General features: G+C 36.3%; 236 protein-coding genes, 4 pseudogenes, 3 riboswitches and 1 other annotated feature (2 of these 244 cut by a window edge). Of the genes and pseudogenes, 184 read left to right on the top strand and 56 right to left on the bottom strand.

Annotated features, from left to right (window positions below; genetic code table 11):
• From dnaB to IEV41_RS06475, 16 genes are all read left to right on the top strand, one after another.
• A protein-coding gene (gene dnaB / locus IEV41_RS06550; RefSeq protein WP_188387604.1) for a replicative DNA helicase crosses the window boundary here: on the top strand, positions 1-804 show its 3' portion. It extends 507 nt beyond the left edge of the window; the window shows 804 of its 1,311 coding nt (coding positions 508-1,311); the start codon falls outside the window, past its left edge; it ends in the stop codon at positions 802-804.
• A gap of 9 nt (positions 805-813) precedes the next feature.
• Entirely contained in the window at positions 814-1,119 is a 306-nt protein-coding gene (locus tag IEV41_RS06545; protein ID WP_188387603.1) for a hypothetical protein, read from the top strand.
• Positions 1,120-1,147: 28 nt separating this feature from the next.
• Positions 1,148-1,609, top strand: a complete 462-nt coding sequence (locus IEV41_RS06540) for an ArpU family phage packaging/lysis transcriptional regulator (protein WP_188387602.1) — start codon at positions 1,148-1,150, stop codon at positions 1,607-1,609.
• A gap of 333 nt (positions 1,610-1,942) precedes the next feature.
• On the top strand, positions 1,943-2,323 hold the full coding sequence (locus IEV41_RS06535) for a hypothetical protein (RefSeq protein WP_229722160.1): 381 nt from the start codon (positions 1,943-1,945) through the stop codon (positions 2,321-2,323).
• An 84-nt stretch (positions 2,324-2,407) separates the two neighbouring features.
• On the top strand, positions 2,408-2,995 hold the full coding sequence (locus IEV41_RS06530) for a phage tail protein (RefSeq protein WP_188387601.1): 588 nt from the start codon (positions 2,408-2,410) through the stop codon (positions 2,993-2,995).
• Positions 2,996-3,016: 21 nt separating this feature from the next.
• A complete protein-coding gene (locus tag IEV41_RS06525; protein WP_188387600.1) occupies positions 3,017-3,478 on the top strand; it encodes a hypothetical protein in 462 nt (153 codons plus the stop codon).
• Positions 3,479-3,650: 172 nt separating this feature from the next.
• Positions 3,651-6,788: a phage tail tape measure protein gene (locus IEV41_RS06520; protein ID WP_188387599.1), complete on the top strand. Its 3,138-nt coding sequence runs from the start codon at positions 3,651-3,653 to the stop codon at positions 6,786-6,788.
• Entirely contained in the window at positions 6,788-7,552 is a 765-nt protein-coding gene (locus IEV41_RS06515; protein ID WP_229722159.1) for a phage tail family protein, read from the top strand. Before IEV41_RS06520 ends, IEV41_RS06515 begins: the two co-directional genes overlap by 1 nt.
• 10 nt (positions 7,553-7,562) lie before the next feature.
• Positions 7,563-12,365 (top strand): phage tail protein, encoded by a 4,803-nt coding sequence (locus IEV41_RS06510; RefSeq protein WP_188387598.1) that lies wholly within the window; start codon positions 7,563-7,565, stop codon positions 12,363-12,365.
• A gap of 7 nt (positions 12,366-12,372) precedes the next feature.
• Positions 12,373-12,690, top strand: coding sequence for a hypothetical protein (locus IEV41_RS06505; protein WP_188387597.1), 318 nt, complete (start codon positions 12,373-12,375; stop codon positions 12,688-12,690).
• A 256-nt stretch (positions 12,691-12,946) separates the two neighbouring features.
• The gene (locus tag IEV41_RS06500; protein WP_229722219.1) at positions 12,947-13,252 is read left to right on the top strand and encodes a hypothetical protein; all 306 of its coding nucleotides are present in this window, start codon (positions 12,947-12,949) and stop codon (positions 13,250-13,252) included.
• 37 nt (positions 13,253-13,289) lie between these two features.
• Positions 13,290-13,553, top strand: a complete 264-nt coding sequence (locus tag IEV41_RS06495; protein WP_188387596.1) for a hypothetical protein — start codon at positions 13,290-13,292, stop codon at positions 13,551-13,553.
• A gap of 13 nt (positions 13,554-13,566) precedes the next feature.
• Entirely contained in the window at positions 13,567-13,776 is a 210-nt protein-coding gene (locus tag IEV41_RS06490; RefSeq protein WP_188387595.1) for a hypothetical protein, read from the top strand.
• Positions 13,776-14,519 (top strand): N-acetylmuramoyl-L-alanine amidase, encoded by a 744-nt coding sequence (locus tag IEV41_RS06485; protein WP_188387594.1) that lies wholly within the window; start codon positions 13,776-13,778, stop codon positions 14,517-14,519. Before IEV41_RS06490 ends, IEV41_RS06485 begins: the two co-directional genes overlap by 1 nt.
• 692 nt (positions 14,520-15,211) lie before the next feature.
• Positions 15,212-15,874: an oxidoreductase gene (locus IEV41_RS06480; RefSeq protein WP_188387593.1), complete on the top strand. Its 663-nt coding sequence runs from the start codon at positions 15,212-15,214 to the stop codon at positions 15,872-15,874.
• Between the two features lie 237 nt (positions 15,875-16,111).
• On the top strand, positions 16,112-16,510 hold the full coding sequence (locus IEV41_RS06475; protein ID WP_188387592.1) for a CHRD domain-containing protein: 399 nt from the start codon (positions 16,112-16,114) through the stop codon (positions 16,508-16,510).
• Between the two features lie 108 nt (positions 16,511-16,618).
• Here the strand turns inward: IEV41_RS06475 and IEV41_RS06470 are convergent, their stop codons facing one another.
• Positions 16,619-17,254: a 2OG-Fe(II) oxygenase gene (locus IEV41_RS06470; protein ID WP_188387591.1), complete on the bottom strand. Its 636-nt coding sequence runs from the start codon at positions 17,252-17,254 to the stop codon at positions 16,619-16,621.
• A gap of 306 nt (positions 17,255-17,560) precedes the next feature.
• On the opposite strand from IEV41_RS06470, the gene IEV41_RS06465 reads away from it, so the two are divergent.
• Complete coding sequence (locus IEV41_RS06465) at positions 17,561-18,475, top strand: serine hydrolase domain-containing protein (protein ID WP_188387590.1); 915 nt, start codon at positions 17,561-17,563, stop codon at positions 18,473-18,475.
• Positions 18,476-18,537: 62 nt separating this feature from the next.
• On the opposite strand, the gene IEV41_RS06460 is transcribed toward IEV41_RS06465, so the two are convergent.
• Positions 18,538-18,714 carry a hypothetical protein gene (locus IEV41_RS06460; protein ID WP_188387589.1) on the bottom strand — a complete coding sequence of 59 codons (177 nt, stop codon included), beginning with the start codon at positions 18,712-18,714 and terminating at the stop codon, positions 18,538-18,540.
• A 339-nt stretch (positions 18,715-19,053) separates the two neighbouring features.
• Between IEV41_RS06460 and IEV41_RS06455 the strand changes: the two genes are divergently transcribed.
• From IEV41_RS06455 to IEV41_RS20160, 3 genes are all read left to right on the top strand, one after another.
• A complete protein-coding gene (locus IEV41_RS06455; RefSeq protein ID WP_373284165.1) occupies positions 19,054-19,809 on the top strand; it encodes a M15 family metallopeptidase in 756 nt (251 codons plus the stop codon).
• A gap of 88 nt (positions 19,810-19,897) precedes the next feature.
• The gene (hmpA, locus tag IEV41_RS06450; protein ID WP_188387588.1) at positions 19,898-21,106 is read left to right on the top strand and encodes an NO-inducible flavohemoprotein; all 1,209 of its coding nucleotides are present in this window, start codon (positions 19,898-19,900) and stop codon (positions 21,104-21,106) included.
• Positions 21,107-21,404: 298 nt separating this feature from the next.
• Positions 21,405-21,536: a hypothetical protein gene (locus IEV41_RS20160; RefSeq protein WP_268235132.1), complete on the top strand. Its 132-nt coding sequence runs from the start codon at positions 21,405-21,407 to the stop codon at positions 21,534-21,536.
• A gap of 468 nt (positions 21,537-22,004) precedes the next feature.
• On the opposite strand, the pseudogene IEV41_RS06445 reads toward IEV41_RS20160, so the two are convergent.
• Positions 22,005-23,438 (bottom strand): annotated as a pseudogene (locus IEV41_RS06445) (IS4 family transposase).
• 497 nt (positions 23,439-23,935) lie between these two features.
• On the opposite strand from IEV41_RS06445, the gene IEV41_RS06440 reads away from it, so the two are divergent.
• Positions 23,936-24,583: a glycosyltransferase gene (locus IEV41_RS06440; protein WP_188387587.1), complete on the top strand. Its 648-nt coding sequence runs from the start codon at positions 23,936-23,938 to the stop codon at positions 24,581-24,583.
• 58 nt (positions 24,584-24,641) lie between these two features.
• Here IEV41_RS06440 and IEV41_RS06435 read toward each other — a convergent pair whose 3' ends face one another.
• Positions 24,642-26,219 (bottom strand): FAD-dependent oxidoreductase, encoded by a 1,578-nt coding sequence (locus IEV41_RS06435; protein WP_188387586.1) that lies wholly within the window; start codon positions 26,217-26,219, stop codon positions 24,642-24,644.
• A gap of 183 nt (positions 26,220-26,402) precedes the next feature.
• Here IEV41_RS06435 and IEV41_RS06430 point away from each other — a divergent pair, with 183 nt between their 5' ends.
• Positions 26,403-28,730: a glycoside hydrolase gene (locus IEV41_RS06430; RefSeq protein ID WP_188387585.1), complete on the top strand. Its 2,328-nt coding sequence runs from the start codon at positions 26,403-26,405 to the stop codon at positions 28,728-28,730.
• 35 nt (positions 28,731-28,765) lie between these two features.
• Here the strand turns inward: IEV41_RS06430 and IEV41_RS06425 are convergent, their stop codons facing one another.
• Positions 28,766-29,275, bottom strand: a complete 510-nt coding sequence (locus IEV41_RS06425) for a Crp/Fnr family transcriptional regulator (RefSeq protein WP_188387584.1) — start codon at positions 29,273-29,275, stop codon at positions 28,766-28,768.
• 310 nt (positions 29,276-29,585) lie between these two features.
• Between IEV41_RS06425 and IEV41_RS06420 the strand changes: the two genes are divergently transcribed.
• The 5 genes from IEV41_RS06420 (at position 29,586) to IEV41_RS06400 (ending at position 35,237) form a co-directional block, all read left to right on the top strand.
• Complete coding sequence (locus IEV41_RS06420) at positions 29,586-30,377, top strand: C39 family peptidase (protein WP_373284201.1); 792 nt, start codon at positions 29,586-29,588, stop codon at positions 30,375-30,377.
• Between the two features lie 26 nt (positions 30,378-30,403).
• Positions 30,404-31,081, top strand: a complete 678-nt coding sequence (locus IEV41_RS06415; protein WP_188387582.1) for a response regulator transcription factor — start codon at positions 30,404-30,406, stop codon at positions 31,079-31,081.
• Positions 31,078-32,916 carry a HAMP domain-containing sensor histidine kinase gene (locus IEV41_RS06410; RefSeq protein WP_188387581.1) on the top strand — a complete coding sequence of 613 codons (1,839 nt, stop codon included), beginning with the start codon at positions 31,078-31,080 and terminating at the stop codon, positions 32,914-32,916. Before IEV41_RS06415 ends, IEV41_RS06410 begins: the two co-directional genes overlap by 4 nt.
• 260 nt (positions 32,917-33,176) lie before the next feature.
• Entirely contained in the window at positions 33,177-33,767 is a 591-nt protein-coding gene (locus IEV41_RS06405) for a TetR/AcrR family transcriptional regulator (protein ID WP_188387580.1), read from the top strand.
• 321 nt (positions 33,768-34,088) lie between these two features.
• Positions 34,089-35,237, top strand: coding sequence for an MFS transporter (locus IEV41_RS06400; protein ID WP_188387579.1), 1,149 nt, complete (start codon positions 34,089-34,091; stop codon positions 35,235-35,237).
• Positions 35,238-35,564: 327 nt separating this feature from the next.
• Here IEV41_RS06400 and IEV41_RS06395 read toward each other — a convergent pair.
• Positions 35,565-36,065, bottom strand: a pseudogene (locus IEV41_RS06395) (histidine phosphatase family protein); the annotation flags it as partial.
• Positions 36,066-36,324: 259 nt separating this feature from the next.
• Here IEV41_RS06395 and IEV41_RS06390 point away from each other — a divergent pair.
• Positions 36,325-36,864 (top strand): DUF6241 domain-containing protein, encoded by a 540-nt coding sequence (locus tag IEV41_RS06390; RefSeq protein WP_188387578.1) that lies wholly within the window; start codon positions 36,325-36,327, stop codon positions 36,862-36,864.
• Positions 36,865-36,993: 129 nt separating this feature from the next.
• Here the strand turns inward: IEV41_RS06390 and IEV41_RS06385 are convergent, their stop codons facing one another.
• Positions 36,994-37,782 carry an enoyl-CoA hydratase gene (locus IEV41_RS06385; RefSeq protein WP_188387577.1) on the bottom strand — a complete coding sequence of 263 codons (789 nt, stop codon included), beginning with the start codon at positions 37,780-37,782 and terminating at the stop codon, positions 36,994-36,996.
• A gap of 289 nt (positions 37,783-38,071) precedes the next feature.
• On the opposite strand from IEV41_RS06385, the gene pyrE reads away from it, so the two are divergent.
• Positions 38,072-38,599 carry an orotate phosphoribosyltransferase gene (gene pyrE / locus IEV41_RS06380; RefSeq protein ID WP_188387576.1) on the top strand — a complete coding sequence of 176 codons (528 nt, stop codon included), beginning with the start codon at positions 38,072-38,074 and terminating at the stop codon, positions 38,597-38,599.
• A gap of 35 nt (positions 38,600-38,634) precedes the next feature.
• Here the strand turns inward: pyrE and IEV41_RS06375 are convergent, their stop codons facing one another.
• Complete coding sequence (locus IEV41_RS06375; RefSeq protein WP_188388702.1) at positions 38,635-39,459, bottom strand: DUF4037 domain-containing protein; 825 nt, start codon at positions 39,457-39,459, stop codon at positions 38,635-38,637.
• 371 nt (positions 39,460-39,830) lie between these two features.
• On the opposite strand from IEV41_RS06375, the gene IEV41_RS06370 reads away from it, so the two are divergent.
• Together IEV41_RS06370 and IEV41_RS06365 are read left to right on the top strand one after the other, a co-directional pair.
• A complete protein-coding gene (locus IEV41_RS06370; protein WP_188387575.1) occupies positions 39,831-40,463 on the top strand; it encodes a LysE family translocator in 633 nt (210 codons plus the stop codon).
• 271 nt (positions 40,464-40,734) lie between these two features.
• The gene (locus IEV41_RS06365; protein ID WP_188387574.1) at positions 40,735-40,905 is read left to right on the top strand and encodes a hypothetical protein; all 171 of its coding nucleotides are present in this window, start codon (positions 40,735-40,737) and stop codon (positions 40,903-40,905) included.
• A gap of 173 nt (positions 40,906-41,078) precedes the next feature.
• Here the strand turns inward: IEV41_RS06365 and IEV41_RS06360 are convergent, their stop codons facing one another.
• On the bottom strand, positions 41,079-41,591 hold the full coding sequence (locus tag IEV41_RS06360) for a DinB family protein (RefSeq protein WP_188387573.1): 513 nt from the start codon (positions 41,589-41,591) through the stop codon (positions 41,079-41,081).
• Between the two features lie 235 nt (positions 41,592-41,826).
• Here IEV41_RS06360 and IEV41_RS06355 point away from each other — a divergent pair, with 235 nt between their 5' ends.
• The 4 genes from IEV41_RS06355 to IEV41_RS06340 all read left to right on the top strand — a co-directional run bounded on the left by IEV41_RS06355 (position 41,827) and on the right by IEV41_RS06340 (position 46,825).
• Entirely contained in the window at positions 41,827-42,009 is a 183-nt protein-coding gene (locus IEV41_RS06355) for a hypothetical protein (RefSeq protein WP_188387572.1), read from the top strand.
• 375 nt (positions 42,010-42,384) lie between these two features.
• Entirely contained in the window at positions 42,385-42,732 is a 348-nt protein-coding gene (locus IEV41_RS06350) for a hypothetical protein (protein WP_188387571.1), read from the top strand.
• 513 nt (positions 42,733-43,245) lie between these two features.
• The gene (locus IEV41_RS06345) at positions 43,246-45,009 is read left to right on the top strand and encodes an ABC transporter ATP-binding protein (protein WP_188387570.1); all 1,764 of its coding nucleotides are present in this window, start codon (positions 43,246-43,248) and stop codon (positions 45,007-45,009) included.
• On the top strand, positions 45,002-46,825 hold the full coding sequence (locus IEV41_RS06340; RefSeq protein ID WP_188387569.1) for an ABC transporter ATP-binding protein: 1,824 nt from the start codon (positions 45,002-45,004) through the stop codon (positions 46,823-46,825). The genes IEV41_RS06345 and IEV41_RS06340 overlap by 8 nt, the downstream gene beginning before the upstream one ends.
• Positions 46,826-46,892: 67 nt before the next feature.
• Here the strand turns inward: IEV41_RS06340 and IEV41_RS06335 are convergent, their stop codons facing one another.
• The gene (locus IEV41_RS06335) at positions 46,893-47,801 is read right to left on the bottom strand and encodes an ABC transporter ATP-binding protein (protein WP_188387568.1); all 909 of its coding nucleotides are present in this window, start codon (positions 47,799-47,801) and stop codon (positions 46,893-46,895) included.
• The gene (locus IEV41_RS06330; protein ID WP_188387567.1) at positions 47,801-48,484 is read right to left on the bottom strand and encodes an ABC transporter permease; all 684 of its coding nucleotides are present in this window, start codon (positions 48,482-48,484) and stop codon (positions 47,801-47,803) included. Before IEV41_RS06330 ends, IEV41_RS06335 begins: the two co-directional genes overlap by 1 nt.
• 106 nt (positions 48,485-48,590) lie before the next feature.
• On the opposite strand from IEV41_RS06330, the gene IEV41_RS06325 reads away from it, so the two are divergent.
• The 8 genes from IEV41_RS06325 to IEV41_RS06290 all read left to right on the top strand — a co-directional run bounded on the left by IEV41_RS06325 (position 48,591) and on the right by IEV41_RS06290 (position 58,713).
• The gene (locus IEV41_RS06325) at positions 48,591-49,304 is read left to right on the top strand and encodes a response regulator transcription factor (protein ID WP_188387566.1); all 714 of its coding nucleotides are present in this window, start codon (positions 48,591-48,593) and stop codon (positions 49,302-49,304) included.
• A 107-nt stretch (positions 49,305-49,411) separates the two neighbouring features.
• On the top strand, positions 49,412-51,028 hold the full coding sequence (locus IEV41_RS06320; protein ID WP_188387565.1) for a sensor histidine kinase: 1,617 nt from the start codon (positions 49,412-49,414) through the stop codon (positions 51,026-51,028).
• 59 nt (positions 51,029-51,087) lie between these two features.
• Positions 51,088-51,579, top strand: coding sequence for a methylated-DNA--[protein]-cysteine S-methyltransferase (locus tag IEV41_RS06315; protein ID WP_188387564.1), 492 nt, complete (start codon positions 51,088-51,090; stop codon positions 51,577-51,579).
• 170 nt (positions 51,580-51,749) lie between these two features.
• Positions 51,750-52,667, top strand: coding sequence for a cysteine synthase A (gene cysK, locus IEV41_RS06310; RefSeq protein WP_188387563.1), 918 nt, complete (start codon positions 51,750-51,752; stop codon positions 52,665-52,667).
• Between the two features lie 78 nt (positions 52,668-52,745).
• Positions 52,746-52,966, top strand: a binding site (T-box leader).
• Between the two features lie 279 nt (positions 52,967-53,245).
• On the top strand, positions 53,246-54,583 hold the full coding sequence (locus IEV41_RS06305) for a sodium-dependent transporter (RefSeq protein WP_188387562.1): 1,338 nt from the start codon (positions 53,246-53,248) through the stop codon (positions 54,581-54,583).
• An 800-nt stretch (positions 54,584-55,383) separates the two neighbouring features.
• On the top strand, positions 55,384-56,181 hold the full coding sequence (locus IEV41_RS06300) for a prohibitin family protein (protein ID WP_188387561.1): 798 nt from the start codon (positions 55,384-55,386) through the stop codon (positions 56,179-56,181).
• 297 nt (positions 56,182-56,478) lie between these two features.
• The gene (locus IEV41_RS06295; protein WP_188387560.1) at positions 56,479-58,116 is read left to right on the top strand and encodes a cell shape-determining protein; all 1,638 of its coding nucleotides are present in this window, start codon (positions 56,479-56,481) and stop codon (positions 58,114-58,116) included.
• Positions 58,117-58,188: 72 nt separating this feature from the next.
• Positions 58,189-58,713 (top strand): tubby C-terminal domain-like protein, encoded by a 525-nt coding sequence (locus tag IEV41_RS06290; protein ID WP_188387559.1) that lies wholly within the window; start codon positions 58,189-58,191, stop codon positions 58,711-58,713.
• A gap of 221 nt (positions 58,714-58,934) precedes the next feature.
• On the opposite strand, the gene IEV41_RS06285 is transcribed toward IEV41_RS06290, so the two are convergent.
• The 3 genes from IEV41_RS06285 to IEV41_RS06275 all read right to left on the bottom strand — a co-directional run bounded on the left by IEV41_RS06285 (position 58,935) and on the right by IEV41_RS06275 (position 61,559).
• On the bottom strand, positions 58,935-59,495 hold the full coding sequence (locus IEV41_RS06285; RefSeq protein WP_188387558.1) for a hypothetical protein: 561 nt from the start codon (positions 59,493-59,495) through the stop codon (positions 58,935-58,937).
• Positions 59,496-59,633: 138 nt separating this feature from the next.
• Positions 59,634-60,833 (bottom strand): MFS transporter, encoded by a 1,200-nt coding sequence (locus tag IEV41_RS06280; protein WP_188387557.1) that lies wholly within the window; start codon positions 60,831-60,833, stop codon positions 59,634-59,636.
• A gap of 51 nt (positions 60,834-60,884) precedes the next feature.
• A complete protein-coding gene (locus IEV41_RS06275; protein ID WP_188387556.1) occupies positions 60,885-61,559 on the bottom strand; it encodes an HAD family hydrolase in 675 nt (224 codons plus the stop codon).
• Between the two features lie 112 nt (positions 61,560-61,671).
• Between IEV41_RS06275 and IEV41_RS06270 the strand changes: the two genes are divergently transcribed.
• The 3 genes from IEV41_RS06270 to IEV41_RS06260 are packed head-to-tail and all read left to right on the top strand — an operon-like array spanning position 61,672 to position 63,791.
• Positions 61,672-62,232, top strand: coding sequence for a GNAT family N-acetyltransferase (locus IEV41_RS06270; protein WP_188387555.1), 561 nt, complete (start codon positions 61,672-61,674; stop codon positions 62,230-62,232).
• A gap of 5 nt (positions 62,233-62,237) precedes the next feature.
• The gene (locus IEV41_RS06265; RefSeq protein WP_188387554.1) at positions 62,238-62,747 is read left to right on the top strand and encodes a GNAT family N-acetyltransferase; all 510 of its coding nucleotides are present in this window, start codon (positions 62,238-62,240) and stop codon (positions 62,745-62,747) included.
• Positions 62,748-62,759: 12 nt separating this feature from the next.
• A complete protein-coding gene (locus IEV41_RS06260) occupies positions 62,760-63,791 on the top strand; it encodes a serine hydrolase domain-containing protein (protein WP_188387553.1) in 1,032 nt (343 codons plus the stop codon).
• 38 nt (positions 63,792-63,829) lie between these two features.
• Here the strand turns inward: IEV41_RS06260 and IEV41_RS06255 are convergent, their stop codons facing one another.
• Both IEV41_RS06255 and IEV41_RS06250 read right to left on the bottom strand, forming a co-directional pair.
• Positions 63,830-64,522, bottom strand: coding sequence for an LrgB family protein (locus tag IEV41_RS06255; RefSeq protein ID WP_188387552.1), 693 nt, complete (start codon positions 64,520-64,522; stop codon positions 63,830-63,832).
• Entirely contained in the window at positions 64,492-64,896 is a 405-nt protein-coding gene (locus tag IEV41_RS06250; RefSeq protein ID WP_188387551.1) for a CidA/LrgA family holin-like protein, read from the bottom strand. Before IEV41_RS06250 ends, IEV41_RS06255 begins: the two co-directional genes overlap by 31 nt.
• Before the next feature lie 413 nt (positions 64,897-65,309).
• Here IEV41_RS06250 and IEV41_RS06245 point away from each other — a divergent pair, with 413 nt between their 5' ends.
• The 9 genes from IEV41_RS06245 (at position 65,310) to IEV41_RS06205 (ending at position 71,719) form a co-directional block, all read left to right on the top strand.
• Positions 65,310-65,507: a class I SAM-dependent methyltransferase gene (locus tag IEV41_RS06245; RefSeq protein ID WP_188387550.1), complete on the top strand. Its 198-nt coding sequence runs from the start codon at positions 65,310-65,312 to the stop codon at positions 65,505-65,507.
• Positions 65,494-65,640: a hypothetical protein gene (locus tag IEV41_RS06240; RefSeq protein WP_188387549.1), complete on the top strand. Its 147-nt coding sequence runs from the start codon at positions 65,494-65,496 to the stop codon at positions 65,638-65,640. Before IEV41_RS06245 ends, IEV41_RS06240 begins: the two co-directional genes overlap by 14 nt.
• A gap of 197 nt (positions 65,641-65,837) precedes the next feature.
• The gene (locus tag IEV41_RS06235) at positions 65,838-66,713 is read left to right on the top strand and encodes a glycerophosphodiester phosphodiesterase (RefSeq protein WP_188388701.1); all 876 of its coding nucleotides are present in this window, start codon (positions 65,838-65,840) and stop codon (positions 66,711-66,713) included.
• A gap of 87 nt (positions 66,714-66,800) precedes the next feature.
• Positions 66,801-66,941, top strand: a complete 141-nt coding sequence (locus IEV41_RS06230) for a hypothetical protein (protein ID WP_188387548.1) — start codon at positions 66,801-66,803, stop codon at positions 66,939-66,941.
• Positions 66,942-67,502: 561 nt separating this feature from the next.
• Entirely contained in the window at positions 67,503-68,693 is a 1,191-nt protein-coding gene (locus tag IEV41_RS06225) for an MFS transporter (protein ID WP_188387547.1), read from the top strand.
• A 130-nt stretch (positions 68,694-68,823) separates the two neighbouring features.
• Positions 68,824-69,648 carry an MBL fold metallo-hydrolase gene (locus IEV41_RS06220; RefSeq protein WP_188387546.1) on the top strand — a complete coding sequence of 275 codons (825 nt, stop codon included), beginning with the start codon at positions 68,824-68,826 and terminating at the stop codon, positions 69,646-69,648.
• Positions 69,649-69,668: 20 nt separating this feature from the next.
• Positions 69,669-70,487 (top strand): alpha/beta fold hydrolase, encoded by an 819-nt coding sequence (locus IEV41_RS06215; protein WP_188387545.1) that lies wholly within the window; start codon positions 69,669-69,671, stop codon positions 70,485-70,487.
• Between the two features lie 207 nt (positions 70,488-70,694).
• Entirely contained in the window at positions 70,695-70,958 is a 264-nt protein-coding gene (locus tag IEV41_RS06210; RefSeq protein ID WP_188387544.1) for a CD3324 family protein, read from the top strand.
• Between the two features lie 122 nt (positions 70,959-71,080).
• Positions 71,081-71,719 (top strand): FusB/FusC family EF-G-binding protein, encoded by a 639-nt coding sequence (locus IEV41_RS06205; protein WP_188388700.1) that lies wholly within the window; start codon positions 71,081-71,083, stop codon positions 71,717-71,719.
• A gap of 37 nt (positions 71,720-71,756) precedes the next feature.
• Here IEV41_RS06205 and msrA read toward each other — a convergent pair whose 3' ends face one another.
• Complete coding sequence (gene msrA, locus IEV41_RS06200) at positions 71,757-72,284, bottom strand: peptide-methionine (S)-S-oxide reductase MsrA (RefSeq protein ID WP_188387543.1); 528 nt, start codon at positions 72,282-72,284, stop codon at positions 71,757-71,759.
• A 312-nt stretch (positions 72,285-72,596) separates the two neighbouring features.
• Between msrA and IEV41_RS06195 the strand changes: the two genes are divergently transcribed.
• The 20 genes from IEV41_RS06195 to IEV41_RS06100 all read left to right on the top strand — a co-directional run bounded on the left by IEV41_RS06195 (position 72,597) and on the right by IEV41_RS06100 (position 86,285).
• Positions 72,597-73,373, top strand: coding sequence for an HAD-IIB family hydrolase (locus tag IEV41_RS06195; protein ID WP_188387542.1), 777 nt, complete (start codon positions 72,597-72,599; stop codon positions 73,371-73,373).
• A 5-nt stretch (positions 73,374-73,378) separates the two neighbouring features.
• A complete protein-coding gene (locus IEV41_RS06190) occupies positions 73,379-73,726 on the top strand; it encodes a DUF4260 domain-containing protein (RefSeq protein ID WP_188387541.1) in 348 nt (115 codons plus the stop codon).
• Between the two features lie 362 nt (positions 73,727-74,088).
• Entirely contained in the window at positions 74,089-74,532 is a 444-nt protein-coding gene (locus IEV41_RS06185) for a GNAT family N-acetyltransferase (RefSeq protein ID WP_205181462.1), read from the top strand.
• A 615-nt stretch (positions 74,533-75,147) separates the two neighbouring features.
• On the top strand, positions 75,148-76,221 hold the full coding sequence (locus IEV41_RS06180) for a Rap family tetratricopeptide repeat protein (protein WP_188387539.1): 1,074 nt from the start codon (positions 75,148-75,150) through the stop codon (positions 76,219-76,221).
• Positions 76,218-76,364 (top strand): Phr family secreted Rap phosphatase inhibitor, encoded by a 147-nt coding sequence (locus IEV41_RS06175; protein WP_188387538.1) that lies wholly within the window; start codon positions 76,218-76,220, stop codon positions 76,362-76,364. Before IEV41_RS06180 ends, IEV41_RS06175 begins: the two co-directional genes overlap by 4 nt.
• Positions 76,365-76,575: 211 nt before the next feature.
• Positions 76,576-76,998 (top strand): MarR family winged helix-turn-helix transcriptional regulator, encoded by a 423-nt coding sequence (locus IEV41_RS06170; RefSeq protein ID WP_188387537.1) that lies wholly within the window; start codon positions 76,576-76,578, stop codon positions 76,996-76,998.
• Positions 76,983-77,336: a DUF3147 family protein gene (locus tag IEV41_RS06165; protein WP_188387536.1), complete on the top strand. Its 354-nt coding sequence runs from the start codon at positions 76,983-76,985 to the stop codon at positions 77,334-77,336. The genes IEV41_RS06170 and IEV41_RS06165 overlap by 16 nt, the downstream gene beginning before the upstream one ends.
• A gap of 106 nt (positions 77,337-77,442) precedes the next feature.
• Positions 77,443-77,904 (top strand): ankyrin repeat domain-containing protein, encoded by a 462-nt coding sequence (locus IEV41_RS06160; RefSeq protein WP_188387535.1) that lies wholly within the window; start codon positions 77,443-77,445, stop codon positions 77,902-77,904.
• A gap of 19 nt (positions 77,905-77,923) precedes the next feature.
• Complete coding sequence (locus IEV41_RS06155) at positions 77,924-78,415, top strand: ASCH domain-containing protein (protein ID WP_188387534.1); 492 nt, start codon at positions 77,924-77,926, stop codon at positions 78,413-78,415.
• Positions 78,387-78,818, top strand: a complete 432-nt coding sequence (locus IEV41_RS06150) for a GNAT family N-acetyltransferase (RefSeq protein ID WP_229722157.1) — start codon at positions 78,387-78,389, stop codon at positions 78,816-78,818. Before IEV41_RS06155 ends, IEV41_RS06150 begins: the two co-directional genes overlap by 29 nt.
• A gap of 13 nt (positions 78,819-78,831) precedes the next feature.
• Entirely contained in the window at positions 78,832-79,302 is a 471-nt protein-coding gene (locus IEV41_RS06145; protein ID WP_308420326.1) for an NUDIX hydrolase, read from the top strand.
• 40 nt (positions 79,303-79,342) lie between these two features.
• Complete coding sequence (locus tag IEV41_RS06140; RefSeq protein WP_188387532.1) at positions 79,343-80,188, top strand: GNAT family N-acetyltransferase; 846 nt, start codon at positions 79,343-79,345, stop codon at positions 80,186-80,188.
• 61 nt (positions 80,189-80,249) lie between these two features.
• Positions 80,250-80,609: a DUF6176 family protein gene (locus tag IEV41_RS06135; RefSeq protein ID WP_188387531.1), complete on the top strand. Its 360-nt coding sequence runs from the start codon at positions 80,250-80,252 to the stop codon at positions 80,607-80,609.
• Positions 80,610-80,735: 126 nt separating this feature from the next.
• Positions 80,736-81,497: a class I SAM-dependent methyltransferase gene (locus IEV41_RS06130; RefSeq protein WP_188387530.1), complete on the top strand. Its 762-nt coding sequence runs from the start codon at positions 80,736-80,738 to the stop codon at positions 81,495-81,497.
• Between the two features lie 108 nt (positions 81,498-81,605).
• Positions 81,606-81,959, top strand: coding sequence for a hypothetical protein (locus IEV41_RS06125; protein WP_188387529.1), 354 nt, complete (start codon positions 81,606-81,608; stop codon positions 81,957-81,959).
• Positions 81,960-82,020: 61 nt separating this feature from the next.
• Positions 82,021-82,569 carry a GNAT family N-acetyltransferase gene (locus IEV41_RS06120; protein WP_188387528.1) on the top strand — a complete coding sequence of 183 codons (549 nt, stop codon included), beginning with the start codon at positions 82,021-82,023 and terminating at the stop codon, positions 82,567-82,569.
• Between the two features lie 276 nt (positions 82,570-82,845).
• A complete protein-coding gene (locus IEV41_RS06115) occupies positions 82,846-83,250 on the top strand; it encodes a DUF5412 family protein (protein WP_188387527.1) in 405 nt (134 codons plus the stop codon).
• Positions 83,251-84,058: 808 nt separating this feature from the next.
• Entirely contained in the window at positions 84,059-84,877 is an 819-nt protein-coding gene (locus IEV41_RS06110) for a class I SAM-dependent methyltransferase (protein WP_188387526.1), read from the top strand.
• A gap of 56 nt (positions 84,878-84,933) precedes the next feature.
• Positions 84,934-85,266, top strand: coding sequence for a tRNA-binding protein (locus tag IEV41_RS06105; protein ID WP_188387525.1), 333 nt, complete (start codon positions 84,934-84,936; stop codon positions 85,264-85,266).
• A 101-nt stretch (positions 85,267-85,367) separates the two neighbouring features.
• Entirely contained in the window at positions 85,368-86,285 is a 918-nt protein-coding gene (locus IEV41_RS06100) for a DMT family transporter (RefSeq protein WP_188387524.1), read from the top strand.
• Positions 86,286-86,523: 238 nt separating this feature from the next.
• Here the strand turns inward: IEV41_RS06100 and IEV41_RS06095 are convergent, their stop codons facing one another.
• Positions 86,524-87,522, bottom strand: a complete 999-nt coding sequence (locus tag IEV41_RS06095; protein ID WP_188387523.1) for a LacI family DNA-binding transcriptional regulator — start codon at positions 87,520-87,522, stop codon at positions 86,524-86,526.
• A gap of 76 nt (positions 87,523-87,598) precedes the next feature.
• On the opposite strand from IEV41_RS06095, the gene IEV41_RS06090 reads away from it, so the two are divergent.
• The 15 genes from IEV41_RS06090 to IEV41_RS06020 all read left to right on the top strand — a co-directional run bounded on the left by IEV41_RS06090 (position 87,599) and on the right by IEV41_RS06020 (position 102,250).
• Positions 87,599-88,456 carry an HAD-IIB family hydrolase gene (locus IEV41_RS06090; protein WP_229722156.1) on the top strand — a complete coding sequence of 286 codons (858 nt, stop codon included), beginning with the start codon at positions 87,599-87,601 and terminating at the stop codon, positions 88,454-88,456.
• Positions 88,457-88,569: 113 nt separating this feature from the next.
• Positions 88,570-88,860 carry a hypothetical protein gene (locus IEV41_RS06085; protein ID WP_188387522.1) on the top strand — a complete coding sequence of 97 codons (291 nt, stop codon included), beginning with the start codon at positions 88,570-88,572 and terminating at the stop codon, positions 88,858-88,860.
• Between the two features lie 245 nt (positions 88,861-89,105).
• A riboswitch (SAM riboswitch) is annotated at positions 89,106-89,209 on the top strand.
• A gap of 95 nt (positions 89,210-89,304) precedes the next feature.
• A complete protein-coding gene (locus tag IEV41_RS06080) occupies positions 89,305-90,621 on the top strand; it encodes a Na+/H+ antiporter NhaC family protein (RefSeq protein ID WP_188387521.1) in 1,317 nt (438 codons plus the stop codon).
• Between the two features lie 256 nt (positions 90,622-90,877).
• Positions 90,878-91,837, top strand: a complete 960-nt coding sequence (locus IEV41_RS06075; protein ID WP_188387520.1) for an ABC transporter substrate-binding protein — start codon at positions 90,878-90,880, stop codon at positions 91,835-91,837.
• 18 nt (positions 91,838-91,855) lie between these two features.
• Positions 91,856-92,863, top strand: a complete 1,008-nt coding sequence (locus IEV41_RS06070) for a FecCD family ABC transporter permease (protein WP_188387519.1) — start codon at positions 91,856-91,858, stop codon at positions 92,861-92,863.
• A complete protein-coding gene (locus tag IEV41_RS06065) occupies positions 92,856-93,878 on the top strand; it encodes a FecCD family ABC transporter permease (protein WP_188387518.1) in 1,023 nt (340 codons plus the stop codon). Before IEV41_RS06070 ends, IEV41_RS06065 begins: the two co-directional genes overlap by 8 nt.
• A gap of 14 nt (positions 93,879-93,892) precedes the next feature.
• Positions 93,893-94,705 (top strand): ABC transporter ATP-binding protein, encoded by an 813-nt coding sequence (locus IEV41_RS06060; protein WP_188387517.1) that lies wholly within the window; start codon positions 93,893-93,895, stop codon positions 94,703-94,705.
• Between the two features lie 9 nt (positions 94,706-94,714).
• Positions 94,715-95,509: an alpha/beta hydrolase gene (locus IEV41_RS06055; RefSeq protein WP_188387516.1), complete on the top strand. Its 795-nt coding sequence runs from the start codon at positions 94,715-94,717 to the stop codon at positions 95,507-95,509.
• Positions 95,510-95,939: 430 nt separating this feature from the next.
• Positions 95,940-97,841, top strand: coding sequence for an endonuclease MutS2 (locus tag IEV41_RS06050; protein WP_188387515.1), 1,902 nt, complete (start codon positions 95,940-95,942; stop codon positions 97,839-97,841).
• A gap of 93 nt (positions 97,842-97,934) precedes the next feature.
• A complete protein-coding gene (locus IEV41_RS06045) occupies positions 97,935-98,246 on the top strand; it encodes an ArsR/SmtB family transcription factor (RefSeq protein WP_188387514.1) in 312 nt (103 codons plus the stop codon).
• Positions 98,247-98,434: 188 nt separating this feature from the next.
• Positions 98,435-99,568 carry an NADH-dependent flavin oxidoreductase gene (locus IEV41_RS06040; RefSeq protein ID WP_188387513.1) on the top strand — a complete coding sequence of 378 codons (1,134 nt, stop codon included), beginning with the start codon at positions 98,435-98,437 and terminating at the stop codon, positions 99,566-99,568.
• Positions 99,569-99,760: 192 nt separating this feature from the next.
• Complete coding sequence (locus tag IEV41_RS06035; RefSeq protein WP_188387512.1) at positions 99,761-100,666, top strand: Gfo/Idh/MocA family protein; 906 nt, start codon at positions 99,761-99,763, stop codon at positions 100,664-100,666.
• Positions 100,666-101,274, top strand: coding sequence for an NUDIX hydrolase (locus IEV41_RS06030; protein WP_188387511.1), 609 nt, complete (start codon positions 100,666-100,668; stop codon positions 101,272-101,274). Before IEV41_RS06035 ends, IEV41_RS06030 begins: the two co-directional genes overlap by 1 nt.
• Before the next feature lie 68 nt (positions 101,275-101,342).
• Complete coding sequence (locus tag IEV41_RS06025) at positions 101,343-101,789, top strand: hypothetical protein (protein ID WP_188387510.1); 447 nt, start codon at positions 101,343-101,345, stop codon at positions 101,787-101,789.
• A 131-nt stretch (positions 101,790-101,920) separates the two neighbouring features.
• Positions 101,921-102,250: an antibiotic biosynthesis monooxygenase family protein gene (locus IEV41_RS06020; RefSeq protein WP_188387509.1), complete on the top strand. Its 330-nt coding sequence runs from the start codon at positions 101,921-101,923 to the stop codon at positions 102,248-102,250.
• Positions 102,251-102,305: 55 nt separating this feature from the next.
• Here IEV41_RS06020 and IEV41_RS06015 read toward each other — a convergent pair whose 3' ends face one another.
• Positions 102,306-102,998: a hypothetical protein gene (locus IEV41_RS06015; RefSeq protein ID WP_188387508.1), complete on the bottom strand. Its 693-nt coding sequence runs from the start codon at positions 102,996-102,998 to the stop codon at positions 102,306-102,308.
• Between the two features lie 128 nt (positions 102,999-103,126).
• On the opposite strand from IEV41_RS06015, the gene IEV41_RS06010 reads away from it, so the two are divergent.
• The 3 genes from IEV41_RS06010 to IEV41_RS06000 all read left to right on the top strand — a co-directional run bounded on the left by IEV41_RS06010 (position 103,127) and on the right by IEV41_RS06000 (position 105,117).
• On the top strand, positions 103,127-103,618 hold the full coding sequence (locus tag IEV41_RS06010; RefSeq protein WP_188387507.1) for an 8-oxo-dGTP diphosphatase: 492 nt from the start codon (positions 103,127-103,129) through the stop codon (positions 103,616-103,618).
• Between the two features lie 150 nt (positions 103,619-103,768).
• Entirely contained in the window at positions 103,769-104,542 is a 774-nt protein-coding gene (locus tag IEV41_RS06005) for a hypothetical protein (protein ID WP_188387506.1), read from the top strand.
• 14 nt (positions 104,543-104,556) lie between these two features.
• Complete coding sequence (locus IEV41_RS06000) at positions 104,557-105,117, top strand: GNAT family N-acetyltransferase (RefSeq protein WP_188387505.1); 561 nt, start codon at positions 104,557-104,559, stop codon at positions 105,115-105,117.
• A 77-nt stretch (positions 105,118-105,194) separates the two neighbouring features.
• Here IEV41_RS06000 and IEV41_RS05995 read toward each other — a convergent pair whose 3' ends face one another.
• A complete protein-coding gene (locus IEV41_RS05995; RefSeq protein ID WP_188387504.1) occupies positions 105,195-106,331 on the bottom strand; it encodes a site-specific integrase in 1,137 nt (378 codons plus the stop codon).
• Positions 106,332-106,517: 186 nt separating this feature from the next.
• Between IEV41_RS05995 and IEV41_RS05990 the strand changes: the two genes are divergently transcribed.
• From IEV41_RS05990 to IEV41_RS05980, 3 genes are all read left to right on the top strand, one after another.
• Complete coding sequence (locus tag IEV41_RS05990; RefSeq protein WP_188387503.1) at positions 106,518-106,823, top strand: hypothetical protein; 306 nt, start codon at positions 106,518-106,520, stop codon at positions 106,821-106,823.
• A gap of 163 nt (positions 106,824-106,986) precedes the next feature.
• Complete coding sequence (locus tag IEV41_RS05985) at positions 106,987-107,490, top strand: hypothetical protein (protein ID WP_188387502.1); 504 nt, start codon at positions 106,987-106,989, stop codon at positions 107,488-107,490.
• Between the two features lie 147 nt (positions 107,491-107,637).
• Positions 107,638-108,168, top strand: coding sequence for a hypothetical protein (locus IEV41_RS05980; protein WP_188387501.1), 531 nt, complete (start codon positions 107,638-107,640; stop codon positions 108,166-108,168).
• 173 nt (positions 108,169-108,341) lie between these two features.
• Here IEV41_RS05980 and IEV41_RS05975 read toward each other — a convergent pair whose 3' ends face one another.
• From IEV41_RS05975 to IEV41_RS19975, 3 genes and pseudogenes are all read right to left on the bottom strand, one after another.
• A complete protein-coding gene (locus IEV41_RS05975) occupies positions 108,342-108,920 on the bottom strand; it encodes a hypothetical protein (RefSeq protein WP_188387500.1) in 579 nt (192 codons plus the stop codon).
• A 616-nt stretch (positions 108,921-109,536) separates the two neighbouring features.
• Entirely contained in the window at positions 109,537-110,091 is a 555-nt protein-coding gene (locus IEV41_RS05970) for a hypothetical protein (protein WP_188387499.1), read from the bottom strand.
• A gap of 122 nt (positions 110,092-110,213) precedes the next feature.
• Positions 110,214-110,303: pseudogene (locus IEV41_RS19975) on the bottom strand (helix-turn-helix domain-containing protein); the annotation flags it as partial.
• A gap of 936 nt (positions 110,304-111,239) precedes the next feature.
• Between IEV41_RS19975 and IEV41_RS05965 the strand changes: the two are divergent.
• From IEV41_RS05965 to IEV41_RS05945, 5 genes are all read left to right on the top strand, one after another.
• Entirely contained in the window at positions 111,240-113,264 is a 2,025-nt protein-coding gene (locus tag IEV41_RS05965; protein WP_188387498.1) for a glycosyl hydrolase family 18 protein, read from the top strand.
• 438 nt (positions 113,265-113,702) lie between these two features.
• Positions 113,703-114,146: a MarR family winged helix-turn-helix transcriptional regulator gene (locus IEV41_RS05960; protein WP_188387497.1), complete on the top strand. Its 444-nt coding sequence runs from the start codon at positions 113,703-113,705 to the stop codon at positions 114,144-114,146.
• Between the two features lie 51 nt (positions 114,147-114,197).
• The gene (locus tag IEV41_RS05955; protein WP_188387496.1) at positions 114,198-115,139 is read left to right on the top strand and encodes a ring-cleaving dioxygenase; all 942 of its coding nucleotides are present in this window, start codon (positions 114,198-114,200) and stop codon (positions 115,137-115,139) included.
• Between the two features lie 14 nt (positions 115,140-115,153).
• Positions 115,154-116,218, top strand: coding sequence for an LLM class flavin-dependent oxidoreductase (locus tag IEV41_RS05950; protein WP_188387495.1), 1,065 nt, complete (start codon positions 115,154-115,156; stop codon positions 116,216-116,218).
• A 4-nt stretch (positions 116,219-116,222) separates the two neighbouring features.
• Positions 116,223-116,789, top strand: a complete 567-nt coding sequence (locus IEV41_RS05945; protein ID WP_188387494.1) for an NADPH-dependent FMN reductase — start codon at positions 116,223-116,225, stop codon at positions 116,787-116,789.
• A 76-nt stretch (positions 116,790-116,865) separates the two neighbouring features.
• On the opposite strand, the gene IEV41_RS05940 is transcribed toward IEV41_RS05945, so the two are convergent.
• The gene (locus IEV41_RS05940) at positions 116,866-117,627 is read right to left on the bottom strand and encodes a GNAT family N-acetyltransferase (RefSeq protein WP_188387493.1); all 762 of its coding nucleotides are present in this window, start codon (positions 117,625-117,627) and stop codon (positions 116,866-116,868) included.
• Between the two features lie 156 nt (positions 117,628-117,783).
• Between IEV41_RS05940 and IEV41_RS05935 the strand changes: the two genes are divergently transcribed.
• A complete protein-coding gene (locus IEV41_RS05935) occupies positions 117,784-119,097 on the top strand; it encodes a bifunctional S-methyl-5'-thioadenosine deaminase/S-adenosylhomocysteine deaminase (protein ID WP_188387492.1) in 1,314 nt (437 codons plus the stop codon).
• Positions 119,098-119,155: 58 nt separating this feature from the next.
• On the opposite strand, the gene IEV41_RS05930 is transcribed toward IEV41_RS05935, so the two are convergent.
• Complete coding sequence (locus tag IEV41_RS05930; RefSeq protein ID WP_188387491.1) at positions 119,156-120,133, bottom strand: quinone oxidoreductase family protein; 978 nt, start codon at positions 120,131-120,133, stop codon at positions 119,156-119,158.
• Positions 120,134-120,257: 124 nt separating this feature from the next.
• Between IEV41_RS05930 and shc the strand changes: the two genes are divergently transcribed.
• The 6 genes from shc (at position 120,258) to IEV41_RS05905 (ending at position 125,485) form a co-directional block, all read left to right on the top strand.
• Positions 120,258-122,126 carry a squalene--hopene cyclase gene (gene shc, locus IEV41_RS05925; protein WP_188387490.1) on the top strand — a complete coding sequence of 623 codons (1,869 nt, stop codon included), beginning with the start codon at positions 120,258-120,260 and terminating at the stop codon, positions 122,124-122,126.
• A 61-nt stretch (positions 122,127-122,187) separates the two neighbouring features.
• Positions 122,188-122,712, top strand: a complete 525-nt coding sequence (locus IEV41_RS05920; RefSeq protein ID WP_188387489.1) for a P-loop nucleotide/nucleoside kinase family protein — start codon at positions 122,188-122,190, stop codon at positions 122,710-122,712.
• Between the two features lie 13 nt (positions 122,713-122,725).
• On the top strand, positions 122,726-123,295 hold the full coding sequence (locus tag IEV41_RS05915; RefSeq protein WP_229722155.1) for a phosphorylase family protein: 570 nt from the start codon (positions 122,726-122,728) through the stop codon (positions 123,293-123,295).
• Positions 123,270-123,404, top strand: a complete 135-nt coding sequence (locus tag IEV41_RS20155) for a hypothetical protein (protein WP_268235131.1) — start codon at positions 123,270-123,272, stop codon at positions 123,402-123,404. The genes IEV41_RS05915 and IEV41_RS20155 overlap by 26 nt, the downstream gene beginning before the upstream one ends.
• A 332-nt stretch (positions 123,405-123,736) precedes the next feature.
• Entirely contained in the window at positions 123,737-124,819 is a 1,083-nt protein-coding gene (locus tag IEV41_RS05910) for a serine hydrolase domain-containing protein (protein ID WP_188387488.1), read from the top strand.
• 24 nt (positions 124,820-124,843) lie between these two features.
• A complete protein-coding gene (locus tag IEV41_RS05905) occupies positions 124,844-125,485 on the top strand; it encodes a YdbC family protein (RefSeq protein ID WP_188387487.1) in 642 nt (213 codons plus the stop codon).
• A 35-nt stretch (positions 125,486-125,520) separates the two neighbouring features.
• Here the strand turns inward: IEV41_RS05905 and IEV41_RS05900 are convergent, their stop codons facing one another.
• Genes IEV41_RS05900 through IEV41_RS05890 form a run of 3 tightly spaced genes read right to left on the bottom strand, consistent with a single transcriptional unit; the run spans position 125,521 to position 128,047 of the window.
• On the bottom strand, positions 125,521-125,757 hold the full coding sequence (locus IEV41_RS05900) for a hypothetical protein (RefSeq protein ID WP_188387486.1): 237 nt from the start codon (positions 125,755-125,757) through the stop codon (positions 125,521-125,523).
• 50 nt (positions 125,758-125,807) lie between these two features.
• Positions 125,808-127,007 (bottom strand): MFS transporter, encoded by a 1,200-nt coding sequence (locus IEV41_RS05895; protein ID WP_188387485.1) that lies wholly within the window; start codon positions 127,005-127,007, stop codon positions 125,808-125,810.
• Positions 127,004-128,047 carry an ArsR/SmtB family transcription factor gene (locus tag IEV41_RS05890; RefSeq protein ID WP_188387484.1) on the bottom strand — a complete coding sequence of 348 codons (1,044 nt, stop codon included), beginning with the start codon at positions 128,045-128,047 and terminating at the stop codon, positions 127,004-127,006. The genes IEV41_RS05895 and IEV41_RS05890 overlap by 4 nt, the downstream gene beginning before the upstream one ends.
• A gap of 265 nt (positions 128,048-128,312) precedes the next feature.
• Between IEV41_RS05890 and IEV41_RS05885 the strand changes: the two genes are divergently transcribed.
• The 3 genes from IEV41_RS05885 (at position 128,313) to hfq (ending at position 130,291) form a co-directional block, all read left to right on the top strand.
• Complete coding sequence (locus IEV41_RS05885) at positions 128,313-128,996, top strand: C39 family peptidase (protein ID WP_188387483.1); 684 nt, start codon at positions 128,313-128,315, stop codon at positions 128,994-128,996.
• A gap of 90 nt (positions 128,997-129,086) precedes the next feature.
• Entirely contained in the window at positions 129,087-130,016 is a 930-nt protein-coding gene (gene miaA / locus IEV41_RS05880; protein ID WP_188387482.1) for a tRNA (adenosine(37)-N6)-dimethylallyltransferase MiaA, read from the top strand.
• Between the two features lie 50 nt (positions 130,017-130,066).
• Positions 130,067-130,291 (top strand): RNA chaperone Hfq, encoded by a 225-nt coding sequence (gene hfq, locus IEV41_RS05875; protein ID WP_188387481.1) that lies wholly within the window; start codon positions 130,067-130,069, stop codon positions 130,289-130,291.
• Between the two features lie 90 nt (positions 130,292-130,381).
• Here the strand turns inward: hfq and IEV41_RS05870 are convergent, their stop codons facing one another.
• On the bottom strand, positions 130,382-131,353 hold the full coding sequence (locus IEV41_RS05870) for a tyrosine-type recombinase/integrase (protein WP_373284200.1): 972 nt from the start codon (positions 131,351-131,353) through the stop codon (positions 130,382-130,384).
• Positions 131,354-131,505: 152 nt separating this feature from the next.
• On the opposite strand from IEV41_RS05870, the gene spoVK reads away from it, so the two are divergent.
• The 10 genes from spoVK to IEV41_RS05820 all read left to right on the top strand — a co-directional run bounded on the left by spoVK (position 131,506) and on the right by IEV41_RS05820 (position 141,777).
• Positions 131,506-132,444, top strand: coding sequence for a stage V sporulation protein K (spoVK, locus tag IEV41_RS05865; protein ID WP_188387479.1), 939 nt, complete (start codon positions 131,506-131,508; stop codon positions 132,442-132,444).
• A 48-nt stretch (positions 132,445-132,492) separates the two neighbouring features.
• Positions 132,493-133,557, top strand: coding sequence for a tubulin-like doman-containing protein (locus tag IEV41_RS05860; RefSeq protein ID WP_188387478.1), 1,065 nt, complete (start codon positions 132,493-132,495; stop codon positions 133,555-133,557).
• 139 nt (positions 133,558-133,696) lie between these two features.
• The gene (gene hflX, locus IEV41_RS05855; protein ID WP_188388697.1) at positions 133,697-134,956 is read left to right on the top strand and encodes a GTPase HflX; all 1,260 of its coding nucleotides are present in this window, start codon (positions 133,697-133,699) and stop codon (positions 134,954-134,956) included.
• Between the two features lie 3 nt (positions 134,957-134,959).
• On the top strand, positions 134,960-136,228 hold the full coding sequence (locus tag IEV41_RS05850) for a methionine gamma-lyase family protein (protein ID WP_188387477.1): 1,269 nt from the start codon (positions 134,960-134,962) through the stop codon (positions 136,226-136,228).
• A gap of 158 nt (positions 136,229-136,386) precedes the next feature.
• The gene (locus tag IEV41_RS05845) at positions 136,387-136,785 is read left to right on the top strand and encodes a MerR family transcriptional regulator (protein ID WP_188387476.1); all 399 of its coding nucleotides are present in this window, start codon (positions 136,387-136,389) and stop codon (positions 136,783-136,785) included.
• Between the two features lie 74 nt (positions 136,786-136,859).
• On the top strand, positions 136,860-138,194 hold the full coding sequence (glnA, locus tag IEV41_RS05840; RefSeq protein ID WP_188387475.1) for a type I glutamate--ammonia ligase: 1,335 nt from the start codon (positions 136,860-136,862) through the stop codon (positions 138,192-138,194).
• A gap of 247 nt (positions 138,195-138,441) precedes the next feature.
• Positions 138,442-139,974 carry a hypothetical protein gene (locus IEV41_RS05835; RefSeq protein WP_188387474.1) on the top strand — a complete coding sequence of 511 codons (1,533 nt, stop codon included), beginning with the start codon at positions 138,442-138,444 and terminating at the stop codon, positions 139,972-139,974.
• Between the two features lie 3 nt (positions 139,975-139,977).
• The gene (locus tag IEV41_RS05830) at positions 139,978-140,364 is read left to right on the top strand and encodes an immunity 22 family protein (protein ID WP_188387473.1); all 387 of its coding nucleotides are present in this window, start codon (positions 139,978-139,980) and stop codon (positions 140,362-140,364) included.
• Positions 140,365-141,005: 641 nt separating this feature from the next.
• Complete coding sequence (locus IEV41_RS05825; RefSeq protein ID WP_188387472.1) at positions 141,006-141,461, top strand: flavodoxin; 456 nt, start codon at positions 141,006-141,008, stop codon at positions 141,459-141,461.
• 28 nt (positions 141,462-141,489) lie between these two features.
• The gene (locus tag IEV41_RS05820) at positions 141,490-141,777 is read left to right on the top strand and encodes a metal-sulfur cluster assembly factor (protein WP_188388696.1); all 288 of its coding nucleotides are present in this window, start codon (positions 141,490-141,492) and stop codon (positions 141,775-141,777) included.
• Between the two features lie 67 nt (positions 141,778-141,844).
• Here IEV41_RS05820 and lexA read toward each other — a convergent pair whose 3' ends face one another.
• The gene (gene lexA / locus IEV41_RS05815) at positions 141,845-142,465 is read right to left on the bottom strand and encodes a transcriptional repressor LexA (protein WP_188387471.1); all 621 of its coding nucleotides are present in this window, start codon (positions 142,463-142,465) and stop codon (positions 141,845-141,847) included.
• A gap of 146 nt (positions 142,466-142,611) precedes the next feature.
• Between lexA and IEV41_RS05810 the strand changes: the two genes are divergently transcribed.
• The 7 genes from IEV41_RS05810 (at position 142,612) to IEV41_RS05780 (ending at position 150,609) form a co-directional block, all read left to right on the top strand.
• The gene (locus IEV41_RS05810) at positions 142,612-143,262 is read left to right on the top strand and encodes a YneB family resolvase-like protein (RefSeq protein ID WP_188387470.1); all 651 of its coding nucleotides are present in this window, start codon (positions 142,612-142,614) and stop codon (positions 143,260-143,262) included.
• Between the two features lie 81 nt (positions 143,263-143,343).
• Positions 143,344-143,577 carry a DUF896 domain-containing protein gene (locus tag IEV41_RS05805; RefSeq protein WP_188387469.1) on the top strand — a complete coding sequence of 78 codons (234 nt, stop codon included), beginning with the start codon at positions 143,344-143,346 and terminating at the stop codon, positions 143,575-143,577.
• Positions 143,578-143,873: 296 nt separating this feature from the next.
• Positions 143,874-145,874, top strand: a complete 2,001-nt coding sequence (gene tkt, locus IEV41_RS05800; protein WP_188387468.1) for a transketolase — start codon at positions 143,874-143,876, stop codon at positions 145,872-145,874.
• A 301-nt stretch (positions 145,875-146,175) separates the two neighbouring features.
• A complete protein-coding gene (sirA, locus tag IEV41_RS05795; RefSeq protein ID WP_188387467.1) occupies positions 146,176-146,616 on the top strand; it encodes a sporulation inhibitor of replication protein SirA in 441 nt (146 codons plus the stop codon).
• Between the two features lie 86 nt (positions 146,617-146,702).
• A complete protein-coding gene (locus IEV41_RS05790) occupies positions 146,703-146,915 on the top strand; it encodes a YneF family protein (protein ID WP_188387466.1) in 213 nt (70 codons plus the stop codon).
• Between the two features lie 165 nt (positions 146,916-147,080).
• Complete coding sequence (locus IEV41_RS05785; RefSeq protein WP_188387465.1) at positions 147,081-148,829, top strand: ABC transporter transmembrane domain-containing protein; 1,749 nt, start codon at positions 147,081-147,083, stop codon at positions 148,827-148,829.
• Between the two features lies 1 nt (position 148,830).
• On the top strand, positions 148,831-150,609 hold the full coding sequence (locus IEV41_RS05780) for an ABC transporter ATP-binding protein (protein ID WP_188387464.1): 1,779 nt from the start codon (positions 148,831-148,833) through the stop codon (positions 150,607-150,609).
• A gap of 50 nt (positions 150,610-150,659) precedes the next feature.
• Here the strand turns inward: IEV41_RS05780 and IEV41_RS05775 are convergent, their stop codons facing one another.
• From IEV41_RS05775 to IEV41_RS05765, 3 genes are all read right to left on the bottom strand, one after another.
• Complete coding sequence (locus IEV41_RS05775; protein ID WP_188387463.1) at positions 150,660-151,670, bottom strand: HAAS signaling domain-containing protein; 1,011 nt, start codon at positions 151,668-151,670, stop codon at positions 150,660-150,662.
• Positions 151,657-152,016 carry a PadR family transcriptional regulator gene (locus tag IEV41_RS05770; protein WP_188387462.1) on the bottom strand — a complete coding sequence of 120 codons (360 nt, stop codon included), beginning with the start codon at positions 152,014-152,016 and terminating at the stop codon, positions 151,657-151,659. The genes IEV41_RS05775 and IEV41_RS05770 overlap by 14 nt, the downstream gene beginning before the upstream one ends.
• 202 nt (positions 152,017-152,218) lie before the next feature.
• Positions 152,219-152,401: an aspartyl-phosphate phosphatase Spo0E family protein gene (locus tag IEV41_RS05765; RefSeq protein ID WP_188387461.1), complete on the bottom strand. Its 183-nt coding sequence runs from the start codon at positions 152,399-152,401 to the stop codon at positions 152,219-152,221.
• A 194-nt stretch (positions 152,402-152,595) separates the two neighbouring features.
• Between IEV41_RS05765 and IEV41_RS05760 the strand changes: the two genes are divergently transcribed.
• The 3 genes from IEV41_RS05760 (at position 152,596) to murG (ending at position 155,042) form a co-directional block, all read left to right on the top strand.
• Positions 152,596-153,303, top strand: a complete 708-nt coding sequence (locus IEV41_RS05760) for a cytochrome c biogenesis CcdA family protein (protein ID WP_188387460.1) — start codon at positions 152,596-152,598, stop codon at positions 153,301-153,303.
• A gap of 88 nt (positions 153,304-153,391) precedes the next feature.
• The gene (locus IEV41_RS05755) at positions 153,392-153,856 is read left to right on the top strand and encodes a CcdC family protein (RefSeq protein ID WP_188387459.1); all 465 of its coding nucleotides are present in this window, start codon (positions 153,392-153,394) and stop codon (positions 153,854-153,856) included.
• Positions 153,857-153,968: 112 nt separating this feature from the next.
• A complete protein-coding gene (gene murG, locus IEV41_RS05750) occupies positions 153,969-155,042 on the top strand; it encodes an undecaprenyldiphospho-muramoylpentapeptide beta-N-acetylglucosaminyltransferase (protein WP_188387458.1) in 1,074 nt (357 codons plus the stop codon).
• Positions 155,043-155,085: 43 nt separating this feature from the next.
• Here murG and IEV41_RS05745 read toward each other — a convergent pair whose 3' ends face one another.
• The 4 genes from IEV41_RS05745 to IEV41_RS05730 all read right to left on the bottom strand — a co-directional run bounded on the left by IEV41_RS05745 (position 155,086) and on the right by IEV41_RS05730 (position 157,012).
• Positions 155,086-155,514, bottom strand: coding sequence for a DUF2621 domain-containing protein (locus IEV41_RS05745; RefSeq protein WP_188387457.1), 429 nt, complete (start codon positions 155,512-155,514; stop codon positions 155,086-155,088).
• A 79-nt stretch (positions 155,515-155,593) separates the two neighbouring features.
• Positions 155,594-156,280, bottom strand: coding sequence for a copper homeostasis protein CutC (locus IEV41_RS05740; protein ID WP_188387456.1), 687 nt, complete (start codon positions 156,278-156,280; stop codon positions 155,594-155,596).
• 123 nt (positions 156,281-156,403) lie between these two features.
• Positions 156,404-156,787, bottom strand: coding sequence for an Hsp20/alpha crystallin family protein (locus IEV41_RS05735; protein WP_188387455.1), 384 nt, complete (start codon positions 156,785-156,787; stop codon positions 156,404-156,406).
• Positions 156,788-156,865: 78 nt separating this feature from the next.
• Positions 156,866-157,012, bottom strand: coding sequence for a small acid-soluble spore protein P (locus IEV41_RS05730; RefSeq protein WP_188387454.1), 147 nt, complete (start codon positions 157,010-157,012; stop codon positions 156,866-156,868).
• 105 nt (positions 157,013-157,117) lie between these two features.
• Here IEV41_RS05730 and IEV41_RS05725 point away from each other — a divergent pair, with 105 nt between their 5' ends.
• Entirely contained in the window at positions 157,118-157,378 is a 261-nt protein-coding gene (locus IEV41_RS05725; RefSeq protein WP_188387453.1) for a hypothetical protein, read from the top strand.
• A 250-nt stretch (positions 157,379-157,628) separates the two neighbouring features.
• Complete coding sequence (lepB, locus tag IEV41_RS05720) at positions 157,629-158,156, top strand: signal peptidase I (RefSeq protein WP_188387452.1); 528 nt, start codon at positions 157,629-157,631, stop codon at positions 158,154-158,156.
• 98 nt (positions 158,157-158,254) lie between these two features.
• On the opposite strand, the gene IEV41_RS05715 is transcribed toward lepB, so the two are convergent.
• The 3 genes from IEV41_RS05715 to IEV41_RS05705 form a co-directional block, all read right to left on the bottom strand.
• A complete protein-coding gene (locus IEV41_RS05715; protein WP_188387451.1) occupies positions 158,255-159,724 on the bottom strand; it encodes a catalase in 1,470 nt (489 codons plus the stop codon).
• Between the two features lie 167 nt (positions 159,725-159,891).
• Positions 159,892-160,962 carry a bifunctional histidine phosphatase family protein/GNAT family N-acetyltransferase gene (locus IEV41_RS19970; protein WP_229722153.1) on the bottom strand — a complete coding sequence of 357 codons (1,071 nt, stop codon included), beginning with the start codon at positions 160,960-160,962 and terminating at the stop codon, positions 159,892-159,894.
• 11 nt (positions 160,963-160,973) lie between these two features.
• The gene (locus IEV41_RS05705; RefSeq protein WP_188387450.1) at positions 160,974-161,432 is read right to left on the bottom strand and encodes a GNAT family N-acetyltransferase; all 459 of its coding nucleotides are present in this window, start codon (positions 161,430-161,432) and stop codon (positions 160,974-160,976) included.
• A gap of 397 nt (positions 161,433-161,829) precedes the next feature.
• On the opposite strand from IEV41_RS05705, the gene IEV41_RS05700 reads away from it, so the two are divergent.
• On the top strand, positions 161,830-162,417 hold the full coding sequence (locus tag IEV41_RS05700; protein WP_188387449.1) for a class D sortase: 588 nt from the start codon (positions 161,830-161,832) through the stop codon (positions 162,415-162,417).
• Positions 162,418-162,423: 6 nt separating this feature from the next.
• Here the strand turns inward: IEV41_RS05700 and IEV41_RS05695 are convergent, their stop codons facing one another.
• The 3 genes from IEV41_RS05695 to IEV41_RS05685 all read right to left on the bottom strand — a co-directional run bounded on the left by IEV41_RS05695 (position 162,424) and on the right by IEV41_RS05685 (position 165,648).
• Positions 162,424-163,698, bottom strand: a complete 1,275-nt coding sequence (locus tag IEV41_RS05695; protein ID WP_188387448.1) for a purine/pyrimidine permease — start codon at positions 163,696-163,698, stop codon at positions 162,424-162,426.
• 84 nt (positions 163,699-163,782) lie between these two features.
• A complete protein-coding gene (locus IEV41_RS05690; RefSeq protein ID WP_188387447.1) occupies positions 163,783-165,084 on the bottom strand; it encodes an NCS2 family permease in 1,302 nt (433 codons plus the stop codon).
• An 87-nt stretch (positions 165,085-165,171) separates the two neighbouring features.
• On the bottom strand, positions 165,172-165,648 hold the full coding sequence (locus tag IEV41_RS05685; protein ID WP_188387446.1) for an NUDIX hydrolase: 477 nt from the start codon (positions 165,646-165,648) through the stop codon (positions 165,172-165,174).
• A gap of 740 nt (positions 165,649-166,388) precedes the next feature.
• Here IEV41_RS05685 and IEV41_RS05680 point away from each other — a divergent pair.
• Both IEV41_RS05680 and IEV41_RS05675 read left to right on the top strand, forming a co-directional pair.
• A complete protein-coding gene (locus IEV41_RS05680) occupies positions 166,389-166,865 on the top strand; it encodes a GNAT family N-acetyltransferase (RefSeq protein WP_188388694.1) in 477 nt (158 codons plus the stop codon).
• A gap of 117 nt (positions 166,866-166,982) precedes the next feature.
• Positions 166,983-167,441 (top strand): hypothetical protein, encoded by a 459-nt coding sequence (locus IEV41_RS05675; RefSeq protein WP_188387445.1) that lies wholly within the window; start codon positions 166,983-166,985, stop codon positions 167,439-167,441.
• Positions 167,442-168,378: 937 nt separating this feature from the next.
• Here IEV41_RS05675 and IEV41_RS05670 read toward each other — a convergent pair.
• The 3 genes from IEV41_RS05670 to IEV41_RS05660 form a co-directional block, all read right to left on the bottom strand.
• Positions 168,379-169,041 carry a lytic polysaccharide monooxygenase gene (locus IEV41_RS05670; protein ID WP_188387444.1) on the bottom strand — a complete coding sequence of 221 codons (663 nt, stop codon included), beginning with the start codon at positions 169,039-169,041 and terminating at the stop codon, positions 168,379-168,381.
• Positions 169,042-169,564: 523 nt separating this feature from the next.
• Complete coding sequence (locus IEV41_RS05665) at positions 169,565-170,167, bottom strand: TetR/AcrR family transcriptional regulator (RefSeq protein ID WP_188388693.1); 603 nt, start codon at positions 170,165-170,167, stop codon at positions 169,565-169,567.
• Positions 170,168-170,190: 23 nt separating this feature from the next.
• Entirely contained in the window at positions 170,191-171,693 is a 1,503-nt protein-coding gene (locus IEV41_RS05660) for an FAD-dependent oxidoreductase (protein WP_188387443.1), read from the bottom strand.
• 322 nt (positions 171,694-172,015) lie between these two features.
• Between IEV41_RS05660 and IEV41_RS05655 the strand changes: the two genes are divergently transcribed.
• The 14 genes from IEV41_RS05655 to IEV41_RS05590 all read left to right on the top strand — a co-directional run bounded on the left by IEV41_RS05655 (position 172,016) and on the right by IEV41_RS05590 (position 182,820).
• On the top strand, positions 172,016-172,870 hold the full coding sequence (locus tag IEV41_RS05655) for an MBL fold metallo-hydrolase (RefSeq protein WP_188387442.1): 855 nt from the start codon (positions 172,016-172,018) through the stop codon (positions 172,868-172,870).
• A gap of 15 nt (positions 172,871-172,885) precedes the next feature.
• Complete coding sequence (locus IEV41_RS05650) at positions 172,886-173,266, top strand: nucleoside 2-deoxyribosyltransferase (protein WP_188387441.1); 381 nt, start codon at positions 172,886-172,888, stop codon at positions 173,264-173,266.
• A 5-nt stretch (positions 173,267-173,271) separates the two neighbouring features.
• Positions 173,272-173,967 (top strand): Type 1 glutamine amidotransferase-like domain-containing protein, encoded by a 696-nt coding sequence (locus IEV41_RS05645; RefSeq protein WP_188387440.1) that lies wholly within the window; start codon positions 173,272-173,274, stop codon positions 173,965-173,967.
• An 11-nt stretch (positions 173,968-173,978) separates the two neighbouring features.
• Entirely contained in the window at positions 173,979-174,455 is a 477-nt protein-coding gene (locus IEV41_RS05640; RefSeq protein ID WP_188387439.1) for a GNAT family N-acetyltransferase, read from the top strand.
• Between the two features lie 69 nt (positions 174,456-174,524).
• Positions 174,525-174,682, top strand: a riboswitch (FMN riboswitch).
• A 273-nt stretch (positions 174,683-174,955) separates the two neighbouring features.
• Positions 174,956-176,074 (top strand): bifunctional diaminohydroxyphosphoribosylaminopyrimidine deaminase/5-amino-6-(5-phosphoribosylamino)uracil reductase RibD, encoded by a 1,119-nt coding sequence (ribD, locus tag IEV41_RS05635; RefSeq protein WP_188388692.1) that lies wholly within the window; start codon positions 174,956-174,958, stop codon positions 176,072-176,074.
• A complete protein-coding gene (gene ribE / locus IEV41_RS05630) occupies positions 176,059-176,700 on the top strand; it encodes a riboflavin synthase (protein ID WP_188387438.1) in 642 nt (213 codons plus the stop codon). Before ribD ends, ribE begins: the two co-directional genes overlap by 16 nt.
• 21 nt (positions 176,701-176,721) lie before the next feature.
• Complete coding sequence (locus tag IEV41_RS05625) at positions 176,722-177,915, top strand: bifunctional 3,4-dihydroxy-2-butanone-4-phosphate synthase/GTP cyclohydrolase II (protein WP_188387437.1); 1,194 nt, start codon at positions 176,722-176,724, stop codon at positions 177,913-177,915.
• 15 nt (positions 177,916-177,930) lie between these two features.
• Positions 177,931-178,401, top strand: a complete 471-nt coding sequence (gene ribH, locus IEV41_RS05620; RefSeq protein WP_188387436.1) for a 6,7-dimethyl-8-ribityllumazine synthase — start codon at positions 177,931-177,933, stop codon at positions 178,399-178,401.
• Positions 178,398-178,802 (top strand): GNAT family N-acetyltransferase, encoded by a 405-nt coding sequence (locus IEV41_RS05615; RefSeq protein ID WP_188387435.1) that lies wholly within the window; start codon positions 178,398-178,400, stop codon positions 178,800-178,802. Before ribH ends, IEV41_RS05615 begins: the two co-directional genes overlap by 4 nt.
• 142 nt (positions 178,803-178,944) lie before the next feature.
• The gene (locus IEV41_RS05610) at positions 178,945-179,139 is read left to right on the top strand and encodes a DUF378 domain-containing protein (RefSeq protein ID WP_188387434.1); all 195 of its coding nucleotides are present in this window, start codon (positions 178,945-178,947) and stop codon (positions 179,137-179,139) included.
• A 175-nt stretch (positions 179,140-179,314) separates the two neighbouring features.
• A complete protein-coding gene (locus IEV41_RS05605) occupies positions 179,315-179,587 on the top strand; it encodes a hypothetical protein (RefSeq protein ID WP_188387433.1) in 273 nt (90 codons plus the stop codon).
• Between the two features lie 619 nt (positions 179,588-180,206).
• Positions 180,207-181,427, top strand: coding sequence for a serine hydrolase domain-containing protein (locus IEV41_RS05600; protein ID WP_205181480.1), 1,221 nt, complete (start codon positions 180,207-180,209; stop codon positions 181,425-181,427).
• A gap of 488 nt (positions 181,428-181,915) precedes the next feature.
• Positions 181,916-182,377, top strand: a complete 462-nt coding sequence (locus IEV41_RS05595; protein ID WP_188387431.1) for a hypothetical protein — start codon at positions 181,916-181,918, stop codon at positions 182,375-182,377.
• A gap of 92 nt (positions 182,378-182,469) precedes the next feature.
• Complete coding sequence (locus tag IEV41_RS05590; protein ID WP_188387430.1) at positions 182,470-182,820, top strand: hypothetical protein; 351 nt, start codon at positions 182,470-182,472, stop codon at positions 182,818-182,820.
• A gap of 41 nt (positions 182,821-182,861) precedes the next feature.
• Here the strand turns inward: IEV41_RS05590 and IEV41_RS05585 are convergent, their stop codons facing one another.
• On the bottom strand, positions 182,862-184,346 hold the full coding sequence (locus tag IEV41_RS05585; RefSeq protein ID WP_188387429.1) for an aldehyde dehydrogenase family protein: 1,485 nt from the start codon (positions 184,344-184,346) through the stop codon (positions 182,862-182,864).
• 345 nt (positions 184,347-184,691) lie between these two features.
• Positions 184,692-184,883, top strand: a riboswitch (cobalamin riboswitch).
• A 199-nt stretch (positions 184,884-185,082) separates the two neighbouring features.
• On the opposite strand from IEV41_RS05585, the gene metE reads away from it, so the two are divergent.
• The 11 genes and pseudogenes from metE (at position 185,083) to IEV41_RS05530 (ending at position 194,797) form a co-directional block, all read left to right on the top strand.
• On the top strand, positions 185,083-187,374 hold the full coding sequence (gene metE / locus IEV41_RS05580) for a 5-methyltetrahydropteroyltriglutamate--homocysteine S-methyltransferase (protein ID WP_188387428.1): 2,292 nt from the start codon (positions 185,083-185,085) through the stop codon (positions 187,372-187,374).
• A 27-nt stretch (positions 187,375-187,401) separates the two neighbouring features.
• Positions 187,402-187,816 (top strand): annotated as a pseudogene (locus IEV41_RS05575) (acyl-CoA thioesterase); the annotation flags it as partial.
• 342 nt (positions 187,817-188,158) lie between these two features.
• The gene (locus IEV41_RS05570) at positions 188,159-189,181 is read left to right on the top strand and encodes a PTS sugar transporter subunit IIC (protein ID WP_188387426.1); all 1,023 of its coding nucleotides are present in this window, start codon (positions 188,159-188,161) and stop codon (positions 189,179-189,181) included.
• A gap of 131 nt (positions 189,182-189,312) precedes the next feature.
• A complete protein-coding gene (locus IEV41_RS05565; RefSeq protein ID WP_188387425.1) occupies positions 189,313-190,284 on the top strand; it encodes an HD domain-containing protein in 972 nt (323 codons plus the stop codon).
• Positions 190,285-190,296: 12 nt separating this feature from the next.
• Positions 190,297-190,755 (top strand): tRNA (N6-threonylcarbamoyladenosine(37)-N6)-methyltransferase TrmO, encoded by a 459-nt coding sequence (tsaA, locus tag IEV41_RS05560; protein ID WP_188387424.1) that lies wholly within the window; start codon positions 190,297-190,299, stop codon positions 190,753-190,755.
• Positions 190,756-190,758: 3 nt separating this feature from the next.
• Entirely contained in the window at positions 190,759-191,307 is a 549-nt protein-coding gene (locus IEV41_RS05555; RefSeq protein ID WP_188387423.1) for a GNAT family N-acetyltransferase, read from the top strand.
• Position 191,308: 1 nt separating this feature from the next.
• Positions 191,309-192,184 (top strand): protein kinase family protein, encoded by an 876-nt coding sequence (locus IEV41_RS05550; RefSeq protein ID WP_188387422.1) that lies wholly within the window; start codon positions 191,309-191,311, stop codon positions 192,182-192,184.
• 12 nt (positions 192,185-192,196) lie between these two features.
• Positions 192,197-192,793 carry a dienelactone hydrolase family protein gene (locus IEV41_RS05545; protein WP_188387421.1) on the top strand — a complete coding sequence of 199 codons (597 nt, stop codon included), beginning with the start codon at positions 192,197-192,199 and terminating at the stop codon, positions 192,791-192,793.
• Positions 192,794-192,904: 111 nt separating this feature from the next.
• The gene (locus tag IEV41_RS05540) at positions 192,905-193,654 is read left to right on the top strand and encodes an NAD-dependent protein deacylase (protein ID WP_188387420.1); all 750 of its coding nucleotides are present in this window, start codon (positions 192,905-192,907) and stop codon (positions 193,652-193,654) included.
• 3 nt (positions 193,655-193,657) lie between these two features.
• Positions 193,658-194,317, top strand: a complete 660-nt coding sequence (locus tag IEV41_RS05535) for a DNA alkylation repair protein (RefSeq protein ID WP_188387419.1) — start codon at positions 193,658-193,660, stop codon at positions 194,315-194,317.
• 24 nt (positions 194,318-194,341) lie between these two features.
• Entirely contained in the window at positions 194,342-194,797 is a 456-nt protein-coding gene (locus IEV41_RS05530; RefSeq protein ID WP_188387418.1) for a GNAT family N-acetyltransferase, read from the top strand.
• On the opposite strand, the gene IEV41_RS05525 is transcribed toward IEV41_RS05530, so the two are convergent.
• Positions 194,794-195,216 carry an NUDIX hydrolase gene (locus tag IEV41_RS05525; RefSeq protein ID WP_188387417.1) on the bottom strand — a complete coding sequence of 141 codons (423 nt, stop codon included), beginning with the start codon at positions 195,214-195,216 and terminating at the stop codon, positions 194,794-194,796. The two genes, IEV41_RS05530 and IEV41_RS05525, sit on opposite strands and share 4 nt — an antisense overlap.
• 24 nt (positions 195,217-195,240) lie before the next feature.
• The gene (locus tag IEV41_RS05520) at positions 195,241-196,617 is read right to left on the bottom strand and encodes an MATE family efflux transporter (RefSeq protein WP_229722152.1); all 1,377 of its coding nucleotides are present in this window, start codon (positions 196,615-196,617) and stop codon (positions 195,241-195,243) included.
• A 351-nt stretch (positions 196,618-196,968) separates the two neighbouring features.
• Between IEV41_RS05520 and IEV41_RS05515 the strand changes: the two genes are divergently transcribed.
• From IEV41_RS05515 to IEV41_RS05485, 7 genes are all read left to right on the top strand, one after another.
• Positions 196,969-197,154: a cold-shock protein gene (locus IEV41_RS05515; protein ID WP_188387416.1), complete on the top strand. Its 186-nt coding sequence runs from the start codon at positions 196,969-196,971 to the stop codon at positions 197,152-197,154.
• 222 nt (positions 197,155-197,376) lie between these two features.
• Positions 197,377-198,057, top strand: a complete 681-nt coding sequence (locus IEV41_RS05510) for a trimeric intracellular cation channel family protein (protein WP_188387415.1) — start codon at positions 197,377-197,379, stop codon at positions 198,055-198,057.
• A gap of 213 nt (positions 198,058-198,270) precedes the next feature.
• On the top strand, positions 198,271-199,212 hold the full coding sequence (locus IEV41_RS05505) for a methyl-accepting chemotaxis protein (protein ID WP_188387414.1): 942 nt from the start codon (positions 198,271-198,273) through the stop codon (positions 199,210-199,212).
• A 108-nt stretch (positions 199,213-199,320) separates the two neighbouring features.
• On the top strand, positions 199,321-200,475 hold the full coding sequence (locus IEV41_RS05500) for a DUF418 domain-containing protein (protein WP_188387413.1): 1,155 nt from the start codon (positions 199,321-199,323) through the stop codon (positions 200,473-200,475).
• A gap of 119 nt (positions 200,476-200,594) precedes the next feature.
• Positions 200,595-201,143: a PepSY domain-containing protein gene (locus tag IEV41_RS05495; RefSeq protein WP_188387412.1), complete on the top strand. Its 549-nt coding sequence runs from the start codon at positions 200,595-200,597 to the stop codon at positions 201,141-201,143.
• A gap of 158 nt (positions 201,144-201,301) precedes the next feature.
• Positions 201,302-201,652, top strand: coding sequence for a hypothetical protein (locus IEV41_RS05490; protein WP_188387411.1), 351 nt, complete (start codon positions 201,302-201,304; stop codon positions 201,650-201,652).
• A 206-nt stretch (positions 201,653-201,858) separates the two neighbouring features.
• Positions 201,859-202,860 carry a DUF418 domain-containing protein gene (locus tag IEV41_RS05485; RefSeq protein WP_188387410.1) on the top strand — a complete coding sequence of 334 codons (1,002 nt, stop codon included), beginning with the start codon at positions 201,859-201,861 and terminating at the stop codon, positions 202,858-202,860.
• 17 nt (positions 202,861-202,877) lie between these two features.
• Here the strand turns inward: IEV41_RS05485 and IEV41_RS05480 are convergent, their stop codons facing one another.
• Entirely contained in the window at positions 202,878-204,197 is a 1,320-nt protein-coding gene (locus IEV41_RS05480) for a Na+/H+ antiporter family protein (RefSeq protein WP_188387409.1), read from the bottom strand.
• Between the two features lie 100 nt (positions 204,198-204,297).
• Positions 204,298-204,960, bottom strand: a complete 663-nt coding sequence (locus IEV41_RS05475; RefSeq protein ID WP_188387408.1) for a phosphatase PAP2 family protein — start codon at positions 204,958-204,960, stop codon at positions 204,298-204,300.
• A 270-nt stretch (positions 204,961-205,230) separates the two neighbouring features.
• On the opposite strand from IEV41_RS05475, the gene IEV41_RS05470 reads away from it, so the two are divergent.
• From IEV41_RS05470 to trhO, 8 genes are all read left to right on the top strand, one after another.
• Positions 205,231-209,058 (top strand): S8 family serine peptidase, encoded by a 3,828-nt coding sequence (locus tag IEV41_RS05470; RefSeq protein ID WP_188387407.1) that lies wholly within the window; start codon positions 205,231-205,233, stop codon positions 209,056-209,058.
• A gap of 370 nt (positions 209,059-209,428) precedes the next feature.
• Positions 209,429-212,152, top strand: a complete 2,724-nt coding sequence (gene acnA / locus IEV41_RS05465) for an aconitate hydratase AcnA (RefSeq protein ID WP_188387406.1) — start codon at positions 209,429-209,431, stop codon at positions 212,150-212,152.
• 255 nt (positions 212,153-212,407) lie between these two features.
• Entirely contained in the window at positions 212,408-213,016 is a 609-nt protein-coding gene (locus tag IEV41_RS05460; protein ID WP_188387405.1) for a hypothetical protein, read from the top strand.
• 109 nt (positions 213,017-213,125) lie between these two features.
• Entirely contained in the window at positions 213,126-213,614 is a 489-nt protein-coding gene (locus IEV41_RS05455) for a peroxiredoxin family protein (protein ID WP_188387404.1), read from the top strand.
• A gap of 140 nt (positions 213,615-213,754) precedes the next feature.
• Entirely contained in the window at positions 213,755-213,886 is a 132-nt protein-coding gene (locus tag IEV41_RS05450; protein ID WP_188387403.1) for an FbpB family small basic protein, read from the top strand.
• A 69-nt stretch (positions 213,887-213,955) separates the two neighbouring features.
• On the top strand, positions 213,956-214,090 hold the full coding sequence (locus tag IEV41_RS05445) for an acid-soluble spore protein N (RefSeq protein WP_188387402.1): 135 nt from the start codon (positions 213,956-213,958) through the stop codon (positions 214,088-214,090).
• 98 nt (positions 214,091-214,188) lie between these two features.
• On the top strand, positions 214,189-214,617 hold the full coding sequence (locus IEV41_RS05440; protein ID WP_188387401.1) for an acyl-CoA thioesterase: 429 nt from the start codon (positions 214,189-214,191) through the stop codon (positions 214,615-214,617).
• A 293-nt stretch (positions 214,618-214,910) separates the two neighbouring features.
• The gene (gene trhO / locus IEV41_RS05435) at positions 214,911-215,870 is read left to right on the top strand and encodes an oxygen-dependent tRNA uridine(34) hydroxylase TrhO (RefSeq protein WP_188387400.1); all 960 of its coding nucleotides are present in this window, start codon (positions 214,911-214,913) and stop codon (positions 215,868-215,870) included.
• Between the two features lie 64 nt (positions 215,871-215,934).
• Here the strand turns inward: trhO and IEV41_RS05430 are convergent, their stop codons facing one another.
• From IEV41_RS05430 to plsY, 5 genes are all read right to left on the bottom strand, one after another.
• A complete protein-coding gene (locus IEV41_RS05430; RefSeq protein WP_188387399.1) occupies positions 215,935-217,092 on the bottom strand; it encodes a DUF2812 domain-containing protein in 1,158 nt (385 codons plus the stop codon).
• The gene (locus IEV41_RS05425; protein ID WP_188387398.1) at positions 217,089-217,418 is read right to left on the bottom strand and encodes a PadR family transcriptional regulator; all 330 of its coding nucleotides are present in this window, start codon (positions 217,416-217,418) and stop codon (positions 217,089-217,091) included. Before IEV41_RS05425 ends, IEV41_RS05430 begins: the two co-directional genes overlap by 4 nt.
• A 182-nt stretch (positions 217,419-217,600) precedes the next feature.
• The gene (locus IEV41_RS05420) at positions 217,601-217,891 is read right to left on the bottom strand and encodes a HesB/YadR/YfhF family protein (RefSeq protein WP_188387397.1); all 291 of its coding nucleotides are present in this window, start codon (positions 217,889-217,891) and stop codon (positions 217,601-217,603) included.
• A gap of 78 nt (positions 217,892-217,969) precedes the next feature.
• Positions 217,970-218,734, bottom strand: a complete 765-nt coding sequence (gene map, locus IEV41_RS05415) for a type I methionyl aminopeptidase (RefSeq protein ID WP_188387396.1) — start codon at positions 218,732-218,734, stop codon at positions 217,970-217,972.
• A gap of 71 nt (positions 218,735-218,805) precedes the next feature.
• Positions 218,806-219,411, bottom strand: coding sequence for a glycerol-3-phosphate 1-O-acyltransferase PlsY (gene plsY / locus IEV41_RS05410; protein ID WP_188387395.1), 606 nt, complete (start codon positions 219,409-219,411; stop codon positions 218,806-218,808).
• 238 nt (positions 219,412-219,649) lie between these two features.
• Here plsY and IEV41_RS05405 point away from each other — a divergent pair, with 238 nt between their 5' ends.
• From IEV41_RS05405 to parC, 8 genes are all read left to right on the top strand, one after another.
• A complete protein-coding gene (locus IEV41_RS05405; protein ID WP_188388690.1) occupies positions 219,650-221,515 on the top strand; it encodes an anaerobic ribonucleoside triphosphate reductase in 1,866 nt (621 codons plus the stop codon).
• Positions 221,512-221,961 carry an anaerobic ribonucleoside-triphosphate reductase activating protein gene (gene nrdG / locus IEV41_RS05400; protein ID WP_188387394.1) on the top strand — a complete coding sequence of 150 codons (450 nt, stop codon included), beginning with the start codon at positions 221,512-221,514 and terminating at the stop codon, positions 221,959-221,961. The genes IEV41_RS05405 and nrdG overlap by 4 nt, the downstream gene beginning before the upstream one ends.
• A gap of 102 nt (positions 221,962-222,063) precedes the next feature.
• On the top strand, positions 222,064-222,738 hold the full coding sequence (locus IEV41_RS05395) for a response regulator transcription factor (RefSeq protein WP_188387393.1): 675 nt from the start codon (positions 222,064-222,066) through the stop codon (positions 222,736-222,738).
• A gap of 3 nt (positions 222,739-222,741) precedes the next feature.
• Positions 222,742-224,517 carry a sensor histidine kinase gene (locus IEV41_RS05390; RefSeq protein ID WP_188387392.1) on the top strand — a complete coding sequence of 592 codons (1,776 nt, stop codon included), beginning with the start codon at positions 222,742-222,744 and terminating at the stop codon, positions 224,515-224,517.
• An 88-nt stretch (positions 224,518-224,605) separates the two neighbouring features.
• The gene (locus IEV41_RS05385) at positions 224,606-225,925 is read left to right on the top strand and encodes a S1C family serine protease (RefSeq protein ID WP_188387391.1); all 1,320 of its coding nucleotides are present in this window, start codon (positions 224,606-224,608) and stop codon (positions 225,923-225,925) included.
• Positions 225,926-226,077: 152 nt separating this feature from the next.
• Entirely contained in the window at positions 226,078-226,491 is a 414-nt protein-coding gene (locus tag IEV41_RS05380) for a CoA-binding protein (protein WP_188388689.1), read from the top strand.
• A 193-nt stretch (positions 226,492-226,684) separates the two neighbouring features.
• Positions 226,685-228,649, top strand: coding sequence for a DNA topoisomerase IV subunit B (gene parE / locus IEV41_RS05375; RefSeq protein ID WP_188387390.1), 1,965 nt, complete (start codon positions 226,685-226,687; stop codon positions 228,647-228,649).
• Between the two features lie 3 nt (positions 228,650-228,652).
• Positions 228,653-230,686 carry the 5' portion of a DNA topoisomerase IV subunit A gene (gene parC, locus IEV41_RS05370; RefSeq protein ID WP_188387389.1) on the top strand. The gene runs 390 nt beyond the window's last position, so 2,034 of the gene's 2,424 nt are visible here — the first part of the coding sequence; the start codon lies at positions 228,653-228,655; the stop codon falls past the right edge of the window.

Genomic DNA, 230,686 nt, shown 5'->3' with positions numbered 1-230,686 from the left:
ACTGGCTATAAAGAATTAAATAATATGACAGACGGATTTCAGGAACAAGACTTTATTGTAATTGGAGCCAGACCTTCTGTCGGTAAGACTGCGTTTGCATTAAATATTGCTTCAGCGGCAGCCCAAAGTAATCTAGCAGTAGGAATATTTTCATTAGAAATGGCCAGTGAACAATTGCTCAAACGTATCTCGTCCAGTATTGGAAATATTAATGGGATGAAGATGAAGAATCCACGGCGTTATTTTAGTGTGGAAGATTGGCAGATCTTTAGCGAGGTGATAGCCCGTATTAACGAATGGAAGTTAGAAATATGGGATAAACCAAGTGTCACAATATCTGAAATGTATGCTCAAGTTAGAAGATTTAAAAGAAAACACCAAGATAAACAATGCTTAATCATTATTGATTACTTACAGCTAATTACAGGAGATAAAAAGCATAGTGGGAATAGAATACAGGAAATATCAGAGATAAGTCGGAAGTTGAAAATGATGGCTCGTGAGCTAAACGTCTGTGTTGTAGCATTATCTCAATTATCACGTAATATTGAATCGCGTCAAGATAAAAGGCCCAAGCTATCAGATCTCCGTGAGTCAGGTCAAATTGAACAAGATGCAGATGTAATAGCTTTTCTATATCGTGACAATTATTCTAATATGAATGGGAATGATACGAACATTGTTGAGGTTATCTTAGCAAAACAGCGTAATGGTCCAGTTGGAACAGTAAAGCTTTTATTTATAAAAGAAATAAATAAGTTTGTTAACTTAGAAGAAGGTTTAAGAGGGAAGAGAGGAGCTTGAGGAATAGAAATGAATGAACAGAGCAATAGCGTATTGGATGAATTAATAAGGTGCATTGAAAAGCAACAGCCACTAACAATGGAACAAATGTTAATAAAAGTATTAGATAAGCAGAATAAAGAAATAAGAAAGAGTCTAGAAAATGAAAAATATAGAACGCAAATGATTTGTAAGAAACTGGCTGAAATGATTCAAGATATAGCAGAAAAGAATTGTGCATTGAATGATCAGTTACATCGAAAAGAAAGTATCATACAGCAACAAAAAAAGGCGATTGAACAATTAGGGAAAGAATACGTAGACCGTGTGAGATAGTGAGAAACATAATGAGAGGAGAAAGTAGATGAATAATTCATTTTTCCTTCAGGAGCTAGAAGTGGACCTGAAGGCAACAAAAAAGAACGTCGAGAAAATACTTGAAAAATATCGTATGTATTTAGGGACAATACCAAATGATATTCAACCGAAGATGACGCCGTCTTATTCAATTCTTCCACCAGTAAAGACAAACGAATTTTATAGTTCTACAGAAAGTATTGCAATTGAAAGAATAGAATATGAACAGGAAAGAGATACGTTTATGCAGGTGATCTATGAGGCTGTTAACAACTTAAAGCAAGATGAACGTTTCATTATTATTAAACGGTATATGGAAGCAGATATGGGGTACGATCCAGATATTTATGCAGAATTAGGCGTGGGAAAGACGAAGTATTATGCGATGAAAAGACAGGCGATGAGTAGGCTTGCATTTATGCTGAAAATTGAAATGTATAAGAAGGAGAATAGTAAAAGGGCGATATAAATAGAATAGGTCGATTTGTTGAGGGAGATAGAAACCAATGTCGAGAGAAGGCATTGGTTTTTATAATGGAAAGAAACGTGTGAATAATGCGTGAACAATTGCCGAATTATTTGCGAACGATATATGGACGAAATGACCTTTTACATGTGTTATATTTGTATTGTAAGAAATAGATGAAAAACATCTGTCACAGCGCTACATACATCACTTTTGAATAGTACAGAAGTAGATGGAAGAAAAGCGTGATACAAATGTTTTTTATTTAAACCGTTATCTTCTTAGATAGCGGTTTTTTGCATTGTATTTATGAAAAGTGAAAGGAGGTGAGTAGGTATGAATGAGCAGGCTAAAGAACGTTTGCGAAAGATGAATACATTATTAGTCGAAAAACTTGAGGGTACTTTTAAAGCGAAGGTGTATCAAAACCGGGTGAGTAAACATGAGGAAGGGAATTATCCATATTTCATTGTTGAGGCAGCTGGATTTGAGAGGAAAGAAAATAGTTCTTTATTATATCAGCCTATTTTGATTCGCTATTATTCAGAAAGTAGGAATGACTTAGATGAAATGTTACTAGATATTATTTCACTATTAGAAGGTAGTAAGTATTCCTTCGTCCATTCAACTAAGAAGTCTATTCCAAAAGACGGAGTAGATGGATATGTAGATGAATTGCTAGTAACAATGACGAGGTCCGTTAAGCATTGCTTTTAAAGTGATGGTGTTGTTGTCACATCGCTAATATGTACAAACCAAAAATAACAAATAAAAGAAATGAAACCTTAGGAGGAAGAAATAATGACAAAAGTTATTGAACAATTTGATGCTGTAACAATCGAGAATGCGAGTATTCAATTTTTAGAGGGAGGAAAGCCACAACCAGGAACTTCTTTTGGGTGTGTTGGGAAACTAGAAGGTGAAACAGAACTGAAAGAAATTATCAAAAAATGTGCTGGAATTGAAGTGAAGAAGATTTCAAGACCACAGAAAATGATTATGACAATTACAGGACATGTTCCGGTTGCAGTTGTTCGTAATATCTTCGGGTTGAAGGCGGATGGTCTTAAGCCAGGTGTATATGCATACGGTTCGAAGTCAAAGGGAACACCGTTTATTTTTACAGCGGACATTGTTGATGAGTTTGAAGATTTAAAGAAAATGATTGCTTTCTCAAACTGTACTTCTACAAGTGGATTGAAGTTAACAATTGAGAACGGTGGAGACGAAGTAGCTGAAATTGAATTGGAATTTACAGCAATGAGTGATAATAGTGGAGAATTTTATTATGAAGCTATTACTGCAGAAGTGGCTGATCCAGAAGTAGTGGCGAAATGGCATACACAATTTACACCAGAGTTAGTAAAAGGATCAGTTGTAGCACCTTAATAATGCAGGAGGAGTGATACTATGAAAATTCAAACAGTGGAATTGAAAGATGTAGAGATTGTAGAAATTGATGGGGAATTTAAGGTTGTGACACGCAATGAAACAACGGTCCCTTGCTATATTACGAATTATGCAACGAAGATGGGGAAAGATTTAGGGTTAATTGAAACGTCTTTACTACAAGGTGTGTTTAAATTGAAGGGGCTTATGGGTTCCGGTTCAGAAGCGAACCAAGACGTGGATGTTAATGCACTTAGCGAAATGGATGAGTTAGAGATGCAAAAGGTCGTCTATTTAGGATGTTTAGGAGCAAATAAGGATTTTGGCGATGACTTTGATACATTCTTAAAACGTTATCATTATTCGTTAGAGGAGACGGTACAATTATATGCCGAATTAATTACTCATTTAACGTCAGCTAACAAAAATAACTTTGCATCCAATTTAAAGAAAAGTACAAAATCACGCTCAAAAAAGAAGTAACACCACCGAAGATAACTGTTGAAAACGTAGAGGACAAGTATGTTCTCTACGTTTTAGTTTATGGAATCGATGCTGAAACTTTTTGGCATATGCCTGCCGGATCGGTGGAAAGAATTGCAGAAGGAAAAGTAGCTTTCGATAGTTGGAAAGCAAATCCAAGGTAGGTGAGATAGTGAAAGATCAAGAGATAAAAGTAACCTTCAAAGCTTTTAACAAAGAATTCAATAAATCTTTAAATGAAATGCAGAAGGAAAGTAGTAAGTTGAAATTAGAGTTCAACTTGTTACAAGAACAATTGAAGTTAAGTGGAACAGAAACGGAAAAACTACAAGCTAAGCTGAACTTTTTTCAACAGTCACAAGGAATTGCTGCTAGACGTGTTGCAGAGACGGGACAACAGCTCTCGAATGCCAAGAACCTATACGGGGAGAATTCAGGAGCAGTAGAGAAACTGACCCGGCAATTGATAACAGCTCAAACAGCTGAACAAAAACTTTCGAACGACGTACAACAAACAAGTAATTCATTGAAACAACAAGGAGTCGTAGCTAGTAAATCAGCAGAACAAATTCAGCAATCTAGTGATAGGTTAAATAGTACAGGAGAAGGATTAAGTGCAACAGTCACAACAGCAGTGGTCGGCCTAGGGGCTAGTTCTGTGAAAGCGGCAATTGACTTAGATAATTCTCAGCGGAAAATACAAAGCGCTTTAGGGCTTACGAAGCAGGAAGCAGAGAGCTTAGGTGATATAGCACAAGGTGTATGGGAAAAAGGATTTGGAGGATCGTTACAAGAGGTAGATAATGCCCTTATTAATGTATTTCAAAATATGCGGGACATTCCACATAGTGACCTTCAAATGGCAACAGAAAATGTATTGACGTTATCGCAAGTGTACGGTGTTAATTTAAACCAATCTACTCGAGCAGCCGGACAATTAATGAATCATTTTGGCTTAACAACGAAAGAGGCATTTGATTTGTTAGCTGCTGGAGCACAAAATGGCTTAGCTTATTCTGGTGATATGTTTGATACGCTGAGTAAATATACTCCGTTATTTAAAGAAGCGGGTTTCACTGCTGATGAAATGTTTATGATATTAGCAAATGGAGCTAAAGATGGTTCGCATAGCATCGATAATATTAATCAACTAGTTCAAGAATTCGGTGGTCTAATCCAAAATGATAAGAAAGAAGTTTCGGATGCATTTGGGCAATTATCGAAAGAAACGCAAGGTGTATGGGATAGTTTTAAAAATGGAAAAGCAACTACTTCTGATGTTTTTAAAGCTGTTCTTGGGGATTTAGGTGAAATGGATGACTCCATGAAAGTGAACAAAATTGGTGCGGCCCTTTTCGGGAAAAAGTTTCAAGAAATGGGTGCGGGAGTTGTATTAGGGCTAGATGATATCCAAGACGGCCTTGGAAATGTGGATGGCCGAATGGAAGACATGAAGACGACGCAAGAAGAAGCGTTTGGTCAACGATTTCAAGGGGCTATAAGAGACTTAGGTGCTGCTTTAGAACCATTAGGTTTAACGTTATTATCCATAGCAGAAACTATCTTGCCGTCTATTGCGAGTGCAGTGCAATCTTTATCAGAAGGATTCAACAATTTGTCTCCAGCTGCACAAAAAATCATTGTCATCGTTGGTGGATTATTAGCTGTAATAGGCCCGTTACTTATAGTGATTTCTTGGATGATGCCACTAATAGGAGCAATAGCGACAGCGTTTAAGGTAACATCAGCAGTGATGTTAGGGATGACAGGTATTGTTATATTAGTTATTGCTGCAGTTGTTGCACTTGTTGTAGCTATTGTTCATCATTGGGATTCTATTAAAGAATGGACCATTAATATATGGAATTCAGTAGGAGAATTTTTAACTGGTCTGTGGGAAGGTATTAGCAATCTAGCTATATTAATCTGGACAGGTATTCAAAGCTTTTTCGTTACTCTTTGGAGTGGCGTGACAGAATTTTTAGTCGGTGTTTGGACAGGAATAGCTGAAGCGGCAAGTATTGTATGGACAGGCATTAGTGAAATGACCATGCTGATTTGGACAGGTATTCAAACTTTCTTTATTACGTTATGGAATAATATCTTAATGTTTATTACTCCGATTATCCAAACTATTTCGAATGTCATTATAGGTGTATGGAATATCATATGGCAAGTAACAACGGCTATATGGGGCTTTGTTACTCAATATTTAATTGCTATTTGGACAGCTATTTTATACTTTGCAATGCATCTATTCCAAGCGATTGTTGACTTTATAAGTGGTGTGTGGACAATGATCTATACTGCTGCAATGATAGCATGGAACTTAATAGTAGAGTTTTTAACGTTAATATGGAATACGATTTTATTTACTGTTACGTTTGTTTTCCAAGCAATCGCTACTTTTATAAGTAATATATGGCTAGGAATACAGACAGTTGCACTAGCAACGTGGAACTTTATCTTAACGATGCTAACAACGATATGGAATTCAATTTTAGCCTTTGCAATGCCTATTTTCCAAGGAATCTCCAATTTTATTAGTGGTATATGGGGTGGCATTAGAGATGTATCTATAAATATTTGGAATTGGATAAGGTCAACGATTACAGGTATTTGGACAGGAATAAATACAGTAGCTTCTAATGTATGGAATGGGCTTATCACTGCGATTATGACACCCGTTAATAACATACGATCTGCCGTTGTTAATGCATTTGAAAGTGTGCAAAGTGGTGTGTTAGGCGTATGGAATGGTATTACAAGTGGAATTAAACTGGCTATAAATGGAATTATCAGAATGATTAATACGTTTATTAATAAGTTCAATGGAGGAGCTGAATTATTAAACCGAATTCCAGGTGTAGATGCTCCGTTAATTCCTAATATTCCACTCCTTGCTAAAGGAGGAAATGTTCTAGGGGATGGTTCATTTATTGCTGGGGAAGCAGGACCAGAGTTGTTCCGTAAGAAAGGGAACAAAGTGTCGGTAACGCCGTTATCTACAAAGGAAAAGTCGCTTGGTATTACAGGACATTTACATTCAATGGTTACTGGTGTAGAAAGTACGATAGCACGATCAATGCAATATTTAGCGAGTTTCATCGTTCCTAATTATAAGGAAGCAGGAGAACGATCACTTTATCAAAAAGAAATTCCCGCTTCCTATGCTATTAATCCTGTCATTAACGTGATAGTGAACAATAGTCTAGATGGACAAGAATTAGCACAAAATCAATTTCCCTACATCAATAAATTTTTAGGTGAGGATACAGATGTGAATATGATCTTTGGAGGGATGAAATAGTGGAAAAGAGTATATTTAATTTTAAAATTCAATATAAAGATGGTTCTATGCTAGACCTTGCGAGTAAAAAATTATTCGTTAGTTCTTTCCATATTTCTTCTCCTACTCCAGAACATAGGACAGATCGACTTGAATCACAAGATGGGGTTATTTACTTTGGTTCAAATATAAAAGAAAGAAAACTCTCAGCAAAGATCTTTGTAGAGGCGGATAATTATTTGGACTTTGACTTATTAAGGGACGAAATATTTACGATTTTTAATCCTTTAGAACCATTTTATATCATAAGAGACTTGCAACCAGATAAAAGAATGTTCGTATCTGTTAGTTCTGATTTTGATGTAGATTATTTAGATTGGGATACGGGAGAATTTGAAATAGATTTCGTCATGTACTCTGGTTATGTAGAATCTAATGAACAAAAGAAGGTTATAAATCAAACCAACAAGTTCAAGATAACGAATGATGGTCATATTCCAATCAATCCAAGTAATAGAGCGCTAGTTATCACATATGTTGGCGCGGGTGATAACTTAACAATTATGAATAAGACTACAGGTGAGAAATTCATGTTGAATGGTGTGCTGAAGACAACAGATACAGTCCGAATTGATGGATTAAGTGTTAAAAAGAATAATTTGAGTGTGTTTAGAAACACCAACAAACAATTTATATCATTAGCAAAAGGTGAGAACGATATTGAAGTAGTGGGAGCGACAGGCGCTTATACGGTTACTTTTGAATATCGTTCTTACTATTTATAGAGGTGATCAGATGCTTGTACTAACAGATGTAAGAGGCACTCAAGAAGCATTTACTGGATTTAAACAACTTAAGAGAAGCCGTAAAGCCAATGGAGATAAATCTATTGGCTTTACGGCACATAAAACGGATTTGAATAAGCATTCTTTTGAGTTATTGAAAATGGAGTCTATTGTTGAATTTGATGGTGAGGAATATGTAATTAAGCAGGCGAAGAAGAAGGGAATGGGCACTGGTTTTTATATGGAGATCAAAGCTATTCATCGTTTTTTTGTAGATATGAGAGATTGTTTTAACTACAAAGAAATAGAGGGTTCTAGAACATTCAACGACGTTCTTACTTTCATCTTTGAAGGCACAGGATATCATTTTAAAATAATTGATTCCTTCTTTACAGCAAGTGTTAAGTTAGGGAAAGATAATTGTTTATCTTTGTTTAAAAAAGCGCTAGAGGCTTATAACGCAGAGTTTTATGTGATTGGAAAAACTGTCTATATCAAACATGAAATTGGCAATAAAACAGACTTCTTATTCAAGTACAACCACAACGTGAAAGCATTAGAAGTAGATATGAATACAAATAAACTATCTACAATTATCCGTGGTTACGGTGGTAAGCAAAAGGAAGATGGAACTTATCCGATTGAAGTAGAGTATAAGAGTCCGAACTTCGTAATATATGGAGAGCGGCATGCTCCTCCTGTTTATGGTGAAGACTATTCTACAAAAGAAGAGATGTTAGAACGCTTAAAAAATGATTTAGTCGATGAAATAGAAATGTCTATAAAAGTAGACTTTGCGGACTTAAGAGCAGCGGGATATAGTTTCAATATGCCATCAGAAGGTGATTATGGATTTATTGATTATGAACCAATGAAGATGGATCTTGAAGCGAGGATTGTCGAAATTGAGGAAGACTTTGATTCTAAATTAGTTCCAATCAAAACTGCTGTTGTTATTTCAAATAAGCAAACAACATTAACTGATACGATTACTCGATTTGAGCATACATCCAAGACTATCGAGAGTATTGTTAAAGGGAAACAACAGTTGCCCTATAATGCTTTGGATGAAGCAGTAAAAGCTGCAACACGATCTATTAAATCAGCAGAAACGGAGCTGGAATTTGAGAATGGTATTGTCGCGGTAAATCCAAAAGATACTAATAAGTTAGTGGCATTTAATAGTAATGGTATCGGTATCTCAAGGGATGGAGGACATACGTTTAGTGAAGCAATAACCCCAGAAGGTATTGTAGCAAGTGCCGGGGTAGTCGGACAGTTTGATGCATCTAATATTAGAGTTGGTCCTACTAGTGTATTTGAAGATGGTTATGATCCTAGCGAGATTGCACAACGTGTAGACGAAGTCGTTAATAATTTCTCGAAAGATGGCGTTATTACAACTGTAGAGAAGAAGTTCCTTACGGCTGAATGGGTTCGTATTCAAAAAGAATTTGAACAACTAATACAGTTATCGTTGGGCTATTGGGAACAAACTATAAAAATAATTGAGAGGGATAACATTAACCTTCGATATGATGAACTACGTAAGTTTTTAACAGTAGATAAAGATACGAACAATAACAAGCCAATCTTAGATGCAACAAACATGATAAAAGATAGCATTATAGACCCTAGTATTTATAAAGTTCGATACATGAATTATTATGATGCAGCAGCGAAGTTGGATAATAAAATTGTGTCTAGGGCCAAAGAGCTTGCAGATCAAGCCCAATCAAATATAGATGAATTAGACATAAAGGTTAATAATATAAAAATCGATGCAAGAAACATAATAGATAACTCTGGTAACTTCGCACAATTAGGTACATGGATAAAAAATGGTGGTAGTCACATTGCTTTAGTAGAAAAAGATGGTGCAAGAGTTGTTGAGGCTGTAGGTTCAATTGTGCAGAATCAGAATTATGCGATAAGGGCAGACACAGAGTATGTTTTGACAACTGAAATAATGTTTAGTAAGGATACACCAATTCAATTCGCTAACCCTATTCACTGGTGGATGCACAATACTACAGATAATACCGTAGGAGCGATGTTACAATACAAACATTTAACTAGCACTACTTTAGCCAAATCGAATGAATGGACTAAGATATCGATTCTTATTAAAACGAAACCGACAATCGTACCAGGTTCATATTTTCGATTTTTTGTATACTCGCCGCAACATTTAACGACAGATAATAAGTATTGGCTTAGATCAGTTAAGTTAGAAGAGGGCAATATGTCAACTGGATGGACACCATCGCAAAAGGATGCAGAAGAGGATTTAAAGCTAATAGATACGCTTGTTGTAGGGTTGAAGAACGACTTATCTACTACTACTCAAAAAATTGACAATATGATGAGCGATAGTATCATGACACCTAATGAAAAACAAGCTCTTATTCACGATTGGAATGGTTATAAACTAGAAAAGACAATTGTCGAGCAGCAAGCAACAACCTACGGAATAACGACTGAACAAATTAATTATACAGATGCTTTTAATGCACTTAATATCGTATTAACTCCGTTATTCGCTAATATGAATGCGGATAGTAATGTAAATGGCATAGATATTCAAAATAAATTAAGTGCGTATATTGAGAAAAAAGCAGAGGTTCTAAAAGCTATTACGGACAAAGCAAAAGCAAATGTTGATGCAATAGAAGTTGGTGGTCGGAATTTATTAAGAGATTCCGATGTTTATATAACGGGAACTAATAACGTAAAACTACTTGATATAACAGAGGCAACATTACTTCGAGGAAAGGAACTGACGTTTAGTGTAGATGTTGAGATAGTTAAAGGGAAAAAGGACTCTAGTACAAATAATCGCATTGGTGTTGAGCTGGAATTTACATTTGCAGATGGAACTAGGCAATGGTTAGGACATTGGGAAATTGTAGAAGATGGTACTAATCGTAAAGGTCGATTCTCGAGAACGTTAAGAGTCACAAATAAAGAAATAAAGTCTGTAAGGGGCGGGATATATGTACAATGTACTGCTGAATTAAGTAGAATAGGTCGTCCTAAGATCGAAAAAGGAAATCGTGCTACAGACTGGTCACCTGCTCCAGAAGATATAGATCAACAAATCAACGATGTGAATGAAAAAGCTAAAAATGTACAAGATACGGTTGCAGAGTTTACTAATGATAATAAGTTAGTAGCGAGTGAGAAAAAACAATTAAAAAAAGAGTGGGATATTATAGTTGCTGAATTGCCAACAACTTTGTTACAAGCAGATACATTTAAAATAACGATAGAAAAAGTAGCATATGAGGCTAGTTATACGGTACTAAAATCATATGTTGAACCATTGCTTTCTAACTTGTCCAACACGTCTAACTTAGAGGGTACTAAGTTAAGAGGATACTTCACTGATTATTATAATAAAAAGACTATATTATTAAAGAAAATCAGTGATGCGGCTAAAGTGTATACGGATAACGAGTTAGATCCAATACGCAAAACGCTTCAAAATATAACATCAGATGGAAAAATAGATGTGACAGAGCGACAATACGTCAAAGATAAAATTATGATGATAATTGGTCAAATCCCTGCTGACACAGCTAACCTACCAACAGTATCTGTTATCGATACGAGTAAGCGTGGAGAGGTTTATTCATGTCGAAAAGAAGCATTGAATGCTGGTATTCCCTCTACTGCAACCCAATATAAAGCAGTAGAGACAGAGTACACCAATTTGAAGACATATCTTGAACCTTTGTCTCCGAAACCTTGGGATACAGGTATAACAAACACAGATAAAGTAATTGATGTTGTAGCGACAACTTGGAGAGATAAATGGCTTAAATATTATTTATCAGTCGATGCATTACGTGAACTAACAGCAGCTAAGTTAAAAAATAATGCCGACGATGCACAAACATCAGCTATCAATGCAGCTAAATTAGATGCAAAAACGAAAGCTGACGAAGCACAGGCCGCGGCTATTAGAGAAGCTACTGCAAAAGCACTAGCAGCAGAAACAGCAGCTAAAGCACATGCAGATGGTAAAGTCACTGCCGAAGAAGCAGCTCGAATAAAACAAGCAAACGATAATTTAGCAGCAGCAAAGAAAGAAGCGGCTGACAAAGCAGCCGCGGCGGAACTAGCAGCAAAAAACGCAGCAGCTTTGGATGCAACTACAAAAGCTAATGCAGCAAAGGACGCAGCTATTAATACGGCTAATAACAATACAAAAAAAATAAGAGAGGATATGCGACTTACATCACCCTTACCTTCGCAAATCGAAATGAACAGCTCTGGTATTACTGCATATGCACAAGGAAATCCTAATAAGTTCGCACGAATAGATCATAGAGGATTTTATGCCAAGGGTGGAGCATTCGCTGTAGAAAGACCTGACGGGGCTATGTGGATAGAAAATGGTGTACCAAGATTTGATTTTACAGTCGATGCGTGCGAACCACCATTTTCTGGGAACGGTCGCGATCAAGTTAAAATTGAAAGTTGGTGGTACACCACAACATACTCAACCTTTCAACCCATAAATTTTTACTCTTTTAGAAGGACAGGGAGATACTTGAAAATACAACTTGTGGGAGGCTCTGATGGCGGTGGCGGACAAGCAATAGAAATTGTAGACAGGTCTGGAAAAGTAGTTTTGGCACAGATAACGCATGGGCATTGGATTGGAAATGGTGGCGAAGGTTTTGAAATCACTGTAGACCTAGGAATACCTACAATGCAGCTCGATTCTATGTATATAAAATTCCGTTCACTTAAAGAAGGTGTTAAAACGTACCTTAGAAAAGGACGAATTTGGTTAGAGGGGTGATTTTAAAATGTTAAATACAGAACAAGTACAAGTGTATATTGACATCGATAGCAATTTGGGAATGGTAAAAAGTCTAATGGGGAAAAATATTATTCCCGATAAACAATACGATATTTTTTTTGTTGTGGATTCATACATCGGACATGATTTAGAAAATTATCGCATCATACAGCTGAACGGAAAATATGAACTAGAAGTAATAGATCAGCAGCGTGAGCAACAGAAAAAAATCGAACTTAATTTTGAAAAAAGTCCCAAACAGTTACAGGAAGAGTATGAAAAAAAACTAGAAGAATTAAAAGCGTTAGAAGAACTTTTGAAATAACAATTAATTTATCAAGCGTGCAATAGCAGGCTTTTTTATTTTATTAAAATCAAACATACAAAAAGGGGAAATTAAAATGACAAATCAAACAGAAAACAATATTAACGTTACACAAGACGGAAATCAATTACAAAATCAAGCTTTAACTCAGGTGACAGCACTTGTAGAACAGCTGTTAAAAAGTTTAACTCAAGTTGCTGCTGGACAAGATGGAGGACAAATTTTAACGAAAGCTATGCCAATCTTAGAGAAATTAATGACACAACTAGCACAAAAGCCAGCTCAACCAAACGAAGATGCAATGCCAGGTAACGATAATAAGTTTATGGAGATTGATGATATCGTTGATAACCTTGTAAATGCAGGAATGATCACGGCTGGTACTTTTACAGTTAATGTTGAATTATTCCGAGGAAGTCCTATCACAGTATCAGTTGTTAAGCCAGGGGAAAAAGATATTACTGTTAAGAAAGACTTGGATGCAGGTGAGTCTATCACAGAAGAAGTTGAGACTGGAGAAAGTGGGGGAAATGAAGTAGAACAACCAAAAGAGGCGCAATAAGCGTCTCTTTTTTTACATGTGAAAAGGGTGAGGAACAGTGGAACTACAGTATTACGAACGTTTAGCTTCTTTAGAAAGTGATATGAAAGCTATTCAAAAACAGAATGATAGAATTGAAACAAAACTAGACGTATACGCGGCGAACTTTGCTACAAAGAAAGAAGTAGAAACGCTAGCTAAACGAGTAGAAGAAATTATTAGGGATAACAAGGCTCAAAAAAGCGCAAAAGAAGCCCGTTTTGTAAGTTGGTGTGCACTAGGAGTGACTATTATTTTAGGTTACTTAAATTATATGAAATAAGGGGAAGGATAATATGGAAGAAAAACTAAAAAATAGAGGTTTGTGGGTTGCATTATTCTCTTTACTTGGCATGATCTTAATGGATACTGTTCCTCATTTCGATATAGGAAGATATGAGCAATATGTCGATCTATTCTTAGTTATTTTAGTCGCAGCAGGAGTCATTTCAAATCCTTCAGCAGGCAAATGGTTTATGGATAATGAAGAGGGCGGTGGCAAGTAATGACGTATGCACTAGTTACTAGTCACGCAGGACATACAGTTGGTGGTGGCGCGCGAGGAAGCGGGTATGAGGAAAGCGTGGTTGCTCGTCAGTTTAACGACTTATTAATCAAGGCATTCAAAAGTGTTGGGCAATCTGTGATAGACACTACAGATAATATTGGGAAAACACAAAGTCAAAACTTAGCCAATTTAGTTCGTAGTTGTAATGCCCATCCTAAGAATGGACGGTTGGATATTTCGCTACATTTAAATGCTGGTGGTGGAACGGGTGTAGAAGTTTTCTACTATGATCAAAAGGAACTAGCAAATAATATAGCAAAAGCAATTTCTGATGTTACAGGGTTACGTAATCGTGGAGGGAAAGTTAACAAAGGTTTGTATGTACTAGCTAGAACAAATGCCCCAGCAATTCTCATCGAACTTGGTTTTATTGATAATGCGAGTGATATGAGTATTTTAATGAATAAGATGCAAGAGGTAGTGAATGCGATTGTGCGAGTGGTTACTAGTAAAGAAGTGCAAGTGAAGAGTAAAACAAAAGTGATTGAAACTGGGGGATTAAATCCGCAAGCAATTAAAGATGTATCTGAGTATTTCTTATCTCATGGCTGGTGGGCCAATATTAGATTCCGCGATGGTATGGCGACCGCAGAAACCGGGGGATTAAGAGACGAAGCTTTAGAAGATTTTAAGAAATGGATGGATAATAGAGGCTGGTGGTACCAGGAGAAAGAGGTATAGGTTTAGAAGCAGTTCTCTAACCATGACGTCTTTATAAATTGTTACTTGCAAAATGTATCATTGTAAAGATGAAAAGAGGGGGATGAAGATCCCCCTTGTAATTATTACTTACTAGTTCAACAAGTAATACGAAATATCCCTGCTTCCGGGAGGAAATCTTTTCTACATAAAATTTGATCTGAAATTATTTGGCGGTATGCAGTGATAGTCCCATCGTGTGAAATTATATGGATTTTTTCACATTGAAATTGCTTGCAATAAGTAAGGAACGTTTGAGCTAGTTCTCTAAATTCGTTTTCAAGTAGCAGGTTGATACCTTGAGACCATAAGTTGAGAGGAAGACCTGTATGAAATTTAACAGATGGGAAATCATGCTTAATGACCTCTAAATCAAGTGTTTTATCGCATGGTAATGTATTTTTATTTAGTAGACAGAGAGTATGTTATCCTTCTCCATGACGGATAAATAATAACTCCACTTCATCCCTCCTTATAAATCGTTAATGAAAATATCCCCATTCTTAATGAACGAAGAGTGTTTTTAAACAATTATAATGGTATAGGTGATAATTTACTTTAAGTAGATTATCTAGAAAAATAACCTTTGTGTAACTTATAATAAGAACAGTATTTGTATTTGAAACAACAAGTAAGTAAAGAATGAGAGTAAAAGAAAAGAGGTACTTACATATATGAATAAACGAACAGCGTTAGTACTGGGGGCAAGTGGATTAGTTGGACAAGAACTAACACAGTTATTACTTAACTCCAAACAATATGGTTCAGTTACTATTTTAGTAAGGAAGCCTTTGCAACTTGAACACGAAAAGTTACAGCAACAACAAGTGGATTTCTCTAATTTAGAAGCGCATAAAGAACTTTTTGCTGTAGATGATGTATTTAGTTGTCTAGGAACAACGATTAAGAAGGCGAAAACGAAGGAGAACTTTAAAAAAGTAGATTATGAGTATACAGTACAAGTTGCGCATCTAGCTGAGCAACAAGGGGTACAAAATTTCTTAGTTATCTCCTCTATGGGAGCAAATGCGAAATCAATCTTTTTCTATTCCCGAGTAAAGGGGGAAATGGAAGAAGCTCTACAAAAGCTATCTATCAAAGGAATCCACATTTTCCGCCCGACATTATTAGTAGGTGATCGAGAAGAGTTTCGCTTTGGAGAAAAAGTGGCTGAGAAAGCATCAGCTTCCATGCCATTCCTATTTAAAGGTTCTTTAGAAAAATATAGACCGATTCAAGCGAAAGAAGTTGCGAAGGGGATGTATACAGTAGCGTTACGTAATGAATCAGGGCTTCATATTTATAATTCGGAACAAATCACAATGATACAAGAATGAAAGGAGAGTATATTCGTCCTTTTATAACAAAATAGAAAGGTGTTATCTGAAAGTTAATGTATTAGCTTAAGGATAACACCTTTTCTTATACACCTTTTGAAAAGGACAAGCATATATTATTGTATAAAAGTTGTCTTATTTATTATGTGACCACCTTTTTCATTTAATAATTATTACAAGCATATTAACAGTAAACGAATCTCTTGGGTGGAAACAACGAAGAGAGGAGTGATATGTGTGTTTGTTGCAAAATTATGTGGTCAAAATGAAGTTCCACCTGTAGTCACAGCTGCTCACGGACAAGCTTTCTTTCATGTAAGTCAAGATTGGCAGAGTCTAGCATTCAAAGTGAAATTATTTGATATAGAAAATGTAGTCGTTGCTCATCTTCATTTAGGTCAACCAGGAGTGAATGGTCCTGTTGTGGCATTTTTATTTGGGCCTATAACAAATCCAGTTTCAATCGAATGTGCAGTTTTTACAGGAACACTTATTCAAAGCGATCTAGTCGGGCCACTAGAAGGACTTTCGATTGCTGATCTTGTGAGGGAAATTTGTGCTAGGAATATTTATGTGAATGTTCATACTGTGCAAAATCCTAGTGGTGAAATTCGTGGTCAAGTGTATCAGTGTTAGGTAGGAGTTCATTAGAAGAATAGCTTCACAGTTAGTTAAGTTTACTAACTGTGAGGCTGTTTTTTTATTATCACATAAAAGATAATGTACCTATCTTTAAATATAGAATTAATATAATGGCTTTCTTCTAACCCATTGCGTTGCAACCCACTTTTCCCCTTTTGTAACGGGGGCACCACCGTGTAGAGTTAGTTCGTTTAATGCGGTATCTTGGTAAAAATATTCAAAGTATACTGCCATTCCTTTTTTCGGTGAGACAGACAGATTCAGTTTGGGGAAGAATGTTTCTCCGCCTTCTTCGACATCATTTAAGTACATCACAAGCGTACTAATACGGTTGTTCTGTGCAGCTTTACTATTTTCTGCAAAATAATCATAATGTGCTTTATATTCTTGGCCAGGTTGATAGTTTAAAATATGTAATCCTTCTCCGTGTTCAACAGGGACATTCATAATAGAAGAAATTCGTCTCTCAATTATGGTAGCGATTTCATTTTCTTCTAAAAATGCACCGCTACTCGTACGCATGTCATTCTCTTCGCGTGATACACCAATTTTAGAACGTTTCACTTTATTTCTAGACATATCAATTAATGCTTCACATTCTTCGTCACTTACTACATTATCTAACACAACGATTAGAGGTGCTTCAAATTTTGAAATAACGTTAATTTCTCTATCTTCTGTTGCAATTTTGTTTCCTGTATGATTGAAAATCGTTTGTTCCTTGTTTTGTGTTGGCATATTCTCTATCTCCCTAACAAAAAATGATTGTATATTATGAATATATCATATTTTTCTCTTTATTCCATTTTTTAAGAAAACTAGGCTGGGAATAGCTTACTATATGTTTGAATATACGCACAAAAAATCTCGATTCACTTTGGGATAGATGTCCAAAATAAACGGACCATATAACTTTTTCGATTTTTTTCTTTATTTTAAAAGTTCGAGAAAACTATTCTCTTAAAGTGTTCATTTCTTTTTCAAAATAATTCCGTGTTATAATGAAAAATCGTGAAGGACAGTTGAGAGTTGGAGGAAGATACGTTGAATTTTCGTGAAGTAGAAGAATTTTTTAAAACGAAAAATGTACATGCTTTTCTCGTTCATCAGCATGGCGAGAAAAAAGTTACTTATTATAAAGCAGAAGAATGTACGAGTACCCCATACAAAATTAATTCTATTACAAAAAGTATCATGGCTCTTTTAATTGGAATTGCCATTGACAAAGGTTACATAGAGAATGTACATACACCAATCAAAACATGGATTCCGCATATCCCAAAGGAGAAAGAGAAACTGACACTGTATCATTTGTTGACGATGACAACAGGGGAGAAGTGGTATGAGTTTAAGAAGGAAGCGATTTTTCCGAAAGAGTTCGCGAACGCGAACAATTGGGTGGAGCATATTGTGGATACACCGATGAATGAAGATCCAGGGATAGCTATGAATTATAATTCTGGTTCGTCTCATCTACTTAGTTATATTTTGCAAGAAGCAACATCAATGACGACAGAAGTGTTTGCGATGAAATATTTATTTGAACCAATGCGAATAGAGGATGTTACATGGCAACAAGATGCACAAGGTGTATATAATGGGGGCTTTGGTATGGCGATGCTGGTCGAAGATCTTCTCAAAATCGGTATACTTTGTTTGCAAAAGGGAGAATGGGACGGGCAGCAATTAATTTCAAAACAGTGGATAGAAGAATCGACAGAGTCTTTATTTCGAACGTATGAACATGTTGGCTCATACGGATATCAGTGGTGGATACTTAATTCACATAAAGACGATTTCCCGTATCATACATATTTTGCGATGGGATTTGGCGGACAATTCATTATTGTTATTCCACAATTAGAGCTTGTTTCAGTTATTCATAGTTACATGCCAAAGAGGGGATTAATACCGTTACAGCAGTTTCTGGCGTATATAAAAAACGAATATTCCTTCTAAAGAAAACACATCTTTATTAACTAAGATAAAGATGTGTTTTCTTTTTCTATATAGATGAAATACTATTTTAAGATAACTTCTCGTGTGAACACTTCATAATTCTCTTCTACTGGATTTTCCACATTTTCTTGTATCCACTTAGTTGCTTCCTCTAACGTTTCGAAAATTCCTAATGAATTTTCATATTTCATATCTTCTTCATATGCTGCTTCTATTACTTCGAATCCTGTTTTATGCATGACTAATAGTCTCCTTTTATGAATCGTAATTTATTTAAAATATAACATATTTAGTAAATTTGTACTAAAATCTAGTTTTTTTCTAGTTTGATAGATTATCTATGTATTTCAAAAAAGTGATTAAATCTTAGAAGTTGCTTCTTTCTTTATCATATATAGCACAGAAAATTTGAAAAGGATGTGTTACTAGTATGGTACGGAATATAAGAGGATGAAGAATCATGTAAATAACTAAATAGACCAATAAAAATCACTTTTATTTCAGCCTAGCTTTATATGAACTTTATATGAGTCTATTACTATAAAGAAAAAATATGTGATTTGAGGAGAAATAGTAATATGCTTAAAAATAAAAAACATAAAATAAAAGTAATAGGAAGTGCGGCTGTCATTGCATGTGTAGGCAGTATTGGGTTATATATGATGAATGCTCGTGTACAAAAAGTAGGGAATGTAGTCCATGGACAGGAATATGTTGCTGACAGAGAAGTCGCAATAAGTAATGAGCCTTCTACAAAAAATAGAGGGACTAATCCAAACAATATACAAGTTGTTGTAAACAAAACACATAAACTCCCAGACGGTTACAGACCAACAGATTTAGTCGTACCAAATGTATCATTTTCATTTAATGGTGTTGTAGAAAAAAGCCATTTACGAGAGGAAGCTGCTAGAGCGTTAGAAAAGTTATTTGCATTAGCAAAAGAAGAAGGAATAAAATTGAATGCTGTATCGGGATTCCGTTCACATCAATATCAACAAGCTGTCTATAAAAATAGTATTAATAAAAATGGAATAGAGCATGCAGATCGCTTTTCAGCAAAACCAGGACATAGTGAACATCAAACAGGGTTAGTAATGGATGTGTCAGCCAATAGTGTCAATAACGCATTGGAGCAATATTTTGCTGATACGAAAGAAGGGAAATGGTTGAGGGATAATGCTCATCGTGCAGGATTCATTATCCGTTATCCAAAAGGAAAAGAGCATATTACTGGATATGCATATGAGCCATGGCATCTGCGTTATGTAGGAAGTATTGCGGAGGACATATTCAAGCAGCAAGTAACATTAGAAGAATATATGGGCCAATAGTAGCGAATTTAAACAGTGTGATTTAAATCACAACTTCTCTTCCTTATATCCTTTACAATAAAAGTATAAAAAAGAGGGAGTGAGTCACATGTTACAAACAAAAACAATCGAAATTGTAAAATCAACTGTGCCTTTATTACAAGAAAAAGGTGTAGAAATTACGACACGCTTTTATGAAATTATGTTCGGTGAGAACCCCGAGTTATTAAATATTTTTAATCATACAAATCAGAAAAAGGGAAGACAACCACAAGCGTTAGCGAATGCTGTATATGCAGCCGCGATGTATATCGATCAACTAGAAGTTATTGTTCCTGTGGTAAAACAAATAGGTCATAAGCATCGTAGTTTAGGAGTGAAGGCAGAACATTATCCAATCGTCGGTAAATGTTTGCTACAAGCAATTAAAGAAGTAGCAGATGCACCGCAAGAAGTATTAGATGCGTGGGCAGAAGCATATGGTGTCATTGCGGATGTGTTTATTCAAGTAGAGGCAGAGATGTATAAAGAAGCAGAAGAGCAAGCTGGGGGATGGAGTGACTTCCGCCCGTTTACAATTGTGAAGAAAGAAACAGAAAGTGATGTAATTACGTCCTTCTATTTACAACCAGTAGATGATGGGGAATTATCTACTTTCTTACCAGGTCAATATGTAAGTGTGCAAGTGAACATAGATGGGGAACAATACACACATATTCGTCAATATAGTTTGTCTGATGCTTCTGAAAAGGGTTACTACCGTATAAGTGTCAAGCGTGAGAAGAGTATAGCTACCCAAAATGGTATCGTGTCTAACTATTTACATGACCATAAACAAGAAGGAGATACGTTATTGCTCAGTGCACCAGCAGGTGATTTTGTATTAAATAGAGAAAGTGAGTTGCCGGTTGTTCTTATTAGTGGTGGGGTAGGAATTACACCTATGATGAGCATGTTCAATACGTTAGCAGGAGAGAAGTCATCCCGAGATATAACATTCATTCATGCGGCGCTAAACAGTAACGTTCATGCGATGAAAGGACATGTAGAACGAGTAGCAAAAGAAAATGACCATGTACGTGCATATACATGTTACTCTGAACCAACAGAACAAGATAAAGAAAATAAAAGCTATGATAAAGAAGGGTTCATTGATTTAGAGTGGTTACAGTCTGTTGTGCCATCTATCGAAGCTGAATTTTACTTCTGTGGTCCAGTATCATTCATGAAACATGTGAAAGCGATGTTAAAAGAAATGGGAGTAACTGACGAGCGAATTCATTTCGAATTCTTCGGACCAGCAGCAAGTCTAGATTAATAAAATACCCCACTTGTTAGGTAAATTTAACAAGTGGGGTATTTTTTGTTCGTTAATTGTTTCAAATGATTCGTTTGTTACATGAGTGTGCAATAACACATCATACCTCGGTATGATGTGTTATTGCATTTCATTTTCATCCATTGCTTAGCTATATGGATATACAATGTACATGAAGTCAACAAGAGCAGATTGTGTATATATTCGTCGAACTTTGTTTAAAGGACAATGTTTAGAAAGTTTAGATAAAATGATATGTTTTTAATATGTAGACTATTGATAATAAAGGAGATGACTTATGAAAAGGGTAATGAAGAAGAAAAAATTTAAAAATATTACAGTATCGTCTGTATCCGTTGTTATGCCGATTATTTCAATTATTCCAGGTGTTTCATATGAAGAACAAAATGTAAATAATATAAACAAATGAAAAAAAACATATTGGTAGTAATATGGGCTGTTATTCTTTTGTTTTTTTTATCCATTATTTATTATTTAAAAAAGATAGATAGTATCGGACTATTAACATTTTGGATTCTTGGTTTTTTAGTTGGATATTTAGGTAAAATTACTCTTCAAAGAATAATTTGAAAAAAGTGGTAGTTGTTTGATTTTAATGAATAAGGTTGAAATGAACATAAAAAGTGATGGGAGTATCTTATTAAGCTTTTAGGGCGTTAAATTTTCTTTTGAAGTTTATGGTAGCTATCTGGGCATTCTCTTTATGTAAAAGATTAATTCTTAGCGTACGAACTTAACATTTTGTTGGTAGTATCCCATCGCCATCAAGCTAAGAGTACCAAGGGAGTATATGTGAGTGTGTTTCTGTGAAATTTCTACGAATCCATTAAAGATGTGCATAACAAATAAACCTATCAATTAGGTGTTTAAAAAAATATTATGCAACCTTGTAGCTTTTTGACAGCGTATAATCATACACAACACCTAAGATATCGAAAACGGTTTTCTTTTCGTACCGGTGAGATTTTCTCCCATTTTTCTCTAAAAGGTGAAACAAACGAAGCAAAACTTTTAATAATTCATCGGTTCCATTCTGTATTCCCTCATAAAACAATAGATAATAATTCTTTATCATATAGATGGATTTGTATTCACTTAACTCTTTCTTTTTTTTGTCTAAGAGTAACTGACGCATTTTGAACATCGTCGATGAACAGAGTAAAATGCTAATGAGTTGCCCGTATAAATGGCATTCTAAGCGTTCTTTTTTGATTTCTTTGCACTTGTCAATTTGAAAGAAAGATTTCCAAGTTTTGAACAAAATTTCAATTTGCCAGCGTAATGAATACAAGTCATGGATATGTTCCGTTGGAATATTTTCTGCAGAAAGATTTGTAATATACACGTTGATCCCACTTAACCGTTTACTTCGTTCTTTGTAGATAATACCTTTCTTTTTTTCTTTTTTAGCTTGTTCTTTTAGTCTTTTCTCTGTTTGCTCTTTTGTTAATCGATGAATAATAACACGAGCTGGTAATTTTTGATACTGTCCAATATATGCTTCTGAAATCTCCATTGTTTGACCAGGAGACAGTTGATTCATGAGTTCTTCCATATCTAACTGAATCTAGAGTGTTCCTTTCTTTACAGTCCCATTTTGAAAATAATCTGGCTTCTCATTCTTACGATAGGTTCGGGAATTTAATTTCAGACGTGAGATATGGTAGGCCCCTTTATCATGGATACCTTGTAAGTCATGTAAATCGAAATAGCCTAAATCTCTTATATACAAGTCTTTTGATCGAATGGTTTGTAGGGTTGTGGAACCAAAGGCTTTATCATTTTCTCTGCCTTCTCCTACATAAACGTGCAGGAATTTCCCACTCAATAGATCATACTCTAATTGAATTTTGACTCCTGCCGTATGGCTACTTCCACCTGAACCTTGGTAATGTGAAGAAAACGTATCTGGAAGCTGAAATGTTGTAGAATCTAGAACCCGAATGTGCTTAAAGGTCGTGGAATATTGATGAATTATTTCTTTTGCGGAATAAATTCTTTGAGTTAAAAGATTAGCTAGAACTTGTTCGAGAAACTGTACTGCGGAAGCATTAAATCGTTGGTTAAGCCCTTCAGGGATGATAAGAACACCTGTAGACGCTTCGAGATAGCTACATAATTGTGTGAGTGATGTACTTGCGACCTGTTGGCTAAGCCATACACATAAAGCTACTAATTCCTTTGCTTGATATTTACTCTTTCGCTGAACGAATCCTTTTTCTTTAGCTAGATGTTCGAGGACATGAGGAGACATGCGTCGTTGTAATTCTTCAGCAATCGGTTGAAGTTCGTCAAGAATCGAAAGATTCATAAAAAACGCCATCCTTTCTTATAATTCTATAGAAAGGATAACGTTTTATTTACTTGATGAATAGTGATAAATCTTAGCTTGATGGGGATGTGGTAGTATCCCTAAAAGAAGAAACATCTGGATTGATAGAAATATCTGGTGTATGTTAACGGTAAGCGACGTGTCACATAGTAGACTCGTCGCTTTTTGTAATCTTTTCTTATGTTGCTGTATGGGCAGTAATTGTGACATTGATATTTGGAGGAATTACTAGGACTATATTATCTTTTGGTGATGTCGAGCTAGTAGACACAGGGCTACTTATTACTTTCATGTGAATCACTCCTCAAAAATGTTTTTACTATATGATATGAATGAAAAGGACAAGTTGTATCTGTTGAATAACTAAGTATAGAATTTAGAAAATTCAATAAATATGTTTCTTTATAGAATAAAAGGTGCGAGGTAATCAAATAGTAGTAAAGTGTGTGACTTTAACGAAAAGGAGATAAGTATGTATGAAGAAACAACTCCCTAAATTAATGGTATTACTCGCATTTTTATTATTTGTTGTTTCCCCTTTAACAATCGAGGCAAAAGGAAAGCATCATTCACAAGCGCATTGTTTTACTAAGCCATCCATACAATTAATGAATACGATGCGGAGATTATGGACCGACCATACGACATGGACACGGAGTTATATCGTAAGTGCTCTGTCAGATTTGCCGGATCGAGATAAAGTAGTAGAAAGATTGTTGAGAAATCAAGATGATATTGGAAATGCAATAAAACCTTATTACGGAGAAGCAGCAAGTAATAAGTTAGCTGAGCTACTAAGAGAACATATTCTCCTTGCAGGAAAAGTTGTTGAAGCGGCCAAAAGCGGTAATCAAGGTGAATTAGAAAAGTATAATAAGGAATGGTACAGAAATGCGGATGATATTGCGGTATTTCTCAGCAAAGCAAATCCAAATTGGAGTACGAAGGAGTTAAAAGATTTGTTATATATGCATCTGAGAATGGTCACAGATCAAGTTGTAACAAGGTTGAAAAAGGATTGGTATGCGGAGATTATTGCGTATGACCAAGGTGTAGACCATATTATGAAAATAGCCGATGCATTAACAACAGGGATTGTTAAGCAGTTTCCAAATAAGTTTTAAGTAAACACCTCAAAAAGCAACCCAGCCGATTTAAGGCTGGGTTTTTATATTATGCAAGTTAATAACCAGAGTCTTCGGAGAGAAGGTTATCTAGCATTGTATAGTCATACTGTTGAAGTGGTTTCTCAGCAGGACCTTCAATTACTTCTCCTGTATAAGAAAATCGAGAGCCGTGGCATGGGCAATCCCACGTACAGTCCCCGTTGTTCCATTCAACTTCGCATCCTATGTGTGTACATGTTGTATCTACAACATAGAGCTTTCCTTCTGTATCTCTATAAGCGCCTTTTCTATGTCCATTGATAGTAACGACACCACCTTCGTTATGGGAGAGGTCACTCAGAAGCTTATTGGGATGTTCTAGCTTCCCTTTAATTAAATGGCCCACAACGTTTGCATTTTCTACTAGGAAGTTCTTCAAGCTCGGATTCATATGGAAGCGTGAAGGGGTATATACTTCTCGGTAGATGTTTTGTCTTCTCAATACAGCATCTCGGAATAGCAAGGCAGCAACAGTGCCATTCGTCATTCCCCATTTACGGTAGCCAGTAGCGATTAAGATATTCTTTTGACTAGGAGTGATTTCTCCAATGTACGGAATTTTGTCTACTGTAATTAAATCTTGGGCTGACCAACGGTGTGGAATTGTTTCAAGCCCGAAAACGTGTTGACCGAAATCCTCGAGAGCTTTGTAGTGACTAAGTATATCACCACCTTGTCCTACTTTATGACTTTCTCCAGAAATAAGGACCATTTCCTCCCCGTTAATGGTAGCCGAGCGAAGAGAACGCTTTGGTTGATCTGCACTAATATACATTCCACCTGGATATTCTTTGTTTGTTTTAGCTGCAATGACATATGAGCTGTCTGCGTGCATTCGTGTAGAGTACAAGCCAGCTCCTTCATAAAAAGGGAAATGCGAGCAAGATAGTACGTAATTTGCAGTAATTTGTGCTCCGTCACGTGTGAAAACAATCGGTTGTTCTCCTGTGTGTATATTCACTGCTGTCGTATTTTCGAAAATATATCCACCTTTCTCGGTAATTAATTGTACAAGATGGGATAAATATTTAAGCGGATGGAATTGTGCTTGCTTCCTCATTACAAGTGCATTATGTATAGCTATATCGATAGGGATTTCATCTACTAGTTCACCTTCAATACCTAACTTCTCATATGCTAGGGCTTCTTTTTCTAATTTACGTGCGTATTCTTCTGTTGTAGCGTATATGTAAGCATCTTGGTTTACGAAATCGCAGTCAATGTGTAATGTGGTAACCAATTTTTCAATGAATTTTAACGCATCTACATTTGCCTCATAGTACAACCGTGCGATTGATTGTCCGGTATGTTGAATGAGTTCATCGTAAATTAAATCATGTTGCGCAGTGATTTTAGCTGACGTATGTCCTGTTGTTCCATTCAGTAATGTATCTGCTTCAAGAATAGCAACTTTCAAGCCTTCATTTACCAAAAGATAGGCAGAAGTAATACCTGTAATGCCTCCACCTACGATAACGACATCAACTTGTATGTCCTTATTTAAGCGAGGGTAATTTGGTAAGTGAAGCGCCTCGGTCCAGTATGAGTGTGTATGTTGAGGTAAGTTTTGATTTGTATAATGATTATGTGTCATTATAAATCCTCCATTCGATGTTTTATAGTAGCATTATGTCCAGTTAGAATGGAGATAAACTTTTCTGTATGATTTGAATACTACTTTGCTAGTAGTAACATTTTATTTTTGAAAAATCAAACTTCTCCTTTGTAACATTAGCGTCACATTGAAGTTTTATAGTGATAGCAGGAGGGAATGTTAATGAATAAAAAAATAAAATATTTCATCATACCAGCTACTGTTATCACGCTGATTGCTACAGCTAGTATTGGATATTATGTGAAGAACGACACAAAGATAAAGGAATATACGAACATACCAGTAGACTTTAACTATGGTGATTTCGCATTTGATGTAAATCCAGAAACAGGTGAGATTATTGTTGAAAAAGACGGAGTAAAAGAAAGTGCGTCAATGCCTTTGCCAAAGCAGAAGGTAAGTAATGTAAAGCAATCTGAAAACCTTGTTTCATGGGATTATCCTGACGAGAAGATGAGCGCTAAAGTAGAAAAGAAAGAGCATTATTTGGATATTTCTTTCACATCCAATGGTGCGAGTGAATTTGAATGGCCAAAAGTGAGCGCCAAGAGCTATATGCTACCAATTGGAGAAGGGAAATATATTCCGAGTGACGATAAAGCATGGAAAGAATTTTTGAAAGATGAAGAATTAGCATTAATAGAAAGCTTTTCAATGCCATTCTTTGCATTAAATAAATCCGATTATTCTATTTTGTATATTGCTGATAAGGCATTTAATAATACACTTCATTTTAATACAGATGATAAGATACAATTTAGTATGAAACATGAGTTTCCATCTATTAATGAGAACAAAGAGTATGGCTTTAGATTATATGTGACAGAAAATAATCCAACACATGTTGCACAAATTTATAAAAATTATATCATTGAAAAAGGCGAATTTAAAACACTTCAACAGAAAGCAGAGTCAAATCCGAATATTGAAAAGTTATACGGGGCGCCTCATATTTATTTCTGGGCTGATCAAATGATTACAGAAGACGATATTCATTGGAATAAGATAAGAGAACAAATGGATGCGGAGTTTGTAACATGGATGAAGAAATTGTTAACCAATCACACAGAAGATGGTGCTGGCGAGTTTGAAACAATTATTGCACAAGTGAAGAATCAAGATTATGTGGATAAATATCAAAAAAGGGTTATTACAACGTCAATTAATCAAGTATTGAAAGTAGAACAGTTCTACAATCCAGATATTTTCCCTGATGTAGATAGTAAAACAAAAAAGTTACTAGATAAAGGTGTAGGAAATTTAAGTGAGCAAGAATTATATGAATGTAACAAAGGATTGCTGAAAGGAAAATTAAAAGATGCTACTACAGATCTTGATACATGGGCAAAGAAAACGACAACAGATGTAATGGAAGATATGTACGATTCTGGAATTACAAAAGCGTGGGTTGGTCTATCTAATTGGGCAAATGGCTTAATGAATCCTGCAATGGTAGAGCAAGCAAATGACCAAGGTTATTTAATTGGTCCCTATGATTCTTATCACTCTATTCATGAGAAAGGGAATAGAGATTGGAATACAGCTAGCTTCGAAGATAAGTCATTATATGAAGAAGCTACTATTATCAATAAAGAAGGTAAGTATATACATGGGTTCTTAGGGCGTGGTAGAAAATTAAATCCAACGTTATCATTACCAAGTGTACAAAGTCGTACGGGAAATATACTTCAAAATGGCATTCTATTTAATTCTTGGTTTATTGATTGTGATGCAACTGGTGAAATTTATGATGATTATTCACCACATCATCCAACAACACAAGAAGAAGATTTACAAGCTCGTTTAGAGCGTATGGATTATATCGCAAAAGAACGAGGAATGGTAATAGGATCAGAAGGTGGTAATGACTTTGCAAGTAGCGTAATTGCATTCGCACATGGTATTGAAACACCTGTTATTAAATGGGCTGATGCAGATATGAGAAAAAACAAAGATAGTGAATATTATGTAGGTGGATACTGGGCACCATCTGGAAATACACCAGATAGATACGGGAAACAAGTACCTATTAAATCAGAGTATCGAAATATTTACATCGATCCAGCATACTCTATTCCATTGTATAAATTAGTATACAATGACTCAGTTATTACAACGCACCACTGGGAATGGGGGAGCTTGAAAATTAAAGATGAAGTCGGTAACCGAATGTTAACAGAACTTCTTCACAATATCCCACCGTTATATCATGTGGATGAAAAAATGTGGAATGAGAATGAAGACATGCTTGTAAACTACTTAAGCACATGGTCACCGTTCCATGAAAAAGCAGTCAAACAGCCGATGACAAGTTTCAAAACGTTAACAGAAGACCGTCTTGTACAAAGTACAGAATTCGGAGAAGAATTAAAAGTAGTTGTTAACTACTCAGCGGATGACTTTAAGTACGAAGGTGAAACAATTAAAGCAAAAACAGCTGTTATTTACGGTGTAGACGGAAAGCAAGTATTTGATGCTTCAGCTTATTAAATAAAGATGGTTCCTGCACAACGCAGGGACCATCTTTATTTTTCCTTCTTCAATTGTTCTCGTAACAAACGATTGACTGTCTCACGCCTAATTCCAATTAATTGCCCGATTTCTGTTTGCGTTAATAATTCATAGATTGGAACTTCTCCTAGATAGGTAGAAAACCATTCTTGTAAAAGTATAAGACGTTCTCGTGGTGAAACGGTAGTAAGTTGATCGATACGTTGCTGCATCATTCTTAACTTTGTTTGCAATTGCAGGGCAACTTCCGCATATGACTCAGGATTTTCTTTTAATTGTTTGTACCATGTATCGCTAGGAATAACTTCTATTTCAGCTGTTGTTAATGCAATGGCCGTGCCGTGATAATCTTTAGGCGAAATTAATGAATGATGCGGAATTGTTTCACCAGGCACGATAATGTTGAACAAGAAGGCTGAACCATCTTCTTGTAGACGAATCACTTTCAATAAGCCACTCTTTACATGGTACAGCGGTCCATCTTCTCCTTGGCGGAATACAACTTCGCCTTTTTGTAAAATCATGTGAACACCTCTTTATGTAATCTAGCAAGTAAATAGTTACTTATAGAAGTTTTGTATGTTGGTTACTTTTTTTATTATAGAATAGAAGGATTGCAGAGGTAAAACTATACGACTGATGACCTGTAATCTATTTTAGTATTTCTGATATAAGTAGAAGAGGGAAGATATATGTAAGTACTATAGAATAAATCTTTACCTCATCTTTATATAAACTTATGTTAGATTATATTTTACACAGGTTTCATCTATATTTCTCTTTTTTATACTTTCCTTAGATAAAGGGGAGATGAAAATGAAAAGAGACATGAAGATGAGAAAAATAAAGAGAAGACGAATTGGTGCTGTAATTATACTTTCAGCTGGAGTTGTATTTAGCGCATCCTATTTTGGCGGAGTAGATAAATATATTGCGAAAGCATTTAATAAGTATCCTGTTGAAGAAACATCTAGACCTAACCCTAGTTCGGTCGGAGAATCAGCTAGCTCTAGTCCTAGTCCTATTGAAGAAAAAGTCAAGCATCCGTTAGATGTTCCCCTAGTGCTACAAAAGCCAGAATTAATGCGTGGATGTGAAGTTACAAGCCTTGCGATGGTATTGCAGTATAGAGGGATTTATGTAGATAAAATGGATTTAGCACAAAAAATAAAATATGAACCGTTCCAGCAAAATGGTATAATGGGGAACATGCACGAAGGATTTGTAGGAGATATGCGTACATTCAATGAGCCTGGATTAGGTGTGTTTGTTGAGCCAATCCTCGATGTAGCAAAGCGATATGTTGATGAGTCTAAAATTGTGAATTTAAGTGGCAAACAAGTTGAGCAACTATATGAAACAATTGATATGGGATCTCCTGTATGGGTTTTAACAAATGCGTTATTTAAAGAATTGCCTGATAATCAGTATAAAACGTGGAATACTAATCAAGGTAAGATGAAAGTAACGTATCAACAACATAGCGTTGTTGTGACTGGATATGATGAAAATTACGTATATATCAACGATCCGTTAAAGAAAGATAAGAATAGAAAGATGGATAGACGTAATTTTGAAACAGCCTGGATTCAAATGGGAAGACAAGCAATGACAATTCTTCCGTAAATCGTTAAGGATTGGAAGCGATCAAGATGAAAACAATTTTAATTATTGAAGATGAAAAGGTTATACGTGAAAGTGTAGCCTTTTACTTTATTCATAATGGATATGAAGTACTAACTGCCAAGGACGGAGAAGAAGGGTTAGAATTATTTGCGACAAACCAAGTTGATCTAGTTATATTAGACATTATGCTTCCGAAAGTGGATGGGTGGTCTGTTTGTCGGCGTATCAGGAAGCAATCTACAACACCAGTTATTTTGTTAACGGCAAGAAGTGACGAAGAAGATACGTTGCTTGGTTTCGACTTAGGAGCGGATGATTACGTAACGAAGCCGTTTAAGCCGTCTATTTTGCTTGCTCGAGCAAAAAGATTATTGAAAGCGGTAGAGAAGTTAGAAGTAGGAGCAAATGATATTAAGTTATGTGGGATTCACTTGGACAAATCAGCACGTATCGTAACAGTAGAAGGTGAACAAGTACCATTAACATGGACAGAGTTTGAATTACTACGCTCTTTAATGGAACATAAGGAGCAAGTACTTACGCGTGAAACATTAATGGTTGCTATTTGGGGATATGAATATATTGGAGATGATAAGGCTCTAAATACGCATATTCGTAATTTGCGCCATAAGCTTGGTGAAAAGGCGAAACATATTGCAACTATTATTCGAGTAGGATATAAATTTGAGGTACATACAGCATGAAGCGGAAGATTGTCTATCAGTTTTTCTTTTTAACATTAGCACTATGTAGCTTTCTTATTGCGTTTATTTTTATTGGACAATATTTCATTGTCCAATATTTGTATATAGATAAGGAAAAGGAAAATATTCAATATAATTTAGGCAAGTATTATGAAACATATAAAGGGAATATAGAGAATGGACAGTTACTTCAACAAATTGAGAGCTCTTATTTTAATAATCAAGGCATAATGATTACACGATTGGATTCACTAGGAAATATAAAGGAACTTCCGACAGGTGATTATTACCTGTTAGCTGTTGACGAAAAGTCAAAGAAGACATCAAAAATAGTATTTAATAATATTGTAAATGCGAAGGAAGATAAGAGTGGGGATTTCCAAGTAATTATTGAGAGTTTCAAGAATGAAGTTGCAAATAATGCCCAGTTTGAAGGGGTAACGAGAAAAGACGATACAAGTATTGTAACTCCTCTGTCGGTATGGCTAAAAGATTCTAATCTTCGCTTTGCGACATCTAATGAAGATGAGATAAAGAAAGCAATTCAGATAAACGGAGTAATTGCGTACCCTAGTCAGGTAGGTCATCATTTTTATGTACAGGGTCACCAAGTACAAGTTACGGATATTCATTTTCCGCAATATGAAAACGACAATCTTGATAGAACGTTATACGGTAATCTAGGATTAGCAAATCAAATTATAAACTTTCAGACAGAATGGTTGACAGGAAATATAGAGTTTCAGCAAGATAACGATTGGCAACAACGCGAAATATCTATCAATGGAATCCAATATATTGAATCGGTGAAGCCTGTTATAGAAAATGGTGAAGCAAAAGAATTTATTTATACACTTACTTCTATCCAGCCATTGACGAAAGTAACAGATTTGATGAAGGATTATTATGGTTATATTGTCGCTGGAGTATTCTTGCTGACTATTATCATGTGTATGTATTACTCAAAGATTATTACGAAACCGTTGTTGAGAATAAATGACGTGACGAAAAAGATTATTAACTTTGATTTTCAAGAAAAGATACCAGTAACGTCCAAGAATGAAATTGGTGAATTATCAGCCAACATTAACGAGTTATCAACGCGAATAGAAGCATACATTGATAAATTAAAAGAAGATATCGAGAAAGAGCAAAAGTTAGAGAAAACAAGGAAAGATTTCATTGCAGGTGTATCACATGAATTAAAGACACCGCTTAGTGTACTACAAATTTCTGTTTCCATGTTGCAAGAGGGGATTGCACCTGAAAGAAATGAATATTATTGGAAGACTATTGAAGATGAAATTGAAAAAATGAACGTATTAGTGAATGAAATGTTGAATTTGGCTAAATACGAATCAGGTACGTACACTATTTCGTTAGAAGAAGTACAGTTGCACCTTATCATTAAACGGGTATATGAAACATTACAGTTCCAAATAGAAGACAAATCGTTACACGTACGATTGGATGTTGAAGACGTAGTTGTATACGGAAAAGAAAATTTATTAGAACAAGTTATGATAAATTTGCTGACGAATGCAATACGTTATACGGAACAGAAACAACATATTATTGTTAAGGTAATCGATGAGGGAAGTAGAGTTTGTGTAACCGTTGAAAATAAGGGAGCTCATATAGAAGAAGAGATGCTGGAGAAGATATGGGATCAGTTCTACCGAGGGGATGTTTCTAGGCACCGTGCAACAGGTGGAACAGGATTAGGTTTACCAATTGTGAAGAAAATTCTAGAATTACATCATGCAGAGTACGGGGTAACCAATACAAATGACGGAGTACTATTTTATTTCTATTTAAATAAAGTCAAAAAATAATGTAAAATACCCCGGATTAATCTTATATTATTCGGGGTATTTGTGTTGACATGCATAGGGGTTATTCATTTTGTAAAGAAGTATGTTTTATATCCCCTGTTATTGGAAGGGGATTTGTTGATGTTGTACTCTATAGAATATTGATTCAGAATAAGGGTTAACACTGTCTTCTCTGTTTGACAAAAGAAAAGGAAAGATGTATATTTAAGATGTTAGTGTACACTAACATGCTAGGGAGTGAATGGAATAGGGGGTATTTGATGACAGAACATTCAATCAGTACAGCGGATAAAATTTTATCTGTAGCAATCAATTTGATGTCCGAAAAAGGATTTAAAGCAGTATCTACGAAGGAAATTGCCAAAGCTGCATCTGTTAGTGAAATGACAATCTTTCGAACGTTTGGTACAAAGAAAAATATTTTAGATGAAGCAGTTAATAAATATTATTATTCATCGCCTTTAACAAAATTATTTGAAGAGCAGATTAAGTGGGAGTTAGCGCATGATTTGCAAATGATAAGCAAGGCATACCTTGAATTAATGTCACGTAATAGGGAAGTATTTCTTATTGCTTTAATGGAGCGGAATACACTTCCAGAAATGAATGAGAAGTTAACGGCCCATCCCCTTAAATTGAAAGAGATGTATATTGAATATTTCAAAACGATGCAACAAAAAGGGAAGGTTATAAAAGGAGATCCTGAAGCACAGGCATGGGCAGTGATGAATGTAAGCTTTGGAAGGTTTGTTTCCGATATTATTTCTAGTGGATTAGTGAAGCAGTTACCTTTTGAGGATTTTGTAGCGAGTACAGTATATATTCTTGTCAGAGGGTTAACTCCAGAATAAAAGGGGTTAACATTCTTTTTTAACTAAAATGTTAGTTAGTGGTAACTAACATTTTAGGGTAGGAGGAGTTTATAGGTGAAATCCATCATTCTCTAATGTACCTTACTTAAATGTTAAAGGAGATTGGCATTTAAAAAAAGATTACTACGTGGATTTTTGTGAGGTATGGAAGGGACTCATTAGGAATTGCGAAAGAAGGGCTAGTAGTAATAGAGCGGGGTATCGTCCTTTATAGAAGATAATACATTGTATCGCGAATGTGTGGGAGCAAGAAGAGATTTAATATAAGGCTCTATGAAATTAACAGGAAGAGGAATAAATATGGAACGTTTATGGACAAAGAAATATGTAATGTTAATAGTAGTATCATTTTTGTTATTCAGTAGTTTTTATTTACTAATGCCAACTTTACCGATTTTTGTAATGGAACTTGGTGGAAGTGAGTCACAAGTAGGACTTATTGTTGGAATTTTTACTTTATCAGCCGTTATTCTTCGACCAATTATTGGTGGATTAGTGGATAAATATGGTCGTCGTGTTTTTATGTTAAGCGGATTAGTATTATTTGCAATAACAATGTACACATACGATTGGATTACAAGTATCTTTGGATTAATTATCATACGGATAATCCATGGTGTGAGTTGGGGAGTGGCAACAACTGCAACGAGCACGGCTGTAACAGATGTTATCCCAGAATCACGTCGCGGCGAAGGAATGGGATGGTATGGACTTGCGATGACATTAGGAATGGCAGTGGGACCTATTGCAGGGATTTGGCTTGTAGAATCACTTTCATTTCACTGGCTATTTCTTATTTGTACAGGATTAGTAGTCGGTGCACTAGTCAGTGGATATAGTATTAAATTACCAACTGTAAAGCAACAAAGTAATCAGTCAGTATCATTTTATGAAAAAAGAGTTTTACCTATTGCACTCGTGATGTTTTTCTTATCAATTACGTATGGAGGGATTATGGCATTTCTTCCCTTATTTGCGACAAGTATTGAGGTAAATGCAGGTGTGTTCTTCCTTGTGTATGCTGTAACATTAACAATTATTCGTCCTCTAGCAGGAAGAATATCAGATAAATATGGCCAAAAGAAAATTATTGTACCTGCGCTTGCTATTGTAAGCATTGCGTTAGTTGTATTGACAATAACAAACGGTCTAATAGGCTTCGTTATTAGTGCTATTTTGTACGGAATTGGATTTGGATCAGCACAACCGGCGCTTCAAGCGGCAACGATTCAATTAGCACCACCAGAGAAGAGAGGAGTAGCAAATGCGACATTCTTCACTGCTTTTGATTTAGGTATAGGCTTAGGTTCTATCTTACTAGGCTTTGTATCACAATTCATGGGGTATCAAGTGTTGTTCTTTATATGTGCTGTAGTAGCAGGAATTAGTTTTGTTCTTTTTATGATATTTGTAAAAGAAATCTTACCGAAAGTAGTAGCAAGTAAGTGAAGTGGGAAGAAGAAAATCAATTTCTTATATTTAAAGTAGGATTTTTGGAAAGAATACTATTTTCCTAGTTATGTTATACAAAACATATATCCAAATATAATATATAGTGCTAGTCATATATGAAACTTAGTTAAATCATTAAAATACATTTACAGAAAAGAGGATTTTCGTATAAAACCAAACTATACAAGATGAATCTAGATAAATGATTCTAGAAGATTCGTTGCAGAATTTAGTACCGAATATGGCGTGTGAAATACCGAAGTTAGTATATTATTTTACTTCTATATTAGAACAAGGCGAATCCAATATATGCGATTCGCCTTGTTACGTTACGGAAGAATGAAATTGATATGTTTTGTAATCGCCATTATTGGATGAATAACGAATGATATTTTTATCTTCTGGGATACCATTGAAGTAAGCATCGATACAGCCTGTTGTACAACGATGTCCCGAGAGCAAAATATTCACCTTTTGGTCTTCATATGTATGTTGTAGTTCTTGCATAAAGTGGAATATTCGTTTTGCATAATCGTTTATATCCTCTACACCATCATAGATAGATGGGTTAGGGATTGCACCGTATAATGCAACTTCTTCTTTTTTCAGATCGTCAGCTGTTCCTAAATTAAAGACATCTAATCTCACATCGATAGTAGGAGTGATACTAGTTGCAATTTCGGCAGTTTGAACGGCTCTTTCTTGTGGAGAAGAGAAGGCATAATGGAATGTAACCTTCTTCAATTTCTCGCGCAATGCCTCTGCTTGTTTAATACCTTCTTCGTTAAGGGGTAATCCATTTCGTCCTTGTAATCTACCTTCTTTATTAACATCGGTTTATCCGTACCGAATGACATAAATCATTATACATGCTCCCTTCATGAAAGCATTGGATGTTAGCTGTGTGTAGAAGTCTATGTTGTTTTACATACTTAATCTTAGCACTAAGTAATAAGTTGATAAACTTTTTAGAGAGATCAAGAATCAGTATATTACTAGTCGTCTTTAGATAAACAAAAGAAGCACGATAAATCGTATATTTGGTATAATATATTTTAGATAAAAAGGTAGGTAGGGGATATAGATGAAGAAAAAAGGGTTGTATTGGATTTTAGGGATATTGGGTGCTTGTATTTTAACAGCCGGAGTTGCATACGGAGTAAAATATGCGATGGATGGTAGGACTGACAAGACATCTAATGAAGTCGCAACAGAAACAAAGGTCGAAGAGGCTGAGGTGAAACAACAACTCGAAAAAACAGATATGACGGAGAGTGCTGTCATTGATATGATGCATAAAATGACTCATCAAAAGGTAAAGGCCGATCAAAAGTGGGGAGCCATTCCTATGTCTGTTGAGAATGCAACAAAAGTAAGGGATGCGATTAAAGCGAGTGATTTTAAAAATAAAGTAGCGTTATTAGAGATTGCTGAGAGATGGGTGCAACGCGATTTTAGTAAAGTAGATCAAGACCATAATTACTTTTGGAAGATTCAAGGTGGAACGATTGGTAAGGCTGAGGGGATCTTATCAAAGACAGAAGAATTGAAGTTTGCTCGTCGTAATTATGAAGATCAAATTGTTCAGAAGTTACTTGAAGTTGGGGACTTGGTTGAGAAATAGTTTTGTAAGAGCCTGTTAGGAAGAAGAAAGATTCCTAACAGGCTCTTTATTAGAGAGAAGTGAGCAGATATATCCTAGTGAGTAGGAAAGGTACTTTTGGAAAGCCTGAGTACTCTATTTCACGCTCATTTACTCTCCTAAAAACTGTGGAGTTCTTCTTTCAGAGAATGCGCTTAGTCCTTCTTGGTGGTCTTTCGTATTACGCATCGTTAATTGTCCAATTGTTTCTAACTTTAGTACTTGTAGTAATTTTTCTTTATTTAGAGCTGTGAAAAGTTTTTTCGTTTCAATCATTGCCAGTGTAGGTTTTTGCAAGATATCCTTTGCTTTTTCTTTAATACTTTCTTGGAAGTCATCAGAAAGAATACCATCTATTAAGCCGATATTTAATGCTTCTTCTGCCGTTAATTTTTGTCCTTCCCAAATAAGTTGCTTTGCTTTCACTTCGCCAATTCGATTTTGTACGAAGAAATGTCCACCAACATCAGGAATTAAGCCAAGTCCAATGAAATTCATTGCTAGTGGTGCTTTCGAATTTGCATAGACGTAATCAGCAGCAAGCGCAATACTTAGCCCTGCTCCTACACAAGCCCCATTTATTGCACTTATCACGATTTTTGGTAGCGTATATAAGCAAAGAGATAATTCTTTTGCGGCATCCATCACACGAGGCAAAATCGTTTTATCTTCATTCATTAACATTCCTTTTATATCGCCACCAATAGAGAAGGCACGACCTTCTCCCCGGATAATAACGACATCACATGTGCTTGTTGCTACTTCTTTAAGTTTCGTTGTTAATAACTTAATTGTGTTCTCATCAAGTGAGTTCAAAATTTTACGACGGTTGATTGTGACTGTTGCCAATCGTCCTTCATATTCTACCATTATTTCGTTTTTTTCTCTTACGTCTGTCATTGTAGCTCCCCCTTTTTATAGCCAGGTGTCTCTGATGTTTGTCTGTATCGATTATATAATGAAAAGTGAATTTATTAATATCAGATACTAAAGGTTACTTGTATATTCTACCATTATAGTTGAGGGTTTCACAATGTTTAAATCGGGAAATTAGTGAACTATTTGACAATTGGATAGGGAATCAAGAGGAGTATGTCGATTTTTCGTTATGAAAATTGGGACAGGATAATTGTATGGAATTTTCTGTCGATGGTATAATCAAGGAGATTTTGCCGAGGGGAGGTTTAGTATGAATCACGAAACGTTAGCAAGAAAAGTATCTGACACAGCGCATTTAACAGGAACATTTACACTTCGTTCTGGACAAGTATCGAATCAATACTTTGATAAATATTTGTTCGAGTCGAATCCATCATTATTATTTGAGATTGTAAACCGATTGAAAGAGAAAATTCCAGCAGATACGGAAGTTTTAGCTGGATTAGAAATGGGAGGTATCCCTGTTGCAACAGCATTATCACTACAGACAGGCATCCCAGTAGTATTTGTACGTAAGAAAGCGAAAGAGTATGGAACATGTAAGTTAGCAGAAGGTGTAGAGATTGCTGGGAAGAAAGTGTGTGTTGTAGAAGATGTCGTAACAACAGGCGGGCAAATTATTTTGAGTACAAATGATTTACGAGAGCACGGAGCAATTATTGATAGCGTACTATGTGTCATTGATCGATCTCCAGAAGATAAGAAGAATCTATTAGAACATGATCTACAGCTGCATTCTTTATTTACGATGGATGAGCTGTTGGGTAGCATAAAATAATAGAGGAGGGGGTCGTAAAACCTCCTCCTTTGTTGTTATTTAGTATAATGAATAGCTTCCTTTTGCTCCGAAATATTTAATTCAGGGAGATGAGTTTCGACTAATTCAATTACTTCTCTAATTAATATTTCTAACTCGTTTACACTATTTTCTGGCTTGTCTATTAATATAGCACTCATCCGCTCAGAAAGGTTGTCCGGTTTAATCGCCATGTTGTCTATATTGTATGCCATCCATTTGAACGTAGGATGGTGGACATACATTTTGTTTAATCCGAACAGTACACCAAAGACTTTCTTTTGCACGTCACATAGTACATCATATAGCATGAGCCAATCTTGCCGATTCAGAAGTGCCTCACGGTTATTCCAGCGATTACCGAACCGTAGATTGTCTGAGATCATTTGCTTGGAAAGTTGGAGAGGGTAGGTAGCGATTTCTTTCTTTAAACCAATTATGGTTTCCTCCCCATACAAACTTAATCCATCATGAACAGAAGCAACAATACATTGTTTGTCATAGTCTGTCTCGAATTGCTTTACAACATCTGAGACAAATCGTTTTACTGTTGAAGTAAGAAAGTTACTAATTTCCAGCTTAATATCATCCTTCGTTATGTAAGCTTCTGACCATTCTTCCTCTTCAAATGGATGATAAGACAATATTTCTCCATCAACAAGATTAATTGGATAGTTACGGTCTTTATCCTCAGGCGGAGCCGACCATAAAATGTGCAATTCAATATCAGAATGTTCATCTTGTAAGTTACGCGAGACAGAACCAGCAAGAATAACGGATTCTACCTTAGGGTTCTGTTGATAAATTGCTGCCATTTCTCGTGCTTTGTCGATTAGTTGCATATTAGTTCTTCCACTATAATAGGCCTTCATGTTCCATCCTTTTTAAACAATCTTCTATTTATTATACAAAATAGAAAGAATATTTCGGAATCATACGATTTAATTATATTCGGAAAAAAGACATTTTATATAAGAGGAATAATGGAACAGTTCGTATAAAGAAAGATTAACCATCTATTATCCCACAGCAAAAAATCTTAAAAAAACCTAGGATGGACTAGTATTCTTTAAAAATATCATTATTAATTTCATAGGAAGGATGAATAAAAAACTATATATTCGAATAATTATGTACAATTATGTTAGGCTTTTATGTTAATATAAATACAAACGGACGTATGAAGGTATCAATTTTGAAAGAAGTGTTGTTTTTGAGCTTATTTTTCACGTATTTTTTAGCAGGTCTTGCCATTGCGATGCCTGTTGGGGCAATGACTATTGAAATGACAAAGCAAGGTTTAAAGAAAGGATTTTTTCATGGTTGGGCTGTAGGGTTAGGTGGAATGACAATAGATTTCCTATTAATTATTGCATTATACATGGGGTTAGCTTCTATACTTTCTCTACCTTATGTTCAAATTCCAATGTGGCTTATCGGCGCATGCTTCTTAGCATTTCTAGGTTATGATTCTATCAAAAATTCAGATCAAGATATTATATTAGATGGCAATATCCCAAATAAATCCATTTTCAGTTCTTATCGTAACGGTTTACTAGTAGCTATGTCACCAGGAAATCTCGTGTTCTGGATTTCTGTTTTTGGATCTGTGCTTTCTAACTCTTATGATAAACAACCGGTAGATTTTTTAATCGTTGGGGCTGGTATATTAGCAGGTATTCTCGCTCATGATGTTGGTCTACTATCAATTGTTGCATTAACAAGAAAAGTAATGAATCGTGCAATGATTAAATGGGTATCGATAATTGCTGGATTTATATTAATAGGCTTTGCTGGATATTTCCTTTATGAGTTCATTATCGCAATACAAGGAATTGTTGCGTAGAGAGATTGGTGAACGCTCCCACTTACATGTTAACGAATCTTGAAATAGTGGAGTTTCGTTAACATGTTTTCTAATGGCTTTGTTGAATAGGTATAAAATGAAAAGGAGTAATTATATGTTTGACAATGGGATTACTCATGTTTCATTTTATATAGAAAAATATCTCAATAAGGTTACAATTAACTTACATTACTTAATTATGAAAAAAATGTATGTACAATAGAGAGGAAGGTTCTAAGGAATCTAAAAAACTAAACAAGAGGTGTGAACAATGTCGAAGTTAGGGAAAGTACTTCTAGCAAGTATTTTAATGTTATCGGGATTAGTAGTTGTAATCGAGAGTCAACACAAGGATAACGAAGAGTTAGTACAAAATAATCATAATACAGATCGGGGTATTGAAATAACACTGAACAATAATGGTGTAGGCGGGCATACGTAATACGCTACACGAAATATAAGCAACTAATAAACCGTCCGTTCAAAGGCGGTCTTTTTGCGTTATGCTCCTCGGCGACCTCCAGCTAGTTTACTTCGCTCAATATCTATCTCATTACGTAGTAAACGTTAGCGAAACAAAAAAGCTCCATCCATATGGACAGAGCTTCTATGATCCTATTTAACTTTCACAAGTGATTGTATTTCCTTTATTTGTTCTATATGGCGCTGTTCATGCAGATATATTAGTTCTATCCATTGATCGAGAAGTAATTCGCCTAATGCGGGGTGTTTGACCGATTTCTCCTCCAATATAGATACGTCTTCTATTCCATTAAGAAACGTCATCAATTTTCTTCTTGAAGCTTCTAACAAGTTAATCATTTGCTGAACTTCAAATGGTTCTAAGCTTGGTTCAATAATCTCTGGTGCTATAAATTTTTTCGTTCTATCTAATAATATAGAGTGAATTTCTCGACGTTCTTTTTGGATATTATCAATCCCTTTTAATCCAAATGAAATTACTTTGATAGCTGTTTCCTCTAGTAGAACTAAGTGATGACAAACTTGTGCTATACTCCACGTATCTATATCTGGCTTGCTATTAAATTGGTCATCACTCAACCAAGAAATCTCCTTTAACAGATTATTTCTCGTTTCAGAAAACTGATCATTTACAAATTTGTTCATGATATTTCTCCTTTTATCTGAAAGTGTATACATATATATTCTCTACAATGAAAAGGTTTTCCTTTGTTATTCCATGACATAGTATTTCAAGAAATGGTGCCAGAGTAGAAGTTTCATGCGCGGTATTTACTACGCATCCAGCTTGAAACTTTAGAAGAACTTTACAAACGCAAAGAAGGTACAAGCATATTATGTAATGTATCTGATTTGATGGAATAAGGGAGGTTAAAAGAGGATGACTGGAAAAAAACAAACTTTAAATTCCTACTCAATCGAACTTAAGCCACGAAACAATATAGAAAAGTCAAAAGAGCACATGGAACAATTGCAATACAAATTAGCGCAATCTAAGCGCTTTAGGGAAGGTATGCAAGCACTTGCTGAAGCAGGTAGGAAAGCAAAGGAAATGGGGTTGTGAACGAAAAGGTGGGACAAGTTTATGATAGTATGCTTTTAAAAAATAATACACAAAATCAAATACATTACTACTTACTTAACATTCTCGTAAACTATCCAATAAAAATTAAGCATAGTATGTAAAAGTTCTATCTGTTTGGGTAGAGTCTTTGTATATCATACAAAGCAAAAATAGGGATTGTTGCTAGTATACTTCTTCTTATAGTTTTAAGTGCTATGTTGAATATTTACATTTTCACTTAAACTAAAAAAATTTGATAAATACGTAAATATCATTGTTTATATTATCCATATATATTATTATTTAACTTTATTGGGGAAATAGAGTATTATAGAGGGGGATTTAAAGTTTAATAGCATTAGGAGGTTAAGTCTGTTGAAAAAAGCACTAGGATTTTTAATAGTAGGATTATTAGCATTCACTTTAGTAGGCTGTGAATCAAAAGATTGGTCAGGTAAATATGAAGTTACTAATGAGAAGTTAGATGATAGTGGTATTATGTATGTTAATGTTAAAGTAGAAGGAGTAACAGACGAGGATTCATTAAAATCTTTTATTAAGGACTTTAAAGCAAAGAATTCAGAGTATACCGCTCATGATTCTCTATTTATTAAGATAGATGATGGAGGAAAACTGAGTAATTATAAAGTAGCTAATACTGCTAAAGGTTCTGCTCAAACTGGATTAGACAAGAACACTGAAGCGTTTGAATATAAGGAGTAATGTTAAGAGAGCAGAAATGCTTTCTTTTTTTTTTTTTTTTTGAAATATCTGATAGGTTGAACATGGTAAGAGATGTGCAATTATTTAACTCACTGAATGGTAATTAGCAGTATCTTCATTATTAATATAAAATTTATATAAGATTGCTGTTCTTGTCTGTGTAATCAAAAGTTTGCAATGCTATTGAATATTGCTACATCGCCATCAAGCTGAAGTTTTATAGCACCCCCGAAACAAAAAAGTCATTTTTTTGTTTCGGGGTATTTCTAGATTTTTAGGTTAATGGGCATGTGGTGGCACTCTTATACATACTAGAAAAAATATCATTTTGTCGGTAGAACCATGAGTGTATAAAATTCTAAAAGTCTTGGTATGATCTCTTCTTAAGTCTTACTCCCATTCAAATTCAAATAGTATATATTGGAAAAATATTGACAGCTAGATTGACGCATTTTTTTCTCATGTAGTTAGCAGACTAACGGTAAGTGTGCTGTCTTCAGGAGGAATGCAAATATGTTGAAAATATTTAAATACTTACAAGCAAGGGAATGGGCGTTTATTGTCATCAGTATTGTATTCATTGTAGGACAAGTTTGGTTAGATTTAAAATTACCCGATTTTATGTCTGAAATTACAATGCTCGTACAAACAACAGGTAGTACAACGAGTGAAGTATGGGCAACGGGAGGAAAGATGCTGCTATGTGCTCTTGGCAGTATGATCTTGTCATTTATTGTTGGTTATTTTGCAGCAATGGTAGCAACATCTCTTTCAAAGGAATTGCGAAAAGGTGTATTTAACAAAACATTATCTTTTTCGATGGAAGAAATTAATGGTTTTTCTATTGCGAGTCTTATTACTCGTTCTACCAATGATATAACACAAATACAGCAGACTGTTGCGATGAGTCTTCAAGTTATTATTAAGGCGCCTATTCTTGCCGTGTGGGCTATCTTCAAAATTTCAGGGAAGAGCTGGCAATGGTCCGCGGCAACAGGTGTAGCTGTTATTGTGTTGCTTATTATGATAGGTAGCCTAATCATCTTTGTGTTACCGAAGTTTCAAATTGTTCAAAAGCTGACAGATAGACTTAATCAAGTAACAAGAGAAAGTTTAATTGGTATTCGTGTCGTTCATGCTTATAACGCACAAAAATATCAAGAAGAAAAGTTTGAAAAAGTAAATACGGATTTAACAAATACAAACCTTTTAGTAAACCGTCTTATGGCCATTCTTTATCCAGGGATGAGTCTTATTATGTCAGGTTTAACTCTTTCTATTTACTGGATTGGGGCTCATTTAATTATGAATGCTGGAGGAATGGATAGAATCGGTTTATTCAGCGATATGGTCGTATTTACATCTTATGCAATGCAAGTAGTGATGGCATTTATGTTGTTAGCGATGACATTTATTTTGTTACCGAGAGCATCAGTATCGGCAGCACGTGTTAATGAAGTACTTGATACACCACGGACAATTATTGATGGAGAAATGCAATCGTTACCTAAGGGGATTGAGGGTGAAATTGAGTTGCGTAATGTTAGCTTTAAATATCCAAATGCGGAGGATTATGTGTTAGAAAATATTAGCTTTACAGCACATAAAGGAGAAACAGTTGCCTTAATCGGTTCTACTGGTAGTGGTAAAAGTACGCTAATTAATTTAATCCCAAGATTTTACGATGCGACGGAGGGAGAAGTATTAGTTGATGGAATGAATGTGAAAGAATATTCCCAAGAAGTTCTTCATAATAAGCTTGGTTATGTTTCGCAAAAAGCTGTCTTGTTTTCGGGTACGGTGAAATCAAATGTTACCTACGGTGACAATGGAGAAGCCCAGTCGACAGATGAGGGGATCAAAAAAGCGGTGGAGATTGCCCAGGGAAAAGAATTTGTAGAGAAAATGGATGATGGGTATGATTCCGTTATCGCTCAAGGCGGTACCAATCTTTCGGGAGGACAAAAACAACGTCTTTCTATTGCAAGAGCAGTGAATAGAAATCCAGAAATCTTTATTTTCGATGATTCATTCTCAGCCCTCGATTATAAAACAGATCGTCAACTTCGTTCTACGTTGAAACAAGAAACAAAAGGTGCAACAACGTTAATTGTGGCTCAGCGAATTGGAACGATTAAAGATGCAGATAAGATTCTTGTTCTTGATGAAGGTAAGATTGTTGGTATGGGAAAACATAGTGAATTATTGAAAACGTGTAAGACGTATCAGGAAATTGCTTATTCACAATTATCGAAGGAGGAGCTGGAAAATGAGTAAGAGCGAGAGCCCTCGGAAAAATACTGCAATGGCAGGTGGAATGGCAGCTCCAGGAGAAAAGCCAAAGGACTTTAAAAAGCCATGGGGAAAGTTGATTTCTTATTGTAAATCGTATTTGCCAGCAATTATTTTTGCACTTATATTGGCGGTTATCGGAACAACTTTTACCATCATTGGTCCTAATAAGCTTAGTGAGATAACAGATTTGATCATGGCAGGCATGATGGGTGTAATGGATATTACAGCTATCGGGAACATTGCGATGTTTCTTGCTATTTTGTATGGATTAAGTTTTATTTTCACATACATTCAGTCGTTTATTATGGCTACTATTACTCAACGAATTTCTAAAAGATTACGCACTGATATTTCGAACAAAATTGACAGATTACCACTGAAATATTTTGATTCTACAACGTATGGAGACGTGTTAAGTCGTGTAACGAATGATGTAGATATGATTGGACAAACGTTAAACCAAAGTATTGGTTCGTTAGTGACAGCGGCAGTTATGTTCTTTGGGTCATTGATTATGATGTTTTCTATTAATGTGACGATGACACTTTCTGCTGTTGTAGCAACTGCCATTGGATTTGCCTTAATGATTTTCATCATCTCTAAGTCGCGTAAGTACTTTGTACGCCAGCAAGAAGATCTTGGTAAGATGAACGGTCATATTGAAGAAATTTATTCTGGGCATGATGTAGTGAAGGTTTATAACGGTGATAGAGAAGCGAAGCAAACATTTAATGAAATCAATGAACGTCTTTTTGATAGTGCTTGGAGATCACAGTTTATGTCTGGTATGATGATGCCTCTTATGAACTTTATTGGGAATTTAGGTTATGTTGTTGTGTGTGTAGTAGGTGCGGCACTCACAATGAATGGTTCGATTACATTTGGTGTTATTGTTTCATTTATGGTGTATATTCGCTTATTTACTCAGCCATTGTCTCAGTTTGCGCAGGTAGCTACAAGTTTGCAGTCAACTGCGGCCGCTAGTGAACGAGTATTTGCCTTTTTACAAGAAGAGGAACTTGAAGATGAAAGTAATAAGACCGTTACGTTAGATGCGAAAGATGTCCAAGGGAATGTGGAATTTAAAAACGTTAAGTTTGGGTATACGAAAGAGAAGCTTATTATTAAAGACTTTTCTTCTTATATAAAAGCGGGGCAAAAAGTTGCAATTGTTGGACCTACTGGGGCTGGGAAAACAACGCTTGTTAATCTTCTGATGCGGTTCTATGAAGTAGATAGCGGGGAAATTAAGATTGGCGGAGTACCAATTCAGTCCATTACTCGGGAAAATGTTCATGAGTTATTTTGTATGGTGCTACAAGATACGTGGCTATTTGAAGGTACTGTTAAAGAAAACATCATGTATAACAAAGATGATGTTACTGATGAAGAAGTTGTTACCGCTTGTAAGGCAGTAGGTCTACATCATTTTATTAGAACGTTGCCGAAAGGTTACGATACAGTATTGGACGATAAATCAAGTTTATCTGTCGGACAAAAGCAGCTTATTACTATTGCAAGAGCAATGGTAAAAAAAGCACCGTTGCTGATTTTAGATGAGGCGACTAGTTCCGTTGATACGCGAACAGAAGCACTTATTCAAGAAGCAATGGATAAGTTAATGAAGGGGAAAACAGCATTTGTTATTGCACATAGACTTTCCACCATTAAAAATGCTGATTTGATTTTAGTGATGAAAGACGGAGATGTTATTGAAAGTGGTAACCACGAAGAATTGATTGCCGAAAAAGGATTCTATGCAGATTTATATAATAGTCAATTTGAAGATGCATCTTGAAATTATTGGTATGAAATAAAAGGAATAGCTACTGGAAATAAATGCTAGTAGCTATTTGGTTTACTCTTTATTTACTCTCATCCAAAAAGATATCTTCTAAGGAAGGTGTATGAACGTGTAATTTATATAAATCAATATCGTACTTTGTAAATTCTTTAACGATGCGTGGAATAGTAGCTTCTTTGTCCACTGTTAACGTTGTTTTATTATTATTTGTGATAACACCTTTTCCAATATCTTGTAAAAAGTCATCCATAATAGGTTGCATGTGCTCAGAGAATGGGGTGTGTTTTAGCTCCAGTTGAATAGATGAAGAATAGCGAGCACGTAATTCATCTATCGTACCTGCGTGCGTGATTTCTCCGTCTTTCATAATAGCAATACGGTTACATATTTTCTCGACTTCATCTAAGTTATGTGACGTCATAAAGATTGTTTTTCCTTGTTGTTGTAGCTTGGCAATTAGCCTTCGAATACTTATACCTGATTCAGCATCTACGCCAGATGTTGGTTCGTCTAAGAAGATGAGTTCTGGATCATGTATAATTGCTTGTGCAATACCTAGTTTCTTCTTCATTCCAAATGAGTACTTCCCGACTTTTTTATTCGCATGCTCAAGTAGTCCTACACGCTCTAGTACTGCTTTTCCTCTTTCATTCGATAATGTATATCCATTAATATTCGCATAATACTTTAGGTGCCCAAGCGCAGTCAAGGAGTCATAGAAAGAAGAATAATCAGGTAGTACACCAATACGTTTATGAACGTGTTGCAGAGTAGATTCATTCAGTAATTTGAACGATCCTGCCGAGGGAGTAGTGATGCCAGTAATCATATTAATAAAGGTTGATTTACCTGCGCCGTTTCTACCTAAAAAACCAAAAATCTCTCCTTTTTTCACTTGTAAATGAACACTATTTACGACTGTCTTCGATCCGTACTTCTTCGAAAGGTTCACTGTTTCAATAACATTCATTATAAATCTCTCCTCTTAAATAATATGAGTGACAGGAATACTAATAATCCAGCATAAAGGATGTTAATAAGAGGATAGTACCCACCTAAATCTGTATAGTAATAAGGGGTAATGAGCTTCAACCAGTTTATATATATATTTTCAGAATAAATTGCAGCAAAGCTAAGTGCTGGAAAGACAAGTCCAAAGACGATTCCGAAAAACATCGACAATCCTGGCTTTGGTAATAAAATAGAGAAAAGAAGGTTAATTGCTAGAGCAACGGATATGAAAACCATACATTCTAGCAGGCCTTTCCATAAAAACTTGTGAGACATGATAAAAATGATGGCGAAGGATGCAGTGATACAAAATAGCCAAAATAACCATCCTCCAAGAAATTTCCCTAGTATGATATTTGTTCGAGTTGTTTTTGTGACAAGGAATCTCATCGTTCTTGAACTTATTTCACGATTAATAACATCATGTGAAATAGCTGCGATAAATAAACTTCCTAAGAAATAAACGACAAATACTGTACCGAATGCATAGACGTCATTTCCTATTTCTGGCGGAATGATTTCCTTGTATTCTGCAAAGAAATCAGCAATTAAGTATGCTGTACCGGCGAAAATAGCAATGATAATCAACGATTTGATGCTCTTAAAGTAACTTTTAAATTCATGAGTGCAAATTGCCCACATATTGTTATCTCCTTCCCATTACTTGCTTATCTTTAGTATAATAATGGCAGTTTATTGCTTATTTAATACAACCTTAATATAACCTTAAAATGAAAAGGGGTATTGCATGAATAAAGGGAAAATTTTAATTGTAGACGATGAAGTGGCCATTTTGAATATGGTGAAATTAGTTTTACAGAAGGAGGGTTTTTCTTCTGTAGATAGTTGTACAAGTGGGGAAGAGGCGCTTACGTTAATCGAACAATATACATACGACTTAATTATTTTGGATATTATGCTTCCGGGCATGTCTGGATATGAATTAGTACCTCAAATACGAGCCACTTCTAATGTTCCTATCTTCTTTCTCTCTGCGAAAACGTCGGACTTAGACAAATTAACAGGATTTGCATATGGATGTGATGATTATATTCCGAAACCATTTAATCCCCTTGAAGTAGTTGCACGTGTGAAAGCACAATTATCTCGTTATCTTGCGACGAAAGGGCATATAGAGCAAGAACGAGTGCTAGACTATGGAAGGTTTCAATTAAACTTACAATCTGCTGAACTTATTGTAGAAGGGAAGAGTATACCTTGTACGGCTCAAATTTATAAACTATTAGCTTTCTTTTGTCAAAATTGCAACCGAGTATTTACGAAAGAACAATTATATTATCAAGTGTGGGGAGATGATCTTCTATACGATGAAAATACAGTGATGGTACATATTCGGAAAATACGAGAAAAGATTGAAGAGAATCCAAGTAAACCACAATATTTACTAACGTTAAGAGGACTTGGTTACAAAATGGTGAGTCATGGGAAGGTACAAAGATGAATATAAGGCGTAGGCTCACATTTCGCTTCGTGTTTCATTTTGTAGGGCTACTTTTTATTATTATTACTTTTCTGCTCGTATTGCTCATTTATTTGGCAGGGGAGCTTATGTCTGCTGAAAGAGAGTCTGATTTCACAAGAGTATCAGTTGGGTATTTGGAGTACGGTATAGAGATAGAGGATAGTGAAGCATATATAAAGGGAGAGATTCGTGAATCGGTTTTAGCGAAGGATGGATGGCTACAAGTCATTGATGAAGAAGGCGTAGTCATTGGGAGTGTGAATACACCTAATGACGTACCAGTGTCATATCGTTTTATCGATTTAGTTACTCTTGATTTAGAGAATTACAAAACGCACCATTGGTCTGTTAAACTTCCATCTGGGGAACAAGTATCAGTCTTATATGGAGAAACACACAAAAGTAAACGTATATTGAATGTGTTAAAGAACAAAGAAACATTTCCTACCATTACGAATGAAGACAACGATTACCTACAACAGCAGCATGCATGGATGCATGTATATAATGCCAAAGGGGAAAAAATACAGCAATTCGGATTGACGAAAGATGCTACTTACACATTTAATGATATTTTGTCGGCGGAGAAAGAACCATGGAATTCGCCAGTTCAATTATCTACGAGCTATATAGAAAGAGAAGAGTTATTATATGTAGTTGGAATTGATAACATTAAGTATAGTCCAGATGATGTTATGGATGTTCATATTGGTATGAATATGCTAAAAGCAATATTAGTAGCCATTATGCTTTTAATTTTGTTAATTGCTAGTTTAGCCTTCTGGTATGGCAAGAAATTTGGAATTCCGATTTTACACATAATGAGATGGGTTAATAATATGTCTGAGGGGAAATTAGAAGAGCCAAGAAACAAAAAAGGGAAAAAACCACTTTTAAATAAAAGGAATGTGCTACATAAACGCTATCGAGTATTTAAAGGTGTTCTTGTTTCCTTAGAATCTTTAGGTGACACGTTAAAACGAAATGCAGAGGAACAGAAAAAGATAGAAAAGACGAGAGAAGAATGGATTACAGGTTTATCTCATGATTTAAAAACACCTCTTTCCTCTATTTACGGATATGCGACGTTATTAGAAACGGATGCTTATACGTGGTCGAAGGAGGAGACGATGGAATTCGGCCATATTATGAAGGAAAAGTCTGCGTATATGAGTGAACTAATTGATGACCTTACGTTAACATATCGATTAAAAAATAATGGTTTACCATTGCAAAAAGAAAAGAGAGAAGTTGTATCCTTATTAAGAGAACTAGTGAAGTCCTATTGTATGGCGGATAATCTAGTACAACTTCAATGTACGCAAGAAGAAGTCTTTCTAGATATTGATGTAAAATGGTTTACTAGAATGATGAATAATTTGTTGGCAAATGCAAGGGAACATAACCCAAGTGATACAGAAATAACAGTAGTAGTTGAACAACGCCGTACATCTACAGCTATTTTGGTGAAAGACAATGGAGTTGGAATGGATACAGAAACAATAGACAAATTATTCAATCGTTATTATCGAGGTGGAACGACAACGGATAGTAGCGATGGCTCAGGTCTAGGAATGGCGATTGCACATCAGTTAGTACAAGCTCATGGTGGAGAAGTGCAAGTGATGAGTCAAAAAGGTGTAGGGACGGTTATTAAATTACTTTTTCCTACTAATACTGATACGAATAGAAATAACGGATGAATATGTAGAAGTGATAGTGAAAATAGAAATATCTATATTACTACAGGGAGGTTATTACGATGCAACATATGGTAGATTATTTATCACCTGTTGGGATGATTGAAATAACAGGTACGGAAGACGCAATTTGTTCTATTATGTTTTCGGAAAGAGAAGAAATAGAACATAGAGTACAGGAAAATACCCCATCCGTAGTTCAAGATTGCTATCATCAACTGATTGAATATTTTAATGGTGCGCGAAAAGTATTTACATTTCCTATTTGGAATGCAGGGACACCATTCCAAAAAAATGTTTGGAGTGCTTTAACAAGTATTTCTTTTGGCGAAACAGCTACATATAAAGAGATTGCAGTGGCTATTGGAAATGAGAAATCTATTCGAGCAGTAGGAAATGCAAACGGAAAAAATAAATTAAATATTGTTGTTCCTTGCCATCGGATTATTGGCTCAAATGGAAAATTAACAGGTTACGGAGGTGGTTTGTGGAGAAAAGAGTGGTTACTTCAACATGAGAATGTACTAACGAATAAAGAAAATAATAAAAATTAAAGAATGCCCTTTAACTTATACTAATAGTAAGTTGATGGGTTTTATTGTTGGTGAGTATGAAAAAGCGAATCATTATTTTTTTATAGTCTCTTGAGAAGTGTTATAGTAGTTATTAAATAGTTTGCGTATAAGAAAAATAGGGATTTAATTTTTGTAAAGTAGGTGAATAGATGAATCGTTATACAAACATCACACAGTTAATCGGAAATACTCCTGTTGTGAAATTGTCACGCATAGTGCCGGAAGAGAGTGCAGATGTATACGTGAAATTAGAAATGTATAATCCATCTCGTAGTGTGAAGGACCGCGCGGCGTATAATTTAATATATATGGCAGAAGAGCAAGGTATCATTAAGCAAGGTGACACAATTATCGAGCCAACGAGTGGAAATACGGGTATTGGATTGGCAATGAACGCAGCGGCGAAAGGGTACAAAGCAATTCTTATTATGCCTGATAACATGTCAAAAGAACGTATTAATTTATTAAAAGCATATGGAGCAGAAGTTGTCTTAACACCAGCAGAGAAAAGGATGCCAGGAGCTATTACAAAAGCAATTGAACTCCAACAAGAAATTCCGAACAGCTTCATCCCGCAACAGTTCGAGAATAGTGCAAATCCAAATATTCACCGTATCACAACAGCACTTGAAGTGTACGAGCAAATGGATGGGGAATTAGATGCATTCGTTGCGACTGCGGGAACAGGTGGAACGATTACAGGAACGGGAGAGGCTCTAAGAGAGAGGTTACCGAATTTGTACGTCGCTGTTGTAGAGCCAAAAGGATCGCCGGTTTTATCTGGGGGTATACCTGGTCCGCATAAGTTAGTTGGGACAAGCCCAGGATTTATTCCCAAAAATTTAAATACGGATATTTACGATGAAATCATTCAAATTGCTGATGACGATGCGGTGGAAACAATGAAAGATTTAGCAAGAAAAGAAGGAATATTAGTAGGACCATCTTCTGGTGCGTCGGTCTTTGCGGCGATAATGATAGCAAAGCGATTAGGTAGAGGAAAGAAAGTCCTTTGTATTGCGCCGGATACAGGTGAGCGTTACTTAAGTATGGGATTATTTGAGTAAAGAAGGTTGAAATTTTCTAAAAAGTGTTTGACAGGTGAAAACTTCTATGATAAAAATAATAGTAATCAAATCGTCTTATAATAAGCAATGACAGGAAGCAGTAGTGAATGTCTCCCTATTTCAGAGAGCTGATGGTTGGTGAGAATCAGTATATAGATTATTCATGAATTTCGTCCTCGAGCATCTTTCATAAATCTCGTTAAGAGGAAGTGGAAGACGGTAGTTATTACCGTTATCAAAGTAAGTGGTGAAGAATTTCTTCACAACTAGGGTGGTACCGCGATATTTTCGTCCCTACGTATTTACGTAGGGGCGTTTTTTTATTCGGTTCTATTTTAGGTGTGTCTTCATAACTAGGGTGGTACCGCGATATTTTGTCGTCCCTACGTATTTGGCGTAGGGGCGTTTTTTATTCGGTTCTATTTTGGTGTATCTTCACAATTAGGGTGGTACCGCGATATTTTGTCGTCCCTACGTATTTACGTAGGGGCGATTTTTTTATTTTTTTGAAGGGACGTGGTAGTTCAAACAGTAGTTGAAGGGAAGTCTAATACAAAAGAGGAAAGAGGTAGAGAGAAATGAAAGCTCAACAATGGACATCGAAACTAGGTTTTATTTTGGCAGCGGCAGGATCTGCAATTGGTTTAGGTGCAATTTGGAAGTTCCCATATATGGCTGGTGTTGGAGGTGGAGGTGCGTTCTTCCTTATCTTCATTGGCTTTACATTGTTAATAGGTTTGCCGTTATTATTAGCGGAGTTTGTCATTGGAAGAAGTACACAAAAAGAAGCAGTACAAGCATATGATGACATTGCGCCGCGTACATTATGGCCGTGGGTAGGAAGACTTGGAATTATTACGTGTTTCATTTTACTATCGTTTTATAGTGTTGTCGGTGGTTGGATTTTACTTTATTTATGGAATGCAATAACAGGACAATTGTGGGAAGCAACAGGATCGTACGATGTTGTTTTCGGACAAATTATTTCTGATCCTTATTTAGCAGTTGGCGCACAGTTATTATTCTTATTATTGACTATTTTCATTGTGAGTAAAGGTGTACAAAACGGGGTAGAGAAAGTAAATAAATACTTAATGCCAGCATTATTTGTCTTATTCTTTGTGCTAATTATTCGTTCATTAACATTAGATGGGGCGATGGAAGGGGTTAGCTTCTTCTTACAGCCTGATTTCTCAAAAGTAACATCTGAAACAGTACTGTATGCGATGGGACAATCATTTTTCTCCCTATCAGTAGGTGTAGCAGTAATGGTGACATATAGTTCATACTTACCGAAAGAAGAGAGTTTAACACGCTCAGCATTTTCAATCGTTGGTCTAACAATTATGATCACATTGTTTGCAGGATTAGCAATTTTCCCAGTCGTATTTGCTTTTGGTATGGAGCCAGCACAAGGACCTGGTCTTCTCTTCATCGTATTACCAGCAATCTTCAGCAAAATGGCATTCGGAAAAATATTCTTCGTCGTATTCTTATTCCTATTCTTCTTTGCGACTGTTACATCAGCAATTTCGATGTTAGAAATAAGTGTTGCTTCACTTATCTCTAAAAATAAGGAGAAGCGTGGGAAAATAGCAAGCATTGTTGGCTTATGTATTTTCGTCGTAGGTATTCCATCAGCACTGTCATTTGGTGTACTAAGTGATGTCACATTTTACGGTAAAACAATTTTTGATTTAGCGGATTTTGCGGTTAGTAACGTGTTAATGCCGTTAGGTGTACTACTTGTAGCAATATTCGTTCCACTAAAGATGAAGAAAGAAGTATTAATGAAAGAATTAGGAGTAAGTGAAAACAAAGGATATAAACTATTCATACTTTGGTTAATGCTGCTTCGCTACGTAGCACCAATAGCTATTATCATTGTGTTCTTAGATGTAATTGGGGTTATATAGTATATTGTTACTTATAATGAGTAAAAAAGCGGTGATTATTTTCTATCTATCAAAATAAAGATTCATCACTAAATGATGAGATTATTTTTTCATAAAAAAGCAATGTTTTCTTTGAATTTGCTCATTATAAGTTGTTAGTAAGACTGGATATCCAATTGTTGAGAGCGGATAGTCTAGTCTTACTTTTTGCGAAGGGGAGAAAAGTTATGATCGGGACTTTCGATCATGACAGGAATAGATATAGAAAAATGTACACTAGGAAATAAACAGTTTCATCATTATTTACGCAACTTACTTATAGCTCAGGACATATAAAATGTTACAGACAAAACTCGTCCTTCATAGGAGAGTTTTATTTTTTTGTCTAAAAACAAGTTCTTTTGAACTTGTTTTTAGACTTTTCTATTGACCTATTCATAAGTGCGTGTTAATATGTGTTTGTAGGAAGCATTTTACATAAATAAAGAGGGAGAAAAAAGAGAGTGGTTATTTTGGATTGTTGTTTTGAGTTTAATTTTTAGTGTTTGGAATTATGATGTATTTTAATGTGTTACGGATTCATTTTAGATGGACTTTTAAGATTAATAGTTTATAAATTGCTATTGACTTGTGATCCTGTTTAATGTTGGCGCTCCAATGAAAGCGCTATATGAGAGAGTGAAGAGATTCTTTTATTTAAAGGAGAGTTATTATGGCATATGTTCTATTTGTAATCTTAGTTATAGGTTCCATTGCTTGGTATTTATCAGGTAAAAAATATAAATGAAAAATAGCAAAAAGAGAGACAGGGGAGATTGGAAATGATGGAAATGAGAACAATTAAACGTATTGCTTGGACAGGATTAGTTACAGTGGTAGGAGCTACAGGATTCTTCTTGTGCACAGAGACAGTATCACAAGGTAAAGTTGGAGTAGTATTTGATAGAATGCAAGGTGGAGTACAAGAGGAAGTATTAACGGAAGGTTTGCATTTTGTATCGCCAATGGCACGAATTACTGAGTATCCAATCAGCACAGAAACAGTGGAGTATGAGTTTTCGTTACCAACAGCAGACACAAAGACAATCGCAATGTCTATGGTTTTAGACTATCAAAACGATCCCGCTAAAGTAAGTGATATTTATAGTGAGTGGCGTGGTCAAGATTCAAAGGCTTTGGAACAAGGATATTTAAAAAATAGTATGATGGGTATCGCTTCTGAAGTAGTTTCTAAATACACTATTTTAGATTTAAATAATAATCGTGCAGAAATCCAAGCGAAAATTTTTGAAGCATTTACTAACAAAGTAGGAGAGAAAGGATTTAATGTTTCTAGTATTGTACTTGGAAAACCTTCTTACGATGAGCAAACAGAGAAAGCCATTCAAGATGTTGTAAATAAACAACAGGAGTTAAAAGCTTTAGAGATTGAGAAGCAGAAAGCTGAGATTGCTGCAGAGAAGAAAATGATTGAAGCAAAAGCTGAAGCAGATGCAAATAAAACAATTAGTTCTTCCATTACAGAAGAACTAATCAAAATGAAAGAAGCTGAAGCACGTTTGAAACATGGTTGGGTTGAAGTTCAAACAGGTCAAGCAATTGTTGATACAAATAAGTAGTGATAAATGACTAAGCAGTATGTGAATTTTTTGGAGGAAAGGTGAATGAGGAATCCATAATCTACATGATTCGTTAAATATTTGTGATTTCATTAAAGGTATTATTTGCGCCATTTATTCACAGTATAGTACATATAAAGCATTAAAATAAAACTCGCCCTTCGTGGTTGAGTTTTATTCTTTCTAAAGAAAAGTTCTTTTGAACTTGTTTTTTGACTTTTTCTATTGACTAGTTCGTATATAGGTGTTAATATAATGGTGTAGCGAATGTGTTACAGAGATGAAAGGGGATTACATATGGAAAAGAAATCGAATGGTTATTTTGGATTGCCGTTTGTTTTAAGTTTGATTTTTAGTGCAATAGTATTTGGAATTATTATGTATTTTAACGTGTCACCATTGCACTACAGATGGGGATTCAAGATTAATATTTTACTTATTATCTTGTTTAGTAGTTACATAGTATTCATGAGTTTGTTCAGAAGATTTAATGCGAAACAATTTGCAATAGTTGGGATTGGATCGGTTTCACTTCTTATTTTAATGAATGTTGTTTTCTTCTTTATGACAACAACAGTTATCCATAGCAAAGACTACCATCACTTAATCGGTGAAGTAGAAGAACGAAAATTTGAATCGGATGTGGCGCACGTTGACCTAGAGCAATTGCCTACAATTGATAAAGAATTAGCAGGGAATTATGCAGATAAAAAATTAGGAGAAATACCAGCGTTAGGGAGTCAGGTTGAAGTAGGGGAATTAACGCTTCAACAAATTGATGGGAAATTATATTATGTAGGACCACTTGAGCATTCAGGAATTCTTAAATGGTTCCAAAATAGAGAAGGTACGCAAGGATATGTGAAAGTAAGTGCTACTGATGCGCAGGATGTAGAATTAGTTACACAATTGAATGGGAAAGATATTAAATTGAAGTATTTATCAAGCGCTTACTTTAATTCAAATGTTGAGCGTCATGCATACTTAAGTCATCCAACACAGGGAATTAAAGACTACTCATTTGAATTGAATGATGAAGGAAATCCTTACTGGGTAGCTTCTACGTATGATCATACGATTGGACTTTCTGGAGAAGTGATTACAGGTACATTGATTATTGATGCACAAACTGGCGAGATGCAACAATACACGGTGGAAGATACACCGAAATGGGTAGATATTATTCAACCACAATCGACAGTTGAAAAGCACTTAGATTATTGGGGAGAGTATGTACACGGATTCTTCAACTTCTCGAACCAAGATAAGTTGAAAACAACAGAAGGAATGCAAGTTATTTATAACAATGGAGAATGTTTCTTCTATACAGGAATTTCAAGTGTAGGAAAAGATGAATCAACAGTTGGATTTGCACTTACAAATACACGTACTGGAGAAACGACGAAGTATAATGTATCAGGCGCAACAGAAACAGCGGGTATGCAGTCGGCAGAAGGAAGTGTACAAAACTTACAGTACAAAGCAACACATCCAATTTTAATTAATGTTCAAAATGAACCAACGTATTTCTTAACATTAAAAGACAAAAAAGGTCTTGTGAAATCATACGGAATGGTAAATGTAGAGAACTATAACCTTGTAGCAACTGGCGATACATTACAAGCAACATTAAATAGTTATGTAAAAGCTCTGGCAGGTAAAGGGGTTCAAGGTAATTTAGAAACAAACGGTGTAGAGAAATCTGAAACTGGTACAGTAGAAAGAATAGGTTCGGTCACAACAGAAGGGAATCAATTGTTCTACATCGTTGTGAAAGAAAAGCCAAATAGCTTAATTATTGTTCCATCCGCGGTATCTAAAGAAGTCGCTTTAACAAAAGAAAATGATGTAATTGATTATAAGTACATCGAGTTACCTAATATGGATGGGATAACAGTGAAAGAGTTTGATAACAAAAATATCGATTTAAAATAAGCAACGTGGAGGGATATTTCCCTCCACAGTATATCTGTCAAAGTGTTTTAAACTAATAAATGGAGGGGTAATATGTCACAGTTTTCTTATAACCTTCCGCTCTGTAGAACATCGGCTAAACCGATTGAAATTTATGGGAAGAGCGGGAAAGTAGGAGTTGTGAAAGGTTTTTATGAGAATGTGTTTACGAAATTTTTGGATAAAATCAGTAGCGAGTGTGGTCGTTACCTTACGTATGAGTTACGAGATAGTGAGAATAACGTGAGGATTATTTCGAAAGATGCGAGAGGATTCACGAGAAAGAAAGCATTCGTGACGTATATTGATCATAATCAAGTAGAACATGAAATTGTCATGAGAGAGACGGAATGTTTTGATATAGATGAAAAAATTACGTTCATATATAAAAATAAAGAGTACTTAATTAGTAAGAGATTGTTTGAACCAGCTCAATTAGTAGTAGACGGGGATGTAATTGCAGATTGTAATGTGCAATTTATGAATCGTGCATATAATGTGAAGATGAACATTTATAACTATGCGTATTTGCAAGAACATTATTTAGTGTTGGGGTTATTTCATGCTGCTCTTTCTTGAGTATTTGTTTGAAAAGTTATTTAGTTGGATTTGGTGATTGCACGTTGCAGGTTCAAATTCGTGTATGTTGAGCATGGTTATGCACTTATTTATTTTTTTAAAACATCTAGGCAGATGAAAATAAAATTGTATCCGATTACATAAGGAACGGTAATAGATAAAAAAGGCTGAAGGGGATTCCCTTCAGCCTTTTTTTGTTAACCACCACTAATAGTACTACTTCAGCTACCAAAGCCACTTTTCCCTGTGTTGTTACCATTATTGCTATTAGAGTAAGTACCATTGTTACTACTGCGAGTTATACCGTTGCTAAATTTACTTTGGAGCTTATTTCCTCCTGCAAAACCTTTGCTAGTGTGATAATCTTTATAAGTTTTATTGTTCATCAAGTAGCTTAATGTTGCATAATATAGTCCTCCGTAATACAAGTAGGAGTAGTGTGTAGACTCACTGTCGTTGCATTTCCAAACTCCTGCTTCCATGTCAAATTCCCATTCACTACAATATTCATCATTAGGGATTTCAGGTAGGTCTATTCCATTATCTTTTGCAAATGTTTCAATATCATCGTCTATTTCGACTTCAGAAGTTTGGACATTTTCTTTAGGAGGTTGTTGTGTAACAGGATTTTGTGCTACTGTAGGTGTCTCCTCTACAGTAGTTGTTGTTACTTTTTCTGTTGAAATAATTTCGGACGTACTAGAAGGAGAACCACAGCCTACAGTAGTTGTCGTCATCAATATAGCTGATACACCGGCTAGGACTTTTTTTGTTCGTTTCAATTAAATCCCTCCAATTTACTAAGCAAATGACCATCGTGCTATATAATAAATCTCTTTTGTTCCATTATATTACATTTGAAGGATTTCTTCTTATTGTTTTTATGTTACTTTAGGAAACTTAGTAAATATATGCTCATTTTAGTTAGCGACCAACTTTTTGAATAGATGATGCGTAGATAGAAATGTAGCAAATATCATACATAAAAGAACAGGAAGCATTAATGACACATATACGATATTTGGTCCATATTGTTGTGCAATCCAACCTAATATAGGGCCGGATAGGACGACAACGCTTTGATTACAAACCATCCGATAACTTGCCATTCTTCCATGATAGCGCTTATCAGTAGCCATTTGTTGTACAGCTTGTAGCAAGACACGTATCCATGTTGTTGTAACACCAATGCAGAATACGGCTATGAATGTAAGGATAATGTAATGTGAAAATCCAAGGGTGGCAAGGCCTAACAATGCAAGGAATAAGGAGTACAAAGGGAATTTATCTTTTGCATACGCCCACCACCAGGAACCGAGTAGTCCTGCTGCTAGTCCGCCTAATGAAAAGGCAACATTCAGAAATCCATATACGGTAGCGTTTTCTTCTAAATATGCTAATGTATATACGGACAAAAAGCCTAAAGTTGAATGGAAAACTAGTTGCCCATTGAATAAGAGGACGAATAATAGTAGTAAAAATTTGTTGTTCGTTAAATAATGAAATCCGCTTTTAAATTCTTGTAAGATGGAGGGGGTATTCATCGTGTCCTCGTTAAGAATTGTTCGTCGATAAGGTACGAATAGTAAGCTAGTTAGTGCAATAAGATAACCGATAATGACGGTTGTTAATGTAAGAGTGCTACCGAATGTTGCTAACAAAATCCCTCCGATACTTCCTCCAATAATCCCACCTAAAATCGTGACAGATGATGTTTTTGAAAAGATATTTGGTAAATCTTCTTCTTTAAAAACTTCTGCTAATAGAGCTTGTATAGCTGGACGGAGTAGGGAGCCAGAAGTTTGTATTAGCATATGAGTACTAATTAGTAAAGGAATGGACAAGTCGCCGAGTAGGTCGTTTATACATAAAATAATAATGGAAAATATACTGATAGAATGAGAGATGATAGCTAGATTTTTACGATTGTATCGATCAACAAAAACACCAAATAATAAGTTTAGTAGTAAGCCGGGTAAGAATCCAATACTAACAAGCATTCCGCTTAGTAAAGCATTATTCGACTGTTCGTACACAATCCATGTAACGGTAATAAAGTAAATCGTGAGGCTGAAATCTGCGAAGAAAAAGGATAGTAGCATTTTTCGATAATTATTCACAGGCATTCCTTCTTTCTTTGTAATAATGAAAAGCATAGTAGTTAATATCTACTATGCTTGTAAGTTTGCGCTATGATGAGGGGCTATATGTAACAAGTCTTTCACGTCATGAATTAAGTAAGTAGGCTTTGTGTTAGCTAGCATTTCTTTTGAATGAGCTCCCCATGTAACACCGCAAGATTGCACACCAGCGGCTTTTGCCATTTCAATATCAAATGTGGAATCACCAATCATGATACATTGTGATGGTCTGAACTTGTTTTCTGCTAAGATATTTAAAATTCCCTCTGGATGAGGTTTGTAATTGTTAACATTGTCCGATCCCATCACACCATTGAAAAATTCTTCAATATGTAACGAACGCAAATTTCTTCGTAATACATCTGATTTTTTACTCGATACAACGAATAAGAGACTACCTTGTTGTTTCCGTTTTTGCAATACTTCAGGAATGAGTGGGAAAGCTACGATTAATTCGTTTTCATACTTTTTGTACATCGTGCGGAATGTTTGGAGTAATTCGTCAAACATAGATGAAGATAGTTCTGTATTTGCCATTTTTTTAAAAGACGTCTCAATTGGAATCCCCATAAATTCTTCGATGAGTGATTCATCTGGAATGAGAAGATCATGTGCCTTAAAGGCTTCTTGTGTTGCTACGACACTACAATGCTTTGAATCTGCTAAAGTTCCGTCGAAGTCAAAAATATATACGTTTTTTTGCATGGTGCAACCTCCTTTATATTCAATATTCTAATTTAATTATGGCATACAAAAGAAGGAAATGTAAAATTGTGTGACGAATTATAATGGAATTATTCAAAATAGGGGGACTACCATGATTACCGTCAAATTAGTACCACACAATATACTATATGCAGAAAGAATGTCACAATTAACTTCTGCACCTGAAGTAAAAGATGCCCTAGGGTTAAGTGATGAACAAGTATCATTAGAAGGGACAAAGGGATTTATTGATTTCATTTTGAAACAAGAGGAAGAAAGTAAACAGTACTCACGCATGATGTTGAATGAAGAGAATAAATTAATTGGTGTTATTACATTAAAGGAACTAGACCACATAGCGAAAACGAGTCATATCGGTACGTGGATTGGTCATGAGTTTTGGGGTAGAGGATACAATGAATTAGCAAAGGAAGAAATTTTACATATCGGATTTACAGAGTTAGGGCTAGACTACGTTTTTGCTGGTGCAAAGTTGGTGAATGTTCGTTCGCAAAAAGCGCAAGAAAAGCTAGCGTATATAAAGCTTGATATCGCAGCAGAATTTCCATTAGAACATATGAAATTAGAAGAACAGACAGGAGCGGCTTGTATCCTGAATGTAATTGAGAAAACTACTTTTTTAGATTGGTACGAGAATAGAGGACGGGGGTAATAGAGATGAATATAAGGAAGGCGCAAGTAGAAGATGCGGCAGGGATTGCAAGGGTACATGTAGATTGTTGGAGAACTACGTATAAAGACATCATACCAGAAGACTTTTTATGTAACTTATCGTATGAGAACCGAACAAAGCTTTGGCTACACAATATACAACGAGAAGATAACTATCTATTCGTCGCGGAGAATGAAGACGGAGAAATCATTGGCTTTGCTGATGGGGGAAAACGAGAAACAAATACAGTAGAAAACTCCGGAGACTTAACGTCTATTTACATTTTTGAATCGTATCAAAAGCAAGGGATAGGGAAGAAACTTTGCCAGCCGCTATTTCAAGTCTTTCGTGATTTAGGGTATACGACTATTTTTGTGGAAGTGCTAGAAGATAATAAATCCAAATATTTTTATGAGGCATTAGGTGCTAAATTATGTAAGGATGAAGAAATCGTTTATGGAGGCAAAATGTTAAACTTGTTAACGTACGAGTGGGGAGATATTCGCCATATATAGTAGGGGGACTTCATGCAAACATATAAAATCGATATAACCGAACGAATGAAACATTATAATGTAGCGGGCATTAGTATCGCTGAAATAAAAAACGGTACATTACATACTACAGAATGTTACGGTGTGCTAGAAGCTGGAACGAACAAACATGTAACGAGTACGTCTCTTTTCAATGCATGTTCCATTAGTAAGTTTGTAACATCAATGCTTGTGATTGTATTGTGCGAGAAAGGAATTCTTTCGTTAGAGGAAGACGTGAACGATCAATTAATATCGTGGCAAATCCCAGGAAACGAATTTACGAAAGGGAAGCAAATAACGTTACGAGACTTGCTTAGTCATCAAGCAGGATTGATAGACTCAGAGGGAAGTTTTCAAGTGTTAGATGAAAATACGGGTGTTCCGTCTATGCATAACTTGTTAAATGGAAAAACAAATTATTGTACAGAACGTGTTACAGTGAAAGTTGCACCAAAAACAGAATTTCATTATTCAGATGCAGGTTTTTGTATCACTCAACAAGTAATTGAAGATCGATGTGGTAAGCCTTTTGAAGAAGTGATGAAAGAATACCTATTCGAACCACTTCAAATGAAAGGCAGTTCTTACCCAAAAATGAGCATAGACAAAGAAAGTTTCTCTAGTGGCCATCATAAAGAGGGACAAGTGATAGAAGGGAAATACTCAATCTATCCATATGCTGCAACAGCTGGTCTTTGGACAACACCGACAGATTTGTCATACGTTCTAACAGAATTAATGAATGCGCTAAAAGGTATAAGTAAATTAGGACTTTCTCGGAAACTAGTAAAAGAGGTAATTGCTCCTTACGGTTGTAAAGAGTGGACGGGATTAGGTTGTTTCTTGGATGAAACAGAACAAGGAGTAGAAGTGTCGTCCTTAGGATGGGGAATAGGGTTTCAATGCTTATTTGTCGCATATCCTCATAAGGGGCATGGATTAATTGTTATGACGAATACGGATTTAGGGGTACATCAATTAGAAGGTATTATTGGTGAAATAGTCAAGATGCAAAAAGTATGAACTCCCTATCATTAAAGTGGTAGGGAGTTTATACTTTATTATAGGAAATAGAGATACACAATGAAGGGTGCAATCATCGATCCTAGTATTGCGCTTAATGTCATCGCAACAGAACTAATGGCGAATGTAAGCTCATTGTATTCAATTGCTTTTGACGTTCCAATTGCGTGAGAGGCACTACCGAAAGCAACGCCCCTTCCTATATCACTATGAAGATAGAACCATTTTAGTATGTAAGGTCCTACTAGAATACCAGTGAATCCAGCAATCATCACAAATACAACTGTTAAAGAGGGGACTCCTCCTAAACCAGATGTTATTTGCATCGCTACCGGTGTTGTGATGGATTTAGGAACCATTGAGACGATCTGTTCTTTCGTGAAGTCAAAGATTTGTGTTAACATAAGTCCACTTACTATACCAATAGTTGTACCAATTATAATTCCACCTACAATCGGAACAACTTGTTTTAATATAATATTTCGTTGTTTATAAAGAGGATAAGCGAGGGAAACAATTGCTGGTCCTAATAATTTATCCAACCATTGTCCACCAATCATATACGTTTCATAGCTGATATCAAAATAAGAAAGAATGACAATTATGGCTATCATCGTAGTTAATACAGGCATTAATAATGGGAGTCTAAAGCGATGGTATAGGCGACTTAAACAGATGAAGAGGATAATTGTACTTGCAATTACTGTGACTGCGATGAGTGTTTTTTCCATGATGCATCCTCCTTTTTTCGCTTAGCGTACTTTGCTAGGAATTGACTTGCATGTCCAGACGCAATCATTGTTATGACTGTACTAATGATTGTAATAAGAACAAGTATTAATTCTTTTCCTTTGAAAATAGAAGTGAAATTCATCACACCGACTGTTGCTGGAATAAGTAAGAATGGTAGATATGCTAATAACACATTTGAGCCATCTTCAATCCACTTTAATGAGACAACTTTCAGTGAAAGGGCGGCTAATAATAATAATAACCCAATAATACTGCCAGGCATTGATAGGTGAAGTATACCGCGTATCCATTCACCTATAAAGTAAAAAACGAATAATAGTACGATTTGTGCAAGAATCCTAATAACTTTCATTGCATAGCGTCTGTTCTTTACGAATTTAATAAGGAAAAGAACAGGCTCCCTCCTTTAAGATAAACTTTTGCTAATGTAATGATACCACTAATAAGAACAAGAAGGGGATATAAATGGCTAATAAAGAAAATATAAGAGTATTCATAACAATTTCACAACATCGGATGTATGACCATTATCTATAGAATAAGTATGGAATAAAGAAGCACCCAATCTAAATACACTAGGAGGAATTGCGTTACATATTTGTGAGCATGTAAAGCGTAATTCAATCCGCTTTTCTAACAAACATCCAATATATTTTTCACAAGGGATAGAAGATTATTTTCCTAATGAACACTTCTCTCTTGATGAATTGTTACACGTTGTTCATAATTCGTTTGAAGATTTCGATGGGATAATGAAGCAATTACTTGAGGATATTCCAGAGAAGATTAACATGTGTGAAGATTCTGCAAGCAAGCGTGGCGGATATTCCAGTTGAACATGCGACATTCCACCTCATAGCTGCTTTTCAAACGCATTATTTTTGGTCGGATTTTGAACGGATTATAGAAGAGGTATACCGTGTGTTGAAGCCGGATGGGGGGTCTTGTAGTGCCAAGATATAATATTGCATATCACATGAAAGCTTATAAGGATGATAGAGAATTAGAAGCATTATTGAAGAAAGTTGGATTCACATCTGTTCAATTTTTGGAGGATGAGAGTCGAGGATGGTTATGTGTAAAGAGTAAAAGGTGAACGTTTATGAATGATTAAGAGCTTTTTTTAACGAAAGTAGAGTGAAATGTTTGACAAAATTAACGCTATTTTAACATAATGTTCATGTGCACTTAAAATTTACCAGTTAAAGTGTATATGAGTTTAAGAGTTAGAGAGGGGAAAAAGTTTTGGTTAAAAAGCGTTTTTTACAGGTTGCAGTAGTATCAGCGGTCCTTATGGCAAGTGGATGTGGGACAAAGGAGCAGGCAGTGGCGAAGACTGAAAAGGCTAAAAGTGCAGAGATTAAAACAGATGTAAGTGAAGTGTTGAATATATCACACCGCGGAGCATCGGGTCATGCACCAGAGCATACAATCCTTGCTTATCAATTAGGGGAGGACATGCAAGGGGATTATATTGAAATTGATTTGCAAATGACAAAAGATGGGGAACTTGTTGCATTGCATGATGAGACATTAGAACGTACAACAAATGGAACAGGTCTAGTGAAAGACTATACATTAGCAGAAATTAAAAAGTTGGATGCAGGCTCTTGGTTTAATGAAAAATATCCAGACAAAGCGAAAAAAGAATATGTTGGACTGACAGTACCAACTTTTGATGAAGTTATTGAGAAGTTCGGAAAAGATAATAAGTATTACATTGAAACAAAATCACCTGAAGTATATCCAGGTATGGAAGAAAAGTTGCTTGAGAAATTACATAAGCATGGATTAGTTGGGAAAGACAAGGAAGCTAGTAACGCAATTGTTCAATCATTCAGCCCGGAAAGCTTAAAGAAGATGCATGAATTAGATAAGAATGTACCACTTGTGCAATTACTATGGTATGAAGATGAATCGAAGCTAGCAACAATTACAGATGAAGAGTTAAAGAAGTATAAAGAGTATACGATTGGAGTAGGGATGAACTTTGCACCTATCGATAAGACATATGTACAAAAAGTACGTGAGCATGATTTAGAAATTCACCCATACACCGTGAATGAAAAAGAAGATATGAAGAAGTTGTTAGAGTGGGGCGTGACAGGTATGTTCACAAACTTCCCAGATAGATTAGAAGAAATATTAGAAGAATCTAGTAAGAAGTAATACAAACATTTCTCATTATATGAAAAGAGTGAGGTGACCATTTTTTGGGCATAATTTCTTTTGAATAATAATGAGGAGTTGATTGTTATGAAGAAACAACCACGAGAAAAGAAAAATTTGAAAGAAGATATTCGTATCGAACAAAATGCAATATACAGTGATCCAAAAGTTGCGAATAACGTACATCCACTTCCACAACCGAAAGATTATGATGAGATCGAATATTGAAAACGGATACAAACACCCTCGCAAAAAAGGGTGTTTGTATTATTTTAGAGTACCCTACTTTATTTGACCAATATATTAGTGTGTGATAGTCTTTTGCTTGAGGAAGGTGTTTAGTATGTTACATATGACACTGTGTAAATTTGTGATGAAACGCTGCTCTGTACAAATGTATAGGATGAAGCATTGTGCAGAGCTTAATCTAGAGGTATAGTGCCTCTTGTATTCATCAGGGAATAGCTTTCAAAAAGTATAGTCTTCTATGCTTGTTTGAGTGTGGTTATTTTCTGATGAATCATAGATATAAAGCCGTAGACAATGTTTTGTCTGCGGCTCTTTGTGTTGTTACTATGCTAGATAAGCGTATTTATCGGTATAGTTAGGCGTCGAGAAATATGACTGTCACAACAAAGCAGAGGGTTCATGTCTTTATGGCATATCCCTCTGCTTTTTTATTGTCACAAAGTCTGTATTAAAGACATGTATTGGTTATATTTCTGAAAAATGGATTAAGGAAATTTGAAAGATAGAAAATAGTAAAAAGAGATAGAGGAGAAGAAAAGTATGATTAATGATAAGAAAAATTGGAAAAAGAAGATAAGTTTGTTTTTAACGGCCCAAATGATTTCATTGTTCGGCTCATCGTTAGTTCAGTATGCAATTATTTGGTATATTACCTTAACAACAACTTCCGGATTTATGTTAACGATATCTACTGTATGTGGCTTTCTCCCACAAATAGCAATCTCTTTATTTGCCGGGGTATGGATTGATCAGTATGATCGCAAGAAGATGATTATGTTCTCTGACGGGATTATCGCTATGGTAACATTGCTTTTAGCAGTATCTTTCTTCTTAGGATATAGAGAGATTTGGTTACTATTTATTGTATTGCTAATACGATCAGCTGGGACAGGAATACAAACTCCAGCTGTGAATGCACTTATCCCACAGATTGTGCCACAAGAGAATTTGATGAAAGTAAATGGGGTAAATAGTAGTATTACATCATTCATTATGTTTATTTCGCCAGCAGTGAGTGGGGGGATTCTTTCTGTTATAACGATTGAAGCAACTCTTTTAATCGATGTGATAACAGCTTTCATTGGAATTTTTATTATGTTCACACTTAACATTCCTTCATTTGTGAAGAAGAAAGATGAAAAACAAACGACTGTACAAGGAGTGAAAGAAGGATTCTTATATGTAAAAGACAATCCATTTATTAAACGATTGTTGTTATTTCTTATTGCTGTGATGATATTAATTAGTCCAGCTGCGTTTTTGACACCGTTAATGGTAAGTAGATCGTTTGGTCCTGAAATATGGAGACTTACTGCAAGTGAAATGACATTTAGTGCTGGAGCTGCTGTAGGAGGCTTGTTAATATCAGCTTGGAGTGGTTTTCGTAATAGAATGCATACAACAATATTAGCGTGTGCGCTTTACGGTGGATTAATGATTGGATTAGGGATTGCACCACTATTTCTCGTCTATTTAGGTTTAAATTTCTTAATAGGTATCACGATGCCAATTTTTAATACGCCTATTAATGTATTATTGCAGGAGAAAGTTAATTCGTCTATGCATGGCAGAATTTTTAGCCTTGTTCAAATTTCGAGTTCATGTGCGTTACCGATAGGAATGATGATTTTTGGGCCGTTAGCAGATATTGTTCAAGTTGAAAGTTTGTTAATTGTTTCAGGGGGATGCGTACTTTTAGTGGCATTGATTAGTCAGCGGCACGTTTCATAAATATACAAGTAAGGTGTTAGACGGATTTAACTATATGTTAAATCCGTTTTTTTGTAATGGTTAATAATGTCAATATTCTGCCTTTTGGGTATATAATGAAACTAATCTATTTACCAAAGGGGTGGAAGATATGTTGCATTATATTTGTACTACTTGTGGTGTTCAATATGAAAAGAGTGAAGAAGTTCCTAGTATATGTACGATTTGTAGTGAGGAAAGACAATATGTTAACGTATCGGGTCAAGAATGGACGACACTTAGAGAAATGCGGGGAAGTAATCTGTACCGTAATGAAATAGTTCAACAAGAAGACGGGTTGTATCGAATCCATACAGAGAAAAAGTTTGCCATCGGACAAAATGCATTTCTTATTACTGGTACGAATTTCAACATGTTATGGGACTGCATTACATATTTAGATGACATTACTATCCAAGAGATAAAAGAATTGGGTGGCATTCATGCTATTGCTCTCTCTCATCCTCATTATTATTCGACTCAAGTAGAATGGGCAGAAGTTTTTGATGTGCCTATTTATATTCATGAAGATGATAAAGAATGGGTAATGCGCCCAAGTGAACGGATTGTTTTTTGGTCGGGAGACTCGCTATCTATAAATGAAGAGATTACTATTTATCGTTTAGGTGGTCATTTTAAAGGTGGCGCTGTATTGCATTGGCAAGGAGATAACAAAAAAGACGGTATTCTTCTAACGGGTGATATTATTCAAGTTGTTGAGGATCAGCAGTGGGTAAGTTTTATGTACAGTTATCCTAATTTAATTCCGTTGCCGGCTAACAAAGTAAAAGAAATGGTAAATAAGGTAAAGGATGTACCGTTTGATCGGTTATATAATGCATTTCAAAAGGTTGTCAATGAAAATGCAAATGAAGCGGTTCAAAGGTCTGCCAAGAGGTATGTAAAAGCATTGGAAGGGACATTGTTTAACACTTAATGTTGTTAGGAGAAGGATAGATGGAGTTTAAAATCAATGATATTTCCATTAACTATGAAGAAATAGGAACGGGAAAACCTATTATTATGTTGCACGGTTTTTTATTAAATCACCGAGTAATGACAGGGTGTATGGAGCCCATTTTAGAGAATCAAGATGGTTATAGAAGAATATATATTGACTTACCTGGAATGGGGAAATCTGAGAGTGCAGATTGGATTGAGAATGCAGATGTCATGCTGGACATTCTTATTCACTTTATAAACACTATTATTCCACATGAAAACTTCTTATTAGCCGGAGAATCATACGGTGGGTATTTGGCACGAGGGATTATTTATCGTATGGCGAATAGGATAGATGGATTGCTATTGCTTTGTCCAGTGATTATAGCCGCTATGCAACAAAGAACAGTGCCAGAACATGTTTGTTTAGTAGAAGATAAGGGGTTATTGCAGAAGCTACCTGTAGAAGGGGCAGAGAGTTTTGCTTCATTGTCAGTCGTTCAAAGTAAATCTATTTATAAGCGATACGAGAAAGAGATATTATCTGGGGCAAGGTTAGCTGATGCGGAATTTTTAGAACGATATAGAGCAAATGGATACGCATTTTCATTTAATGTGGATACATTAAGCGAAAAGTTCAAGAAACCGATGCTGTTCTTAATGGGCAAACAAGATTCAGTTGTAGGATATAAAGATGCGTGGAATATACTAGAGAATTATCCACGAGCATCGTTTGTTGTACTTGATAAGGCGGGGCATAATTTACAAATAGAGCAGGAAGAAGTGTATCAATCGCTTGTATATGAGTGGATTCAGCGGACAGAAGTAACATAATGTCATATAATAAAACCACAGTTATGACGGGAGGTGTTTATGTTGACAATAAATTCGAAGTTGTCACATAGTGGAACGTCTCATGCAAAGCCAAGTATGGTGTGGCGATTCTTTGCATGAGGTAGACTGAATAGGAAAGTCGCCAATTAACATTCATCATACTTTGCTTTGCACCTTATTCGATTTCATAAATAAGGAGCGAGCGTTATGAAATATGTGAATGTAAACACTGTTTTACCTGAGGCATTAATTGCGGAAATTCAACAATATGTACAAGGTGAAATGATTTATATACCGAAGAAAGAAGATACTCATTCTAAATGGGGAAGTCGCTCAGGAGCGAGGCAGCTACTTGATGAACGAAATGATGCAATTAAAGAAGCTTTTCGGAATGGTAGACCCATTCAACAATTAGCAGATGAGTATTTTCTGTCAATAGAATCTATTAAGAAGATTGTATATCGAAAATGAGTGGGAGTATTTCCTGCTCATTTTTTCGTATGTAAAGTTTTGTTCTAAATCGTTTACTACATTTTCTCTTTTCGCTCGAATGTATACACTAATAATACATAATGAAAAAGGAGAATAGTATGATGGAAGCATTTATTAGAAATGAAGAATATAATTTGATAAGACAACAAGCGTATAACCTTGTAAATGGTCATACCGCAGCAAACGATAGAAGTGTTGTGGAAGCACTAAAATCATTAGCAATGGAGAAAGTATTATCTGTATTCAATTACGTAAATAAGGAACAACAAGTATTAATTGAAATGATTCGTGATGTGAAAAATAGGGAGGAAGCAGAGCTATTCTTATTGAAGCTACATCCGTATGTCATTCCATTCCCAGAAGTAACACAGCAAACAGTGAAGAAACTATTTCCAAAAGCAAAAAAATTAAAATTACCAAAGGTAGATAATATAAATTTAATGGAAATAACATATTTGGGCTGGGAGGACAGTGGAACAAACAAAAGATATATTATTACAAAACATGGAGATAGGCTCATTGGGATAGACGGGACATTTCAACCTATTCACCAAAAAGGAATTTGTACACTATGTAATAGGCTAGAAGAAGTCGGGATGTTTCTTCATGAGAAAAAGGGAGAAGTACTTGGTACATTTGTAAAGCGAGGAAACTATATTTGTAAGGATAGTGTTAGTTGTAATCAGAACATTATATCAGTTCAAAAGTTACATGACTTTATTGATTTGTTAAAGAAATAATGAACCCTCAAGTGAAATAACTTGAGGGTGTTTTTTGTTACCAATTTTCTTTAATAAAAGCATCTCGTCCAGATTCAATACGTTCTTGCTTGTATTTGTCTGGATTCTTTTTGTAGAAATGTTGATGGTATTCTTCTGCTTCATAAAAAGGTGCAGCTGGGCGAATTTCAGTTACAATTGGCTTTTTAAATCTACCACTTTCCTGAAGGGATAGCTTTGATTTTTCAGCTAGTTCTTTTTGTGTTTCATTATGATAGAAAATAACTGTGCGATATGATGGTCCACGATCGAAGAATTGTCCATCGTCGTCAGTTGGATCAATTTGTGGCCAGTATAGATTTAGTAATTTTTGATAAGGGAAGATGACTGGATCGAATGTAATTTGGACAACTTCGACATGCCCTGATGTACCAGTTTTCACATCTTCATATGTTGGATTCTCTATATGTCCACCAGCATAACCGGAAATAACGCGATGAATTCCTGGTAATTCATCAAAAGGTTTTACCATGCACCAGAAGCACCCTCCAGCAAAAGTTGCGAGTTCGTATGTTTTTTCGGTCATTGATGCTATCCTCCGTAATAAGTATTTCTGTATAGTATCTTATATTCGGAACTTTCTTGCAAATGAAATGTTTGATTTTATTTGCATTGTTGGAAGAGGGATATATCCAATCGATGGCAATTATATTACTAGTGACTATGAAGAGAAGAAGTGATATGGAACTTTCTTAGTAGAAATTACTTTGAGAGGCGTAAATAGATGTGTTTCTTACGTTTATCATAGGCAAAAGATTTGTAGATTGAATGTTTTGTGGTAAATTATAACATATAAGAAAGAGAAGCTCATTATCAAAGGAAAAAGGAAGTGGCAAGCTTGAAATTTGTATTCGATTTAGACGGAACGATTTGTTTTAAAGGTCAGCCAGTTTCAGAAGAGATTCTTACGTGTTTGAATAACCTAGAGAATGAGGGACATGAAGTTATTTTTGCCTCAGCAAGACCAATTCGTGATATGTTACCAGTTTTACATTCACGTTTTCATCAACATACGCTTATAGGCGGTAATGGTTCACTTATTTCTCAAAATGGAAAGTTAGTGTATGCGAAGGAATTTGATCAACAAACATTAACTCAAATTCTCTCTTTTATTAAAAAATATGGAGCAACGTATTTGATTGATAGTGACTGGGACTATGCATATACAGGCCCAATTGATCACCCAATACTATTAAATGTTGATGCGGATAAGTTAGCTAACTGTGTTTCAGTTGGAGAATTACGCTCCATTGTAAAAATATTACTTTTAACTGCGGCGGATATGGAACAACTAGCAGAGCAATTGCATACATTGCCTGTCGTTGTACATACACATCGAAATGAAAATGTATTAGACGTTAGTCCTCAACATATTGATAAGTGGAATGCACTACAAACGCTAGGTGTTAAAGCAGGAGAGTACATTGCATTTGGTAATGATGCAAATGATATTAGTATGTTCAAGCATGCCCTTCACACAGTGATGATTGGCAATCATGTAGATTTAGCTCCTCATGCGAAAGATTCGATTGTGCTAGACGAGTTATGTGAGAAAGGGATTATTGATAGATTAAAAGAATTAGCCAAAGAATATCGTGTAGTGATAAGTAGGTAATACATATGGTAAAGAAATTAATACATGTGGAAGGTCTTGTTGTATTGTTTGTGGCGATGTATATGTACTATATAAATGATTTTAGTTGGTGGTTATTTATATTGTTATTATTAGCTCCAGATTTATCTGCGTTAGCATATTTACTAAATGTCCGATTAGGAGCACAAGTGTATAACTTATTCCATACGTATGCCGTGTCTGTTCTAGTTACGTTAATCGGTGTAGCAGTAGAACTTGATTTGATGTATATGATTGGCTTAATTTGGACGGCTCATATTGGAATGGATCGATTGTTAGGATATGGCCTTAAATATTCATCTAGTTTTAAAGAAACGCATATGCAGAAGATATAAGAGTAGCGGCTAGAGCATGAATCTTATAAGAGAATTATGTGCAGAGATAATAAAGTTGTTTAATTTACAATAAAGTCATTTAAAAAATAATATAGTTGTTTAAAAATCCTTCTTTCACTAACGGTGCAGTTTAGTTCAATAAGGAAAAATGGATTTTCGACATTTTTAAATGGGAAATTTATTAAAAATTGGAACCTTTATTCCTTTCAATCGTATCAAGGAGAATTGATTTAAAATCAATTGGAGCATTAAGTTCTAGAATTTCCAGGTTGTATTAAGATTTATTTGCTAATTCGACTTTTCAAAAGTTGAATTATTTACATTAAACATCCTTAACTATGTTTGGAAGGTGATATTTTTTGGTGGAGTTAAGAACAATTAATGAGGATAATTATGGAGAATGTTTAAATTTGCATGCAACTGCGATCGATGAGGATTTTGTAGACGCTGTAGCGTGGTCTTTAGCCGAAGCTTGGGTGCTTTATGATGGTGCACGCCCCTTTGCAATTTATGCCGATAATATGATGGTGGGCTATGTTTCAATGTATATTGGCAATAACAACCCCCAAATCATAAATTTTATGATAGATAGCCGTTTTCAAAAAAGAGGCTATGGTTCAGTAGCGGCTAAGCTTTGTATTGATTATTTGTGTAAAGAATATAATGCAAGAAGGATTTCCGTACCGATTAAACCAGAAAATAAAACTGCACAAAAATTTTGGAGCAACATAGGCTTTGAAATAACAGACGATATGGAGAATGGTTATCTTTATATGCGGTTGTACATACGAGAAAAAAATGTCTGAGCATATGAAAATGAAACACATTTCCATAAACGGGCGCGATTGTTTCATAAGTGTTCTTGTTTCACTAACGGGTGCTTTAGTTCAATAAGAATGAAACAACTTTATTAATGATTTTTAAGTACAAATACCTTTTAAATGTATAGAAATTAAACAACTTTAAAGAGCCTTACTACACACCAGATTGTAACAAGGCTCTTTATATTTTTATAACAAAATTAAACAACTGTATTATCGGTTTACAAATTAACCAGTGCTAGTATAGATAAACTTATTCAGTTATCAACTTCTGTTGGTTGGGATTATGGTGTGGAAGAAATACACACAGTATTAAGCTTATGATGTTAGATGCGATAAAATTACCCCAGAGAAATGGTACTTTAGACAGTATTACTGCGTAGATCTTAGGTTAGGATGTGCATATTTAATTAATATACATAAAAATAGACTGTACTCTAATTGTTGTTTTTTATCTGGCAATTAGGATGCAGTTTATTTATGTTTTGTCTACGTAATTATTTCCTGTGGAATAATTACTGAATTTTCAGATTTATTTGTTTCTAAATGGAGTGAAATGGATTATACTATAAGTGAACTATGAAACTAGGAAAGGAGGGAATGATTGTTGGGATAGGTGTTATTACAAAACAAGAGATTACATATTTATTAAATGATTGGTATCAAGAAATGCGTGTACAACGTGTACTCAAAGCAAGCCAGCTGAAAAAGGAAATTGATAGCAAAATTAATGGAATTGAAGAAGATCGAGATATTCTGAATTACTATGGATTACTAAATTTTAGATATGAAATGCTAGTTGGGAATTTTAAGGAAGATTTAAATGAATCCATTACAGACGAACAAACCAATAATCTCTTAAACTATTACTACCATTTCTTTAAATTCATCTATGCTATGGAAGTTGGTAATTATAGTGATGCTCGACAGTATTACGAAGTTGCAGAAAGCTTACTCATTCATATTCCTGATGAAGTAGAGAAAGCAGAATTCAATTATCGTATTTCCACATTCCAATATTATTTATCCCAACCAGTTTTAGCAATTCATTATGCTACAAAGGCACAAGAATTTTTCTCTAGGCACAAAGGGTATGAAGTTAAGACAGGTGCTTGTAAAAATGTATTGGGATCAGCGTGTAATACACTTGGGCAATATGAACTTGCTGAAGAGTACTTACTTGAGGCATTAGATATTTTCAAGAAAGCTAATGAACATTCATTAGCTATGCGAGTTCGACATAATCTAGGATTGTTGTATGCAGATCAAGGGTTGTCAGAAGTAGCGATACGACATTTGAGTGAAGCTATTGAAGATTATAAGTACGATACAACGATTTATTTATTAGCACGAGAACACTTCAAGCTAAATCATAGACAAGAAGTAGCGAAGTATGTGGAAGAAGGCTTGAAAGTGTGTGAAGAAAAGTATCGTCATCATTTTTCAATTTTGGAAGCAAAGAATAATCATTTACTTGTTGATGAACTAGAAGGGGTTTTCTTACAAGCTATTGAATACTTTAAAGAATATGATTTATGGAAAGATGTAATGCTTTATAGTGAAGAACTAGCAAAAGAATGGTTTGATGCTGGTAATGAGTTGAAAGCGAGTACATATTTCTATATGAGTTATGATGCGAAAAAAATATTTCAAACACAGGGGGCTTTAAAATGAAAAAAATTAAATTAAGTGTATTAGGAATGATAAGTGTAGCTGTTTTATCTCTTGGACTAGGTGTATCTGCTCAAACAGATAGTGCTTCAGTAGAAAATAACGGTGTAATTTTATTCTCATCAGAACATGGGAAAATGATTTAAAAAAATGCCAACCGAGTATTCGGTTGGCATTTTTTATTGTTAAAAGTAGTTAGCTATATATTTTTATTATGGAATTATTTAGTAAATATAAATGTTGTTTTAGTTCCCCGTGTTTAAAACATAGTATTTTGTCGGAGGTTAATTGTTTGAACATTCTTATTTATATCGTATAATAAGATATATTCGTATAGAACGATAGAGGAGGATGAGTATGAAAAAGCAAGTTGGTGATATGAACCAATTTTGGACGGAGATATATTATTATTTGAGATACCCACATCAAGAGAAAATTTCCCATCAAAGTGTGAGGATTATGCAAGTAATTGAAAAAGAAAAGGAAGTCGGGATTAAGAAGATTGCTGAATCTATTCAAGTATCCCATAACACTGCTTCAGAACATGTGAAGAGATTATTAGAGAAAGAATATATTATTAAGACACGATCGAAAGAAGATGAACGAAGAGTTATTTTAAAGCTAACGGCTAGTGGGCAGGAAATTCTTCATCGCCATTCTAGCTTAGATGAAGAGAAGTTAACGCATGTATTTGAAGCAATGACGGCGGAAGAGAGGCAGACAATTATAGATGGATTTGCATTGTTGAAGGAGAAAGCACAACTATGTACACGTTCATAAAAGTTTTCGTTTCTGCAATTGTAATTGGAGTCATTACAGAAATAGCGAGAAGATATCCGGCACAGGGAGGCGTTATCGCAGCACTTCCATTAGTGACAATACTGAGTATTATTTGGCTCTTTGTACAAGGTGAGAGTCAAGGGGCATTAAGCACATTCCTTCTTGGAGTATTAAAAGGATTACCAGCTACAATTGTATTAGTATTTATCGTATACATCGCCATGCAAAATTCTATCCACTTAATTATCGCGCTGTTTTTTGGCATTGGTGGTTGGGCGCTATTTTTATTCGTTCAAACGAATGTCATTAAATATATAAGTTCCCTTGTTTCACATTGAAAAGATAGTAATTACATTTTGTTCCAATAAATATGCTGTGTTATACTATTTTTAGTCTGAAAATTAAGAATAGTAAAAAGTAGGTGAGACAATTACAACTGCAGCGATGAACGGTAATACAGAAGTGGTTAAGGCGTTATTAAAGGAAGATTGTACACTTGTACATGCCCTTAGTGAGGATGGATGGAGTGCGCTACATTTAGCAGCTTATTTTGGTCATGAAGAGACAGTTAAGGTATTAATAGAATTTGGTGCCGATGTTCATCTTAAAGCAAAGAACAATAATGGAAATATTCCCCTCCATGCAGCGGTAGCGAACAAGCAATTAACTATCGTGAAACTACTTCTTGAACATGGTACAGATGTTCATACGACACAAAGTGGGGGATGGACAAGTCTTCACGAGGCAGCATTATTAGGAGCAACCGATATTGTTCAAGTATTAATTGATAACGGTGCAGACGTCCATAAGACGAAAGACGATGGTAAGAGTGCTCTTGATGTAGCAATCGAAAAAGAGCAAGAAGCAGTAATTCAATTGCTTCAACGTGTAAGCACGACGAGATAAAGAAAGTTGGTTTATACATATGGAAAATCAGTCGGTTGTTCAATTATGGGAAGACTATAAGAAGATAAATACAGAAGTTCCAGATACGTACGATGCTTGGGCGTTTGGTGATTCAAAAGAACTCGCCGATAAATTAGCAACATGGGTTATCGAAGGAAGAAAAACTGCGACAGCTTCCAATTATACACTGTACGAGTTGGAAAACGAACCACTACCACACATTGGTCTTTATAATATCGTATTGGACGGGAATGGAATAGCTGTTGCGATTATCAAAACAGTGGCAGTAGAAGTTGTTCCTTTTGATGAAGTAAAGGAAGAGCATGCGTACCGAGAAGGTGCAGGGGATCGTTCTCTGCAATATTGGCGTGATGCCCATGAGGCTTTTTTTAGAAGAGGAATGGAAGGTTTAGATCTAGAGTTTCATCATAAAATGCCAGTTGTATGTGAACGATTTGAATTAGTGTACGGGAGGAAAGCAGATGGAGATTCGGGAATCCATTCTAGATGATTATAGACAATTAGCACCGCTTATGGAGCAACTTGGATATCCAACTTCTACTGAACAAATGAAACAACGGCTTACATATATTACTTCGAGTCCGAATTATCATACGTTAGTAGCGATTGATAATGAAAAAATAATTGCAATGATTGGATTAGTGAAAAGTTTTTATTATGAAATGGACGGTTCATTTATTCGTATTCAGGCCTTTATTGTCGATGCTACTTATCGTAATCAAGGTGTCGGTAAGAGATTACTAGAAGAAGCGGAAGAATGGGCTCGAAGTAGTGGTGCTACTGGAATTAGTTTGAATAGTGGCAACCGTGAGGAACGAATTGCCGCCCATAAATTTTATGAAAAAAGAGGATATGTTGCACGGAGTATTGGCTTTGCGAAAAGTCTTCGCTAGAGGAGGTGTTGGCGTGAGAAGGAATATTAGAGCAGCGGGCATTGCAATTCATGATGGACATGTTCTATTACATAAGATGGATGACTTTTGGATTTTACCTGGAGGTGATGTTGCTGCACAAGAGACAACATTAGCCGGATTAAAAAGAGAATTTCAAGAAGAGTTAGGCATAGAAGTACAAATGAAACAACTATTATGGATCGTGGAGAATTTCTTTGAATATAACAATCAACCTATAAGTGGAGTAGAATTCCATTACCTTATCGAAGTACCAGAATCTATTACTTTACAGAAACAAACAATCTTCGACGGGTATGAACAAGAGACGAATGCAACACTTCACTTTGCTTGGCATAAAGTAAGCGAGCTGAATTCCATTACGTTATTGCCGGCAGTGTTAGTTGGGAAATTAATGTCTCTTCCTATGTCATTGCCTAAGACGATAGAGCATATTATCAACAATAAAATAGTCACTAGTTTGTAAGGGAGTAACTATTGTTTCATAGTGAAAAGGAGAGGGTATGATGACGTATTCAATTGAACAGCTAAATTATAAAGATGTGACGAAACTATTGGATTTAATTTATTCTGTAGGTTGGAGTTATAAAGAAAATGAATTATTGGCAGTGATGGATTGTACAAAGTCTTTTGGTCATGTAAACGAGGATGGTCAACTTGTATCCAGCACAGTTATTGCTCCTTATGCAGCTCAGCTAGCTTCTGTTGGCTTAGTAATCGTCCATCCCGATCATCAGAGAAAAGGGCTTGGTCAAGAGATAGTGGAAGTTTGTTTACGGACAATTCCATCCGAAACACCAAGTATACTAATTGCTACAAATGAAGGAAAGCCATTGTATGAAAAATTAGGCTTTCGAACGGTTAGCCATGTAAATTTATATACCTGTAGTGAGTACCATGCGGAAATCAACGCTTCTACATACAATGTATTTCCATATCGAGAAAGTGATTTATCGCACCTCGTTAAGTTAGATGAAGAAGCATTTGGAGCAAAACGAAAAGAGATGGTAACAGCACGAATAGGTCATTCAAAACAAACGATTGTTGTCAAAAACGACGATGGAGAAGTACTAGGATTTGGAATAAGTATGGAACGTGAAGATTTATTACTATTAGCTCCTGTTATTGCGACAAATGATGAAATTGCAACGCTAATTATTCATCATCTTGCGAAAGGGTATCCAGGAAAGGTACGGGTGGATCTACCAGAAGGGAAGGAAGACTACGTACTTTCGCTCGAAACACTTGGCTTTGAAAAGGTTGCTCAAGCACCAATTATGATGCTAGGAGCAGACGAATTACCGAAGCGAAATAAAAACCTATATGGAATTTCAGCACAAGCTTTTGGTTGAAAATTTCCAAAGATAAAATTCTCATAATTATAATAGTTGCAGAAGGGATTGTACTATACATATGAACATTGAACTCTCTAAATTTAAAATAAAACAAGGAAAAAGTGATCGAGTAGATGCGTGGATGGAAGTATTAAATAAGCATATGAAAGAAGTGCTCCTTACATTGAAGGATGAAAAGATGTACGTAGAAACAATATTCCGTGAAAAAGATGAAGAAGATGAATATTTATATTGGTACTCCATCCAAGGTGTTGGTGGCGCACTTGTTGAAGAATCACATCATGAAATTGATCAAATTCATCTAGCGTTTTGGGAAGAATGTATTGATCCAACTTGGGGATGCAAGGATATGGATACACAAGTTGTGATGATTCAAGAAGAGATGCAAGAAGCTATTCATGTATTAGATAAAAAATAAGAAAAAGGAGAACGTTATGCTTATATGTGAACATGAAATATAAAACCGTTTATCAAAAATAAGAGGCCCTCCGGATATAGAAAGAAAGTTCACGTGTATAAAACAAAAAAATCGGAGGGTATAAATATGTTAAAAGATAAAGAGTTTACTTATTTCTTAGAAGAAGCAAATAAAGGGTTTTCTGGTTGGGATTTTTCATATATTTCAGGAACAGGACGTATGCAGTCGCAGTTATTACCGTGGTCATTTGGGAGTATGGTACTTCCTTACATTCGTAGTGCTGATACAATGCTTGATATGGGAACTGGTGGAGGGGAATTTCTATCGCATCTCAAGCCATTCCCAATGTCGACGCATGCGACAGAAGGATATGTACCGAATGTTTCAATTGCAAAAGAAAGACTAGAGCCACTTGGTGTGAAGGTTGTTTATTTTGAAGAGGATAGTTCACTACCTTTTGAAGATAAGTATTTCTCGTTCATTATGAATCAACATGAATCATATGATCCGAAAGAATTAAGACGAATTATTTCAGACGGAGGAATGTTTATTACACAACAAGTTGGTGGATTAGACTATGTGGACCTCAATGACCAACTAGGAGCGGAACCGCATGACGAATTCGCTCATTGGAATTTGAAGTATGCGGTAGACGAATTAGAGAAACATAACTTCAAAGTAGCCTATAGTATGGAAGACGTCTCTGTTTCACGATTTTACGATGTAGGTGCTTGTATCTACTATTTAACTGCTATCCCTTGGCAAGTCCCAGGATTTACGGTGGATGCGTATATAGAGTCACTTTATGATATTCATCGTACCATTCAGAAACAAGGATATTTCGAAGTGAAGCAACATCGTTTCGTGTTGAAAGCAGAAGCTATATAAGGTGAAGAATACTTAGTGGATTCCTTCTGCTAAGTATTTTTGTATAAGTGCTGTGAAGGGTGTGGTAAACTTATCCAAGTGACTTGATTAATAGATGGAGGAATTATGGTGACGGCACAGCAGAAAAAGGTTTTAAAGTATTTATTATATTTCGGATTACTAATTGGAGTTCTCTTAGTAGCACACCACCCTTCAAAAGTTCATAAAGGTTTTCCAGAACCATTATTTGCATTTGTAAAAGAAGCTAATCAAGAAGAGAAGTCTGCTACATATCAATGGAGTGCAGTTCAAACGGCTGGATGCATGCCAGAATATTATCATCTTACAATTAGGTTATGGGGATGGACAGAAGTGACCGATGAAGATGAGTCAGAATGTGCATTAAGAATTTATAAGAAAAATGGTGAAAAAGTGTCTGTATATGCTACAGATGGAGAAATGAATATTTTGGTAGATAAATAGTCCGTAGATTTCAAATTGTATGGAGTTAGATAGTGTAAAGAAACAGGGGGCGAGATACAAGATGGGTGAAATTTTAATAAGAAGGCCGTTAGTTACAGATATAGGAGAATTACATGGGTTTTTCCGTACAGTTATCGAGGATACGTTTGCGAAAAATGGTCTAGCAGATTTGGTTCATGATATTGAAGGTGAGATAGAGGGAAAAAAGAAGTGTTTAAAAAGTGATTTTGATAGTAAAGGCGAAGAGAGGTACTTTTTGTTAGGAATAGATTCAGAATCTAATAAAATCATAGGATCGATTGAATATGGTCCTGCGCGAGAAATTGTTGTCAAAGAAACGAATGGCGAATTGAAAGATGTTGTAGAAGTAGGAACGGTATTTGTATTACCGGACTATCAAAAGAATGGAATTGGAACGCTAATGTGGAATGAGGTACTCCGCACGTTATCTAATAGAGGAATACATGAATTTTGTTTAGATAGTGGTTATACAACCGCTCAAAAAATATGGGGAAGAAAGTTCGGAATGCCTGATTATTTGCTGAAGGATTATTGGGGAGAAGGACATGATCATATGATTTGGAGACGGACAATAAAAAGCATGGATTAGCTTGTTGGCTAATGCATGCTTTTGTTTTTGAAGGGATGAGTATAAACAAAAGAAAGGTCAGGGAATCATAGTAGCTTACATGATAATTTTTTGTTCCAACTTTACCTGGAACTCGAAAGGAAAAGTGGTTTCAATTTATGTTTTAGCATTCGGTTCTGGTAATTAATTCTTTTTCCTGATTTATAAAATATTAGTTTTTATTTAATAAAAAATTAATATTTATTCGATAAAATTATAAATATAATTAGATAACTTATTAAAAAGGGAGGGCACGATTTGATTACTAATCTAATAGAGAATAAAAAACAGCACAAGAAACGAGGAAGTTTACTCATTAGTATTTTATTTATTAGTGTTTTACTAATCACTCTAGGAGGCTATAGCATTCATTCACTTTTTTTAAATATGGAGAGATTAAAAACAGGAGAATATCTTACAGAAAAAACTTCTCCAGATGGAAAATATACCGTAAAAGCATATATATCTAATGGAGGAGCTACGACTGCGTTCTCTATACGAGGTGAATTAGTATTTAACAAGAAAAATGGAAAAACAAAAAATATCTATTGGGGTTATCAGGAAGACATTGCAAATATTAAGTGGCTAGATGGCGATACTGTTGTAATTAACAACCGCACTCTCAATGTTCCGAAAGGTAAGCATGACTTTAGAAATAACTAGTTAATCCATTATTTCTAAGTGAATGAAAGTAAACATAAGCCACCTGTATAGATGGCTCTTTTTTATGTGGTATTTACTGACTGTTATATTTTATAACACGTACAGGTGTGGGTATTATCTTCATACTAATATATCAATACCTGCATAACCTAAATAGTTATTGAATATCCAATTAACAAATATTAATGAGGAGTCAATTTATTTTGGTTTGACTAAAATGGGTTGACTTCTTTCTTATACTATTTATTTTATGGTAAAATATTACTTTATTTGATATGATAGGTAAATGCGAGGGCTGTTCAATAATCTCTATGTAACATAGCAAAGTTTTTTCTACGTGAAATTTTGAGATTAATAGAAGCTTTTACGGAAAAACAGTAGTAACAGTTAGTTTGTTTTTCTAGCATCTATGATTAGTAATAGAAACATCTATGTAACGATTATTAAAATAGAGCTATAACCGTTTGTTTCTTGACCTTATCATGTCGATAAACTGATTAAAAATAAAAAAGAAAAGGGGTTATACTTGTAAACAAATTAGGTAAAGCAATTCTAGCCGAATCTTTAGCGTATGGTGGATTTGTAGTACGCATTTAACAGTTGGACAATACTCAGCTAAATGGGAATTACATGCTGTCGTATCCTATCTTGAAGTGAAAATAAAAAACGTAGTTGAATAAGTTCTCTACATTTTTTATTTTTAGGATCTATTTTCTAACAAAAAAACCAATTACAAATGGTTTTTTTCACTTTCAAACATAATATTGGTTATCCAAACCACTTTGAACTCAATTTTAGGAGGAAGAAGATGATAAAAGAAATGAAAGATTCCATTATTAAAACGATTACTAGTCCAAATAAAGGGACATCAAATGAATTAAATGGAGAAATAGACCAATTGCTAGGTTATAAACTAATTAATTATCTTAAATATGAGTATGGTTCCTTTTCAGACGAAAGAAAAAAACTCCTTGAAATTTCCTTAGTCCGAGAAATAGTCAATAATACTATACGTAATGATGGTCAACAACTTACTTCACTAGACATTGGTTGTGCAACTGGCCGATATCCACTTTGGTTATCGTCCCTAGGATTTCAGTCTTATGGGTATGATATTGAAGATGCAGCACTCGATATTTGCCGTGAGCAGAGTAAAAATGTTGCCAATGTTTATTTTGAAAAAAGAAATATTATTACGGATGAAGTAGATGCAGAAAAATTTAATTTAGTTACCTGTATGATGGGAACCTTTAATCATATAGTTGATGAAAAAAGGATATTATTTTTAGAACAAATTAAAAAAACTCTTGTACAGGATGGATTATTTTTATTCTCTTCTTGGAATCCCGAGTGTCTGCACACTAACTTCTTACAATTCTATACACGTAGCGAAAAAGAATTCTTAATGAATAATTCCATATCGGCTGATAAAATGGTTACATTATTAGAATCACTAGAGTTTGAAGTTGTATCTACTACTCATTTTGGATTCCTAACAGATGAATGCTATAACAATTGGGGAAATAATATTAGTGAAGAATCTATGATTTATTTAGATAATGAATTACGAGGTTTATTAACTAATAATAATGCTCAAATGTATTTTGTAGCAGTTCGTAAAAAGTAATGTGTAGTTATAGAATGATTCGTCGACACAAAATCTGATAATAAAAGGGGAATATGATGTCAGTAACCTATGAACAGTTTCAAGAACTTGATTTAAGGGTAGGAAAGATTGTTGAGGTCAGGGATTTTCCACGAGCAAAGAAGCCAGCTTATCGTGTAGTTGTTGATTTTGGTTTAGAAATTGGAACAAAACAGTCTAGTGTACAAGCGGTTAACTATAAAAAAGAAGAACTACAAGGGCTACAAGTAGTTGCTGTGCTCGGGTTCCCATCTAAAAATATTGCTGGGTTCCTTTCAGAAGTGCTCATCCTTGGTGTTGCAGGAGAAGACGGAGAACTATCATTATTAACTCCTAGTAAAGAGGCTTTAATTGGAACATCTGTATACTAGTTATCCTGAACTACCTCCGCGCATCTCTATATGAGCTTGGGACGGAGGTCTTCTTGTTTTGTATAAATGAAGTACTTGCTTCAACGAATGGGGTTGATTATATGAGTAGACAAAAACTACTGGGAGCTATATGTTTATCTTTAGCTGCTAGTATATGGGGCGGGATGTATGTAGTTAGTAAATTTGTGTTAGAGTATATACCACCGATGACATTAGTTTGGCTTCGTTATATTATTGCTTTTATTTTTTTATTCTTCATATTAAAAATCATTGAAAGAAAGGATAATAAGAAATTATCTTTGAATAAAAAGGATTGGATCTTATTATGTGGAATTGGATTTGTTGGATATTTTGTCTCTATTTCTTTTCAATTTATAGGGACAAAGTTATCGGATGCACATACAGGTGCCTTAATAACATCGGCTACACCTGCTTTTATTTCTATTTTCGCTCACTTTATTTTAAAGGAAAAAATAAACACAAAAAAAGTGATTTCGCTCATTTTAGCTACTCTCGGGGTTATAACTATTATTGGATGGGATATAGGAGCTTCGAACTACTTATTTGGTAGTATCATCTTAGTAGGTGCAGCAATTACTTGGGCACTATTATCCGTATATGTAAAAGTAGCTTCAGATACTATGTCTTCATTAACAATTACAACATATGCGATATTTTTTGCACTGATATTTACCACACCATTTATGTTATGGGAAACTCAACATATTGAAATTTACTATACAGATATTTATATTATTTTAGGAGTTTTGTACCTAGGAACTATCTCAACTGCGGGTGCTTTTTTCTTGTGGAATAAAGGAATGGAGTTGATAGATGCTGGTATTGGAGCACTGTTCTTCTATTTTCAGCCAGTAGTTGGTGCATTCTTAGGTTGGTTATTGTTGAATGAAACGTTGGATATTAATTTTTTTGTTGGAGGATGCTTAATTCTAGTTGGAGTCTTTATTGTAACACTTCCAACGAGGTCAGATAGGATTATCCATATTCAAAAAACATAAAAATACTTCTAATTGCTCATGGTTATTGTTTGAACAATGAAATGTCCTTCTAAACATAATTATAGAGCTTTCATTTTAACTTCACTTGCATAATAGACTCTTTTATCATAGGAAAAAACCTCCTTCATTCTCATAAGCTAATATGCGAATGAAGAAGGTTTTTTATTTGTGTTTCACTTATTGAGTTCAGTCTAAATCTTTGCAGCTTGGTTTCTGTTTTTATGTTAAGGAAATAGCTCTATTTCTTATTAACACAAGATTCGCGAATTATTAATGTTCCTGTATATACTTTCTTTTCATAAGGAGTATCGCCTCCATTTAATCTATGTACTAAGCGGTCGAATACATCTGTAATCATCTCTTGGATATGGTTACATATCGTGGATAGTTCTGGTGCTGTAATAGTTGAAATTTGGTGATTATCAAAGCCGATAATGGAGACATCTTTTGGGACATGTATGCAATGTTTTCTTGCTGATTTAAGTAATCCTGCTGCAACGAAGTCACTACCAGCGACAATGCCATCACACATTAATGTTCCAGAAAATAGCGAATTCCCTAATTGTACTCCGTCTTCAATCGTTGAAATATGATTATATATGTAACTTTCCCGATATGTAATGCTGTATTGTTCATGCGCACGTATGAATCCTTTGAGTCTCGATTGTTGCAAGGCATTATCGAGAATATCAGCGCAAAATACAAGATTCGATAAGCCTTGTTTTAATAAAGAGGTAGTTGCTTCGTAAATAATTCCTTCTTCATCTAAGGAAAATACGTCAAAGTAAGTTCCTTCATAATCTTCATTACACGCTACGACAGTTTGTGATGCTGTTAATTCGTTAATATATGCTTCAGAGAAGAGTGATGTTGTAATAATGACAGCGTCTAGTTCTTTGTGAATGAGTTTTGTATAGACCTCTTTTTCTCGCTCCTCTTGAAAGAAAGTTTGATAGACGACTGGTTTATATCCTCTCAGCATACACTCGGATGAAAGTGCACTAATGAGTCGGCTGAAGTATGGATGATCTAACATAGGAGCGATAATTCCAATGTTTTTTGTCATTTGTAATCGAAATTGAACGGCTCTCGAATTAGGTGTGTAGTGAAGTTTCTTAATTGCCGAAGCGACTTTTTCTTTTGCATCTTTTGATACATATGGATGATTGTTTAATACACGTGAAACGGTTGATTTTGAAACACCGCTTAAGCGAGCGATATCATAAATAGTAGTCATTTGTTCACCTCATTTTTGCTTGACATGGGAACAATCCCAGCATTTATTCTTGAAAAAAACAAATGGGGTGTATCACATGATAATGAAAAATAGAAAGCCTTTCCATTATACAAGTAAAACAGACTTTTTACTGTTATTTGATTTTGATGAAACGTATTATCCACATAATCAAACAGTAGGAAATAGAGAAAGAGTCTATAAATTAGAGGAATATCTCCAGACTCTGGCTACTCAACAGAATGTGAAGATTGGTTGGATTACTGGGAGTAGCGTAGGAAAAATAATTGAAAAGATGAACTTAGCCAATATGACCTATTATCCACATTTTATTGGAAGTGATTTAGGGACAGAACTTATTGAAATAAATGAAGAAGGAGAATTTACTTCGATATCCAAATGGGAGAGGAAAATAAATAGGAGTAGCTTTTCTTCCCGTGTTGTGGATGATTTACTTCAAGAATGCAAGAACCAATATAATGTGAAGTTAGTCGCTCAGACGCAATTTGGTCAGAGTAACAATAAATATAATTATTACTATTTCCACGAATCAACAACAAAAACAGCATACGATTTACGGATTATTCGTCATGTAGCAAAGTTAAACGGAGTAGGAGTCAATATTAGCTGTTGCAACCCAATGGCAGGAGATCCTAAGGATGCATATGATGTTGATTTCATCCCGCTTGGGAGTGGGAAAAAGACCTTAGCGATGTTTATGATGGAATATTACGACGTACCAGTTACGCATACGATAGCATTTGGAGATAGTGGAAACGACATCGAGATGTTAAAAGCAGTCAATCACGGTTATCTTGTTGGCAATGCGACAGAAGAGGCGAAGCGTTTGCATAATAATCTAGCAACGGCTCCTTATGGTGGTGGGATTATAGAAGTATGTAAGAAGATATTTGTATCCAATGATTTGTCGAAATAAATGACATAATTAAGGTGTTTTCCTCATTTTATCGATGGAGAATAGTGCATATAATGATAAAAACTTTCCTTCAACCAACTTTTTTCACCTTATATAAAAAGGAGCGGATAAATATGTTAACTATTCAAGTGTTAGTGGCAATTGTGTTGTTAGTAATTGGTAGAATTGCATTTTATTCATTTGTTCGGAAGGATCCGTGGTATGTATTAGTCATTCGATACGGAGGGTTTATCGGTATTGTGGTTTTAGTTCATAACTATATGGGGGTTATGTGGGCGTGGATTTGGATTTTTGGTTTTCCTCTTCTTGGGTTAGCGTTCCATTTCATCTACACGAAGAAAAAAGGTTTTAACTCTTTAAAAGCTTGTGATAAATACGATGAATATCGAGGATGGAAGAAGTAAAGATTCTTCATGGAATATAGAGAGGGACGTGCAACATGCTATTGTGTATAGTGAGCTTTTAAAATAAAAAATAACGGATTTGTTCACACTAAGTATATAATGTTGTATCACATCTGCTTTCTAGCATGTGCAATTATTGTGAATATAATCCCTGCCATCTTACTTCAATTTATTTAAAAATAATGATTGACTTTTGACGGAATTGACAGTAAAGTAAGATAATAATTCATAACAAATATGAAACCTTCTTATAAAGAGAGGTGGAGGGACTGGCCCTTTGATACCTCGGCAGCGGACTCACAGAAGTGCTGTGCCAAATCCAGCAAGCTACGTGCTTGAATGATAAGAAGAGCGTCTCTTATAGTTTATTAAAAGACCTCTTCTTTGCGGAAGAGGTCTTTTTGTATGCAGAAGGATAGTTAGGTATAGTGGGAGGAAGTTGAGTTGACAGAAACAAAAGGTAATCCATTTGCGTTATTACCCCTTGTGGTATTTTTAGCGTTATTTATTGGATCAGGAATTATTACAGGGGATTTTTATAAATTGCCAATTTTAGTGGCAATACTAATTGCAGTAGCGGTTGCACTAGTCATGAACAGAAAAGAAATGTTCTCAAGTAAAGTAGAGCGCTTCGCGACAGGTGCCGGCCATCCAGATATTATGATCATGGTCTTAATCTTCATCTTAGCGGGAGCCTTTTCAGAAACAGCCAAAGGAATGGGTGGGGTAGAATCAACAGTTAACTTAGCATTGTCTGTCTTACCTGAAAGTTTATTAGTTGCTGGTTTGTTCATTATTGGTGCCTTTATTTCATTAGCGATGGGTACGTCAATGGGAACGATTGCGGCATTAGCTCCAATTGCAGTTGGAATTAGTGAGCAAACCGATATTGCAATTGCGCTTGCGATGGCAACAGTTGTTGGCGGTGCAATGTTTGGGGATAACTTATCGTTTATCTCAGATACAACAATTGCAGCGGTACGTACACAAGGGACAGAAATGAAAGATAAGTTCAAAACAAATTTTCTTATTGTTTTACCAGCAGCAATTATTACATGTGTATTATTAGTTGTGCTAACGTTAGGTACGCAAACAAACGTCTCAACGTATGAATATGATATCGTCAAAATCTTACCGTATGCAGGTGTATTAATCGCTGCACTTCTAGGCGTAAATGTATTAGTTGTATTAACAGGGGGAACATTATTCGCAGGAGTCATCGGTCTTATTGATGGAAGCTACACACTGGAAAGCTTCATGAAGAGTGTAACTGTAGGAATCAATGGCATGATGGAGCTAGTATTATTAACAATTCTAATTGGTGGAATGGTAGCACTTATCCAACAAAATGGTGGTATTAATTATTTATTAAATCTTTTAACTCGTAATATTCGTTCGAAAAAGGGAGCAGAATTTAGCATTGCTGGACTTGTAGGTTTGACGAATATGTGTACAGCTAATAATACAATTGCAATTATATTCGCAGGACCATTAGCAAAAAATATTTCGAACCAATATGAAATCGACCCACGTAAATCAGCAAGTATTTTGGATTTATTTGCTTGTAGTGTGCAAGGATTAATTCCGTACGGAGCACAAATGTTAACAGCGGCAGGATTTGCGGCGTTATCACCATTGGAGCTATTACCGTATGCGTTCTATCCAATTTTAGTAGCGGTATGTGGAATCGTTGCGATTGTCATTGGTTTCCCGCGTTTTTCACCAAAAACAGCGAAAAAAGAGTATGAAAAAATTGCATAAATGATAGAGAAAAGAAGGGTGTCCATTGTGGCACCCTTCTTTTCAATTTTGTGACAAGTAGCACGTAATACTTGAAATATGAGAGTATTAGCTATATATTTATTAATGATAATGATTATCATTCTCTTTTTGGTGGCTTAAAAATCATAAAAAGGAAGTGAAGGCATGGTACGTTCTGATCGAGCGGGCCCTAGGCTAAATCAATGAAGTTGTACATTGATTTACATAAATAATTTAAAAGGGGACGTAGAAAGAAATGAATAAAAAATTATTAGTAGTAGGAATGGCAACGGTATTTAGTCTAGGGTTAGCTGCTTGCAATGATGGAGGAAGTAAAGCAACAGAAAAACAAAAAGTAAGCGAAACGAGTACAAGCGAAACACAAACAATTACGTATTTGAAAAAAGACTATACTGTTCCAACAGATATTAAGAAGGTTGCGGCAGCTAGTTTAGAAGCGATGGAAGACGCAGCTGTGTTAGGTGTGAAACCGACAGGAGCAATTACAGTTGGTGGGAAGTTACCAACGTATTTAGCGAAAGACTTAGAAGGTGCGGAGTCTATTGGAGAAAAAATGCAGCCTAATCATGAAGTACTGTTAAAAATGAAACCGGATGTTATTTTGGGCACAACAAAGTTCCAACCGGAAGTAGCAGAGAAATTAGGGAAAGTAGCGACAATGATACCAGTATCACATATTTCTACAGATTGGGAAGCAAATTTACGTCTAATGGGTGAAGTAAGTGGTACGAAAGAGAAAGCAGAAGAAGTTATCAAACAATATAAGGAAGATGTGGCAAAAGTAAAAGCATCAATTGAACCGAAAGTGAAAGACAAAGAAGCTGTTGTTGTACGTATTCGTGCAGGTAACATGCAAGTATATCCTGCGAGCGTATATTTAAATCCTGTTTTATACGAAGATTTAGGTCTAACAGTACCGACTGAAATTAAAGCAGTAGAAAAGCAAGAAGCAATCTCTATTGAAAAATTTGCAGAGATGGATCCGGATATTGTGTTCCTACAATTTGATGAAAGTGAGAATGCAAAAACACCAAAAGTATTAGATGAATTACAAAGTAACGCAATTTGGAAGAATTTAAAAGCAGTAAAAGATAATAAGGTGTTTATTAATGCTGTAGACCCACTAGCTCAAGGTGGAACAGCGTGGAGCAAAATAGCGTTCTTAAAAGCAGTTGAGGATAAATTAACTAAATAATAAGGTGCGTTGAATGAGATGAAGAAAATAAATTCTGTACCGACATTCATTTTATGTCTGTCACCATTGCTTATAGTGGCTACGATTGTTTTATCAATTTTGTACGGTGCCAAAAATATAGATGTAGGGACGATATGGGACGCACTTTTCTATTATGATGCAGATAATGTAGATCATGCAATTATTAGGACGTCGCGTTTGCCGAGGGTAATTGGTGCACTTCTCGTCGGTGCGTTTTTAGCTATCTCAGGAGCACTTATGCAGGGGATGACAAGAAATTATCTTGCATCCCCTTCTATTATGGGTGTATCAGATGGCTCTGCATTTGTTATTACGTTATGTATGGTGTTTGCACCGAGTATGTCGAATATACAATTAATTATATATTCGATGATTGGTTCAGCAATTGGGGCTGGTATTGTATTTGGATTTGGTTCGTTGCTACGTAATGGATTGTCACCTGTACGTCTTGCGATAATCGGGACAGTTATTGGTACGTTTCTAAGTAGTGTTTCGGCAGCAATTGCTTCGTATTTTCAAGTGTCACAACATATTAGCTTTTGGTACAATGCAAGGTTGCATCAAGTTGATACGGAGATGTTAAAACTTATTGTACCGTTCGGATTAATAGGAGTTATACTTGCGCTTACTCTCTCAAAATCTATTACAATCTTATCGTTAGGAGAGGAAGTATCTATTAACCTCGGTCAACGAACAAAGTTAGTAAAGGTAATGTCGATTTTATCAGTCGTATTATTAACAGGAACCGCTGTTGCGTTAGTTGGAAAAATAGGATTTGTTGGCTTAATTATTCCACATATAACACGATTTATCGTTGGAATTGATTATAAATGGGTTATTCCATGTGCAGGAGTTATTGGAGGAGTTTTTCTCGCTTTGTGTGATGTAATAAGTAGATTTATGAATTATCCATTTGAAACACCAATTGGTGTCGTGACAGCATTAATTGGAATACCATTCTTCCTCTACTTAATTAGAACGAGAGGGGGAGAAAGGCATGCGTAAAGATTCGTGGCAACGATATGTCATGATAGTAAGTGTACTTATTATCTTAACGGTAATAGCGATGTACATAAGCTTAACGAATGGCGTGTTTGACTTATCAATGATGGATGTCATTCGTACGTTATTTCATATAGATGCGCTACCAGAGCATGATTTAGTTATTTTTGATTTCCGCTTACCGAGAATTGTTATTGCCGCATTAGTTGGATTTGGTCTTGGTATTGCTGGTGCTGTTATTCAAGGTGTGACACGAAATGGTTTAGCTGATCCAGGTATTTTAGGTATTAACGCTGGAGCTGGGGCAGCAATTGTACTGTTCATGTTCTTTTTTCAAGAGCACGTAACAGGAACGAGCTGGGGAGCAATTATGATGATGCCGATGTTTGGGCTAATTGGTGGACTTGGTGCAGCAATTGTTATTTATATCTTCTCGTGGAAGAATGGACGAATTGACTCCCAGCGTCTTATCTTAACTGGTATCGCAATTGGTTCTGGATTCGGTGCATTTTCTATCTATTTATCTCTTAAAATGAAAGCACAAGATTTCGAGATGGCGACTGTATGGGTATCTGGGAGTATTTATAATGCGAACTGGACGTACATTATGGCAATGTTACCATGGTTACTTTTACTCCTTCCAATAGTAATGAAAAAAGCGTATTTATTAGATTTGTTTCAGCTCGAAGAATCGAGTATTAAAAGTCTAGGTGTTGCGGTAGAAAAAGAGAAAGCTATTTTATTATTAAGTAGTATTGGGATAGTTAGTGCGTGTGTTTCTGTCTCAGGAAGCATCGGTTTTGTTGGATTAATGGCGCCGCACATTGCGAAACGCCTTGTTGGAATTAAACATAGTCGAGTATTACCGGTATGTGGTGCAATCGGTATGTTGCTAGTAGTCGTGTCGGATTTCATTGCGAAGACAATTTTCATGCCGGCGGAATTACCAGTTGGAATCGTTATTTCCATCATCGGTGTACCGTATTTTCTATTTTTATTATTTAAAGCAAAAGCGTAAGGAGTGGAAATAGAGTGAGTATCCTACGAGTAGAAGAGCTGGAAACGAGCTACGAAAAATTGACGGTTTTTCGTAACTTGAATTTGGAGATAAAAGAAGGGAAGATAACAACAATTATTGGCCCAAATGGATGCGGAAAATCCACGCTGTTGAAAACGATGGGGCGTATTTTGAAACAAAAGAGTGGAAACGTGTATATGCAAGAACAAGACATGCAGAAGATGCATACGAAAACAATCGCTAAGCATTTAGCCTTACTCCCGCAAAGTCCAGTTGCACCATTAGAGTTAAAAGTAGAAGAGCTTATTTCATATGGTCGTTACCCACATCGAAACAATACGAGTAAGCTAACGAAAGAAGACAAAGAAATGATTGAATGGGCGCTGGATATTACGAATGTAACACCTTTTCGTGAACGAGAAATTGGGAACTTGTCAGGTGGTCAACGACAAAAAGTATGGCTTGCGATGGCATTAGCTCAAGAGACGGAAATATTATTATTAGATGAACCGACAACGTACCTTGATATGGCCCACCAGCTAGATGTATTGAAAATTGTTGAGCGATTAAATAAGGAAAAAGCTTGTACGGTGGTGATGGTATTGCATGATATTAACCATGCGGCGCGTTTTTCAGATGAGATTATTGCAATGAAAGAAGGACGGATTATGACGGTTGGTGAACCGTTACATATTATTACGAAGGATGTCCTGAAGAATGTATTCCAAATTGATGCACGGGTCATGATCGATCCGCATAATGGCGCTCCCGTATGCTTCGGTTATGAAGAAACTGAAGAAATAGAAAAAGTTCTTGTTACAAATTAGGAGGAGAATATGAAAGTAGAGACGGTAGAAATAATATCGAAAGAGACTGAATGTCCGTATACAATTAGCATTGCGATACCTAATACGGAAGCACCAAGGTCAGGTTATCCTGTTTTGTACGTATTAGACGGAAATGCGTTCTTCCAAACATTCGCTGAGACAATCCGAATCCAAACGAGAAGGTCCGAGAAGACAGGAGTGACTCCTTTTGTTGTTGTTGGTATAGGCTGTCCAGTCGAAGAGGATTTCGTTTCAGATTATCGTTTTTATGATTTCACACCGCCAGCAAATACAGTGGAATTGCCACCACATCCACAAGGGAAAGAATGGCCACACCACGGCGGTGCAGACAAGTTCTTAACGTTTATGGAAGAAGAGGTAAAACCACTTGTTGATACACGATGCCACGTTGACCGAAAGAAACAAGCACTGTTTGGTCATTCATTAGGTGGATTATTTAGCTTATATACGTTGCTTTCAAAGCGTGATGCATTTCAATCGTATATCATTAGTAGCCCATCTATATGGTGGAATAATAAGCAGGTATTAACGTTAGAAGAGAAGTTTGTTGCAAGTTTGCGTGAGGAAGAGGAAGCGGAAGCGCGTTATGCATTTATTTGTGTAGGAGAATTAGAAAAGGGATATATGGTTGAAGATGCAAAAGTATTATATGAACGTTTATCGAAAATCGACAAGCAAAAGGTGACATGTGGGTATTATTTAGCAGAAGAGGAAAATCATATTTCCGTCGTACCAACGGTCTTAAGTCGTGCATTACGATTCATTAGTAAAGGAGTTTCTTAACATCGAACCTTTACTTCTCTTGTGGAATATAGTATAGTGAGCGTATAAATTAGATTTCAATGAACGATCAAATAAATTAATTATGAGGTGCTTTTATGAGTGGAGTAGTATCTAAATAGGATAAATTGAATGAAGTAACTAGCTTGGCGAAGGATGTTTTTTCATACGAATAACATCTGCTTATTTGTCATGCGGTTATTTCAAAACCTATGAAGATACCTACAATACTTTATAAAGCGTATGACATAGTAGCGGGATAACTCTGTCTTGTGTACAGTAGTTTATTTCGTATATATGTCGAACATATGCCTTGTAAATGTACGTAAAGCCGTGGTATCGACCACGGCTTTTTTATATGTCTTTATTCATTGAAATCTAATCAATGGGTATCTTCATGTATGAATGAATCACATAATGAGGAGAAGAAAAAATGAATACAATGACATTTGAAAAGTTACAATACAACGAATTAAAGGAAATCGTGAAATCGTATTGCGTTAGTGGACTAGGGAAACAACTATTAGATGATTTAGACCCAAGTTCAAATATCAAAGTAGTAAAACATCGCCTAAATGAAACGACAGAAGCACGAAAGATTATTGATGCTGAAAGCCATGTACCATTAGTAGGCATTTCGAATATTAACAATTTAATTGATAAGTTAGAAAAGGGAATCATGTTAGATCCATCTGATTTACTCGAAATATCAGATTTCCTAAGAGGTTGTCGCAAAATAAAAACATATATGTTAGACAAAGTATTTTTTGCACCAACATTAAGTAGTTATGCACATTCTATGACAGAGTTCCTATCCGTTGAGGAAGAAATTAATTATAGTATTAAAGGAAATCGAGTAGATTCAAACGCAAGTAAAGAATTAAAGCGAATTAGAAGACACATTGAAAGTACAGAAGAGAAAATTTCCGAACGACTAACGAAATTTATGAAGAGTGGCAGTAATAAAGAATATATTCAAGAATTCTTTATTAGTAAAAAAGATGACAAATATACGGTGCCAATTAAAGCATCATACAAGCATCAAGTTGCAGGTACTATTGTAGAAATATCATCAAAAGGCTCAACAGTATTTATCGAACCAGCTGTTATTTCAAAATTAAGTGGTGAGTTATGCATTTTGAAAGCAGAAGAGGCGGTAGAAGAGTATCAAATTTTAGCGACGCTAACAGGATTAGTCGCAGAAAAGTTAGCAGAAGTCCGTATCAATATGGAACTGATTGCGCAGTACGATATGGTATTCGCCAAAGCAAAATTCAGTAAAAATGTAGACGGCATTGAACCAAAAGTAAATAACCATGGCTTTATTCAATTAATAAAATGCAAACATCCGTTGTTAAAAGGAAACATCGTACCACTAGATTTCGAAGTAGGAAAGGATTATCGTAGCTTAGTGATTACTGGACCAAACGCAGGTGGTAAAACAGTTGTCCTCAAAACAATCGGATTACTGACATTAGCGACAATGTCAGGTTTCCACATAACCGCTGAGGAAAAAACAGAAATAGCTATTTTCGACCGTATTTTTGTTGATATAGGTGATAACCAAAGTATCGAAAATGCGCTTAGTACGTTCTCTTCACATATGAAAAATATGTCTGAGATTATGAACATGGCGAATCATAATACATTACTTCTATTTGACGAAATCGGTAGTGGTACAGAGCCAAATGAAGGAGCAGCACTAGCAATTGCAATATTAGAAGAGCTTTATCACATGGGATGCATCACGGTTGCCACGACGCATTACGGTGAAATTAAGCGATTTTCTGAAATGCACAGTGACTTCATGAATGCCGCAATGCGATTTGATAATGAAACGTTAGAGCCGTTATATCAACTAGTAATCGGAACATCAGGAGACAGTAACGCACTTTGGATTTCAAGAAAAATGAACATTCGTGACCGTGTGATTGAACGAGCGAAGCAATATATGGATAACAAAGACTACAACTTAGAGCGAGTAAGTGATAGTAAGCGAAAGAAACCAATAGTGGAAGAAGTGAAGAAAGAAACGAGTTATGAATACGAAGTAGGGGATAAAGTAAGGTTACTGGACTATGAGGACGTTGCGATTATTTATAAGAAACAAAATAATTATAATAACGTGACCGTGTTCTACAAAGATGAATTTATCGAAGTAAATGAAAAGCGTGTATCCCTAGAGATACGAGCAGCAGAATTATACCCAGAAGGTTATGACGTAAGTACGCTATTTACGAGCTACAAAGATCGTAAAATGCAACATGACATGGAACGTGGCTCGAAAAAAGCGCTGAGAAAAGTACAGAAAGAAATGAAGAAGAAATTGAATTGATTTAGTTGAGGCTATGGAGTATTGGCTCCATAGCTTTTTATGCACAGAGGTAATTAAATTGACATATCGAGAATTGCCGATATAATAGAAGGTATGAACTATATATTAATTTTCAAAGCATTGGCAAATGAAACAAGGTTACAAATGTTAGCATGGTTGAAGGAACCGGATATGCATTTTGTATGTGATATCCAGCCATCACAACTTGAAGGTTTTCAAGGTGGCGTCTGTGTAGGGAAGATCCAAGAAAAAGCAGGATTATCGCAGTCGACAACTTCTCAATATTTGTCTATGCTCCAACAAGCTGGCTTATTAGAAGCGAAGCGAATTGGACAGTGGACATTTTATCGAAGGAATGAGGAGACATTCCGACAGTTGGCGAAATATATTGGAGAGGAGATTTAAACGAGTAAGGAAAAAATCTCCTTACTACATAATTAATCGATATTTTCCGATATATAAATATAAATGGTGGTAGAACACTAGTGTATGTTCTTTAGACATATATGTATTGGAGGGTATATAGTTCATTTTCTAGGTATGAATATCGATTTTTCTCGATATATAGATTTTGTAAAAGGGAGAGATACAAAATGGTGAAGGAGAAATATCAATCATTGTTTGAAGCGTTACAGTTTCAAAATGGGGTAGAGTTAAAAAATCGAATAGTCATGGCACCATTAACGAACTATTCATCAAATGAAGACGGTACTGTATCAGATGATGAAGTGAATTACTATATTCGCCGTTCAAAAGGTGTCGGAATGGTTATTACGGCTTGTACATATGTAACAGATAGCGGAAAGGGGTTCCCAGGTGAGTTCTCTGCAACAAGTGATAATATGATTCCGAGTCTTCGTCGTTTGGCAACTGCTATTAAAGAACAAGGAGCGAAAGCAGTATTGCAAATTTTTCATGCAGGAAGAAAATCACCGGCTTCATTAGTACCGAATGGTGATGTTGTAAGTGCAAGTGACTACCTCGAAAATGGGGAACAAGTAGCACGAGCATTAACCGAAGAAGAAATTCAAAATATTATCCGTGGATACGGAGAAACAACTCGTCGTGCAATTGAAGCAGGATTTGATGGTGTGGAAATTCACGGAGCAAACTACTATTTAATCCATCAATTTTTTTCAGGTCATACGAATAAGCGTCAAGATAAATGGGGAGGGACAGTGCAACAACGTATGACGTTCCCTCTAGCAGTTGTAGACGAAGTAAAGCGCATAGTTACTACACATGCAACTAACGATTTCATTGTTGGGTATCGCTTCTCTCCGGAAGAGGAATTTGAAGATGGTTTTACAATGGATGATACGTTCCACTTAGTTGATGCATTAGCAGATAGGGAATTAGATTATTTACATGTATCTTTACAAGATTTCTGGTCGAAGCCGCGACGAGGTGGAGATAGTACACGTACACGCATGGAACAAATTCAAGAACGAGTAAACGATAAGACTATATTAATTGGAGTTGGTTCGATTCTTACAGCAGATGACGCATTAAAAGCGAAACAATCTGGTATACCTCTTTTAGCCTTAGGTCGTAGTATCATTATTGAGCCAGATTGGGTACAGAAAATAGAAGGGGGAAAAGAAGAAACTATCCTTGTAACGGTAAGAAGAGATGCACAACAAGAATTAGAAATCCCAACGCCATTATGGAACCGTATTTGGAATGTGGCAGGTTGGTTCCCGGTAGAAGTGGAAGAAAACGTCTAATATAAATAGAAAGAAGAGTAGAGAATAGAATAGAAGTCTCTACTCTTCTATTTGTTTTAGTACTGGTTGTAGGGGGATGGATAAAAAAGATAGTGGTCGGCATTATGGATAGAGATGACCTATTTTGTTTTTCTTATAAGTAAAACAGGAGTACAATGGGAAAGAAGATGGCTTTATAAGGGGGATATACAAATGAAAGTTGGCGTAATTGGAATTGGAGATATTGCACAAAAGGCGTATTTGCCTATTTTGAGTACAAGAACAGATATTGATTTATATATTGCAAGTAGAAATCAACAAGTTGTCCATGAGGTAGGAGAGAAATACCGTATACATAATTGTTGTGCAACTGTTCAAGAATTAATTCAACATAAAGTGGATGTAGCATTTGTACATGCAGCAACCGAAGCACATGTAGAAATCTTACGTGAGCTAATTACGGCTGGTATTCATGTGTTCGTCGATAAACCAATTGCCTATACATTGCAAGAAACGGAAGAAATCATGACCTTTGCAAAAGAAAAAGGTGTTCGCTTAATGGTTGGATTTAATCGCCGTTTCGCGCCGATGCACCGTGATATAAAAGAAGAAGTTGCAGCGTTTGATACAATCTTCATGCAGAAAAATCGTGTATATACATTATCAGATGTTCGTACAACAATCTTTGATGATTTCATCCATGTTGTTGATACATTGCTTTTCTATTTAGGAGAGCCACGTGATGTTACGGTTCACGGGAAGATAGAAGATGGAAGATTACATTATCTTGTGTTAAATATGTTCGGTGGGACAACGTCAGCTACTGGTATGATGAACCGTCATACAGGTGTGACAGATGAACGATTAGAGGTAATGGGGGATGAGAAGAAGATTGTTGTTGATGGCTTAATTCATGGAACAACATTTGTGAATAATACGGAGCAACGTCGTTCATTTGGTAGTTGGGATACAACGTTATATCAAAGAGGATTTGACGATATGATTGAACATTTCTTAACATGTGTGAAAAATGATGAGCCGTTTCTCGTTGATGAAGAAAGTATTGTACGAACGCATCGCGTTTGTGAAGTGATAACGAGGAAGTTGGAGGAACAATAATGTCGGAAATACTATCAATTTTCAACGAACAAGGCGAAAAGGTCGGAGAAAAAGAACGGAATGCTATACATCGTGATGGAGATTGGCATGAAACATTTCATTGTTGGTTTGTGGAAGAGGCAGAGGATGATATGCATCTCTACTTCCAATTACGTTCAAGTACAAAGAAAGACTTCCCAAATGTATGGGACATCACCGCAGCAGGACATATTTTATGTGATGAAGAAATCATGATCGCAGGGTTAAGAGAAATAGAAGAGGAATTAGGGATTTCGTTTCAATCGGAAGATGTACATTACACAGGTATTCAAAAAATAGATTGTGCATTTCCGCCATTTATTGATCGAGAAAGATGTCATGTGTATTTTCACACTGTGACACAACGACTAACCTTTAGTCCGGGCGAAGAGGTCGCAGATGTGATGAAAATGAAGCTATCGGTACTAGAAGATCTATTGTATAAGCGACAAACAAGTGCAACTTGCATATCGTTGTTATCCGATGAAGAACTAGTTGTGGAGTACCATCAACTATATCCGCATAATCTTGATTACTATGAAGAAACAATTCAGAAAGTGAGTCGTATGAAAAATATCAAATCTTTATGATAAAGATTTCTTGTTTCTATACACTTTGGTATAATTATTTCTATTAGTTTTTGATTAGGAGTGTTAGTATGCCAATATATCAATATCGTGTATCAAATGAGATTCGTTTCTCAGAAGTAGTAGGAGCGTTAGTAGAGGAGTTCTTCTTCACATCGGAAGATTCCATTACATTCCATAGTGAACAAAGTACAATCGTAGGTACATATAACTTGAACTGCCAATGTGATGAAATGACAATTTGTGTGTGTAAAGAAACATTTGCTTCGTTATTACAACGTGTAAATGAAGAAGTAGTAGGAGAACTTGCACAGTATGATGTGAAACTTTCATACAAACTGTTTTTAGCAACAGATGAACAGCACATGTATTTATTGCTAGAAACTGAACAATATAGTGTGAATACGCCTTCTGGAAGCTACATGATTGAATCGACGAAAGAAGACATTATTGTTCAAGATATGAAAGCATCTCTAGATGAAGTTGCAAAGCACTTTAAGTGGGAGATTTTAGAATAGTTTAGAGAATCCGTTATTCTTTTTATAAAAGATAGCGGATTTTTTTATGATTCATTTTCATTGACAATGAGAATCTTTATCAATAAAATGAGAGAAAAGGCTAAATTTTTAGTATATAGGGGGACGCACTAGTGTTTATTGAAACGAAAACAATTGTTGTGACAGAAGGTCATTCGGATATTATTGTAAAGCACTTTACTGGAGAGGGTCATATTGAGAAATTTGAAGGATTTATCGACTTAAGTGTGTTAGTGAAGCGCGTACGAAGAGGAGACGAAGAAATTATCATTATGATTCGCTGGGAATCAGAAGAAGCATGGAAAGGTTGGGAGACGAGCGAAATCCACCTAGAAGGTCATAGACAAAGCCGTGGTAAACCGAAGGAAGATTATGTTGTTAGCTCAAGCCATGCAGTATACGATGTGAAGTCATCTAAAGGTGCATATAAGCCTGTATTATAATAGAAAAGAGAGAAGAAGCCATGTCGATGTGGCTTCTTCTTTGCATTTAGAAGAATCATGCTTCTAGTGATATCTTCTTTATTTGATACATCTTATCTTTAAATAAATATGTAATAGTTACAGAGCCAATTGAAGAACTTGAAGAAGCTTGCAATCCTAGTGTGGCAACTAATTCATGATGTACAACATCAAATTTGACAATGCTACCTATACCGATATCTGAGAATAATTGTTCAGACGGGATACCAAATTTCATAAGATGAATAATTTTCGTCTTATTGCCAACCGTAATGGTAGCTTTGGTAGGTGTTAGTGATGTTTTCGCATGTTTTAAGAAGATAGCAAGTGGATCATCTATAAGTATTTCTTGAAACGTGTCTACGAAGTTGACTCTTACTTTATGAAAGACGTGAGCATCTTGAATGATGCGGTTTGTTCCATTGGCGATTGTTAAGATAATTATTAATTCTTTCTGTCCATCTTTATTGATGTCGTTATATAGCATACGTGGCTTATGTGCTTCGCTATCAACATTTCGCCATAAGGGGAAATGTTGTATGTGTCCGTTTATATTTAATGTGAAGTTCTCTAAATTGCCGTTCTTCTTTGTTACGTATAATGTAGCTAGCGCTTCTGGAACGAATGCAATTGGCGTTTCCGCTTCGTTGTTAGTGGCACTTGCTTGGGATGGAATAATAACTGTTAAAATGATAACAAAAGTGATAATTTTTGTTAAGATAACCTTCATGCCATACACCTTCTCAACCTTTTCTACTAGTATAAGCAACCTGTTTTTCTTCTATTCTTCAGAGAGGATTGTTGTTTTGTTTCTGAATATTTAGATATAATGAAAAGGATGATAGGGAGGAAATGAATATGTCTACTGAATGGAAAGAAATCGAACATAGAATATATACGATGTGTATGATACAGGACGGAGATAAAGTACTACTAATGAAAAGACCAAATCATCTTGGATTCCCAGGATATTTGGCTCCAGGTGGAAAAGTAGAGTTTCCGGAAAGTATTGTTCACGGTACGGCACGTGAGGTGAAAGAAGAAACAGGATTAACTGTTTCAAATTTGATATTCAAAGGCTTGGATGAATATGTAAATCCAAAAGAAAGAGTGCGATACATGGTCTTTAATTATTGGACGGACACGTTTGAAGGAGAGTTATTAGAAAATCCTCCAGAAGGGGCATTGATGTGGGTGCCAATTGATGAATCAGAGAATCTACCAATGCAAGACTGGTTTAGAGAAAGATTTCAATTATTGTTAGAGCCAGGTACATTTGAAATCCAGCGTGTGTGGGATGCAGATTTGGATAAGCAAGTAGCGATGACGGTGACGAGGACGAGGACGTAGTGGGGAGATGAGGGAATGTATGTAACAATTCAACCAACAAATGACCAATTGGAGAAATGGGTTAAGGAGTAGGTACCTAATAAAGATTTGTTTTTTATTCGGGAAGAAGATTTAGTTAAGTTTGAAGAGTATTTAGAGGATGTCTTAATTATGCCTAGGAAAGAGTTTGTTGAACATTCATCGTATACGACAATTGAACTTGTAAATCGATATGTGTACTGGAATATTGCGAAAGATACGCATTACACGATTGTAGCTCAACCTGATTGGATAATAAAACTACCTATAAATAAGAAGAAGGATCTTTTTAACATTCAATTGGAAGTAGGAAGAGGTTTAGTATTTCCTTTAGCGATATTGGATAATCCAACTGTTATTCCAAAGGAGTATATAATAGAAAGTAAAGAAGGTGTTTTTTTCGTTGTTCAATATATGATGTGGAAGGAGCTTCCGTATAGAGTGAAGGAACAATTGATTACAGAGTATCCACAACAATGGGAAAATTGGACAAGTCGTGCTGTTCCAACAAATATTCCTCTTCATCTACATAAATATGCGAATACATTTTCATCAGAAGAAGGAAGTAACTGCTTAGCTGCAACTCTATTTGCAGTGACAGGACAGGAATGGATTATCTACGAATGGTTACATCCACAAGCATTTATGAATGGATTGAAACACGCCGGTTATTCTGTTGTAAAGGATGAACCTAGTGAAGATGATGTTATTGTGTGGCAAGATGAGGATGGCAATATTCAACATGCTTCTTATTGTGTTGGAAACAATTTATTCTTCAATAAAAACGGTCAAATGATCTTTAACCCATGGAAAATTGTTCATTGGGAAGAAGTTAGCGAAGCGTGGAAGCGATATAGTATGAGTATATACCGTAGAGAACTTGCTAGGAAATTACATAGAGAATAAAAAGGGGAATTATCATGAATTTCGCAAAGTTTTTCAACGAATTTCCGGTAATAGAGACGAAAAGTGTTCGATTAAGAAAATTAAGACTAGAAGATGCACAGCAGTTAGTAGATTACTACTCAAATGAAAATGTCTATCGCTACCTTGATTGGTACGGTCCAGAAACATTAGAGCGAAGTTATGAAGTAATAAACATGTGGAATGAAGGTTATGATGAAGGATGGATCATCCGTTTTGCAGTTGCAGATAAAGAGACAGATACAATTATAGGAACTATCTTTTTAAGTGAATTTGAAGGAAAGCGAGCTGACATTGGCTATGAGTTGTCGGAAAATTATTGGCGTCGTGGCATTATGTCAGAAGCAGTTCAAGAAGTATTATCACTAGGTTTCAACCAATTAGGTTTAACAAGAATTCAAGCGTTTGTGACGGGGGAAAACATTGCTTCAAAAGAAATGTTGGAAAAATTCAACTTTAAAGAAGAAGGTTTCTTAAGGAAGTTTGAAACTCATAATGTTACAGATGAAATTCGAGATATGTTTATTTATGGGTTGTTGAATATTGAATTTAAATAAAAAGACGAGAAACCATTGATATATCAAGGGTTTTTTATCTTTTTTCTTTCAAATGACCACATTTTGACCACGTAGATTTAATTTGTCTTTTTAAGCGCTTCTTCAAAACGATTGGAAGATTCCTTTTGCATATAGAATGTAACATGAGAGTAGGTATTCATTGTCATTTCAATTGAAGAATGCCCTAAACGTTCTGAAACAATTTTAGGGTGTTCTCCTAATAACAACATAAGTGATGCGTGGGTATGACGTAAATCATGGAAACGTATTTTTTTGATACCCGCATTTTTAACAGCTTTGGAGAAGTGGCCATATACATGGCTAGGAGAAAGAGGATCACCTGTCTCATTAGCAGTAATATAGCTTTCTTCATAATAAGGTATATTGAATTGTAATTTTCTTTCTAGTTGCCATACTTTATGTTGTTTTAGTTCATCTAGTACAAAATCAGAAATAGATATGGATCGCATAGACTGACTGTTTTTAGTAGATTGAACAATGATACCTTGCTCACTTGTATAATATAGTGTTCTTTTAACCCCAATCTTTCCTGTTTCAAAATTAACATCGGACCAACGAATCCCTAATATTTTGCTACGTCGCATTCCTGTGTAAATAGCTAAGAGATACAGCATGTAATAATGTCTTTTGCCCTTTTTGGCATATTCCAAGAAGTTACGTGCTTCTTCAAAACTCCATGTTTGCATCTCTTTCTTCTTTTTACGTGGCTTACTTACCTTTTTAAATACATTAGACTTTATATACTCCCATTTTACAGCAGTATTAAAAGCAGTGCCTAATACGGCATGGACAGTTCCTACATATTCTTCAGATAAATTTTCATCTTTTAATAGGTACGTATAAAAATTATTAACAATTGCCGGTTTCAAGCCTGTAAGGTGGTATTTCCCGAGTACGGGAATAATTCTTGTTTGTACGATAGATTTGTAACTAACAAAACTAGAAGGTTTAACATTATGCCTAGCTACGTTTTCTAACCAATCTAACATAAAATCTTTTACGGTGATTTTCTTTTCTTCAACATAAATACCTTGCTCAAGTTCTGTAATGAGCAAAGCTGCAGCTTTTTGTGCTTCTTTCTTCGTCTTAAATCCAGTCTTTGTTTTCTGTTTGCGTTTCCCTGTTAGATCGTCCATACCAATATCAATCGTGAATGACCACGTGTCACCATGTTTTCTAAAATAGCCTTTCATTTGTCTTATACCCCCTTAGCATATTTAAACGACATATTCAGCACGTACAATGTCATGAAAGTGACTGGTGAGTATTCGTTGCTCATAATGTTCCAAACGCTTCTCAGCAAGCTCTGGTGTGACATTGAACGTAGTAAAGATAAGATAAATCGCTTCCAATCTTGAAATGTTTCGGATATGAAATCGTTGATGGCGAATCTACAGTCGGTAGCAGACGCAATAGTCGAAGCGGTGACGGGTAAAAAGGTAACACATGCGCCGAAAGTGGAGACTAAAGCCGTATACATCCGTACGTATGGCGTAGATGCTGACGGTGTTAAGGCGTTCATTGAGTTTATATATAGTAAAAAATGGGCGGGGAAAGTTGATATCACGGGCGGTGATATGTGGGTGAAGTGCGAGACAGCAGAATTAGTTGGTAGCATGGTCGACGAGGCGAAGGCTTTCGTAGAAGGAAAAGGATGGTGGTATAACGTGTATGACGTAAAGTGAACAAAAAGCGACGTATTCTATTAAAAGATTACGTCGCTTTTTTATACAAATATTAGTTTAAAAGGTTACAAATGGTTACAATTAAATCTTCACTATTCTATTAATTTGATTTCCATGTTAACATTCTATAGTTAACTAAATTATTCTAAAGGAGGAAATATTTATGAAAAAATTTGCGGCGTTATTTTTTGTATTTGTATTATCATTAACAGCTATTTATGCACCGTCAGCTTCAGCGGTAGGTGATTCTAGAGCAGATGTTTTTGCAAAAGGAGATTCTTTGTATAACACAATTAAGGTAACAAAAGCTTTACATAATAGTCCTGCTGATCCGACTATAGTAAACTATGTTAGTCCTGTCCAAGATGTAAAGGTACTACGAGCGTATTTTTTAGTTAATACATGGAAAGGGCATAAATGGATAAGGGTTATTGGTGAAAAAGATCCATTTCTCTCATTCGGAAAAGATGGGAATTGGAACACATTGAAAGATTTTAATGCATCAAATGCAACTTTAAAATTACATATGCCATTCAGCATCACTGATGGTTATAACGATTCTGTAAGAGTAGGAAGTCTCCAACCTCAAACAGTAGATGTAAGACAAGCATGGTATGTTATTGAAACATGGTTAGGAAATAAGTTTATTGGTTATCAATTAAGATAAGGAAAAACGCTCATTTGAGTACATCTTAGGTATCCTATTTATTCGCTTTTTTTGTTCTAAGCTCATATCAATTCTAAAGGTACCTTGTGTTAAATGGTTGTAAAACTAGTTTTATGTTTGATAAATTAATATATTCGGAGAGAAGAGATGAAAAAATTAATTACTGCGACACTTGTGCTGATGTTAGCATCAATATCTTTTGGTACATCATCTGTCAAGGCAGCAGGAGATTCTCGAGCAGATGTTTTTTATAAGGGAAATGATTTATATAATACCATTAAAGTAACTAAAGCTTTACATAATAGCCCATCAGATCCATCTGTAGTAAATTATGTTAGTCCCATTCAAGATGTAAAGATAATAAGATCAGCTTTTCTAATTAATTCGTATAATGGTCATACATGGATTCGGTACAATTCATATAGGCTCGCAGGACCAAGTACTATGAGAATGAAGGACAGATATTTAATACCTATGGATTTAGATAAAGATTTTAATGCATCAAATGCAACTTTAAAAGTAAACTCACATTTACCAGCGAGAACCTCAATATATGATTCATCAATAGGTGGAAATGAAGTAGGCTCTCTTACGCCTCAAACTGTGGACGTACGCCAAGCATGGTATGAAATTGAAACATGGTTAGGACCTAAATGGATTGGTTATCAGTTAAGGTAAGGCACTCTCTTGAGTGCTTTTTTATTTACCGTGCAAAACTATAATACAAAAAAAGGCACATTAACTCATTACGAGTTGTGCGCCTTTTTATCTGAAATTTTTACGTATAACATCTTTTTTTATTTATCAGTATTTTCACTGTATGCATTACACTCCTCTTTTAATTTATTAATTTATTCTTTTAATTTAAGTGTTCGATTTAACTGTTCTTGAGGTACGATTTCATCATTCATACTAATTGTTTGGATGTCCTTACTAAGTAGGAGGAATGCTGTTCCTAGTACAAGATATTCAGCTTTAAACCCAATAACTTTATCATCATTATTTTCAAATAAATCCAGTAACCACTTAGTTTCATCTAATTCATTTTTTACTTCTGTAAGTCTACTATCCACTTTTTGATTGAAATCTAGGCGGATGGTAAATATCTCCATATCTGTGTGTGATCTCGCTAATTCAGCGATTCTATCTTGAGATAAACTAACAATATTTTGGCCCTCAATTAAAATTTTATCAGCTTTACTTATCTTGTCTTCTAAATCCATAATCTTTTTATCAGTTCTTTCTAGTATTTCTTCAGCTTGTTTTATTTTTTTATCAGCTTTTTGATTTAAGTACGTAACATAACCAAAAATAACTGCTATAAAACCAGCAACTATCGTAATTGGAATCCACATATGAGAGATGGATTCATTTAAAAATGTTATTTGATGGTCTTGTATATTGATAAATTCATCTTGTAAATCTTTCATTTTTTTTTACCGATTCAACTTCTTCTTGTAATTTTTTTATAGATTCATTTAATTGTTCAGTTGTTATAGTCAATCATATTCGTTCCCTTCACGTAGGTTCATGTAAATAGAGCGTGGTTAGTGAACACAATATAAAATCAGACTACATATAAACATGCTGTTTCTCCTTTTTAACATGTAAAGCCCAATCACTGTGGACGGGCTTTTGATATTATTTTAAATCAGATATTTTTCGAACATCTTTTTCTTTCATTTTGAATTCTCTTTTATATTGCTTGAACTCGTGTTTATCGACTTTGGATTTTTATCCAGTAGTAACATTCTTTACTAATTGTGTTTTAGTGAAAATTGCCTTTGTATAATAGTAAGCCAAAAACGCTACTAAAGAAAAAGTAAGAGTTGGAATGAATAGAATAACTGCAACAACCATTTATTATATTGTTAGTTTACTTGATTAATATTCTTTGTCCACTTTTTGAAACTCTAACTGTGTAAGTCCATATGCGGTTGCTGTACAACCTGCTAAGAAAATAATAGGTAAAGCGAATGTTACAATTTTCTTTGCTTTCATTTTTCTATTACTCCTTATTGAGTTGTATAATTACAAGTTACTCTATTACTTTGTATGTTCTTCCATTTTTTTATCAAGTGCTTTGGAGTAGGCATCTTTGGTTTCTTGATTTAACCTATAAATTGCTTCTCTCCACTGTTCTCCATCTACACCTGACATGTGTGGAGCGCTTTCTAATACAGCTACTTGAATCTTCTGTCCATCTTCTTTACCAGCGTCTTTTATCATCTTTGTTCCTTTTCTTGCATCCGTTACTCCTTCTTGTACGAGTTTATGAATGTCTTTATATTTATCAGGTACTTCTATGTTCTCTATACGGTCTAAGGCTTCATCCATATCTTCTGCTGTTTTAAATACATCTTTATATTTCTTATTATCCTTTGGAGCTTCTGCTAGTTTTAACATTATTTCATCCGATTTGAATTGAAACTCTACCAGTTGCTCACAAATATAATATGGATATTGCTTTTCTGATACTACTGTTTTTAACATTGCTTTACTTGTTTCTTCCGTCTTAAGGCTAGAATCTTTATCTCCTATCTCACAACCTACTAATAATAAAATAGGTATTGCTAATGATACGAGTTTCGTTGCTTTCATTATGTATTCTCCTTTTAGAAAGTATTGTGATTAATTAACATATTGTACCATAACATAAAGCGAAGAAAAAATATGAATTTCCCCCTTACTTTTAGAATTCCAAATGTTTAGCAGTTTGTTTTTTATGCTCCCATAAATTCTTTATCAAAATAGAACTTGTCCATCAACTTATTTACAATGCTGTTAAAGTAAGCGAACTGGCCTTTCTTCATTATTATCCATAAAAAATAGACGCTGTTAAGCGTCCGTAGGTTCTTCACCATATAAATCTTCCATCACCGTTAACAGTATCCGCTTTTTATGAAATCTACCAGATTTTTTTAAAAAAATGACCACATTTTGAATAAAAAATAACGGAAAAATATAAAACTAATGACTTTTTTATCATGGAGAATATAGAGATACAGGTATATTTGAACGACTATGAGTGTATATGAATCCCATTAATTAAAATACTGAATTTAAATGAATATAGAGAAAAGCCTTGATATATCAAAACTTTTCTCTATATTTTCTTTAGGATGCTCCTATGAGAAGCTTTGTATTATCTTTGAATCCAAAGCTTTCGTCTGGAGTAGGTAGTGGAGTACTCAGCGGTTTCCGTCGATTAGTATCTATCAAATATCTTCTAGTAACAGATTCTGTTCATGCATGTCTAAGGTTTTGAGTCTCTCGTCATCCATGACTAACAGCTGGGTCTTTAGTTCTAAAGGTAATATAGCTTTCTAAATCGAATTGAGAGAATCTTCCTGTTTATAAAATAAAGCGTTTACACTCGGTTTTACGTTTGTTAGAATAAAATCATTCTGATAATTTGTTGTAATATTCAATTTATTGTTTGTTTATGGCGTTTTTCACTTTTTTATTAACCTAGCTAGAATTCTATCAACCATTGCATTGCTTTTAATAATAGTTGTTTACAGAATATAGATAATTCATCAGAAGAATGAGTGCATGGACTTATTTCTAAAAGTACTTTTTACTTTTTATTTAAAAAATCTATCTGTTTTATTAAATGGTCAAAATAAAAGAATTATCGTTAATCTTGTATAGACTTCGTGACATCTGTTCATTTTTTAGACGTTTTCGTGTTTTGATTTAATGGCAAGTGCCTTTAAATACATTATATTTTGAAAGGGGAAATGACTATGAAGTCAAAAAAAATTATGCTTTTATTCTTATCTCTACTACTTTTCCTACCTCTTATTCTTACAAACCTTCTTACTCCTAATCTCGCATCAGCTAATTCACCAAACCAGAATCAAAAAATTATTGGGTACGTCCCTTCATGGGGGATTTACGGTCGTAATTACCAAGTCGCTGATATCGATGGATCAAAACTTACTCACGTAAACTATGCTTTTGCTGATGTTTGTTGGAATGGAAGACATGGAAATCCTTCTACACATCCCGATAATCCTAATAAGCAAACATGGGCATGTAAAGAACCTAGTGTACCGTTGCAAAATAAAGAGGTTCCTAATGGTACCCTCGTATTAGGTGAGCCATGGGCTGATGTCAACAAATCTTTTCCTGGTTCAGGAACAACTTGGGAGGATTGTGATAAATATGCTCGTTGCGGAAACTTCGGTGAGTTAAAACGATTAAAAGCTAAATACCCGCACTTAAAAACACTTATTTCAGTTGGGGGTTGGACTTGGTCTAATCGCTTTTCAGATGTAGCAGCTGATCCAGCAACTAGGAAAGTATTCGCAGAATCTACAGTAGCTTTCCTTCGTGAATATGGGTTTGACGGTGTCGATTTAGACTGGGAATATCCAGGTGTTCAAACGATTCCAGGAGGTAGTTATCGACCTGAGGATAAACAAAATTTCACCCTTCTGCTTCAAGATGTAAGAAATGCTTTAAATAAGGCGGGAACAGAAGATGGAAAGCAATACTTATTAACAATTGCGACAGGCGCAAGTCAAAGCTATGCAGATAATACGGAACTAAGTAAAGTCTCTCAAATCGTCGACTGGATTAACATTATGACATATGATTTTCACGGTGGATGGGAAGACACTTCTAATCATAACGCAGCGTTATACAAAGATCCTAATAACCCAGCAATTGCTAAGAAATTTTACGTAGATGGAGCTATAGAAATTTATAAAGCGGCAGGTGTTCCTGCAGATAAGCTTGTATTAGGTGTACCATTTTATGGTCGTGGCTGGAAAAGTTGCGGAAAAGATAATAATGGACAATACCAACCTTGTAAGCCAGGGAGTGATGGAAAGCTAGCTTCTAAAGGTACGTGGGATGATTATTCTACAGGTGACACAGGTATATATGATTACGGCGATTTAGTGGCCAATTATGTAAATAAAAATGGCTTTGTACGCTACTGGAATGATGCAGCTAAAGTTCCTTATTTGTATAATCAAACGACAGGAGCATTTATTAGCTATGATGATACTGAATCGATGAAACATAAAACAGACTTTATAAAAGCAAAGGGACTAAGTGGTGCAATGTTTTGGGAACTGAGTGGTGACTGTCGCACTAGTCCTAAGTATAGCTGTAGTGGTCCAAAGTTATTAGATACGTTGGTAACAGAATTACTTGGTGGGCCGATTAATCAAAAAGATATCGTAGCGCCAACAAATGTTAAAAACGTTACTGTTACAAGTAAAAATTCAAATTCCGTTCAACTCAGCTGGACTGCATCCGCTGATAATGTAGGCGTTACTGAATATGAAATTGCTTCTGGAGTGGAAAAATGGATTGCAAAGACAAATAGTATGACAATCAAAGACTTAAAACCTAATACTGAATATACGTTTTCTATCGTAGCAAAAGATGCTGCTGGAAATAAGTCACAGCCTGCATCTGTTACTGTCAAAACAGATGATGGTAGTACAACATCTCCTGGTGGAAATGGTAATGTGACATTTTCGGTCTCTTCAAATTGGGGAAGTGGCTATAATTTCTCTATTATCCTGAAAAATACCGGAACAACACCTATTAAAAACTGGAAATTAGAATTTGATTATAGCGGTAATTTAACACAAGTTTGGGATTCTCAAATTGTGAGTAAAACAAACAATCATTATGTTATTACTAATGTGGGATGGAATGGCGAAATTCCTCCTGGCGGAACCATTACAATTGGTGGCGCTGGAACAGGAGCACCCGCAGAACTCTTGAATGCTACTATAGGTAGTAACTAACAAATACGCTCCTTGGATTATATTGCTAGGTCAGGCGTTAATTTTACATTAATGAAATTAGAATGGCATTAATTCATAAGGAAGTCCTCTTTTATAGAATTTATTTTATAAAAGAGGACTTTTTTTCTATGAAGATTACTTTGTTGTTGGGAACTTTTTCATTTCCTTTACTACTTTTTCATTAGAAAGTCTCCTTAAAATACATATAACAGTTTCTAATCCGGCGCAATGAGTAAGTATTGTCCCCATGAAAAAATCCCTCCCAAAAAGAAGTGTAGGAATTCATAAGTGAGGAGAGTGTTAGATGCAAAGAAATAATAATTTCGTCTAAATAAATTTGTCGCAATAAAAATATCTTCAATTCAAGATATTTTTATTGCGACTTTATCAATTGCGTGGTAAAGTGATAACAAGGTTAGTGATAGGAGGGTGAACAGCATGCAACATAATACAATGGGCTCATTGATTTGGCTGCGATTATTGAGATTTACAAATATGAGTAACCAGCAATCGAATGAGTTTCTAAAACGCTTTGATTTAACGACTGCACAATTTGATGTACTTGTACAAATTTATACATTTCAGCCACTCACGCAAAGTGAACTAGCAGAGAAAGTGACAGTTACACAAGGTGGTATTTCGCGTATGCTAGTACGCCTTGAGAAAGAAGGGTATATCTTACGCCAACAAGAATGGAAAACAAAGACGATACGCCTAACAGAAAAAGGCGAGGAAAAGATGGAGAAGGTATTGCCAGAGCAACTAGCATTTCAATCATCCTTTTTCGATGAAGTATTAACGGAAGAAGAGCAGAAAACACTATATACATTAATGACACGTGTTCATAAACAGAGCTTAAAAAAAGAATTACCACCAGAGTGATTTTTTTTACACAATCAATTGATTAGTCAAGTGATAAAAGGAGGAAACAAAATGTATAAAATTTTAGGGCATCATCATATTTCTATGAAAACGAAGAACGGAAAGGAAAATAACGATTTTTATACGAAAGTATTAGGATTACGTCGAGTGAAAAAAACTGTCAATCAAGATGATCCATCGATGTATCATTTGTTTTATGGGGATCGAGTAGGTAGTGCAGGAACAGAGTTATCGTTTTTCGAAATGCCGACGGTCGGAAGGACACATCGTGGTACAAATGCAATTACACAAATTGGCTTGCTTGTACCATCATCTGAAAGTTTACTCTACTGGCAGAAGCGTTTTGAACTATTTGGTATCACACATGGCGAACGGATAACATACGCAGGACGTGAAGCACTTCCCTTTGAAGACTCAGAAGGATTACGCCTTATCTTAATTAACAATAATGGCGATGAAGTGCCAAGTTTTTGGACAGCATGGGAAGGTTCGACCGTAGAGGGAAATCATCGTATTTTAGGAATGGGACCAATAGAAATTACAGTACGTAATATACAAGCAACAGTTCGCGTATTAACAGAAGTATTTAACTATATAGAAATAGCTAGAACAGAAAGCGAAGTGATCTATCAAGCGATAAAAGGCCAAGCCTTTGGAGAAATTGTTTTAAAGCAAGATGATGGCCCAGTTGAACGAGCAGGAAAAGGTAGTATCCATCACTTAGCTATTCGTGTGAAGGATGTCAAAGAGTTGAAATATTGGGAAGCGAAGGTGAGGGATTTCGGTTTGGAAACGGCAGGGATTATAGACCGCTTTTATTTCCAAAGTCTTTATTTCCGTGATCGAAATGGCATCTTGTTTGAACTTGCAACAGACGGTCCAGGGTTTACCGTTGATGCAGCAGTTGAAGAGTTAGGAGAATCACTTGATCTCCCACCGTTTTTAGAAGGAAGACGTGCAGAAATTGAAGCGAGATTAAATCCACTTGATTAAGAGGGAGTGTATATATGGAACAATATCGTATTGATACAAAAAAAGGGCTAGAATTTGGGCTATATTCATTAGGTGATCATATGGTTAACCCATTAACAGGGGAACGGATTAGCCAGCAACAACGAATCAAAGAAATAATTGAAGCAAGTAAATTAGCGGATGAAGCTGGTATTGATGTGTTTGCAGTCGGTGAAAGTCATCAATATCATTTTACAACACAAGCACATACAGTTGTGTTAGGAGCCATTGCGCAAGCGACAAAAAAGATTAAGATTGCCAGTTCGGCAACGGTACTTAGTACGTCAGATCCTGTCAGAGTATATGAAGACTTCGCAACATTGGATTTGATATCAGATGGACGTGCAGAAATTGTTGCTGGACGTGGTTCGCGAGTAGGTGCTTATCATTTGCTTGGCTACGATGTGGAAGATTACGAAGAATTATTTGAGGAGAAAATGGAATTACTACTCCAGTTAAATAAAGAAGAGCGTATCACATGGGAAGGGAAATTCAGAGCTCCGTTAAAAAATGCACAGATCTTGCCACAACCAAAGGATAATCAGCTTCCAATTTGGCGTGCAGTAGGTGGACCGCCAGCGAGTGCAATTAAAGCGGGATATGCAGGTGTTCCAATGATGCTTACAACGCTTGGAGGACCAGCTGTTAACTTTAAAGTCGCTGTTGACGCGTATCGTGAAGCGGCAGAGCGAAGTGGATTTAATCCAAACGAATTACCAATTGCAACGACAAGCTTATTCTATACAGCAGAAAACTCACAGGATGCATTACGTGAATATTATCCACATGCAAATGCAGGGATGATTGCATTGCGTGGTGGTGGATATCCGAAGCAGCAGTTCGCGCAAGCAACCGATTACCGTGATGCCTTAATGATAGGGAGTCCACAACAAATCATTGAAAAAATGCTCTATCAATATGAATTATACGGTCAACAGCGTTTCATGGCCCAGATAGATTTTGGCGGCGTACCATTTGACAAAGTGATGAAAAACATTGAATTAATTGCGACGGACATTATGCCAGCAGTTAAAAAATACACGTCAAAAAAGGGAGAATAAAAAGATGAAAATCGTAGGGATTGCAGGGTCAATTGTCGGATCGAAAACAAAAACTGCCATGAATTATACAATGGAACAAATACGAAAAAACTACCCCGAAGTACAAATTACACTGTTAGATTTAGCAGAGCATGAGTTAGCATTTAGCGATGGGCGGAACTATTTTGAGTATGAAGGTGATACAAAATACGTCACAGAAACAATTATGGAGGCGGATGCCATTATTATTGGTACTCCGACGTTTCAAGCATCGATTCCAGCTACGTTGAAAAATATCTTCGACTTACTTCCGGTAAATGCTTTCCGAGATAAAGTAGTTAGCATATTAGTAACAGCTGGGACGGCTAAGCATTATTTAATGGTTGAGCAGCAGCTTAAACCTATCTTGGCATATATGAAAGCACATATTGTACCGACGTATGTATTTATTGAAGAAAAAGATTTCATGCGTAAAGAAATTGTGAACGATGATATTTTATTCCGAATTGAGCGCTTAGTGGAAGATACAATATTACATGCGCATGCAGTGAGAGGGATACAAGAGGAGAAAGATAAGAAGTATGATTTTTAAATGAACAAAGGGCGCTCCGTTTTAATAGGAGTGCTCTTTGTCGTGTTCTTAAATTGTGTTGTGAAAGGTGTTTGAACTAGATTAATTCTTTTAGTCGTTTCATCGCAGAGTGAACCGTTAGTCGATGAAAGGCGATTAATCGTTTTTTGTATACAACACTGTAAATACCATAAGGAGTAGGAGAGAGTTTCATTAATTGCTCTCTGTCTGTTATATCAATAATGTCTGCTTGTATGTCTAGCTTGTTTGCTGCTTGAATAACATTCTCTGTCGCAACATCTACAAACGGACATTGCTTCGTACGTAAAATCGTTAAATTATTGAAATATGTAAGTCGTTCCTCCCAATCAGTTGGAAAGTATGGGTCAGGTGCTGAGTTGAACTTATGAACAAGTAATTCAAAGTCATAAGGTGCATCGTCTATTTTGATGAAATTGTGTTTCAGAAAGATATCTTTACTAGGTGTCCAAGATGTATCTGGATTTGTCACAACAATAACGCCGGCTTTCTTTTGTGCCTTCGCATCTTTAAGGCAATGCTTAATTAATGTGGAGCCATATCCTTTTCCTGTAATATGTACCCAGAGGCAATGAATTACAATATAGTTTTCACCGTATACAACACGTGAAGAGTGCTCGATAGGAGCGTATTCAATAAATCCTGCTGGTTTGTTATTTTCCATCACTTTTACATATCGTAACCCTTTTTCAAAATGCTCCGTTAGCCATTCATTTTTATTTGTGTAGCCAATTGAATTAGGCTTGCTACGAAGGCAATAGCACCCACTACTAGTTAGATTTTCTTCATTTAACTCTACTATTTCAGCGACTTTTAGCATTGTTTCTCTCCCGTGTATTTTCATATAGTAGCAATATACAGAATATTCTACACTTTAATTAGCTATATTTGCTAATATAATCCCTTGAAAAAACCTTTTGACTTAAAGAAGTTTATAGGTTACTATTTCGGTAGTAACTTTTTAAACGGTAGGTGAATGTTTTTGAAAACAGCTTATGTGAACGCAACAATTGTGACATTAAATGAAAATAATGATGTATTAAAAAATGGATATATGATCGTGGAAAACGACAAACTAATAGAAGTACAACAAGGTGAATTTTCTTCTACTACACAAGTAGATGAGGTAATTGATTTACGTGGGAAATGGGTATTACCTGGACTTGTGAACGTACACACACACGTATTAATGACGATTTTACGTGGAATTGGCGACGATATGTTATTAAAGCCATGGCTAGAAACGAAAATTTGGCCACTTGAAAGCCAATATACACCTGCATTAGCAGTAGCAAGTACAGAACTTGGCTTATTAGAAATGGTGAAGAGTGGTACGACGACATTTAATGATATGTTCAATCCAATTGGAATTGACCAAGATATGATTATGGAAACAGTAGCGAAAAGTGGAATGCGTGCAGCGATTTCTCGTACGTTATTTAGCTTCGGTACAGAAGAAGAGCAACGCCAGGCTGTAGTAAATATTGAAAAATACGTAAAACGTTATAACAAAGAGGACAGCATGCTGACAACGATGGTTGCACCGCATAGTCCATATGCATGTTCTCGTGAAATGTTAGAAGAATCTGCTCGAATTGCGGTAGAAAATAACGCAATGGTGCATATTCATCTTTCTGAAACAGAGCGTGAAGTGCGTGATATTGAACAACAATACGGAATGCGTCCGGTAGATTATGTAGCAAGCTGTGGTATTTTCAAACAGCCAACGCTTATTGCGCATGGTGTCGTGTTAAATGATGAAGAGCGTGTGTTCTTAGCAGCACATGATGCACGAGTTGGACATAATCCAAATAGTAATTTGAAATTAGGTTCTGGTATTGCGGACGTTCGTGCAATGCTTGAGCATGGTATTAAAGTTGGTATTGCTACAGATAGTGTAGCTTCTAACAACAATTTAGATATGTTCGAAGAGCTACGTATCGCAGCATTACTGCAAAAAGGAATGCACAAAGATGCGACGACATTACCAGTAGGAACAGTGCTTTCATTAGCAACAAAAGTAGGTGCACAGGCAATTGGTATGAAGCAAGTAGGTTCCCTAGAAGTAGGAATGTATGCTGACTTCATTACAATTGACCCATCTAACAAGCCACACTTACAACCAGCAGAAGAAGTAATGTCACATCTTGTATACGCAGCAAGCGGTAAAGACGTATCAGATGTAGTTATTAACGGTAAACAAGTTGTATGGAACGGCGAGTGTAAGACGTTAGATGAAGAACGCATTATCTTCGAAGCGACTCGTTTTAAACGTAGTTTAGTACAATAAAAGAGAAGAGTTGTCCTTTAGGTCGATATTTGGCCGAAGGGACAACTCTTTTTGCATGTTATCTCACATCAAGAATAATCTTCCCTGTACTTTGCCTACTTTCCATCCATTCGTGAGCTTTTGTGGCTTCTTCTAGTGGGAAGTGTTGTCCAACTTTAATATGTAAATCACCGTTAACTAAATAAGAGAAGACATGTTTTGCTGTTTCTTGTAAGAGATGAGGGCGTAATTTACGTGTTGTACCTAGGCTGAAGCCAAGAACAGAACGACAGCTTGCATGCAAGCCGCTTGATTTGAAGATTGCGGCGTGACCACCTGAATTTCCAAACTGAACAAATCGTCCATACGGAGCAAGGGATGTGAAGCTTTTTTCAGCAATCGTACCAGAAACAGAGTCTAAAATAATGTCCACGCCCTTGTTGTCTGTTAGAGTCATTATTTCTTCGGCGAACCCTTCTTTCTCATACGAAATAACGTGATCTGCTCCAGCTTCAAGAGCAATTCCACGCTTTTGTTCACTTCCTACTGCACCGATAACAGTGTTTGCACCTAATAGCTTCGCCAGTTGTATAGCGGTTGTACCGACACCGCCACTAGCAGCATGAATAAGGACGGTTTCTCCTTTTTCTATTTTCGCAACGTTTGCAAGTAGAGAATATGAAAGAAATGAAACGATTGGGCATGCGGCTGCCGTAGTGAAATCTAGCTCGTCAGGTAAGGCGAATGTTAATTTCTCATTTGCGACGATATACTCTGCGTAAGAACCATTTGACGGAAATGCAAGTACTCGTTGTCCAACTTGGAAGGACGTGACGTTTGCCCCTACTTCAACAACAACTCCAGCAGCGTCAATACCAGGTATGAATGGTAATTTTGCTGCCCCTTTTTTCCCGTAACGAGATTTCACATCAGCAAAGTTCACACTTGTTTTTTCAACACGAATTAATACTTCATTTTCCTTAACGCTTGGCATTGCAACTTCCATATACTTCATTACTTCTGGTCCACCTAGTTCAGTAATAACAATTGCTTTCATCGATTCATCCTCCTTTTCACCTTCATTATACTTTTTTGGGTATGAAATTAGGAATAATCTGATTTTTAGTCAATCTATCCGAAGCATATACATACAGTAACACGATCAAAAAGAAGGTGAGAGGGTGGAGATTAACGCAGCTTTGAGGAAGAAAATAAGTGAATTACAGTCGATACAGCGACCGAACGGTTCATGGGACTTTTGTTTTGAAGGACCATTAATGACGGATTGTCTTCTTATTACAACATGGCGTACATTGAATTTAAAAGATGAGGCATTGATTCAAAAGCTTGTCGTACGAATTGCAGAGAAACAACAACCGAATGGTTATTGGAAATTATACGATGATCAAGAGGAAGGGAGTTTGGATGCAACGATTCAAGCATATAATGCTTTATTATTTTCAGGTCAGTATAAACAATCGGATGAACGAATGAAAAAAGCAGAGGCGTATATTCTCGCGAAAGGTGGATTAAAGCGAGCTCATTTTATGACAAAGTTTATGTTAGCACTGTATGGACAATATAGATGGCCGCTCTTTTTATACTTTCCGATGCCGATGTTAGTGTTACCTACGTATGCACCATTTAATGTGTATGAATTTAGTAATTATGCTCGTATTCATTTTGTCCCGATGATGGTATGTGCAAATAAGAAGTTCACAATCACTTCGAAATGGACACCGGACCTATCATATTTAAATAAGAAAGGAAGAGAGATGGATCGTTTTCAAGAGACAGAGTATGCTCGTTCGCCTATTCGTACCGTACTTCAGTCGCTCAAGCAATTAGCGTCTGTTCCATATCATATTCATCAACAAGGCTATCAAATAGCAGAACGATTTATGTTGGAACGACTTGAACCGAATGGAACCTTATACAGTTACGCAAGTTGTAGTTTTTACATGATTTATGCGTTATTGGCGTTAGGCTATGAGAAAAAGTCTCCAGTTATCACACGTTTGCTTAGTGGTATTAAAAGTTTGTTTTATTATGATAAAACGACGATTCATCTGCAAAATTCACCTTCAACTGTGTGGGATACCGCGCTGTTAAGTTATGCCTTACAAGAAGCTGGAGTATTGGCAGAAGAGCCGATGATAAAGAAGGCTACGACATATTTATTATGGAAGCAACAGAAAGAATATGGTGATTGGAAAGTGCATAGTCCGAATACTGCTCCAGGTGGTTGGGGATTTTCGGATGTGAATACGAGAGTGCCAGATGTAGATGATACAACCGTAGCGATGCGGGCAATTCACCGACGTGCATTGTATTCACCGCCTTTTCGTGATGCATGGCAAAAAGGGATGAATTGGTTGTTAGCCATGCAAAATGATGATGGTGGGTGGGCTTCTTTTGAAAAAGGGGCAAATAGTAAGTGGCTTAAGCTTATTCCACTTGATAATGCAGAAGATGCGATTATCGATGAATCAAGTGCAGATTTAACTGGTCGAGCATTAGAGATGTTAGGAAAGCATGGAGGCTTTACAAGTAAACATCCAAGTGTAAAGCGAGCGATAACATGGTTACTACAAAATCAAGAAAAGGATGGCTCTTGGTACGGGAGATGGGGAGTTTGCTATGTATATGGAACGTGGGCTGTAGTTACGGGGTTACGAGCAGTAGGCGTGCCAGCGACGCATCCATCTTTGCAAAAGGCGATGACTTGGCTACTTGCGAAGCAACGTGATAATGGTGGCTGGGGTGAGTCGTGCAGAAGCTGTGAAGTGAAGCGTTTCGTTCCGTTAGCTTTTAGTACTCCTTCTCAAACAGCATGGGCTATAGATACGTTACTTGTAATGGAACAGGAAAAAGAAGAGCATGTTACAAAGGGGATTCGTTATTTAATGAAGGAAAACTATTCATCAAAAGAATGGGAATATCCAACTGGTATCGGATTACCTCGCCAATTTTATACGTATTATCATAGTTATAATTATATTTTTCCTTTGCTAGCGTTAGGTCATTATCAGCAGAAGTACAACATGTAATGATAGAATTTTCTTTCAATTAAATGATATAATGCTAGATAATTGGGAGGAGATGGATAAGGTGTTCTTTTTACAAATGGCTGGGTTTCCAGGTTCGGGGAAATCTACTCTTGCAAGAGAAGTTAGCAAACATACAGGAGCGGTTGTTCTCGATCATGATGTGACGAAATCTGCTTTCATCCAATCGTTAGAAAATACAGAGATAGATGGGAAAGTAGTTGGTGCAGTCACGTACGACGTCGAATGGGCATTAATTGATTCCTTATTAGCACAAGGGCACAGTGTGATTTTTGATAGCCCGTGTTTTTATACGGAAGGTTTGGAAAATGGTATATCTTTAGCCGAAAAACATGGTGCAGAGTATAAATATGTGGAGTGTTATATCGATAATATAGAAGAGGTTAATAAACGGTTGAAACAACGGGAACGTTTAATGAGTCAAATCGAATCAATTGAATTAGAAGTAGTGTTCACATATTCCATCCATAATAGCAAGAAGCCAGAGCAATATCCTCACATCCGTGTCTATTCTAGCGAACCTTTAGATTCTTATATTCATAAAGTCCTAGCATATATAGCAGAATAGGAGAGGTAGGGAAATGAAGTTATACGGAGATTTCACACAACAGGATTGGTTACGTGTATTTGGTGTAGATGCACATGAAATTCCGTCTTCGTTTATTGTTCACGGTGAATGGAAACATGAAGAAAATTTGCAATTGTGGAGCGAAGTGCTGAAAGAAGAAAAGTGGCTACCAAAATGGAATACGATTGTTGGAAGTTACCAAGATAGAAATGTAGGATTTGCGAATGTATTTATTCAAACGGGATACTGCGGTGGTTTGTCATTTGAGGTGAAGTACGGTGATATTTTAATTGTGAAAGAGGCGGAGATGCAGGACGGGGTATCGCACTGCTACTTACCAAATAAGAAGAGGGTTAAGTCAGATGAAAGAGTTCTTCGCGCTACAATTGATTATTGTGAAAAGAAGGGGTATAGCTATGCTGTAGGAAGTGTTCTTTCTACGGGGGCGCTATTAGTGGAAACAGAAGAAATGGTAAGAGATTGGGCGTCAAATGGTCATGTTGGCGTTGATATGGAAACAGCGACGACGTTAGCTGTAGCGAAGAAGTTTGTTAAACGTGTCCGATCAGCTTATCCAAGGTGATACATTGTATGATTACACAGAGGAAAGAGAAGTGATTGAAGCAGAGACAGATGCGAAAATACGAGATGTAGCATGCTATCTTTCTTCTGTTATAACAAATAAGGGATGATAAAAATGGTTTTTCATTCGAAAATAGATGTTCTTTTCCGTTAAATATGTTCTTTATGCAGAATACTTGTATATAAAGAGAGGGTATTTTAGAAGTAAGATTCAGTACGAGGAAATTACATAAATTGCTCCTACATATAATATGTGGACTGGATATCAAATGGCAACAGCAAAAAGTGGTTTGGAAATATTCTACTCATCAGCAGGCTTTCGTTAGATTAAAATTTCCCCTGTAGATACGGATGGTTTTCTTATAGAAATAAAGAATGGTTGTCCATACGCTGTCATACAGATAAACAAAAAGGAAGTTTGACAGAACTGAAGGAGGCGCTTATGCAAGTAGAGCAAGTAAAGGTGATTATTGAAACTAAGCTGAAAGAAATTGTAGCTTCTAATCGAGACATATATAATGCCTATTTGCTTATACATTCAGACCGACATAACATTCATTGGAATATTGTTTATGGCGATACTCCAGTACACCAAGATCAGCCATACCATACGGCGAGTATTGGAAAAATATTTACTGCTACGGTTATCGCACAGTTAGTAGAGGAAGGAAAGCTTGCTTATAGTGATTCTATTGCCGAGTATTTAACAAAAGATATATTAAAAGATTTACACGTTTATAGAGGAAGACATTATGCAAGTGATATACGGATAGAACATTTACTTAATCATACGTCAGGTTTGCCAGATTTCTATGAGGATAAGCCTAAGGAAGGTAAGAAGTTTATAGATATTCTCTTCGAAGATCCTTCACGTATGTGGATGCCAGAAGAAACGATTGAATGGTCAAAGCGGCAGATGAGTCCGAAATTCACTCCAGGTAAGAAAGTTCATTATACAGATACGGGTTATAACTTACTAGGTTTAATCATTGGAAATATTACATCTAAGCCATACCATGAAGTTCTTCACGAGCGTATTTTCCAACCGTTAGAGATGAATAATTCTTATTTGTCTCACTTTTCACATTCGACTGAGACGAGTAGTTATCCTGTTGCAGCTATTTATGCGCATAACCAAAAAGTAGATGTGGAGCGATACCGGAGTTTCAGTAGCTTCTATGCTGGAGGACAAACGGTTAGTACCTCGGGAGATTTGTTGAAATTTATGAAAGCGTTAGTTGGAAATCAATTGGTATCGAAACAATCTCTTCAGATAATGATGCAATGGAAGAGGATGTGGTTAGGTGTAGATTATGGATACGGGTTAATGCGGATTCGACCTATTCCGTTTATCAAAAAATATAATAGTTGGGGACATCTTGGTTCGATTGGCTCCTTTATGCTCTATGTTCCGTATATGGATATGTATATTATCGGGAATTTTAATCATACAGATTTTGCGAAGAGAAGTGTGCGCTTTATATTTGATACGCTACGAACAGTGTATAAAGTAAAAGTAGAGTGAATCTTTTATAGAAGGAGAGACAATATGTTCATTAAATGGATTAAATGCCTAGTGAATGAAGAAGATAAAGACGCATTTTCTCTTGCACAACAACAATGGAGAAACTTGGAGAGTGCAGAAGGTTTTCTTGGGCAAGTAGGTGGATGGAATAAAAAACAACCGTGTGAAGCAGGGATTATCTCTTTTTGGAAAGATGATATTTCTTATTGGCAGTTCATGGAACGTATTCATGATGAGATAGTTGATATGAATAAACAACGAAATACGTATACCCATATTTCAGTTGAACTATATGACGGGCAGAGGCAGATAGGTAAGGAACATCCTTTTGTTGATGTGTTAACAGAAGGGTGTATTCTTCGTGCGGGAGATTGTACAGTGAAAAGAGGCAATGAAGCGGACTTTGAAAGAACTCAACGAGAAGTGTGGAATCCGGGAATGGAAGAAACGGGAGGAATTCTAGCAAGTGTGTTTTGCAGAAGTCAAACAGACATACAACGATATTTAGCAGTCTCTATATGGAAAAGTGAAGAAATACACGAGCAATATGTGAAGGGGAAAGTATCAAAGTTACGAGAACGTTCATCTGTGACAGAAATAACAGAAAGAATAAGTGGGCATGTTATAGAGATGGACCGTAGTTGGATAGTGCTTCCAAATGGATAAAAGCTCAGAAATCTTCTGAGCTTTTTTGTCGTTTATTATGCTTCGATATCTTCCTCGTTCGTTTGTGGGCTACGTGCAAACTGTGTGCCAATTTCCCAAGAACGTAGGTCATCCATTTCTACTAATCGTTTTACGATATACTCAATGTCAAATGGTGCATGATCTAAGCAACTTGGACATTGTATTTGCTCTAAGCGCATCATTCTTTCACGATATTGTTCTCGTTTAATATAAAAATATGTATCGCATGAACCACATTTAAATTCAATCATCTTCTCACTCCCTCTTTCCATTATACGACAAAACATATAGTGCAGCTAACTTAATTTGTTTTATTTACTAGTTTCATTGATTGTAGAAGATAGAATATACCGGGTAAAACAATCATACTCCCGATAACGATATATGTTGCCCGTGTACTTAGATGAAACAAAGGAGTCGATGCAAAGAAGATTCCAAATGGCATTGTTACACGCATAAGTAAAAGACGGACAGAACTAAGTTGGGCTAATCGATCACGCGGAGCTTTCCGTTGAAAGAGAGCAGCACTTTGTGCATTAAATAATGGAAAGAACATCCCGCCAATTAGTTCGCATAGCCATGCAAGTGGAATGGATGGCGCGAAGAAAAGGAGGATAAAGGACATTCCACCGCCAAGTAATCCGATGTACATTGTTTGCTGGCTTTGTTGTATTTTTGTTAGTAGGATCATTCCTAGTGCATATCCTAGCGGGAATGTCCCAGAAAAGATAGCATATTCCCACGTATTCCCTTGCAGTTCTTCTCGAATGAAAGGAATGCTTAGTACCATTGTCGCTCCTACCGCAAATTGAACGAGTGAAGAAAGGAATGTAAGATGAAGTAAAGTAGGAAATTGAAAAAATGTCCGGTATCCTTCTTTCATCTCTGTCCACCAAAACTTTTTTGTCCATGGAGCAGTCTCTTTCGTTTGTTGTGCTTCTATTTGTTGAAGTAATAGATAACTAACAAGGAACATTCCACAGGAGAAGAGGTAAAGGAATTGCACAGGACTTATAAATAATAATAAAGCAGTCACACTAGGTGCTAGGAAGCTCATGATTCGTATTGTACCATCTAGTAAATTATTTGCTTGTGGCAAGTCATCTTCCTTACAGATATCAGGCAAAAGTGAAAAAGAAAGCGTAGCATATATAGGTTGGATAAGTCCTAATACTAATTGCAAGAGAATAAGTCCGATAATTGTACCTATATGATAATCAATCATATATCCGAGTACAGGGCAGATATACGCAATTGCACGGATCAATTGGATGTGGCGTAAAAATTGTTCTTTCTTTACGCCATTTAAAAAAGGTGCACTAATGAATTGTAATATAAGAGAAGGAATGAAATAGATGAGCCATAAGACACCCATCCATTCCTTTGAGCCAGTTATTTCATAAAGTAGTAGCCCGTTAATAATTCCACCAGCAACACTGCCAAACTCTGATACAATTTCCCCAATCCAAAGAGCTTTGAATGACCGTGGATAGTTTTTCATTCCTCCTCACCAAGATATTGGGAAAGACGACTAGAGAAATGTGTGATTTCTGCTGGATTGGCAGAATAAATTCCTTTCTCTACGTGAATGAACTTTGCTGCTTTTAGCAATGATAGTTGATGATGTAACGTAGTTTTTGATATATGAAAGTGTGTACTTAACTCTTGGAGAGAATGTGAACCTTGTACTAAGTGATAGAGTAATTTCAGTCGTAGTTCATCTCCTAATGCTTTATGTCCACGAATTAATTGCATAGACGGGGTGCCGTGTTCTAATAAGTATTCTTCATGTAATGGGTAGAAAAATAACTTCGTATCATGTGTCCGTTGCTCCAAAATCCAAGGGCGATATGATACATGTGGAATGAGCTTGATTGTCCAAATAGAAGGCTCCGGTTGATAATGGATACCCCTTGTAATTCGTTTTACTTCTTCCACTGTACTCATCTGATCTACTAAACGCTGCCTTTTTTCTTCTAATGAAAGTGCGTGTGTCCATTTTTCCCATTCCTCTTGTGTGCGTATCCAATTGAACCATTCGTCTACTACAGAAATAAACAGATGACGTAGTTCCTCATGGGAGTAACGAGCGAGGTGGTGAATATATTCTTCTAAAAAAAGATGATTGTGAAAGTTTTTTGCATAATCGTGAAACAAACTAGGTTGATTGTTTGTGTGAGCAATGGTGACTCGAGCTATGTCCTTTTCCCGGCTATGATAAGGAAGCAGGATTTCATATAATTTGTTAGTAGGGATTTGTACAAGCTGATTCGAAAAATCTTGAACGCTAGTAGCGGATAATTCATTTTGTACCATCAGTAAGCCGTACCAGAAGTTAGTTTTTTCTATATGCGTTAATCGTTCTATAAGTGAGTTCGGTATGTCTTCTTGTTTTGTGGTCCACTGTTCATCTAAATCAAACGTATGACGCATGTTACGGTGTGTATAGCCAGTGATGCCAAGAATAATCTCCCAAACAGGAGAAGATTCTACTTGTACACATACATGTTCATTTTGCTGTGGTGAAAAAAGATAGTCCATTTCATACACTCCTTTTTATTATTACTTAAATTCTAAAATATACGAATATAAAATTCAATATATTTAGAATTTTTCTAGGCAAAATAATTCGACTTTTGTTATTACTATCTATCATCCACATTTATTGAAAATATGATATGATAAACAACGTGTACAAGAATAGGAATAGATGTATGTAAGTATACTAGTTAGTAAGTGGGATGTTACTAAACTATAAAACTCCTTGGATTTTCCCTTATTCGATAGTTGGAGAGGAGTGAATGGAATGAAGAAATTAAAATATGTATTTTTAATTGGATGTTTCTTTATTGTTGCAGGATGTATGGACAAGGGACTTAGTGTCTTTTCATTTTTGAAAAGTGAAGCGCGTGTAGAAGGAGTTCCTCTTATTTTACAGAATCCAGAATTACCACGTGGATGTGAAGTGACGAGCTTATCAATGCTTTTACATCATGCTGGGGTACCTGTTAGTAAGATGGAATTAGCAAAGAATATCAAAAAAGTTCCTTTTGAGAAGAATGGGTTACGTGGTGACTTAAATGAGGGATTCGTAGGTGATATGTATTCTAAGAAGACACCTGGATTAGGTGTATATGCAGGGCCAGTATATGAATTAGGATTAGAATATTTACCAGATCAACTCATTAATTTAACGGGAAAAGAGACAAAAGATTTATATCGTATGTTAGATAAAGGTTATCCTGTTTGGGTTATTACAAATGCAACGTTTGCGCCACTTAAGGACAATCAATTTGAAACGTGGAATACGAAAAGTGGTAAGATGAGAGTGACGTATCATGAACATAGCGTTGTGATGACGGGATATGATGATGAGTATGTATACATAAATGATCCGCTTGATAAAGAGATGGATAAGAAAGTACCGAGAAAGCAATTTGAAGAAGCTTGGGTACAAATGGGTAAGCAAGCGATTAGCTATGAAAAGTAAAAAACTTTGGGTAATCCAAAGTTTTTTTGTTGCCTTTGTGGAAAAGCGTACATAATGAGAAAGAATATGCCGGAAAAGAGCGTGAAATAGATGGAAAAGAAAGAGAAAGTAATTGTTATTATTGGGCCGACTGCAGTAGGAAAGACGCGATTAAGTGTCGATATTGCGAAGAGGCTGAACGGGGAGATTATTAATGGGGATTCTACCCAAGTATACCGTTCGTTAAATATTGGAACAGCGAAAATTACGGAAGAAGAGATGGAAGGCATTCCACACCATTTAATTGATATTAAAGAAGCGGATGAGAGTTTCACAGTAGCAGACTTTCAAAAAGTAGTCCGTCCGCTTATTACAGATATTACGAATCGAGGGAAAGTACCGATTATTGCTGGAGGGACAGGTTTGTATATTCAATCTGTCTTATATGATTATGAGTTCTCGGAAGCGGCATCAGATGATGAGTTTCGTGAGCGCTTGGAAACGGAAGCGATGGTAAGAGGGAACGAAGTCATCCATGACCGCTTGAAAGAAATAGATCCAGTTAGTGCGAAGAGCATTCATCCAAATAATCTTCGCCGTGTGATTCGTGCATTAGAAGTGTATCACGTAACAGGGACACGATTCTCGGAATACTTAGAGAAACAAGAAAATAAATTGTTATATGATGTTACGATTATTGGGTTAACAATGGACCGTGATAAATTGTATGAACGTATTAATCACCGTACAGAGCTTATGATGCAGCAAGGACTATTAGAAGAAGTAGAAGGTCTATATAAGTGTGGTATTCGAGATTCTCAAGCAGTTCGAGCGATTGGATACAAAGAGTTATATGATTATTTTGACGGTTATTTAACGTTAGAGGAGTCTGTTGATCTTATTAAACAGAGTACGCGTCGCTATGCGAAACGCCAATTAACGTGGTTCCGAAATAAATTAGACGTTGCGTGGTTTGATATGACAGATGGGGATTATGAGAAAAAATTAACAGAGATTTTGCGATATGTAGAAGGGAAATAACAAAAAAAATCGAATACATTAACGTATACAAAAAGAGGAGGCAGTCGCAAATGAAGCAAACAATTAATATTCAAGATCAATTTTTGAATCAACTCCGCAGGGAAAATACATATGTTACCGTATTTTTACTAAATGGTTTTCAACTTCGAGGATTAATTAAAGGGTTTGATAATTTTACTGTCTTATTAGAATCAGAAGGAAAGCAACAGTTAATCTATAAGCATGCGATTTCGACGTTCGCTCCACAAAAGAACGTTCAAATCGAAGTAGAATAGAAGGGGTTACTTCTGTACATTTTGTAAGTTAATGGAAAGTGCGTGAAAAAAGCAGGTTAATCATCATGATTAACCTGCTTTTTGTTGTATTTATACTTTTTCTTTATTTGCATAATGCAAAAATCTTCGTAGAGAGATTTTTGTTTTAAAGCCTGCTTTCGCCATTATCTCTTTTTCGCTGTAACTTTGTTCGAGTAGGTGCAAAATGAAGGTATTACGAAAATGTTGTGCACATATTCCTTTTCGTAAGTTTGCGCGCTTGACTTCTAATCGAATCATCTTTTGGACAGAAATTTCAGTCAATCCTTTTGGTGCATCATTCTCGTATACCCATCGATATGTCCCTCGGTTGAAGTCAAATGCGATAAATAATGGATTCGTCGAGTGGTATTTTGGACGAACCGCTTCAGGGATTTTTTTGATGTATGTATACAATGTTTTTTTATGAGTATCAAGAAGTGTAATTGTTCTAGCTTTGCCAGAAGCAGCAGGAATTGAGATAGTGTTATTCTCCAAGTGAACATCTTTCATTTCAATTGACACTAATTCTTTTAATGTAACTCCGTAATAAAGCATAAGATAGACAATAGAGAGGTTTCGATGTAGTAATAACTTCCGAGGTTCAATTTGTTTCTCTGACAAACCGTTGAAACTATGCATTGTTGCAATAAGTTCTTTTTCCTCGGTAGAAGTAATAAAATCATCATCTGTGAAATTCCGGTCAGGACGAATTGTGATTGAAAGTGTGTGTATTGGGTTCGTAATAGCGACATTTTGTTGGCGTAAAAAGGTGAAGAATTGATTTAGCACAACCAAGATGCGGTGCAATGTTTTGTCTGAATAATGTCGTTCGTTTGCTAATACAGAGAAATAAGAGCGATAGTCGTCCGTGGTGAACGTGTCCCATATCGCATGCGATGTGATTTTCTTCTTTTCTTCTAAATAATGAAAGCAATCTTCTAAATCATATGCATATCGTTTAATAGTAGAGTTCTGTCGCCCTTTACTAGTGAGATAGGCTGCGAATTGTAAAATGGAGTCACAAATGTGTTCGTTTTTAATTCTCTTTATTTGCATGAATAATCAACTCCAATTCTTTTTTTCTATTATAACAAAAAGCGAGTGAAGATATTGAATTTTTTGCTGTTTTGTACAAGAAAAAGCGATGTTCCCAAACATAATGATGACAGTCTTCAGAAGGTGGGGTGATGAGGATGGAAAATCCTGTACGCATGAGAAGTAATGGGCAAATTAATATTGTGTTAAATCATAATGAGAAGGTTATTGTGCCGAAAAAGAAGGAAATACAAAAAGAGGCACCGTTCAAACATGAGATGTTACAGAAGATAGAAGAAGAGATGGATGGGCTTGTTGGCCTTGGAGAAATCAAAAAAGTCATGAAAGAAATATATGCCTGGATTTATGTGAATCGAAAGCGAACAGAACGAGGATTGAAGGCTGGGAATCAAGTACTACACATGTTGTTTAAAGGAAATCCAGGTACAGGAAAAACGACCGTAGCACGTATTGTTGGAAAGCTGTTATTTGATATGAACGTTTTATCAAAAGGGCATCTTATTGAGGCAGAGCGTGCAGACTTAGTAGGAGAGTACATCGGTCATACAGCACAGAAGACACGTGATTTAGTCAAGAAAGCAATGGGAGGGATTTTATTTATCGATGAGGCTTATTCATTAGCGCGTGGCGGGGAGAAGGATTTTGGTAAGGAGGCGATAGATACCCTTGTAAAACATATGGAGGATAAATCAGAGGATTTTATCCTCATTCTTGCTGGATATTCGCAAGAGATGAACCATTTCTTATCATTGAATCCAGGGCTACAATCCCGTTTCCCGTTTATTATTGATTTTCCTGACTACTCGGTTTCACAATTAATCGAGATTGGGAAACATATGTACAAAGAAAGAGAATATATTTTATCAAGAGAAGCGGAATGGGTTCTTCAAGATCATTTAAATGCGGTCAAATATGGGACGTCCATGACTAGTTTTAGTAATGGTAGATATGTACGTAATATCGTTGAGAAGTCCATTCGTCAGCAAGCGATGCGTCTATTAGTGCATCATCTCTTTACGAAAGACGATTTGATGACGGTTCAAAGTAGTGACTTACTTCTAGAGGATGAGAGGTAGTCATAGCAACAACTTGGAAGGCATAGAATGGAAACGGGGGTGTAGAGAATGTTACGTATAGGATTTATGGGCATCGGTCAAGCTGGTGGTCGTTTCTGTCAATTAGCAAAAGCGGCAAGGTACCAGAGTATTGTACTGAACACCGCTCAAGTAGATTTGGATGGCCTGACAGGAATAGAGCCGATAAAGAAGCTTCATTTGAAGGGGTATGAAGGCGCAGGGAAAGATCGTTTCGTTGCGAAGGAGGCGTTTGATGCGCATGTGGCGCAAATTCGTCACTTTGCTTCTACTCATCTTTCGGATATGCACGTGATATGTGTAGCAGCAGCTTTAGGTGGAGGGACTGGAAGTGGGATGATTCGGGAAGTAGCGAAACTCTTGTGTGATATGTTCCCGAGTAAAGTTATTATGACGTTCCTTTTCCTGCCAATGCAGGATGAATCGTTAAAGAACAAGATGAACGCAATTGAAGCATTCTCCGAAATTAGTGCGGTAGAGGATACAGGAGCGATGTTCTTAGCCTCAAGTGATGTAATTAAAGATCGTCATCGTAATTTACCTTTATATGAACAGTATACACTTGCAAGTATGGCATTCTTGAGCGATTTGTATAGTTTGCAACAGAAGACAAAAATGCAAAGTGTGTACAGTAACATTGATGATATGGATGTATTAACAGCACTATCAGAGCGCGGTTGTGCGATGTTATCTTCATTTGCTTATGATGATGCTACAGACACTAATACGATTCAGAGTCGAATGGAAGCATCATGGCGTTATAATATGCTACAAGTAGGGGAGACAACGGAAATTGCGAAAGCGGTTATTGTTGTTGAAGCTACGTCAGATATACCGGAAGTAGCCAAAGTACTTCCACCGAGTATTAAGCCATATGAATTGTATCAAGGGGCATTTGTGTCTGGGTCGAACAAAATTACAACCCTTTTAACAGGAATGGCATTACCGTATGGGATTATGCGAAGATATCAAGAGGATGTCGAACAAGAAGAGAAACAAGTAGAGAAAATGTTGCATAAACGTCGTACGGAACGCTATGAAACGGATAAAATATGGACGGAACAAATGCGACGTAAAAGAAGTATACGTGTGTAGGATGAAAAGTGCCTCGATGATAAAGAGAGGCACTTTTTTGCGTTCTCACTTAAATTCCTTGCTCCTGCTATAGCTCAAACCTATCTCCTCTGCTATGATATAGGGAGATTACGAAAGAAGGAAGGTCGGCCATTTGCGGATAGATGAGAAAGAAAAAGTCATTTTAGTTGGGTGTCAATTACCTGAAGATGATGATGAACGATTCCAATTATCGATGGAAGAATTGAATTCATTAACAAAAACAGCACAAGGAACGGTTGTATGTAGTACCATTCAAAAGCGTCAAAAATTCGATTCTGCCACATATATAGGAAAAGGGAAAGTGGAAGAGTTAGAAATGTTAGTAGAAGAGTTAGAAGCGGATGTTGTTATTTTTAATAATGAATTAACGCCGAGTCAAATGCGTAACTTATCAGCTTCTCTTGATGCAAAAGTAATTGATCGTACGCAACTTATTTTAGATATATTTGCAGGAAGAGCAAAATCAAGAGAAGGTAAATTACAAGTAGAACTAGCACAGCTACAATATTTACTACCACGCCTAATGGGGCAAGGTATTTCGATGTCTCGTCTCGGTGGTGGAATAGGTACACGTGGTCCTGGTGAGACGAAGTTGGAAAGTGATCGCCGTCATATTCGTCGCCGTATTGATGAAATTAAGCGTCAGTTACGTGTTATCGTAGAGCACCGCAATCGTTATCGAAAGAAGCGTAAGCAAAATCAAGTGTTTCAACTATCAATTGTTGGATATACGAATGCAGGGAAGTCAACGTTGTTTAATCGCTTGACTGCGGCTGATACATATGAAGAAGATTTGCTATTTGCGACGCTTGACCCGACGACACGAAAGATGCAACTACCATGTGGCTATACGGTACTATTAACTGATACAGTTGGATTCATTCAAGATTTACCAACAGCATTAGTAGCGGCATTCCGTTCAACATTAGAGGAAGCGAAAGAAGCGGACTTTATTCTACATGTTGTAGATTCAGCTGATTTAAACTATATAACACATGAAGAAACGGTAGAGAAACTTTTAGAAGAGCTAGAAGTAGAGAAAGTACCGCAATTACACGTATATAATAAGAAAGATATTACATCACCATTTTTTATTCCTACACCGACAGAAGAGTTTGTTCAAGTAAGTGCATTTAATCAAGAGGATATCGAGCAACTGAAAGAAACAATCCAACAAATGGTGATAGCGGAAATGGAGGAGTATCATATTCAGCTTCCAGCTTATGAAGGGAAACTGCTAGCTAGTTTAAAGAGTGAAACGGTGCTAATGTCCATGGATTTCAAAGAAGAAACGACTATGTATGAATGTCAAGGTTATGTATTTGAAGGATCGCCTTTATATACGATAATTAAGAATTACGAGGCAATGAAGGAGTAGGGTATGTTTAATAAATTAACACATGGTGCAGTTATTGCACCTATCGCTGAAAAAGTAGAAGCAAAAATTCAAGCTGTACATGCACGTATTGATCGTGTGATGGAAAGTAATCAATATCGAGTATTAGAAAGTTTCCGTGAGAATAAGGTGAGTGATTCTCACTTCATCCCAACAACTGGATATGGATATGATGATATTGGTCGAGATACGTTAGAGAAAATTTACGCAGAAGTATTTGGTGGAGAAGCTGGGCTTGTTCGTCCGCAAATCATTTCTGGTACACATGCTATTTCAACAGCCTTATTCGGTATTTTACGTCCTGGAGATGAGCTAGTCTATATTACAGGGAAACCGTATGACACATTAGAAGAAATTGTTGGTATTCGTGGTAAAGGCATAGGTTCATTCCGTGAATATAATATTGGATATGAAACGGTCGATTTAACAGAAGAGGGACAAGTGGACTTTGAAGCAGTGCGTAAAGCAATTAAGCCGAATACGAAAATGATTGGTATTCAGCGTTCAAAAGGATATGCGACAAGACCGTCGTTTACGATTGCTCAAATTAAAGAGATGATTTCATTTGTGAAAGAAATCAAGCCAGAGGTTGTTGTGTTTGTTGATAACTGCTACGGTGAATTTGTGGAAGAGTTAGAGCCTTGCCACGTAGGTGCAGATTTAATGGCTGGATCATTAATTAAAAATCCAGGTGGCGGTATTGTCAAAACAGGTGGCTACATTGTTGGGAAAGAAGAGTATGTAGAAGCGTGTTCATATCGCTTAACGTCACCTGGTATTGGTGCAGAAGCAGGTGCTTCTTTATATAGCTTACAAGAAATGTACCAAGGTTTCTTCCTAGCGCCAAATGTTGTCGCACAAGCGTTGAAAGGTGCAATTTTTACTGCTGCATTCTTAGAAGAACTAGGAATGAATACAAATCCGAAATGGGATACTCCTCGTACAGATTTAATTCAAAGTGTTCAATTTGATGATGCGGAGAAAATGATTGCATTCTGTCAGGCAATTCAATTTGCCTCGCCTGTTAACTCGCACTTCACACCATATGCGAATTATATGCCTGGGTATGAAGATGACGTAATTATGGCAGCGGGAACATTTATTCAAGGTGCGAGTATTGAATTATCGGCAGACGGTCCAATTCGTGCGCCGTATGTTGCGTATGTTCAAGGTGGCTTAACGTATGCACACGTGAAAATCGCCATTTGTACAGCGGTGGATAGCCTTATTGAAAAAGGTTTATTAAGCGTATAAAAAGAATAAATAAGGGGGGATTCAGGTGAAGGAATACCCTCTTATTTTTTTGATGAAAAATGTACATATTTTTATGTGAGAAAACATACCATGGTATTGACATATTAAATGACGAATCATAGAATATGGATACATACAGGAAAAAGGAGGGAAAAATGATGAGTGACAATATAAGAAGATCAACCCCTTTATTTCCTATAGGGATTGTCATGCAACTAACAGAATTATCAGCCCGCCAAGTCCGCTATTATGAAGAAAATCAGCTGATTCATCCAGCGAGAACAGAAGGGAATCGACGTCTGTATTCATTTAACGATGTAGATAAATTATTAGAAATCAAAACCCTACTTGATCAAGGGTTAAATATTGCTGGAATTAAGCAAGTAATGAATTTAAAAGAAAACAAACAACATGCCACTGAAACAAAGAAAGAAGAGAAGAAAGCCGCGTTATCAGATGAGCAATTGCGTAAATTGTTACGAGAAGAATTGCAACAAGCAGGTAGGTTAAATCGAACATCATTAAGACAAGGTGATATGTCTCGTTTCTTCCATTAGTAGTAGCAGTGTACCCATTTTCAACGGTTAACAAAAGAAATGAATGCTATATCATTTGTTAGGGGGATATTGAAATGGCAAAGTACACAAAGCAAGATATTTTTACAATGGCAAAAGACGGTAATGTGAAATATATTCGCTTACAGTTTACAGATATTTTAGGTACAATTAAAAATGTCGAAATTCCACTTAGTCAATTAGAGAAAGCGTTAGATAACAAAATGATGTTTGACGGTTCTTCTATTGAAGGATTCGTTCGTATTGAAGAATCGGATATGTATTTGTATCCAGATTTAGATACGTGGGTAATCTTCCCATGGAGTGCGGAAAAAGGAAAAGTAGCAAGGTTAATTTGTGACATCTATAATCCAGACGGAACACCGTTTGGAGGGGACCCACGTAATAATTTGAAGCGCATGATGAAAGAGATGGAAGCACTAGGTTTTTCAGACTTTAATATTGGACCAGAGCCTGAGTTCTTCTTGTTTAAGTTAAATGAAGCTGGAGAGCCTACGCTGGAATTAAATGATAATGGTGGTTATTTCGATTTAGCACCAACTGATTTAGGAGAGAATTGTCGCCGAGATATTGTGTTGGAGTTAGAGGAACTCGGGTTCGACGTGGAAGCTTCTCATCACGAGGTAGCACCAGGACAACATGAAATTGACTTCAAATATGCAAATGCATTAAAAGCGTGTGACGATATTCAAACATTTAAACTTGTCGTAAAGACAATTGCAAGAAAGCATGGTCTACATGCGACATTCATGCCAAAACCATTGTTCGGAGTGAATGGTTCAGGAATGCACTCGAATCTTTCTTTATTCCGAAATAAAGAAAATGCATTCTATGATCCATCTGCACCACTTCAACTAAGTACAACGGCAATGCAATTTATTGCTGGTGTCATCAAACATGCCCCTTATTTTACCGCTGTAACAAATCCAACTGTTAATTCATACAAACGACTTGTACCAGGATATGAGGCACCGTGTTATGTGGCGTGGTCTGCCCGGAATCGAAGTCCGTTAATTCGTATTCCGGCTTCAAGAGGCATGAGTACACGAATTGAAGTACGGAGTGTGGACCCGGCTGCCAATCCTTACTTGGCTATGGCTGTCTTGTTAGCTGCTGGATTAGATGGAATTAAAAATCAATTAACGCCACCACCAGCTGTTGATCGCAATATTTATGTGATGAACAAAGAAGAGCGTGAAGAAGCTGGGATTGTCGATTTGCCATCTACTTTAGCCCAGGCTCTTGAAAATTTACGAACAGACAAAATTATTTGTGATGCATTAGGAGAGCATTTGCTCGAACATTTCATTGAAGCAAAAGAAATTGAAAGGGATATGTTCCGCACGCAAGTTCACCAGTGGGAACGTGATCAATATATGTCGTTATACTAAGGAAAGAGGGTCTCGATACATTGTATCGAGGCTTTTTATTTTAGTGGGAGAATAGTTAACGTGTAAGTTGTGTTTTATGGTAGGGAAGAAAATTCACGTGAACATGTCGAAAACCATTGATGTTCGGAGTAGGTATGTTTTGGTAGACTAAAACTAGCGATAGCTATCATTTTTGAGAAATAAAGTATGAATTAGTAGTGACATTATAAGGTTAGTTTTTCTTAACGAAACGGAGGAAGATATTCACATGGATGTGCGGTATAGGCATGGACCGTGGCAAGAAATGAAGGAAGCGATAATAAGGCTGAAACGAGATTCAGAACGAACATTACTTCAAATAGATGATTTACTAGGCAGTATCGAACGGAAAATTGACCGACTAGACTCTGATCGAAGTATTTCGTTTCATCATACGAGTAAGAAAATAAAGATTAACCATCTATTTGATGACTATGATCAACTAGTAAACTATTGTCATCGTGTCGGAGAAACTGTATCTAGACACATCGACGAACCATTCTATCATAAAATGGACGAATTCGCAGGCAAGATGCGAGATCTCTCCATCCGCAATTACACCACAGAAAACCGTATTGGTTCCACAGAATACAAAGCAATGCCAACCGCTCATTCGTACGGAAGGCTAGAAACATCCAGCGTACAAAAAGACACCATCACCATCGATGATATTTTCATTGAATACGAGACAATGGAAGAAGAACAACAAGACTTAGAAATGTGGCGAGACCTCGCCATCGCAGCTGGGATTATCGTCGCAGCTGTTGTATGTCCACCAGTAGCCATCGCAGCGACTGCCGTATTCACAGGACTCGAAGTGAAAAGTGTTGTGACCGGTGAAGACTGGGGAACAGGAAGGAAGTTAAGTACAGGCGAACAAATAGAGCGAGGTGCATTCAGTGTTCTTGGCGTTATTCCGGGTGTCAAAGGAGTGCGGCAAGCCTTCCGTGGGACAGATGATCTCATCTCTTTAACGAAGCAATCCATCGCCCAAAACCTAGCTAAGTTTAATCCAAATACCGGAAAAAATGTGGTACAATCATTAAAAGATAGCAACACATATTGGACTCAAAAGCTCCGATTAGAAGGGCTAAAGGCGACAGATAAATTAAATGATGTGAACTACGCCATCAAAGGCGCATTTGCCCGTTCGCTTGATAACATGAATAACCTAGCAGCGCAAAGTATAGACGTCACAGCTGGCGGAGCAGCAACTTTAGGCCGAGGCGGTTCAAACGTTGAAGGTGTAGTCAAAGCAAGCCATCTAGAGAGCAAAGGAATTATTCAGAGTAAGATAGAGAAGATTGAGGGTAGTATTAAGGGTACGGTAAAAGTACCTAACTCTGTACCTTCAGTAAGAAATGGAGAATTTAATAGCTGGTTTAATTCTTTAAGTGTGGAAGAGTTTGATAAAGTATGGGCAGATACCAAGTTAAGAGATTCAATTAAAGATAGATTGCGTCATCCTGGCGGAATGCATGAATGGCATTTGGTTTCCCGTGCAGATACTTTTAAATACTGGGGAGTAACAGCAGAACAAATTGCTGAAATGAGGACGTTAATAAGTGAGACGAATTTTGTTAATCCGCCTGGAAAACATGGTGGAAGGGGATCGACGAAAGCTCATAATGAATTATTAAAGATAATTGACACATCTGTTGATTATGATATGTTTAAAAGACGATTACAGAATTGGGCAGATTATCGTTTCGAGGGTGGCTCTGAAGGTTTGCCAGAGGGGCTAAAACCAAAAAGGAGGTAGATTATGCAAAAAGAAGGATATGTATCATTTTGGATAGGCAACATTAACTCGCTAGAGGAATTAGAGAGTTTACTTAAAGTTACTTATACAGAAGATGGAGATTATGTGCCATCACTCTTTGCCCGTGGATTTGATATTGAGAGATATGATGATGCAGTTAGAGAAGCGGAATTTTATGATGAAGCGGATAACTCAATTAGTAGATTATTAGAAGGTTACTCATATGATGATATTATTATCCCTAGAATTTTATCATTGTGTGGGGACGATTTACAAAAGAATTTTAATGCTGTAATTTTGCTATACAACTTTAAATATGAAGGAATTAAGAAGAATATAACTATTGATACAAGTGACTTAGAATTTGTAGGTACAGTAGAATATTTATAGTTTAACTTAAAGTTCAGGTTGCTTAATAAAGGTATATAAAAGCGCATATACAGATTGGATAGGTTACATTGAACTAGACAATACTTTCTTTAATGTATATACACGTAAACGCAGGTAATTGAAAACTAAAGCACATATGAAGTGTGTAAGAAAAGGTTATCTTGAAGAAAGTACTTTATGATGGCTTCTTATCATTTAAAGGTATCATTTGTAACCAGACACAAAAGGTGTCATACGGTTTTGAAGATGTAATAAAACACAAGAATTTAGAATTGTCATAAAACATAGAAAATACATAAATGTAAAGTACTTGATTGTCACCAATGGCAACGAGTGCTTTTTTTGTATTTTAGCGCAGAAATAAGCTGGTATACGTATAACTTTATAAATGTGCTAAGTGTTAAAGTTATAGACTGTAATGATTATAGTGTATGAGGGTACTAAAAAAGCGACATAAGTATGATAAATTCTTTAAGCAGTTGGCTAGGGGATAATAGTGGGGGCAATTCAATATTTAGTGGAGACTAAATAATAAAAATTCCTAAGAAAAAACAGACTTTTTACTTCCATTTTAAACACATCCTGCTATAATTGAAAATGAGATTCATTATCAATTATAAAAATAGAAAGAAGGTATCCGTATGAGTGATATTCTAATTGTATACGCAAGTATGACTGGTAACACAGAGCAGGTGGCAACAATTCTGAAAGAAACTATAGAAGAAGCTGGTTTGCAAGTGGAAATGCAAGATTGTTTACAAGTAACAAAAGACGATGTCTTAGCGTATGAAGGAATATTGATAGGTGGTTATACATGGGGTGACGGCGATTTACCTGATGAATTAATCGACCTGTATGAGGATATATTGACATTAGATTTAACAGGGAAACTTGTTGCATCATTTGGAACAGGGGATACTGCATACGGGGATACATATTGCTTAGCGGTGAAAATTATCCAAGAAGGGTTAAAGGGAGCCGGAGCGACAATTGCGTTAGAAGGACTAGAAGTGGAGAACTATCCTGAAGGTGACGACGAAGAAGCATGTAAAGAATTTGCGAAAGAGTTTGCAAAGCAGTTTCAAGAAAGAGGTTAATTGAGTGAGACAACCATTAGAAGAAGCGATGTATAAGAAACTTGAATATGTCATTGATCCTGAATTGCATGTTGATATCGTTAATTTAGGTCTTATTTATGGAATTGATATAGATGACGATAATAATGTAGTTGTGACAATGACGATGACTTCGATGGGTTGTCCAGTAGCTGGTGAAATTGTTTCGGAAGTGAAATTTGCATTAGCTGTAATGGAAGAAGTGAATCATGTAGAAGTAAATGTAGTTTGGACACCAGCGTGGACAAAAGTGAGAATGTCTCGTTATGCGAAAATAGCGCTAGGGGTAGTTGATTAATAGAACTAGATAGTAATAGATAAAAAAGAGGTAGCTTGGCTACCTCTTTTTTTTTGTTCTATGTTGATTAATGAACAAAACGATATACACCAATTACTTTTCCTAAAATAGATACGTGATTTAAAATGATTGGTTCAAGCGTACTATTTTCAGGTTGAAGACGGAAATGGTCCTTCTCTTTGAAGAAGCGTTTAACCGTTGCTTCTTCTTCTTCTGTCATTGCTACAACGATGTCGCCGTTGCTTGCATTTGATTGTTGACGAACGATAACATAGTCACCATTAAGGATTCCGGCTTCAATCATACTGTCACCCATGATTTCAAGCATGAAGACATTGTCGTCTTTTACGATATGAGTAGGAAGTGGGAAGTACTCTTCAACATTCTCAATTGCAGTAATAGGGTTACCAGCTGTTACTTTTCCAATCATCGGTACATTTACATTCTCTGCTGGAGTAGTATTCCCAGAATGATCGAAGTCTAAAATTTCAATAGCGCGTGGTTTTGTTGGATCTCGGCGAATGTAACCTTTTTCTTCTAAACGTGATAAATGCCCGTGTACGGTAGAACTAGATGCTAATCCAACAGCCTCTCCAATCTCTCGAACAGAAGGTGGATAACCTTTGGCCATTACGCGTTGTTTAATGAATGTTAAGATATCTTCTTGACGCTTTGATAATTTACTCATCTCTTCTACACCTCGTTTCTAAATTTATTATTTCTATTATATCATGTTCGGTCAAAACGAACAAACATAAGTTCGAAAAATATTGCAGAAGTATATTCATATGCCGTATGATGATGAATAGATGAAAAGAACGAATGGAGGATCGTATGAAAGCAGTTATTTATGCGAGGGTAAGTACACGGAAAGATACACAAGAGACATCATTGAAACGTCAAGTAGAGGAACTGGAGATGTTGGCGAAAGAATATCAGTTTGACGTTGTGTCTATTGTACAAGAACAAGCAAGTGGATATGAGATTGAACGAGAAGGGATCTTGGAAGTGTTAGATACAGTGAAGAATGAACAAATTCAAGTTCTCCTTATACAAGATGAAACACGATTAGGAAGAGGGAACGCAAAAATTGCGTTAATGAGATGTCTACAAAAAGAAGGCGTGAATATATATACGCATATTCATAACGGTGAACTACAAGTATCGGAATCAGACTCAATGTTGTTAGAAATTATCGGCATTGTCGAAGAGTACCAACGAAAAGTACATAATATGAAGATCAAGCGAGGAATGAAGCGAGCGGTGGAGAAAGGCTTTAATCCTGAGAAAAACTTAAAGAATCGTGGTGGAATTGGGCGAGAAAAGAAAGAAGTCCCGATTCAAGAAATTGTTCGATTAAGGAAAAATGATTTAACATTTGCGGAGATTGCTGCCACGTTGAGAGGTTTTGGATACGACGTATCGAAGGCGACTGTACATCGCAGATACCTTGAGTATCAGAACGAGCACTTGCTAGATACATAGAAGTGTTGTAAGATAGTACAAGTTTGATGTTTATAATCGTGATACATGTTTATATAGATTGAATGTAAAGGAGTAGATAGTATGATTTCACAAGAATTAATTAATCGTATTAACGAGTTAGCAAATAAAGCGAAAACAGAAGGTTTAACAGACAAAGAAAAGCAAGAGCAAAAGAAATTACGTGAGAAATATTTAAAAGAATTCCGTAAAGGGATGATTGGACAGTTAAAGAGTATTAAAGTTGTCGATCCTAAAGGGAATGATGTAACACCAGAAAAATTAAAAGCACTGAAACAACAAGATACATTACACTAAAAACACGCTTCGGCGTGTTTTTTTATATATTTTGTGTCTAAATGTTATATCACAATAACTAATAAGAGATAACACATTGAAAATATGATTGCGATTTCAAAGGAATAAAAAGGAATTTAAAGCGATAACATTAATGTGAATAGTATGATAAAAGATAGTTAAGGTATATAAAAATAACAAAAAACAAATTTTTTTTAGAAAATATGTCATAATTAGTTGTACATTTGTGAAAGTACATATATCATATAGTGGTATGGTACACATACCATGAAAGCGAGAAAGGACTGATTTTATTTATGGTACAAGCGATTGAGCAATTATCAGTTAATACTATTCGTACAATTTCTATTGATGCGATAGAGAAATCAAATTCTGGACATCCAGGTATGCCGATGGGTGCTGCACCTATGGCATATACATTATTTACAAAATTCATGAATCATAACCCTGTAAATCCAAACTGGTCAAACCGTGACCGTTTCGTATTATCAGCAGGACATGGTTCAATGTTACTTTACAGCATGTTACATTTATCTGGATATGACTTATCTATGGATGAGATTAAAAACTTCCGTCAATGGGGTTCAAAAACACCAGGTCATCCGGAGTTTGGTCATACAGCAGGTGTAGAAGCAACTACTGGTCCACTTGGACAAGGTGTTGCAATGGCAGTAGGTATGGCATTAGCTGAGCGTCATTTAGCAGCAACGTATAACCGTGAAGGATATGACGTAGTAGACCATCACACATACACAATTTGTGGTGACGGAGACTTAATGGAAGGTGTATCAGCAGAGGCTGCTTCACTAGCTGCGCATCTACAATTAGGTCGTTTAGTTGTTTTATATGATTCTAATGATATTTCATTAGATGGTGATTTAAATAAATCATTCTCTGAGAGTGTTCAAAATCGTTTTGAAGCTTACGGATGGCAAGTTATCCGTGTAGAAGACGGAAACGATATTAAAGCGATTACAGAAGCAGTAGAAGAAGCGAAAAAAGACGAAAAACGTCCTACTTTAATTGAAGTACGCACAGTAATCGGTTACGGTTCACCAAACAAATCTGGTAAATCAGCTTCACACGGTGCACCACTTGGTAAAGAAGAAACACAATTAACAAAAGCAACATACGAGTGGGCATATGAAGAAGACTTCTATGTACCAGAAGAAGTATATGCTCACTTCAACGAAGTAGTTGTACAAGCTGGTGCAACGAAAGAAGCAGCTTGGAATGAAATGTTCGAAGCTTACAAAGCGGCACACCCAGAATTAGCAGCTCAATTTGAAGCAGCGATGAAAGGTGAACTTCCAGAAGGTTGGGAGAAGAGCTTACCAACATATGAAGTAGGTTCAGCAATCGCAACTCGTAACTCTTCAGGAGCAGCAATTAATGCAATCGCAAATACTGTACCATTCTTCTTAGGTGGTTCAGCTGACCTTGCTGGTTCAAACATGACGTACATTAAAGAAGCAGGAGATTTCACTCGTGAAAACTATGCTGGTAAGAACATTTGGTTCGGTGTACGTGAGTTCGCAATGGGTGCAGCGTTAAATGGTATGACATTACACGGTGGTATGAAAGCATACGGTGGTACATTCTTCGTATTCTCTGACTACCTTCGTCCAGCAATGCGTTTAGCAGCGTTAATGAACTTACCAGTAACGTACGTATACACGCATGACAGTATCGCAGTGGGAGAAGATGGTCCAACTCACGAACCAGTTGAACATTTATCTTCATTCCGCGGAATGCCTAACTTATCTGTAATTCGTCCAGCTGATGGCAACGAATCTTCAGCAGCATGGAGAATTGCATTAGAATCAACATCAACACCAACAGCACTTGTGTTAACTCGTCAAAACTTACCGACATTAGAAGGTGCGTTAGAGAACACATTCGAAAAAGTATCAAAAGGTGCATACGTAATCTCACCAGCAACGAAAGAAGTTGCAGATGCATTATTAGTAGCTACTGGATCAGAAGTTTCATTAGCAGTCGAAGCACAAAAAGCACTTCTTGCAGATGGAATCGATGCAATGGTAGTAAGCATGCCTTCTTGGGACTTATTCGATAAACAATCGAAAGAATACAAGCAATCAGTATTCCCAGCTAACGTAACGAAGCGTTTAGCAATCGAGATGGGTTCTTCATTAGGATGGCACAAATACGTTGGCATGGACGGAGAAGTATTAGGAATCGATACATTCGGTGCTTCTGCTCCAGGACCAAAAGTAATGGCTGAATACGGATTTACAGTAGAAAACGTTGTTGCTCGTGTAAAAGCAATGTTATAAGAAATACATGATTCAGTGAAGGATTGGGGAATCCTTTATTGAATCCGCACTATTTATTTTACTATTTTTATTGAATCTCTAGAATTTTGGGGTTGGGGAATCCGTTCACGTTCACAAGGGATACATAAATAGAAGCGCATCTTTCTTTATAGAGAGATGCGCTTTTTGGTATGTCGTTTTTTGTATAAAAAAATATATTGCGTTCGACAGTATTATTGCATTTCCTCTACATCCTTAGACAAGCATTGCATGTCTCTTTTTATATAATGAGAAAAAAGCTTGTTTGAAGGAGGGGATAGGGATGAGAACGTATATGATATATTTAGTAAAGGAAGAAATTGCGACGGAGTATGCTGGGAAGGAAGTCTTGCTCTTCCAATTGTTCCATCAACTACATACTTCTAATATGTATGTAAGAGATATTATACAGAGGCAAGTTGACTTTGTTACGCACGTCATTCCAAGTATGCAACTTCATGAACATCTTAAGCGAACGTTACACACATGTTCCTACTATAAAGCGGATGAGCATGAGCACAACGTATGTATTCCTTATGAACAAGCACAAGCAAAGCTTATTTTTCACGATCGATATATTGAAATAAGAGCGAGGGGAAGTGCAACTGCCGAAACCGTTTTCTTTGAGCAATTAAGGAAAAAACTGACCACTTTCTTCGCATTTGACAGCGCTCAACAATTTTATGGATGGCTCAGCCCAATTAGACAAAAAATTTCCATGTAATTTCAAAAAAAGTGCGGAATTTTCTTGTCTTACTAGCTACTATTTAGTACACTATTATGTAGACAACATGAAGGAGGAAGAGTTGTATGTGGATGTATATTTTAGTAGGCGTACTATCTGCGGTAGCTGGTATTGCAATTGGATTCTTTATCGCTCGTAAAACAATGATGAGCTACCTACAGAAGAACCCGCCAATTAACGAACAAATGTTACGCGTAATGATGGCACAAATGGGACAAAAACCGTCTCAAAAGAAAATCAACCAAATGATGAAAGCGATGAACAATCAAATGAAATAAAGAGGCAAGGGAGCTTCTTTTTACATAAAAAGAAATCGCATGAAAAAGACACTGAAAAAGTGTCTTTTTTTATGTCTTTATTTTTTGAAAATTCATTTTATTTTATCGGTGAGAGGATTTCTGATAAGATTAACTTTGTTAACAAAGAGAGAAGGGGGAACAAACGTGAAAGTCTTACGTGACTTATCATGGTTTTTTAAAGAAGAACGGAAAGCATACGGTATCGGTGTTCTTTTCTTAATCATGGTAGCAGTTTTAGAACTTATACCGCCAAAAGTAATTGGCACAGTAGTAGATGAAATTCAAACAAATACGTTGACGCAAGAATCACTAATGAAATGGTTAGCTATCTTACTTGTTATTGCATTAACGTTGTATGTATTTCGTTACGTATGGAGAATTATGATTTTTGGTGCGTCTATGCGCCTTGCTAGGAGACTTCGTAAGGAATTGTACGAACACTTTACGAAGATGAGCCCATCGTTCTACCAGAAACATCGAACAGGCGATTTAATGGCTCATGCAACAAATGATTTACAAGCAGTCCAACAAACGGCAGGAGCCGGTATTTTAACACTTGTTGACTTAGTTGCATTAGGATCGCTCGTGTTACTTACAATGGCGACAACAATCAGTTGGGAATTAACAGTTGTTAGCTTGCTTCCAATGCCGATTATGGCGTTAGCTACGAAGTATTATGGAACACTCCTACATAAACGATTCCATCTTGCACAAGAAGCTTTTTCTTCCTTAAATGATAATGTACAAGAAAGCATGTCAGGTGTTAAAGTTATTAAGTCATTCGGACAAGAAGAACAAGATATTCAGCAATTTAATAACACATCTATGGAAGTAGTACATAAAAATATGAGAGTAGCAAAAATTGATGCACTCTTTAATCCGACGATTTTCTTTATGGTAGGCTTATCATACATAATTGCATTATCTTACGGTTCACATTTAGTACTAACAGAGCAGTTAACGATTGGGGAATTAATTACTTTTACAACATATTTAGGAATATTGACGTGGCCTATGTTAGCGTTTGGATGGTTATTTAACATTATGCAACGTGGAAGAGCCTCTTATGATCGTGTTCGTAGTTTACTAGCAGTCAAATCAGATGTAGTAGATAGAGAGGGTGCAAAGACAGAATTAGATTCGGGGGACATAGCATATAATCTGTCATCATTCTCGTATGACGGCAAGAAAGTTGATTTACGTGATATTCAGTTCGTATTAGGAGAGGGAGAAACGATTGGAATAGTTGGTAAGACAGGTGCTGGTAAAACAACATTGCTTAAATTATTATTCAGAGAGTTCGACCATTACAATGGAGATATTTCCATTCACCATACGAACATTAAAGATGTTACATTGAAAGCACTACGTGAGAAAATTGGGTATGTTCCACAAGAAAATTTCTTATTTTCTACAACAATTGCAGATAATATTGCCTTCGGTAAGCCAGGTTCTTCATACGAAGAAATTATTGAGGCAGCGAAAATCGCGAACATCCATGAAGATATTTTGCAGTTTCCAGATGGATACGAGACAGTTGTTGGAGAGCGTGGAGTATCTCTTTCGGGTGGACAAAAGCAACGTATTTCGATTGCACGTGCTATTCTAACAGATCCTGATATTTTAATTTTAGATGATTGTTTATCCGCCGTAGATGCAAAGACGGAAGAAAGTATTTTGCACGCGATGAAAAAAGAGCGTCAAGGAAAGACAACGATGATTACGTCGCATCGTTTAAGTGCTATTTCGCATGCGGAGCTTATTCTTGTATTAGAGGATGGTTTCATTGCACAGCGAGGTGTACATGTTGAATTGATGAAGCAAGATGGTTGGTATAAAGAGATGTATGAAAGCCAGCTACTTGAGGATATTGTAGAGAAAGGGGGAAAATAAGATGGTGAATGAAAATGACACGAGTAGACAAGGGAAAGACTTAAAACGCCTTCTTTCTTTTACGAAACCACATAAAAAATTATTTTCTGTTGCATTCCTTCTATTAATTGCAGCAACAGTTGCAGAAATGCTTAGCCCAATCATTGTTAAAATATTTATCGATGACTATTTAGTACCGCAAAACTTTGAACAAAATAAACTTATCATGCTAGTGGGGATCTACTTTGGCGTGCTTTGCTTGAAAGTAATTTTTTCTTATTTTCAAGTGCTTGTTTTTCAAAGAATTGCCTTTAAGATTGTACAAGAAATACGTGTAAGTGTATATGAGCGTGTACAGCGGTTATCATTGTCTTTCTTTGACAAGACGCCAATTGGTAGTATCGTATCTAGAATTACAAACGATACAGAAGCAATTAAAGAGTTCTATGTGAGTGTGCTAGCGACATTTCTTCATCATGGTGTTGCATTAATTGGAATTCTTGTTGCGATGTTCTTATTAAATGCGAAATTAGCGTTATTTTGCTTGTTTATTATTCCGGTTATTTTCCTTATTATGAAAGAGTACCGAAAGCGAAGTTCAGCTTATTTCCATCGATCTAGGACGTTATTAAGTACATTAAATGCGAAATTAAATGAATCTATTCAGGGAATGGCAATTATTCAAGTATTTAGACAAGAGAAACGACTACGCAAAGAATTTGAGGAGACAAATAAATCGCATTTCCAAGCCAATATGCGTAACATTCGTTTGGATGCCTTGTTACTTCGACCTGCAAATGATGTTGTTCGTGTTGTGGCACTTGTTTTTATTATCGGTTCCTTCGGTATGGATGCATTAAATAGTCCTGTTGAGATCGGGGTACTTTATGCATTCATTAGCTATTTAGATCGCTTCTTTGCTCCGTTAAATGAGATTATGATGAAGTTAGCGTTATTTCAACAGGCACTTGTATCTTCATCACGTGTGTTTGATTTAATGGATGAGGAAAATATTTCGCCTGTGAAAGTAGGGAATGAGCATCCTGTTATTTCACAAGGAGAAATTGAATTCCGAAATGTTACGTTCTCATATGATGGGAAGCGAGATGTATTAAAGGATATTTCCTTTAAAGTTCGAGCAGGCGAAACAATCGCGTTCGTTGGCCATACTGGTAGCGGAAAAAGTACGATTATGAACTTGTTACTTCGTTTCTATACGCCACAAAGTGGTCAAATCTTACTTGATGGGGAGCCGTTAGAGACATTTGATGAGAAAGAAATTCGTCAAAAGTTAGGCTTAGTGCTACAAGATGCCTTTATTTTTGCTGGAACAGTGAAACACAATATTTCGTTGCATAATGAAAGTATTCCAGAAGATACGATTAAGAAAGCGGCGGAGTTTGTTCAAGCGCATACGTTTATTGAGAAGTTACCAGATAAATACGATACAGAGTTAGTTGAGCGAGGAGCAACACTCTCAAGTGGTCAACGTCAACTGTTAACATTTGCCAGAACAATTGCGGCAAATCCGAAAGTATTGGTACTAGACGAAGCGACAGCGAATATTGATACAGAAACAGAGGAATTAATTCAAGAAGCGTTAGAGAAGATGAGAGAGGGGCGTACGACAATTGCAATCGCCCATAGGCTGTCAACAATTCAAGATGCGGATCAAATTATTGTCTTGCATAGCGGTGAAGTTGTAGAACATGGTAGGCATCAGGAGCTTCTTCAACAAAAGGGCTTATACTATAATATGTATTTACTTCAAAATAAAAAAGCACTTCAACAAACGGTGTAGAGAATAAGAGAAAGGCATTTCGTTCATAAGAAAACGAAATGCCTTTTTTGTTAAGAATTTTTCTTTGATTTGTAATAGTGGATATATCCTTCTATCGTGTCCCATAGGTAAGAAACAACTAAAATGATTGTTAGCCAGTATGTCACACTTTCCCAAATTTTTGTGGCCTTTTCAAATCCTTCTGTACCAACTGTTACAATTCCGGTTTCTGTAAGTTGCGTCATGAAATCAGGATTCCAAAATGTTGCACTTGTAATTAAGTAAAGAATGCAAACAAATGAGACAGCATTGATACATGTATTAAGAATGACTAGACTAAGCGTCCATTTTCCAAATGCTAATTTAAATAGTTCTTTGACAATTGCAATCCCAAAGAGGAACACAATGAATAGTGAATATGATGAGAATGTTTCTGCATTCAAGAATGGAACAACCATAGCTCCTTCATTCACTCTATGAATACCAAAAAGATTAACAAAATGTGTACTTACTACAAGACCTAATACAATGATATAGAAAATAATTGCGATAATAGGGCCGGTTTGTTTGATATTTCCTTTAGGGTCTGGTATAGCCGGTAAATCTGATGGTTTCCATGAGATGCTAGTTGAAGCGTTTTTTCCCGCTCCGTAGTATTCCATTATCGCAAATACAAGTGTAACCCATCCGAATGATAAAGGAAGCCCAACTGTTAATGACACGATTGAATCAGTGAAGTGACCTAAAATCGTTGTAGGTTCCATAATGCTTTGGACGATGAAGGAAACACCAACAGATACGGCTGTTACAATTAAGACGATTTTGAGAACGGATATATAAGAATCAAACAAGGAAGGACCAATGAGGGATTTTTTTGCATCACGATAACTATCAGCTAATGTACTTGGATCTCCTAATTCTAACAATACTTCTTCTACATCCTTTGTTGTAAATTCCTTGTCTAATACACGTTCATCTAACAAGTCTTGAATAAGACTTCGTAATTCTTTTGCAATATCCTCTTGTTGTGACGGAGCAAGTTTCTCGGTTACTGCATGAATATAGCGATTAATCATTTCCATTCTTGTCATCTCCTCCATTTAATAAATAATCCATATTGGTGACGATATGTTGCCACTCTGTTCGTAATAAGTGAAATGCTTCATTTCCATTTTCACTTAGCAAATAATACTTACGTGGTCTTGTTTCATTCGTATCCCAGTGACTTTCTAGTAATCCTTGTTTTTCTAGTCGGCGTAGGAGGGGATAGAGTGTACCAGGTTCTACATCAAATCCCTTTTCTTTCAGTATTGTGACAAGGGAGTATCCGTACTGTGGTGTGGAAAGTTGGCTAAGGACACCAATTGTAATAGTCCCTCGGCGAAGTTCTTGCATGGACTTATCCATGTATTCATGTACAGAGTTCATATTGTATCTCCTTCATATATGTGTGTCTCACTATACTGTGTATCATACACTATTATATATGCGATAACAATAGGTTAGGTTCAATGTTATCAATAAAGAAATCGATGTTTTTTGACAAATGTGTGTGTATCCATATAAAAAACCCCGCAGCATTCCAAATATGGAATTGCTGCGGGGCTATGCATGAATATTCATTCTTTCATTAGTTAGCGTGTTTCTTTTTCGATAAAAGTGCTTGCTGTTGTTTAAAGTAAATATTTAAGAGATCATCTAGTTGACGACTACAAATAATGGTCGATTTTGCACTTAATCCATTTGACTTCACAATAGAGGTAAGTTCTTTTCGCTTTTCTTCTATTAATAATGAGATATTAGCATTTGCCATATAAATAGATCACCTCTTTTGAAAATATTGTAATTAGAGTATACAAAAAATGACAACGAATTTCAAATGTATTTATGCATAAAGATGTACAATTATGTGAACAGAAAGTTTTATGTATTTTCGTAGCATAATGGTAGGTGATTATAGCGAGAATTTGGTAGAATAGAGAACAGAAAGGTAGTTAGGGGGATTTTATGAGTGATTTAAGTATATTTATGGCGTTTGGAGCAGGGATTCTATCGTTTATCTCACCATGTTGCTTGCCTGTGTATCCTGCATTTTTATCATATATTACGGGGATGTCGTTATCAGATTTGCAAGAAGAGAAGGGAATGCTACGAAAAAGAAGTATCTTGCATACAACATTTTTCTTATTAGGTTTCTCTGTTATTTTTATTGCGCTTGGGTTTACAACCTCTATTATTGCGGATATATTCGCTACATATCAAGATTTGATTAGACAAATGGGTGCGATTCTTATTGCTGTTTTTGGCTTGATTTTATTAGGGGTGTGGAAACCAGCATTTTTAATGAAAAGCCACAAAGTATCTTTTAAAAATAGACCGTCTGGTTACATAGGAACTTTCTTTATTGGGATTGCATTTGCAGCGGGATGGACACCTTGTACAGGTCCAATTTTAGTAGGGGTTCTTGGGTTATCTGCAACAAATCCTGAAGCTGGGATGTTATATATGATCGCATATGTATTAGGATTTTCTATTCCGTTCTTTATTTTGTCATTTTTCATTACGAAGTTATCATTCATTCGCAAATTTAGTACGCGCTTTATGAAAGTAGGAGGCTACTTAATGATTGCAATGGGGATACTCTTGTATTTTGATTGGATGACACAAATTACGATTTATATGATGGACTTATTTGGAGGATTTAAGGGCTTCTAATGAGAAATCGAGTAGTTGTGAATTATCTACTATTTTTGTATAGTGCAAGGAAGAATATAGAATATTGATAGAAAAGGAATGAAGGGGTATGGCGACTGCTGGTATTATTGTGGCATTAGGGATGGCTATTTTCTGGAATGTGTATCGTATGAAGGAAGCAGCGAAACCTGTCACGGCAAAGAAAATTATTCTTCCTCCGTTTTTCATGAGTACGGGGGCATGTATGTATATTATACCAATATTTCGTATCACACCTATGGAGATGCTAGAGGCAGTTCTTGTTGGGATGTTCTTTTCGATTTTCTTAATTATGACATCGAAATTTGAAATTCGTGGTACGGAGATTTACTTACAACGTTCGAAAGCGTTTGTTATTATTATTTTTGGACTGTTAGCATTGCGTATCGCAATTAAGTCTTATTTAAGTAGTACAATTGATTATGGTCAATTAAGTGGAATGTTCTTCTTGCTTGCCTTCTCAATGATTGTATGTTGGCGTATTGCAATGTACTTCTCTTATAAGAAGATGGAGAGAAAATTGCTTGAGGCTTAGCAATTAGGAAATAAATATCTTTTGATGATTTGAAAAATCATATGTTGCCCTAAGGTTGTTAGATGTATCTATCAATTTTAGGGCATTTTTATTAAGGGAAGGAGTTTGTTAGATGGAAAGGAAACGTATTGTGTTTACAGGTGGAGGTTCAGCTGGGCATGTGACTCCAAATATTGCTATCATAAATGAGATGAATCAAGAAGAGTGGCAGATATATTATATAGGTTCTAAAACTGGTATTGAAAAAGAGTTAATTGAAAAATTGAACATATCTTATTATGGTATATCGAGTGGTAAGCTAAGACGCTATATTGATGTTGAAAATATAATCGATAGTTTTCGAGTGATGAAAGGGTGTTTAGAGGCAAGGAGTATATTGAAAAAAATTAAACCGTGCGCTGTGTTTTCAAAAGGAGGATTTGTCTCTGTACCAGTAATTATAGCAGCTAGAAGCTTGGACATTCCTATCATCATTCATGAAAGTGACTATACGCCTGGATTGGCAAATAGAATATCGAAAAGTTTTGCGACAAAGGTGTATACATCTTTTGAAGAGGCAAAAAAGCATTTTCCGGCGAATAAGACTAGAGTTATTGGTTCTCCAATTAGGAGAGAGATATTAACTGGTTCAAAGAAAGTTGGTTTAGATTTTTTAGGGTTTCATCATGGGCTGCCTGTATTAACGATAATGGGAGGGAGTTTAGGTTCTAAAATAATGAACGAAACGATTAGAGAGGCGTTACCAAGCTTGTTGAAAAAGTATCAAATCGTTCATTTATGTGGAAAAGGAAATGTTTCGGATTCTCTTTCGAATATTCCAGGATATAAGCAATATGAATATATTCACGAAGAGCTTTCGCATATATTAGCAGCTACCGAGATAGTGATAACAAGAGGTGGATCGAACGCTATTTTTGAATTTTTAGCACTTCGTATTCCGATGTTGATTATTCCATTAAGTAAAAAGCAAAGTCGTGGGGACCAACTATTAAATGGGAGGTCGTTTGAAGCGAAAGGATATGCAAGTATGTTAGAGGAAGAAAGGTTGAATCAAGAAACATTTATTCAACTTTTGGAGCAAGTAACTAGAGATAAAGAAAAGATAATCGAAGCAATGAAATGCCAAGAAGAGGGCGATGCACTACGTATATTACTAGATGAAATGGAGAATATTGCTTCTAGATAAGAAAATAGCCCCTCTATTTACGAAACAAATAGAGGGGCACTTCTTATGAGAAATATTGATTGTACACAGTATAATCAATATTTCTCTCTTTTAATTTTTTCTTTAGGAAATTATGATCGCGCTTTGGGGTTGCGATTATGTAACCTTTGACAATTAATTCTTGCGTCATTGTTTGTGCTTTCTCTTGTACGGCTAGTTCACCGATTTTCCCTGCGATTTTATTTCGAGCAACGTCACGGAATAATTCAGGTACAGGAGAAACTAAATCTTCCAGTAATTCTTTTTGCTCATCATTCCATAAATGACGTGTTTCATTAATATAATGCTCTTCCCAGTCAAGAATACTCATACCATCTTCTTTTGGAAGTCGCTTTAAGAACTTGCGAAACATGAAGTATCCACCAATCCCCATCATGCCTGCTAAGAAAATCGTCCAGATGACGATAAACCAGCTAAAACCATTTGATAACATCCTACACACCTCTGTTTTGTGAAAATATCTACTTAATCAATTATAGAGAGTAGATAACACCTCTGGCAAGGATTGTCACTTATTTTTCTAACATTCTCTTTAGTTGTTGAAGTTTAATAGGATCAATAGTTGTTAGTGCATCGTTATTTATACGAACACCAGAGCCGAAATGTACTTCTTGGATATTTGTTTCACGGATAAAATCTTCGATTGTGTCGAGGCTTAGTCCACTTCCTGCTAGGATGGTAAGAGTTGTGTCTTGTGTTCGTATTAGTAGCTCTTTCATAATAGCTACAGCCTGTAAGACACTTGTCTGTCCCCCTGAGGTTAAAATATGTGTAATTTGAGGGTATTGTTTTAGCACTTCGATTGCCTCGTATACATCTCGCGCTTCGTCAAAGGCACGGTGGAATGTAACATTCATATCTCCGGAATGTCGAAGGAATCTTTGTAATAATTCTTCGTCAATTGTATTGTCTGCACGAAGTCCTCCAAGTACGATTCCATGTGCGCCAAGTTGTTTTGCCATTTCGATATCTTCTATCATGGTCATTACGTCATACTCATTATAATAAAACGAGCGACTATGGGGACGAATCATGACGTGAACTGGGATATCGACAGCTTTCACAACTTGTTTAATCGTTGCATAGCTAGGTGTTAATCCACCTTCTTTCATTCCTGTTACTAGTTCAAGACGATCTGCGCCATGTTGTTGAGCAATAATAGCATCTTCTACTGTTGTTGCAATCACTTCAAGTTTCATATTATGTAAGTCCTTTCTATGTGTTGTACATCTTCATTATATAACTAAGCAGGGGATTATCCTATAAGAAAAGAAAATCAGTGGGGAAAGAATCCCACACTGATGGACATGTTAATTTGCGTATTAACTATGGCATGCAATTATTAATGTTTGTTCAGAAGAAGGAGTTGTTTTTGAAATATGGATTTCAAGTAAAGAATTCGTTACTTGGGCAGTGATTTTCTTATCCATAATTGGTATGGGTAAGTCAATGATTTTCTCTTTTTCATGTGAGGAGTCTATGACGTGAATAGTAAGACTATGTTGTGTCTTATTAATGACAATATGAGTAGTGTTTGTTAGAGAAATCTCTGCTTCAATAATATACACTGTGTCCGTTTCGAATAAATCGATGTGTAAGTCGTGTTGACAATACTCGGACTCATATGGCTCGTGAAAAAAAGTATCCATCCATTGTTCGAATCCATCTACTTGTGCGAAGCAATCCTTTTTCTTTTTTTCTTGCATGAAAGGAACCTCCACATTCAGTAATTAGTATTACAGTATTCAGGAATACGAAGAATGTGTGGGCTCGTACGCAATTATTTATAAATCGTGGCTACTATGTTTTTTCTGGCGAGAATGATTTTTGTTTTTTACTTTGTGAGAACCACTTAATGGCTCTGGTTGTCCACTTTTGTTCTTTTGTCCGGCTTCTTTATTTGCCATGATAAATCCCTCCTTTTCATTCATTAGGATGAATTAGTTCGCTGTTTCTATACATACGATTTTAGGAATGAAAAAACAAAAAAGAGAGATGCTATAGGAGAATGTACTTAATGATTAGGAGGAAAAAAGATGCCATATCATAAAGATAAACAACAAGCATTCCAAGCTGCCCAGCAAGGAGTAGAGCAAGCACTGCATACATACGAAAACATAGTAAAGAGTGATGTGAATTACGGATCTGAGTTGCAACATTTACGTCAAGAGGTAAATGAAGCATATGAACAAATTAATAATGCTTTAGAAGTAGCATCAGAAACACAACGAGCACAACTAGAGAGGTTTCAAAGAGATTTACAGCCACTTGTGCAAGAAGTTAATCAAACAGAGTAGAGGCTAGGGGAATCCCTAGCCTTTTTATAATAATATGTATATTATATTGAAAATTCAGTAAATTAAAAATATAATAAAGGGACAATGAAAAAATGGAAGGGGATGATGGGGAATAACAACGTAGAAAATGGATATAGGTACTGGTAGAGTCGGAGAGGTAGTTGATACATAGCAAAGAATGTTCTTGTATTTCTATTCATCATTTTCTTACACAAGGTATGACGCATACTGGGGGAAATGAGGGGAATGCATGAAAAATAAAGTTCTAATAAAAATAATTACTGGTGTATTTGTAGCAATTATTGTTTGTTTTATGATAAGAACGCACATTCTTTCTCCAATTATCGTGTATGGTGCATCGATGAGCCCAACTATTCACGATAACGATCGAATAATTGTGGATAAATTATTATATAAGATGGACGATGTCGAGCGGTTTGAAATAATCGTATTTAAAGCAGACCATACACATAATTATATTAAACGTATTATTGGTCTGCCAGGCGACTACATCGAATACCGACAAAATGAGCTATATATAAATGGTGTTCAATATGCTGAGCCTTATTTAGATAAGAACGTAATTAAAACGAGAGATTTCAAATTAGAAGATGTAGCAAATCAGTATCAAGTACCAGAGGGAAGTTTATTTGTGATGGGAGATAATCGTGAAGTGAGCAAAGATAGTCGCCACTTTGGTTTTATCTCAAAGGAAGATATTGTTGGGAATGCAAAATTTATTTTTTGGCCAGATAGTCTTGTGGATTTTTTTCCATGAAAAGATGCCGATGAAAGAGAGAAAAGCCATGTTATTCATTTAGGAAGAATGAATAACATGGCTTTTATTTTTATGTGTGAGAAGGCATATAGCCACTATTACTTTTCAGAGGAAGGATTCAAATATGCTGAAATATCAACATTTAATCCTTTTGCTAAGCGCATTCCGTACTCTTGATCAGCTCGGAAGAAATTACAGATTGCAAGGAGCTTCGTACGCTCATTGACCTGTTGTAAATCATTGACTAAGTTTGCAATTAAGTTATCTTGTTCTTCTTTTGAGAAAGAGCGGTATAATTCTCCAGCTTGTTTAAAGTCATTTGGTTTATCAATTTTTTCGCGCGATACATAGCCCTCTACTGGCATTGTTGAATCACGGTAAGCTGGGTTCTCAACTGGACTTTCTGCGTGCATACTTGGCTCATAATTAACAGTTGATACTTGCTTATCCATCTGCATAAATCCGTCACGTTGATGATTTCTTACTGATGCATAAGGACAGTTAACTGGAATTTGTAAGTAGTTAGCACCTAAACGATGACGTTGTGTATCTGGATATGAGAATAGACGTCCTTGCAGTAATTTATCTTCTGATGGTTCAATCCCTGGAACTGTTGCGCTAGGAGAGAATGCGGCTTGCTCTACTTCAGCAAAGAAGTTCTGTGGATTACGATTTAACGTCATTGTTCCTACTTCATGTAATGGGAACTTATCTTCGGGCCATACTTTTGTTGGATCTAGTGGGTCGAAATCTAACAAATCTGTTTCGTCTAGTTGCATAATTTGTACATATAAATCCCACTTTGGATAGTTTCCTAACTCAATAGCGTTATATAAATCACGAGTTGCATGATTAAAGTCTTTTCCTTGCGTTTCGCCGGCTTCTTTCGCTGAGAAGTTGCGAATAGCTTGCTGTGGTACCCAATGGTATTTCACATAAACAACTTTTCCTTCTGCATTAACCCACTTAAATGCGTGTACACCGAATCCTTCCATTTCACGGTAGCTTGCTGGAGTACCGTAGTCAGAGAATACCCATGTTAACATATGTGTAGATTCGGGTGTTAAGGTCATGAAGTCCCAGTAACGATCAGGTGTTTGAATGTTTGTATGTGGTGCTGGCTTTAATGAGTGAACCATATCTGGGAACTTCATTGCATCACGAATGAAGAATACAGGTAAATGGTTTCCTACAAGATCGTAGTTTCCTTCTTCTGTGTAGAATTTCGTTGCGAATCCACGTGGATCACGAGCTGTTTCTGGTGAACCTTGACCATGAATAACAGTAGAGAAGCGAACGAATACAGGTGTTTCTTTACCAACTTCTTGTAAGAATGCAGCACGTGTATATTCGCTCATATTATTTTTCGTTACGAATACACCGTGAGCTCCAGATCCTCTCGCATGTACAACACGTTCAGGAATACGTTCACGATCGAAGTGTGCTAATTTTTCTACTAGGTGATAGTCTTCTAATAATACAGGACCTCTACGACCGGCAGTACGTGAATTTTGGTTGTCACCGACTGGTGCTCCTTGATTTGTTGTTAATTGATGAAATGGATTCATATGTAAGTCCCCCTTGTTTTTATTGATAATCATTTCTAATTTATATTAATTATAATTTAATTATATGTATTATTAATTATAATGTCAATAAGATAATATTATTTATCAATTTAAAATTATTCTAAAAAAGCTGTCTAATAGTATACTATTAGACAGCTTTTTGTGTGTTATATGCAAGGAATAGGGGAGAGGATCTTCGCCATTTCGTATGCATCTATATATTCATTATGTAGGAAAAATGCTTGTTTTTTCATTCCCTCTATTTCAAAACCAAGTTTCTTATATAAATAAACAGCTCGTTCGTTATTCGTCATAACAGTTAATTCAAGGCGTGTAATAGAATGCGCTATCGCCCATTGCTCCATTTTTTCAAACAGTGCTTTACCAATTCCTTTACCTGTATGACTATGTAAAATGCCGATGACAAGGTATGCACTATGCTTTGTACGTTCCGTTGTCCCACCTAATGCCATCATATATCCAATTGGTGTTTGATCGTCCATTGCTAACAATATCGTAGCATTGTCACGTTTTAATATATTCTTGATATTCTTTCTCTGTTGCTCAGGAGAAGTTGTACGTTCCCCGATACCGTATAACATGTAAGATGATTCACTGTCAATTATCTTCATTAAGTGTAAAACAGAAGAGGCATCTTCTTCAGTAATCGTTCGTAGGAAGAAGGATTCTTTCCATATACGTTCCACTTTATGCAAACGAAGTCCGTTGTATGACAATTTATAAATATCTGGCATACTCATGTTCTTCCAAAATAAATAATTATATTGTTTATCGTAGTAGTTCAGTAATGAAGCAAGTAAATTTCCGTGAGTAGAGATAACAATATTTTCTCCTTCATGGCGTTGTAATAGCTCTTCTGTTTTTCGAACTACGCGAGCTTGAGCTTCTATATTGGATTCTCCGCCTTCAAAAGAGAACTCAGGATTAGACCACAGGGTATGCAGTGACTCTTCGAAATTTGGAACGGATTCTGTTGCTACTTTTCGTTCTTTAAAATCTTCTTCTAAATGAATTTCTTGATGGATAGTAGTTGCTAATTCTTTTACTGTATCAATGGCTCTAGTATAAGGGCTAGAATAAATAACATTGATGTTCTTATCCACTAAATGGTTACTAATACGGAATATCGTGGCGGCTCCTTCGTCTGACAAGCCTCTACCTAATTCATCTGTTGAATAAGGAGAGTGGGCGTGGCGTACAAGGTAAATAGTTGTCATATATATTCCTCCTACTTAAGGTGCAATACTAATCGTAGTAAATGCTTGCATTGTATTCCGTTCTCCACAATTTTCTCTGCGTAATGATTAATAAAATAGTCTTTTTCAACCCCTGTTAGTTCAAATCCTACTCGTTGATAAAGTATTAGCTGATGAATGCTTGAATTTCCTGTGTAGATTTCAAGGTTATGTGCTCCGGCTTGTTTCGCTAGTTGGATAGCGTGTTCAATTAGCTTTTTTCCAATTCCTTGTTGTTGATGATCCTCATGTACAGAAACGTTTACGATTTCGTAGGTGAATGGTCGTGTATGCAGCAAACAACATATACCGACTGTTTTTGTATCGATTGTTGCGACAATGTTTGTACTGCGATGAATATACTCCGAGATACTTTTCATAGACGGATCGGCTTGTAGCAACAATGGGAAAGGTAAATATTCGTGTTCACCTGTGTAAGTTGAAATGTTCATGGTTGTGGCTCCTTATTAAAGAAAGAATTTTTATTATTTTAACACATTTCAGATAGGTGATGAATAATTATGAATATTTTCCTTTATTCGGAAGAGAATAATAGTGTCAGGGAGTAATCGCTACTATCTAACATCTTTCTACATAAGGAAACACCTCTTTTGACAAAAAGAATGATATATCGATGACTTTAGATATAGAGTGCGAATAATGCGATGAAAAGCTTGAAATAGAGCAAGGAGTTATTAGGTACATAGTGGAATTAGGAAATTAATTTTTAAGAAATGAATATATCTGAATAGTGACACCTAGCTCTATTAAGTGATTATTACTTCATCATAAGAAATGAACGATGCATGTTTTCTACTTGACGATTATTTGTAGAGGGGATGGATTCATATGCAAAAAGTATTTATCTTTTTATTGTTCATTGTCGGGATAGGTTTATTATTTTCTCAACAAATTGAAGGTTATTTTTATCAACAAGAGCAAGCAAATCTCCTCCAAGAATGGGAACAATTAGACTTGGTAGAAACAGAAGAAGTGTCGAAGGAGGTTCTTCCTGTTGCAACAGTGCAAGATAAGCGAGTTGTTTTGGAAATTCCGAAGATTGACTTAAAAATGCCTGTGCTAGAAGGTTCTACAAAAGAAAATTTGCGAAAATCGATTACGACAATTAAAAAAGAACAACAAGTAGGAGAGGGGAATTATGCAATTGCGGGACATCGGAGTTTTACATATGGAAAGCATTTTAACCGTCTACCGGAATTAGAAGTAGGTGATGAAGTAAAAGTCATCTATCAACAAAAAGAATATGTCTATCGTATTAAAAGTAAAGAATTGGTTTTACCAACAGACGTACAAGTTATTGAAGATAAAGAAAGTAAAAAAGAAGTGACTCTTGTTACGTGCCATCCAATGAAAAATCCCACACACCGTTTAATTATTCAAGGTGAATTAATCGAGAACAAAGAAAAAACCTCCTAAATATCTTTAGGAAGTTCCTCTACTTCTAACTACTTCAAATATAATGGCAATGACTGTGCCAAATACTAGACCATTGCTCAATAATGATGAAAGAACAGGTGATAGCGAACCGAATGCTGTGCTCGGTACGAACATAATTCCGATTCCAGCGAATAGTGGAATACCAACAGTTTTATATAAGGTATTCCTGTCATGTACACGATCTAATTCTTGTATCGCAAGACCAAGCATCCCAGCAAATATTGGGAAGATAGCTGCAAAGCCTACCGATGATGGTAAGGTTGCAAAGAAGGCTGTAACTGGCGATAACAAACTACATCCGATAATAATAACAGAAGCGATAATGAACGGAATGCGTGATGGAATATTATTTGCGGCTACAAATCCTGCTGCACCAGAAATAGGAACAGGACCAACAGCAGAGAAGAGCCCACCTATTAATTGACCAACTCCAGTGAAAAAACCAGCTTTTTTAATGGAGATGTTATCTACTTTTTCATTTTTGGATTTTAAGACACTCTCCATAATACGTACGCTTGCTAACATATTGGTCATAAGCAGTAGTGTCACAAGAAAAACAGTTGGCACCATGCTCCATTCTATAATAGGTGGACCAAATGCGAATAAGGTTGGGATAGTGAATAAATCCGTTGTATGAGCAATTGGAGTAGTTAAATCAAATAACGCAAATAGCACCCATCCAAAGCAAATACAAATCATCATACTATATTGTTTCAAACGTGGAACAGTGTTCAAATAGAATGCTAATCCCATTACAGCTAGTGAGATGAGTGCAATAGTAGAATGAATTGTTCCATCTTGCGTGTATGTAAGACCGAGCATCCCATTGAAAAATGCTCCACTTAGTTGAACGACGAGTAGCAATAAGTAAATTCCCATAACAGTAGAGGTAAAGTATGCTGCTAGTTTTTCTACAATACCAAATATACTAAGAAGAATAGAGAGAACACCACTAAGTAACAAGGAGAACTGCAATACTTGTAACGTCTCAGTTGTAGATCCGAATAACGTTACTCCAAGGCTCGCGTACAAAGTAAAGACGCCCCACCATAAGCCCGCAGGTCCTTCGTGAATCGGTAATTTGTGCCCGAATAATACTTGCAATAAGCCTGCTACACTAAGAACAAACAGTGTTCGTTGAATAAATAACATCGCATCGGTACCTTCTAGACCGTAAGCGGATGCAATTGCAATTGGAGCGACTAGGTTCCCGGAAATAATGAATAATACCCATTGAAGGGATGCGCTAATATGTTTCATAATTCTCATTCCTTTCCTACCATACTATATAAATAAAACAAAAGAGAAGCAATAAATGTGCTTCTCTTTTGTTTATAGTTATCTCTAACCCATTGCGTGCAAGATGAAGTTGAGTAAGAATAATCCAGAGATTAAATAAAGAGTTAATGAAACTTCTTTACCTTTACCAACTACTAGCTTTAAGAATGGATACATAATGAAACCAACAGCAATTCCGTCTGCAATACTATATGTTAGTGGAATCATCACAATGATGAAGAATGCAGGGAAGCCTTCTGATAAATCTTGTAAGTCGATATGCTTAATATTTTGAAGCATTAAACCACCGATAATAATTAAGATTGGTGCAATTGCACTACCAGGGATGATTTTGATCACTGGTATGAAGAACATCGAGCATAGGAACAAGATACCTGTTGTAATAGCAGTGATACCTGTTTTACCTCCAGCTGTAATCCCAGCAGCAGTCTCAACAGTTGCTACAGTTGGACTAGAACCGAAAATACCGCACATCATTGCTGAAATCCCGTTTGCTTGGAATGAACGTTTGAACTTCTCTGGTGAACCAGCCATTTGCGTATGACCATGAACAAGCCCGATGTTTTCAAACACAAGGACCATTGTTAAGGAGAAAGTAGCTATCCAAAAGACATAAGAAGTAATACTTCCAAACGACATCGCTCCGAATAGAGATGAGTAGTCACCAATGGAGAACGAGAAGTCACCTATTTGAGATACATCTACTAATCCAAACATGAATGCAATTAATGTACCAATGATCATACTGATTAGGAAGTTTCCAGGTACATTTAGCATGAATAGTGCAATGGCAACTAGTAACGTAATAATTGTTGCTAATACATATGGATCACTTAAATTACCAAGTTTCACTAGTGTAGTCTGACTTCCGACGACTATACCGCCTTTTTCAAGTCCGATGAATGCTAAAAATAGACCGATCCCGACTGTAATCGCTTCCTTTAATGAGTGTGGAATCGCTTTCGTCAGAATTGTAGATAGACTTGTAAACGCAATTAGTACGAAAAGTACACCGGAAACAAATGTAACACCTAATGCTTCTTGCCAAGAAAGCCCCATTGATTGAACCATTGTATAGGCGAACATTGCGTTAATTCCCATACCAGGAACAAGAATAATAGGTGAGTTACTCCATAAGCCCATTAGCACACAGCCGAATACAGAAGTTAGGATTGTACCAATAATCGCTGCTTCAATTGGAATACCAGCTTCTGATAAAATTGAAGAGTTTACCGCTACGATATAAATAATCGTAAAGAAAGATACAATACCCGCCATCACTTCTTTTTTCATTGTTGTGTTATGTCCTGGAAGATCGAAGTGCTTTTTCATAAGTTGACGTAACATAATTTTCCTTCTTTTCTAAAAATCCCTCTCCCGCCCATGCTATCAGTAACTGATGCACAGTAGTATTTTAACAAAAAAAGAAAAGACTTAAAAGCATTTTCTTTTTTCATTTGTTAAATATTGAAAGAGGTCATCAATCATTCGCTTATGGCTTAGGACGATATTTTCAGGAATATCATCTTTTGAGAAGTATTGTATGTTTAATCCTTCTTTTTTATCCAAGTGAAGTGTGCCTTCTACATCTTTTGTATAATAAGCAATTGTGACAACGTAAAATTCATCACCGTTTTCAACTTTTACATGATAGTTCTTTCCAGAATAGACATTTAATAAGTGAAGGGAGTTAACGTGAAGACCTGTTTCTTCTTTTACTTCTCGTATAGCTGTTTCTTCCATTGATTCACCCAGTTCCATAATGCCGCCGGGAAGTCCCCACCGTTTTCGTGGTTCGTTTCGTTGTTGGAGTAAAATACGGTTATCTTCGTCTAAAATAATTACGACAGCTCCTGGTAAAATAAGAGGGCGATGTCCAACTAATTTGCGTAATTCTTCAAAATATGCCATTTACCTCAACCTTTCTATTTGTTTTTATATTATATGCACAATATGTACAAGGTGTATGTGTTTCATTATAACGGATGGATGAATACGTGTGAAATGCGAGTGTGTGATGAGCGTGCTACACTAATAGAAAGGGGGAGAGATACATGGAGTTATTTCATTATCACTATTGGACGCCATTTCTAGAAGAAACAGAAAAGTGGTACGAAGCACTTGGTTTCTCTGTTGTTCTACGAATGGGGAAAAAGGACGGAGTATTTCAAACGTTTAATCCACCAATGAAATGGGAAGAGTTCAGGGATACGAACGTAATGTTTCGAATTATTGAGATGAGGAGAGGGCGAGTGAATGTTACTTTTGGTTTTGGGAAACGTCCTATATTTGATCATCTTGGTATTCTTGTTTCTGAGGATGAGTATAAAAAGATTTGTGAGCGTGCTAAAAATATTGGCTGGACAGTAGATGGAAATAATAGAAGAACCTTTATTCATACGCCATATCAAATGAAGGTAGAACTGCAACTTCGTCATGATGTAGTTGGAGATGGGGACATACGGATAATGAAGATGAACATTATATTACCTACAGAAGAAGCGGTACATACTATGAAAAGCGTATTAGAAGGATTACAGGAAATAGAGTATATGCTAGGAGAGAAGACAGGCTTGAAGCAAGTGTATATAAAAGATACCGAATATTTAGACGTAAAAGACACCAATGGCGTTGTAGTAATATCAGAACCAGTGGTTTCTATTCAAGAAATAACATACGACATGAGACCAATGATAAAAGAATTTATGGTTCAAAATTGGGGTGATGATTTGATGGTCTCGCAAGGGCATAAGCATCATCTTAGTGAATTAGCAGGATTTGTAGCAATGACAGAGGATTCTATCATTGGAATTGTGACATATAATAAGGAAAATGACCGATGTGAAATTGTCTCATTGGATAGTATAAAGGAGAGAAAAGGCATTGGTACAATGTTACTTCAATGCGTAGAAGGTAAGATGCAGGAAATAGGTTGCTATGAAATGTGGTTAATTACAAGTAATGATAACACACATGCAATGCACTTCTATCAAAAGCGTGGCTATCATATGCATGCGCTTCATCGAGGAGCTATTCATGAAGCAAGAAAGATAAAGCCGACTATTCCTCTCGTTACTAAGGAAGGTATCCAAATTGAGAGTGAAATCGAATTTCGGAAACGATTGTAATTTCTATGCCGAAGTTTGCCGGTATTTCGGGTAGAAAACAGGAAGGACGAAAAGCAAAAAGAACGAACATTAAAAGTAAGAGGAAATAAGATAACTAAATGAAAAAGGGGATGGAAGATGAGGAAAGCTGTCGTTGCGATGCTTACTTACTTTATCGGTGTGACCCTTGAATGTGTAGTTTTTTTGACAATATCAGGGGACTGGTTTCATTATGTGGACTACTTACTTATTTATGGTATTTTCGTTCTGCCATCACTATTTTTATTTGCTATTCCAATTTCGTTATGGAGTGATTATTTCACTGCAGAGAAAAAATATCGCAAAATATATGCATGTTTTCTTCATATCGGATTTGGTGCATGTATTCCGGCGGTCATGTTGTTCTTTATTTATACGGGAGAAGGATGGAAAGACTTTAGTACGCTTTTACCTGAATATTTATTTTATGTGTTTAATGGATTATGGTTTTCTTTTGTCTTTTGGACATTGGATGAGGCAATCCGTAAGCTTGGGTGGACAGAGAGAGAGTCGATGGTGTACGAAGCTGATCTAACAAATAGCCCCCCAACGCTTTAATATGTAAGGGATTGGGGGTTGTTTTTATGAAATGCTTACATTTTTCTATATTTTCTTCGTTGGTAACTATTCGGTGTCATCCCTCAGTGTCATTAGGTCAGCACGTTGAATAGTAGTAATGAAGTAAGAGCGACCATAAATGCAATACCAGCAAACTTTGTATACTTGTTTGGATTGTCCTTTTTCATCAAAAGGCGAAAGAAATATATTGCTAATAAGATTATAAATGCCCAAGAAGATAGTCCGAAAAATATTCCTCATAAAGTTGTCATTTATTCTTTCGCTCCTTTACTGTATCAACAATGGTTCCTATCAACGCAAGTACCCATAGAGGTATTACGATAAACATACTGATTTCGTACCAGGTAATATTGTTCAAGTCTAATCTTACAAAGAATCGAACAGCTATATATGTTAGTAAAATGTGCATCAATATAATTCGTTTGGACATGAATTTTTAAGGGATGTAGTGGCGCTTAGTCTGACAGATCCGATACTAGTAGAATTGTTTATTTTGATCGAGTTGGTATGCCAAACATTCTCTCATCCCGTTTCGCACCTCCTTATATCTTTAGTATAAATTATCTTATAATAAGTTAAAAAAGATTAGCTTGTTGGAGAAGTGTAAATAATGTGAAAAGTATATTATCCTCTAACGACAATAGTTTTGCTCGTTTCTTAGTGTTATCAGGAATAGATACAATAAACAAATCCACACCTTTTATGATAGATAAAGGTGTGGATTTGTTTTTAGGGTATAACCCGATTTTTCAAAATGGTTAGAGCTGCTTTGTTACATAATTCTTGTTACATAGCTATATTGATTCAACGTAATTTGGGTAGATGGTTGCTAAGCATAGCTTGTACGAATTTAGGGGGGCTTTAGTTGTAAGTGTATGATTTTCTACATGTAGTGTTGGTATCAACTTAAAGAAGCTTACCAAGTAAAGTGAGTACTATTTGGTGATAATATGTTAGTTAGAAGAGAAGGCGTTTGAGTATTTCCTACAAGCGTATTATTACCTAAATTCACATCAACAACTTGATAAAAGGCCATTCCAGTATCCGCAATTTCCCATACACCGAGAACAATGTGGTATCCGGTGCGGTCTGTCGGTAGATTAATTGGATGTGCAACTTTCAATGGTGGTTGTTTATCTCCGCCGTCCACCCTTGAAATGAATTCTAAATCACTACGAGTAAGAGGTTTATTTGGATCCCATCCTTTTTTCGTAATGTAGTATTTCCATTCTTTTGTACGATGAGCGGCAGTAAATGTCCATGAAAATGTATTTGTTCCGCCTGTCATGTTCACTTTATGCCAACGAGTTGCGGTTTGAACATCGAGGTGAGGGAAGCTTCCAGCACCAGCAATTTGTCCATCCGATGGACCTAATAATGGGAAGTTCCCTGGGCCTTCAACACTTTGTGGTTCATATTGAATCGGACCACAACCAGTGTTTAGTCCTTGTTTACATAAAGATGAGCGTCCATTATCGATGTAACCATGTGCAGATGCACCACTTGTAAATAATAAAGAACCAACGATACCGCATACTGCAAGTGGAGCAACCTTCATTACTTTCTTCTTCCAATTCATCTTTCTTCCTCCTTGTAATAGTTTCGTATTCACCTAATCTCATTTTTATACATTTATAAATTGCAGACTGCAAATTCATCTTAAATTATTTAGAAAATTCAGTCAACACTTTTTTGGGAAAGATGTGTGCATTTTAGGTCGTCTAGTCAACGTAGGATATATGATTCATATTTTCATATTATATTAGCTCCTAATATCGTTGTGTGGATTGTCAAAATACAGGTATTAACATGAGATGAGTTTTGGTAAATAAAATAGGGTGAAAGCATGCTGTTTGTTTATCTGAACCCCTTCCTCAAGAAACGTGAAGGGCATAGTCCAATGAGCAGGTGGGGATAGTTCAAGAATGACACTTTTAAAATCGTTAGCAAATACTTTTGTGTCTGTGGTTATATTTGTTTAAAGTTATTCAAATAGAAGGGAAAGTGAAACGAATAAAAAAACAACTCCAAAATTGACTGTTGTCATATGTTTTGGAGTTGTTTGGCTTTTACGTAGCCGAAGAAATAGTATCTCATCTTTTTTATGATGAGGACCTTATAATAAATCTTAGTAGTAAATCAACTTTGGGCATTTGATAATTTTCATCCCCTTGAATATTTAATGTCATTAATCCAGAGAGCAGGGATAAATAGCATGAGATGAGTTCACAAGGAGGATCTGCTGCAAGTTCGCCTTCTTTCTGTCCTTCAATGAAAAGAGGTTCTAATATATCAATATAAGTTTTCATTGTATTCTCTTCAATAAGCTTTTTGGCTGTTATTGGCACTTCATCCGATGTGCGGGCATGATGCATCAACATGAAATAAAGTTGAGAACCTTCATTGAGTATTTCAGTTGTTAACATTTTTATTTTATCTAATGGTGATCCGGGTAGTTGGTAGATGCTCTTGATTCCGACAATAGATTCGTCCATTGCTTGCTGAACGAGTGTAGTGAATAGTTTATCTTTGGAATCAAAGTAGCGGTAGAGAAGTCCTGTGCTTACTCCAGCTTCACTAGCAATCATACTCATTTTTGTACCGATAATTCCTCGTCGTGCAAAGACTTTAAGGGCGGCCTCCATAATTTGTTCTCTTCGTTCATCACGAATTTGTTGCAACTGTTCTTTGTTTAAAGGTGTAATGATGTTTCACTCCTATATTATTTTTAGTATTGCTGTGTATTCAAATATTCATAGGCTGTTGAGGGGAAAGTGGGCATAATTTGAGACAATTGTTCATCAAGTGTCTGACCAGCTGCTTTTGATAGTTCAGAGAGAAGTTCTTTACTTTCGGAAGAACTTTCTTCAGAAGCTAGAATAGCTGCTACCATCTGTGAATTAATTATTTCATCCGGTGGTAAGAGTAAAGAATTAACTGCCCAATACAAACCATATTGTTCAAAATTACGTTTTGAAGTGGCATGTTTTAGATATAATGCAAAGTATTTTTGGGCAAATTCAATACCTTTCAACGGCTTGCCTATATAAGATACTCCTTGCCACGGTAAATCTGCAGCACAATTTAACCACCAGGCAGGTTCAACAATTTCATTCATTTTTTGGAGTATAGTACGTTCAAAACAAGGTAAGGGATGATTTCGTTGTTCGCTTAGGCAGGATTCTAACATTTCTACTTCTATTGCGGCAATTGTAATTCCTTGACCGAAAATCGGATCGAAGGTGCAAAAAGCATCTCCTAAAACTAACAATCCTGCAGGCCATTTTCTCATTTCTTCAAAGTGCTGGCGAGATAATTCAGTAACTCTATAACCTCTAGGGGAAGTTAGAGGTTCAAGATCTTGCAATACTTCGGCGATCAATGGGCTATCAAGCTTCGTGAGTTCTTGTTCGTACTCAGCAACATCCGTGGTTGGATAATGACCACCTGGGCAATAAAGTACGGCTTCAGCTATGTTATTTTCAATTGTGGAAAATCCACCAGTTAAACTTTTATTGGAAGGGTCACCTGCAATACGGATGATATCCCACTTTACTGATGAGTGAGAGGGAATCTTATAATGGCGAGTACTGTAACCGAGTGAGACTTTGAGGATATCTGGAGTTGGTACATCAAATCCGAGTTGCTGTAGCCATTCACTTAGCTTAGAGGAACGTCCACTAGTATCAATAACGAGGTCGGCATCTATTGTTTGTAACAGATTTCGTTGTTCGCGATCTCTTATATGGACACCTGTTATAACTGTTTGATCTGATGTCGTTAGCAAGCCAATTACATTAACTTTTGTAAGGAATTCAACGTTTGAAATCTTTTTTACACGTTGACGACATACCCATTCAAGCAGAGGTCTGCTGAATGTTACATCATTTTCTGGATTGGGCATTTCAAGAGATCCATATTGATTCGTCTGATGAATAATTTTGTTCTGCATAGAGGGAGCGCCTAAAGTTAGTAATTCATCATTAAATCCAGGAAAGAGTCGTTCTACTATCATTTTGCCACGCGGTGTAAATCGATGTGGATGAAAAGCTTGAGGAGTACCTGCACGAATTTCTGGTTTCGTAGGTAAATCATCTTTTTCTATAATAATTACTTCTGCATAATATTCAGAAAGCACTCTTGCAGAGAGTAAACCAGCTATTCCTCCCCCGATCACAATTACTTTTTCCCAGCTGCTTTTTTTAAATCTTCCTCCTGTTTTGAACATCATTATGGCCTCCAATCTATTATTTACAAGCTTCTTAATAAGGAAAAGGCGACTTCAAGAAATGTATTTAAATTGAATGAACGATTCATTCAATTTAAATATTAGATAGAATTATCTGAAAAGTCAATAGGTACTATCGTTTTGTTGTTTATACAAAATTCAACAAGGATTTATGTGGACGTACATAAAAGGTGTCTAACATCATGGGCTATTATGATATGGGTATATAAAGCATAGAAGGATTCTATCTACTATAAGCTTTTTTCTTGCGTTCCCTCCTTTTTTAATTTACTATTACAAAAATTACAAAAAGGGAGGTAGGACAATGAGGATAGAATTTCTAGGCACAGGGGGAGCGATTCCGATTCCTAGGCCAGGTAGTCAACAGCGTGTAAGTATGGAAGCGAGAAAGAAAGGTGTTCCGTATAGTCGAACGGGTCCAAGTGTTTTCGTACATGGTCCCAACTTGTTAATCGATACGCCAGAAGAAAGTCATATACAGCTGAATCGAGCAAATATTTCATTTGTTGAAAATGGTGTTTATTCACACTGGCATCCAGATCATGTGATGGGGAGGCGTGTATGGGAAATGCTTAATGGAGATTTCCGAGAGCACCCAACAAAAGAACGTGTGAGTGACGTCTATTTTCCGAAGCAAGTGGCAGAAGACATGAAGAAAATGCTTGGTTCATGGGATCACTTTACCTTTTTACAGTCGTTTGGAACGATTCGGATGCATGTGTTAGAAGACGAGGAATCCTTTACGTTGCATGATGTTGTTGTGACACCAATTCAATTACATGAAAAGTATGTATACGGTTTCTTATTAGAAGAAGAGAGTAAGCGTGTATTTATCGCTCCGGATGAATTATACGGATGGGAACCGCCAGCGAACCTTAATGGAGTAGATATAGTGATTTTGCCGATGGGAATTCATGAAGAGGATAAAAATACAGGAGAGCAACGATTTAGTCGTGAATTCCTTGAGCATGTTCGAGAGGCGTCATTCCAAGATACATTGAACATTATCAAGAAGTTACAGGCGAAAAAAGTGATTTTGACACACATCGAAGAGATTGATAACTTGGGCTACGATGATTTGAAGGAGTTAGAAGGGGAATTGCAAGATGCAGGGCTGCCAGTCACATTCGCATATGACACGATGATTATAGACGTATAAATAGGGGGAAAGAAAATGAAGTTCTATATCGCATCGAGTTTGCAAAATAAAGAGCAAGTACAACTACTAAGTACTAGATTAATAGAGATAGGTCATACACATACATACGATTGGACAAGGAATAACCGTGCTTCTACAATTGAGGAGCTATCCAGAATTGGAGAGTTAGAAAGGAAGGCAGTTCGAGAGGCGGATTATTTGATTATTCTCTTACCAGCAGGAAAAGGAAGTCACATCGAAATGGGGATAGCGGTAGGTTTGGACAAGCCGGTATATATTCTTTCACCAAATGAAGATGTGTATGATGTGTCATTAACAAGTACATTTTATCATCTTCCGCAAGTGCAAATTATTATCGGCAGGTTGGAAGAATTATTAGTAACTTTAAAGAGGTGAGTACGATGGAGAATCGTTACGTGTATTTGCTAGGGGGAAATCCTACACTTTCAGATGCAGTAGAAAGTTTTGTTCATTTGAGCGGAGGAAAAGAAGCACGGTTAGTGTTATTAACAGTGAAAAAAGGTGCATGGGAAAAGCATGTACCGCGTTATACGAATCAATGGGAGCAATTAGGTGTTTCTTCTATCCATATTATTGCTGTTAATAATCGAACGGAGTTGTCGGGTGAAGAGCTAGAGTGCATAAAGAATGCGACAGGCATTTATATTGGTGGAGGACATACAGAAACGTATCATAATGTGTATGCCTATGATCCTGTTAAAACATTGCTAGCTGAGAAATATGAAAGTGGTACACCAATCGCTGGTTGTTCAGCAGGTGCACTTATCTTACCTAAGACGGTAGTTATTTCGCCAAATGATACAGATGATCAACAGATGAAAGTAACAGAAGGAATAGGTTTCATTTCATCAAGTCTTGTAGCAGTTCATTATTCCCAGTGGCAAGAGCATGAACACATTATCCGTGGAATGAGTGAAGTTGGATGTAGAGAGGCACTTTGCTTAGATGAAGAAGCAGCACTTTTGCTATGTAATGAAAAACCATACCGTACATTCGGACCTGAAAATGTGTATTGTTTGGAACATATGCATCAAGAAGGTATTGTTGAAAGGATTTTGAAACTATCTAGTATATAAGGAGGATTATTATGTTTGTCTTTCGTCCAATGCATGTAGAAAGGGACAAGGAAACAATTGTACTGTTTAGGCGGGATTCTTTCCTTGTTAGTTTCGGTCATATAGATGGTTTTAGTAGTGAAGATAAGTATGTTGACTGGGTCACGGAGCGATCAGCACTGTTTCCAGATGGTTTTATCCTTGTCGAAGAACATGGTGAAGCGGTTGGTCAAATCGAACTACAGATTGTCGAGTATGAAGATAAGCGTATTGGCTATGTTCACTTACTCTATTTAGTAGAAAGTTACCGAGATGAAGGTAGAGGGAAAGAGTTATTTGATTATGCAGAACGGTTCTTTCAGCTTCAACATGTAGAACAATATCATCTCCGGGTATCTGTTACAAATGAGAGGGCAATCGCTTTCTATAAGAAGATGGATTTAAAGATAATGAAGACAGAATTAGAAGGGAAAGTATATCGAATGAATAAAAGATTGGAATTTTTGTAATTTTTCATTTCTTTTTATCTGAATTATTAGTATACTATAGTCGTCAACATTTCAAAAAAGTCCATATGTCATATCCTTCGGGGTCGGGTGCAATTCCCAACCGGCGGTGATGAAGCGTAATGACTTCTAAGCCCGTGACCCGTTTATCAAAGAAAAGTAGTCCGATAGGCGGTGGATTTGGTGAGAAACCAAAGCCGACAGTATAGTCTGGATGGGAGAAGGATAATATAGTGACGGGACAAGTGTGTATTTTTTTTCGTATAAGGTGAAAAAATCTCAATACTGATACAAGGGAGTAGTCGGCTTTTTTATCAAGTATTAGAGGTCTATTTCGTTATAGATGGAAAGCGCCTATTCTTCAAGAAAAATGAAAGTTAATAGGCTTATTTATCTATGACCTATACAAACACAGTTGTTTCAACCTATATTTAAGCCTTCCATCAAACCTCTTTAGGATAATCCTAGAGAGGTTTTTTATGTTCAAGAAAGAAGGTGGAAGCGTGGGAGATGTGAAGTATATGGAATTAGCACTACAGATAGCAAGTGCAACAAAGGGGCAAACGAGCCCTAATCCAGTAGTAGGTGCAGTAGTAGTAAAGAATGGACAAATTGTTGGAATCGGGACGCACTTACAAGCCGGGGAAGAACATGCAGAAGTGCATGCACTTCGGATGGCTGGAAAGAAAGCGAAAGGCTCTACACTGTATGTGACACTAGAGCCGTGCAACCATGTTGGAAAGACAGGGCGTTGTACAGACCTTATTGTTGAAAATAAGGTTACAAGAGTAGTAGTAGCAATGACTGATCCAAATCCGCTAGTAGCAGGAAGTGGGATTACGCGATTGCGAAATGCCGGTGTACGAGTGGATGTAGGATTATTAGAGAAACAGGCAAGAGACTTAAATGAGGTCTTTTGTCATTTCATCACAACAAATGAGCCATTTGTCACATTGAAGCAAGCAGTTACACTCGATGGAAAAATTGCAACAGCAAGTCGCGATAGCAAATGGATTACATGTGAAGAAGCACGGCATGATGTACATGATTTACGTCATACACATGATGCTATTTTAGTAGGAGTGAATACGGTAATACAGGACAATCCATATTTAACTGCAAGAATAATACCAGAGCAGAAGCAGCCAATTCGGATTGTTCTTGATACAACACTACGAACACCTGTAGAATCTCATATTGTTCAGGACAAGAAAGCGCCGACATGGATATTTGTTGGGTATCACGCTTCAAGAGAGCGAATCGAAGAAATAGAGAGTTATGGTGTAAGAGTATTCCAACTACAAACAAAAACAATTTATATAGAAGACGTTGTATGTGTATTAGGAGAACAGCGTGTTGCATCGTTATTAGTAGAGGGCGGACAACAAATTAATATGGGCTTCTTACAAGCAAAGAAAGTAAATAAAGTCATTACGTATATCGCTCCAAAAATTATTGGTGGAATAGACTCACTTAGCTCGTTCGGTGGATCTGGAGTAGAAAGAATGATGGATGCATATTCATTTCAATTTACATCAATTGAACAAATCGGTACAGATATAAAAGTAGTCACGATACCGAAGTTTGCTAAAGGAGATCATAGTTCATGTTTACAGGGATAATTGAGGAAATCGGTACTGTTACACATGTTGAAAGTGGAAAAGAGTGGATTAAACTTACAATTTCAGCTGCGAGAGTGATGGAAGATATTCACCTTGGTGATAGTATGGCAATTAACGGTATATGTTTAACGGTAACGTCATTTACGGAATCTTCGTTCACTGTTGATATAATGCCGGAGACAGTCCGAGCGACGTCTTTATACGGTATAGCGAAAAATATGCTTGTGAATATCGAACGAGCGATGCATGCAAACGGTCGATTTGGTGGTCATTTCGTATCTGGTCATGTCGACGGTGTGGGCGAGATTATTCGCAAGGAAAAACAGGCGAATGCCATTTATTATGTTATTCGAATGCTTCCATCACTAACGGAACAATGTATTCATAAAGGTTCTATCACTATTGACGGTACGAGTTTGACAATCTTTCACATACAAGAGGGAGAAATAACGATTTCCCTTATTCCGCATACAGTTTCCCATACAATATTAGGAGCAAAAGGTGTCGGTAAGAAGGTGAATATTGAAATAGATATGATAGGTAAGTATATACGTTCTGCACTATGTAGAGAAGAAAAGAAGTCAACAATTACATCATCATTTTTAGAAGAACATGGTTTTTGTTAATAAAGGAGAGGAGAAGATAGTATGTTTCATTCAATTGAAGAAGCACTGGAGGATTTGAAGCAAGGCAAAGTAATTATCGTGTGTGATGATGAGGACAGGGAAAATGAAGGTGACTTCGTCGTACTGGCGGAAAAAGCAACGCCAGATGTGATTAACTTTATGGTGACGTATGGTCGTGGTCTTGTTTGTACACCAATTACACATGCATTAGCAAAGAAATTATCGTTTGATCCGATGGTTGAACATAATACGGATAAACATGGAACAGCATTTACGGTAAGTGTTGACTATGTATCGACCACAACAGGAATTAGTACGTATGAACGATCCACAACAATTTTGAAAATGATAGATGAAAACGCTAAAGCAAATGATTTCCGTCGTCCGGGGCATATTTTCCCACTCATTGCGAAAGAAGGTGGTGTTCTGAGGCGGGCTGGGCATACAGAGGCTGCTGTTGACTTAGCAATGTTATGTGGTAGTACACATGCGGGTGTCATTTGTGAAATTATGCAAGAGGACGGCACGATGGCGAGAGTCCCACAGTTAGTTGATATTGCTAAGAAATTTAATCTGAAGATGATTACGATTGCCGACTTGATTCACTATCGCCTTCACATGGACACACTTGTAACACGAGAGGTGGAGATTGAATTACCTACTGGATTCGGTGCGTTTAAAGCAATTGGCTATTCAAATACGTTAGATAACAAAGAACATATTGCGCTCGTGAAAGGAGATATTTCAGATGATGAGCCGTTATTAGTCCGTGTTCATTCAGAATGTTTGACTGGTGACGTATTTGGTTCATGTCGCTGTGATTGTGGACCGCAACTTCATGCCGCTCTGCAACAAATTGAAGAAGAAGGAAGAGGTATTCTTCTTTATATGAGGCAAGAAGGAAGAGGTATAGGTTTGTTAAATAAGTTAAAAGCATATAAGTTACAAGAAGAAGGATATGACACGGTAGAAGCAAATGAAAAACTCGGTTTCGGTCCAGATTTACGTGAATATGGTGTTGGCGCTCAAATTCTTCGGGAATTAGGCGTAAAGAAGATTCGCTTATTGACCAATAACCCAAAGAAAATTGCTGGATTAGACGGTTACAGGATGGAAGTAGTGGAACGTGTACCGATTGTGATGCCAGTGTTAGAGGAGAACAAAGGATATTTACACACGAAACAAATAAAATTAGGACATTTATTAAACATATAAGGGGAGGAAAAAGAAATGAACAATGTATATGAAGGGACATTAATAGGAACAGGATTAAAAGTTGGGATTGTTGTTGGGCGTTTTAATGAATTTATTACAAGCAAGTTATTAGGTGGTGCAAAGGATGCACTAATTCGGCACGGTGTAGCAGAAGAAAATATTGATATTGCGTGGGTACCAGGAGCGTTTGAAATCCCATTTGTGACGAAACAACTAGCAAAAAAGGGAGAGTATGATGCGATTATCACACTAGGAACGGTTATTCGCGGTGCAACAACACACTATGATTATGTATGTAATGAGGCGGCAAAAGGAATAGCTAGTCTATCTTTGCAATATGATATTCCAATTATGTTCGGGATTTTAACGACAGAAACCATCGAACAAGCAATTGAACGAGCTGGCACGAAAGCAGGGAACAAAGGATATGAAGTTGCTGTTGCGGCAATTGAAATGGCAAATGTACAGAGAAGCATAAGTGGATGATAGAAGTATATAGGGTTATTATTAATATGCCAATTGCAAAACATGAAGTACCAGATTTGCGAGAAATGGTTGGCTGGGAACGAAGAGATAAAGATTACCCCATGTTGTTTGAGAAGTGTGTATATTGGGGAGGAATTCGTAATGAATTAGATAAATTAGTTGCATTTGCTTATGTTGCAGGAACTGGTCTTCAACACGGTTATTTGGAAGATGTCAATGTACACCCTGCTTACCAACAAAAAGGCATTGGAAAAGTATTGGTCCAAGCGCTACTTGAAGAGGGGAAGAACAGGGGGATAGAGATTATCACATGCACATTTAGTGAAGACAATAAGGAGTTTTATAAGAAATGTGGTTTTTCACTATGTCATGGTGGACTCTGGCAAAAAAATACTAAGTAAAGTGAAGTTTCAGCGCACATTTTCACTGATTCTATAGAAAAATGGGTGTTTGTGGAAGCGTATGTATTCATTCTAACAAGCAGTCTTGAATATAGTGTTAGAGAAGTGAAGTTTCCTACTCCATTAAGAGGAGGTGATAATCATGAAATTCTTTAATCATTTTACGTTTTTACTGCTTGTGCTTGGAGGATTAAATTGGTTATTCTTTGCGCTTGATTTTAATGTAGTAGACACTGTATTTGGTTTCTCAGATGTAGCTGTGAGTATTGTATACTGGCTTGTTGGCTTATCTGCTTTATATCAACTATGGTACCGATTCTTTAGCACTGATAAATAGGTTATTATTGTTACGTTGCTAATTTATATATGTTTATAGAAGAGGCTATTTGCTTATGCGAATAGCCTCTTTTACACGTATGTAATTTTGGTACGGGCAGTAGTTCATAAATGCCTGTTCGTCTTGAATATACTTTAAATAAGACATAATAGATGAATAGAAGGAAGGTAACACCATGGTCGCATTCATCATTATTATTCAGTTGCTATTTGTCTTTGGGGGATTAACGTATCTTTATACACAAAGAAAAGAAGAAGAGTCTCTCCTCTATGCGAAATTGATTTGCTTTATGGTGGTAGGTGCTATTGGATTTTGGATTTACTTTATTCCAGTGCCTATTGGCTTTGTAGTAGTATTATTCTTTTTGGACGATCCAGAAAATCTAGTATTAAAACAACAGGCGGGATTAATAGGTTGTATCCTGTTTTTATCTATGTCTCTTTATTAAGGAAATGGCGATTATGTGTCATTTCCTTTTTCTTTATTTTATCGCTGTAGCATAGAACTTGTCCGAAGTTGTTATACATAGGTTTATATCGATGTAAATGCAACATAGAAGGGAGAGATAATTTTGTTAGAGACTAGAAGAATAATAATAATTTGTAAGGTATACATATAGCATATAGGGGAGTAATAGCGGAGTTGACACCGCTTGCAGTTAAATGGTGAATCAATTTATTGTTAATCTCGTTATCTTCCTGTTTGATAGCAGTGATTATAAGGACCCGCAACAGAGTATGACTTTCGTGAGTAAAAGCATGTTATTGATGTCCAATTTTGTAAGTTAGGTTAAGAAGAAATACATCAGCTTGGATGACAGTGGATTTTGTACAAGGATGTATGGGTTACTCTGGGATGGCACTGTGATCCCATGCTAGTGACATATATGTTTGTAATGGGACCTAGTTAGATTTTGGTTATCTAGAATAGGAGTGAGGTTATCCTTTATTAGTGATATCCAGTCTCTTTGATGTATCGAACGTCTGTTTTTGATAAAGGATTTTCAAGTATGAATAACAAATAGGGCTGATAAAAAGTAAAGGGAGATAAAAAATGAAAAAATTACAATAGGACAAAGCAATAGTGGTTTTTCTGAAACAGGGTTACGTAGAATGCGCGACGTGCTGGAACAACATGTTGCATCGGGAAAGATTCCTGGGCTTGTTGCTTTGGTTAGTCGACACGGTGAGACGCATGTCGAAGCAATTGGCACAATGCGACATGAAGGTGGGGAGCCGATGTGTCGGGACACAATCTTCCGAATGGCGTCTACTACTAAGCCAGTTGCGGTGGCGCCGGTGATGGTCTTGCTCGATGAGTGTAGGTTAAGGTTGGACGACCCAGTAGATATGTGGCTGCCCGAACTCGCTGACCGCCAGGTACTGAAACTGGCCGATGGGCCGCTAGATGATACGGTGCCTGCACGACGCCCGATTACGGTCCGGGATTTGTTGACATCTACATTCGGACTAGGAGTGGATCAGACATCGCTGGGATCCCCAATCCAGAGAGCGATTTTCGAGCAGGGGATTTTTAGTCAGGGAATGGCGGAGGTGCCCAATCCAGATGAGTGGATGCGTCGTCTAGGTGCACTTCCTCTAAGTCACCAACCAGGAGAGAGGTGGCAGTACCATGTCAGCAACGATGTGCTTTGCGTATTAGTCGCTAGGGTCACGGGTCAGCCATTCGAGACGTTCTTACGCGAACGTATTCTCGATCCGTTGGGGATGAAGGATACCAGTTTCTACGTGCCGGCCGATAAGATTGACAGGTTACCACCAAGCTACGCACCTGATCCACAGACCGGACAGTTTTTCGTATGGGACGAAGCCGTTGGGGGGCGCTACAGCAAACCTCCAGCGTTCCAGGGAGGTGAGTTGGTTTCAACTGTTGATGACTATCACGCGTACTTCCAGATGTTGTTGAATGAAGGGGTGCACGGGAATGAACGAATCTTGTCTCGTCCTGCTGTCCAGTTGATGACAACTAATCGCCTCACTCCCCGGCAACAAGCAGCCCGTGAGGCTCTGGCCAACAACACCCAGGTATCGTACGGCCTAGGGAGGCATGGCGGCTGGGGTTTTGGGATGGCGGTGCGCACCTACCGCGGTGACTTCGCGTCCATAGGCCAGTTCGGCTGGGACGGTGGAACCGGCACTACGACGTACGCTGATCCGGACAAACAGCTCACCGGAATACTACTTACCCAGGTTGGGATGTCCACTGCGGATTCGGCACGGGTTATCCATGACTTCTGGACCATGGTTTATCAGGCAATCGAAGACTAATATCTCACTCACGGTTTGTCATTTGTTGAAAAGCTGGATCGTCCTTTTTGGGATAGAGTAAGGAAGCGGAGTTGAGTGGACAGAGTAGAAGTTGTTAGAATCATGTCCACCCATCTTTTGAAGTCTATTTAAAGCTTGTAAGTCAATCAATTACAATATGAAAAGTACCTTAGAACGATTTGAGTCGTTTTAAAATCATTAGGAAGAAGGTAATGGACTACGGGGGTCTTCACGTTTGTTTAAAATTGTGTATTCTCATCAGTCGTATCACAATTATTCATACATCCATAACGGATATAATATGCTTCTACATTTATAAGGATTGAATCGTTATTAAAATGCCACATCATCTTTATAAGCGTTTTTTTATCACATATTAAATTTTTATATTTAATATGTGATAAAAATAATTTGCATTCAACAAAGAAGCTTTCGAAATTGCAAGCCATGTACAGATGTTTGTAAAAAAGATGAAGGGACTGTTTGATGTGAGGGAAATGTGTTATGTATTTATGTTAAGTGTGTTACTATTTTCATTTAGCGCAATGGCTCACGCAGAAGAATCAACGAAAAGTATCGACAACAAGTTATATACTCAGATAGAAGCGGCGCTTAAAAAGAAAAACTCTTTTTATGCAGAAGGTTCTTTAGTAGTGTTGGATTCTATTACAGTAGAAAAGACAGAAGGCTTATTCATACAGTACACTAGTATAAGGGATAATTTTTTTAAGAAATACCATAAAGCAACAATCTTTTATGATACTGAAAAGGATGCAATAGTTCAAAGTGTGAAAGGGAAGGAAGGATCCGAATTTGTAATGAAGTACAAAGATGAGGTAGGGGTAGAGATGAGCCACATGCCAATATTGCTTATGTTAGCTGGAGTGGGATTCCTTCTTTATTTTGCTCTTTATACAACTACTAGTCGATCAACGTTCGTTCCTGAATAATATATAAACATCGCCACGCCGCGATGTTTTCTTTATTTTCATTTCAAAGAAAGTTGTGTATACTAAAAGCCAACATACAGAAGGAGATAATCATGATGAACAATACAGTTAGCACTATTTTAGCAAAACTCCAAACATTACATACGCAAGAAATAGAAACGGATTATATGGCTATCTATCTTTTTTCTGAAGAAGAAATAGAGGAAGCACAAGTGGGTTATTCATTAGATGAAGAAGGAAATTCACTTGTTGGACAAGGTCCTGGATCATGGCAAGAGAGTTGGCTTGTTATCGGTGTAGAAGAAGATACAGATGATCCAATTTTTGTTGATGTGAAAGTAGAAGGTTATCCAGTATTTACGGCTATGCACGGAGAAGACACGTGGGAGCCGGTGTGTATCTTTGAATCATTAGACCATTTATTACAAGAGTTTCAAGCATAAAAAAGAGCTAGGAAGAAAGATTCTTCCTAGCTCTTTTTTCATTATTGTAAGTTAACCCATACACTCTTGACTTCTGTATAGTTATCGAGTGCATAAGAACCCATTTCACGACCAAGGCCAGATTGCTTGTATCCACCGAATGGCGAAGCTGCATCGAATGCGTTGTAGCAGTTAACCCATACTGTACCAGCACGGAGTTTATTCGCAATGTAGTGTGCAGATTTTAAGTTCTCTGTCCACAGACCTGCTGCAAGTCCATAGTTAGAATCGTTCGCACGTTTAATTAAGTCATCTAAGTCTTCAAATGGAAGAGCAGCGATAACAGGTCCGAAAATTTCTTCTTTTGCAATTGTCATTTTGTCTTCTACTGCTGCAAAGATTGTTGGAGATACGAAATAACCTTTATCGTATGGTTTCTTTCCGCCGACTAATAGTTCAGCTCCTTCTGCCACACCTTTTTCGATATAACCCATTACGCGATCTTGTTGTTCTCCAGATACAAGAGGTCCAATTGTTGTTTCTGTATTTAATCCAGCACCTTGATTCAACTTTTGTACATGTAACACTAAATCTGCAACAACGTTATCATACATTTTCTTCGGGATGAATAGACGTGATCCAGCAGAACATACTTGACCTTGGTTAAACATAACACCTGAAAGTGCACCAGGGATAGCACGGGATAAATCTGCATCTGGAAGGATAATGTTTGGAGATTTACCACCTAATTCAAGCGTTACACGTTTTAATGATTGCGATGCTTCTCGCATAATTAATTTTCCAACTTCTGTTGAGCCTGTAAAGGCAATTTTATCAACACGTGGGTGTTTTACGAGTGCATCGCCAGCTGTTTCTCCGAAACCTGGAACGATGTTTATAACACCCGCTGGGAAGCCGGCCTGTGAAACTAGTTCAGCTAAATATAGTGCTGAAAGAGGTGTTTGTTCAGCTGGTTTTAATACGACTGTACAGCCAGTTGCTAGAGCAGCCCCTAATTTCCACATTGCCATTAAGAGTGGGAAGTTCCAAGGGATAATTTGTCCAACAACACCAACTGCTTCGTGGCGAGTATAGTTGAAGAAGTTACCGTTTACTGGAATGGTTTGTCCAACAATTTTCGTTGCCCATCCAGCATAGTAACGCATGTGTTCAATTGCAAGAGGTATGTCTGCTGCCCGTGTCTCGTTAATTGGTTTCCCGTTATCAAGCGTTTCGAGTTGGGCAAGTTCTTCTTTATGTTCTTCCATTAAGTCAGCGAGTTTGTACATAAGGCGACTACGCTCAGCTGCACTCATCTTAGACCAAGGACCTTCGTCAAAGGCTTTACGAGCTGCCATTACAGCAAGGTCAATATCTTCTTTACGAGCTTCACTTACGATAGCTAATGTTTCTCCTGTAGCTGGATTTGGAGTAGTAAAGGTCATTCCGGAAACGCTTTCAATGAACTCTCCGTTAATAAATAATTTCTTTGTACCGTCCAAGAAAGCCTCTACCAATGGATTTACAGTTGTTACCGCATGTTTCATAAAGATTTGTACCCCCTTGAAAAATTTATATATGAACACATAGCAAAGCTAGTGTATTCAACAAACCGAAGGAGCAAATGAAGAAAAAACGTTGAAGGTCAAAGAAGGTGAAAACACATGTCTATATCTTACAATGATTACTATTTTTTTGTAAATGCTTTTTATGTAAAGATGTCTTTGATTTCTTGTTAATAATCAAAAATGAATCGAATGTCCCGGTAACAAGGATTGAGTGGAGGAGTAATGTCCAGAAGGAGATTGATTGTCTATTTGCACAAATAAAAATCAAAACAACCAAAATCATTTGACTATTCTAACTTTAAGTGTCACAATATACTGAAATAACAGAATATCATGAAGATAGGTACTCTAAAGGTTCTTTAGAGTTTAATAGGGAAATTGGTGTAAATCCAATACGGTCCCGCCACTGTGAGAGAGGAATTAGTTAATAATAATGCCACTTATAGCAATATAGGGAAGGTAATTAGCTAGTGATGATACTTGAGTCAGGAGACCTGCCTATCTTAACGACGCTGTTTTAACCTACGGGAGATAGGGAGGTGTATGAAATGGTTTCATCGTGTCGCTTTGAGCTACTACGATGAGCTTATTTGACAATGGATAAATTCCAAAGCAAAGCATTTCTACCCTTATTCGGTAGGAATGCTTTTTTTATTTTTGTAATAGAGTAAAAGAATGGAAGAAATCATGTTTTTATATTGAAGGAGGAAGAAGTATGGGGAATGTATTTACAAGTAACTTAGGGTATCCACGCATTGGTGCGAACAGAGAATGGAAGAAGACATTAGAAGCTTTTTGGGCTGGTGATGTAAAGGAAGAGGATTTCCTTCAAACGATGAAAGAAATTCGTCTTGGAAATTTGCGTACACAGGTAGAAAAAGGGGTTGACCTTATTCCAGTTGGAGATTTTACGTTCTATGATCATGTGTTGGATATGGCAACGACATTTGGTTGGGTCCCAGATCGATACAAGCATGAAGACGGAAAGATATCACTGGCTACATATTTCGCGATGGCACGTGGAAATAAAGACGCGGTTGCGAGTGAAATGACGAAATGGTTCAATACGAATTATCATTATATTGTACCGGAATATGAAAAAGGAAAAGTATATACGGTTACAGAGAATAAAGCACTTTTAGCATATCGTGAAGCAAAGCAAGAACTTGGTATTAACGGGAAACCAGTTATCGTTGGACCATATACATTCGTCTCACTAGCGAAAGGTTATAAGGAAGAAGAGTTTGCGACGGTGTTAGAAGAAGTTGTACCATTATATATTCAATTACTACAAGAATTAGTAGCAGAAGGCGTCGAGTGGGTACAAGTAGACGAACCATCGCTTGTGTGCTCATTCTCACCGGAACATGTAGAGTTAGTGAAAGACGTCTATAAGCGCATAAGCGAAACAGTTCCTAACATAAAAGTATTGCTTCAAACATACTTTGATTCTGTAGAGTATTATGAAGAAATTGTGTCATTGCCTGTTGCCGGAATTGGACTAGATTTCGTACATGGAAAAGAAGAGAATGTGAATGCATTAAAGAAGTATGGTTTCCCGAAAGAGAAAGTATTGGCTGTTGGTGTTATCGATGGTCGTAATATTTGGAGAGCCAATATACATGGCGTACTTGGATTAGTAGAGGAGATTCAAGGTCTAGTAGAACCGAAAGCGGTTATTATACAACCATCTTCTAGCTTATTACATGTCCCTGTTCAAAAACAAAACGAAAACCGACTAAACAAAGATGTATTTAATGCATTGGCGTTTGCAGAGGAGAAGTTAGCGGAAGTAACGCTAGTGAAAGATGCATTGTTATACGGTAAAGAAAAGCAGGCAGATGTATTAAATGAAGGAAAAGAAGCATTAGAAACATTAATTCAATCTGCAACAATTGCGTCTGTACAAGATGCGATTGCGAATGTGAAGGAAGCGGATTTCGCCCGCGCATTATCATTTGAAAAGCGCTTTGAATTACAGCGTGATTTCTTTAAGTTACCGCTTCTCCCAACAACAACAATTGGTAGCTTCCCACAAACAAAAGAAGTTCGTTATGCTCGTCAACAATGGCGTAAAGGGGAGTGGTCACAAGAGAAATATGATTTATTCGTTGAAGAGGAAACGAAACGTTGGATTGATATTCAAGAAGAGTTAGATCTTGATGTACTTGTTCATGGTGAATTCGAGCGTACGGATATGGTAGAGTACTTCGGTGAAAAGCTGGCAGGATTCACATTCACACAATTTGCGTGGGTACAATCATATGGTTCACGTTGTGTGAAACCACCAATTATTTACGGAGATGTAGACTTCATTGTACCGATGACGGTGAAGGAATCGAAATATGCACAGTCGTTAACGACACGTCCTGTAAAAGGAATGCTAACGGGCCCTGTTACAATCTTGAATTGGTCATTCGTACGTAGTGATATTTCTCGTCAAGAAGTAACGTACCAAATTGCGTTAGCACTTCGTAAAGAAATAGAGGCGCTAGAGGAAGCTGGTATTCGCATGATTCAAGTAGATGAGCCAGCACTTCGAGAAGGCTTACCTTTGAAGGTTGGAAATTGGGATCATTACCTAACATGGGCTGTTAATGCATTTAAGTTATCAACTTCTTCTGTTGCACCGGAGACGCAAATTCATACGCATATGTGCTATTCGAACTTTGATGATATTATCGATGCAATTGAAGCGTTAGATGCCGATGTTATTTCAATTGAGGCATCAAGAAGTCACGGTGAATTCATTCATTCGTTGAAAGAAAGACCATATGTCAAAGGTTTAGGACTTGGAGTATATGATATTCATAGTCCACGTGTACCTGCGATTGAAGAGATGAAAGCCGTAATTGATGATGCTTTGGAAGTGTGCCATCCAACGAAATTCTGGGTGAATCCAGATTGTGGCTTAAAGACGAGAAAAGAAGAAGAGACAGTAGCTTCACTTCGTCGTATGGTGGAAGCAGCAAAGAATGCTCGCAAAGTAGTCACTTCTGTACTATAATTTCTTGTAGAAATGGAGGCGTCATAGATGGAAGCGAGATATGTACGTGAGTCAAAAGTGATGAAGACGAGTCGTGTATTCCCTGTTGATCTCAACAGCTTAGAGACGTTGTTTGGCGGTAAGATTGTTGCGGAAATGGATATTATTGCTTCTATTTCAGCAGCACGCCATTCACGAATGAACTGTGTCACAGCTTCAATTGATTCAGTTGATTTCTTATGCCCAGTTCGTAAAACAGATAGTGTTGATTATCAGTCATTTGTCGTCTATACAGGAAAGTCTTCGATGGAAGTGTTTGTGAAAGTAATTGCTGAAGATTTGCTGTCAGGTACAAGACGAGTCGCAGCTACATGCTTTGTGACATTTGTCGCCTTACAGGATGGGAAACCTGTTCAAATTCCACAAGTTATTCCAGAAACAGAGGAAGAAAAACTTTTACATGAAATTGCGATGGATCGTGTGAAAAAACGAAAAGAAAGAAGAACAGTGAGTGCGAAACTAGCAAGAATATTAGAAGTAACCAATTAAAAAGAATCCCTCTCTAGTTTATAAAATAGAGGGGGATTTATCTATTTTGTGGTATGTAGTATATCGCATCAAATCACCTAGACTTTTGTCATATTTCGTGTAAAATAAGAAAAACGTAGTGTACAGCTAGGAAAGAAGAAGTCTTTCTTAGTAACGTGCACAGAGCGAATTTATCTTTTCTTTTTATGAAGTAAGAAGTCTTACTTCATAAAAAGAGCAGTGTAATTTGAAATAAACAGCAAGGAGTAGTCACATCATGACGATTTTAAAAGGAATCGCCCTATTATTACTTGTTTTAGCCCTATTTACGTTATTTAGTTATCGAGCACCGTATGGAATGAAAGCAATGGGCGGATTAGCTAGTGCTGCAATTGCTAGCTTTTTAGTAGAAGCTTTTCAACGCTATATTGGCGGAGATATGTTACAAATTGAACTATTAAGGGAAGTTGGTGTAGCAGCAGGTAGTTTACCTGGTGTAGCGGCTGCTATACTTGTTCCATTAGCATTAGGTGTATCACCAGTATACGCTGTCTTGATTGGTTTATCGTGTGGTGGGATGGGAATCTTACCAGGATTCTTCGCAGGATATATTATGTCATTTGTTGTGAAAGAAATCGAGAAACGTATTCCAGAAGGATTAGACTTAATTGTTTGTATTGTTGTGGTAGCTCCGTTAGCACGACTTGTTGCTGTAACGACAGACCCTCTTGTAAATGCCACGTTAGGTACGATTGGAGAAATCATTACGTTAGCAACGAATGAAAGCCCGGTTATTATGGGATTAGCTTTAGGAGGCCTAATTACTGTTATCTCAACATCACCACTGAGCTCAATGGCGTTAACAGCGATGCTAGGATTAACAGGATTACCGATGGCGATTGGTGCACTGGCACTTATTGCGTCTTCGTTCATGAACTTCTTACTATTTAAGAAGTTAAACATTGGAACAAAGCGTGAGAATATTGCTGTGGCAATTGAACCATTAACACAAGCAGATTTAGTATCGGCAAATCCACTACCAATCTATAGTACAAACTTCGTTGGAGGTGCATTGGCAGGTGTAATTGTAGCGATGTTCGGATTTGTAAATAATGCACCAGGAACAGCATCTCCAGTGCCAGGATTACTTGTTATGTATGGATTTAATGATCCGATACAGGTGACAATTGCGGCTATTCTTTGTTCGATAGTCGGCATTATTGTAGGTTATATTGCGGTGTATGTATTTAGAAATTATAAAGTGCACAATGTAGCGGAAATCCGTGGTGAAAATAAATAGAAGTAAGAACAAAAGGCAGATTCGATATAAAAGAATCTGCCTTTTATCATTGATTTTTAATTTGAAAATTTAAAAATAATAGAATTTTGTTGTAAGATAATAGTGAGACAAGTCGAATAAGGGGAGAGAATATGAAGATATATGACCCGTTATATGGAAAATTTGACGTAGAAAACGTACTAGGAGAAGTAATACAATCGCCACCTATACAACGATTAAAAAACATTCATCAAGGGGGTGCTTGTTATTTAGTAAATCCGCTCTGGGATGTGACCCGTTATGAACATTCTATCGGAGTAATGCTGTTAATTAGGAAGTTAGGTGGAAGTATAGAAGAACAAATAGCTGGGCTATTACATGACGTGTCACATACTGCATTTTCACATGTTATTGATTACGTACTGAAGCATGAACAAGAAGACTATCATGAATCTATTTATGAACAAGTAATTGAGCAATCGAGTATTCCTAAAATACTTGAGAAATACGGATACAATTATAAGCATCTCTTATATGAGCAAGAATGGGGATTGCTTGAACAACCATTGCCTTTATTGTGTGCAGACCGAATTGACTATACATTACGAGATTTAGCACGAAGTGAGGAGATTAAGGTGCAACGGGCAACTAGCTTTTTAGATAGTCTGGTTGTTGTAGAGGGCCAAATAGCTGTTACATCTATTGAACAATCAGAATGGTTCGTTCAGACATATTACCGTGAAGTAATTGATTACTTCTTACATCCATTAAATATATATGTGAATGAAGTTATGACGAAGGTTATTCAACGAGCAATGGAGCATAACATTTTAGTAGTGGATGACTTTTTACTAGAGGATGAACAAGTTCTACATATGTTACGTAGTAGTGAAAATAAAGAGGTTCTTACTTTATTACAGATGATTCATCAAGAAGTAGAAGAAAATGAACATAAGTATGACCTTCATGTGGCGAAAAAGATTCGCCTTATTGATCCACTCGTATATCATAATGAAACATTAGCTCCTGTGTCACATCTATCAATAAAGGTTCAGTCATGGAACGAAGAGGCACTTATCAAGTCAGAAAAAGGAACATTTGTGAAAGTACGTACTAAAAATTAAGGGGGAAATATGATGTTTCAACTAAAACCTATTGCATATGTACGGAATAATCGAGATGAAGTGATTGATGACAACTGGGGTGACATGATATCTGAAGTCGAGTTAACGGACGAGTTTAGCGAGGAAAGTATTCAAGGGATAGAAGAGTTCTCTCATCTTGATGTTATTTTCTATATGGATCAAGTAGAAGATGAACAAATCCAGACGAAAGCAAGACGTCCACGAAATAACCCGAACCATCCTCTTGTAGGCATTTTTGCACAGCGAGGAAAAAACCGTCCAAACAAATTAGGAGTGACAACAGTAAAGGTTATTCGTCTCGAGGGGCGTAACATAATTGTACAAGGATTAGATGCGGTTAACGGGACACCTGTTATCGATATGAAGCCTGTAATGAAAGAATTTTTGCCAAAAGGCGAGGTAACGCAACCCACTTGGACACACGATATTATGAAAAATTATTGGGGGTAAAATATGAAGGTTATCGGTGAAAAAGTCACGCTTAGAAAAATAGAAATAGAAGAATTACATGCGCTGTGGGAGTTAATTTATGGTGTGGAAAATCCAGAATGGAAAAAATGGGATGCGCCGTATTTTCCATTACCCCATAAAGACTTTGAAACATTTCAAAAAGAGCATAGGGAAGACAAAATTATTATTGAAGCTAATGGAGAAATAATCGGTATTGTGACGTATTACTGGGAGCACGAGCCATCCAAATGGTTAGAGGTCGGTATTGGGATTTATAATTCTGCTTATTGGAACGGAGGATATGGTACAGAAGCGCTGCGCTTATGGGTGGATTATATAATGAGTACAAAAGATATTCCGCGTATCGGTCTGACGACATGGTCTGGAAATGAGCGAATGATGGTAGTAGCGGAGAAAGTCGGTATGCAGGTAGAAGGAAGAATGCGTCATTGCCGTGAATACAATGGTAAGCGTTATGACTCAATTCGAATGGGGATGTTGCGCGAGGAGTGGGAAGCAAGAAAAGAAATGGTGAAAGCGGAGCGGGTGTAAGGTGCAATCACTATTCAAAGAGTCTATTATACGTACCATATCATTGCATCCAGGTTATGATGGACATGCCAGTAGCGTTACGCTTGTAGAAACGGAAGGAGGAGAATATATCGTTCGTTCTTCTTCCATTGCACAACTTGATAATGAATTTTGGTGGGGGAATAATCTTTTGTTTGGGATAGATCCTAGAAATGTATACAAGCTTGAATCCATACATAATATGTTACGTAGTACAAGTGTTATTCCTGTACCTCGTGTGTTACATAAAGGCTTTATAAATAATAAAGAAGTAGTAGTTGTTGAGAAACTTGCTGGCGAAACAATTTGTGATTTTAAAGAATTATCATGTGAAGCATTGTATTCATTTGGAGAAGGGTTAGCACATATTCATCGGAAAACATTCTCTTATATTGGGGATGTTCAAGGCGATTTTCAGCAACCATTAGATACTTTTCATGAACATATGTGCACAGTAATGAGGAAATTAGTCGCTCATTTTTATAGAGATGATCGAGAGATAGCATCTTATTTGCCTGAGCTTGAACGAATTGCTAAGGGATTATTGTCACCTGTAGCTAGTAATCTCATATTAGTGGATATGGACCCTACACAATTTTTACTAATGGGAAATCAAATAAGTGGATTAGTAGATACAGAAGCATATGCAATTGCACCGCGAGAGTTAGACTTTGTTGCATTAGAATATTTACTTGATGAAAGAAGTGCACGTGCATTTCAAGAAGGATATTCTTCGATACTAGAGTTACCGAACCTTTCACAAGTAAGAGCTGTATATCGGTATTTGTATCGTCTTTTACGAGTGCAAGGAAGGGTACCAATTCAACAGTGGATGAATCATCCTACTTATTTTACGTAACGGGGAGTGAACATGTTATCGTATATAAACAATCAGAAGAAACTAGTTATTGTCTTGCATGAGATTTATGGAATTAATGATCATATAAAGTCGGTGGCAGAGCAGTTTGTTCAGCAATCGTATGATGTGATTTGTCCTAACTTTCTTGCTGTTAATCAAATCTTTTCTTATGAGGCAGAAGAGGTTGCATATTGTCATTTTATGACTACATGTTCGTTTGAGGATTGTGCACGTCAGGTGGATGAACTAGTACGAGGAGTTGCGCACAAGTATGAATTTATTGCTATCATTGGATTTAGTGTTGGGGCAACGGTTGCATGGCTTTGTAGTACACATCCGTTGTGCGATGTAATCGTGGGTTTCTACGGTTCGCGTATCCGTAACTATTTATCTATTGAACCGGCTTGTAATACTCTATTACTTCTTCCTAGTGAAGAACCTTCTTTTTCTGTTCAAGAACTGATACACAATCTTTCGGAAAAAGAAGGTGTATATCCGCTTCAATTAGAGGGGAAGCACGGATTTGCCGACTCGTATTCTCCTTGTTATCACGAAGGAAGTGCGAGTATAGCTCTTGAGAAAATGAAAGCATTTTTAGAAAGTTGTTAGCCGAAAATGTAGTCGAAAAAATTTTACAAATAGAGTAGAGGAAGTCACGATTGTTTGTAGTATACTTACACTAAGTTAGAGAAGTAAGTAATAGAAATAGGCGGGTGTATGATGAAAGAATCATATGATAAAGTAAAGAAATTAGTAAGTAAAAGTGGTCATGTTGTCTTTTTGACGGGGGCGGGAATGAGTACAGAAAGTGGTATTCCTGATTTTCGTTCGAAAGGAGGATTATATGACCGAGAAGAAGATATTACATATTACTTATCGACCTATTATTTTCAGAAAGACCCGATTGATTTTTGGCGTTTTTATAAGGAATTATTTCAACTTGAAGTATTTAGCCAATATAGGCCGAATAGAGGGCATGAATGGATTGCTTCTCTTGAGACAATCAATAGACGTGTGACAGTAATTACTCAAAATATTGATGGGTTACATCAACAAAGTGGGTCTAAGCATATCGTGGCTTTGCACGGTGATATTCAAAAGGCACATTGTCCGCTATGTAGGCGAGAATATGAGATGGAATATTTAAATAAAATGGATACCCCAGTTTGTGAAGATAAGGAGCATACACAAACAGTATTAAAACCAAACGTTGTGTTGTTTGGTGATGTACTACCGGGATTTGAAGAAGCACTTCAAAGCATTGAAACGTGTGATTTATTTATTGTCATGGGTACGAGCCTCGAAGTATACCCAGCAAATCAGTTACCACTTTATGCTAAAAATCGTATGCGAATTCCTGTAGTTCTTGTAAATAAAGAACAGACGAAGATGGATATTCATTTTGATGAGGTTTGTTATACAACGATTGGTAATTTTGTCAATGCTATGATAAAAGGTGGAGAGGAATAGCTTATGCAGCACTATACAGAGAAATTACAGAAATATGTGGAACAATATCGAAATGAAGAGAATGCTATTCCGATGGCCAAATATATGAAAAATCATTTTTCATTTTTAGGTATACGAACACCGGAACGTAATATGCTCCTTCGCACATTTATAAAAGACTATGGAGTTCCTTCGCTTGATATTATTGAAGAGATATGGAATTTGGAAGAGCGTGAGTATCAATATATTGCATTAGCATTAATGGAAAAGCATGTGAAGAAAGCTGATGAAAATGCAATGGACTTCTATGAGAAATTAATCATATCGAAATCATGGTGGGATACAGTGGATATGATTGCTACACGTATTGTGGGTGTTCATCTTGAGAGATATCCACATTTAATAGAAACATATACGGCGAAGTGGATTAAGAGTGACAATATGTGGCTAAATCGTACTGCTATTTTGTTTCAATTGAAGTTTAAACGTAATACAGATGTAAATCGACTATTCTCTTATATTAATATACACGCTCACTCGAAAGAATTTTTTATTCAGAAAGCAATTGGTTGGGCACTGCGAGAATATGCAAAAACAGACGCTTTGCAAGTCGTTCAGTTTGTAGCAAATAATAAGTTAGCACCATTAAGCAAACGGGAAGCATTGAAGCATGTAACGCCTTGATTGAGATACAAAAGGAGGATGTAGATGCACCTAGAAACGAATAGGTTATATATCATTGCTTGTACGAAAGAACATGCATGCCATGATGGTTATGATAATGGTCCACATATCTTATATTATCTTCAACAATTAGAAGTTGATGAAACACTAGTAGGTTGGGGGATCTGGTTCGTTGTAGAGAAGGAATCCAACAGAATAATTGGTGATATTGGATTTAAAGGAAAGCCAGATGCGAACAAAATTGTCGAAGTAGGGTATGGTTTTCTTGAGGAATATTGGAATAGAGGCTATGCAACCGAGGCTGTAACTACTCTTGTCGATTGGGCGTTTCAAACATCAGAAGTAGATAGAGTAATTGCTGAAACATTACATGATAATATAGGATCCATTCGTGTGTTAGAAAAACTAGGAATGAAACGAACGTCGTTAACAGACACGATGATAAATTGGGAGTTAAATAACAAAAGTGCTCAGTGTTAAATACTCTGAGCACTTTTGTTCGTGTTGATAAAATTTAATAAATAATCAGCGTCTTCAGGAAAAGAAAGATTGAGAGTAGCAATTGCGTCTGCATTTTTCCAAGCGACTTCATATATTAAGTTGTCGGGATCTTGAATACAAATTGTACCGCCAGTGACTGTAACTTCAAAATAATGTACTTCCACATCAATCCCGAATGTGTTTCCTTTCTTAATATGCAAAGGCTTTACAATTGTAACATTTAAACCAGTTTCTTCTTTTAATTCACGGATACAGCATTCTTCAAATGATTCCCCGTCCTCTTTGCCACCAGATGGAATACTCCATCTCTTTTCTTCGTTTTCTGCACCTTGTAGGACCATTAGAATTTCATCGTGTTCATTTATACAGAGTCCTGCAGCCCCATACCATTTTTTCATTTCTGCACCCTCCTATTTATCGATTCACATCATTTTTGCTTTTTTCCAATTACCGAATCGGTAGTAGAGGAGCGAAAGAATAACAGCAGTGATGAATCCTATTGGAAAGCTCCACCATATAGCGTCAATTCCATACATATTTCCAAGTATATAAGCAGCGGGAGTTCTAATAACCCACAAGGCTGTGAACGTAATAACGAGAGGTGCTGTAACAGAGCCAGCTGACCGCATCACACCTGAAAGAACAAAAGTAATTCCAAATAAGATAAATCCCCATAATGTAATGTTATTAATCTCCATCCCAATTGTAATAGCATGACTGTCACTTGGAAGGAATAACGACAATGCCTCTCGGTTAAAGAGATGAATGATAATAACTAAGAAGCCCGTAAGTGAGAAATTAAAGAAAATTCCTGTCATCGTTGTCTTATGTACACGGTCCCATTTGTTAGCCCCGATATTTTGTGCTGCCATAGAAGAAACAGCGGCACCTATTGCCATTGCAGGCATTAGTACGTAGTTAGATAGTTGTGCAGCAGCCCCGTATGCAGCAGTTGCTTCAGCACCATAAGAATTAATAAGACTTATTAATGCGAGTCCACTAGATGATACGACAATCATTTGTAGCCCCATTGGTATACCTTTAAAGACAAGAGCACGGACAATAGGGAGATCTAGTTTCAATAAATGAAATTCTGCTTTCGTAATACGTAGGAAGTATTGTTTCTTATATAAGAATACAACGAGGCATATTAATGTAATGAACTGTGCAATAACAGTTGATAAAGCAGAGCCTGCAATACCCATATTTGGAATTGGCCCAAAACCAAAAATCAGAATAGGATTTAGGATAATATCTAGTATGACGCAGATTATTAAGAAATAAAATGGTGTTTTTGAATCACCAGAACCGCGAAGAATTGTCATGATGAAGCTATACGCATACGTAAATGGTATACCTAGAAACATAATATTTGCATATATTGTTGCTAGCGGTAAAACACTATCCGGTGTTTGCATAAAGCGCATAATGTCTGAGGAGAAAATAATACCTAAGGCTGTAATAAGTAAGGATAAGATAAGAAAGAATGTTGCACTTGTTCCAACTACTTTCTTTGCTTGTTTCAAGTCTTGTGCACCAACATTTTGTGCAACGAGAATACTAGAAGCCATTCCGATCCCGAAAATCGTACTTAAGAGAAAAAACATAATGTTATTTGTATTTGAAGTTGCAGCCAAGGCACTTTCACCAAGGAATTTACCGACCCAAATGGAGTTAATGGATCCGTTCAATGATTGCATAATGTTTCCTAGCAAGACAGGCATCGCAAAGAAAAATAATGTCTTGCCTATCGGTCCTTCTGTTAATGGAACTTGAGCTTTTGTTGCAGCACTCCCCACACGTATTTTCTCCCTTCATCTATATATTCTTTTTTATCTTATATTACGTCTTTTGATTGCATAAATTCAAGAAATTAATCTTATGTACTATTAAAATATTTAATCATTATATAACGGCTAAGTGATAATGATTAATTACAAAGGAAATCGCTTGAAAAAATCGTTTTTTGCAAAAACTAGACTTTTATCGTATAATAAAGGGAGTATTTGTGAAAAATAGAAACAGCAATTGCGTTTACTTCGTTTAATATCGGTATAGATAATAAAAGTTGTTAACTAAAGAACGTTAACAACTTTTTATTATCTGGAAATGCTGTAGTACGTATGTCTCACATAAAAGGAGTGGTACGAATGTATCGAAATAAGAAAGATCCTTCACAACCAGAAGCAGAGAGAGAGAATATTGCAGTTTGGGAATGTGAATCAGATGATTGTTTAGGATGGATGCGTAAAGACTTTTCTTTTGCAGAAGAGCCAGCTTGTCCTTTATGTGGAGAATCAATGAAGAGTGGCGAGCGCTTGTTATACAAAATATAAGAAGAGCGTTGTATTTTTAATTAAACAAGGGAGAGAGCTTATTAATTATAATGGGTTCTCTCCCTTGTTTTTAATATAGGGAAAAGTAAGATGATTCATGCTTATTTTCCTTTTTTATAAATTGGAATCGATTACATATTAGAAAGTTGAAAATAATAGTTGTCAAAGCGCATCCATTTACTGTACATTAATTTCAACAACAAAGGAAGAAGGAGAAGACAGATGACGCTTATTACTATTTTTGTATTTATTGGAATTATAGCAGCAAGTATTTCAGGAGCGTTAATAGGCATTAAAAAACAATTAGATTTATTTGGTGTTATATGTCTAGCTGTCCTTACATCATTAGGTGGAGGTATTATACGTGATTTGTTAATCGGGCGTATTCCACCAATTGCATTCATTGAACCGTCTTATTTCTTTACTGGTTTAGCAGCCGCGTTATTTGCATGGGTATTCTATCATCATACAGATCAGTTACGTGCTGTTATTTTGATTTCAGATGCAGTTGGACTGGGGGTATTTACTGCTGTTGGAGCCAGTGCTGCAATTGAAATTGGTATGGATAAACCTTTTATTGTAATTTCAATGGGATTAATTACAGGTATTGGGGGCGGGGTATTACGAGATGTTTGTTCGAAAGAAATACCATTCGTCTTCCGAAAAGAAATTTATGCGATTGCTGCAATAATTGGAGCAGCTAGTTTGTACGTAACGTATGATTATGTTCCACAAATCATTTCGTTATATATTTGCTTAACGGTAACTTTTATGATCCGTATCATATCTGTTTGGTATAATTTAAACTTTCCAGTCATTAAAACCAAAATTTCACCAAAACATGTGAAATTCCGTCTACATAGCAAGGAAACAACAATAATACGTAAGTCGAATAAAATATAAAAGGGTCCTTCCATCATTCTTCTTCGCGGTTAGAGGAATAATTGGAAGGTTTTTTTCTGTTATTTAATAAATTAAAAAGTGTTTTGGAAGCGTTTGTTTTCTAAACATAATTAATATAACGAAAAAAGCTAGTTATCAGTCTTTTATTTTGGTATATTTTAACTAGGTAAATTTTATTTAATAAAGTTATTAATTGATAGCGAGGTAATGAACATGTTTTGGAAAAAAACGGACAACGTAGATGAAATCAACGTATTACAAGCTAGAATTGAAGAGTTAGAACAGCAATTAATAGAGAAAGAAAGAGAGAAAAGTGAATTTTCGAAAGCTCTCTATCAAGAATTAGTTGCTACGATTAATCAACACGAGGTAGTAAATGGTCAGCATGGCACTTTAGGTACATTATTAGGAGAGTTAAATACTTGCTTTAACAAAGTAAGTGAAACAACGCACACGTCGAGAGATCTAACGAATGAAATGATGACAAAAGGCCAAACGCTCATTCACTCTGCCGAAGAGATGGCGAAGTCTTCGACAGAAGGAAAAGATGCTGTTTATAAATTATTAGTGATGATTAATAAGCTAGGAGAACAGTCTCAAGAAACATCTGTTAGTATGAATAATTTAAGTGAACGTTCGAAAGAAATTGAGCAAATTGTTGAAGTGATTAACAATATTGCGGCACAAACGAACCTTTTAGCATTAAATGCAAGTATTGAGGCAGCACGTGCTGGTGAACATGGAAAAGGTTTTGCTGTTGTTGCGAACGAAGTACGTAAATTAGCAGAAAGTACAGCAGAAAGTACAAAGAATATTGGTAACTTGACGAAGAAAATTCAAGAAGAGATTGAAAGGGCTTACGATAATACGAAAGATAATATCGCACTTGTATATGAAGGTGTTGAGATGAGTGCGGATACAAATGCAAAAATTGAAATGATTTTACATATGACGAATAATTTGAAAGCGGATGTAGAAGTAGTTCTTCGCTCGATGAAAGAGCAAGAAGTTTGCAATGAAGAAGCAATTAATAAATTTAAAGAAACAGAACGAGTATTTGACAAAGCAGATGAAGTGATTCGTCATCATGTGGAAGAATCGGAAGATGTAGATATGAAGTTACAGCATAGTCTGCAGAAAGTAACGAATGTATAATTTTTGGAGCCAGCAAAACAAGAAATGAACTAGTGTATACGTTTTATTTTATTGCTGAAAAATAGATTATACGATTAGTAGAGTGGCCCATTCGTATGGAGGGGAAAAATGAATAGTTCTATTTTGCAACAAGAACGTATACGTACATTGGATATTATTCGTGGTATTGCTATATTAGGGATATTCCTTGTGAATATTCCTGATATGCTCGGTAATTCAGCTTATCATGTACATAATTGGAGTGGTCCAGATAAGTACGTTAGATTTTTCTATGATTTATTCGTTCAAACAAAGTTTTATACAATTTTTTCATTTTTATTTGGATTAGGTTTTTATATTTTTATGAGCCGCGCGGAAGCGAAAGGGCTACGCTATAATGTACTTTTTGGAAAGAGGATTTTCTTCTTATTTGTTTTTGGTGTTATTCATTGTGTTTTCTTATGGAGGGGAGACATTTTGCACACGTATGCAATGGGAGGACTCTTTTTACTTCTCTTTTATCGTTGTGAAATAAATACGATTAAACGATGGACTATTACATTCTTTATTATAGCTCATACATTTGGTCTTGCTTTAATGCAGTACGCTTCGGTAATAATGGACAAGTTTCCACAACAGCCACATTATTTTGTTGATTGGACTAAGTGGGCTCAAGTTCGAGCGAGTGAGCTTTTTGGGGAGAGATTGTTAGGGGAATTGCTACTTTTACCAGAAATATTAGCACTCTTCTTATTTGGCTTCTATATTGGGAAGAAGAGTATTTTTTCTAATGTGGAGAATTATAGAACGACTATACGAAAATGGCAATTAGTTTCTCTTGCAATTGGAATAGTGTTCTCTATCCCGATTATTAATGGTTTTTTAAGTAACGATATATATGTATCAAAAAATTATTATGCGTGGATTCTTTTAAGTGGTAAGGCATTAGCGGTCTTTTATGTAACAACAATTATGTTAGCGAAAGCAAAGTGGTTACGTTATTTCGGTTATGTAGGACAAATGGCACTTACAAATTACATGATGCACACATTGGTTGGTGTTGTGTTATTGTCAGGCCTATTGAAGCAAACAGGAAATATGTCACTTATGGTACAAGCTGGCATCGTTGCCTTCGTCTATATTGTGCAAATATGCATAAGTAAATGGTGGCTTAGCCGTTATCGATTCGGCCCATTAGAATGGTTATGGAGAACTGGAACATATGGAAAAGTACAGCAGATGAAAAAAAGAAAAGGTAGTAGAAATATAAGAGAAGCACATTAATCGTTTACGAGATACAACGATTAATGTGCTTTTTTGTAGCTACAAAGTATTATTATATTCTCCCTAATAGTGGTTAATAATGATATGTGTATGTATTATTATTGAAAAGGAGTAAAGTCATGCAAAAGAAAAAATATCGTATGTTCTTTCTTATCACATGTTGTTCTATTTTTATTTGGAGTGGGTGTCAAGATAATCAATCGATAAACAATAGTACAAAGCCCTTAGAGGCAGAAGGGAATACAGCTGTAAATGAAACAGTAAAGATGATGACGAAAGAAGAAATCGTCAAAGAGATTGAGGAGAAATATAAAGGGAAGGTAACTGATATTGAAGTAGAAACGACATCAACATATGAAGTGGACCTTATTGTTGGATCAGAGAAACGAAAATTAATAGTTAACGGTTCAACAGGAAAAGTGATGTCCGATAAAACGGACGGGCAAGTAGTAACCCCTCAAGTTCCGCCTAAAGCACTAACAATTACAAAGGAAAAGACGGAAGAGATTGCACTACAACAATCTGGTGGTGGATATGTATTGAAAACAGAATTAGATCTGGATAACAATATGAATACATATGAAGTAAAAGTTGTAAAAGGCAACATAAAGTATGAATATGAAATTGACACAACTACTGGGAATATCGTGCAGTCAAAACAAGAATAAGAGAAAGAAAAAATCTGTGCATCGTATGCACAGTTTTTTGTGAATGAATGTACACCTTGTTAAATGTTAATTTCACTAAAATATTCAAAATAATAAAAAAGACATGATATAATAATTCTGTTGTTCCAAAAAATATTACATATAAGGAGTGTTTTTCGATGAAGAAAACTAGCATTCTGGCAGCTGTTATTGTGTTAGGGAGTTTAACTGGAGTCGCACAAGCATCACCTGTAGTAGAAAATACGAACCAACATCAAGTAGTTTCTGATCAAAGTGTAGAGAAATTACCTATTAAACTATTTGTAGGAACACCTATATTCTTTGAAGGTAATGATGTAAAACCTGCAAGTGGATATGGAACAGTATACGATATTATTCCGGCAGAGAATGGATTTTATGTGAAAGGATTAGCAGTTGGAACAGGTTATATTAGTATCGATGGTGTAAAGCGCAAAGTCGAAGTTGCATATCTTCATCCAGGTCCAGACTTTTCTAATGTAGAAAAATAATAGTCTATAAGAGGGATTTTGTGAAGATTGACTGTGTTCCGTGCACGTCAGAAAATACCTTATATCTATATGCAAATATCTTATCCTTTGATGAGGAACCGAATAATAAATATGAATAGGATGAAAGAAAAAGGATTGGTTAAACCAATCCTTTTTTTGTATGATAATAAGAGGAAAATGTGGAATGTAGGAAGGGGGATATTACCGTGCAAGTAAATAGAAAAAGGATACCCTCATTAGATATGATTAGAGGAGTAGCTTTAATTGGCATATTAGTATCACATTCGATTTTGTTTCACGCTGCAACAATTGATATCGCTAGTATAGATTCATATATGCGGTTATTTATTGTATTATTTATCGATACAAAATTTGTTGCAATCTTCTCTTTCTTATTTGGATATGGGTCTTTTCTTTTCATCATGAACGCAAGGAGAAATAACACAGATGATAAGAAACTATATAGAAAACGATTAGCTATTTTATTTCCGATTGGGTTTGTTATGTATGCTATTAATCCACATATTGCACCGATTTTAATGTTATATGTAGTCATTGGTTATATACTCACTTTTGTCTTTGATAAGACAATTGGTACAATTGGAGTGGTGATAATAATGCTATTCATGCTTGATATGATAGTTATTCTATTCATGGAAAAGTCATTTTTTATTCATTATTGTCTTGTTGTTTTTACAATGATGTTACTAGGATATTATGTTGCTAGACTGGATGTAGTGAGTAAGGTTGAAATATATAGAAAGAAATTGTTAATTATAGCTAGTTGTAGTGTTATCGTTACTATTTGTGGTCTAGGCTTAGCACTTATGTATTATCAAAAAGGGACCCTTATACGCTATGAAAATAATTTTGTAGAGTTTACAACGTTATATATGTCTATGTTGTATATAATGGCTTTATTTTTTTGGTTTCGTAGAAGGTATGTAAATATACTAGCTACATATGGAAGGTTATCGTTAACAAATTATATTATTCAAAGTATCCTTATTATTTTAATTGCACGAATCATGCCAGCCTTCACACAACCGATGGCGACTATTATTACCATTTTACTTGTGTTGTCTATTACTGTTATTCAAATGATTTTTAGTATAGTTTGGTTGAAATATTATATATCTGGACCGGTAGAATGGATATGGAATTGGTATACATATACATCAACATCAGCAAAAAAACGTCTGTCATAAAGATGACAGACGTTTTTTTATAGTGTAATTGCTGCAATTACACCGAAAATAATGAGTGGAATATTATAGTGCAGGAAAGTAGGTACACATGTATCCCAAATGTGATTATGCTGCCCGTCTACGTTTAGTCCAGCAGTAGGTCCTAATGTACTATCAGAAGCTGGCGATCCAGCATCTCCTAATGCTCCTGCTGTCCCAATTAAGGCAATGGTTGCTAATTCGCTGAAACCAAGTTGCATGCATAGTGGAACGAATACAGCTGCAATAATTGGAATCGTAGAGAAAGAAGAACCGATACCTAACGTAATTAATAACCCAATAATTAGCATAAGTGTAGCAGCAAGAATTTTATTGTCGCCGATAATGGCAGTGCTACTTGTTACTAACGATTCAATATGACCTGTTTCTCTTAATACAGCAGAGAATCCAGCTGCAGATAACATAACAAATCCGATGAATGACATCATCCTCATACCATCTGTAATTGTTTTGTCTGCTTCTGAGAATTTCACACAACCAGTGATAATTAAGATAATTACACCGGATAGTGCTCCGAAAATCATCGAATCTGTTAACAGTTGCGCAACGACTGTTGTAATAACAGATAGGGTTGCAAATACAACGTTTAATTTTGAGTAGGTTACTTCTGCTGGTTTATCTTTCATTTCTTGATTGTCTTTGTACTGACGGGGCTTTCGATATGTAATGAAAGCTGCAACACATAGACCAACAATCATTCCTAATGATGGAATTGTCATCGCCTCTACGATAGATTGGCTTGTAATAAGCATTCCGTTCTCTCGTAAGTTCGTTTGAATAATATCATGGAATATCTTCCCGAATCCAGCTGGTACCCACATATATGGTGTTACAAGTCCAAATGTGATTACAACAGCGATTAGACGACGATCAACTTCTAGTTCATTCAATACTTTGAGTAATGGTGGAATGAAAATAGGGATGAATGCGATATGAATTGGTATTAAGTTTTGTGAAGAGCACGATACAAATAAAATAACTAATACGAGTAGTACTTTTGAATATGCCTTCTTTTTTGAATCCCCATCTTTTTTAACTACTTTTAATGCACCTTGGATAAGCGCATCTGGTAGAGCTGTTTTTGATAAACAAACAGCGAAGCTACCGAGTAATGCATAGTTCAGTGCAATATTCGCATTTGAACCGACGTTTTGAGTGAAAATCTCTACTGTTTGATGCAGTCCAAGTCCACCGACGAGTCCACCAATAATTGCACCTACTAATAAGGAAACAACGACGTGTACTCGTAGGAGGCTCAAGGCAAGCATCGTAAAGATTGCGACTACAATAGCATTCATACTAATTACTCCTCTTAATTGAAAAATTATTCTATCATTATAATAAAGGAGCCAAAGTGTTGTAAATAAAAAGATTATTCGCAAAAATCAGCGAATAATCTTATGAGGCTTTTACGTTTTGCTTGTCCAGTATCACAACATCTTGATGGAAAGATTTATTGATACTACGAGCAAGTGTAGCGGAAATAATTACGCTTAAAAGTAAACCAGCAACGACATCTAAAATAGCGTGTTGTTTTACAAATATAGTAGATAGAATGATAAGAATTGCTGTCGTATCAATGATAAGAATGTTCGTTATACGTTTAATAGAACTTTGATGAATAGCGATAATCATCACAGCGCTAGTAAGTACGTGTATAGACGGAAAACAATTGAACGGATCATCTAAGTTATAAATATACGTAACAAGAGATGAGAATACATCTGTATCACTTATGACAGGTCGAGTAATAGTTGTTTGAAAGAAATAATAAACCAGGAAGCAAACTAGTTTACCAAGGATAACGCTAACCATTGTTATATAATATGTTCGCAAATCTTTTAATAGAAAGTAGAAGAAACATATTAATAGAAACGGAAACCATATTAAATAAGGAATAATAAATTCTTTTATATATGGAATTGTTGCATCCAGTGAAATCATAATATGAAATGCTTGCTCTTGATTATGTTTGTTTAGCATGTCATATAACGGACTTAAGGATAAGAACAGTAGCATAAGGCTTGATGGAATTACGTATCTCTTTATAAAATTCATCATTTTTCACCTACTTTTACAAGATTATTACAATAACCGTTATTATATGACGATATGCAAAGAAAAACAATGATAAACTTCTTACTGTTTCGTCAAAAAAAATAGATAAATAGCACTATAATTTAAATATTTACAATTTTCTGAACAAATGTTATATTCGAAATATCCCAGCGCAGGATGAGACGTGTATTGTCATAATATGATTTTTTTGAGTTTTTTGTTCTCAATAAAGCACTGGTGATAAAATTACAAAGGTGGGGGAAGGGGCTAATTATGAAAAAAAAGGGGAATAAAAAGGCTATTATAGCGATAGCGGCAGCTGTACCATTATTGGTAACTACAACGACAGTACCAGCATTTGCTGAAACGAAAAATCCGGTATCAGGGCTCACCAAGCCGGCAAATGGATTTGATATCAGAGATCAAATTAAAGCGAAAATTGAAGCGAATAAGCAAAAAGAGACAAAAACAGAGCAGAAGTTTGATATTAACAAGCTTATTCCTCCAGGTATGGAGAAGGCGGAAGTTACAAAAGACCCAACAGAAGAAGTACGTGTTGTTATTAAGTTGGAAGAAGCGCCAGCAATTGAGCAAGTAAAGACAGAGGGAATACAGTATTCAGCTGTTCCAAAAACAAAAAAAGATGAGATTATCGCTAAAATTAAAACAAAGCAACAAACTGTAAAAGAGAAAATCAAGGCCGAAGGGATTAAAGTTGATTACAAAGAAGAATTCCAAACAATCTATAACGGTTTTAGTGGACAAGTTAAATTTGGTGACGTTGAAGACTTGAAAAAGATTCCAGAAGTAGCCTCTGTACATATTGTAAATGAATATAAGCGTCCAGAAGTGAAACCGGATATGGTAACAAGTAATGAGATGGTACAGTCTCAACGTACATGGGGAGATTATGGATATAAGGGAGAAGGGTTAACAGTTGGTGTAATTGATTCTGGTATCGATTATACTCACAAAGATATGCAGTTAACATCACCATCAAAATCTGAACTCTCACAAGATAAAGTAGAGTCTCTTATTAAGCAAAATGGCTTAAAAGGAAAATTCTACACAAATAAAGTACCTTACGGATATAACTATTTTGATAAAAATAGTGAGGTACGAGACGTGGGGACTGGTGCTTCCATGCACGGACAACACGTAGCTGGTACAGTTGGTGCAAATGGTGATGAATCAAAAGGTGGCCTTAAAGGGGTTGCACCAGAAGCACAGTTACTAGCACTGAAAGTATTTAGTAACGATCCGAATTATGGTTCTACATTTGGAGATATTTACATTAAAGCGATTGACGACGCAATTAAATTAGGTGCGGATGTTGTTAATATGAGTTTAGGATCACCGGCAGGATTTGTATACGATGGAGATCCTGAAACGGAAGCGGTTAATAATGCAGTAAATAACGGTGTATTAATGTCTATTTCAGCTGGAAACTCAGCGCATTATGGAAATGGTCATGCGAATCCGCTTGCATCTAACCCAGACTTCGGCCTAGTAGGTGCACCAGGCGTAGCGGCTGATTCTCTGCAAGTAGCTTCTATTGAGAACACGCATATTCAGTTAGATAGTATGAGTATTAAGCTTGATGGCGGAGAAGCAACGAAATTTGCCTTCCAATCACAAGATGGACCAAGTGCAACAGCAGCAGGAAAGGATAAATCATTTGATGTTGTATATGCAGGTGACGGATCTGAATCCGCTTACAAAGATAAAGATGTAAAAGGGAAATACGTGTTAGTACTTCGTGAAGCTGCGAATCCGAACTATTCTGAAATTCAGAAGAAAGCAGAAGAAAAAGGGGCAGCGGGTATTATTATTCGCCCACGTGTAGATCATGGTGATTACACACGTATGTCATTATCTAACCCACAAATTCCAGTTGTATCAACAAGTATTAAAGATGGTAATGCGTTAAAAGATAGCTTAGTAGCAGGGAAGAAAGTAGCTGTTAATTTTGATGGCACAAAAGTATCATCTGCGAATGCAACAAGTGGACAAATGTCTGCTTTCACATCATGGGGCGTAACATCTACATTAGATTTCAAACCAGAAATTACAGCTCCAGGTGGGAAAATTTACTCTACATTAAATGAAGATAAGTACGGAACGATGAGTGGTACATCGATGGCAGCTCCACACGTAGCGGGTGGATCAGCACTTGTATTAGAAAGAGTGGACAAGCAGTTTAAGCTTACTGGTAAAGATAGAGTGTTAATGACGAAGAACCTGTTGATGAACACATCGGCATTTGTTAAGGAACAAGGTCCGTATAACAAACAATTAGGTTTAACAAATTATGTATCACCTCGCCGTGGTGGAAGTGGTATTATGCAACTTCACTCAGCAGTAACGACACCAGCTATTCTTGTAGATAGCAAAACAAATGAGGCAAAAGTATCACTGCAAGAAATAAACGGTAATAAAGCAACGTTTAAATTAGCAGTGAAGAACTTTGGTGACAAAGAATTAACGTATAATGTAAAAGGAAATGTGCAAACAGATTTAGTAGCAACAGACAAGAGCGGTGTGAATCGTATGACGTTAGAGTCCCAAGCATTGCAAGGTGCAAAAGTAAATGCGCCTAAGACTGTCACTGTAGCACCTGGCAAAACGAAAACATTTAACGTAACAGTTGATATTTCGAAAGCGAAAGTTCTAGATCCAGCGACATTATCCGGTGGGGTATCTCCAGAATCAGTATTTGAAAATGGTTACTTTGTAGAAGGCTTTGTAACACTAGAAACGCCTAACCAAGAAGAGCAACCATCATTGCACATCCCGTTCTTAGGTTTTAAAGGAGATTGGGGTAAAGCACCTTTATTAGATGGTACGGTATATGATGACAAGTCGTTCTACAATGTTTCTGGTTTAGTAGACGATGCTGGCACATATTTAGGACAAAACCCTGTTACGAAAGAATTAAAAAAGGATAAAGTAGCGATTTCTCCAAACGGAGATGGTAAGGCAGATTCTGTTACACCAGTGTTAACATTCTTACGTAATGCAGAAAAATTATCTGTTGCAATTACGGATGAGTCAGGAAAAGTTGTGAGAAAGATTCGCTCAGATGAATTATTTACAAAGAACTATTATGATGGCGGTCGAGGAAAAAAATATTACTACAACTCTATCCTTTCTTGGGATGGAAAAGTTAATAATAAAATCGCTGCAGATGGCAAATATTTCATTCAAGTGAAAGGTAAATTAAATGCAAACGAGGAAGAACAAACATTTAACTTCCCTGTAGCAGTAGATACAGTGGCACCAGATGTGAAAGCTGTTGTTGAGAATAATAAAGTATTAATTAACAGCGCAGATGCTGGTGTTGGTCTAAGTCATTATGCAATTGTGTACGTAGATAAGAATGGTGAGCCAATTGGAAAACCAACATTTATTGATAGCAGCACAACTGTATATGAATTGAAAGATGCAGTGCCGCAAGGGGCACAAGTAGTTGTTGTTGGTTTTGACTATGCAGGTAATGCTGGAACTGGTGTAGCAAGAGCGAAATCAGAAACAGTAGCACCGACTTTGGATTTAGTAACACCAGAGGCAATGAGTATTCACAAAAAGAAGGATATTCAGTTTACTGGAACGACTGGAGATGCTTCTGGTATCCAAGCGTTTAAGATTGCAGGGAAAGATGTTCCGTTAAAAGCAGACGCTTCTGGAAAGTTATTCTCCTTCACTCATTTATTAACATTTGAAGATGGTTTCCATAGTGTGCCAGTTTCTTCAGTTGATAAAGAAGGAAATGAGCTTGCATTTGAACGTAAATTCTTCGTAGATACAACACCTGCTAAATTAGCAGTTTCAAAGTATCCAACAAAAGTGAAGAAGAATCAAGCATCTGTGAAGGTTGATGTTACAATTGAAGACAATTTCCCAGAAATTCGCTTCCTAGTAAATGGTAGTGAAGAGTTCTCGAATAAAATGAAAGACTCTTACGAAATGAAAGGATTCAAGAAGACAGTGAAAGGCGTTGAGCTACTTCTTGAGCCAGGTGAGAATGTATTTGAGTTAGTAGTAACAGACCTTGCGGGCAATGAGACGAAGCAAGTAATCAAAATTACACGTGAGGGTTAAATAGTAGAAGAACACAGAGGGGATATCCTTCTGTGTTCTTATTGTTTTTGATTTTTCGTGTCTGTTGCTTTCTTTCTACTAGTCATCTATTTAAAAACTTTGTGTCATTCACCTGTTATTTTGCATATTCTTAATTATACTTTTTTACGTCCTATTTATTTGACCTTCTTTGTGTACTATTTTACAATCGTAGTATACAAAAAAGCATAATTATTATGCAAAAGAACGGTCAAAAGCAGTCTGGAAAAAGGATTGAGGTATAATTATTTACATATTCTGATAACTGTAATAATATAAAGTCATAAGGTATTGAAAAGTTTGTGAATTCTAACAATTCAAGACCAATCATATTCATCGAGGGGGTATATGAATGGGTAACAACAATGTTTTTTCAGCACGTAATTCATTTGAACTTAATGGAAAGACGTATCATTATTACCGATTAAAAACGCTTGAAGATTTAGGGATTGGAAATGTTTCACGTTTGCCTTATTCAATCAAAGTCTTACTTGAATCTGTCTTACGTCAAGAGGACGGTCGTGTAATCAAGAAAGAGCACGTAGAGAATTTAGCGAAATGGGGTACAGCAGCATTACAAGATATCGATGTTCCATTTAAACCATCACGTGTTATTCTTCAAGACTTCACAGGAGTTCCTGCAGTAGTTGATTTGGCTTCTATGCGTAAAGCTATGGCAGAGCTTGGAGGGAACCCAGACAAAATCAACCCTGAAATTCCAGTTGATCTAGTTATCGACCACTCTGTACAAGTAGACAAAGCGGGTACAGCAGATGCATTACTTTTCAACATGGACTTAGAGTTTGAGCGAAATGAAGAACGTTATAAGTTTTTAAGTTGGGCACAAAAAGCATTCGATAATTATCGTGCAGTTCCACCAGCAACGGGCATTGTTCACCAAGTGAACTTAGAGTATTTGGCAAATGTAGTACATAGCGTAGAGAAAGATGGCGAGTATTTAGCATATCCAGATACGTTAGTAGGTACAGACTCTCATACAACAATGATTAACGGCATTGGTGTACTAGGATGGGGAGTTGGTGGTATCGAAGCAGAAGCGGGTATGTTAGGACAACCATCTTATTTCCCTGTGCCAGAAGTAATTGGTGTGAAATTAGTAGGCACATTACCGAATGGTACAACAGCTACAGATATTGCATTAAAAGTAACGCAAGAATTACGTAAAAAAGGTGTAGTTAACAAGTTTGTAGAGTTCTACGGTCCGGGAATGAAGAGCATGTCTTTATCTGACCGTGCAACAATCTCGAACATGGCACCTGAGTACGGTGCAACTTGTGGATTCTTCCCAGTTGATGATAACGCGTTAGAGTATATGCGTTTAACTGGTAGAGATGAAGATCAAGTTCAATTAGTAGAAGCATACTGCAAAGCAAATGACTTATTCTATACAGGAGAAGGACTTGATCCAATCTTCACAGATACATTAGAAATTGATTTAAGCACAATTGAAGCGAATCTTTCTGGGCCGAAGCGTCCACAAGATTTAATTCCGCTTTCAAACATGCAAGATGCATTCCATAAGGCAATTGTTGCACCAGAAGGGCATCAAGGCTTCGGCTTAAGTGAAGATGTATTAGCGAAAGAAGCCGCTATTTCGTTACAAGATGGAGACACAGTAACGATGAAAACAGGTGATATCGCAATTGCTGCAATTACAAGCTGTACGAATACATCAAATCCGTACGTTATGCTAGGCGCAGGACTTGTAGCGAAAAAAGCTGTTGAAAAAGGTCTTCAAGTGCCGAAATTCGTAAAAACATCGTTAGCTCCAGGTTCAAAAGTAGTAACGGGTTACTTAACAGATGCTGGCTTATTACCGTATTTGGACCAAATTGGCTTTAACATAGTAGGTTACGGCTGTACAACGTGTATAGGTAACTCTGGACCATTAGCAGATGAAATTGAAGAAGGCATCGCAAGCAATGACTTACTTGTATCTGCGGTTCTTTCTGGTAACCGTAACTTTGAAGGACGTATTCACCCATTAGTAAAGGCAAACTACTTAGCATCACCGCCATTAGTAGTTGCATATGCGTTAGCGGGTACTGTAAACATTGATTTACAGAACGATTCAATCGGTGTAGATAAAGACGGTAATCAAGTATTCTTAAAAGACATTTGGCCTTCAACAGAAGAGGTAAATGATATAATTAAGGCAGTAGTAACGCCTGAATTATTCAAGAAAGAATATGATCGTGTATTCGACGATAACGAGCGTTGGAACGAAATCAAAACAACATCTGAGCCGTTATACGTATGGGATGATGAGTCTACTTACATCCAAAACCCACCGTATTTCGAAAACTTATCAGATGAGTTAAATGAAATCGCATCATTACAGTCATTACGTGTAGTAGGGAAATTTGGTGATTCGGTAACAACTGACCATATTTCACCAGCAGGATCAATCGCAAAGATTGCACCAGCAGGGCAATTCTTATTACAAAAAGGTGTAGAACAAAAAGACTTCAACTCCTACGGTTCTCGTCGTGGTAACCATGAAGTAATGATGAGAGGTACGTTCGCGAATATTCGTATTCGTAACCAAGTTGCTCCAGGAACAGAAGGTGGCTACACAACTTACTGGCCAACAGGCGACGTAATGTCTATCTACGATGCATCATTACGTTACAAACAAGATGGAACAGGGCTAATGATTATCGCAGGCAAAGATTACGGAATGGGAAGTTCTCGTGACTGGGCTGCAAAAGGAACGAATTTATTAGGTATTAAAGCTGTTATTGCGGAAAGTTACGAGCGTATTCACCGCAGTAACTTAGTAATGATGGGTGTATTACCACTTCAATTCAAAGACGGCGAAGGTGCAGCGACTTTAGGGTTAATCGGTAATGAGTCATTTACAGTCGAAATCGATGAAAATGTTCAACCACGTAGCATACTAAATGTAACTGCAATTTCACCAGAAGGAAAAGAAACGAAATTCCAAGTAGTAGCTCGTTTTGATAGTGAAGTAGAAATCGACTACTACCGTCACGGTGGTATCTTACAAATGGTATTACGTGATAAAGTGAAAGAATCAAAAGTGACGAAGTAACCGCTTCTCTCTACAACAATATTAAGAAGAAAAGGGCGAGTAAAGAAGACAATTCTTTGCTTGCTTTTTTTGTTTTATTGTAGGTATGAGTTATTAATAGTGCAAAAAGGTGGTACATATATTTTAATGAATGAATGTAGTAGAGGGTAGAAAGAGATGAGTTCACGAACATTGTAATGGTTAGCAGTTTTACTACTAATTGTAGCTTTATCATTTACGGCTACATTATCGAATGGTTTTATTTTAGGAGACTATGTGCTACGCGTTATTGGAATATCACCTTGGTCTGATGGAATGAATGCCGAGACAGGTTGGCACTATACTGTTTTTATTGGATTATTTTTTATTATTATAGCTTGGGTTGGTATGAATAAATACGGGAAACGAACATATTCATTTTTACGTATGTTTGCATATACGTTCATTAGTGGTTGGATTGTTGTATCTGTGTTGAATATTGGGAAGAATTATTATCTTTCTTTTTACGATGATTTGAGAGTTGTTGAATATAGTGGAGGAGATAGTCATTGTTCTATTCGTGACGCCGATGAGTATGAAAAGAAACAAAGAGAGATGAAAAAAGTCGAGTGTACATTAACATTTGTGAATCGTAGTAAGAAAGAAATGCGTTTCAATGTCACGCTTGTAGGTCCAGGAACGGAAACGAAAAATTGGACGTTTAAAGATAAAGAAATAGTAATATCTTCATTAGCAAGAGAGACCTATCATTTAGAAGCGACGGTGAGTAAGTCGGAGCTGAATTATGATAGTATGCAAAGCCAAAGTCCACATATTATCATTCATAGGGATGGGGAAACGAAAGAATTTAGTGCTAGAACATATATAAGGGACAGAGATATGTAATTGCGATCTGTCTCTTTTTGTATGGGTTCTCGTAATTTCATATACCGTAATAAATGTATAAATATAAAAACAAAACAAAAAATAAGTGAATGAGAAAGAAGGTGAATAAATGAGGAAGGTTCTTTTTTGTGTCTCTATGGTTTTCGTATTATTGACGATACCTAACGCATCAATCTATGCGGGGGTACAATCTGCACAAGACTTTGAATTAAAGACGATAGAGGGAAAGTCGATACAGTTGTCTGATTACCGTGGGAAAAATGTTATCGTGAACTTTTGGGCGCATTGGTGTCCGCCGTGTAAGGAAGAAATTCCAGTTTTGCAGAAGTTCTATGAAGAAAGAGAAGAGAATTTTGTTTTATTAACTGTTAGTCCGATGGAAAGAGCGGCTGACGTAGAGAAGATGAAAAGCTTCGTTACACAATATAACATGACATTTCCTGTATTAATCGATATGAAAGGTGAGGTTAGTAATAGCTATCGTGTTCTAACTATCCCGACGACATTTTTTATTAATCCAAATGGTGATATTGTCCATAAACAAATTGGCCCGTTGTCCAGTGAGCAATTATATAATATCGTTCATCAAATGAGATAGAATTTTTCAAATTGAAGAGTTCTATCTCTTTTTTTGAAAAATGTATAAAATTCCTTTTATTATGTACATACTAAATTTATAAGAAAACTGTCTACTTACAGACTGTTTTGGGAAGTTACACAACAAGGAGGATTCATACAATGAGGAAGATTGGCAGAAAATCATTTCAAGATTTAGTGAATGAAAATAAGAAAATGTTATTAAGTGATAGAGAGGCGTTAAATCGTATTGAAGAGCGCCTTGAAATTCGTCACGAGAAGAAATACGGATAAGCTGTACATAAAAATAGTAAAATGCTCCATAATAAGACGGAATTCTAAATGGAAAGTAGGGAAGTACAGATGGGTAATCCAAAGAAAAACTCAAAAGACTTTGCGAATAACCAGCTAGGAACGTCAACACGTGCAGCAGGTGGTAACAAAGGAAAACAAATGCAAGACAAATCGAATAAACAACCAGATGTAACGAATGGTTGAACAAAAAAGCTGTCAGTTTTGACAGCTTTTTGTTTTCATTTTACGTAGCTTTCGTTAAGATAGTAGATATAATATAGATGGCAAGGGGAGGCATCACAGTGTTTATTTCAAAAAAAGAGATAGAAATTCGTTACGCAGAAACAGATCAAATGGGTGTTGTCTATCATGCAAATTATCTTGTATGGATGGAAATAGGGAGAACACAATTAATTAAAGATTTAGGATTCAGCTATGCAGAGTTAGAAAAACGTGGCATTGTATCACCAGTTGTTGACTTATCAATTTCATACAAGCGACCAACACATTATGGTGAAACAGTGACAATAAAGACATGGATTCAAGAAAATACTGGTGTGCAAACGAGCTACGCTTATGAAGTTGTAAATGAACAAGGTGAAGTATGCATTGAAGCAACAAGCCGCCATGTTTGTGTGAACAAAGAAGATTTCCGTCCAATTATTGTGAAGCGTGTATTGCCAGAGTGGCATAAAGTCTATGAAGAGAATAAGTATAAGGTAGAAGAATAACAAGACTGTATAATAAAAATTTTTGGTGAAATAACGTTACTTAAAAGTGGCGTTATTTTTTTGTGGTTTATTAAATAAACGGGCTAATTTTGAAATTTATGTGAACAAAAGACTATAATCCGGAATATTAATTGTTGGAAACGAAATTGTATGGTATATAATATAGTAGGATTACATCATAATCACAGTGTTTTACTGTGTAATCTTGTATATAGTTTTTCTTTACTAGTATATTTTAAGATACTTGTTAACTTATATATGATTTAAAAACTTAGATAGGTGGTAGAAATAAATTGACAACTACAAAACCATATAGAGTCTTACTTTACTATATGTATACTACAATTGAAAACCCTGAAGAATTCGCTGCGCAACATTTAGAGTTTTGTCATTCACTTGAATTAAAAGGAAGAATTCTTGTAGCGACAGAAGGAATAAATGGAACTGTTTCAGGTACTGTTGAACAAACAGAAAAATACATGGAAGCAATGGAAAATGATCCTCGTTTTGCTGGGACTGTCTTTAAAGTAGATGAAGAAGAAGGCCATGCATTCAAAAAAATGCACGTGCGTCCTCGTCCAGAATTAGTTACACTTCGCTTAGAAGATGACATTAATCCGAAAGAAATAACTGGGAAGTATTTAGAGCCAAAAGATTTCTATGCAGCAATGCAACAAGAAGATACAGTTATTATCGATGCAAGAAATGACTATGAGTTTGATTTAGGGCACTTTAAAGGTGCGATTAAACCAGATATTGAATCATTCCGTGAATTACCAGATTGGATTAGAGAAAATAAAGAAGCTCTTGAAGGTAAAAAGATTTTAACGTATTGTACAGGTGGAATTCGATGTGAGAAATTTTCTGGCTGGTTAGTTCGAGAAGGATTTGAGGATGTAAGTCAGCTTCACGGTGGGATTGTTACGTACGGAAAAGATCCAGAAGTACAAGGTGAACTGTGGGATGGACAATGTTACGTATTTGACGAACGTATCGCCGTTCCAGTAAATCAAAAAGAACATGTTATTGTTGGAAGAGATCATTTTACAAATGAACCTTGTGAGCGATATGTAAATTGTGCAAATCCAGAATGCAATAAGAAAATTTTATGTTCTGAAGAAAATGAAGCGAAGCATTTACGAGCTTGTTCACATGAGTGCCGTGTACATCCACGTAACCGTTATGTGAAAGAACATGAATTAACAGAAGAGCAAGTAACTGCTGCATTAGAAAAAATTGAAGCTGAGAAGTAAATTAGTATGGACTAAATGAAAAAACAGATGGATTATCTGCTTTTTCATTTAGTCTTTTTTTCTATTAATTTTGATGTTGTTTTTTAAGTCGTAGTACATATAGCCATCCTTTAGCAATAAATAAACTAAAAAGAAGAATAGCTATGATTGGTAACGAGATACTTAAAGGGCTAATTGAATATGTTTCGTCACGAAGCATCACGTTAAAGGAGCTATACATATTAAATAGCATGATAGTAATGAACGGAATAGGCCAAGTGCTATGTCTAATAGCAACTTTTTTAGCTTGTTTTAAGTGTTCTGATTTATCATAGTACATTTGAGGTGTTGCTTCATTATCAGCGTATTCACAGCTCCATATTGTCCATTTATCTATAGAGGCAGAGGAAGAGAAAAGCTGCTTCCATCCAGCGTCTTCATGAATTTGAGTGTAGGTATGGTTGCAAAAAGTTTGATAGTCCACACAATAACGAATGGTACGTGGGGTATCTTTTACAAAATAAAATGTTATTCCAAATGTACCGACACGATATAGGTGAAATCCGTTTGTCTCCATTTTTTCAAGCCATTTCTCAAGCTTATCAGGGGAATGAATCCACCCGAATTTTATTTTTGTTATTATTTCTCCTGTAGGCTGTTTTCTTGTTGTGCTAGGAAGACTGTTGTGCTGAGTTGTATGAATAGGCATCATTACATAATGGTTTGAATTAATTTTTTTCATGCAGCGATGGATGAACAGAGCAAGGAGAATCGCGATGAAAAATGCAGCGTATGTTATTGCCCAATAAGGGCTTTCTTGAACATTAGGTGCACCGCTTATATGAGCAATTAATCCGAAAGAAAGTGAGATAATAAGGAATACTAAATAAGCGAATAAGCCCGTAAATGCATATTTAATAATTTGGTTGCGCTTTACTATACTCTCACGTTCCGGAAACATTCGAATGGTGTCTATAGGCCGCTCATTTACTGCAATATACCAGCCACCGCGTTGAACGATTTTCTCCCATCCTTCATTTAATAGTGTACTTGGCCATATGTTATTTCTTTTCTCAAATCCTATACGATACGTCACTCGTTTTGGTACACTTTCTTCAAAATAAAAGCAACGGCTTAAGCGATTGAATGTTACTAAGTGGAATCCTTGTAGTGCCATGTCTGATAACCATTGTTCTGTTTTTAGTAGGTCAAAACTCCAGAGTGGTTTATAGACTTTCTTCATGTAAATTCCCCCTCGTATGTTAGTGCGTTATGATGTAATTCTTTCAGTCTTGTTATTTCGGCGCGAATGAGTACTTTGCCGATCTCGGTTACTTCATATACTGTTTTTCGTTCTGCATCAGCAAATACAGTAATAACACCGTCCTTTTGCATCTTCGTCAATGTTCCGTATACAGTACCTGAACCAAGTTGAATACGACCGTTTGAAATTTCATTTACGTGTTTAATGATGCCATATCCATGTCGCGGCCTTGTTAGGGAAAGTAAGATGTAAAAGGCGGTTTCTGTCATAGGGACGTATTTTTTTAAGACTTTTTCACAATCCACAATAAATGCTCCTTCCATGGGATAACAAATTATGTCATGGTTAAATATGTCATACCATGACTATATCACGTCATGACATAGTAAAACAATAGATAAACATATATTTATGGAAAAAAATACATGTAAGGAAAGGGATGAAAAAAGCCCATCACACTATGTGATGGGCGAATGGAAAAGTAAAATTATTTAATATAGTTGAAAGTAGGGGACTCTTTTCCTTCTTCGTACGTCACATGTAAATCATGTCCGTCGAAGAACCATAAATCATCCTCTTCGATGTAGAATGTAACGCCGTCTACAACTGTTTGTGTAGTAGGGATAACAGGGGTATCTAGGCGAATACCTAATGACAATCCTTGTTGTACACCGCTACATCCTCCGTATAATACGAATAGGCGAACATGGTCACCAGATTCAAATCCGAAGTCTTCTTTATAGAAATCAAATGCTGCCTTATCAATTGTAATGTTCATTGTTATGACCTCCTTGAACGAATGTTCATTTCTAGTATAGTGTTTTCTCTATGTTGTATGCTACTAATATGCTTCTAATTATGCTAAAGAATCTTCTTCAAGAGCGGTTAAGATGATTGGCTCATCTTTTGTAATAACGATTGTATGCTCATATTGTGCTACTAAGCTCTTATCTGGTGTTTTGAATGTCCAGCCGTCAGAAGCTTCTTCTACAAATTGTGCTCCAGCAGAAACGAAAGGCTCTAACGCAATAACTGTACCATTTTTGAATAGTTTGTTATCGAATGCTTCGTAGTAGTTTAAGATATGATCAGGTGATTCGTGAAGACTCTTACCAATGCCATGGCCTGTTAAGTTTTTAATTACTGTAAATCCATTTTCTTTTGCTGTTTTTTCAACAACACGGCCAATTTGGTTTTGTTTTTTACCTGCACGAGCTTGTTTTAATGCTTCTTGGAATGCTAATTGAACAACTTCGCATAGACGATTTTTTACTTCATCACCTTCACCGATAACGAATGATACGCCTGTATCAGCGTAGTATCCATCTAATGCTGCAGAAACGTCAACATTAACTAAATCACCATCTTGTAGAACTCGGTCACTAGGAATACCGTGTGCTACTTCGTCATTTACGCTAATGCAAGTTGTTCCTGGGAAGTTATATTCTTTTTCAGGTGCAGAAGTAGCACCGTGCTCTTCTAATACACGTTTCCCAATTAAGTCTAATTCCTTCGTTGTCATTCCTGGTTTGGCTTGTTTCTTCATTTCTTCGCGTGCTAATGCAACGATGCGACCGATTTTCTTTAATGCTTCTAATTCATAATCGTATTTAATAATCATGTTGAATGCTCCTTTATGTGATCTCTTATAGTATTCATATTAAAAAGTCTATTTGCAAAAGGCAAATAGACTTAAGACTTAAACAACTTAACTTTTGGTTCTGTTTTCTTAAGAATGCGTCCAATATTTGCACGGTGACGATAGAAGACAAACGCAGCAAGTAAGGACATGATAATAATAAGAGGAATGTCAGATCCTTGCGTCAAATGTTTAATAACAGATGCAATGATTGCTGCTACGGATGTTAACATCGATGAAAGAGATACATATTTAGTGGTTAATAAACATCCCATGAAGACAAAGAACAAGATAATAAAGATAATTGGTGTGTATCCTAGGATAACTCCAGCGGATGTTGCGACCGCTTTTCCACCTCGGAATCCAGCAAATAGTGGGTACATATGTCCGATAACAGCACACGTTCCAATAAATAATGGATTAACATCAACTTGTAATAACCAAGGTAAGAGTGTTGCGATTGTTCCTTTTAGAATGTCAGCGATGGTCACGATAAATCCAGCTTTCTTTCCTAGTGTACGAAAGGTATTCGTACCACCTAGGTTACCACTACCATGATCACGTATATCTGTTCCGTATCCTAATTTACCAACGATAAGGCCAGATGGAATAGATCCTAATAAGTAACCTAAAATAATTAATAAAAATATCATATTCATTTTCTCCTTTAGATGTCAATAAAACGATAAGATACCAAGTCCTATCATAACATACTTATAACAAGAATCGAATAGTTCTCTGGATAAAAATAAAAAAATCAAGATTGTTTTCCATGAAATTATTGACTATAATCAAATTAAATACAATAAAACACAATATAGTGTGTTTAAAATTAAATAAATAACTATATATGGTGTCTCTTTGGATTATTTAAAGGAGGTTTTCATAGTGGATACAATGAAAAATGATAAGAACAAGCAAGTAGGTGGACTAATAGAAGCGTTTCACCACATTGTGAAGGTCGACAATCAAGACTTAATGCAAGAGAATGCGAATGTTGATGGTCGTTCACCAATGGGACAATTAGGAAAGTTTGGATCAGAAGGTGCACGGGTATATGCAACTACGTATTTGTTATCTGATGTAACAAAAGAAGCGATGAGAGAAAATATTATTTATCCCCACGATTTAGATTTTTACGTAACAGGAACAACTACATGTTCTCAGATACCTTTAGGAAAACTACTGGAAAATGGCTTTAATACTGGACATGGTTATATGCGTGAACCAAAAGATATTAAAAGCGCGATGGCGTTAGCTGCGATTATTTTGCAGGCGAATCAAAATATGCAACATGGCGGTCAAGCATTTCCGTTATTTGATATAGATTTAGCTCCGTATGTACGAAAAACATTTGAAAAGAATAAGAAACGAATTGAATCTTATCCAATGTTGCTCACTGTTGAACAAACAGAAGGGATTGCTTGGAAAGAAACAGAACGTGACGTGTATCAAGCATGCGAAGCATTCATTCATAATGCAAATTCGATGCATTCAAGAGGAGGAGGGCAAGTACCGTTTATTAGTATTAACTACGGAACGGACACATCGAGAGAAGGACGCATGCTAACAAAGAATTTATTATTAGCTACGCAGGCTGGTTTAGGGAACGGTGAGACGCCAATATTCCCGATTCAAATTTTCAAAGTAAAGAAGGGAATTAATTTTTCGAAAGAGGATATCAATTATGATTTGTATCGTTTAGCGTTAGAAACGACGTCGAAGCGATTATTCCCGAACTTTTCCTTTGTGGATGCTCCGTTTAATTTACAATATTATAATGGTACACATGAAAGTGAAGTATGTTATATGGGATGTCGAACACGTATTATGGGGAACATTCATGGTGAGGAAAATGCCATTGGTCGTGGTAATCTATCGTTCACTTCCATTAACTTAGTGAAATTAGCGTTAATGAGTAAGAACGTTGAAACGTTCTTCCATACTGTAGATCGATATATTGATATAGCAATTAAACAGTTGTTAGAGCGTTATGAGTACCAAGCATCAAAATTAGTTGCTGACTTTAAGTTTTTATATACGCAAGGTGTATGGAAAGGGTCTGAACAACTGCCATTACATGAACATGTACGAGAAATTATTAAGCAAGGTTCTCTTAGTGTAGGGTTTATTGGCTTAGCGGAATGTCTTGTTGCACTGATTGGCAAGCATCACGGCGAATCAGAGGAATCTTTACAATTAGGAATACGTATTATTCGTCATATGCGCGAAAGAATGGACGATGCGACACAACAATATAACTTGAATTTCTCTTTAATTGCAACACCAGCGGAAGGATTATCTGGTAAGTTCACACGGAAAGATCGTGAAGAATTTGGGGAAATAGAAGGAATAACAAATAGAGATTATTATACAAATTCGTTCCATGTTCCTGTCTATTATTCTATTAAAGCCATTGATAAAATTCGTATTGAAGGGAAGTTTCATACGTATTGTAATGCAGGACATATTACGTATATTGAATTAGATGGAGACGTGACACACAATATTGAAGCGCTAGACAAAATCGTTCGTGCTATGGCAACGAATAACATTGGATATGGTTCAATTAATCACCCAGTTGATACGTGTAAATGTTGTCGTTATAAAGGAATTATTTATGAACAATGCCCTGCTTGTGGCAATGAAGATGCTTCTGAAATTGAGCGCATTCGACGTATTACAGGTTATTTAGTAGGGGATTTAACAAAATGGAATACGGCGAAGCAACGAGAAGAGGAAGATAGGGTGAAGCATTCATGAAAGTAATGAATATTGTTCACGATAGCGTTGTTGATGGAGAAGGTTTAAGAACGGTGATATTCTTCGCTGGCTGCCCACACTTTTGCAAAGGATGCCATAATCCAAAGTCATGGAATATAGAAAACGGTGTCGATATGTCCGCGGATGAAATTCTTTGTGAGATAATGAACAATGAGTTGACAGACGTGACATTTTCAGGCGGAGAACCTTTCTATCAAGCAGAAGAAGTAAAGACTTTAGCGAAGCGGGTCAAAGAAGCAGGAAAGAACTTATGGATATATACTGGATATACAATAGAAAAAATCTATGAATCAAGTAATGAACATATGGTTCAATTATTGTCCTATGCAGATGTATTAGTAGATGGACCTTTTGTAGAAAAAGAAAAAGATTTAAGCCTTCCATTTAGAGGGAGTTGTAATCAACGAATTATTAGATTATCGTAAAAGACAAAACGCCTTGTTGGAAAACAAGGCGTTTTTGTCTTTTCAACAAATTGTTATTACTATAGAATGAGGATGTATAGAAGTAAAGGTGGGAAAAAACTAATGAAACGAAATATATTAATTGTCGAAGATGAACAGAAATTAAGAGACATAACTGTCGATTATTTCACTAATGAAGGTTTTAACGTATTTGAAGCAGAGAATGGACAAAAAGCAATTGACATATTTAGAGAAGAAGAAATTCACCTTATTATTTTAGACATTATGTTACCAGAATTAGATGGATGGTCTGTCTGTAGAAGAATTCGGAAAATATCGGATGTACCAATTATTATGTTAACGGCACGCTCGGATGAAGATGATAAATTATTAGGATTTGAGTTAGGTGCAGATGAATATGTGACGAAGCCATTTAGTCCAAAAGTATTGGTGGCTCGTTCTAAGGCGATGCTAAAGCGTGCAGAAGGAACAGGTGGAAAAGAAGAGGGAGCAATTTCTATTGGAGGAATAGACGTAAATCAGCTATCTCGTATTGTCCGTGTAGACGGAGAAGAGATTATTTTAACGCACAAAGAGTTTGAGCTTCTAACTTACTTAATTGAAAACAAAGGAATTGTCCTATCACGTGAAAATTTATTAAACCAAATTTGGGGATATGATTATTACGGAGATGATCGAACAGTAGATACCCATATTAAAAAATTACGTAAAAAGCTAGGGGAGAAAGCTATTTATATTCGAACAGTAATACGTGCGGGCTATAAGTTTGAGGTGTAACAGATGAGAACAAGTATTGTTTTTAAGTTATTCTTAGCAATTACACTTGTATTCGGTGTGTTTACTTCTATTGTGACAGTCGCTCAAACATTTTTTTTAGAGAAATTCTATTTAATGAAAAAAGAAGATTCTATTGAAAATGCTTTAAATAAATTTGTAGCGGCCTATGAAAAAGAAGGATGGGAACCGGACCAATTAAAAGAAGAAATACGAAATTTCTACGAACGTAATAATGCTAATTTAGTTGTTTTGAGCATGGATGAGACTGATAAGAAGCAGGAGAGTTATCAGCATTTATTTGGTTTTGTTGTTCGAACAAATAATAATAAAGAAGTAAGTGTACCATTAACAAATATTTTAGCCGGTGGGGATCAAGAGGAAATAGAGAAGTTAGGATTAAAAGAAGGAAGTAAGGTTAAAATAACAGGTAATTATAATAATGGTTCTTTTATCCCGGTCATTATTCAATCAGGGCATAGGGTATGGACGGATGAGTATTGGTCTCGTAATCCAATCACAATCCAAGGTGAGATTGTTCAAATAACGATGCCTAGTGGTGATCAGATTTCTACATCCTCTCAGTTGGCCATGTTTTATAGAGGACTGCAGAAATGGATATGGAGTTTAATTAATGAAGAATTTGAACTTCGTAATCAAGTTAATATTTATCAATATACAGATAGTTTGAGTGGTATCAAAAATAAGATTTTTGTAAAGCCGGTTATAGAGGGGGAAGAGGTCAAAGAAATTGTTTTCACGATGACATCGCTACAACCTGTAGATGAAGCCGTTGGAGTAGTAGAAAGTTTCTATTGGTATGCGTTTTTTGTTTCTTTATTGTTAACAATCTTTATTTCTTTTTATTTCTCAAAAATTATCACACATCCATTAATTAAGATGAACCGCGTTACGAGGAAAATGGCTTCGCTTGATTTTTCAGAGAAAATCCGGACAAATTCCAATGATGAGATAGGAAGTTTATCTCTTAGTATTAATAAGATGTCTGATAATTTGAAGAAGACAATTGATGAATTACAAGTTGCAAACAAACAGCTTCAAAAAGATATTGAAAAAGAACGCAAGCTAGAAAATACACGTCGAGAATTTATTTCAGGTGTTTCTCATGAGTTGAAAACGCCACTTAGTGTGATTAAAGGTTATACAGAAGGAATTAAAGACAATATTTCAAAAGAACGAACAGCATACTATACGGAGGTTATTCTAGAAGAAATCGAAAAGATGGACACGTTAGTAATCGATATGCTTGAACTAGCGAAACTAGAATCTGGGACATACCATGTTGATACAGACAGATTCTCAATTGTTGGTTTACTAGACGATGTTTATCATAAACTATTATTCGTCTTGCAAGAAAAGAATATGGACGTAGAGTTTGTTACGGATGATGATTATGAAGTAGTAGCAGATAGACGTCGAATTGAACAAGTAATGACCAATTTTATTACGAATGCGGTAAGATATGGGAACGAAGACAGTGATATTGTTATCCGCCTCATAAAGGAAGAAGGGGTAGTGCGTATTGAAATCGAAAATGAAGGGCCTCATATTCCAGAAGAATTAATGGGGAAACTTTGGGATCGTTTCTACCGAGTAGATGATTCAAGAAATCGTCACAAAGGTGGAACAGGATTAGGATTATCTATTGTTCGTAATATCCTTGAACTACATGATGTGTCATTTGGTGTTGAGAATAAAGAGAGCGGTGTGAGATTTTACTTCTATTTACCTATTCATGAGGAAACAGAGAAAAAAGAGTAGAGTTCAACCTAAATACACACAAAATACACATAATAAGGATATATTTTAATTAATAAATCGAACATATGAAGCAAAAAGGGTGGTATTTATGGATCGTTTTGAACAAAATAATCAATCAAATGAAGAAAGAAATGAGCGTGTTGATCAAGAGGGGACAGAAAAGAAAGAAGAGAGTGTTCAACAATCTGTGCCAGTTCAGTCAAACGAAAGAGAAGAGTCAGAAGAAACGCGTGTAGAGAAATCAAATAAAAAAGAGAAAAGTAAAATCGGTCAAACTTTCTTAGCAGGGCTACTAGGGGGAGTAATTGCATCTTCCGCTATCCTAGGGGGCGCTTATGTATATAATAAGAGTGATGTGATTGATTTAGGTGCGAATCAAACAGCACCTAAATTTCCAACAAGTGTAATTAATGTGTCAGAGCAAGATTTAACATCAATGATTCAAGAAGCGAAAAAATCAGTTGTTGGTATTACAAGTTACCAAAGTATGGGGTCGTTCTTCGGTTCTGAATACGGCGATAAGGAAGCTGGTAGCGGTTCAGGTGTTGTATACAAAAAAGAGGGCGATAAGGCATATATCATAACAAATAATCATGTTGTAGCAGGAGCGAAAAAATTAGAAGTTAAATTAGATGATGGTACGAAGCTAGAGGCGAAGTTACTCGGCGGAGACCCTTGGTTGGACTTAGCTGTACTTGAAGTAGATGGTAAACAAGTCCAACATGTTGCGAAGTTTGGTAATTCGGATGATGTGTTAGTTGGCGAACCGGCAATTGCAATTGGTAACCCATTAGGATTTTTAGAAGGAACTGTAACGAGAGGGATTATTAGTAGTAAAGAGCGTTTAATTCCAATGGATATAGATGAGAATGGTAGTCCAGATTGGGAAGCGCAAGTTATTCAGACGGATGCATCGATTAATCCTGGGAATAGTGGTGGAGCACTTTTAAATGCAAAAGGAGAAGTTATTGGAATCAACTCAAGTAAAATTGCGAAGCAATCTGTAGAAGGTATTGGATTCGCTATCCCAATTAATGTTGCAAAGGCACCTGTAGAATCATTAGAGAAACACGGTGAGGTAAAGCGCCCATACTTAGGTGTAGGATTATATCCATTAGAAGCAATTTCTAATCAAGCACGTGCAGAAAGACTACGCTTACCAAATGATGTGACGAGCGGAGTAATTGTTGAATCGGTAGAAGCGGAATCGCCAGCAGAAGAGGCAGGACTGAAGATGTACGATGTGATTGTTAGCTTCGATGATCAACCAATTAAATCAGTTGTAGATCTGCGCAAACACTTATTTGAGAAGAAACAAGTAGGTGAATCCATGAAAGTGTCATACTACCGTGACGGAAAAATACAACATTCAACAGTAAAACTTGCTGAAACAAAAGCTAAGAGATAACGAGGATACATGGAAGAATGAATAGAGCTTTTCGCATACGGACATAATGTTCTGGGCGAAAAGCTCTTTTTTCAGATAAGTCACAAAGACTATTGCAATACGTGAGGAAATACTTGTAAAATGGGGAGAGAATACAAAGGAGGGGACTAGTGATGGCAATTAAAAATCCATCTCGTCAAGAAATAGGTGTAATTTTAAAAGAAAGTAAACGTATAGCAGTTGTTGGGCTATCACCAAATCCACTTCGAACATCATTTATGGTTAGTGAAGCAATGCAGCGAGCTGGTTATGAAATTATTCCTGTAAATCCTCATGCAGATTACGTACTAGGACAAAAGGCAGTTGCTTCGTTGAAAGATATTGAAGGTCCTATTGATATTGTGAATGTCTTTAGAAGAAGTGAGTATGTATATGATTTAGCAAAGCAGTTTGATGAAATAGATGCGAAAGTATTTTGGACACAACAAGAAGTTGTTGATGAAAAAGCCTATAACTTCTTAAAGGAAAAAGGCTATACTGTTATTATGGATCGATGTATAAAGGTTGAACAAGCGTTGACAAAGTAGGCATTTCTATGAAATAGTTATTATAGAACGGCTAATCCTTGTTATGTAGGGATTAGTTTTCTTTATGTAATGAGCGTAAAGCGTTATAAAAGAAGAATATACATATTTTTTGGATTACATATAGACAAAGCGAACAAGAATATGGTTAGATAGAAACAAATGTTCTGTTTTTAGCGGGAAGGGAGTAAGTAGCTTGACGAAACAGCAATTTAATTATAATGAAGATGCAATTCAAGTACTGGAAGGCCTTGAAGCTGTACGCAAAAGACCTGGTATGTATATTGGTAGCACAGATAGTCGTGGTTTGCATCACCTCGTATATGAAATCGTAGACAACTCAGTAGATGAAGCGCTTGCTGGCTATGGAAATGAAATTAACGTAACAATACATAGAGATAATAGTATTAGTGTAGAAGATAAAGGTCGCGGAATGCCAACGGGTATGCATAAGCTAGGAAAACCGACACCAGAAGTTATTTTAACGGTCTTACACGCAGGTGGTAAATTTGGACAAGGTGGATATAAGACAAGTGGTGGCTTACACGGTGTAGGCGCATCGGTCGTGAACGCGTTATCTGAGTGGCTAACTGTCACAATTAAGCGTGATGGTACTGTATATGAGCAGCGATTTGAACGTGGAGGTAACCCAGTTACGACGCTTGAGAAAAAAGGTCGTACGAATCAAACGGGTACAACGATTCATTTCAAACCAGATCCGATTATTTTCAGTACAACAAATTACAATTATGATACATTAAGTGAACGTCTACGAGAATCAGCATTCTTGTTAAAAGGTTTAAAGATTACATTGAGAGACGAGCGTCATGACGTAGAAGATATATTCCATTATGAGAATGGTATTGAAGCGTTTGTTACGTATTTAAACGAAGAAAAAGATACGTTACACCCAGTTGTGTTTATTGAAGGTGAGCAAGGGAATATCGAAGTTGAATTCTCCTTTCAATTTAACGATGCATACTCTGAGACCATTCTTTCATTCGTAAATAACGTACGTACAAAAGACGGTGGTACACACGAAATTGGTGCGAAGACAGCCATGACACGTATGATGAATGAGTACGCTAGGAAGACGAACTTACTAAAAGAAAAAGATAAGAATCTAGATGGTGCAGACATTCGCGAAGGGTTATCTGCTATCGTGTCTGTTCGTATACCTGAAGAATTATTGCAGTTTGAAGGACAAACGAAAGGAAAGCTAGGAACGAGTGAAGCGCGTTCAGCTGTAGATGCGGTTGTATCGGAACACTTAGCCTATTTCTTAGAAGAGAATCCAGAAACAGCGACATTACTTGTAAGGAAAGCAATTAAGGCACAACAAGCGCGTGAGGCGGCGCGTAAAGCTCGTGAAGAAGCACGTGGCGGAAAGAAGAAAAAGCGTTCGGAAGGAACGTTGAGTGGAAAGTTAACACCAGCACAGTCAAAGAACCCCGCACGCAATGAATTATACTTAGTAGAGGGTGACTCTGCCGGAGGTTCGGCTAAACAAGGACGTGATCGTAAGTTCCAAGCAATCTTACCGTTACGCGGAAAAGTAATTAATACAGAAAAAGCAAAATTAGCAGATATCTTCAAAAATGAAGAAATCAATACAATTATTTATGCGATTGGTGGCGGGGTCGGTGTAGACTTCTCTGTTGAAGACATTAATTATGATAAAGTTATCATTATGACCGATGCTGATACAGACGGTGCGCATATTCAAGTTTTATTACTAACATTCTTCTACCGTTACATGCGTCCATTGATTGAGGCTGGTAAGGTATTTATCGCGCTACCGCCTTTATATAAAGTGAGCAAAGGAAGCGGAAAGAAAGAAGTAATGGAATATGCGTGGTCAGAGGATGATTTACAGAAAGCAATAAAGAAAATCGGCAAAGGTTATATGATCCAACGATACAAAGGTCTTGGTGAAATGAACGCAGAACAGTTATGGGAAACAACAATGGACCCAGAAACACGTACGTTAATTCGTGTGAAAATTGATGATGCAGCAAGAGCTGAGCGTCGCGTTACAACGTTAATGGGCGACAAAGTAGAGCCGCGCCGTAAATGGATTGAGCGTAATGTTGCTTTTGGCTTAGATGAGGAAACAAATATTCTAGAAAATGAACATATAACAGTAGAAGAGGGGGAGTAATGGATGCAAGCTGAGAAATTTCATGATCTTCCTCTTGAAGATGTGTTAGGAGATCGTTTCGGTCGTTATAGTAAATATATTATTCAAGAACGTGCATTACCTGACGCACGCGATGGATTAAAGCCCGTACAACGTCGTATCCTTTATTCAATGTTTGTAGAAGGAAATACAGCAGAGAAAGCATTCCGTAAATCTGCGAAAACAGTCGGTAATGTTATTGGTAACTATCACCCTCACGGTGATAGTTCTGTGTATGAAGCGATGGTGCGCTTAAGTCAAGACTGGAAAGTACGTAACTTATTAGTAGAGATGCATGGGAATAATGGTAGTGTAGACGGTGATCCACCAGCTGCAATGCGTTATACAGAAGCAAGGCTTTCACCTATCGCATCTGAATTATTACGCGATATCGACAAGAAGACGGTTGAGTTTGTTCCTAACTTCGATGATACGACGTTAGAGCCTGTTGTATTACCAGCAATGTTCCCAAATTTATTAGTGAATGGTTCAACAGGTATTTCAGCTGGATATGCGACAGAAATTCCGCCACATCAATTAGGAGAAGTAATTGATGCTGCAATGATGCGAATTGATCAACCAACATGTACGGTGGATGACTTATTGACCCTTATGAAAGGGCCAGATTTCCCAACAGGTGGAATTATTCAAGGTTTTGATGGTATTAAGAAAGCATATGAAACGGGCAAAGGGAAAATCATCATTCGAGCAAAAGCAGAAATTGAAGCGGTTCGTGGTGGTAAACAACAAATTGTTGTAACAGAGATCCCGTATGAAGTGAACAAAGCGAACTTAGTCAAGAAAATTGATGAACTACGCTTAGATAAGAAATTAGATGGTATTGTAGAAGTACGTGATGAAACAGATCGAACAGGATTACGCATTGTGATTGAGTTGAAAAAAGACAGCGATGCAGAAATTATTTTGAACTACTTATACAAAAATACAGAATTACAAATTCCGTATAACTTCAACATGGTTGCAATTTATAATAAACGTCCTAAATTGATGAGCCTACCAAACTTCTTAGATGCATATATTGCACATCAAAAAGAAGTAGTAACAAATCGTTCGAACTACGAGCTGAAGAAAGCGAATGAGCGTCAACACGTAGTAGAAGGATTGATTAAAGCATTGTCTATTTTGGATAAAGTAATTGAGACAATTCGTGCGTCAAAAGATAAGCGTGATGCGAAAGATAACTTAATGAATAAGTTTGGGTTTACAGAACCGCAATCAGAAGCAATCGTGTCGTTACAGTTATACCGCTTAACAAACACGGATATCACGTCGTTAGAAAAAGAAGCAGACGAGTTAAATGGAAAAATTACAGAGCTATTATCTATTTTAAATAGCGAGCGTAAGCTATTATCTGTTATCAAACAAGACTTGAAGAAAATCAAGAAGACCTATAACGATGAGCGTCGTACAGTTGTAGAGAAAGAAATTGAAGAAATTAAAATTAATTTAGAGAAGATGATTCCGCAAGAGGATGTTATTGTTACGGTAACGAAAGATGGTTATGTGAAACGTACAAGTATTCGATCGTTCACAGCATCAAATGGAAAAGACTTCGGTATGAAAGAGTCAGACCGTCTCTTATCGCAATTTGAAATGAATACGACAGATACGCTCCTACTATTCACGAATAAGGGAAGTTACTTATATGTACCAGTTCATGAATTGCCAGATATTCGTTGGAAAGACTTAGGACAACATGTTGCAAATATTATTAAGATGGATTCTGAAGAAGTCATTTTGAAAGCAATTCCTATTAAAAACTTTGAAGAATCGCGTTACTTACTATTTGTAACAAAAAATGGAATGATTAAGAAATCAGAACTATTGCCATACAAAGTACAACGCTATTCACGTTCGTTAGTAGCTATTAACTTAAAGGAAGATGATCGAGTTGTTGATGTATATGTAACAGATGGCAAACAAGATATTTTCTTTGTGACAAACCAAGGTTACTCATTATGGTTCTCTGAAGAAGAAGTAAATATATTTGGTGTACGA

Source organism: Priestia taiwanensis, assembly GCF_014638355.1.
Taxonomy (GTDB): domain Bacteria; phylum Bacillota; class Bacilli; order Bacillales; family Bacillaceae_G; genus Priestia_D; species Priestia_D taiwanensis.
The sequence above is the reverse complement of the archived record's forward strand: the minus strand, read 5'-3'. Positions and strand labels throughout refer to the sequence as shown.

Bases quoted from the DNA above. Each gene is read 5' to 3' on its own strand.
- IEV41_RS06220 (WP_188387546.1), top strand. From the start codon at position 68,824: ATGTTGCATTATATTTGTACTACTTGTGGTGTTCAATATGAAAAGAGT.
- IEV41_RS06360 (WP_188387573.1), bottom strand. From the start codon at position 41,591: ATGAACAAATTTGTAAATGATCAGTTTTCTGAAACGAGAAATAATCTG.
- IEV41_RS05830 (WP_188387473.1), top strand. From the start codon at position 139,978: ATGCAAAAAGAAGGATATGTATCATTTTGGATAGGCAACATTAACTCG.
- IEV41_RS06035 (WP_188387512.1), top strand. From the start codon at position 99,761: ATGAAAGTTGGCGTAATTGGAATTGGAGATATTGCACAAAAGGCGTAT.
- IEV41_RS06345 (WP_188387570.1), top strand. From the start codon at position 43,246: ATGTTGAAAATATTTAAATACTTACAAGCAAGGGAATGGGCGTTTATT.
- IEV41_RS05715 (WP_188387451.1), bottom strand. From the start codon at position 159,724: ATGAATCCATTTCATCAATTAACAACAAATCAAGGAGCACCAGTCGGT.
- metE (WP_188387428.1), top strand. From the start codon at position 185,083: ATGGGGAATGTATTTACAAGTAACTTAGGGTATCCACGCATTGGTGCG.
- IEV41_RS05700 (WP_188387449.1), top strand. From the start codon at position 161,830: ATGCAAAAAGTATTTATCTTTTTATTGTTCATTGTCGGGATAGGTTTA.
- IEV41_RS06250 (WP_188387551.1), bottom strand. From the start codon at position 64,896: ATGAAAGTTATTAGGATTCTTGCACAAATCGTACTATTATTCGTTTTT.
- IEV41_RS06510 (WP_188387598.1), top strand. From the start codon at position 7,563: ATGCTTGTACTAACAGATGTAAGAGGCACTCAAGAAGCATTTACTGGA.
- IEV41_RS05420 (WP_188387397.1), bottom strand. From the start codon at position 217,891: ATGAACATTACAATTGATAAGGCAGCATTTGATTTCTATAAAGAAGAC.
- IEV41_RS06025 (WP_188387510.1), top strand. From the start codon at position 101,343: ATGCCAATATATCAATATCGTGTATCAAATGAGATTCGTTTCTCAGAA.
- IEV41_RS05545 (WP_188387421.1), top strand. From the start codon at position 192,197: ATGTTATCGTATATAAACAATCAGAAGAAACTAGTTATTGTCTTGCAT.
- IEV41_RS05475 (WP_188387408.1), bottom strand. From the start codon at position 204,960: ATGATGAATTTTATAAAGAGATACGTAATTCCATCAAGCCTTATGCTA.
- murG (WP_188387458.1), top strand. From the start codon at position 153,969: ATGGAAAGGAAACGTATTGTGTTTACAGGTGGAGGTTCAGCTGGGCAT.
- IEV41_RS06335 (WP_188387568.1), bottom strand. From the start codon at position 47,801: ATGAATGTTATTGAAACAGTGAACCTTTCGAAGAAGTACGGATCGAAG.
- tkt (WP_188387468.1), top strand. From the start codon at position 143,874: ATGGTACAAGCGATTGAGCAATTATCAGTTAATACTATTCGTACAATT.
- IEV41_RS05725 (WP_188387453.1), top strand. From the start codon at position 157,118: ATGCCATATCATAAAGATAAACAACAAGCATTCCAAGCTGCCCAGCAA.
- IEV41_RS05900 (WP_188387486.1), bottom strand. From the start codon at position 125,757: ATGATTGAATTTAAATGTGGTTCATGCGATACATATTTTTATATTAAA.
- IEV41_RS05650 (WP_188387441.1), top strand. From the start codon at position 172,886: ATGAAGTTCTATATCGCATCGAGTTTGCAAAATAAAGAGCAAGTACAA.
- IEV41_RS05820 (WP_188388696.1), top strand. From the start codon at position 141,490: ATGTATAAGAAACTTGAATATGTCATTGATCCTGAATTGCATGTTGAT.
- IEV41_RS05890 (WP_188387484.1), bottom strand. From the start codon at position 128,047: ATGGACTATCTTTTTTCACCACAGCAAAATGAACATGTATGTGTACAA.
- IEV41_RS06320 (WP_188387565.1), top strand. From the start codon at position 49,412: ATGTCTGCTGAAAGAGAGTCTGATTTCACAAGAGTATCAGTTGGGTAT.
- sirA (WP_188387467.1), top strand. From the start codon at position 146,176: ATGAGAACGTATATGATATATTTAGTAAAGGAAGAAATTGCGACGGAG.
- IEV41_RS06095 (WP_188387523.1), bottom strand. From the start codon at position 87,522: ATGACTACTATTTATGATATCGCTCGCTTAAGCGGTGTTTCAAAATCA.
- IEV41_RS05965 (WP_188387498.1), top strand. From the start codon at position 111,240: ATGAAGTCAAAAAAAATTATGCTTTTATTCTTATCTCTACTACTTTTC.
- IEV41_RS05590 (WP_188387430.1), top strand. From the start codon at position 182,470: ATGATGAACAATACAGTTAGCACTATTTTAGCAAAACTCCAAACATTA.
- IEV41_RS05405 (WP_188388690.1), top strand. From the start codon at position 219,650: ATGAAAAATGATAAGAACAAGCAAGTAGGTGGACTAATAGAAGCGTTT.
- IEV41_RS06005 (WP_188387506.1), top strand. From the start codon at position 103,769: ATGCCTAGGAAAGAGTTTGTTGAACATTCATCGTATACGACAATTGAA.
- hfq (WP_188387481.1), top strand. From the start codon at position 130,067: ATGAAGCAAACAATTAATATTCAAGATCAATTTTTGAATCAACTCCGC.
- IEV41_RS05850 (WP_188387477.1), top strand. From the start codon at position 134,960: ATGTTTAATAAATTAACACATGGTGCAGTTATTGCACCTATCGCTGAA.
- ribE (WP_188387438.1), top strand. From the start codon at position 176,059: ATGTTTACAGGGATAATTGAGGAAATCGGTACTGTTACACATGTTGAA.
- IEV41_RS06400 (WP_188387579.1), top strand. From the start codon at position 34,089: ATGGAACGTTTATGGACAAAGAAATATGTAATGTTAATAGTAGTATCA.
- IEV41_RS06500 (WP_229722219.1), top strand. From the start codon at position 12,947: ATGACACAACTAGCACAAAAGCCAGCTCAACCAAACGAAGATGCAATG.
- IEV41_RS06230 (WP_188387548.1), top strand. From the start codon at position 66,801: ATGAAGAAACAACCACGAGAAAAGAAAAATTTGAAAGAAGATATTCGT.
- IEV41_RS05455 (WP_188387404.1), top strand. From the start codon at position 213,126: ATGAGGAAGGTTCTTTTTTGTGTCTCTATGGTTTTCGTATTATTGACG.
- IEV41_RS06300 (WP_188387561.1), top strand. From the start codon at position 55,384: ATGATGGAAATGAGAACAATTAAACGTATTGCTTGGACAGGATTAGTT.
- IEV41_RS06075 (WP_188387520.1), top strand. From the start codon at position 90,878: ATGAATAAAAAATTATTAGTAGTAGGAATGGCAACGGTATTTAGTCTA.
- IEV41_RS05780 (WP_188387464.1), top strand. From the start codon at position 148,831: ATGGTGAATGAAAATGACACGAGTAGACAAGGGAAAGACTTAAAACGC.
- IEV41_RS06530 (WP_188387601.1), top strand. From the start codon at position 2,408: ATGACAAAAGTTATTGAACAATTTGATGCTGTAACAATCGAGAATGCG.
- IEV41_RS05760 (WP_188387460.1), top strand. From the start codon at position 152,596: ATGAGTGATTTAAGTATATTTATGGCGTTTGGAGCAGGGATTCTATCG.
- IEV41_RS05605 (WP_188387433.1), top strand. From the start codon at position 179,315: ATGGTCGCATTCATCATTATTATTCAGTTGCTATTTGTCTTTGGGGGA.
- IEV41_RS19970 (WP_229722153.1), bottom strand. From the start codon at position 160,962: ATGACAACTATTTACCTTGTACGCCACGCCCACTCTCCTTATTCAACA.
- IEV41_RS05655 (WP_188387442.1), top strand. From the start codon at position 172,016: ATGAGGATAGAATTTCTAGGCACAGGGGGAGCGATTCCGATTCCTAGG.
- IEV41_RS06170 (WP_188387537.1), top strand. From the start codon at position 76,576: ATGAAAAAGCAAGTTGGTGATATGAACCAATTTTGGACGGAGATATAT.
- IEV41_RS06385 (WP_188387577.1), bottom strand. From the start codon at position 37,782: ATGACAGACGTAAGAGAAAAAAACGAAATAATGGTAGAATATGAAGGA.
- IEV41_RS06340 (WP_188387569.1), top strand. From the start codon at position 45,002: ATGAGTAAGAGCGAGAGCCCTCGGAAAAATACTGCAATGGCAGGTGGA.
- IEV41_RS06225 (WP_188387547.1), top strand. From the start codon at position 67,503: ATGATTAATGATAAGAAAAATTGGAAAAAGAAGATAAGTTTGTTTTTA.
- IEV41_RS06525 (WP_188387600.1), top strand. From the start codon at position 3,017: ATGAAAATTCAAACAGTGGAATTGAAAGATGTAGAGATTGTAGAAATT.
- IEV41_RS05685 (WP_188387446.1), bottom strand. From the start codon at position 165,648: ATGGCATATTTTGAAGAATTACGCAAATTAGTTGGACATCGCCCTCTT.
- msrA (WP_188387543.1), bottom strand. From the start codon at position 72,284: ATGACCGAAAAAACATACGAACTCGCAACTTTTGCTGGAGGGTGCTTC.
- IEV41_RS06410 (WP_188387581.1), top strand. From the start codon at position 31,078: ATGAAGCGGAAGATTGTCTATCAGTTTTTCTTTTTAACATTAGCACTA.
- cysK (WP_188387563.1), top strand. From the start codon at position 51,750: ATGAATCGTTATACAAACATCACACAGTTAATCGGAAATACTCCTGTT.
- IEV41_RS06045 (WP_188387514.1), top strand. From the start codon at position 97,935: ATGAACTATATATTAATTTTCAAAGCATTGGCAAATGAAACAAGGTTA.
- IEV41_RS05790 (WP_188387466.1), top strand. From the start codon at position 146,703: ATGTGGATGTATATTTTAGTAGGCGTACTATCTGCGGTAGCTGGTATT.
- IEV41_RS06015 (WP_188387508.1), bottom strand. From the start codon at position 102,998: ATGAAGGTTATCTTAACAAAAATTATCACTTTTGTTATCATTTTAACA.
- IEV41_RS05645 (WP_188387440.1), top strand. From the start codon at position 173,272: ATGGAGAATCGTTACGTGTATTTGCTAGGGGGAAATCCTACACTTTCA.
- IEV41_RS20160 (WP_268235132.1), top strand. From the start codon at position 21,405: ATGAAAAGGGTAATGAAGAAGAAAAAATTTAAAAATATTACAGTATCG.
- IEV41_RS06315 (WP_188387564.1), top strand. From the start codon at position 51,088: ATGCAACATATGGTAGATTATTTATCACCTGTTGGGATGATTGAAATA.
- IEV41_RS05950 (WP_188387495.1), top strand. From the start codon at position 115,154: ATGGAACAATATCGTATTGATACAAAAAAAGGGCTAGAATTTGGGCTA.
- IEV41_RS05640 (WP_188387439.1), top strand. From the start codon at position 173,979: ATGTTTGTCTTTCGTCCAATGCATGTAGAAAGGGACAAGGAAACAATT.
- IEV41_RS05905 (WP_188387487.1), top strand. From the start codon at position 124,844: ATGTTCATTAAATGGATTAAATGCCTAGTGAATGAAGAAGATAAAGAC.
- IEV41_RS06105 (WP_188387525.1), top strand. From the start codon at position 84,934: ATGTCAGTAACCTATGAACAGTTTCAAGAACTTGATTTAAGGGTAGGA.
- IEV41_RS05690 (WP_188387447.1), bottom strand. From the start codon at position 165,084: ATGTTACGTCAACTTATGAAAAAGCACTTCGATCTTCCAGGACATAAC.
- IEV41_RS06470 (WP_188387591.1), bottom strand. From the start codon at position 17,254: ATGCCAACACAAAACAAGGAACAAACGATTTTCAATCATACAGGAAAC.
- IEV41_RS05510 (WP_188387415.1), top strand. From the start codon at position 197,377: ATGACGCTTATTACTATTTTTGTATTTATTGGAATTATAGCAGCAAGT.
- IEV41_RS05835 (WP_188387474.1), top strand. From the start codon at position 138,442: ATGGATGTGCGGTATAGGCATGGACCGTGGCAAGAAATGAAGGAAGCG.
- IEV41_RS06210 (WP_188387544.1), top strand. From the start codon at position 70,695: ATGAAATATGTGAATGTAAACACTGTTTTACCTGAGGCATTAATTGCG.
- IEV41_RS05530 (WP_188387418.1), top strand. From the start codon at position 194,342: ATGCACCTAGAAACGAATAGGTTATATATCATTGCTTGTACGAAAGAA.
- IEV41_RS05765 (WP_188387461.1), bottom strand. From the start codon at position 152,401: ATGGCAAATGCTAATATCTCATTATTAATAGAAGAAAAGCGAAAAGAA.
- IEV41_RS05535 (WP_188387419.1), top strand. From the start codon at position 193,658: ATGCAGCACTATACAGAGAAATTACAGAAATATGTGGAACAATATCGA.
- IEV41_RS06485 (WP_188387594.1), top strand. From the start codon at position 13,776: ATGACGTATGCACTAGTTACTAGTCACGCAGGACATACAGTTGGTGGT.
- IEV41_RS06505 (WP_188387597.1), top strand. From the start codon at position 12,373: ATGTTAAATACAGAACAAGTACAAGTGTATATTGACATCGATAGCAAT.
- IEV41_RS05540 (WP_188387420.1), top strand. From the start codon at position 192,905: ATGAAAGAATCATATGATAAAGTAAAGAAATTAGTAAGTAAAAGTGGT.
- IEV41_RS05910 (WP_188387488.1), top strand. From the start codon at position 123,737: ATGCAAGTAGAGCAAGTAAAGGTGATTATTGAAACTAAGCTGAAAGAA.
- IEV41_RS06070 (WP_188387519.1), top strand. From the start codon at position 91,856: ATGAAGAAAATAAATTCTGTACCGACATTCATTTTATGTCTGTCACCA.
- plsY (WP_188387395.1), bottom strand. From the start codon at position 219,411: ATGAATATGATATTTTTATTAATTATTTTAGGTTACTTATTAGGATCT.
- IEV41_RS06390 (WP_188387578.1), top strand. From the start codon at position 36,325: ATGAAGAAAAAAGGGTTGTATTGGATTTTAGGGATATTGGGTGCTTGT.
- IEV41_RS05470 (WP_188387407.1), top strand. From the start codon at position 205,231: ATGAAAAAAAAGGGGAATAAAAAGGCTATTATAGCGATAGCGGCAGCT.
- IEV41_RS05625 (WP_188387437.1), top strand. From the start codon at position 176,722: ATGTTTCATTCAATTGAAGAAGCACTGGAGGATTTGAAGCAAGGCAAA.
- IEV41_RS06545 (WP_188387603.1), top strand. From the start codon at position 814: ATGAATGAACAGAGCAATAGCGTATTGGATGAATTAATAAGGTGCATT.
- miaA (WP_188387482.1), top strand. From the start codon at position 129,087: ATGGAAAAGAAAGAGAAAGTAATTGTTATTATTGGGCCGACTGCAGTA.
- tsaA (WP_188387424.1), top strand. From the start codon at position 190,297: ATGTTTCAACTAAAACCTATTGCATATGTACGGAATAATCGAGATGAA.
- IEV41_RS06305 (WP_188387562.1), top strand. From the start codon at position 53,246: ATGAAAGCTCAACAATGGACATCGAAACTAGGTTTTATTTTGGCAGCG.
- IEV41_RS06050 (WP_188387515.1), top strand. From the start codon at position 95,940: ATGAATACAATGACATTTGAAAAGTTACAATACAACGAATTAAAGGAA.
- IEV41_RS06160 (WP_188387535.1), top strand. From the start codon at position 77,443: ATGAACGGTAATACAGAAGTGGTTAAGGCGTTATTAAAGGAAGATTGT.
- IEV41_RS06455 (WP_373284165.1), top strand. From the start codon at position 19,054: ATGCTTAAAAATAAAAAACATAAAATAAAAGTAATAGGAAGTGCGGCT.
- IEV41_RS05675 (WP_188387445.1), top strand. From the start codon at position 166,983: ATGAGGAAAGCTGTCGTTGCGATGCTTACTTACTTTATCGGTGTGACC.
- IEV41_RS06365 (WP_188387574.1), top strand. From the start codon at position 40,735: ATGTCGAAGTTAGGGAAAGTACTTCTAGCAAGTATTTTAATGTTATCG.
- IEV41_RS05525 (WP_188387417.1), bottom strand. From the start codon at position 195,216: ATGAAAAAATGGTATGGGGCTGCAGGACTCTGTATAAATGAACACGAT.
- IEV41_RS06205 (WP_188388700.1), top strand. From the start codon at position 71,081: ATGGAAGCATTTATTAGAAATGAAGAATATAATTTGATAAGACAACAA.
- IEV41_RS06405 (WP_188387580.1), top strand. From the start codon at position 33,177: ATGACAGAACATTCAATCAGTACAGCGGATAAAATTTTATCTGTAGCA.
- IEV41_RS05705 (WP_188387450.1), bottom strand. From the start codon at position 161,432: ATGAACATTTCAACTTACACAGGTGAACACGAATATTTACCTTTCCCA.
- IEV41_RS05615 (WP_188387435.1), top strand. From the start codon at position 178,398: ATGATAGAAGTATATAGGGTTATTATTAATATGCCAATTGCAAAACAT.
- IEV41_RS06415 (WP_188387582.1), top strand. From the start codon at position 30,404: ATGAAAACAATTTTAATTATTGAAGATGAAAAGGTTATACGTGAAAGT.
- IEV41_RS05845 (WP_188387476.1), top strand. From the start codon at position 136,387: ATGAGTGACAATATAAGAAGATCAACCCCTTTATTTCCTATAGGGATT.
- IEV41_RS05960 (WP_188387497.1), top strand. From the start codon at position 113,703: ATGCAACATAATACAATGGGCTCATTGATTTGGCTGCGATTATTGAGA.
- IEV41_RS06540 (WP_188387602.1), top strand. From the start codon at position 1,148: ATGAATAATTCATTTTTCCTTCAGGAGCTAGAAGTGGACCTGAAGGCA.
- IEV41_RS05935 (WP_188387492.1), top strand. From the start codon at position 117,784: ATGTTTTTGAAAACAGCTTATGTGAACGCAACAATTGTGACATTAAAT.
- IEV41_RS05970 (WP_188387499.1), bottom strand. From the start codon at position 110,091: ATGAAAGCAACGAAACTCGTATCATTAGCAATACCTATTTTATTATTA.
- IEV41_RS06150 (WP_229722157.1), top strand. From the start codon at position 78,387: ATGGAGATTCGGGAATCCATTCTAGATGATTATAGACAATTAGCACCG.
- IEV41_RS05775 (WP_188387463.1), bottom strand. From the start codon at position 151,670: ATGGAAATGATTAATCGCTATATTCATGCAGTAACCGAGAAACTTGCT.
- lepB (WP_188387452.1), top strand. From the start codon at position 157,629: ATGAAAAATAAAGTTCTAATAAAAATAATTACTGGTGTATTTGTAGCA.
- acnA (WP_188387406.1), top strand. From the start codon at position 209,429: ATGGGTAACAACAATGTTTTTTCAGCACGTAATTCATTTGAACTTAAT.
- IEV41_RS06435 (WP_188387586.1), bottom strand. From the start codon at position 26,219: ATGACACATAATCATTATACAAATCAAAACTTACCTCAACATACACAC.
- IEV41_RS06375 (WP_188388702.1), bottom strand. From the start codon at position 39,459: ATGCAACTAATCGACAAAGCACGAGAAATGGCAGCAATTTATCAACAG.
- IEV41_RS05430 (WP_188387399.1), bottom strand. From the start codon at position 217,092: ATGAAGAAAGTCTATAAACCACTCTGGAGTTTTGACCTACTAAAAACA.
- IEV41_RS05385 (WP_188387391.1), top strand. From the start codon at position 224,606: ATGGATCGTTTTGAACAAAATAATCAATCAAATGAAGAAAGAAATGAG.
- IEV41_RS05515 (WP_188387416.1), top strand. From the start codon at position 196,969: ATGTATCGAAATAAGAAAGATCCTTCACAACCAGAAGCAGAGAGAGAG.
- IEV41_RS06155 (WP_188387534.1), top strand. From the start codon at position 77,924: ATGGAAAATCAGTCGGTTGTTCAATTATGGGAAGACTATAAGAAGATA.
- IEV41_RS06140 (WP_188387532.1), top strand. From the start codon at position 79,343: ATGACGTATTCAATTGAACAGCTAAATTATAAAGATGTGACGAAACTA.
- IEV41_RS05585 (WP_188387429.1), bottom strand. From the start codon at position 184,346: ATGAAACATGCGGTAACAACTGTAAATCCATTGGTAGAGGCTTTCTTG.
- IEV41_RS06165 (WP_188387536.1), top strand. From the start codon at position 76,983: ATGTACACGTTCATAAAAGTTTTCGTTTCTGCAATTGTAATTGGAGTC.
- IEV41_RS06180 (WP_188387539.1), top strand. From the start codon at position 75,148: ATGATTGTTGGGATAGGTGTTATTACAAAACAAGAGATTACATATTTA.
- IEV41_RS06100 (WP_188387524.1), top strand. From the start codon at position 85,368: ATGAGTAGACAAAAACTACTGGGAGCTATATGTTTATCTTTAGCTGCT.
- IEV41_RS05555 (WP_188387423.1), top strand. From the start codon at position 190,759: ATGAAGGTTATCGGTGAAAAAGTCACGCTTAGAAAAATAGAAATAGAA.
- IEV41_RS06030 (WP_188387511.1), top strand. From the start codon at position 100,666: ATGTCGGAAATACTATCAATTTTCAACGAACAAGGCGAAAAGGTCGGA.
- IEV41_RS06120 (WP_188387528.1), top strand. From the start codon at position 82,021: ATGGGTGAAATTTTAATAAGAAGGCCGTTAGTTACAGATATAGGAGAA.
- IEV41_RS05495 (WP_188387412.1), top strand. From the start codon at position 200,595: ATGCAAAAGAAAAAATATCGTATGTTCTTTCTTATCACATGTTGTTCT.
- IEV41_RS06270 (WP_188387555.1), top strand. From the start codon at position 61,672: ATGATTACCGTCAAATTAGTACCACACAATATACTATATGCAGAAAGA.
- IEV41_RS06255 (WP_188387552.1), bottom strand. From the start codon at position 64,522: ATGGAAAAAACACTCATCGCAGTCACAGTAATTGCAAGTACAATTATC.
- IEV41_RS06040 (WP_188387513.1), top strand. From the start codon at position 98,435: ATGGTGAAGGAGAAATATCAATCATTGTTTGAAGCGTTACAGTTTCAA.
- map (WP_188387396.1), bottom strand. From the start codon at position 218,734: ATGATTATTAAATACGATTATGAATTAGAAGCATTAAAGAAAATCGGT.
- IEV41_RS06110 (WP_188387526.1), top strand. From the start codon at position 84,059: ATGATAAAAGAAATGAAAGATTCCATTATTAAAACGATTACTAGTCCA.
- IEV41_RS05810 (WP_188387470.1), top strand. From the start codon at position 142,612: ATGAAAGCAGTTATTTATGCGAGGGTAAGTACACGGAAAGATACACAA.
- IEV41_RS05975 (WP_188387500.1), bottom strand. From the start codon at position 108,920: ATGAAAGATTTACAAGATGAATTTATCAATATACAAGACCATCAAATA.
- IEV41_RS05480 (WP_188387409.1), bottom strand. From the start codon at position 204,197: ATGAATGCTATTGTAGTCGCAATCTTTACGATGCTTGCCTTGAGCCTC.
- IEV41_RS06055 (WP_188387516.1), top strand. From the start codon at position 94,715: ATGAAAGTAGAGACGGTAGAAATAATATCGAAAGAGACTGAATGTCCG.
- IEV41_RS05955 (WP_188387496.1), top strand. From the start codon at position 114,198: ATGTATAAAATTTTAGGGCATCATCATATTTCTATGAAAACGAAGAAC.
- IEV41_RS06000 (WP_188387505.1), top strand. From the start codon at position 104,557: ATGAATTTCGCAAAGTTTTTCAACGAATTTCCGGTAATAGAGACGAAA.
- IEV41_RS05995 (WP_188387504.1), bottom strand. From the start codon at position 106,331: ATGAAAGGCTATTTTAGAAAACATGGTGACACGTGGTCATTCACGATT.
- IEV41_RS06355 (WP_188387572.1), top strand. From the start codon at position 41,827: ATGACTGGAAAAAAACAAACTTTAAATTCCTACTCAATCGAACTTAAG.
- IEV41_RS05670 (WP_188387444.1), bottom strand. From the start codon at position 169,041: ATGAATTGGAAGAAGAAAGTAATGAAGGTTGCTCCACTTGCAGTATGC.
- IEV41_RS06175 (WP_188387538.1), top strand. From the start codon at position 76,218: ATGAAAAAAATTAAATTAAGTGTATTAGGAATGATAAGTGTAGCTGTT.
- IEV41_RS05450 (WP_188387403.1), top strand. From the start codon at position 213,755: ATGAGGAAGATTGGCAGAAAATCATTTCAAGATTTAGTGAATGAAAAT.
- IEV41_RS06065 (WP_188387518.1), top strand. From the start codon at position 92,856: ATGCGTAAAGATTCGTGGCAACGATATGTCATGATAGTAAGTGTACTT.
- lexA (WP_188387471.1), bottom strand. From the start codon at position 142,465: ATGAGTAAATTATCAAAGCGTCAAGAAGATATCTTAACATTCATTAAA.
- IEV41_RS06460 (WP_188387589.1), bottom strand. From the start codon at position 18,714: ATGCATAAAACAGGATTCGAAGTAATAGAAGCAGCATATGAAGAAGAT.
- IEV41_RS05610 (WP_188387434.1), top strand. From the start codon at position 178,945: ATGAAATTCTTTAATCATTTTACGTTTTTACTGCTTGTGCTTGGAGGA.
- IEV41_RS05380 (WP_188388689.1), top strand. From the start codon at position 226,078: ATGGCAATTAAAAATCCATCTCGTCAAGAAATAGGTGTAATTTTAAAA.
- ribH (WP_188387436.1), top strand. From the start codon at position 177,931: ATGAACAATGTATATGAAGGGACATTAATAGGAACAGGATTAAAAGTT.
- IEV41_RS06235 (WP_188388701.1), top strand. From the start codon at position 65,838: ATGGCAAGTGGATGTGGGACAAAGGAGCAGGCAGTGGCGAAGACTGAA.
- IEV41_RS06430 (WP_188387585.1), top strand. From the start codon at position 26,403: ATGAATAAAAAAATAAAATATTTCATCATACCAGCTACTGTTATCACG.
- IEV41_RS05885 (WP_188387483.1), top strand. From the start codon at position 128,313: ATGAAGAAATTAAAATATGTATTTTTAATTGGATGTTTCTTTATTGTT.
- IEV41_RS06130 (WP_188387530.1), top strand. From the start codon at position 80,736: ATGTTAAAAGATAAAGAGTTTACTTATTTCTTAGAAGAAGCAAATAAA.
- IEV41_RS05390 (WP_188387392.1), top strand. From the start codon at position 222,742: ATGAGAACAAGTATTGTTTTTAAGTTATTCTTAGCAATTACACTTGTA.
- IEV41_RS06535 (WP_229722160.1), top strand. From the start codon at position 1,943: ATGAATGAGCAGGCTAAAGAACGTTTGCGAAAGATGAATACATTATTA.
- IEV41_RS06260 (WP_188387553.1), top strand. From the start codon at position 62,760: ATGCAAACATATAAAATCGATATAACCGAACGAATGAAACATTATAAT.
- IEV41_RS06480 (WP_188387593.1), top strand. From the start codon at position 15,212: ATGAATAAACGAACAGCGTTAGTACTGGGGGCAAGTGGATTAGTTGGA.
- IEV41_RS06290 (WP_188387559.1), top strand. From the start codon at position 58,189: ATGTCACAGTTTTCTTATAACCTTCCGCTCTGTAGAACATCGGCTAAA.
- hmpA (WP_188387588.1), top strand. From the start codon at position 19,898: ATGTTACAAACAAAAACAATCGAAATTGTAAAATCAACTGTGCCTTTA.
- IEV41_RS06215 (WP_188387545.1), top strand. From the start codon at position 69,669: ATGGAGTTTAAAATCAATGATATTTCCATTAACTATGAAGAAATAGGA.
- nrdG (WP_188387394.1), top strand. From the start codon at position 221,512: ATGAAAGTAATGAATATTGTTCACGATAGCGTTGTTGATGGAGAAGGT.
- IEV41_RS06440 (WP_188387587.1), top strand. From the start codon at position 23,936: ATGAAGAAACAACTCCCTAAATTAATGGTATTACTCGCATTTTTATTA.
- IEV41_RS05395 (WP_188387393.1), top strand. From the start codon at position 222,064: ATGAAACGAAATATATTAATTGTCGAAGATGAACAGAAATTAAGAGAC.
- IEV41_RS05980 (WP_188387501.1), top strand. From the start codon at position 107,638: ATGAAAAAATTAATTACTGCGACACTTGTGCTGATGTTAGCATCAATA.
- IEV41_RS05505 (WP_188387414.1), top strand. From the start codon at position 198,271: ATGTTTTGGAAAAAAACGGACAACGTAGATGAAATCAACGTATTACAA.
- glnA (WP_188387475.1), top strand. From the start codon at position 136,860: ATGGCAAAGTACACAAAGCAAGATATTTTTACAATGGCAAAAGACGGT.
- IEV41_RS06425 (WP_188387584.1), bottom strand. From the start codon at position 29,275: ATGATTTTACAAAAAGGCGAAGTTGTATTCCGCCAAGGAGAAGATGGA.
- IEV41_RS05570 (WP_188387426.1), top strand. From the start codon at position 188,159: ATGACGATTTTAAAAGGAATCGCCCTATTATTACTTGTTTTAGCCCTA.
- IEV41_RS06090 (WP_229722156.1), top strand. From the start codon at position 87,599: ATGATAATGAAAAATAGAAAGCCTTTCCATTATACAAGTAAAACAGAC.
- spoVK (WP_188387479.1), top strand. From the start codon at position 131,506: ATGGAAAATCCTGTACGCATGAGAAGTAATGGGCAAATTAATATTGTG.
- IEV41_RS05895 (WP_188387485.1), bottom strand. From the start codon at position 127,007: ATGAAAAACTATCCACGGTCATTCAAAGCTCTTTGGATTGGGGAAATT.
- IEV41_RS05985 (WP_188387502.1), top strand. From the start codon at position 106,987: ATGAAAAAATTTGCGGCGTTATTTTTTGTATTTGTATTATCATTAACA.
- IEV41_RS05730 (WP_188387454.1), bottom strand. From the start codon at position 157,012: ATGAATGAAAAGGAGGGATTTATCATGGCAAATAAAGAAGCCGGACAA.
- IEV41_RS06085 (WP_188387522.1), top strand. From the start codon at position 88,570: ATGTTAACTATTCAAGTGTTAGTGGCAATTGTGTTGTTAGTAATTGGT.
- IEV41_RS05945 (WP_188387494.1), top strand. From the start codon at position 116,223: ATGAAAATCGTAGGGATTGCAGGGTCAATTGTCGGATCGAAAACAAAA.
- IEV41_RS06490 (WP_188387595.1), top strand. From the start codon at position 13,567: ATGGAAGAAAAACTAAAAAATAGAGGTTTGTGGGTTGCATTATTCTCT.
- IEV41_RS05660 (WP_188387443.1), bottom strand. From the start codon at position 171,693: ATGATGTTCAAAACAGGAGGAAGATTTAAAAAAAGCAGCTGGGAAAAA.
- IEV41_RS05860 (WP_188387478.1), top strand. From the start codon at position 132,493: ATGTTACGTATAGGATTTATGGGCATCGGTCAAGCTGGTGGTCGTTTC.
- IEV41_RS05805 (WP_188387469.1), top strand. From the start codon at position 143,344: ATGATTTCACAAGAATTAATTAATCGTATTAACGAGTTAGCAAATAAA.
- IEV41_RS06135 (WP_188387531.1), top strand. From the start codon at position 80,250: ATGAACATTGAACTCTCTAAATTTAAAATAAAACAAGGAAAAAGTGAT.
- IEV41_RS05940 (WP_188387493.1), bottom strand. From the start codon at position 117,627: ATGCTAAAAGTCGCTGAAATAGTAGAGTTAAATGAAGAAAATCTAACT.
- IEV41_RS05500 (WP_188387413.1), top strand. From the start codon at position 199,321: ATGAATAGTTCTATTTTGCAACAAGAACGTATACGTACATTGGATATT.
- IEV41_RS06295 (WP_188387560.1), top strand. From the start codon at position 56,479: ATGGAAAAGAAATCGAATGGTTATTTTGGATTGCCGTTTGTTTTAAGT.
- IEV41_RS05915 (WP_229722155.1), top strand. From the start codon at position 122,726: ATGAAGTTATACGGAGATTTCACACAACAGGATTGGTTACGTGTATTT.
- IEV41_RS06275 (WP_188387556.1), bottom strand. From the start codon at position 61,559: ATGCAAAAAAACGTATATATTTTTGACTTCGACGGAACTTTAGCAGAT.
- IEV41_RS06325 (WP_188387566.1), top strand. From the start codon at position 48,591: ATGAATAAAGGGAAAATTTTAATTGTAGACGATGAAGTGGCCATTTTG.
- IEV41_RS05565 (WP_188387425.1), top strand. From the start codon at position 189,313: ATGAAGATATATGACCCGTTATATGGAAAATTTGACGTAGAAAACGTA.
- IEV41_RS05490 (WP_188387411.1), top strand. From the start codon at position 201,302: ATGAAGAAAACTAGCATTCTGGCAGCTGTTATTGTGTTAGGGAGTTTA.
- IEV41_RS05695 (WP_188387448.1), bottom strand. From the start codon at position 163,698: ATGAAACATATTAGCGCATCCCTTCAATGGGTATTATTCATTATTTCC.
- IEV41_RS05740 (WP_188387456.1), bottom strand. From the start codon at position 156,280: ATGAAACTTGAAGTGATTGCAACAACAGTAGAAGATGCTATTATTGCT.
- IEV41_RS05745 (WP_188387457.1), bottom strand. From the start codon at position 155,514: ATGTTATCAAATGGTTTTAGCTGGTTTATCGTCATCTGGACGATTTTC.
- IEV41_RS06190 (WP_188387541.1), top strand. From the start codon at position 73,379: ATGGTAAAGAAATTAATACATGTGGAAGGTCTTGTTGTATTGTTTGTG.
- IEV41_RS05445 (WP_188387402.1), top strand. From the start codon at position 213,956: ATGGGTAATCCAAAGAAAAACTCAAAAGACTTTGCGAATAACCAGCTA.
- pyrE (WP_188387576.1), top strand. From the start codon at position 38,072: ATGAATCACGAAACGTTAGCAAGAAAAGTATCTGACACAGCGCATTTA.
- IEV41_RS05735 (WP_188387455.1), bottom strand. From the start codon at position 156,787: ATGCAAGAAAAAAAGAAAAAGGATTGCTTCGCACAAGTAGATGGATTC.
- IEV41_RS06010 (WP_188387507.1), top strand. From the start codon at position 103,127: ATGTCTACTGAATGGAAAGAAATCGAACATAGAATATATACGATGTGT.
- IEV41_RS05770 (WP_188387462.1), bottom strand. From the start codon at position 152,016: ATGAACTCTGTACATGAATACATGGATAAGTCCATGCAAGAACTTCGC.
- IEV41_RS05755 (WP_188387459.1), top strand. From the start codon at position 153,392: ATGGCGACTGCTGGTATTATTGTGGCATTAGGGATGGCTATTTTCTGG.
- IEV41_RS05930 (WP_188387491.1), bottom strand. From the start codon at position 120,133: ATGAAAGCAATTGTTATTACTGAACTAGGTGGACCAGAAGTAATGAAG.
- IEV41_RS06265 (WP_188387554.1), top strand. From the start codon at position 62,238: ATGAATATAAGGAAGGCGCAAGTAGAAGATGCGGCAGGGATTGCAAGG.
- IEV41_RS06330 (WP_188387567.1), bottom strand. From the start codon at position 48,484: ATGTGGGCAATTTGCACTCATGAATTTAAAAGTTACTTTAAGAGCATC.
- IEV41_RS06420 (WP_373284201.1), top strand. From the start codon at position 29,586: ATGAGAAAAATAAAGAGAAGACGAATTGGTGCTGTAATTATACTTTCA.
- IEV41_RS05825 (WP_188387472.1), top strand. From the start codon at position 141,006: ATGAGTGATATTCTAATTGTATACGCAAGTATGACTGGTAACACAGAG.